This window comes from Desulfobacter hydrogenophilus, from assembly GCF_004319545.1.
Taxonomy (GTDB): domain Bacteria; phylum Desulfobacterota; class Desulfobacteria; order Desulfobacterales; family Desulfobacteraceae; genus Desulfobacter; species Desulfobacter hydrogenophilus.
In genome coordinates, this window is sequence record NZ_CP036313.1 from 3,340,317 (window position 1) to 3,571,002 (window position 230,686).

The 230,686-nt window shown below is 46.5% G+C and carries 198 protein-coding genes, 2 tRNA genes, 1 other RNA gene and 4 pseudogenes (2 of these 205 only partly in view); 87 read left to right on the forward strand and 118 right to left on the reverse strand.

What is annotated here, in order from left to right; genetic code table 11:
• The 24 genes and pseudogenes from wecB to EYB58_RS14985 all read right to left on the reverse strand — a co-directional run.
• Positions 1–215, reverse strand: partial view of a non-hydrolyzing UDP-N-acetylglucosamine 2-epimerase gene (gene wecB / locus EYB58_RS14860; protein ID WP_111957270.1) — the 5' portion only. Its footprint begins 931 nt before the window's first position; the window shows 215 of its 1,146 coding nt (coding positions 1–215); its start codon is at positions 213–215; its stop codon lies beyond the left edge, outside the window.
• A complete protein-coding gene (locus EYB58_RS14865) occupies positions 208–1,413 on the reverse strand; it encodes a hypothetical protein (protein ID WP_111957272.1) in 1,206 nt (401 codons plus the stop codon). Before EYB58_RS14865 ends, wecB begins: the two co-directional genes overlap by 8 nt.
• Positions 1,406–2,368: a sulfotransferase family protein gene (locus EYB58_RS14870; RefSeq protein ID WP_111957274.1), complete on the reverse strand. Its 963-nt coding sequence runs from the start codon at positions 2,366–2,368 to the stop codon at positions 1,406–1,408. Before EYB58_RS14870 ends, EYB58_RS14865 begins: the two co-directional genes overlap by 8 nt.
• Positions 2,369–2,379: 11 nt before the next feature.
• A complete protein-coding gene (locus tag EYB58_RS14875) occupies positions 2,380–3,402 on the reverse strand; it encodes a GNAT family N-acetyltransferase (protein WP_163354596.1) in 1,023 nt (340 codons plus the stop codon).
• Entirely contained in the window at positions 3,389–4,252 is an 864-nt protein-coding gene (locus EYB58_RS14880; RefSeq protein ID WP_111957278.1) for a polysaccharide deacetylase family protein, read from the reverse strand. Before EYB58_RS14880 ends, EYB58_RS14875 begins: the two co-directional genes overlap by 14 nt.
• Positions 4,245–5,345: a glycosyltransferase family 4 protein gene (locus EYB58_RS14885; RefSeq protein ID WP_111957280.1), complete on the reverse strand. Its 1,101-nt coding sequence runs from the start codon at positions 5,343–5,345 to the stop codon at positions 4,245–4,247. Before EYB58_RS14885 ends, EYB58_RS14880 begins: the two co-directional genes overlap by 8 nt.
• Before the next feature lie 2 nt (positions 5,346–5,347).
• Complete coding sequence (locus EYB58_RS14890) at positions 5,348–6,217, reverse strand: sulfotransferase family protein (RefSeq protein ID WP_111957282.1); 870 nt, start codon at positions 6,215–6,217, stop codon at positions 5,348–5,350.
• Positions 6,204–7,265 (reverse strand): polysaccharide deacetylase family protein, encoded by a 1,062-nt coding sequence (locus EYB58_RS14895; RefSeq protein WP_131072078.1) that lies wholly within the window; start codon positions 7,263–7,265, stop codon positions 6,204–6,206. Before EYB58_RS14895 ends, EYB58_RS14890 begins: the two co-directional genes overlap by 14 nt.
• A 13-nt stretch (positions 7,266–7,278) precedes the next feature.
• Positions 7,279–8,031: a hypothetical protein gene (locus tag EYB58_RS14900; protein WP_131072079.1), complete on the reverse strand. Its 753-nt coding sequence runs from the start codon at positions 8,029–8,031 to the stop codon at positions 7,279–7,281.
• A gap of 631 nt (positions 8,032–8,662) precedes the next feature.
• On the reverse strand, positions 8,663–9,727 hold the full coding sequence (locus tag EYB58_RS14905) for a glycosyltransferase (RefSeq protein WP_111957288.1): 1,065 nt from the start codon (positions 9,725–9,727) through the stop codon (positions 8,663–8,665).
• 252 nt (positions 9,728–9,979) lie between these two features.
• Positions 9,980–10,921: a glycosyltransferase family 2 protein gene (locus EYB58_RS14910; protein WP_111957290.1), complete on the reverse strand. Its 942-nt coding sequence runs from the start codon at positions 10,919–10,921 to the stop codon at positions 9,980–9,982.
• Positions 10,911–12,443: an O-antigen translocase gene (locus tag EYB58_RS14915; RefSeq protein ID WP_111957292.1), complete on the reverse strand. Its 1,533-nt coding sequence runs from the start codon at positions 12,441–12,443 to the stop codon at positions 10,911–10,913. Before EYB58_RS14915 ends, EYB58_RS14910 begins: the two co-directional genes overlap by 11 nt.
• 39 nt (positions 12,444–12,482) lie before the next feature.
• Positions 12,483–13,397, reverse strand: a complete 915-nt coding sequence (locus EYB58_RS14920) for a hypothetical protein (protein ID WP_111957294.1) — start codon at positions 13,395–13,397, stop codon at positions 12,483–12,485.
• The gene (locus tag EYB58_RS14925) at positions 13,384–14,916 is read right to left on the reverse strand and encodes a DegT/DnrJ/EryC1/StrS family aminotransferase (RefSeq protein ID WP_207309056.1); all 1,533 of its coding nucleotides are present in this window, start codon (positions 14,914–14,916) and stop codon (positions 13,384–13,386) included. Before EYB58_RS14925 ends, EYB58_RS14920 begins: the two co-directional genes overlap by 14 nt.
• 80 nt (positions 14,917–14,996) lie before the next feature.
• Positions 14,997–15,299 carry a hypothetical protein gene (locus EYB58_RS14930; RefSeq protein ID WP_131072080.1) on the reverse strand — a complete coding sequence of 101 codons (303 nt, stop codon included), beginning with the start codon at positions 15,297–15,299 and terminating at the stop codon, positions 14,997–14,999.
• Positions 15,296–15,712, reverse strand: coding sequence for a sugar 3,4-ketoisomerase (locus EYB58_RS14935; RefSeq protein WP_111957300.1), 417 nt, complete (start codon positions 15,710–15,712; stop codon positions 15,296–15,298). Before EYB58_RS14935 ends, EYB58_RS14930 begins: the two co-directional genes overlap by 4 nt.
• A complete protein-coding gene (locus EYB58_RS14940; RefSeq protein WP_111957302.1) occupies positions 15,709–16,152 on the reverse strand; it encodes a sugar 3,4-ketoisomerase in 444 nt (147 codons plus the stop codon). The genes EYB58_RS14935 and EYB58_RS14940 overlap by 4 nt, the downstream gene beginning before the upstream one ends.
• Entirely contained in the window at positions 16,136–17,521 is a 1,386-nt protein-coding gene (locus tag EYB58_RS23525) for an N-acetyltransferase (protein WP_207309057.1), read from the reverse strand. Before EYB58_RS23525 ends, EYB58_RS14940 begins: the two co-directional genes overlap by 17 nt.
• Positions 17,518–18,423, reverse strand: a complete 906-nt coding sequence (gene rfbA, locus EYB58_RS14960) for a glucose-1-phosphate thymidylyltransferase RfbA (protein ID WP_111957304.1) — start codon at positions 18,421–18,423, stop codon at positions 17,518–17,520. Before rfbA ends, EYB58_RS23525 begins: the two co-directional genes overlap by 4 nt.
• Positions 18,420–19,508: a dTDP-glucose 4,6-dehydratase gene (gene rfbB / locus EYB58_RS14965; RefSeq protein ID WP_242637377.1), complete on the reverse strand. Its 1,089-nt coding sequence runs from the start codon at positions 19,506–19,508 to the stop codon at positions 18,420–18,422. The genes rfbA and rfbB overlap by 4 nt, the downstream gene beginning before the upstream one ends.
• A gap of 181 nt (positions 19,509–19,689) precedes the next feature.
• Positions 19,690–19,791 (reverse strand): annotated as a pseudogene (locus EYB58_RS24790) (GDP-mannose 4,6-dehydratase); the annotation flags it as partial.
• An 85-nt stretch (positions 19,792–19,876) separates the two neighbouring features.
• Positions 19,877–20,551 (reverse strand): annotated as a pseudogene (locus EYB58_RS14975) (RNA-guided endonuclease InsQ/TnpB family protein); the annotation flags it as partial.
• Positions 20,552–20,787: 236 nt separating this feature from the next.
• Positions 20,788–21,120, reverse strand: coding sequence for an MBL fold metallo-hydrolase RNA specificity domain-containing protein (locus tag EYB58_RS14980; protein WP_242637379.1), 333 nt, complete (start codon positions 21,118–21,120; stop codon positions 20,788–20,790).
• Between the two features lie 423 nt (positions 21,121–21,543).
• Entirely contained in the window at positions 21,544–23,313 is a 1,770-nt protein-coding gene (locus tag EYB58_RS14985) for an IS1634 family transposase (RefSeq protein WP_131072081.1), read from the reverse strand.
• A gap of 186 nt (positions 23,314–23,499) precedes the next feature.
• Between EYB58_RS14985 and EYB58_RS24050 the strand changes: the two genes are divergently transcribed.
• Entirely contained in the window at positions 23,500–24,582 is a 1,083-nt protein-coding gene (locus EYB58_RS24050) for a hypothetical protein (RefSeq protein WP_242637380.1), read from the forward strand.
• Positions 24,583–24,605: 23 nt separating this feature from the next.
• On the opposite strand, the gene EYB58_RS24795 is transcribed toward EYB58_RS24050, so the two are convergent.
• The 7 genes and pseudogenes from EYB58_RS24795 to EYB58_RS15025 all read right to left on the reverse strand — a co-directional run bounded on the left by EYB58_RS24795 (position 24,606) and on the right by EYB58_RS15025 (position 29,475).
• Positions 24,606–24,824 (reverse strand): type II toxin-antitoxin system HicA family toxin, encoded by a 219-nt coding sequence (locus EYB58_RS24795; RefSeq protein ID WP_111960338.1) that lies wholly within the window; start codon positions 24,822–24,824, stop codon positions 24,606–24,608.
• Positions 24,817–25,044, reverse strand: a complete 228-nt coding sequence (locus EYB58_RS15000) for a type II toxin-antitoxin system HicB family antitoxin (protein ID WP_111960336.1) — start codon at positions 25,042–25,044, stop codon at positions 24,817–24,819. Before EYB58_RS15000 ends, EYB58_RS24795 begins: the two co-directional genes overlap by 8 nt.
• A 45-nt stretch (positions 25,045–25,089) precedes the next feature.
• Complete coding sequence (locus tag EYB58_RS15005) at positions 25,090–25,362, reverse strand: hypothetical protein (protein WP_207309059.1); 273 nt, start codon at positions 25,360–25,362, stop codon at positions 25,090–25,092.
• Between the two features lie 47 nt (positions 25,363–25,409).
• On the reverse strand, positions 25,410–26,540 hold the full coding sequence (locus EYB58_RS15010) for an MBL fold metallo-hydrolase RNA specificity domain-containing protein (protein WP_242637381.1): 1,131 nt from the start codon (positions 26,538–26,540) through the stop codon (positions 25,410–25,412).
• A 159-nt stretch (positions 26,541–26,699) separates the two neighbouring features.
• Positions 26,700–27,334 (reverse strand): annotated as a pseudogene (locus EYB58_RS24585) (RRXRR domain-containing protein).
• A 339-nt stretch (positions 27,335–27,673) separates the two neighbouring features.
• Complete coding sequence (locus tag EYB58_RS15020) at positions 27,674–28,579, reverse strand: tetratricopeptide repeat protein (RefSeq protein ID WP_111960334.1); 906 nt, start codon at positions 28,577–28,579, stop codon at positions 27,674–27,676.
• Positions 28,580–29,043: 464 nt separating this feature from the next.
• Positions 29,044–29,475 carry a glycoside hydrolase family protein gene (locus EYB58_RS15025; protein ID WP_111960332.1) on the reverse strand — a complete coding sequence of 144 codons (432 nt, stop codon included), beginning with the start codon at positions 29,473–29,475 and terminating at the stop codon, positions 29,044–29,046.
• Between the two features lie 30 nt (positions 29,476–29,505).
• Between EYB58_RS15025 and EYB58_RS23250 the strand changes: the two genes are divergently transcribed.
• A complete protein-coding gene (locus EYB58_RS23250) occupies positions 29,506–29,679 on the forward strand; it encodes a hypothetical protein (RefSeq protein ID WP_165477774.1) in 174 nt (57 codons plus the stop codon).
• Positions 29,680–29,700: 21 nt separating this feature from the next.
• Here the strand turns inward: EYB58_RS23250 and EYB58_RS15030 are convergent, their stop codons facing one another.
• The 16 genes from EYB58_RS15030 to EYB58_RS15100 all read right to left on the reverse strand — a co-directional run bounded on the left by EYB58_RS15030 (position 29,701) and on the right by EYB58_RS15100 (position 46,364).
• Positions 29,701–30,018, reverse strand: coding sequence for a nucleotidyltransferase domain-containing protein (locus tag EYB58_RS15030; protein ID WP_111960340.1), 318 nt, complete (start codon positions 30,016–30,018; stop codon positions 29,701–29,703).
• Entirely contained in the window at positions 29,985–30,383 is a 399-nt protein-coding gene (locus EYB58_RS15035; protein WP_111960330.1) for a HEPN domain-containing protein, read from the reverse strand. The genes EYB58_RS15030 and EYB58_RS15035 overlap by 34 nt, the downstream gene beginning before the upstream one ends.
• 281 nt (positions 30,384–30,664) lie before the next feature.
• Positions 30,665–30,898, reverse strand: coding sequence for a hypothetical protein (locus EYB58_RS15040; RefSeq protein ID WP_111960328.1), 234 nt, complete (start codon positions 30,896–30,898; stop codon positions 30,665–30,667).
• 456 nt (positions 30,899–31,354) lie between these two features.
• Complete coding sequence (locus EYB58_RS15045) at positions 31,355–31,567, reverse strand: hypothetical protein (protein WP_111960326.1); 213 nt, start codon at positions 31,565–31,567, stop codon at positions 31,355–31,357.
• 27 nt (positions 31,568–31,594) lie between these two features.
• Complete coding sequence (locus EYB58_RS24065; protein ID WP_242637384.1) at positions 31,595–31,900, reverse strand: RpnC/YadD family protein; 306 nt, start codon at positions 31,898–31,900, stop codon at positions 31,595–31,597.
• 25 nt (positions 31,901–31,925) lie between these two features.
• On the reverse strand, positions 31,926–32,411 hold the full coding sequence (locus EYB58_RS24070; protein ID WP_242637385.1) for an Rpn family recombination-promoting nuclease/putative transposase: 486 nt from the start codon (positions 32,409–32,411) through the stop codon (positions 31,926–31,928).
• Positions 32,412–32,454: 43 nt separating this feature from the next.
• Positions 32,455–33,720: an MBL fold metallo-hydrolase gene (locus EYB58_RS15055; protein ID WP_111960324.1), complete on the reverse strand. Its 1,266-nt coding sequence runs from the start codon at positions 33,718–33,720 to the stop codon at positions 32,455–32,457.
• Between the two features lie 858 nt (positions 33,721–34,578).
• Positions 34,579–36,141 (reverse strand): tetratricopeptide repeat protein, encoded by a 1,563-nt coding sequence (locus EYB58_RS15060; protein WP_111960322.1) that lies wholly within the window; start codon positions 36,139–36,141, stop codon positions 34,579–34,581.
• Entirely contained in the window at positions 36,128–37,360 is a 1,233-nt protein-coding gene (locus EYB58_RS15065) for a DUF4388 domain-containing protein (RefSeq protein WP_207309060.1), read from the reverse strand. Before EYB58_RS15065 ends, EYB58_RS15060 begins: the two co-directional genes overlap by 14 nt.
• Complete coding sequence (locus EYB58_RS15070; protein WP_111960318.1) at positions 37,344–38,873, reverse strand: GumC family protein; 1,530 nt, start codon at positions 38,871–38,873, stop codon at positions 37,344–37,346. Before EYB58_RS15070 ends, EYB58_RS15065 begins: the two co-directional genes overlap by 17 nt.
• A gap of 14 nt (positions 38,874–38,887) precedes the next feature.
• A complete protein-coding gene (locus tag EYB58_RS15075; RefSeq protein ID WP_111960316.1) occupies positions 38,888–39,823 on the reverse strand; it encodes an SLBB domain-containing protein in 936 nt (311 codons plus the stop codon).
• Between the two features lie 151 nt (positions 39,824–39,974).
• Positions 39,975–41,744, reverse strand: a complete 1,770-nt coding sequence (locus EYB58_RS15080; RefSeq protein WP_111960847.1) for an IS1634 family transposase — start codon at positions 41,742–41,744, stop codon at positions 39,975–39,977.
• A 131-nt stretch (positions 41,745–41,875) separates the two neighbouring features.
• Positions 41,876–43,087: an outer membrane beta-barrel protein gene (locus EYB58_RS15085; RefSeq protein WP_111957448.1), complete on the reverse strand. Its 1,212-nt coding sequence runs from the start codon at positions 43,085–43,087 to the stop codon at positions 41,876–41,878.
• Between the two features lie 41 nt (positions 43,088–43,128).
• Positions 43,129–44,022, reverse strand: a complete 894-nt coding sequence (locus EYB58_RS15090) for a hypothetical protein (RefSeq protein ID WP_131072082.1) — start codon at positions 44,020–44,022, stop codon at positions 43,129–43,131.
• A gap of 118 nt (positions 44,023–44,140) precedes the next feature.
• Complete coding sequence (locus tag EYB58_RS15095) at positions 44,141–45,541, reverse strand: transposase (protein WP_111957458.1); 1,401 nt, start codon at positions 45,539–45,541, stop codon at positions 44,141–44,143.
• Between the two features lie 70 nt (positions 45,542–45,611).
• Positions 45,612–46,364 carry a tyrosine-protein phosphatase gene (locus EYB58_RS15100; RefSeq protein WP_242637386.1) on the reverse strand — a complete coding sequence of 251 codons (753 nt, stop codon included), beginning with the start codon at positions 46,362–46,364 and terminating at the stop codon, positions 45,612–45,614.
• 1,254 nt (positions 46,365–47,618) lie between these two features.
• On the opposite strand from EYB58_RS15100, the gene lysS reads away from it, so the two are divergent.
• From lysS to EYB58_RS15180, 16 genes are all read left to right on the forward strand, one after another.
• Positions 47,619–49,097 (forward strand): lysine--tRNA ligase, encoded by a 1,479-nt coding sequence (lysS, locus tag EYB58_RS15105; RefSeq protein ID WP_111957443.1) that lies wholly within the window; start codon positions 47,619–47,621, stop codon positions 49,095–49,097.
• 9 nt (positions 49,098–49,106) lie between these two features.
• The gene (locus EYB58_RS15110; protein ID WP_111957441.1) at positions 49,107–50,330 is read left to right on the forward strand and encodes a lipoprotein-releasing ABC transporter permease subunit; all 1,224 of its coding nucleotides are present in this window, start codon (positions 49,107–49,109) and stop codon (positions 50,328–50,330) included.
• A complete protein-coding gene (locus EYB58_RS15115; RefSeq protein ID WP_111957440.1) occupies positions 50,323–51,006 on the forward strand; it encodes an ABC transporter ATP-binding protein in 684 nt (227 codons plus the stop codon). The genes EYB58_RS15110 and EYB58_RS15115 overlap by 8 nt, the downstream gene beginning before the upstream one ends.
• 40 nt (positions 51,007–51,046) lie before the next feature.
• Positions 51,047–53,683, forward strand: a complete 2,637-nt coding sequence (bamA, locus tag EYB58_RS15120) for an outer membrane protein assembly factor BamA (protein WP_111957438.1) — start codon at positions 51,047–51,049, stop codon at positions 53,681–53,683.
• Positions 53,684–53,712: 29 nt separating this feature from the next.
• Positions 53,713–54,246 (forward strand): OmpH/Skp family outer membrane protein, encoded by a 534-nt coding sequence (locus tag EYB58_RS15125; RefSeq protein ID WP_111957436.1) that lies wholly within the window; start codon positions 53,713–53,715, stop codon positions 54,244–54,246.
• Between the two features lie 3 nt (positions 54,247–54,249).
• Positions 54,250–55,287, forward strand: coding sequence for a UDP-3-O-(3-hydroxymyristoyl)glucosamine N-acyltransferase (gene lpxD / locus EYB58_RS15130; protein ID WP_111957434.1), 1,038 nt, complete (start codon positions 54,250–54,252; stop codon positions 55,285–55,287).
• Entirely contained in the window at positions 55,284–56,063 is a 780-nt protein-coding gene (gene lpxA, locus EYB58_RS15135) for an acyl-ACP--UDP-N-acetylglucosamine O-acyltransferase (protein ID WP_111957432.1), read from the forward strand. Before lpxD ends, lpxA begins: the two co-directional genes overlap by 4 nt.
• Before the next feature lie 5 nt (positions 56,064–56,068).
• Positions 56,069–56,920 carry an LpxI family protein gene (locus EYB58_RS15140; protein WP_111957430.1) on the forward strand — a complete coding sequence of 284 codons (852 nt, stop codon included), beginning with the start codon at positions 56,069–56,071 and terminating at the stop codon, positions 56,918–56,920.
• Positions 56,913–58,193, forward strand: coding sequence for a lipid-A-disaccharide synthase (gene lpxB, locus EYB58_RS15145; protein WP_242637387.1), 1,281 nt, complete (start codon positions 56,913–56,915; stop codon positions 58,191–58,193). Before EYB58_RS15140 ends, lpxB begins: the two co-directional genes overlap by 8 nt.
• A gap of 47 nt (positions 58,194–58,240) precedes the next feature.
• A complete protein-coding gene (locus EYB58_RS15150; RefSeq protein WP_111957428.1) occupies positions 58,241–59,488 on the forward strand; it encodes a hemolysin family protein in 1,248 nt (415 codons plus the stop codon).
• A gap of 337 nt (positions 59,489–59,825) precedes the next feature.
• Positions 59,826–60,965, forward strand: a complete 1,140-nt coding sequence (gene pheA, locus EYB58_RS15155) for a prephenate dehydratase (protein ID WP_111957454.1) — start codon at positions 59,826–59,828, stop codon at positions 60,963–60,965.
• Positions 60,962–61,765 carry a shikimate dehydrogenase gene (locus EYB58_RS15160; RefSeq protein ID WP_111957426.1) on the forward strand — a complete coding sequence of 268 codons (804 nt, stop codon included), beginning with the start codon at positions 60,962–60,964 and terminating at the stop codon, positions 61,763–61,765. The genes pheA and EYB58_RS15160 overlap by 4 nt, the downstream gene beginning before the upstream one ends.
• An 18-nt stretch (positions 61,766–61,783) precedes the next feature.
• Entirely contained in the window at positions 61,784–63,040 is a 1,257-nt protein-coding gene (aroA, locus tag EYB58_RS15165) for a 3-phosphoshikimate 1-carboxyvinyltransferase (protein ID WP_111957424.1), read from the forward strand.
• 13 nt (positions 63,041–63,053) lie between these two features.
• On the forward strand, positions 63,054–63,587 hold the full coding sequence (aroL, locus tag EYB58_RS15170; protein WP_111957422.1) for a shikimate kinase AroL: 534 nt from the start codon (positions 63,054–63,056) through the stop codon (positions 63,585–63,587).
• Positions 63,584–64,564, forward strand: coding sequence for a lipoate--protein ligase (lplA, locus tag EYB58_RS15175; RefSeq protein WP_207309061.1), 981 nt, complete (start codon positions 63,584–63,586; stop codon positions 64,562–64,564). Before aroL ends, lplA begins: the two co-directional genes overlap by 4 nt.
• Before the next feature lie 22 nt (positions 64,565–64,586).
• Positions 64,587–64,970: a PaaI family thioesterase gene (locus EYB58_RS15180; RefSeq protein WP_111957418.1), complete on the forward strand. Its 384-nt coding sequence runs from the start codon at positions 64,587–64,589 to the stop codon at positions 64,968–64,970.
• A 58-nt stretch (positions 64,971–65,028) separates the two neighbouring features.
• On the opposite strand, the gene EYB58_RS15185 is transcribed toward EYB58_RS15180, so the two are convergent.
• From EYB58_RS15185 to EYB58_RS15200, 4 genes are all read right to left on the reverse strand, one after another.
• Positions 65,029–65,355 carry a hypothetical protein gene (locus EYB58_RS15185; protein WP_111957416.1) on the reverse strand — a complete coding sequence of 109 codons (327 nt, stop codon included), beginning with the start codon at positions 65,353–65,355 and terminating at the stop codon, positions 65,029–65,031.
• Positions 65,356–65,681: 326 nt separating this feature from the next.
• The gene (locus EYB58_RS15190; protein ID WP_242637388.1) at positions 65,682–66,986 is read right to left on the reverse strand and encodes a TolC family protein; all 1,305 of its coding nucleotides are present in this window, start codon (positions 66,984–66,986) and stop codon (positions 65,682–65,684) included.
• Positions 66,987–67,016: 30 nt separating this feature from the next.
• Entirely contained in the window at positions 67,017–68,729 is a 1,713-nt protein-coding gene (locus EYB58_RS15195) for a long-chain-fatty-acid--CoA ligase (protein WP_111957412.1), read from the reverse strand.
• Between the two features lie 580 nt (positions 68,730–69,309).
• On the reverse strand, positions 69,310–69,972 hold the full coding sequence (locus tag EYB58_RS15200) for a TIGR04211 family SH3 domain-containing protein (RefSeq protein ID WP_111957410.1): 663 nt from the start codon (positions 69,970–69,972) through the stop codon (positions 69,310–69,312).
• 163 nt (positions 69,973–70,135) lie between these two features.
• Between EYB58_RS15200 and EYB58_RS15205 the strand changes: the two genes are divergently transcribed.
• Both EYB58_RS15205 and nagZ read left to right on the forward strand, forming a co-directional pair.
• Positions 70,136–71,578 (forward strand): diadenylate cyclase, encoded by a 1,443-nt coding sequence (locus EYB58_RS15205; RefSeq protein WP_111957408.1) that lies wholly within the window; start codon positions 70,136–70,138, stop codon positions 71,576–71,578.
• Between the two features lie 18 nt (positions 71,579–71,596).
• Positions 71,597–72,595, forward strand: coding sequence for a beta-N-acetylhexosaminidase (gene nagZ, locus EYB58_RS15210; protein WP_111957406.1), 999 nt, complete (start codon positions 71,597–71,599; stop codon positions 72,593–72,595).
• Between the two features lie 118 nt (positions 72,596–72,713).
• Here the strand turns inward: nagZ and tsaD are convergent, their stop codons facing one another.
• The gene (gene tsaD, locus EYB58_RS15215) at positions 72,714–73,739 is read right to left on the reverse strand and encodes a tRNA (adenosine(37)-N6)-threonylcarbamoyltransferase complex transferase subunit TsaD (RefSeq protein WP_111957404.1); all 1,026 of its coding nucleotides are present in this window, start codon (positions 73,737–73,739) and stop codon (positions 72,714–72,716) included.
• A 23-nt stretch (positions 73,740–73,762) separates the two neighbouring features.
• Entirely contained in the window at positions 73,763–74,806 is a 1,044-nt protein-coding gene (purM, locus tag EYB58_RS15220) for a phosphoribosylformylglycinamidine cyclo-ligase (RefSeq protein ID WP_111957402.1), read from the reverse strand.
• Positions 74,807–74,972: 166 nt separating this feature from the next.
• Here purM and EYB58_RS15225 point away from each other — a divergent pair, with 166 nt between their 5' ends.
• From EYB58_RS15225 to EYB58_RS15250, 6 genes are all read left to right on the forward strand, one after another.
• Positions 74,973–76,286: a homoserine dehydrogenase gene (locus EYB58_RS15225; protein WP_111957400.1), complete on the forward strand. Its 1,314-nt coding sequence runs from the start codon at positions 74,973–74,975 to the stop codon at positions 76,284–76,286.
• Between the two features lie 91 nt (positions 76,287–76,377).
• Positions 76,378–76,983 carry a bifunctional phosphoserine phosphatase/homoserine phosphotransferase ThrH gene (gene thrH / locus EYB58_RS15230; RefSeq protein WP_111957398.1) on the forward strand — a complete coding sequence of 202 codons (606 nt, stop codon included), beginning with the start codon at positions 76,378–76,380 and terminating at the stop codon, positions 76,981–76,983.
• On the forward strand, positions 76,984–77,949 hold the full coding sequence (rfaE1, locus tag EYB58_RS15235; protein ID WP_111957396.1) for a D-glycero-beta-D-manno-heptose-7-phosphate kinase: 966 nt from the start codon (positions 76,984–76,986) through the stop codon (positions 77,947–77,949). It abuts the gene before it with no gap.
• Positions 77,950–78,008: 59 nt separating this feature from the next.
• A tRNA-Met gene (locus EYB58_RS15240) sits at positions 78,009–78,085 on the forward strand.
• A gap of 357 nt (positions 78,086–78,442) precedes the next feature.
• On the forward strand, positions 78,443–79,111 hold the full coding sequence (locus EYB58_RS15245; protein WP_111957394.1) for a uracil-DNA glycosylase: 669 nt from the start codon (positions 78,443–78,445) through the stop codon (positions 79,109–79,111).
• Positions 79,112–79,174: 63 nt separating this feature from the next.
• Positions 79,175–79,366 carry an FmdB family zinc ribbon protein gene (locus EYB58_RS15250; protein WP_111957392.1) on the forward strand — a complete coding sequence of 64 codons (192 nt, stop codon included), beginning with the start codon at positions 79,175–79,177 and terminating at the stop codon, positions 79,364–79,366.
• Between the two features lie 136 nt (positions 79,367–79,502).
• Here EYB58_RS15250 and EYB58_RS15255 read toward each other — a convergent pair whose 3' ends face one another.
• Together EYB58_RS15255 and EYB58_RS15260 are read right to left on the reverse strand one after the other, a co-directional pair.
• Positions 79,503–79,811, reverse strand: a complete 309-nt coding sequence (locus EYB58_RS15255; RefSeq protein WP_111957390.1) for an AF1514 family protein — start codon at positions 79,809–79,811, stop codon at positions 79,503–79,505.
• A gap of 57 nt (positions 79,812–79,868) precedes the next feature.
• On the reverse strand, positions 79,869–80,720 hold the full coding sequence (locus tag EYB58_RS15260; protein WP_111957452.1) for an aminotransferase class IV: 852 nt from the start codon (positions 80,718–80,720) through the stop codon (positions 79,869–79,871).
• A 154-nt stretch (positions 80,721–80,874) separates the two neighbouring features.
• Between EYB58_RS15260 and EYB58_RS15265 the strand changes: the two genes are divergently transcribed.
• The 16 genes from EYB58_RS15265 to EYB58_RS15340 all read left to right on the forward strand — a co-directional run bounded on the left by EYB58_RS15265 (position 80,875) and on the right by EYB58_RS15340 (position 96,055).
• Entirely contained in the window at positions 80,875–81,591 is a 717-nt protein-coding gene (locus EYB58_RS15265) for an EI24 domain-containing protein (protein ID WP_111957388.1), read from the forward strand.
• Between the two features lie 975 nt (positions 81,592–82,566).
• Positions 82,567–85,593 (forward strand): FAD-dependent oxidoreductase, encoded by a 3,027-nt coding sequence (locus EYB58_RS15275; RefSeq protein WP_111957384.1) that lies wholly within the window; start codon positions 82,567–82,569, stop codon positions 85,591–85,593.
• A gap of 3 nt (positions 85,594–85,596) precedes the next feature.
• Positions 85,597–86,025, forward strand: a complete 429-nt coding sequence (locus EYB58_RS15280) for a hydrogenase iron-sulfur subunit (RefSeq protein WP_111957382.1) — start codon at positions 85,597–85,599, stop codon at positions 86,023–86,025.
• A gap of 112 nt (positions 86,026–86,137) precedes the next feature.
• On the forward strand, positions 86,138–86,827 hold the full coding sequence (locus EYB58_RS15285; RefSeq protein WP_111957380.1) for a methylenetetrahydrofolate reductase C-terminal domain-containing protein: 690 nt from the start codon (positions 86,138–86,140) through the stop codon (positions 86,825–86,827).
• The gene (locus EYB58_RS15290; protein ID WP_111957378.1) at positions 86,827–87,750 is read left to right on the forward strand and encodes a methylenetetrahydrofolate reductase; all 924 of its coding nucleotides are present in this window, start codon (positions 86,827–86,829) and stop codon (positions 87,748–87,750) included. Before EYB58_RS15285 ends, EYB58_RS15290 begins: the two co-directional genes overlap by 1 nt.
• Positions 87,751–87,940: 190 nt before the next feature.
• Entirely contained in the window at positions 87,941–88,351 is a 411-nt protein-coding gene (locus tag EYB58_RS15295; protein WP_111957376.1) for an iron-sulfur cluster assembly scaffold protein, read from the forward strand.
• Positions 88,352–89,046: 695 nt separating this feature from the next.
• Complete coding sequence (locus EYB58_RS23255) at positions 89,047–89,469, forward strand: hypothetical protein (protein WP_163354437.1); 423 nt, start codon at positions 89,047–89,049, stop codon at positions 89,467–89,469.
• Positions 89,470–89,880: 411 nt separating this feature from the next.
• Positions 89,881–90,330, forward strand: coding sequence for a 4Fe-4S dicluster domain-containing protein (locus EYB58_RS24075; protein WP_242637389.1), 450 nt, complete (start codon positions 89,881–89,883; stop codon positions 90,328–90,330).
• A 136-nt stretch (positions 90,331–90,466) separates the two neighbouring features.
• The gene (locus EYB58_RS24080; RefSeq protein WP_242637390.1) at positions 90,467–90,901 is read left to right on the forward strand and encodes a hypothetical protein; all 435 of its coding nucleotides are present in this window, start codon (positions 90,467–90,469) and stop codon (positions 90,899–90,901) included.
• Between the two features lie 63 nt (positions 90,902–90,964).
• Positions 90,965–91,300 (forward strand): cytochrome c3 family protein, encoded by a 336-nt coding sequence (locus EYB58_RS15310; protein WP_163354435.1) that lies wholly within the window; start codon positions 90,965–90,967, stop codon positions 91,298–91,300.
• A gap of 374 nt (positions 91,301–91,674) precedes the next feature.
• Positions 91,675–92,061: a hypothetical protein gene (locus tag EYB58_RS15315; protein ID WP_111957372.1), complete on the forward strand. Its 387-nt coding sequence runs from the start codon at positions 91,675–91,677 to the stop codon at positions 92,059–92,061.
• A gap of 17 nt (positions 92,062–92,078) precedes the next feature.
• On the forward strand, positions 92,079–92,780 hold the full coding sequence (locus EYB58_RS15320) for a hydroxyacylglutathione hydrolase family protein (protein WP_111957370.1): 702 nt from the start codon (positions 92,079–92,081) through the stop codon (positions 92,778–92,780).
• Between the two features lie 39 nt (positions 92,781–92,819).
• Positions 92,820–93,659 carry an adenosylmethionine decarboxylase gene (gene speD, locus EYB58_RS15325; RefSeq protein WP_111957368.1) on the forward strand — a complete coding sequence of 280 codons (840 nt, stop codon included), beginning with the start codon at positions 92,820–92,822 and terminating at the stop codon, positions 93,657–93,659.
• A 20-nt stretch (positions 93,660–93,679) separates the two neighbouring features.
• Complete coding sequence (speE, locus tag EYB58_RS15330; protein WP_111957366.1) at positions 93,680–94,552, forward strand: polyamine aminopropyltransferase; 873 nt, start codon at positions 93,680–93,682, stop codon at positions 94,550–94,552.
• On the forward strand, positions 94,549–94,974 hold the full coding sequence (locus tag EYB58_RS15335) for a GNAT family N-acetyltransferase (protein WP_111957364.1): 426 nt from the start codon (positions 94,549–94,551) through the stop codon (positions 94,972–94,974). Before speE ends, EYB58_RS15335 begins: the two co-directional genes overlap by 4 nt.
• Before the next feature lie 97 nt (positions 94,975–95,071).
• Positions 95,072–96,055 (forward strand): DUF2156 domain-containing protein, encoded by a 984-nt coding sequence (locus EYB58_RS15340; RefSeq protein WP_111957362.1) that lies wholly within the window; start codon positions 95,072–95,074, stop codon positions 96,053–96,055.
• Positions 96,056–96,127: 72 nt separating this feature from the next.
• Here EYB58_RS15340 and EYB58_RS15345 read toward each other — a convergent pair whose 3' ends face one another.
• The 3 genes from EYB58_RS15345 to EYB58_RS15355 all read right to left on the reverse strand — a co-directional run bounded on the left by EYB58_RS15345 (position 96,128) and on the right by EYB58_RS15355 (position 97,958).
• On the reverse strand, positions 96,128–96,661 hold the full coding sequence (locus tag EYB58_RS15345; RefSeq protein WP_111957360.1) for a C40 family peptidase: 534 nt from the start codon (positions 96,659–96,661) through the stop codon (positions 96,128–96,130).
• Between the two features lie 156 nt (positions 96,662–96,817).
• Positions 96,818–97,171 carry a flagellar basal body rod C-terminal domain-containing protein gene (locus tag EYB58_RS15350; RefSeq protein WP_111957358.1) on the reverse strand — a complete coding sequence of 118 codons (354 nt, stop codon included), beginning with the start codon at positions 97,169–97,171 and terminating at the stop codon, positions 96,818–96,820.
• A gap of 76 nt (positions 97,172–97,247) precedes the next feature.
• Positions 97,248–97,958 (reverse strand): putative metalloprotease CJM1_0395 family protein, encoded by a 711-nt coding sequence (locus tag EYB58_RS15355; protein WP_111957356.1) that lies wholly within the window; start codon positions 97,956–97,958, stop codon positions 97,248–97,250.
• 242 nt (positions 97,959–98,200) lie between these two features.
• On the opposite strand from EYB58_RS15355, the gene hisB reads away from it, so the two are divergent.
• The 10 genes from hisB to EYB58_RS15405 all read left to right on the forward strand — a co-directional run bounded on the left by hisB (position 98,201) and on the right by EYB58_RS15405 (position 108,272).
• A complete protein-coding gene (gene hisB / locus EYB58_RS15360; RefSeq protein WP_111957354.1) occupies positions 98,201–98,788 on the forward strand; it encodes an imidazoleglycerol-phosphate dehydratase HisB in 588 nt (195 codons plus the stop codon).
• Positions 98,789–98,887: 99 nt separating this feature from the next.
• Positions 98,888–100,669, forward strand: a complete 1,782-nt coding sequence (gene dnaG / locus EYB58_RS15365) for a DNA primase (RefSeq protein WP_111957352.1) — start codon at positions 98,888–98,890, stop codon at positions 100,667–100,669.
• Between the two features lie 23 nt (positions 100,670–100,692).
• Positions 100,693–102,567, forward strand: coding sequence for an RNA polymerase sigma factor RpoD (gene rpoD, locus EYB58_RS15370; RefSeq protein ID WP_111957350.1), 1,875 nt, complete (start codon positions 100,693–100,695; stop codon positions 102,565–102,567).
• Between the two features lie 180 nt (positions 102,568–102,747).
• A tRNA-Ile gene (locus tag EYB58_RS15375) sits at positions 102,748–102,824 on the forward strand.
• Between the two features lie 175 nt (positions 102,825–102,999).
• Positions 103,000–103,815 carry a Nif3-like dinuclear metal center hexameric protein gene (locus EYB58_RS15380; RefSeq protein WP_111957450.1) on the forward strand — a complete coding sequence of 272 codons (816 nt, stop codon included), beginning with the start codon at positions 103,000–103,002 and terminating at the stop codon, positions 103,813–103,815.
• Positions 103,816–103,829: 14 nt separating this feature from the next.
• Entirely contained in the window at positions 103,830–104,540 is a 711-nt protein-coding gene (locus tag EYB58_RS15385) for a zinc ribbon domain-containing protein (protein ID WP_111957348.1), read from the forward strand.
• A gap of 34 nt (positions 104,541–104,574) precedes the next feature.
• An RNA gene (rnpB, locus tag EYB58_RS15390) (RNase P RNA component class A) lies at positions 104,575–105,002 on the forward strand.
• Positions 105,003–105,028: 26 nt separating this feature from the next.
• Positions 105,029–106,339, forward strand: a complete 1,311-nt coding sequence (locus EYB58_RS15395) for an HPr family phosphocarrier protein (protein ID WP_111957346.1) — start codon at positions 105,029–105,031, stop codon at positions 106,337–106,339.
• A 5-nt stretch (positions 106,340–106,344) separates the two neighbouring features.
• Entirely contained in the window at positions 106,345–107,115 is a 771-nt protein-coding gene (gene ispD, locus EYB58_RS15400) for a 2-C-methyl-D-erythritol 4-phosphate cytidylyltransferase (RefSeq protein WP_111957344.1), read from the forward strand.
• Between the two features lie 218 nt (positions 107,116–107,333).
• Positions 107,334–108,272 carry an ABC transporter substrate-binding protein gene (locus EYB58_RS15405; protein WP_111957342.1) on the forward strand — a complete coding sequence of 313 codons (939 nt, stop codon included), beginning with the start codon at positions 107,334–107,336 and terminating at the stop codon, positions 108,270–108,272.
• Positions 108,273–108,358: 86 nt separating this feature from the next.
• Here EYB58_RS15405 and EYB58_RS15410 read toward each other — a convergent pair whose 3' ends face one another.
• Complete coding sequence (locus EYB58_RS15410; protein ID WP_111957340.1) at positions 108,359–109,999, reverse strand: hypothetical protein; 1,641 nt, start codon at positions 109,997–109,999, stop codon at positions 108,359–108,361.
• Positions 110,000–110,330: 331 nt separating this feature from the next.
• On the opposite strand from EYB58_RS15410, the gene EYB58_RS15415 reads away from it, so the two are divergent.
• From EYB58_RS15415 to EYB58_RS15430, 4 genes and pseudogenes are all read left to right on the forward strand, one after another.
• Positions 110,331–112,394 carry a serine protein kinase PrkA gene (locus tag EYB58_RS15415; RefSeq protein WP_111957338.1) on the forward strand — a complete coding sequence of 688 codons (2,064 nt, stop codon included), beginning with the start codon at positions 110,331–110,333 and terminating at the stop codon, positions 112,392–112,394.
• 120 nt (positions 112,395–112,514) lie between these two features.
• Positions 112,515–113,699: pseudogene (locus EYB58_RS15420) on the forward strand (DUF444 family protein); the annotation flags it as partial.
• Between the two features lie 133 nt (positions 113,700–113,832).
• Positions 113,833–115,497, forward strand: a complete 1,665-nt coding sequence (locus EYB58_RS15425; RefSeq protein WP_111957334.1) for a SpoVR family protein — start codon at positions 113,833–113,835, stop codon at positions 115,495–115,497.
• The gene (locus tag EYB58_RS15430) at positions 115,494–117,824 is read left to right on the forward strand and encodes a serine protein kinase PrkA (protein WP_111957332.1); all 2,331 of its coding nucleotides are present in this window, start codon (positions 115,494–115,496) and stop codon (positions 117,822–117,824) included. The genes EYB58_RS15425 and EYB58_RS15430 overlap by 4 nt, the downstream gene beginning before the upstream one ends.
• 192 nt (positions 117,825–118,016) lie before the next feature.
• On the opposite strand, the gene EYB58_RS15435 is transcribed toward EYB58_RS15430, so the two are convergent.
• Together EYB58_RS15435 and recJ are read right to left on the reverse strand one after the other, a co-directional pair.
• Positions 118,017–119,201, reverse strand: a complete 1,185-nt coding sequence (locus EYB58_RS15435) for a sodium:calcium antiporter (protein ID WP_111957330.1) — start codon at positions 119,199–119,201, stop codon at positions 118,017–118,019.
• A gap of 117 nt (positions 119,202–119,318) precedes the next feature.
• Positions 119,319–121,022 (reverse strand): single-stranded-DNA-specific exonuclease RecJ, encoded by a 1,704-nt coding sequence (gene recJ / locus EYB58_RS15440; protein WP_111957328.1) that lies wholly within the window; start codon positions 121,020–121,022, stop codon positions 119,319–119,321.
• A gap of 155 nt (positions 121,023–121,177) precedes the next feature.
• Between recJ and EYB58_RS15445 the strand changes: the two genes are divergently transcribed.
• From EYB58_RS15445 to EYB58_RS15510, 14 genes are all read left to right on the forward strand, one after another.
• The gene (locus EYB58_RS15445; protein ID WP_111957326.1) at positions 121,178–121,387 is read left to right on the forward strand and encodes a DUF4911 domain-containing protein; all 210 of its coding nucleotides are present in this window, start codon (positions 121,178–121,180) and stop codon (positions 121,385–121,387) included.
• A complete protein-coding gene (gene miaB / locus EYB58_RS15450) occupies positions 121,374–122,738 on the forward strand; it encodes a tRNA (N6-isopentenyl adenosine(37)-C2)-methylthiotransferase MiaB (RefSeq protein WP_111957324.1) in 1,365 nt (454 codons plus the stop codon). Before EYB58_RS15445 ends, miaB begins: the two co-directional genes overlap by 14 nt.
• 6 nt (positions 122,739–122,744) lie before the next feature.
• Positions 122,745–123,626 carry a type I methionyl aminopeptidase gene (gene map / locus EYB58_RS15455; RefSeq protein ID WP_111957322.1) on the forward strand — a complete coding sequence of 294 codons (882 nt, stop codon included), beginning with the start codon at positions 122,745–122,747 and terminating at the stop codon, positions 123,624–123,626.
• Positions 123,616–124,380, forward strand: coding sequence for a lysophospholipid acyltransferase family protein (locus tag EYB58_RS15460; RefSeq protein ID WP_111957320.1), 765 nt, complete (start codon positions 123,616–123,618; stop codon positions 124,378–124,380). The genes map and EYB58_RS15460 overlap by 11 nt, the downstream gene beginning before the upstream one ends.
• Positions 124,381–124,914: 534 nt before the next feature.
• A complete protein-coding gene (gene nifH, locus EYB58_RS15465; RefSeq protein WP_111960560.1) occupies positions 124,915–125,739 on the forward strand; it encodes a nitrogenase iron protein in 825 nt (274 codons plus the stop codon).
• Positions 125,740–125,771: 32 nt separating this feature from the next.
• On the forward strand, positions 125,772–126,131 hold the full coding sequence (locus tag EYB58_RS15470; RefSeq protein ID WP_111960562.1) for a P-II family nitrogen regulator: 360 nt from the start codon (positions 125,772–125,774) through the stop codon (positions 126,129–126,131).
• Positions 126,128–126,508, forward strand: coding sequence for a P-II family nitrogen regulator (locus EYB58_RS15475; RefSeq protein ID WP_111960564.1), 381 nt, complete (start codon positions 126,128–126,130; stop codon positions 126,506–126,508). The genes EYB58_RS15470 and EYB58_RS15475 overlap by 4 nt, the downstream gene beginning before the upstream one ends.
• A 38-nt stretch (positions 126,509–126,546) precedes the next feature.
• On the forward strand, positions 126,547–128,178 hold the full coding sequence (gene nifD / locus EYB58_RS15480; RefSeq protein WP_111960566.1) for a nitrogenase molybdenum-iron protein alpha chain: 1,632 nt from the start codon (positions 126,547–126,549) through the stop codon (positions 128,176–128,178).
• 254 nt (positions 128,179–128,432) lie between these two features.
• Positions 128,433–129,809 carry a nitrogenase molybdenum-iron protein subunit beta gene (gene nifK, locus EYB58_RS15485; RefSeq protein ID WP_111960568.1) on the forward strand — a complete coding sequence of 459 codons (1,377 nt, stop codon included), beginning with the start codon at positions 128,433–128,435 and terminating at the stop codon, positions 129,807–129,809.
• Between the two features lie 29 nt (positions 129,810–129,838).
• Positions 129,839–131,215, forward strand: coding sequence for a nitrogenase iron-molybdenum cofactor biosynthesis protein NifE (nifE, locus tag EYB58_RS15490; RefSeq protein WP_111960570.1), 1,377 nt, complete (start codon positions 129,839–129,841; stop codon positions 131,213–131,215).
• Entirely contained in the window at positions 131,212–132,621 is a 1,410-nt protein-coding gene (locus EYB58_RS15495) for a nitrogenase component 1 (RefSeq protein ID WP_111960572.1), read from the forward strand. The genes nifE and EYB58_RS15495 overlap by 4 nt, the downstream gene beginning before the upstream one ends.
• 29 nt (positions 132,622–132,650) lie before the next feature.
• Complete coding sequence (gene nifB, locus EYB58_RS15500) at positions 132,651–133,970, forward strand: nitrogenase cofactor biosynthesis protein NifB (RefSeq protein WP_111960574.1); 1,320 nt, start codon at positions 132,651–132,653, stop codon at positions 133,968–133,970.
• A 68-nt stretch (positions 133,971–134,038) separates the two neighbouring features.
• Complete coding sequence (locus EYB58_RS15505; protein WP_111960576.1) at positions 134,039–134,344, forward strand: (2Fe-2S) ferredoxin domain-containing protein; 306 nt, start codon at positions 134,039–134,041, stop codon at positions 134,342–134,344.
• Positions 134,344–135,489 carry a LeuA family protein gene (locus tag EYB58_RS15510; protein ID WP_131072083.1) on the forward strand — a complete coding sequence of 382 codons (1,146 nt, stop codon included), beginning with the start codon at positions 134,344–134,346 and terminating at the stop codon, positions 135,487–135,489. The genes EYB58_RS15505 and EYB58_RS15510 overlap by 1 nt, the downstream gene beginning before the upstream one ends.
• 96 nt (positions 135,490–135,585) lie before the next feature.
• On the opposite strand, the gene EYB58_RS15515 is transcribed toward EYB58_RS15510, so the two are convergent.
• Entirely contained in the window at positions 135,586–136,320 is a 735-nt protein-coding gene (locus EYB58_RS15515) for a PEP-CTERM sorting domain-containing protein (protein ID WP_111954918.1), read from the reverse strand.
• A 579-nt stretch (positions 136,321–136,899) separates the two neighbouring features.
• Here EYB58_RS15515 and htpX point away from each other — a divergent pair.
• From htpX to EYB58_RS24100, 5 genes are all read left to right on the forward strand, one after another.
• Positions 136,900–137,850, forward strand: coding sequence for a zinc metalloprotease HtpX (htpX, locus tag EYB58_RS15520; RefSeq protein WP_111954914.1), 951 nt, complete (start codon positions 136,900–136,902; stop codon positions 137,848–137,850).
• Between the two features lie 128 nt (positions 137,851–137,978).
• A complete protein-coding gene (locus EYB58_RS24085) occupies positions 137,979–138,155 on the forward strand; it encodes a hypothetical protein (protein WP_242637391.1) in 177 nt (58 codons plus the stop codon).
• 187 nt (positions 138,156–138,342) lie between these two features.
• Complete coding sequence (locus EYB58_RS24090) at positions 138,343–138,621, forward strand: hypothetical protein (protein WP_242637392.1); 279 nt, start codon at positions 138,343–138,345, stop codon at positions 138,619–138,621.
• Positions 138,608–138,886 carry a hypothetical protein gene (locus EYB58_RS24095; protein WP_242637393.1) on the forward strand — a complete coding sequence of 93 codons (279 nt, stop codon included), beginning with the start codon at positions 138,608–138,610 and terminating at the stop codon, positions 138,884–138,886. The genes EYB58_RS24090 and EYB58_RS24095 overlap by 14 nt, the downstream gene beginning before the upstream one ends.
• The gene (locus EYB58_RS24100) at positions 138,867–139,001 is read left to right on the forward strand and encodes an L-serine ammonia-lyase, iron-sulfur-dependent, subunit alpha (RefSeq protein ID WP_242637394.1); all 135 of its coding nucleotides are present in this window, start codon (positions 138,867–138,869) and stop codon (positions 138,999–139,001) included. The genes EYB58_RS24095 and EYB58_RS24100 overlap by 20 nt, the downstream gene beginning before the upstream one ends.
• 269 nt (positions 139,002–139,270) lie before the next feature.
• On the opposite strand, the gene EYB58_RS15530 is transcribed toward EYB58_RS24100, so the two are convergent.
• Positions 139,271–139,750 carry an Lrp/AsnC family transcriptional regulator gene (locus tag EYB58_RS15530; RefSeq protein ID WP_111954912.1) on the reverse strand — a complete coding sequence of 160 codons (480 nt, stop codon included), beginning with the start codon at positions 139,748–139,750 and terminating at the stop codon, positions 139,271–139,273.
• A gap of 431 nt (positions 139,751–140,181) precedes the next feature.
• Between EYB58_RS15530 and EYB58_RS15535 the strand changes: the two genes are divergently transcribed.
• The 3 genes from EYB58_RS15535 to EYB58_RS15545 all read left to right on the forward strand — a co-directional run bounded on the left by EYB58_RS15535 (position 140,182) and on the right by EYB58_RS15545 (position 144,756).
• The gene (locus EYB58_RS15535) at positions 140,182–141,687 is read left to right on the forward strand and encodes a glycogen synthase (RefSeq protein WP_111954910.1); all 1,506 of its coding nucleotides are present in this window, start codon (positions 140,182–140,184) and stop codon (positions 141,685–141,687) included.
• A 278-nt stretch (positions 141,688–141,965) separates the two neighbouring features.
• Complete coding sequence (locus tag EYB58_RS15540; RefSeq protein ID WP_111954908.1) at positions 141,966–142,271, forward strand: isoamylase early set domain-containing protein; 306 nt, start codon at positions 141,966–141,968, stop codon at positions 142,269–142,271.
• Positions 142,272–142,317: 46 nt separating this feature from the next.
• Positions 142,318–144,756, forward strand: a complete 2,439-nt coding sequence (locus tag EYB58_RS15545) for a glycogen/starch/alpha-glucan phosphorylase (protein WP_111954906.1) — start codon at positions 142,318–142,320, stop codon at positions 144,754–144,756.
• On the opposite strand, the gene EYB58_RS15550 is transcribed toward EYB58_RS15545, so the two are convergent.
• The 9 genes from EYB58_RS15550 to EYB58_RS15590 form a co-directional block, all read right to left on the reverse strand.
• Entirely contained in the window at positions 144,746–146,782 is a 2,037-nt protein-coding gene (locus tag EYB58_RS15550; RefSeq protein ID WP_111954904.1) for an alpha amylase C-terminal domain-containing protein, read from the reverse strand. The genes EYB58_RS15545 and EYB58_RS15550 overlap by 11 nt on opposite strands.
• Entirely contained in the window at positions 146,748–148,250 is a 1,503-nt protein-coding gene (locus tag EYB58_RS15555) for a glycogen synthase (RefSeq protein WP_111954930.1), read from the reverse strand. Before EYB58_RS15555 ends, EYB58_RS15550 begins: the two co-directional genes overlap by 35 nt.
• Positions 148,251–148,361: 111 nt before the next feature.
• Positions 148,362–152,693: an amylo-alpha-1,6-glucosidase gene (locus EYB58_RS15560; RefSeq protein ID WP_111954902.1), complete on the reverse strand. Its 4,332-nt coding sequence runs from the start codon at positions 152,691–152,693 to the stop codon at positions 148,362–148,364.
• Between the two features lie 477 nt (positions 152,694–153,170).
• Positions 153,171–153,488, reverse strand: a complete 318-nt coding sequence (locus EYB58_RS24800) for an ISAzo13-like element transposase-related protein (protein WP_111954900.1) — start codon at positions 153,486–153,488, stop codon at positions 153,171–153,173.
• Positions 153,446–153,634: a transposase gene (locus EYB58_RS24105; RefSeq protein WP_242637395.1), complete on the reverse strand. Its 189-nt coding sequence runs from the start codon at positions 153,632–153,634 to the stop codon at positions 153,446–153,448. Before EYB58_RS24105 ends, EYB58_RS24800 begins: the two co-directional genes overlap by 43 nt.
• 664 nt (positions 153,635–154,298) lie before the next feature.
• Entirely contained in the window at positions 154,299–155,615 is a 1,317-nt protein-coding gene (locus EYB58_RS15575; protein ID WP_111954896.1) for an ammonium transporter, read from the reverse strand.
• Positions 155,616–156,204: 589 nt separating this feature from the next.
• Complete coding sequence (locus EYB58_RS15580) at positions 156,205–156,996, reverse strand: hypothetical protein (protein WP_111954894.1); 792 nt, start codon at positions 156,994–156,996, stop codon at positions 156,205–156,207.
• A gap of 344 nt (positions 156,997–157,340) precedes the next feature.
• Positions 157,341–158,366 (reverse strand): type I glyceraldehyde-3-phosphate dehydrogenase, encoded by a 1,026-nt coding sequence (gene gap, locus EYB58_RS15585; protein ID WP_111954892.1) that lies wholly within the window; start codon positions 158,364–158,366, stop codon positions 157,341–157,343.
• 284 nt (positions 158,367–158,650) lie between these two features.
• Positions 158,651–159,910: an OmpP1/FadL family transporter gene (locus EYB58_RS15590; protein WP_111954890.1), complete on the reverse strand. Its 1,260-nt coding sequence runs from the start codon at positions 159,908–159,910 to the stop codon at positions 158,651–158,653.
• A 418-nt stretch (positions 159,911–160,328) separates the two neighbouring features.
• Between EYB58_RS15590 and EYB58_RS15595 the strand changes: the two genes are divergently transcribed.
• Positions 160,329–161,300, forward strand: coding sequence for an alpha/beta hydrolase (locus EYB58_RS15595; RefSeq protein ID WP_111954888.1), 972 nt, complete (start codon positions 160,329–160,331; stop codon positions 161,298–161,300).
• Here EYB58_RS15595 and EYB58_RS15600 read toward each other — a convergent pair.
• The 7 genes from EYB58_RS15600 to EYB58_RS15630 form a co-directional block, all read right to left on the reverse strand.
• Positions 161,286–162,566 (reverse strand): radical SAM protein, encoded by a 1,281-nt coding sequence (locus EYB58_RS15600; protein ID WP_242637396.1) that lies wholly within the window; start codon positions 162,564–162,566, stop codon positions 161,286–161,288. The genes EYB58_RS15595 and EYB58_RS15600 overlap by 15 nt on opposite strands.
• Positions 162,567–162,568: 2 nt before the next feature.
• The gene (locus EYB58_RS15605; RefSeq protein WP_111954884.1) at positions 162,569–165,058 is read right to left on the reverse strand and encodes a glycosyltransferase; all 2,490 of its coding nucleotides are present in this window, start codon (positions 165,056–165,058) and stop codon (positions 162,569–162,571) included.
• A gap of 537 nt (positions 165,059–165,595) precedes the next feature.
• A complete protein-coding gene (locus tag EYB58_RS15610) occupies positions 165,596–169,282 on the reverse strand; it encodes a pyruvate carboxylase (protein WP_111954882.1) in 3,687 nt (1,228 codons plus the stop codon).
• 198 nt (positions 169,283–169,480) lie between these two features.
• A complete protein-coding gene (locus EYB58_RS15615) occupies positions 169,481–170,389 on the reverse strand; it encodes a biotin--[acetyl-CoA-carboxylase] ligase (protein WP_242637397.1) in 909 nt (302 codons plus the stop codon).
• Between the two features lie 96 nt (positions 170,390–170,485).
• Positions 170,486–170,749: a hypothetical protein gene (locus EYB58_RS15620; RefSeq protein ID WP_131072085.1), complete on the reverse strand. Its 264-nt coding sequence runs from the start codon at positions 170,747–170,749 to the stop codon at positions 170,486–170,488.
• 117 nt (positions 170,750–170,866) lie between these two features.
• The gene (locus EYB58_RS15625; protein ID WP_111954878.1) at positions 170,867–171,079 is read right to left on the reverse strand and encodes a hypothetical protein; all 213 of its coding nucleotides are present in this window, start codon (positions 171,077–171,079) and stop codon (positions 170,867–170,869) included.
• Between the two features lie 259 nt (positions 171,080–171,338).
• Positions 171,339–171,704 carry a ParA family protein gene (locus EYB58_RS15630; RefSeq protein ID WP_111954876.1) on the reverse strand — a complete coding sequence of 122 codons (366 nt, stop codon included), beginning with the start codon at positions 171,702–171,704 and terminating at the stop codon, positions 171,339–171,341.
• Between the two features lie 286 nt (positions 171,705–171,990).
• On the opposite strand from EYB58_RS15630, the gene EYB58_RS15635 reads away from it, so the two are divergent.
• The 3 genes from EYB58_RS15635 (at position 171,991) to EYB58_RS15645 (ending at position 174,143) form a co-directional block, all read left to right on the forward strand.
• On the forward strand, positions 171,991–172,686 hold the full coding sequence (locus EYB58_RS15635; protein ID WP_111954874.1) for a lysophospholipid acyltransferase family protein: 696 nt from the start codon (positions 171,991–171,993) through the stop codon (positions 172,684–172,686).
• Positions 172,687–172,918: 232 nt separating this feature from the next.
• Positions 172,919–173,575, forward strand: coding sequence for a LexA family transcriptional regulator (locus EYB58_RS15640; protein ID WP_111954872.1), 657 nt, complete (start codon positions 172,919–172,921; stop codon positions 173,573–173,575).
• Positions 173,576–173,654: 79 nt separating this feature from the next.
• Positions 173,655–174,143 (forward strand): hypothetical protein, encoded by a 489-nt coding sequence (locus tag EYB58_RS15645; RefSeq protein ID WP_131072086.1) that lies wholly within the window; start codon positions 173,655–173,657, stop codon positions 174,141–174,143.
• Here the strand turns inward: EYB58_RS15645 and EYB58_RS15650 are convergent.
• The 5 genes from EYB58_RS15650 to EYB58_RS15670 all read right to left on the reverse strand — a co-directional run bounded on the left by EYB58_RS15650 (position 174,051) and on the right by EYB58_RS15670 (position 178,546).
• On the reverse strand, positions 174,051–174,803 hold the full coding sequence (locus EYB58_RS15650) for an acyl-CoA dehydratase activase (RefSeq protein ID WP_111954870.1): 753 nt from the start codon (positions 174,801–174,803) through the stop codon (positions 174,051–174,053). The two genes, EYB58_RS15645 and EYB58_RS15650, sit on opposite strands and share 93 nt — an antisense overlap.
• Before the next feature lie 8 nt (positions 174,804–174,811).
• Entirely contained in the window at positions 174,812–176,092 is a 1,281-nt protein-coding gene (locus EYB58_RS15655; protein WP_111954868.1) for a double-cubane-cluster-containing anaerobic reductase, read from the reverse strand.
• A 224-nt stretch (positions 176,093–176,316) separates the two neighbouring features.
• On the reverse strand, positions 176,317–177,645 hold the full coding sequence (locus tag EYB58_RS15660; protein WP_111954866.1) for a (Fe-S)-binding protein: 1,329 nt from the start codon (positions 177,643–177,645) through the stop codon (positions 176,317–176,319).
• Positions 177,646–177,738: 93 nt separating this feature from the next.
• Positions 177,739–178,221 carry a hypothetical protein gene (locus tag EYB58_RS15665; protein WP_111954864.1) on the reverse strand — a complete coding sequence of 161 codons (483 nt, stop codon included), beginning with the start codon at positions 178,219–178,221 and terminating at the stop codon, positions 177,739–177,741.
• Between the two features lie 13 nt (positions 178,222–178,234).
• Complete coding sequence (locus tag EYB58_RS15670) at positions 178,235–178,546, reverse strand: IscA/HesB family protein (RefSeq protein ID WP_111954862.1); 312 nt, start codon at positions 178,544–178,546, stop codon at positions 178,235–178,237.
• Between the two features lie 755 nt (positions 178,547–179,301).
• Here EYB58_RS15670 and EYB58_RS15680 point away from each other — a divergent pair.
• Positions 179,302–179,490, forward strand: a complete 189-nt coding sequence (locus EYB58_RS15680; protein ID WP_111954860.1) for a hypothetical protein — start codon at positions 179,302–179,304, stop codon at positions 179,488–179,490.
• Between the two features lie 123 nt (positions 179,491–179,613).
• On the opposite strand, the gene EYB58_RS15685 is transcribed toward EYB58_RS15680, so the two are convergent.
• From EYB58_RS15685 to potA, 11 genes are all read right to left on the reverse strand, one after another.
• Positions 179,614–181,116: a glycogen synthase gene (locus EYB58_RS15685; protein ID WP_111954858.1), complete on the reverse strand. Its 1,503-nt coding sequence runs from the start codon at positions 181,114–181,116 to the stop codon at positions 179,614–179,616.
• A gap of 139 nt (positions 181,117–181,255) precedes the next feature.
• Complete coding sequence (locus tag EYB58_RS15690; protein WP_111954856.1) at positions 181,256–183,184, reverse strand: bifunctional acetyl-CoA hydrolase/transferase family protein/GNAT family N-acetyltransferase; 1,929 nt, start codon at positions 183,182–183,184, stop codon at positions 181,256–181,258.
• Between the two features lie 162 nt (positions 183,185–183,346).
• On the reverse strand, positions 183,347–183,760 hold the full coding sequence (rnk, locus tag EYB58_RS15695) for a nucleoside diphosphate kinase regulator (protein ID WP_111954854.1): 414 nt from the start codon (positions 183,758–183,760) through the stop codon (positions 183,347–183,349).
• A 30-nt stretch (positions 183,761–183,790) separates the two neighbouring features.
• Positions 183,791–183,925 (reverse strand): hypothetical protein, encoded by a 135-nt coding sequence (locus EYB58_RS24490; protein WP_278186246.1) that lies wholly within the window; start codon positions 183,923–183,925, stop codon positions 183,791–183,793.
• Between the two features lie 343 nt (positions 183,926–184,268).
• Positions 184,269–184,718, reverse strand: coding sequence for a HEAT repeat domain-containing protein (locus tag EYB58_RS15700; protein ID WP_111954852.1), 450 nt, complete (start codon positions 184,716–184,718; stop codon positions 184,269–184,271).
• A gap of 558 nt (positions 184,719–185,276) precedes the next feature.
• Positions 185,277–186,626 carry a sigma-54-dependent transcriptional regulator gene (locus EYB58_RS15705; protein ID WP_111954850.1) on the reverse strand — a complete coding sequence of 450 codons (1,350 nt, stop codon included), beginning with the start codon at positions 186,624–186,626 and terminating at the stop codon, positions 185,277–185,279.
• A gap of 6 nt (positions 186,627–186,632) precedes the next feature.
• Positions 186,633–188,186 carry a sensor histidine kinase gene (locus tag EYB58_RS15710; protein ID WP_242637398.1) on the reverse strand — a complete coding sequence of 518 codons (1,554 nt, stop codon included), beginning with the start codon at positions 188,184–188,186 and terminating at the stop codon, positions 186,633–186,635.
• A gap of 536 nt (positions 188,187–188,722) precedes the next feature.
• A complete protein-coding gene (locus EYB58_RS15715; protein ID WP_111954848.1) occupies positions 188,723–189,763 on the reverse strand; it encodes an extracellular solute-binding protein in 1,041 nt (346 codons plus the stop codon).
• The gene (potC, locus tag EYB58_RS15720; RefSeq protein WP_207309062.1) at positions 189,747–190,529 is read right to left on the reverse strand and encodes a spermidine/putrescine ABC transporter permease PotC; all 783 of its coding nucleotides are present in this window, start codon (positions 190,527–190,529) and stop codon (positions 189,747–189,749) included. Before potC ends, EYB58_RS15715 begins: the two co-directional genes overlap by 17 nt.
• A 4-nt stretch (positions 190,530–190,533) precedes the next feature.
• Positions 190,534–191,388: a spermidine/putrescine ABC transporter permease PotB gene (gene potB / locus EYB58_RS15725; protein ID WP_111954846.1), complete on the reverse strand. Its 855-nt coding sequence runs from the start codon at positions 191,386–191,388 to the stop codon at positions 190,534–190,536.
• A complete protein-coding gene (potA, locus tag EYB58_RS15730; protein ID WP_242637399.1) occupies positions 191,375–192,466 on the reverse strand; it encodes a spermidine/putrescine ABC transporter ATP-binding protein PotA in 1,092 nt (363 codons plus the stop codon). Before potA ends, potB begins: the two co-directional genes overlap by 14 nt.
• Positions 192,467–193,016: 550 nt before the next feature.
• Between potA and EYB58_RS15735 the strand changes: the two genes are divergently transcribed.
• Positions 193,017–194,450 carry a hypothetical protein gene (locus EYB58_RS15735; RefSeq protein ID WP_111954842.1) on the forward strand — a complete coding sequence of 478 codons (1,434 nt, stop codon included), beginning with the start codon at positions 193,017–193,019 and terminating at the stop codon, positions 194,448–194,450.
• A gap of 418 nt (positions 194,451–194,868) precedes the next feature.
• Here the strand turns inward: EYB58_RS15735 and EYB58_RS15740 are convergent, their stop codons facing one another.
• The 21 genes from EYB58_RS15740 to EYB58_RS15835 are packed head-to-tail and all read right to left on the reverse strand — an operon-like array spanning position 194,869 to position 226,448.
• Positions 194,869–195,633: a pentapeptide repeat-containing protein gene (locus tag EYB58_RS15740; protein ID WP_163354327.1), complete on the reverse strand. Its 765-nt coding sequence runs from the start codon at positions 195,631–195,633 to the stop codon at positions 194,869–194,871.
• Positions 195,634–195,692: 59 nt separating this feature from the next.
• Positions 195,693–198,212 carry an eCIS core domain-containing protein gene (locus EYB58_RS15745; RefSeq protein ID WP_111954839.1) on the reverse strand — a complete coding sequence of 840 codons (2,520 nt, stop codon included), beginning with the start codon at positions 198,210–198,212 and terminating at the stop codon, positions 195,693–195,695.
• A 20-nt stretch (positions 198,213–198,232) separates the two neighbouring features.
• Positions 198,233–200,242, reverse strand: coding sequence for an ATP-binding protein (locus EYB58_RS15750; RefSeq protein WP_111954838.1), 2,010 nt, complete (start codon positions 200,240–200,242; stop codon positions 198,233–198,235).
• 2 nt (positions 200,243–200,244) lie between these two features.
• The gene (locus EYB58_RS15755) at positions 200,245–202,200 is read right to left on the reverse strand and encodes a hypothetical protein (RefSeq protein ID WP_131072087.1); all 1,956 of its coding nucleotides are present in this window, start codon (positions 202,198–202,200) and stop codon (positions 200,245–200,247) included.
• A gap of 17 nt (positions 202,201–202,217) precedes the next feature.
• Complete coding sequence (locus tag EYB58_RS15760) at positions 202,218–206,141, reverse strand: hypothetical protein (RefSeq protein WP_111954836.1); 3,924 nt, start codon at positions 206,139–206,141, stop codon at positions 202,218–202,220.
• Positions 206,141–208,033: a hypothetical protein gene (locus EYB58_RS15765; RefSeq protein WP_111954834.1), complete on the reverse strand. Its 1,893-nt coding sequence runs from the start codon at positions 208,031–208,033 to the stop codon at positions 206,141–206,143. Before EYB58_RS15765 ends, EYB58_RS15760 begins: the two co-directional genes overlap by 1 nt.
• Positions 208,034–208,035: 2 nt before the next feature.
• Positions 208,036–208,893, reverse strand: coding sequence for a hypothetical protein (locus EYB58_RS15770; protein ID WP_111954832.1), 858 nt, complete (start codon positions 208,891–208,893; stop codon positions 208,036–208,038).
• Positions 208,894–208,916: 23 nt separating this feature from the next.
• Entirely contained in the window at positions 208,917–211,361 is a 2,445-nt protein-coding gene (locus EYB58_RS15775) for a phage tail protein (RefSeq protein WP_111954830.1), read from the reverse strand.
• Positions 211,358–213,598, reverse strand: a complete 2,241-nt coding sequence (locus EYB58_RS15780) for a putative baseplate assembly protein (RefSeq protein WP_111954828.1) — start codon at positions 213,596–213,598, stop codon at positions 211,358–211,360. Before EYB58_RS15780 ends, EYB58_RS15775 begins: the two co-directional genes overlap by 4 nt.
• Before the next feature lie 2 nt (positions 213,599–213,600).
• Positions 213,601–214,017 carry a GPW/gp25 family protein gene (locus EYB58_RS15785; protein WP_111954826.1) on the reverse strand — a complete coding sequence of 139 codons (417 nt, stop codon included), beginning with the start codon at positions 214,015–214,017 and terminating at the stop codon, positions 213,601–213,603.
• A 3-nt stretch (positions 214,018–214,020) separates the two neighbouring features.
• Entirely contained in the window at positions 214,021–216,948 is a 2,928-nt protein-coding gene (locus tag EYB58_RS15790) for a hypothetical protein (protein ID WP_111954824.1), read from the reverse strand.
• On the reverse strand, positions 216,942–217,628 hold the full coding sequence (locus tag EYB58_RS15795; protein ID WP_111954822.1) for a phage baseplate assembly protein V: 687 nt from the start codon (positions 217,626–217,628) through the stop codon (positions 216,942–216,944). The genes EYB58_RS15790 and EYB58_RS15795 overlap by 7 nt, the downstream gene beginning before the upstream one ends.
• Before the next feature lie 11 nt (positions 217,629–217,639).
• Positions 217,640–218,734 (reverse strand): phage late control D family protein, encoded by a 1,095-nt coding sequence (locus EYB58_RS15800; RefSeq protein ID WP_111954820.1) that lies wholly within the window; start codon positions 218,732–218,734, stop codon positions 217,640–217,642.
• A 2-nt stretch (positions 218,735–218,736) separates the two neighbouring features.
• Entirely contained in the window at positions 218,737–218,913 is a 177-nt protein-coding gene (locus EYB58_RS23260) for a hypothetical protein (RefSeq protein ID WP_163354325.1), read from the reverse strand.
• 2 nt (positions 218,914–218,915) lie between these two features.
• Positions 218,916–219,968 (reverse strand): CIS tube protein, encoded by a 1,053-nt coding sequence (locus tag EYB58_RS15805; protein WP_111954818.1) that lies wholly within the window; start codon positions 219,966–219,968, stop codon positions 218,916–218,918.
• A 3-nt stretch (positions 219,969–219,971) separates the two neighbouring features.
• The gene (locus EYB58_RS15810) at positions 219,972–220,502 is read right to left on the reverse strand and encodes a phage tail protein (protein ID WP_111954816.1); all 531 of its coding nucleotides are present in this window, start codon (positions 220,500–220,502) and stop codon (positions 219,972–219,974) included.
• Positions 220,499–222,088, reverse strand: a complete 1,590-nt coding sequence (locus EYB58_RS15815; protein ID WP_111954814.1) for a hypothetical protein — start codon at positions 222,086–222,088, stop codon at positions 220,499–220,501. Before EYB58_RS15815 ends, EYB58_RS15810 begins: the two co-directional genes overlap by 4 nt.
• A 5-nt stretch (positions 222,089–222,093) precedes the next feature.
• Positions 222,094–222,546: a phage tail protein gene (locus tag EYB58_RS15820; RefSeq protein WP_111954812.1), complete on the reverse strand. Its 453-nt coding sequence runs from the start codon at positions 222,544–222,546 to the stop codon at positions 222,094–222,096.
• A gap of 24 nt (positions 222,547–222,570) precedes the next feature.
• Positions 222,571–224,964 (reverse strand): phage tail sheath family protein, encoded by a 2,394-nt coding sequence (locus tag EYB58_RS23530; RefSeq protein ID WP_111954810.1) that lies wholly within the window; start codon positions 224,962–224,964, stop codon positions 222,571–222,573.
• A 37-nt stretch (positions 224,965–225,001) separates the two neighbouring features.
• Positions 225,002–225,877 (reverse strand): hypothetical protein, encoded by an 876-nt coding sequence (locus EYB58_RS15830; RefSeq protein WP_131072088.1) that lies wholly within the window; start codon positions 225,875–225,877, stop codon positions 225,002–225,004.
• On the reverse strand, positions 225,864–226,448 hold the full coding sequence (locus tag EYB58_RS15835; RefSeq protein ID WP_111954806.1) for a Pvc16 family protein: 585 nt from the start codon (positions 226,446–226,448) through the stop codon (positions 225,864–225,866). The genes EYB58_RS15830 and EYB58_RS15835 overlap by 14 nt, the downstream gene beginning before the upstream one ends.
• Positions 226,449–226,707: 259 nt before the next feature.
• Between EYB58_RS15835 and EYB58_RS15840 the strand changes: the two genes are divergently transcribed.
• Positions 226,708–226,965: a hypothetical protein gene (locus EYB58_RS15840; RefSeq protein WP_207309063.1), complete on the forward strand. Its 258-nt coding sequence runs from the start codon at positions 226,708–226,710 to the stop codon at positions 226,963–226,965.
• Positions 226,966–227,959: 994 nt separating this feature from the next.
• Here the strand turns inward: EYB58_RS15840 and EYB58_RS23535 are convergent.
• Both EYB58_RS23535 and EYB58_RS23540 read right to left on the reverse strand, forming a co-directional pair.
• Positions 227,960–228,184 carry a hypothetical protein gene (locus tag EYB58_RS23535; protein WP_207309064.1) on the reverse strand — a complete coding sequence of 75 codons (225 nt, stop codon included), beginning with the start codon at positions 228,182–228,184 and terminating at the stop codon, positions 227,960–227,962.
• A complete protein-coding gene (locus EYB58_RS23540; protein WP_207309065.1) occupies positions 228,185–228,352 on the reverse strand; it encodes a hypothetical protein in 168 nt (55 codons plus the stop codon). It abuts the gene before it with no gap.
• A 204-nt stretch (positions 228,353–228,556) separates the two neighbouring features.
• Here EYB58_RS23540 and EYB58_RS15855 point away from each other — a divergent pair, with 204 nt between their 5' ends.
• Both EYB58_RS15855 and EYB58_RS15860 read left to right on the forward strand, forming a co-directional pair.
• A complete protein-coding gene (locus tag EYB58_RS15855; RefSeq protein WP_111954922.1) occupies positions 228,557–229,693 on the forward strand; it encodes an ABC transporter substrate-binding protein in 1,137 nt (378 codons plus the stop codon).
• A 116-nt stretch (positions 229,694–229,809) separates the two neighbouring features.
• Positions 229,810–230,686, forward strand: the 5' portion of a protein-coding gene (locus EYB58_RS15860; RefSeq protein WP_111954802.1) for a branched-chain amino acid ABC transporter permease. The gene runs 59 nt beyond the window's last position; the window shows 877 of its 936 coding nt (coding positions 1–877); its start codon is at positions 229,810–229,812; its stop codon lies off the right edge, out of view.

The window sequence follows — 230,686 nt, forward strand, 5'->3', positions numbered from 1 at the left end:
TCCGGCGCAGGAATTTCCAGCTCCCGGAAAAAAACCTCGGACATGTTGGCATCAAAGTGCTGGCCTGTGTGGATGATGGTTTCGTGGAGCAAGGGGCCGGAAACACTGCGAGGGATGGCGGCATTGTGAACGCTGATGGCCCGGGACACTGTGGCCGCCTTGATGAATTGGGGGCGAGCCCCAATAATGGTGGATATTTTGATTGTATCAGGCATATTGGGTATCTTTCTGAATTGAGGCAACTCTTTTCCGCTCCAGTTTGTCATTTATCAGAAGGCTGAACAGATACAGCGCATGGGCATTGCCCCACCTGGAGTAGGGTATCCTGATCTTAACACCGGGATAAGATCCATAAATAAACCCCAACCCGGGGTCATAGAGGTGTTCCAATGTCCAGTCAAAAATAAGGGCCGCCTTTTTTTCATATGCCGCATCAAGAAAAGCCCCGGCCATGTTTATATAAAAGGCATACAACTGGTTGTGAATATTGCAGGGATATTTTCCTGGATACCGATAATACAATGCTCCTGTGGGCAACAGCTGGATCTCATTCTGAAATGTAATCCCACGCATGATCGCCTTTTCCAATGGGATTTCCAGCAGACCGGTGCTGTGAATGTCCAGCAGGGCTTTAATGATATAGGCTTGATGGAAATCAATTTGTTCCTTGTGTCTGCCGTGTTTCAAATCAAGGGTGTATTTCCACTTCCCATCTTTTTCCTGGGTTTCTAAAATGGAAGACACCGCTGCCTGCACCTGATCAAGTCCTTGATCTTCGCCCAGGACAAGATTGATATGACATATCAGTGCGGCACCCTTGGCAGAGGCATTAATTGTAAACATCCACGGCAAGGTGACCGGTTTGTAGCGAAAAAAACTGACCCCGGAATATGTCTGAAAATAATTGCTTGTCAAATCCTCTCTGACAGACCGAAGTATTTTGGGGATGCGTGGATCAGTAGTTTGCTGATAACAGGCGCACAAAGCTCTGACAACCGCCGAGGTTCCGATGAGCCCGGGTACTTCCGGGTTGACCCCTCCGCCTTTCATATCAATAGAGATGCCCAGCCCGTTCCAGCAATGATGGCCGTAGGTTTTGAAAAGACTTCTGGAAATAAGCCACTCCACCTGCTCTCTGATAAATTTTTCAGGAACAACTGAGGCGGATTCGTGATAGAATGCGTCAACCATACAGGCCACCGCGTGGGGATATTTTCGTTTCGAAATTCCAAGGACTGTTCTGAGATTGATGGGACTGAATTTATTCAAATAGGTCGAAGCCATTCTGACTGGCTTCATCCGCCTGAAACCTGGAATTGTCAGACATGACCCATCATAGATATCATAGCTGTTAAACCCCTGCGCATACTCCAGAGCAAAGAGATGGTCATAAATTTCTTTCAGGTCAACCATATATCTGCCTTATTTTTTTTTCTATCATTATATCCACGTCATCTTTTTCAACCGGCGCGCCTTCAAATCTGATTTCAGGTGAAAGCGCGCCTCGTCGCTCCTGAACCGGGCCAAAGAGTTCCAGTCTCTTTTTCACCTCAGACACTACATCCGGCCAGGATCTGCAGATATCTTCATAATCCACCTTCAGAGATCGTTTCGGATCCAGTCCTTGTAAGGCGTGTTCAATCATGCGGTCCACACCATGAAGCTGGTGGACTACCTGGTCCACATAACCCAGGTCTTTTATTTGTTCATAGTTATCCGGTTTGATCGAATACCATTTGTCTACCGATCCCAGAAACCGTTTTCTGTGCCGGATAATGGAACCGGCTACAGGCAAAGGATCACGGACCACATGGACAAAAACACTGTCCGGGAAGAGTTTGGCCAGAGATGCCACCCGCTGACTGTTTGTCTGGTTCTTGAAAACAAGCGGTTTTTTCAACCGGTGCTGAATGTTTCTGATGGTATTTACCATGGAAGAAAAATCGATCCCGGACAGCATGTCATTCGTCAAAGAACACACATTTTTGGGATACCACTGATACCAAAATTTGCCGGATTCGTTTACACTAATCAATCCCCTGGTGCGGCCGCTGTCGCTGGTAAAATTATTGTGCGGCCTATTCCCATATACGCGGTCATGCAGCACCATTCCACTGAAAAGGGAATGATAAAACAGGTTGGAAAGATTGGAAAGATACCCGACATCAAGCAGATTGGTCAAAATTTGGTAAAATAACGTCGTGCCGGTCCTGGGTGCACCCACAATGAAAACGATGCCGGTGCGGGCGGTATCTAAACACAACAGGTCCTTGACGCTTACCCCCTGAAACAGGCGACCTGCGGGCATCAACGAATGGCTAAGCACCTTGAGAACAAGCCGTCTGGTTTTGGTATCGATTTTATTCATTTTCTTACAATTCAACCTCTTTTTCTTTTCCTCATCAAAATCTGCGCCCAGTCGATCAGCGTTCCTTTATTGTTTTTCCACTCACATGAGTAGAAAACCCGCAATTTGGGATTGTATTTTGACTTATGGTCACACAGATGTTTGGTATTGGCACCCATGAATTCATAATAACCTATACCCTGGTCAGAATATTTTTCAATTGCTGACCAGTGAAGCAGTTCATTGGCACCCTGGTGGTTACGATAGGGGTGGACACCCCCGATCCAGTGGTGGACCTGTTTTTTATATTTGATCAGGATATTTCCGGTTACAAACCCCTCTTCATCCAATACACTGGTTGTTTCAATAAAAGTTCCGGCGTTTGATTTCAAAAGGCGATGCAGCAATTCCCGATCCAAGGCAAATGACAGGCCCTGCCGTTCGTATCTCTCGGTTACGGCATCTATTACTGTCGGGGCCATTGTATTATCGGCATGTTTATAGATCAAATTGTTTTTCCGGGCCTTACGAATTCCTGTTCTGATTCTACCGTCAAATTTTTCAAAGGCCTTTGCATTGTCAGTTATATCCAAAAAATACGTATATGCGGGGCTGCACTGATACCCCAGCCACTTGAACGGACGGATATCGTCAAACCCAGAAACGCAAATCAGTCGGATAAAATCCGCATGCAGTTGATCCCTCAGAAAAACATGAACAGCCTCAATGATCTTCTGACTCTGTTTTTCAATATTGTATTGTTTGTCAGATGAAAAGACCGGCAAAAGGCCCATCCAGGGCGTTGAAACCTTTGGGGGCGGGGACATGCAAAGCGTGATGCCGGCATATTTTTTAATAAATACCGGCATAATGCCGCAGACATCTCCACCGTCTGTTCTTATGATCAGTGGTTTAAACGCAAAACCTGTTTTCCACTGGACAATTTCCAACCAGTTGTAGAGATGAAAAAAGCTGCCAAGCGGGTGATTCAGAACAAATTGATCCCACTGTTCCCTGAATTCTCTGTTTTCACATGTGATTTCAAGCTTTGCCATTCTTTGACCTGATTCCTTCCGATCGAACGTTAACATCCCTGCACAGACGGAAGAGGGCCTTTCTTCGGCCACACTCCTTTAAGATCTCTTCATACACCCACCGGTAGCCGGGAAATTCCTTTTCATTGAGCATGTGCTGGTGCCAGAGAATGGTGTAATACAGGCCGTTTTCCTGGGAATGATCCATCCATTCCACAGCCCGTTTCAGGGCTTTCTGCTTATCATGTCCGACTTCGTTGAAAAGGCAGCACTCCATTATGGTCAACGGAATAACCGCCATGCGGGAAGTTTCATCAATAAAGGGAGCCATGCGCCCATCCTTGTAACCGCTGATGTCTGTGCGACCAAGACTTGCGTCATAACTGAATCCGGCTTTTTTCTGACATATCCAGGTATCCGGTTCATCCAGGTTCAGGTAATGCTGTCGGATGCCAGAAACTTTGTTATCCAGCACGTCCTCCAACATCTTTTTCTCCATTTCAAGGAGCGTCTCATCCCGGTATGACCGATAGCTGCCGTGCAAGCCGATTTCCCATCCGCCGGCATCCAACCGGCGGACCAGCCGACCGATCTCCGGTTCCCTTAGCGAATACCGGCCCAGGGACAGTTTCCAGGTGCCGGGACTTAGTAATTTGAAAGGGATGGTTTCATGCAGGAAAAAAATAGTGGACTTGGCTCCATACCGGGATTCCAGTTCAGCCATATCGTCAAATGTCCAGTACGGCCTTTCTCCTGACAACAGCGGTACCAAGTTGTGCCACCGGCCCATTTTCAAATCTTTGGTGATATACTGATGGGTCTTACGAACCCGGTCGATGTCATGGGTCAGGCAGACGTTAAGATCACTCATTTTGCTCCTGAATCACGGATTCAACGACCCCCTTGAACCACCCGGCCACTTTACCCGCGTAAAAATGTTCTTTGGCATAATTATAGTTGTATTCAGACATCTGGTGCATCAGTTCCGGACGGTCCAGCAGAAATTGGATCTTTTCGGCAATGTGCTCCGGTTTCTGGTTGTCCAGGAACAATCCCATGCGGCCGTCTTCGAAAAAATCAGGTACCCCGCCTACACGCGTGGTTATCACCGGCAAACCAAAGGCCATGGCTTCCAGGACAGAGGTGGGCATTCCTTCATGCGCAGACGGGAACACATAGATGTGGGCATTTTTAAACGCCGCCGTCTTTTGCTCCTCCCTGACATACCCGGGAAACTGGATGTTCAGGTTCCGGGCGGTGGCCTGGTCTTTCAATTCATCAAGCATGGGGCCTTCCCCAGCTATGACGCATTCCAGATGTTCCTGATCGTCCTGCCCGTGCAAGAACTCATACGCCTGAAGTACTTCCTTAACTCCTTTGGCCCTGGAGATGTTGCCAAGATACAGAATAGTCGGATTTTCGTTTTCAGACCGACTCAGGGACAGGCTCTGGAAATCCTCTCCTGTCAGCAACTGCTCATTAACAATTGTAGTTCCAAGGCTTACCGGACCGGTATAGCCCCACTGCCGCAATTTTTTCTTGAATTCGGAAGACAGGACAATAATGTGATCGGCTGTAAGAAAGGTCCGGGTCAACCACGCCTTCAACCAAGCTGATTTTTCGATTTTTTGTTCAAAGACTGGGTTCCAGCCACGAAAAAACACCACCCTGCGCACCTGATTCGGTGTGAGCAGAAAATATAGCCCGTCCCGGAAAAATCCACCTGGGCCCAGAGAAGAGTTGATCACTATCGACCGGGTGTCACGACTCACTTCTCTGCGGAACATAGCATAACCTTTGCACATGCGCCATGGGATCGACAGGCGGGATTCATCTTTGCGCGCATTGCCGCGGTAGACATATTCGTATTCCGGGCTTAAATAATTTTGCAATGTTTTGTAAAAGTTTGCGACCCCGCCGATCCGGTGTTTATTGGGTATGAGAATATATATTTTATTATTCATAATTATTCATAATCCATCGTATTTCGATAATTTTTTGTAAAGTACTCGATCAAAATCTTTTCATATCTTCTGAGGACAGTAACCCACCTGTTCAATCGGCTCATCGGATCCGAAGTGATCCCATAACCTGAATCTTTTCCTGTAGCAGAGCACATGTCTATTCTCAAATTGATTTCCGCAAAATCGCATAATTTTTTGAGCGTACGATTTCGGCTGATAACCAGATTTTCATATCTAATAACACATATATCTTTTTTATGGACTGTAACTGCTTTTGCAAAAGATCTGAATTCAATTATGAAATAAAGAACAGTTACAAGCCGCATCACTTCATATTTAAATTTGCCCTTATTTTTTAGTCTATTGTTGCTAGGACTGATGAGCTTTGAAGCGATGATGGCCCTTGGGTCCCTGACAAGAAATATATTTTTAGCATCAGGATATACCTTTTTTAAATTATGAAAAAATGTATGGTGTGCAGGGTATTTTATCCCGACTCTTTTCTTACCCGAATCCTCAATTACCTGGATCAATATGGAATTAAAAGCATCCCAGACAGTTATTTTATTTTGATTGGGCAAATGCTTTTTACAGGAATGAAAACTGCCATATTTTTTTTTATAATAATCCCAGAATGCCCCTCGGATTTTGTTTTCTGATATGATGGTTAAAAATCTATCAACATTTGCCGGTTTATTATTGCAATATTTTTGATAATATTTTTTGAAGGTGTTGAAAAAATGAGGATGTTCAAAGTGAACCTCATCTTCCAGCATTTTTAATTCATCACTGGCGTCAAGTATATTTTTCAGGTACGTTGACCCGCTTCTATGCAGGCAAAACACAAAGACCGGTCTATCAATTTTTGACATAATACTTCCTGATATAATCTCTTGTTCTACTAAAATTAATTTCTTTATCTTGTGATAAACAGCACAGAAGCTGGTCGAAATTATCAAAATCCAGAAAACTTTTGGAATGGGTTAAAAATATCAAGTGTCGGTTTTTTTCACCCGGTTGATTCTGTCTCTGCACCACCCTTACAAAATTGACCAGATGCCGGTAATGCATATACCCGAAACTGCCATAGTAATCCTTGTACTTCTCCGATACCACAACTTTGGGTGAATATTGACCGCCGCCTCTTTGAATCTTTCTTTTTTTGAAAATTCGGTAATAATGCAAAGGAGAAAAGCTTTTGGAAAGTAGGTACACCGGATGGGGCAGCCTGGACGTTTCCGTGTAAACCGGCAATTCCCAAATGCCAGATCCCCGTTTTTCCAGCGCAAAATTGTCAGGATTAACCTCCCAAGGGTCAAACCGACTGAACGCGTCGCGAAAATCTATGGAACCACCATCGGCAAACCGTTTATACCGGCCTTTCATGACGGAAACATCGCAAACAATGCCGTGCTTTTTCAAAATATTGTACAAACCAGTGGATGGCTGGCACATCCACCCTCCGGCCCTGAAGGAGAGCAGTTCATATTCCGAATCAACCTTTTGTAAAAGATCCCGCAGGTAGGCAGCCCCCCTGCCGATCCATTCATCAAGCAAGGCTTCGTCCACCTTGGCCGTATTCCATTTTGAAACATCCAGTTTCCACCGGCCGTTTTTTAATTTTGCACCGATCCACTGAGGATGAAAATGAAGCTGGACGTCATGACCTCTGGCAACCGCATTTTGCAACACCTTTTCCCATGTATCAGCATACTTTGTCCATTTCCGGCCAGGCGCATTGAGCATGTTCAATTGCTGTCCGATTTCCGCAAAAAACGTGTATTTTGCCTGGTATTTATCACAGATATCCAGGATTCGTCTGGCAGGGTCAAACATAAGAGAAACTGGGTCACCTGTCCCGTCGCCGTAAATTTCCCAGTCGTCATGGAGCATTAGATGGAGCATTATATTACCAGGCATTAAAAATTTATCTTTAAATCGGAACCCTGACTCGCCAGTTCCATGCGATTACTATAAAAAACGCAACAACTGCGTAGATATTAAACAGCCACCGAATGCGATACTTTTGTCTTACCAGGCTTTTTAAATCATATTTATCCAGAAACCAGAATGCAACAATATAAAAAACAAAAAAATGGCTTAGCGATTTTCTTAATTCCAGTCCTTCAATAATCGATACAAGAGCCGACATTTCAATCAAAGCGTAAAAAATCAATGAATAAAGGATGTTCACTCTGTTTTTGAAACAATAAAACACCCCCATCCAGAAAAAAAACCCCAGCAGTACCCTGAACAGCAGTCCTGCTGAAAAAAACGATATTGTAGCACTGATATCCGGTGACAAGGTCGGCAGCGGGCCGATCAATTGAGCAAGTATGTTCACCATATAGGTAAAGACAACACCCCCTTTGACCATTGATTCTTTGGTTTCCAGAACATATGCTATATCCCCGCCTTTTAGTATTTTATTATAATAAAAATTAAATTCAGAATAAAGGGCCACAAAAATGGAAAAGAATATTATGACTGAGAGGGCACCAGCTAATCCTTTTTTCCGTTCAAGCAATAAACCGGTAAAGACGCCGGCAAGACACAGGAAAATCAGAAAAGGACGGAACAGCAGCAGTCCCATCAAAAATAGCACGGCATAAATCGCGTGCTGTATCATCCGGTTCTTCCGGTAAAGTACATACTGATCAAAGAACAGGACGATCAGCATGCACATGAAACTTTCCTTCAGAGAAGACGAATGGAAAAAAAGCATAAATGAAGACAGGGAATAAGCCAATGTGCATGTAAACGCATACCGTTTTGACATCACATTCAAACTGATGCGATAGATCGCTTTGGCCATGATCAAGCCACAGCCGATATAAAAAATATTTAGTAAAAGCTTTGATTCCATTATTCGGTAAATCGTACTCTGCACCAAAACCGCACCCAAATCAGACAAATCATAAAATCCAAGAAAATAATAAATCCCGTTTTCAAAAGACTTTGAAGCCATGCTCAGTGACATGTGATAATAGAAAACTGCATCTTTCGTAAAGAACATAAACAGATTATTGTTATACAGATACGAAATGTAATTATTTACTCCAACAATAATGAAAGAAACTGAAAATATAACCAGGTACAGGTTTATTTCTGTGTAGAATCTCTCTTTTTGGGAGTAGAAAAAAAGCAACACCAATGCATACAAGACAAAAGATGCGGCATGATAGATGTACAAAGGCAGATAGGTTTCCGATACGGTAACCGTTAGGATCAGAAACAAAAGACCCGCAAAAAGGAAATATGTTTTATTGAGTTTTAAAAACATTGGTAGGAGACCATAGTTAAAGCTTTTCACGAAGCTATATAATTTTTTTTATAACCCTGAGCAGTATATTATTTACGATTTTATCCCATTGGGCGTTTATCACGGTTGAACGTATCATATCAGAATGGTAACGATTTCGATTTTTGTATAGTTTTTCCAAGGAACGTGCAAAATTTTCAGCAGAATCAGCGCACAATATGCCGTTTTCAGGGACGATAATTTTTTTATTTTCCGAAGTACCTGTAGCGATGCATGCCATACCTGATAATAAATATTCAAAGGTCTTAGTTGGCGGCTGGTTGTCATAAAAAAAAGTAATTGGAACATAGGATACGCCAACATTGCATTTATCAAAATACTCAACAATTTCCTCGTGTCTTTTGTAGCCATGGAAAAATACTTTTTTTCTTAAATTACATTCTTCAATAGTATTTTTTAAACGACATTCTTCAAATTCTTTACCCTTTCCAAAAATATGATATTCAAAGGTCTCCACATTGTGTTCTTTAGAAAGAAAGAGTTTGACCCCCTTTACTGTTTTATCAACATCTCTATTATCCAACGTGCCAATATACATAAGTTTTAATTCGTCAAATTGTTTGTTTTTTTTTGAAATGATTTCAGCACCTAACGGCACTACACAATAATTTTTCAAATGGAGTTTTTGAGCAAGTCCTTCTGAAATAATGGTGATATTGCTAAAGAATTTAGTATTTAGCCTGATTAACAGGTTATGATATAGCCTTTTAATTTGATTCAAAGATATGGCACTGGATCTTAAATCAAGTATAAATTTTTTTTTTGGAAAGAGTAGTTTAAGAAAAAAACAATAGTCAAAACTTTTTATAATTATCAAGTCAACTTTGTTTGTTTGTAGAAATCGAATCAACTTATAATAAAACAATAGCGCCCGTCCCAAATAGGAAGTGTTAGCGCATATATACACTGATTTAATTTTCTCCTCATGTATTTTTTTTTTGCTGTTATCAAATGAAAAATAAGTAATGTCATAAAGATTTTTTAAATAACAAGCATATTTATAATAATCGGTTTGATAACCGAATTGATTTTTTGTGACAAGCAAAATTTTTTGTGACATTTATTTAAATCCGAGATTCAACAAATTATTACTGACTCCTGACATGTTTTTCAAAAACGACCATAAGTATTTAATTTTATTGATATAAAAAATGGACATTCAGATTCATCCAAAACCCTTGATAATCAAGGAAGTGTCATTTTAAACTGAATGTAGTACCTCGCGTAACCATCTGTTTATAAATACAATATTTGAATTTCCATCATGTCCATTTTATCAAAGTGTGTCAGTCGTCAGTATTATGAATTATTGTTAGAGTTTTAAAGATCTAATCTTTTTTGCAACCCTAAACATCAAGTCAAACAAGTTACCGTTTCTATTAAATCCGATTACGTTTAAACAAATAATAATTATTAACCCTGCATTGTTGAAAAACAACTTATGGGACTTAATTTTGCCTTTTTTGTACAGTGAATTGAACAACAACAGTTCTTTGGCAAAATCAATATTCATATGCGGCTTATTCCGTTTTTGTATAGAACTTGCTGAAACTCTGTATTTAATAGTTGTTTCATTTAAAAAATGAATTTTATTTCCTTCTTTTGTCAGTCTCAAAAATAAAGGTACATCTTCCAACAAACGTAATCTTTCATCAAAACACTTTACGAAATACAGGGTCTTTCTATTTAAGAACAAAGTCGGGGCTAAAAGCCCCCCAGTTCTGTTCAAAAGAAAATGATATTGTTCTTGAGAAGAGCATTTTTTACTGAAAACAAACGCATCACCACAATCAGATACTCCTGTTCTTGAATTATTTTTAAAATTGTCTTTATAGTATTCTACATTTGAGTGTATTACGTTCACCGATTTATTGCTATTTGCAAATTGCATATTAGTCAATATACAATTTTTTTTCAACGCATCATCCCCTGCGATCAACTTGACCCATTCCCCTTGGGAAGCTTTTACACCTCGGTTGCAATTCGCGGGAATCCCAGTATTCTCTTCAACAGTGATCAATCGAGTTTTCACAAATCTTTCCTGGTTTTTCTTCAACCATTTTCGGCAGATAGGTACTGTATCATCTTTGGAGCCATCATCACTGATGATTAGTTCAATATTCTTGTAAGGTTGAATTTTTGCGCTTTCAAGTGTTTCAAGAACATATTTTGCTGAATTGTATGTAATGACAATGATTGAAACGAGCGGATTATAATTCAATTCTTTTCTCACAAAATCTTTTTTAGCTATCATTATCTTTGGACCTAATTGTGATAATTTTTTTCAATATTGGAATTTTTGCAAACTTCCGACAGATCCGATGCTCTTCACCAAGCCGTACGAGCAACTGCCGCAGACAATAAATTCCAACGATAACCGACAATAGACTCCCTGTCACCATGCTCCACAAGTCAGGAAGTATCAAAGCCGAAACAAAAGCAACGAATATTATAAAAAGCTGCGTCAAAATCAAACGTTTAGCCGCCGCACTCCAGGTAAAGTTGATCAAATAACCGGCAATAAGCCGGATACCCAAAACATGAAATACATACATTGAAAAAAAAGCAACAGCTGCGCCCAACAGTCCCCAATAATACAAGCCGGTAATAACTAAAATAATATGAAGGAAATTAAAAAAAACTTGAGAAAGGATAAACCAGTATTTTTTCCCCATAGCCATCTGTACAAACCCCATGGGCCAACTGATCACTCTCAAAAAACATCCCATTACAAACCACCTTAACAACCCTACAGCCGGATAAAATTCTGCTGAATAAAGAAGATAAATGCCAAGAGGGGCAAGTGCGAGTGTTGCGACCAGGGCTGGGGTGGCAAGCAAAAGACCAACCTCGGTTTGTTCATTGACCAGACGGGTCATTTCCCTGGGATCATGAGATAGTTCCGCCAGACGCGGGAAAAAGTCCGCTCCCATGGCAGCTAAAACGAAATTGAGGACATATCCTGATATGGCAAAAGCTGCCTGGTATATCCCCAGGTTGTCTATCCCAAAATCGCGGGTAATTAAAACGCGTATTGCATATGTGGTAGCGGTTGTAGCCACCCCTGAGATCATGAACGCAAAACCTAATCCGACCAAACTTTTGGCCCCGGAAAAGGTCTCCAACCAAGAGATGGGAAGTGACTGCAGAAACACTTTTCTCGAATACCACCAGGCAACGCCAAGTTGAAAAATGGCAATGGCCAGTAAAGCAGGGACTATACCTGAAATCCCTAAGGTTGCATATAAACCGATACTTATCAAAGTTCCGGCCATGGAACTGAAAATCTGGACCCGAACCAGATCTGAGATACGTCGCAATCCTTGGATCACCGCCATCCGACCCTGGGCAACAATAGTTATAAGGATCATCAGGGATAGGCATGCGATGCTCAACGCATAATCGGTGTGACCGAATGTCAGCCTGCTGACAGGAAAGGCCAGCGCTGCCAGACCAACCGCCCCCACCAAACCGGTCATCCAACACATCCGGCGCAAAATGGTTACCGTCCGTGTAATCTCATTTTGGTCTCCTGATCCTGCAGCAACAGCCACATTCCTAACGCCGCTCTGGTTGATACCCAGTCCTGAAAGCTGGATGCCCAACTGGGTTATTGATCGATAGGCTCCGATAAGTCCAACGCCAGTCGGTCCAATAAAGACAGCTGCGAACTTGGTTGATAAAATCCCGAAAATCAACCGGATGAGTTGAGATCCACCGACCAATGAGGATGATTTTAATATTTGGGAATAGGATTTTGAATTATGTGAACTCATAAACTCATATCGTCTTGGGTACAACTTGTTAATACTCGACTATATATTTGTAATATGTGGTGCGTTATTTTTGTTGTGTTGAGATTTAATTTTTTCGTATTCCTGATTAAACTCAGAATAATCAAAAGCATCAAAATTAACTGTTAGAGGCTTTGGTTTTAACTTTAAGTTGGGAATAATATATAGAGCTCTTTGTTTATAGCCTTTTCCAGTTATTTTTTTTGCTATTTTAATTCTATTTATGAAATTTAAATGTTGAGAAATTTTATTTTTTATTGAAGTTGGCTTTGCATAATGGATGCTATTGTTTCGAATTGAAGTGTTCTGCTTCGTTAATTGAATTTTGGTCTTGACGCTAATTAGTTCTTCTTGATCAATAAACTCATTTAAATCATATTTACCATCAGTTAAATCAGTAAAATGTAAAATTTTAACATGGCGGAATTTTGTAATTAAAAAATTGTATAGATATTTATAACGATATATATCGCAATAATTGCTATTTAAAAAACAATTATAATTCTTTTTATATATATAATCTAAATTTTCATATAATTCACAATAATATGAAATTATTGCTTTCTGGGGTTCTCTTAAGGTGAGTACAATATAAGGATTAAAATCAGAAAAATATTCAGCCAATCGGTTAATTCGTTCTTCCCAAGAGAGCTTAGGCGATTCCACAAGAAAGCTCTCTTCGGATAGAAACACTACATTATTATTTTCAAAGTATGAGATTAATTTTTCATGAATATATTTTTTATTGTTATTTCTGCCACTTAGAATATCTTTGTATATTAAAGAACAGATAGACCCATTTTGTTTTGCTCTAGGCTGTTGGATACCACCATATACAAAATTAGGTATATTAAGGTTTTGCAAATAACATTGAAGAGATGTCGTTGCCGTTTTGGGTGGGCCAATATGAATGAATAGTTTTTTATGAGGATTCATAATTATTTAAAGTATCTATTATTTTTTTTCTTTCATTGTTTGAAATAAGTGCGCCGATTGGGAGACTCAACAAATTATGACACAGCCTGTTAGTTGAACAAAAACTTTTTAAAATACTATTGGTATAGGCTTTTTGTTTGTGGGGTGGTATGGGATAATGAATAAACGTTTGAATTCCCTTTTCTTTCAAAAACCTTTGCAGTACATCCCTGTTCTCACATTGCACCACAAACAGATGAAAAACATGTTGATTCTCGCTTTCCCATTCCGGCAACACAATTTTTTCATTGCAAATTCCATTAAGATAGGCTTTGGCAATTTTGCGCCGTCCTTCTATCTCACGACCCAAATTTTTTAGCTTTACTTTTAAAAAAGCCGCCTGAATTTCATCCAATCGGCTGTTGACGCCTTGATAAAGGTTTTCATATTTTTTATGACTACCATAGTTTGCCAATGTTCGAATGGTCTGTGCCAGTTCTTCATCATTGGTGGTGACCGCCCCGGCATCTCCCAATGCCCCAAGGTTTTTTCCCGGATAGAAACTGAATCCGGCCGCATCTCCCCAGTTCCCTGCTTTTCGTCCATTTATTGACGCACCATGGGCCTGGGCCGCATCTTCCAGCACCAGTAGATCATGCCGGTCAGCAATGTCTATAATCTGCGGCATCTCAGCCAAGCGTCCGTAAAGATGTACAGGTAAAATTGCCTTTGTGCGGGGAGTAATGGCTTTTTCCGTCAGTTCAGGTGACAGATTGTAAGTACTGAGATCCGGTTCCACCAGCACCGGCGTCAGTCGGTTTTCCGTAATGGCTAATATCGTTGCAATATAGGTGTTCGATGGAACGATGACTTCATCTCCATCTTTTAATTTGCCCATCTCTTTCCAGGCACGCAGGGTGAGGGTGAGGGCATCCAAGCCATTTCCTACCCCAATACAGTGTTGAGTACCGCAATATTCGGAAAATTCTTCTTCAAATGCACGGACTTCGTTGCCCTGGATATACCACCCACTGTTGACGACGCGATCAAATGCCTGCTCAAAGCCATTGAAATATTGCTTATTGATGGCTTTGAGATCCAAAAATGGAATGACCTGTGGAGAAATTTCGTTTGACCCTGCTCTTTTGTCCGTCTGTTCATCATTATTTGAAGGCTGATCAGTAGTAGATGAAATGACCTCATTATAAAAGAGATCCGGATGAAAGGTCATATCCGGATAGGTTTCAATCATGTCTTGATCCCGCGTCAAAACTTGCCCATCAATGGCCTTTGCGGATGCTATTACTTGAGAATCTTCGATATCTCGATAATCGATTTCAATATATGAGGGAGTTTTGGCAATTTTGACGGTGGAGAGAAGATCTTTAATCGCCAATTCAATAAGCACTTTGATCTGTTTTGAGGTCATCTTATGAGAAAGGGTCGATTTGAACTCATAACGGAGAATAAAGGCAATATTGTCCAGTGAAGAAGAACTGATGTAAATATCTGACTGTTGTTTTTTCAGATAATCAACCACGCATTTTGAATTAGGGTATCGCTTGCACCGCTCATCTGAAAGCAAATCAATAACAATATTATTGTCTAATAAAACAGGCTTCATCTATATTTCTCCGCCAGATATTGGCCCCGGTCATCGGCATATTGATCACTCTGATAATAAGCCTCATCATATTTGGACAACCCCTCGGCAACCAAGTCGCGCCAGTTTTTCATTAGATAGTCGTCGGAAATAAGTTCACGGTTATCAGGTTCAGAGATTGATGAATGCGCATCTTTCTTGTTCTCATCCAACACTTTTGCTACAACCTCAATCTGCATGGACTCAAGATTCTCATATTCCTTTGGAATTTTGATCATACCGTTTTGCACTTCGGCTTCAAATTTTACGGCAATCATCATGCACCTCTTTTTAATCCTAAAAATTGATCATAATCTCGAATGTATTCATATTCATCGTAAAGCAGTGATGCCAAAACAAGGCAGTTGGCTCCAGAAGAAAAGTTGTGCAAATCTCGCCAGATCAATTTGGGTATATAAAGTCCTTTGTAGGCACGATCCAACCGAACGGTTTTCTTTTCTTTGCCATCATCAAGGGTAACATCAAAAGCACCCATGACTGAAACATACAGTTGCTGAAGATTTTTATGTGCATGCCCCCCTCGCTTCTTACCTCCAGGGATATCATACAAATAATATGTGCGAACAATGTCAAACGGAATATGATCTTGATTATATATGGGAGTCAAGGAACCCCGTCGATCATAAAAGCGAGGTAGTTCTATCAACTTGCAATCATAAATGGTTGTACTCATTTCCCCTCCCGCATCAACATCTTGTATGTATCGTAATCTCGAAGATAATCTTCCTTTTCATATGGGCAGGACGCCAGCACATAGGCCACGGCATTGGTGGAAAAATTCTGCATCCGCCGCCAGATCATGTTGGGAACGTATAGCCCGTGATAAGGTCGGTTTAGATGAACAATCTTCTGGGCACTGCCGTCATCCAGCATCACGTCAAAGCTACCGGACAAGGCAATGATCACTTCGCACTGTTCCCGGAAGGCATGGGCGCCGCGTTGCTCTCCCCCCGGTACATCATAGATCCAGTAAACCCGGGCTATTTTGAAAGGAATGTGCCGCTCCTGCTCGATGAATGTCAGGTTACCCCGGGGATCCAGGATTTTTGGGAACCTGATCAGGGAGGTGTCATAAACACTGGTGACATACTGCTGCTTATTTGTCTTGTTCATTATCAGTTACTCCGACATATCGGTGAATACTGGCCGGGTTGCCATAAATCACGGCATTGGGCGGCACGTCCTTTGTAACTACGGCCCCGGCCCCGACCATGGCATTCTCACCGATTGTGATCCCGGGAAGCAGGGTAGCGTTGGCACCGATACTGGCTTTCCGGCAAATATGAATTGTCATGAATTTTTCCGGAAACTGCCTGCTGCGGGGAAAATGATCATTGGTAAACGTAACTCCCGGGCCGATAAACACATCATCCTCGATCCTAACCCCATCCCATATGTGGACACCAGATTTGATGGTGACCCGATCGCCGATAACTACATCATTTTCAACAAAGGTCTGGTCACAAATGTTGCAGTCTTTTCCGATTCTGGCACCCGGCAAAATATGGGAATAAGCCCAGATACGCGTACCGGAGCCAATGTCCTGAGATTCCAGAAGGGCAAAATCATGAAGCATTACCCCCCCCCCCCCCGAATTATCAATACTGTTCTGCTGATCATTTTGAACCCACTGATTGGTAATTTCATCCGGATAACCCCGATGGAAATGGCCGGTCCAAGGATACGCCGGTTTGCCGGAGCCGTCCCGGAGTTTCATGTCTGACGCCGGACCAAAAATTCTTGCTGGTACGCCACCTACAATCATGCCTTCGGGTACATTCCTGGTTACCAGTGAATGGGCGCCCACAAGTGAATGGGGTCCAACGATAACGCCGGGAAGGATAACAGACATGGTTGCAACAATGGCATAATCTTCAATAACCGATCCTATTAATGTTTCGCTGGGCGGAGTGGGATCATTGGTGAGCACCACATAGGGAAACAGCCACACAAAGCTGCCGATCCGAGATTTTTTCCCGATATGCACATTGGAATGGCAGCGCACATAATCACCTATGGTACAGTCCCCTTGGATGTCGCATAATGTACCGATCTGAAAATTTTCTCCGGCACAGGTATTTTCTCTTACCGTTACCCGGTGCCCAGTCACCAACCGGGCTCCGAATTTTGAACCAGTATAGAAAATTGAATGGGATCGGATCAAAGATTCGGCTCCGATCGTAAGCGAAGGGTTTTCCACAAGTTTAGTTGGATAGCCGATTTCACAATATGCGTCAATGTTTGTGTTGGGCCCGATTTTAACTCCATAATAAATGGTAGTATGTGAGCCTATTTTGGAATCGCTACCGATCACCACTTTTTCCCCCGCAGACCCGTCGGTTTCTTTCCCAATGACTGCGCCGGGAAAAACTTCAACCCCGTCCTGAATACACACTCCGTCATTGATTATCACATAAGGGTGAATAGTGACATTTTTTCCAATAGTGGCACGATCGCTGATAACGGATAATTTGCTAATCATAATGGATTAAACCTTTTTAAAATTGTATCCACGGATGAACTTTTCCCCAATTGCATCAGATATTTCCCATATCCGTTTTTCAAAAGCGGGGCTGCAAGTTCTTCTAAGTCAGACATGGTGATATATCCCTTGCGCAGTGCCACTTCCTCCACACACCCCACTTTGAGTCCTTGGCGTTTTTCGATAGTTTCGATAAAAGCTCCGGCTTCCAGGAGGGATTCATGAGTGCCGGTATCCAACCAGGCAAATCCGCGGCCCAATAGCTGAACTTTGAGCGTGCCCCTGGCCAGATACACATTGTTAATGTCCGTGATTTCAAGCTCGCCTCTGGGAGATGGTTTCACGGAATGGGCAATCTCTACCACATCATTGTCATAAAAATAAAGCCCTGGCACGGCAAAATTAGATTTGGGATGAGCAGGCTTTTCCTCGATGCTCAGCACCCGGCCGGTTTCATCAAAATCCACCACCCCATACTGCGATGGATCATTGACCCAATAGCCGAACACAATACCGCCCTCGGTGAGTTGTGTACATTTTTGAAGCATGGGCTGAAATCCCTGTCCGTAGAACAGGTTGTCCCCGAGGATGAGGCACACGGAATCAGACCCGATAAAAGATTCCCCCAGAATGAATGCCTGGGCAAGCCCTTCGGGTTTAGGCTGTTCAACATAAGAGATGGAAATGCCCCATTGGGACCCATCCTTGAGCAGTTTTTGAAAGCGTGGCAGGTCCTCAGGATCAGAGATCAGCAGAATATCCCTGATACCTGCCAGCATCAGGACCGACAGGGGATAGTAGATCATTGGTTTGTCATACACCGGCAGGAGCTGTTTGGAGCCTGCTATGGTGAGGGGGTATAGGCGCGTGCCGGAACCGCCTGCGAGGATGATGGCTTTCATATTCGGGGTCCGGGGTCTTTTGTTAGGTACCAGTTGAGGGTTTTTTGGAGGCCCTGGTTAAATGTGTGTTCGGGGGTAAAGGCCAGTTGGGTTTGGATTTTGGTGGCATTAATGGCGTAGCGGCGGTCGTGGCCTTTGCGGTCCGTGACATGGGTGATCAGGGTGCTGGGGTGGATGCTGCGGGTGCAGGGGCAGTCCGGGTATTGGGCGGCCAGGCCGGGGTCGGCTGTGAAAGCGTTGTTCATCAGGTCACAGACCATGTGGATAATGTCCAGGTTGGTTTGTTCGTTGTTGCCGCCGATGTTGTATACTTGACCGGACCTGCCTTTTTTCAGGATCAGGTCCACGCCCTGGTTGTGATCGTCCACGTATAGCCAGTCCCGGATCTGCTGTCCGTCTCCGTAAACCGGGATGGGTTTGCCGGCAAGGATGTTTGTGATCATAAGCGGGATCAGTTTTTCCGGGAACTGAAACGGGCCAAAGTTGTTGGAGCAGTTGCTGATGGTGGTTTCCAGGCCGAAAGTTTTGTGGTACGCCCGGACCAGGTGGTCGGAGGCGGCTTTGCTGGCGGCATAGGGGGAGTTGGGCGCATAGGGCGTATTTTCCGAAAACGGCGGGTCGTCGGGTTTCAGGCTGCCATACACTTCGTCTGTGGAAATGTGGTGGAACCGGTGCCGAGGCTGGGGATATTTGTTCAGCCAGATATTTTTGACCGCCTTGAGCAGGGTGTGGGTGCCCACGATATTGGTTTCAATGAAGGCATCCGGGCCCTGGATGGAGCGGTCCACGTGGGATTCAGCGGCAAAATGGACAATGGTGTCGATGTTGCGGGTGGAAAGCAGGGTTTCCACCAGGGACTGGTCCAGGATGTTGCCGTGGACAAATTCAAAGTTGGGGCTGGCTTCGGCCTGCCGCAAATTGTCTCGGTTGCCGGCATAAGTGAGCGCATCCAGGGCAATGATGGGGTCGGCTGGATGGTTTTTGAGCCAGTAGTAGACGAAGTTGGTGCCGATGAAGCCGGCGGCGCCGGTAATGAGTAGGTTCATGGGTGTTGGGTGTTGGGTATTTGGTTTTGGGTTATGCATGCTGGGTTGTCTGCTTTTTGGACTGGGGTCTGGCTGGCAGCGTTAACCAATAACACAAGTCTGACCTTTTGGACTTTGATGCCGGTGTGGGGGATTATGTGATCTATCAGCCGAACTGTCTGGAGACTACTGTTTGAATATCACTGATCAAAGAACGGTAGAACGTTTAGTTTTTTGTGAATTCAAAGGACACCGCCACATGGCTCTGGGCCGCCAGATTGTACACCTCATCGGGCTGCACCTGCTGCAAAATGCGAATGAGGTTGGTGGAATCGCTGATATCCTCCCAAGGCTAAAGCTCTTGGGGTTCCAACATGGAACTAAAAAGGTTGTGGTTTAATTATGCCGAAGCAAAATCATTTACCACATCAGGCCGGGCTTTCTAACCCAGTCCGGTTTAACCGGGGCATGTCAGGTGCCCCTTGCCGAGAGGCATTTAGCCCAACGGCAGCGATGTTGGCGGCAGCATTTACGTCAGCATTGACTTGAAAATTGCATGCTACACATCGGAAATTAGCTTGATTAGGACGATTGGAACGAGAAATATGACCGCATTTACTGCACATACGGCTGGTATTCCGAGGATCGACAAAAATGACCTCAACGCCAATGCGTTCAGCTTTATATTTTACAAAATCAACAAGTTGCCTGAAAGCCCAGGACGCCATCATCCGATTGAATCGTTTGGAGCCTCTGGCACGTTCACGGATGCCTTCGAGTTCTTCAAAACAAATAACCGGATTGGTATATTGAGATGCAATATCAACAATCTCTTTGCTTATTTTATGGTTCTGACCGGTCATCCACCGTCTTTCACGGCCTCTCGATTTTTTGACCTTATCAAGCCTGTTGTGTCTCTGGTAGCGTTTACGAATATCGGCAAAGTGTTCCCGCTTATGTCGATTCCCCTTACCATTGAAGATACGAACGGTGCCGAGAGCGAAAACCGTGGCAATACGGACAATTCCAAGATCAACACCAATAAAAGTTTTATCATCGGAACGTCCGGCAGGTGTCGTTTTGATTGGAAGCATTGCATACCATTTGCTCTTCTTTTAAAACAATTTTGCGTCACCCTTGATCGCCTTCATTCTATCCCGGAGTTTTTCAGGAACAGAAAGAGGCAACCAAGTATAATTGCCGCGCTTACCGGTAGAACAACGCAAAATCACTTCATGGGGGTCTGACCCAGACAAGCCTTTGTTATTAGAGATAAAATGCTTTAAAAAACCTCGATTTTATCTCTTAAAACCCACTTTTGGGGGTCAAAAACAGCATTTTAAGGATCACTTGGGCAGAGAACATGATCCAGAGCTTTGGCCAGGGCTTTGCGGGCACGGGGTTCACCGTGGACCAGGGTAATTTTTCTGGGTGGTTCGGGCATGGAGTTCACCCAGTTGACCAGCATATTTTGATCGGCATGGGCAGAGTACCCGGATAGTGTATGGATGGCTGCCTTCACCGGCACCTTTTTTTCCATCATGGCACGGCCCGGGGTGCCCTTGGCCTGGTATCCCACAAAAAAGAGGTCATTTTTCGGGTCCTGCAGCCCCTGCTCCAGGTGATCGACGATGCGGCCGCCGGTGCACATGCCGGACATTGGGAAAGCCATCTTTTCTGATTATAACGGATTTGGGGGACTGAGTCGGGGAGCGATGAAATAGGCTGAAAAAATTCATTTCCTGAGTTATGGTTGAAGTGCGAACAGCAACTATAACTCGATGATCAAGTTTTTGCTAATTTGCCCAACTTCAGCGTTGGAAAAAGTTTTTAATCCTCAAAATATGTTGTATATTCATTCGGTTAAAAATTGTTTCAGTCTTGAATTTGAACAAATCCCCTAAAAACTTGATGATCGAGTATAACAACTAAGGAAAATTATGAGTCCTGCCTCTAACATCGCTCCCCGACTGAATCGAACTATTTGTATGCACGTTTGTCAAGCACAATATTACAGCATCATTCAACATGCCATCCAATTTCGGATAATATTAGACATGGTACTCCCCATTCGCTCATTTGATATAAAGTATTTCTAAATTTCAAGTTGCGTATAAATAGAAGAGTCTAATCCCAATTTTTGGATAATTTGTTTTTGCAGATTTGATAATGGTTTCAATGAACGCATAATAACATTCCCTGCCATGTCGCATATAATAGTAAGGTTAACTTTCGAGAAAGCCTTTAAAATTTTTTCCGCAGAAGGTTTGGCTGTAGTCTTTTTATGGTTTTCAGGATGCATATCAGGTAATTCAGTCTTTTCTTCTTTCAATGAGCGTCGAACAACAAATTCTATAAGAGTCAATACCCTTACACACAGGGTGAGTAGATATGTCATACCTTCAATCTGATCATCTTTTTTAACAAACAACGGCGCTATGTTAAGACGACTTTTTAGCCTGCCGAAAATACGTTCAACTCGATATTCATTTCTATATGACAAAATAGCATCATGCAGGGAAAGCTTATCAAAATCCACCTCTGTGACGAATGCTTTCCAGCCAAACCGGGTTTTTTCATCGGCGATTTTTTTCTGATTTCTTTCAACAGAAGTAATCTGATAACGAACTTTCTCTACAACGATGGTTTCCCGGTTAACGCCACCCCTGCCTTTACCGACGTACTTCATTTTTTGTTCTACCTGTTTTTCAAACTGGGCTTCCAGCAGATCCTCAACGTTATGGGCTTTGATTATTTTGGCAATCGCCGCCACAAGTTCAGCCTCATCGCTTATTTGACGTCTGCCTCGCCCTGGTAAAGGAGTTAATTTTTCAAGTTTTTCTTTAGCTTTTGTCAACCGAATATTGAGACCGGCTGACTGTTGCCTGGCATGAGCAGGGGAATGAACGACGAACACACGCTCCGGCCAGGTTATTTCTTCAGCCTTTTTTTGAAAAGTCTGAATGCGGCTGAACTCATATCCTTTGGCTGCCAGAACTACTATTCCTTTATAGTTCTCTCTGAACACAGGAATCAAGATTTTTTCCTGATCTTTGGAAATACCTTCATTGATCCATGTTTTCATTTCATCAGCAGTTTTACCGGTCAAGGGCAGCGGGCATAAATAATGATGCCCTGACGATAGCAAATGAGCCCGGGTCTCCAGTGCACTCATTTTACAATCACCTGAGAATAATAATCCATTTTTTTTAAGACTGTCACTGACGCGGCTTATCAGCGGAATATATAATCCATCGTCTGCCTTTTCACCAGAAACGACGTCAGAAGCCAACGGCATTCCCAAAGGGTCCAAGGCAGCACTCATCAATTTTATCTGAGGTAACTTCGTATTGTCTTTGCTATGACCAAACTGAACCAATCCATCTTCTGTGATTGCCTGGTCCGCACTCACAGTCGTTGCATCACATCTGATTGTTTCAGGCTTCAGATCATACACCTCTATTGACTGTTTGTTGAGATCATCTTCTATCTTTGACCAGTATTCACGATTGCTTAAATGTTTCAAAAGATGGGCTAAACGATCATCACTGAAATCCAGCGCCACTATTGGCCGGCCTGCTATGCACAGCAAGGTATTTTGCATTTCTTCCACATATTCACTCATTGATACTTTACGGTGGTCGCCTTCAGTCAGAATATAGGCCATCCATATGACTGTGGTCCATCCCCAGCTAAGGTCTCTTTGATTTCCATGTCTTGGAATATGTCTGTCTATGATTTCCGGAATACCCATTCTGAGCATTTGTGCTATGAGCAAAGGCACATCATCCACTCGTTCCGTAATAATCTGAAGTTTGTCTTTGTTGAAAATCTCTTCATCTTTTGATGTCGAATCCGTTGTCATTTTAGCACCTTTAAGTTAAAAGAAAGGAAACTACAGTCGAATTTTTTACAAAAGTATGATGAGTTTTAACTATTGCAAGCCCTCCATGCAAAATTAACTTTTTCAGATTTAAAATGAGCGAATGGGGAGATGGTAATCAAGGAGCATCCTAATATTTTTCCGCCTGAAATCGCCTGCGGATACACAATGAAGGAGATCAGAGTCTCAAAAAAACTGAAATTAAAAATCAGAAGAATAGTCATAGCTGGTGTCAGTTACACAATAAGGCCGTCTTTTGCCATGCCCTATATGACTGGTTTTGTGAAAGATGTTGAAAAACCGTTATTTTTGCGTAAGTTTGCTGTTCCATTTTGGGCTCTGAGCCACTGTTTCGGGAAAAATCCCATGTATTGGTATCGTCTTGAAGCAACTATTGGCCGGCACAGCCTCGTAGGAACCACTATCAAGTCCCCAGAGAAATTACCCCAGCACCTTTCTGCTGATGAAAAACATACCCGCCTTTTGGGAGAAAAGACCTATATTGCCACGACGGTCGGAAATAACTGTATTTTAGGAGCCAGTGTTTCGGAAACAGCATCCGGTAAAGATCTTCAAAAAGCATACGGTGTTTTTAAAGAGGAGGCTGAATGCATTAATCCGGAATATCAGCCGGATACTGTCAATACCGACGGATGGCGGTCAACGCAGAAGGCCTGGAAAAAGCTGTTTCCCAAGATAGCCGTGCTATCCTGCTTTTTGCACATTTTTATTGGCATACGTGATCGCTCACGCAAAAAATACAAGGAGCATTTTCTGGATGCGGCTACCAGATTATGGGATTGCTTCAGGGCAGAGTCCAAAAGATCATTCTCACAAAGAGTTCGGAGGCTTTCCGAATGGTGTCGAAATACGGAGAATGAAGTTCCAGACGTCATTTCAGTTAAAATCAAGAAGCTTAGGGATAATCTTCCACAGTTTTCCCAAGCCTATGATTTTCCTGGCGCACATAGAACGAGCAACATGGTTGACCGGCTGATGCAACGGATGGATCGTCATTTATTCAGTACCAAATATTTTCACGACACTATGAAATCTGCCAATCTCAGCATACGTGCCTGGGCGCTTATCCAAAATTTTGCCCCGCTCAATCCATGGACGGTAAAGCACAAAGGCCATGTGAGTTCTTTTGAAAGAATTAACGGATTTCAGTACCACGAAAACTGGCTTCAGAACCTTTTGATTTCGGGTTCATTGGGAGGCTTACGGACGGGTCCCCCAAATCCGTTATAATCAGCATCTTTTTTATAACGTTTCTACAGATTCTTTATGAAGTCAGTCACATTTAAGCCCGCCTGTGATATGATCGCTCTTAAAAGCCCTGGTGCTAATTCCTTATGATTCGGGATTGTTAGAGTCGGCCGATTCTGATGCCTGAGAATGATATGACTTCCTGTTTGACGAGCAATCTGATATCCTAATTTCTTAAACGCATTTACTGCTCTCTTCCCGGAGACATTCCCAAGCCTACCCAACGGCTATCTCTCCTATGAAGCTTTCTTCCGGCAAGTGATATGACCTGTCTTCTGCGGACTTTTCGCATTCAACCTCTATATAGGCATTGATGGCATCTTTTATGTTCTGTTTGGCGTCCTCCATGGTTCTACCCTGGCTGACACATCCCGGTAAATCCAGTGCATCCGCAACATATCCTCGATAATCCGAATCATAATAAAAATAAACTCGATATTTCATATTTTACCTCCTTGGGTGCCTATCGGGGTCATGAGTTTTTTGCTCTTATAGTCTTTTGATCGGGGTCGGGCCACACCAATAAACTCCGAACTGTCTGATTTTTTTTGCTGTTGTCATGGCGATCTCCCCACCTTTTTCTGAAATACGGGCAACAGAATCGACAAGTTTGTCCGTTTCTATTTCTGTTGCCTGTAAAATATAGTTTATCACAGCTTCAAGAAATTTCAATCCCTGCTCTTCCTGGAAATACGCACGCCCGATTTCAAGAAACTGCACCAAATGATGCTCCAGCTTTTGCTGATCAAATATATTTTTCATGATCAGTAATGCAGTCCGTAGCGATGTCAGTTCAAATACGCTCTTTTTTATGGTTTCATCTCCTGCCCCAGGCGGTGGGCCAGGACTTTTTGGGCATGGGGTTCTCCGTGGACCAGGGTTATTTTCCCCGGGGGCTTGGGCATGGATTTCACCCAGTTGACAAGGGTATTTTGATCGGCATGGGCAGAGTAACCGGACAGGGTATGGATGGCGGCCCTGACCGGTATCTTTTTTTTCAACATGCGGCGGCCAGGGGTGCCTTTTGCCTGGTATCTCACAAAAAAAAGATCATTTCTGGGATCTTCCAGCCCCTGTTCCAGGTGATCCACAATGCGGCCGCCAGTGCACATGCCCGATCCTGCAATGATGATGGCCGGTCCCTTTATCTCCATGAGCTGTTTATGGTCCCGGTATTTTTCCACGCTGTAAAGGTTTTTAAAATCCAGGGGATGGTCGCCTAATGCCTTAAGTTTCTTTGCCTCATCATCCCAGAAGTTCTCAAGATCGGCATAAATTCTGGTGATCTTAAGGCCCAGGGGAGAGTCAATGAACACCGGTACTTTGGTTTTGATGCGGTCCAGTTCATAAATCAGCTCCTGGGTGCGGCCTAACGAAAAGGCAGGGATGTAGACAATGCCCTTGTCTGCCAGGGCTTTTTCCAGAAGACGCTCCAGGGTGGCAATGCGCTCTTTTCGGCTGGTGTGATTTCTGTCTCCATAGGTGGATTCCAGTATCAGGTGATCACAGGATGGCGGAGGGTCCGGGTCCGGCAGGATGGGGGTGTCTGTGCAGCCCAAATCTCCGGAAAAGATGATGGTGTATGGATTTTGGGTACTGGGTGCCGGTTTCTGGGGAAAGCAGAGGCGGATAAAGCAGGAGCCCAGGATATGCCCGGCATTGTACAATTGGAAACTGATTTTCTTTTTCAGGGTGAATTCCTGGTTCAGCTCAAAGCCCCAGGCAAGGTCGTCGATGGTCTGTTCCAGCTTTTTTATCTGCCAATGTGTTCTGCCGGTGAAGGAAAGCGCATCGTGAAGCATGGGCAGCAGCAGTGCTTTTGTCGCATGGGTACAGAGGATCTCCCCTTTAAACCCGGCATCAATGAGATCCGGTACCCGGCCCATGTGATCAATGTGGGCGTGGGTCAGAAACAGATAGTCGATCTCTCTGGGCTGCACCGGGAACCGGTCAAAGGGCAGTTCCGGGTCATGGCCCTAGGCCATGCCGCAGTCCACCATTATATTAATCCCCGGAACCTGCACCAGATGGCAGGACCCAGTGACACAGTTTTTGGCTCCTATATGCGTTATTTTGATGGGGTCAGACATGTTGATAGCTCATAGCTGATAGAAAATGGAAATTCCTATATGTTGATATCGTTCACCTGAAATATCGGGGTTCTCTATTGCCTGAAAATCAAAATAAACGTCTTCCAGAATAATTGGGGAAATCGGCAATGGAATTTGTTTTACTACCCGGACAATTATGTCTTTCTTTGCCTTGATTGATGGCGGGATCCGGAAAACATTTTTTTTGATCTTCGCATATCTTTGATGAACATCGTTGGCTTTTTTCAGACAAGCCCGACAGATCACTTTAGATGCAGGAGCATTTTTACCACATACCTTGCATGTCGGTATGGACTGTTTTCTATTCAGAAACCTTGGTTTCCGATACCTTGTCTTTCGATGTCTTTTCGATCTTCGATATTGCCTTCGCGTATCCAGTTTTGATTTAATATCCGAACGTAAAGCCACCTCTTGTTGTTGTTGAAACAATGATTGACCATGTGGGATACCGCGGCAATACCGACATGGATTCCTCCGTCATCAATGCCGACCGTCACAGGCTGTATGTGTGCCGTGGTCTCATAAAGCAGTTGAACGGCAAACGGAGTTCTTTGGATTACTTTTGCCTTTCCTTGTTTGAGCAAAATTCTGGCATTTGCCGGATTTGTCGGCATCACAGCCATTTGCCTGATTGTGATTTGACATACACTTTGGAGTTAAAAGCGGTTAAGGATATCACTCTTTCAGTACTCTCCGTGTCTTCCGTGGTCATAGCTTCGCCCTGTCGGTTACATGCAGGTGGGCATGTGACCGATTGGGGACAAAAAAAGACATTACATCAATTTTTCAGAACCTAATTAATTTTACGGAGAAAATTATTTCTAAATATTTAATAATATTAGATATTTAGAAAAATTAAGTACAATAAGTACAATATTCTTGGGGGAATTTAAAACATATCATGGTTAATGTAAAGGGATTTTTTGATTTTAGCAGTCCATGTGGGGGGCAGGCTTTCCTTATTATATGCGAAGTCGAAAGTGAAGATCCTGGTAAGCTTTTTTATCCGGGGCAAGCTCCAGGGCCTTGGTGGCCAGAGACAAGGCGATGGCGCGCTCGGCGATTTGTTCATAAGCCAGAGCTGCCTGGTAGGCGAAGTCGGCCCGGTTGGGTTTTAAGGCAAAGGCGGCTTCCCAGTCTTTGGCGGCGGGTTGGAATTGCTTCCGGCGCCACCTTGTCCAGGCACGAAAATTGTAATATCCGTAGCTTTCATCGGCATAGGTTTCCATGGCCCGGGAGACGGCAAGTTCGGCGGCAGCGTATTTTTTCCGAGTGTTCAGGGCCCGGGCAAAGAGATAATGGGTTTTGTGGTTGTATGGGTCGAGGCGGGTGGCCTGTTGAGCCATCACCTCCATGGTGTCCCAGTCTCTTTCTTTTTGGGCGATTTTTGCCCTTAACATGCAGGCTGGGGCCGTGGGCGAGGCGTCAATGATCTGTCTGAGTTTTGCTTTGGCCGAAAAGACCTGGTCCATGTCCAGGCAGCATTGGGCCGTCACAAGATTCAGGGCAGGGATGGAGAGGTGGGACTGGGCCAGGTACTCGGAAAAGGACAAAAAGGGGATCGGTGCCCCCTGGGACTTGAACACCCTGTAAATCCGCCAGAGGCTCTTTTCCTTGGATTTTGATGTTTCCAGGATTTTGACAAATACGGGAAAACTTTCCTCATACCGGCTGTCCTGGACCAGCATGGATCCCAGGTGGAGAAAATCGTTTGCTCTGTTGGCGCCGGGATCATGGGCAAGGCAGGTTTTAAACCAGGAAATGGCTGCTGTGAGGTTCCCTTCGTCCCTGTAAATCCGGGAGAGTGCGGCCAAGGCCTCTCTGGGCCGGATATTTTCCTCAACTGCCTGCTCCAGGCCCTGGATCATGGAGGAAACCAGCGCCGGGGTATAAAAGGATTCTTTTTTTAAACTTCGGTAAACAGGGGGGTAAAATCGGGAATTCGGGGTCTGACCCAGTTAAGCATTTATTATTTAAGCTTAATTGCTTTAAAAAAGGTCGATTTAAGCTCTTAAAGCCCACTTTTGGGGGTCAAAAACAGCAGTTTAAGGTTCACCTAACAGAAAGCTGGGGTCAGGCTTGGCTTATTGGTGTTTTTGGGTGGTAACGTATAGGGGGGCGTTGACCCAAAGGGGTGTCAAGCTTGAGTTATTGACATTATCGTTGGGGTTTAAGGGTTTGCGTTGGCTGGTGGCGTTAACGCCAATAACATAACCTTAATACGGGGTCTGACCCCGCTAAATTACTGTTATTAAAAACGAATTGCTTTAAAACAACTCAATTTCATTATTTCATTTCTTAAAACCCACTTTTAGGGGTCGAAAACAACATTTTAAGCATCTGATTCGGTCATCATCTTCACAAGGGTTCTGGCTCTTTGGCCTACTTGGGTGTACCAACGGGAGTCTTTCATCTCTGCAGCGGCTTGAATAAAGTTCTGCTCATTCACGGCTTGGATCATTTTCTTGAAGTTTCGGAATCGGTTGGGACCAAGGTTGAAGCGCATGTCCACCAGGACCCGGCGGGCGGGTTCCGGCAGCAGATCAAAGGTCTGGAAGATGGTTTTCAGATCTTCAATACACTCCTGGATATCATTTTCTAACAACATCACCGCTTCTTTTTCCGTAATTCCTTTGTCCTCAAGATTCCTGCCGATGCCGATGGTCAGCTTACCAGCTGTGCAATGGTAGGGTTTAAATCTCAAACCTTCGTGCTTTGTCAACTGATCAGTGAGCTTCTCATAAAATTGTTTTTCGGTGTTCATGGCTTCCCTCCTGTGAGACACGCTTGGCTTATGGGCTTTATTGATGAATGTCAGGACAAAATCTCCGGGGTGTTTTCTTTGCGGTTGCTGCGCCAGGCCCACCATCCAACCACGGGAAGGGTGGCTCAGCCCAAGGTATCAATAACGGCCATGCCGTTCACCGCTTTGCCCACATCCTTAAAAATGGTGTCCCTGAAGAGCTAGCCCCGGCCTTTGCCGTATTTGTTAAAAGACTTCCTGGCCAGTTCGTTTGATTTCATCAATCAACATCCCACCGTCTGCATAATCCCCTGGAGTAAACGGTATGGGTTCAATCCGACTGTCTATTCCACGTCTCAACGGGACAATGCGCCTTCTATCAAGGTATCTGTCCCCTTTAAATACCGATGAAATAACGGCAATATCAATATCGCTGTCTTCCCTTGGTGTTCCTTTTATATAGGAGCCGAATAGCAGCACCTTTTCAACCGGAATATTATTTGCTTTTAATCGACCAACATATTGTTTGATCAAATTGACGACGGAAGCCTTTGAATCAACCATTTTTTAACCCTCTCAATTTCATAGAGTTTCTTTTTTGTAAAAGACATGGTGCATTTTTTATGAAACAAAAATTTTTGATCTGGATATCTTGCTTCAAGATTGAAATCAGATACTTCCTCAAGCAGTTCCAGCATTTCTTCATTGAGTTCCAGTCTTGCTTTTTCCGAAAGATACACAAGGTTGTGGGAGAATGGCGGAGTCTTATCATGCTTATTTGTAAAAATGGCCTTTAATATTTTTTCAACGGTTAAATGACCAAAGAACAAGGCATATGCGTAATCTTTTTTCTCAAACAAATGCCTGGCTACTCCCCAATCCTGGTCAGCGCTTGTGAGCCAATATTTTATTTTGTCTTCTTTTGCCATTAAAGGTCATTTTCACATTTTAGGATCATACATTTTGGGGTCAAAAACAGCCGTTTAAGGTCAGTAGAGCTGGGGTCAGGCTTGGCTTATTGGTGTTATTAGGGGGTAAAGTATGGATATTTTGTATTGTCTGAGCTGGAGCTTCCTGCTTTGTCGAAAAATTTACTCTTTACCATTGGAGTCAAGAAGGTGCAGGGGAATATCAATATCTTCATCAGCTTTTGGGTAAGGATACCTCCTGCTTTAGCGGGAGGAGGAATTGCTTGCTCTTCCTCTTTTAGTTAGTTGTAATTATATCCATCACGACCATGTATGATCTGACAGTGTTTATGACTAATGCCTTGTGTCGTTATCTTGTTGTTTGTTATATTAAAAAAGCCTGTCGCTCGAACAGCAACACGTCCTTTATAGTAACCTATTTTCTTACCTTTCGGTACAATTGCGGTAACAATATCACCTGTTCTAAATCCCTGCACACGACTCGCTTTTTTTTGCGCCAGTACGTTGGAATCCATACTTGTTCACTCGGCACATTTGACGACTGCCATGCCCTGTTGCGCTTATTGTTAAGAAATGAGTCTTAAATAACTTGCCCATTTTAAAACAGGTGACCATTGTAGGCTGTACGTTTGAGAATTCTAATTGGGCATCTTATTTCGTGCTCATTCCTAAGGGGGTTAATTTACGAGGGATAAATACTTTTTCACCCGATTCACCGACACAAGCTGCATCGGCACTGGTTCAGTTGAATAGGTAATCAGCTAAATCTGGACAGTCTTTAAAATCAAGGCTTTCAGAACAGCTTGAATCATCTTGATAAATCACATGCGTAGGAAATAGGCTTGTTTTTGCCCATTTTTACACACTAAATAAGAATATTTATCAATATTTTCAGAAGTATACATTACCTATTCAACTGAACCAGTGCCCAAATGTTTGTATCGATAAAATATGTCGCTTCCGGGTCTATTTTAAAAGCGCTCATAAATTTCTTTTCTCAACAGAGGCGAAAACTGTTTTGATTTAATAGGATTTAACAACAACTTATCAATAATATCCGTTTGCCTGGCTTTTTGCTCACTTAAAATAATAACCTTTACAGTCTCCCCGGTTCTTTGTCTGAATTTGTCAGGAATACGAATAAGCCCGTTTCTAATTTTAGCTTTAAACTCTATGGCTTCCATGGCACGCCTCCTCAAAGTAATATCGGGCTAATATCGGGGTCGGGCCACACCAACAAACTGATCTATCAATTCTTCGGACAATCCCTTTTTTCGGGCATTTCGTACCAGGGAAACCATCGTTTGTTGGCTGCCTTTCTGAAGCCCTTTCTGCCTGATTTTTTCTGCTGTTGTCATGGCGATCTCCCCACCTTTTTCTGAAATACGGGCAACAGAATCGACAAGTTTGTCCGTTTTTATTTCTGTTGCCTGTAAAATATAGTTTATCACAGCTTCAAGAAATTTCAATCCCTGCTCTTCCTGGAAATACGCACGCCCGATTTCAAGAAACTGCACCAAATGATGCTCCAGCTTTTGCTGATCAAATATATTTTTTATTGGAATACGCAGAAAGGTCAACAAAAACAAATTCAAAATCCGGAATATATGGTTTTACAGCCACAGGAAAATTTTCAAACCGGGATGACAAGGTACTCGGATTCCAGGATTTCCGGCCATGATAAAGCACAATGGGAACCACCGGTATTCGAGGTTGTTTCTGCTTGATGCTGTTTTCCCAGAGGTTTCCCATGTAGCGGAGAAGCTGGAACTGCAAATTGTTGTCAGGACTGCTTTTATGTTCAAAAAGCAGGGCTATCTTAATTTGAATGCCGGATATCCGACAGGTATAGACGGTGTCGGTAAAGTTTTCCGCCAGTTCGGTATCAACATGAGATCCCTTTTCAATGGTGAGCGTACTGAAATCCATCTCCACTGCCAATTCAGGGGGGAGTGTGTGCTTGACAAAGTCGGCAGCATGCTCACGGATTGAAAAAGTCTGTTTAAAAAACAAGTCGTGGTGGCCCATGTTTATCCTTTAAACTATTCTGATTATAACGGATTTCTAGTGGTCATTTTATCTCCTGCCCCAGGCGGTGGGCCAGGACTTTTTGGGCATGAGGTTCTCCGTGGACCAGGGTTATTTTCCCCGGGGACTTGGGCATGGATTTCACCCAGTTGACAAGGGTATTTTGATCGGCATGGGCAGAGTAACCGGACAGGGTATGGATGGCGGCCTTGACCGGTATCTTTTTTTCCAACATGCGGCGGCCAGGGGTGCCTTTTGCCTGGTATCCCACAAAAAAGAGGTCATTTCTGGGATCTTCCAGCCCCTGTTCCAGGTGATCCACAATGCGACCGCCAGTGCACATGCCCGATCCTGCAATGATAATGGCCGGTCCCTTTATCTCCATGAGCTGTTTATGCTCTCGGTATTTTTCCACGCTGTAAAGGTTTTTAAAATTCAGGGGATGGTCGCCTGATGCCTTAAGTTTCTTTGCTTCATCATCCCAGAAGTTTTCAAGCTCGGCATAAATTTTGGTGATTTTAAGGCCCAGGGGAGAATCTATGAACACGGGTACTTTGATTTTAATGCGGTCCAGTTCATAAATCAGCTCCTGGGTGCGGCCCAGGGAAAAGGCAGGGATGTAGACAATGCCCTTGTCTGCCAGGGCTTTTTTCAGAAGGTGCTCCAGGCTGGAGATGCGCTCTTTTCGGCTCGTGTGATTTCTGTCTCCATAGGTGGATTCCAGTATCAGGTGATCACACGATGGCGGAGGGTCCGGGTCCGGCAGGATGGGGGTGTCTGTGCAGCCCAGGTCGCCGGAAAAAATGATGGTGTATGGGTTTTGGGTACTGGGTGTCGGCTTCTGGGGAAAGCAGAGGCGGATAAAGCAGGAGCCCAGGACATGCCCGGCATTGTACAATTGGAAACTGATTTTCTTTTTCAGGGTGAATTCCTGGTTCAGCTCAAAGCCCCAGGCAAGGTCGTCGATGGTCTGTTCCAGCTTTTTTATCTGCCAATGCGTCCTGCCGGTGAAGGAAAGCGCATCGTGAAGCATGGGCAACAGCAGTGCTTTTGTGGCATGGGTACAGAGGATCTCCCCTTTAAACCCGGCATCAATGAGATCCGGTACCCGGCCCATGTGATCAATGTGGGCGTGGGTCAAAAACAGATAGTCGATCTCTTTGGGCTGCACCGGGAACCGGTCAAGGGGCAGTTCCGGGTCATGGCCCTGGGCCATGCCGCAGTCCACCATTATATTAAGCCCCGGAACCTGCACCAGATGGCAGGACCCGGTGACACAGTTTTTGGCTCCAAGATGCGTTATTTTCATGGGGTCTGACCTCGATAACACAAAGTAAACCACATTGCTTACACTCCCAAATGTTTCTTGATATGATTGACCAAAGCGTTATCTATCTCTCATACACTTTCATAAAAAAACCTTTCGGTTATACACACCCTCCGAAGAGGGGTAAGGTTCGCCTCGCCAATGTTCAGCAGGCTTCACAATGTGGTTGACCGCTTCTTCCTCACAGAGCTTTGGACTGGTGAATACATCCAAAGGTGTTCACATCCTGCCGAACGTAGTCTCAACAAATTGGACTCAGGATAGTCAACGTGGGTTTTTGCAAGGCCCTTCTGAATCTGTGATTCAGGAGGGGTGGTTGACTTATTTCAGAAAACGTCAAGATTCCAATGGGTAGTTTTTTCATATTGGAGTTAAAAGCGGTTAAGGATATCACTCTTTCAGTGCTCTCCGTGTCTTCCGTGGTCATAGCTTCGCCCTGTCGGTCACATGCAGGTGGCATGTGACCGACAGGGGACAAAAAAAGACATTACATCAATTTTTCAGAACCTAATTAATTTTACGGAGAAAATTAATTCTAAATATTTAATAATATTAACTATTTAGAAAAATTAAGTACAATAAGTACAATAAGTACAATAAGTACAATAAGTACAATATCTTAGGGGGGAATTTAAAACATATCATGGTTAATGTAAAGGGATTTTTTGATTTTAGCAGTCCATGTGGGGGGCAGGCTTTCCTTATTGTCGTTATTTAGGAATGAGTCCGAAATAACTTAACCTGGGAGCGCGGGCATCTCGCCCGCATTTTTACTGCGGGCGGGACGCCCGCGCTCCCGGATATAGCAAAATGGGCAAGTTATTTAAGACCCGTTCATTATTATATGCGAAGTCGAAAGTGAAGATCCTGGTAAGCTTTTTTATCCGGGACAAGTGCCAGGGCCTTGGTGGCCAGGGACAGGGCGATGGCGCGCTCGGCGATTTGTTCATAAGCTAAGGCTGCCCGGTAGGCCAAGTCGGCCCGTTTGGGTTTTAAGGCAAAGGCAGCTTCCCAGTCTTTGGCAGCGGGTTGGAATTGTTTTTGGCGCCACCTTATCCAGGCACGAAAATTGTAATATCCGTAGCTTTTACCGGCATAGGTTTTCATGGCCTGGGTGACGGCAAGTTCGGCGGCAGCGTATTTTTTCCGAGTATTCAGGGCCTGGGCAAAGAGATAATGGGTTTTGTGGTTGTATGGGTCGAGGCGGGTGGCCTGTTGAGCCATTACCTCCATGGTGTCCCAGTCTCTTTCATTTTGGGCTATTTTTGCCCTTAACATGCAAGCCGGAGCCGTGGGCGAGGTTTCAATGATCTGCCTGAGTTTTTCTTTGGCCGGAAAAACCTGGTCCATATCCAGGAAGCATTGGGACGTCACAAGGTCCAGGGCAGGGATGGAGAGGTGGGAGTGGGCCAGGTACTTGGAAAAGGACAAAAAGGGGATCTGTACCCCCTGGGACTTGAACACTCCGTAGATCCGCCAGAGGCTCTTTCCCTTGGATTTTGATGCTTCCAGAGTTTTGATAAATACGGGAAAACTCTCCTCATACCGGCTGTCCTGGACCAGCATGGATCCCAGGTAAAGAAAATCGTTTGCTCTGTTGGCGCCGGGATCATGGGCAAGGCAGGTTTTAAACCAGGAAATGGCTGCTGTGAGGTTTCCTTCGTCCCTGTAAAGTCGGGAGAGGGCTGCCAAGGCCATTCTGGGCCGAATATTTTCCTCAACTGCCTGCTCCAGGCCCTGGATCATGTAGGAAACCAGCACCGGGGTATAAAAGGATTCTTTTTTTAAACTTCGGTAAACAGGGGGGTAAATCCGGGTCATTTCAGCGATCAGTTCGGGGATCTGATTCAGCCTGCCTGTGTCATGGAGGTGTCTGGCCTGGGCCTGGCGCACGGCAATGCCGGCCGGCCTGAGGACCGCGGCAATCCGGTACAGGGGACAGGCGTTATATGGGTTGGCGGTTCCGGGAAATCGCCAGGGATGGAGGCGTTCCAGGGAATGTTCGGTGCGGGCAAGCCAGAACGCGGTGAGGTAATCCCCGGGTTCAATGGCTTTGGCCGCCTGAAACCTGGTGCGGGCCTCAATCATCCGGTCAAAGACCCCATGGGTCAGGCCGGTGGTTCGCCAGGTTTCCGTGGCCCAGTGGAACAGGGCCTGGCCGTGGGAGGTGTTTTGATGAAAACGGTCGGCTGCGGTAAATATGGTGTTGTTAAGGATGGCGGGCAGAGCCGTCTCCGCCTTTTCAAACCGTGATACGGCCAGGGCATAATCCCCGGTTCTCATTGCCTTGATTCCTTTTTGGGATAGGAATCTGGGATGGATTACAAGGAGACAGGAAACAAGAAGCAGCCCAAGAACAGCTAAGATCAGGCTTGACGGAATTCGGCGGTTATTTGTTTCCATAGTAGGATGAATAGTATCTTTCGTAATACTTGTAATATCCCTCTTTTTTCATGTCCACCTGGTTGAGTACAAAGCCGATGATGGGGTGGTTCACCGCCTTGAACAGGTCCACGGCATTCTGGATGATTTTGCGGTCCGTGTTTCCGGATTTTATAACCAGCAAGGTACCGTCCACCATGGGGCTAAACAACAGGGCATCGGTGGCCGCGGTCACAGGCGACGTATCAATAAGAATGAAGTCAAACCGGGACTTCAGTAACTCAATGAGAAATGCCATGTGCCTGGATCCCGCCACTTCGGCGGGATTCGTCGGTATTTTACCTGCAGCTATAAGAAAGAGGTTGTCCTCTTCCGTGGACAAAATGGCTTTATCGATGGCTGCGTTGCAGTATTTCAAGGAATTCTCACTGTCGTTGAAATTTTCAAACAGCTTTTCAATATCAATGGTCTGATTTTTGGCGGTCTTTCCTTTGTCCCGGGGGAGTGTTGAAAATTCAAAAGAACCGGTTTCCATGGCCGATACTACCTGGATGGCCTCAACAGTATGGATGGACAAGGCCCGGGTCAAATCTTTTTTGGAAACAAAATTCATGGTGGTTAAAACAGAACCCAGGTAGTGGCCTGATTCTTTCTGTTTGTTCAGGGCCAGGCGGGCCTGTTCTTCGGAAATCAGGTTTTCCCGGATCAGGGTGTTGATCAAGTGTTTGGATTTCGGCCGGTTTATCCAGGAAATATTGGTGATTTTTCCCTTTTCAAACATAATGGCGGCCTGGGTCTCATTGTTTGTCAGGTACAGGCGGGTCGATCGATTTTGAAGCCGGGTCAGTTGGATCAGATCATCAACGCCAAACTCGTCCAGACTGCCCTTGGTGAGATGGGCGCCAAATATTTCGGTGACAAGTTCGGTTACGCCGACTCCTGGATTTTTTGTCATAAGGGAGCTCAAATGCGGGCGCCGCAGGTCACAGTCTATGGCCAGTACCTTACGGTCGGTCTGGGCAATGCTATGGGCCAGGTTAAGGGTCGTGGTGGTTTTGCCTTCTTTTTCAACGGAACTGGTCACCACAATCGATTTGATCTCATTGTCCATGTCTGAAAAAAACAGGTTGGTGCGAAGCGTCCGGTAAGATTCGGCGAATCGGGAGTTTGGGGGTAAGTTGGCCAGCAGCTTTTCTTGGTTGGTTTGCCTGGTCCTCTTTTCTTTATTCCTGAAAATCAATTTGTCCTCCATATGCGACGGATTTATCTGCTTTCGGGATTACGGATAGTACGGGCTGGTCAAAATATTGATGAATATCTTCTTCCGTGCGCACGGTCTGATCCATGTACTCAAAGAAAAACGCAAGACCGCATCCAAAAAAGATCCCGAGTACCATGGCCAGGAGTATATTGCGCTTCTTGTTGGGAGATACGGGGCCGATGGGTATCTGGGCCGTTTCCACCAGCCGGATATTGGAGGTGTTGGCGGTTTGGAGAATATTGGATTCCTTGATTCGGGAGAGCATCAGATCATAAAGATTTTTTGAGGTATCTACATTGCGCTGGAGAATGGTGTATTTTAATTCTTTTGAAGAGGTATCCAGGGCCTCTTTCTCAAACTCAGTCAATGTTTTTTCCAGGGTTTTTTCCCTGGCATACAGCACCTTGCGTTCGGATTTGAGGTTTTCCTTTTCCTTGGCGATTTCCTGGGCCAGACTGTTCCTGGTTTTTATAAGTTCCGTCTGGGTCTGGACAATATTGGGATGCCTGCCCTTGTATATTTTGGACAGCCGGGACAGTTCGATCTCAAGATCCACGACCTTAGCATAGATGCTCTCTATGATGGGATTATTGATCAACGAGCGCACATTGGCCACACCTTTGAGAGAGCCCAGATTTTTATTCAGCTCATTGATCTTGGCATCAAGCCCCAGACGCTTGTTGCGTGTTTCCAGGTAGCGGTTGTTAAACTCCTGGATTTTCTGTTCCGTAAGCTTCTGTTTTCCCTCGATGGAGAAGAGCCGGCTTTCCTGCTTGTACTCAAAAAATTTCTGCTCGTCGTCCTCCAATTTTTTACGAATATCATAAAGTTCCTGGTTCAACCAGGCCAGGGTCTGCTTGGAAGCGTCCATTTTGTTGGTTAAATTGAACTCCATGAATTTGGTCGTCAGCGTGTTGGCAATTGCAGCGGCAAGTTTCGGATCCTTATCTTTGGCCGATATGGTGAGCAGCCGCGTGTCCCTTATCTGCTCCACCGTGATCTTATTTTGAACCTGTGCGATCAATGCCTGTATTTTCCGGTTCCGGATCTCTTCCAAAGAGAGCCGGCTATCATCTTTTTTGACAAGGAGCTGCTTTATGTTGCTCTTGAGATTGGACAGCCACTGGCGGAAAAAATTGACCTCCAGATCTTTGTTCTCAGCATCCAGGTTCAATGCTTCGATCACTTCCTTGATCACGGGGCTGGATTTGATGGTCTTGATGGAGGTGTTAAAGCTCATGGTCTGGGAATGATAGGATTCGTAGTCGGTGCGTTCTCCGGTAATGGGCGAACTGGACCCTTTATTGTCAAGGATCAGTCTTGCGGAAGATTCATATACCGGGTCCACGAAAAAGCTGTAAAATACAGCAGCCAGAACCGTGAGAATAAACACCAAGATAATCAAAGCTTTGCGCTTCATGAACACCATCAGGTACTCGGAAAGGTGAATTTCCTTTTCCTCAAAAAAAGATTCCGAAGGGGTGTCTTGCATGGGGGCTCCTTGTGTTATAACCATGATTCAGGGATATGGATTCGGTCGCCGGGCTGGAGGGGCAGGTCCGGCTCATCACCGGTCTGGACCTTTTTTAAATTAATGGTGATGATCGTTCTTTCCGTACTGGTCCGGCGGATGACCCGGGCCCGGTTAGGGGCTGAGAACTTGTCAAATCCGCCGGCCATGATGCAGGCGGCCAAGGCGGTCATCCCGGGCTGATATTCAAATACTCCGGGGGTTTTAACTTTGCCCTGAACATAAATTTTGGTGGCGGCCTGATCGAGTTTGGTACCGGGGGGGATGTAGATCGTGTCTCCGGTGGCAAGGCGGATGTTTTCCGTCATGTCGCCTTCATCCAGGAGTCGCTTCAGGTCCACTATAATGGGTTTGGTGCCGGCAATGGATTGAGTGGGCACTTCCGCATCCAGATTTTCTAGCGTCTTGTCCTGGGCCATGATTATGGGGGCTTTCATGCCCCGGAGTACATAGGCCAGGTTGCCCCGTTCCTGGGTCACACCGCCCGCCTTGGCGATCAGGTCCATGATGGTGGGAATGAAATCCAGGGAAAAGACACCGGGTTCTTTTACTGCGCCTGAAATGAAAAATTGGAGGCTGTGGTATTCTATGATCTGCAGGTGCACCTGGGGTTCCACAAAAAAATCCCGGGCCAAAGGAGGAACGATCTGTTTTTCCAGTTCGTTGATGGTAAGGCCCGCCGCTGTGAGCTTTCCGATAAACGGAACCGTGACATCCCCGGTATCCCCCACCACCATCTCTTTGGCCACCTGTTCTTCACCGCCGGCCAGAATGGAGATTTTCACCATGTCACCGACACCCAGACGGTAAGCGGCATCATCAGATGCTGCCGATTCCGGACAGGGTATCCATGCCGGCCACACCAGGAGTACTAAAAAGGCTGCCCATCTTAATTTTGAAAATTTCTGCATAATTTTTCCGTTCACGAGCTAACAAAAAAATAATGGTATAAAAATTTCTATACTATTGTTTTTTTTGTTTAGATAATTAAATTGATTGATAAGATAATGACAATGTTTTTTATGTCTATCTCCCCATTCGCTCATTTGATATAAAGTATTTCTAAATTTCAAGTTGCGTATAAATAGAAGAGTCTAATCCCAATTTTTGGATAATTTGTTTTTGCAGATTTGATAATGGTTTCAATGAACGCATAATAACATTCCCTGCCATGTCGCATATAATAGTAAGGTTAACTTTCGAGAAAGCCTTTAAAATTTTTTCCGCAGAAGGTTTGGCTGTAGTCTTTTTATGGTTTTCAGGATGCATATCAGGTAATTCAGTCTTTTCTTCTTTCAATGAGCGTCGAACAACAAATTCTATAAGAGTCAATACCCTTACACACAGGGTGAGTAGATATGTCATACCTTCAATCTGATCATCTTTTTTAACAAACAACGGCGCTATGTTAAGACGACTTTTTAGCCTGCCGAAAATACGTTCAACTCGATATTCATTTCTATATGACAAAATAGCATCATGCAGGGAAAGCTTATCAAAATCCACCTCTGTGACGAATGCTTTCCAGCCAAACCGGGTTTTTTCATCGGCGATTTTTTTCTGATTTCTTTCAACAGAAGTAATCTGATAACGAACTTTCTCTACAACGATGGTTTCCCGGTTAACGCCACCCCTGCCTTTACCGACGTACTTCATTTTTTGTTCTACCTGTTTTTCAAACTGGGCTTCCAGCAGATCCTCAACGTTATGGGCTTTGATTATTTTGGCAATCGCCGCCACAAGTTCAGCCTCATCGCTTATTTGACGTCTGCCTCGCCCTGGTAAAGGAGTTAATTTTTCAAGTTTTTCTTTAGCTTTTGTCAACCGAATATTGAGACCGGCTGACTGTTGCCTGGCATGAGCAGGGGAATGAACGACGAACACACGCTCCGGCCAGGTTATTTCTTCAGCCTTTTTTTGAAAAGTCTGAATGCGGCTGAACTCATATCCTTTGGCTGCCAGAACTACTATTCCTTTATAGTTCTCTCTGAACACAGGAATCAAGATTTTTTCCTGATCTTTGGAAATACCTTCATTGATCCATGTTTTCATTTCATCAGCAGTTTTACCGGTCAAGGGCAGCGGGCATAAATAATGATGCCCTGACGATAGCAAATGAGCCCGGGTCTCCAGTGCACTCATTTTACAATCACCTGAGAATAATAATCCATTTTTTTTAAGACTGTCACTGACGCGGCTTATCAGCGGAATATATAATCCATCGTCTGCCTTTTCACCAGAAACGACGTCAGAAGCCAACGGCATTCCCAAAGGGTCCAAGGCAGCACTCATCAATTTTATCTGAGGTAACTTCGTATTGTCTTTGCTATGACCAAACTGAACCAATCCATCTTCTGTGATTGCCTGGTCCGCACTCACAGTCGTTGCATCACATCTGATTGTTTCAGGCTTCAGATCATACACCTCTATTGACTGTTTGTTGAGATCATCTTCTATCTTTGACCAGTATTCACGATTGCTTAAATGTTTCAAAAGATGGGCTAAACGATCATCACTGAAATCCAGCGCCACTATTGGCCGGCCTGCTATGCACAGCAAGGTATTTTGCATTTCTTCCACATATTCACTCATTGATACTTTACGGTGGTCGCCTTCAGTCAGAATATAGGCCATCCATATGACTGTGGTCCATCCCCAGCTAAGGTCTCTTTGATTTCCATGTCTTGGAATATGTCTGTCTATGATTTCCGGAATACCCATTCTGAGCATTTGTGCTATGAGCAAAGGCACATCATCCACTCGTTCCGTAATAATCTGAAGTTTGTCTTTGTTGAAAATCTCTTGATCTTTTGATGTCGAATCCGTTGTCATTTTAGCACCTTTAAGTTAAAAGAAAGGAAACTACAGTCGAATTTTTTACAAAAGTATGATGAGTTTTAACTATTGCAAGCCCTCCATGCAAAATTAACTTTTTCAGATTTAAAATGAGCGAATGGGGAGGTCTATTTCATGGCAAAGTCATAATTGAACTTAGCCTTGAGCATTAGGTATTGGTTGTCAAAATCTTTCCCGGGAAAGTTAGAGTCCCTCTCCTCATGTCCACCGGAAAGTCCAACAGTAAAGAACGGATTGATCAGATAGTCCGCCCCCAGAGAAATCAGCCATCGATCATCATCACGGGAAGAGGTTTCATAGTCGGAATTCTGAAAATATCCGGAGAGGGTACAGTTGAGTCTTTCCATGAGCAGATAGGTGAAGCGGGCATCCAGACGGATGGACTCATAGTAGGTATCCCCAGTACCTGAATCGTTCAGGTTGGAGCTCAGGGAAAAATAAATCGAGTGTTTGGGAATGGATTTGGCATCTGGGGTATTTTGACCCAGTACAGACAGTTTCCATACAAATGCATCAATGTCTCCAGAGGCAACGGTTTTATCAAAATTTCTGTTATGGTAACCAATCCCGGCGCCGAAGGTCAGGTAATTGACCTGACGCTCGACGTTGAACATAACCTGGTTTGAGGTATAGTCTGATGTATCTTTGTCATAATCCCTTTCCCAGATTTGATAATCCAGGTTAAAGGAAGTTTTGGGGGTAAGATTGTAGGACCAGGTGAGTCCACCTCGGTTTTCCACGGAATCCTCTCCCTCTCCTGGGGCGTCATCTGAATAATCGGTTAACAGATTGGTGTATTTAAGGGCAACGTTAAATTTTTCGCCGAAATTATAAACTACCCGGGGAGCAAACCGGTTCAGGATGTACTTATACTTGTCTATACTGTTGTCGTTGGCATCGGCAGAGGCTGGATCACGGGTCTTCATAAAGGTATTGTCCAGTCCCAGTTCCAACCTCTGGGTGGGCATGGTTTTGAAGCGAAACATGGCATTGTGACCGGTGTAGTCAAACTCATCCGCATCAATCTGACCGAGTATGTTTTCATCCTTGTCGTCGTACATGAACCGCTTAAGGGTGTAATCCAGGGTCATTAGGGTTTTGTCCGTGGTGTACCCAAAATCCAGGCCCGGTTGTACTGTGTAGGTGTGAACGATTTTTTCTTTGTTTTCCGTCTTATTAAAGTTGTTATCAATCTGCCAGTCCGCTTGGATATGTGGTTTTATCACCAGGCGCTGGGCAAAGGCCTGGCTGCCTGTTAGCATTAGACATAGGGCTGCCAGGAAGCTGACTAAGATATAGTGGGGTAGTTTGAATTTCATAAAAATCTCCAGTAGTACTATGTGGTTGTGTAAAGATTCAGTTACGCCGATGGGCTTGCCTCAGACTCATCCTGGGTTATAGGCGGTTCTATCTCGGGCACGGGCTCAGCGGGCTCAATTTTAGTTGGCGTTTCAGTTGCCTCTACAGCGCCTGATGTGGCACCGGAGCTTGCGGCTTCGGTTATCGCCGCAACATCCTGACCCGTTGTTTCTGCCGCCTCTACAGCGCCTGATGTGGCACCGGAGCTTGCGGCTTCGGTTATCGCCGCAACATCCTGACTCGTTGTTTCTGCCGCCTCCACAGCGCCTGATGTGGCACCGAAGCTTGCGGCTTTGGTTATCGCCGCAACATCCTGACCCGTTGTTACTGCCGCCTCCACAGCGCCTGATGTGGCACCGAAGCTTGCGGCTTTGGTTATCGCCGCAACATCCTGACCCGTTGTTACTGCCGCCTCCACAGCGCCTGATGTGGCACCGAAGCTTGCGGCTTTGGTTATCGCCGCAACATCCTGACCCGTTGTTACTGCCGCCTCCACAGCGCCTGATGTGGCACCGAAGCTTGCGGCTTTGGTTATCGCCGCAACATCCTGACCCGTTGTTACTGCCGCCTCCACAGCGCCTAATATGGCACCGGAGCTTGCGGCTTTGGTTATCGCCGCAACATCCTGACCCGCTTCCACAGCCGCATGCACAACTGTAGATATAGCTTCGCTGGCTATGGTTTCAGGATTTTCTCCGGCAGCCACTGCCCGCTTTATCGCTGTTTGAACGGCTGCCTCTACTGCCTCTGTATTTCCAGTAGCTGCGGCATTCTCAATTTCAGTCTTTTCATCGGGGGTCAGCTGGGCAAAGGCTTCTCCTGCACCCATGCAGACCAAAGCCAAAGTTGCCAAAGCCAAAACTATCAGATGAATCTGTCTGGTCAATTTTTTCATGTTTTTCCTCCTTAATTTTAGTTTCAACATATTTGTTATAGTACCAGCGCTATAATCATTGTATAACTCGATGTTCAAGTTTTTTGGAGAGGAACTGCTAAAAAACTCAACAAAACCTTCATTTAAGCGCCAGAGATGGTGTCGGTTCTAATCTTCCCATGGGTCTTCCACTCATATGTTTTTTAGATGGCATAAGGCAAAAAAAATCTTTAATGACTTGCCCCATTTCCTTAAGCTTCGAACCAGGATCTTGCTCTTTCAGCAACGATTTGACAGATTCCAACAAAACATCCATTTGAGCTCTTCGTTGTAGGCTACCCACGGTAAACACAGGTAGTTTGTTCTCTACGCAGGCCTTTTGCTTAGGGTGAAGGAGGAGGCAATGGTCTAGCAACAGACTCAGGATCAGGCCTCGGCTTGATCCTTCTTCGTCATATTGTTTGGCCTCTTGCCCCCAGCCTTCATAAAGCTTCCAGTCTTCAAAGAAAACCTCCACAAGCCATCTTAAAGAATATGCTTGGATAATGTCAATAGTACGCCAACTCACATCAGTAGCAACTATGTAACGATAGTCTTTTTCTCCGTCATATTTAAGGGCGATTACAAAACGTTTTTTGCCGCCGTGAGCATCAACCTTCAGGCGAGCGCTGCTGATTGTTACATTTTGTTCCTCACCGCCTCGTACACGAATAGTCGCTTTTACACCTTTATTCGTGACATCGAAATAATCTTTAACTGTCTTCTTTTTACCTCTGAACTGTATGTTTTGGGTAGATTTTAACTGACTGATAACCTGTATGCCGCCAAAAAGATCAGAAGCTCCACTCATAAATTCATCTGGACCGTATAGAGCATCACCCAATATGCATTTAACTGTAATTTCAGGGTGATCTTTTTTAAAATTCTCAAGCAAGAGCAGCGCTAATTGAATCTTTTTGGGATACTCAGGGTTCAATGCCGGCTTGACTGGCCGCTTACTCTTGGGAATCCCCTTTTTTTTCAACCTCTCTTCCTCTTTGTTCCAGGCACTAACCACTGGATCCGGCATATAAAACTTAAAACCAACTGGTATTGTTATAGAATCAGTCACCAAGAGCAATAAGACAACGGTCTGACCATTAACATAACCCCCGCTTGCTTTGTGTTTTTGTTTGTGTGTCTTATATATTCGTTTTGTAGTCTTAGAGCGGGCACGGTCGGACTCATCAAAAACAAGAACCCCGCCTGTAATACCAAATTTTTTAAAGATAAGCTTAACGCTTGCAAAGAGTATAAAGTCCCATGAAATTTTGCTTTTACGAAACATCCAAGATAATGCCGCTAATTTATAACTGCCTATACTTGCCCGCTCAAACTTTGCCCAACATACAGCGTTTACCATTAATATGCCGGTAAGACAAAAGCTTAACCATGACTTCTGAATCGCTGTCAGCTCAGCACCAGGTTGATATTGCTTCAACCTATCATTGAGGTCGTCGATGTAGTTTTTGATAAATGATGCTGAGTCAGTTATTATCACGATCAATAAATTCCTATCGGTTTGTTCAATGTTTCTTCAGTTATCGTGATCATATTATCAAAATAAAAATTTAGCCAATCATAAAAACTTGATCATCGAGTATAAATTGATCAACACATTCCTTAAGGATCTTTTCTGGATTTTCCCGAACAATTTTTTCAGTCTGCACCCTGCTGCCGGCTTTATTCAAAAATTTTCTGGCCGCCTTCATCCGGTATTTTCGACCCGGGTGAATGTCGGATCCCAGGCAGAAAACCTGATTGTTTTGGACTAGTGTTTTTGCAGTCTTACGGGGAGCCCGGCCAAAGTCACCCTTCAGGCTGCCCGCTGTAATCTGGAGCTCGGCACCTGTGGAAATCAGATCTGCTGCCAGTTCCGGCCGGGCTATGATCATGGGATTGCGTTCGGCATGGGCAATGATGGGGGTGATGCCCCGTTCCGTGAGCTGTCGGACCATTCTGAGAAACGCATTCATAATAAACATGGGCGGTAGCTCCAGCAGGAGAAATCGACTGGTCTCTCCCAATGTCAAAAGATCGCCAGCATCGTACCGGGTCACCAGATCATGATTGACCCGAATTTCCGCACCCGGCAGAATTTGGATATCCAGACCCTCCCGGTCCACTGCTTCGCATAAAAATTGCCAGGCAGTCAGAATCTCTTTTTTTGTACAATCATACACCCCGTCGCAACAATGGGGTGTCGCAAACATCACTTTAACACCCTGCTTCATTGCCTGAACAATAAAATCCATGGACTGCTCAATGTTTTCAGATCCATCGTCCAGTTCAGGCAGAATATGTGAATGGGTATCAATCATCATGCATCATGGTTTTTTAGCTAATTTCAGTAAATAAATACGATTCTGTTTTTTTATAGGAATGAATACAAAAGTTAAGATGCTTATTTACACTTCAAACGTGCGATCTACAATGGACGCCTATTTTGAAATGGACAAGCTTATTTAAAATTCATTCTATGAGCCGTCTTTAATTTAATTCATAAATTTTAACCACACATGGAAGGTATTGTCAATGATATAGTTTTTTTTTTGTGATATTTTTTAGATAAATTTTTCGCTTTCTATGTAAATTTTTTGCTGCTCACCCGCAACAATGCCTCCCGGTCCCGGGCGTGAAGCCTTTGTTATAGTTACTGTTGGCGCTTCAACGTTTTATTTAATTCGTCGGGCTTGGTTCTAATTTCGCCCACAATTAATCATTTCATAAATTGAGAGACAAAACTTGATAGAATATCAATATGTTGAAATCAATCCTTCAAAATTTGTAGGCCTTCTGGGCGAAGTTAGAACCAAGCCCCCTTTTCTTCTTTATGTTTTCAAATTAAAGAATACTGTATCACGTGTTTCGGAAAAGGATGCATTGCATGTTTTACATTGAAAAACATGCCTTTTCCCACTTTGGGTCATATAAGTGCCTATCGATATTATATTTTTTTGATTTACTTGTCCGTAGTGCACGCACTTTTTATTCGGACAAGGCTGATTCCAGTCTGATGCTTGTTTCATAAAGTTCCTTCCTCTTAATCTTTTATAAACAATATAACTGAAGTTTCCTGATTTTTATTTTACTGTTATTTTGAACTAAATTGTATATAGTATTGAAATTATATGATATTTTTCTATCAGCGGGATTTGTATGAACAGGGAGAATAAAATGGGGTTTTGCTATTTACATGGCAAAACCTATCAAAATTAAACTCGACCCTGCTACAATCCCACATCATAGACAATCAATAGGCTGATAAAAATCAGGAAACTTCAGCAATATAAAACACGCCTCAAAATGGTCAATTTATAATCAAAGTAACAGCGGGAGAGCACCATATATTATGCCTGCCGTGAAAAGCTAAAAATCAGTTTAATTGAAGATTAACCGTGTTTTTTTATGAGATTTTTTTTCCCTTCCGTACCGTCATTGACAAGGCTATACAAACACGCTATTTTACCATGTTTTATTCATGGGGTTTACCGTGCCTAAAAGTTTTAGATTAAACGGAAGCACCCTTTTTATGTATAAATTCGGAGCCTAAATATAAACGAAAGCAGCTATTTTTTATGGATAACAAAACAAGTAAATTTCTTGATCTTCGCAAAGAAAAGATAAACGAGTTAAAAACAGAAGGCATCAGCCTGTATCCCAATGATTTTAAACCGGATCACAGAGTGCATGAAGTAAGAGACGTTATAGAAAAAAATGCGGATACTTTAGGCGAAAACGGACGCAAATTTTGCCTGGCGGGCCGCATGATGGCCATTAATAAAATGGGTAAATCCTCATTTGTCAGATTCCAGGATGACGGTGAGCAGATGCAGTTATATATCCAGAAAAATAAGGTTGGAGATGATGTATATGCCCTGTTTAAAAAACTGGATATTGGTGATTTCATCGGTGTTGAGGGGCCTTTATTCCAGACAAGAACCGGTGAATGGACCTTGCTTGCCGAAAGTTTTAAGCTTTTATCAAAATCTGTAAGGCCGCTGCCTGAAAAATTTCATGGCATCAAGGACCCTGAAAAAAGATACCGCCAGAGGTACCTTGATTTGATCATGAATGAAAACACCCGGCAGACGTTTAAAAAACGAAGTGCCATTGTGGCTGCCATGAGACGTTTTTTTGATGAGAACGGATTTATGGAGGTGGAAACGCCTATGATGCAGACATTGCCCGGCGGTGCTGAAGCCACACCGTTTAAAACCTGGCACAATGCCCTGGGTATGGAATTGTACCTGCGTATCGCACCTGAACTGTATCTGAAACGACTGGTGGTTGGCGGATTTGAAAAGGTGTTTGAAATCAATCGGAATTTCAGGAACGAAGGAGTCTCCACCCGGCATAATCCGGAATTCACCATGGTTGAGTTCTACCAGGCCTATGCCACCTATGAAGATCTGATGAACCTGACCGAAGAGATGTTTTCCACCATTGTCACCCAGATTACCGGTGATAGCAGCGTTGAATACCAGGGCCTGACCATTGATTTTTCAAAGGGATGGAAACGTATTTCCATGATAGATTCACTGTCAGAGATCGGAGGCGTTGATCCGGCCATTGTCAATGACACTCAGGCGTTGCTTGCGCATGCTGAAAAGGAAAATATTCAAATCGCTAAAAAAGACCGGCACGGCAAAGTGCTGACCAAGCTTTTTGATGCCCTTGTGGAGCCCAAGCTCATCCAGCCCACCTTTATTACCGGATATCCGGTGGAAGTGTCCCCCCTGTCTAGGAAGAGCGATTCCGATTCTGAACTTACGGACCGGTTTGAATTATTCATTGCCGGAAGGGAGATCGCCAACGGATTTTCCGAAATCAATGACCCTGAAGACCAGTATAACCGTTTTGCCATGCAGGTGCGTCAGCGTGACGAAGGAAATGATGAAGCCCATATCATGGATGCGGAGTATGTCGAGGCCCTGGAATACGGCATGCCGCCCACAGCCGGGCAGGGGATCGGCATTGACCGCTTTGTCATGCTGCTGACGGATGCTGCCTCCATACGAGAGGTGATTCTGTTTCCACACATGAAAAATGTATAAAAGGTGTTTGTGGGGGCTGAACTTTTCATAGCCGGAAAATATCTGCGGGCCAAACGCAAGGAGGGATTTATCTCTTTGATCACCTTATTGTCCGTGGCGGGTATTCTTCTCGGCGTCATGGCGCTGGTGGTGGTTATTGCCGTCATGAGCGGGTCGGAAAAAGAATTTAGAAATAGAATCCTTGGACTGGAACCCCATGTTCTGGCCATGAATTATTCCGGCCATTTTATTCCTGATCCGGACATGGAAGATAAGATCAGGCAAACCCCAGGAGTCACGGCCGTATCTCCCATTTTATTCGGCCAGGCCATGATACGCAGTAGCAACTCTTTTTCCGGCATTATTCTCAGGGGAATTGAGCCGGAAAAAGGGACCGCACTGATCAAAGGATACACCTCCGAAGAACTTGGCACCGCATTAAACAAAACAAAGCTCACAAAAGGCTTGCCCGGTATTATTCTTGGTCAGGCTCTGGCCCAGACCGTGGGGGTGATGGAAGGCGACCGCGTGATCCTTATGTCAGCATCGGGCATTATCTCCCCTATGGGGCAAATTCCATCCATGAAGCAGTTTGTGGTTACGGGCACCTTTAAATCCGGTATGTCGGAATATGATTCCAGCTTGGCCTACGCCCGGTTGGATCAGGTTCAGGCCCTTGTGTCGGCCAAAGGTAAAATCTCGGCTTACGGTATCTGGACGGATCAGATATTTAAGGTAAAAGACTTAAGCCAAAACGGGCTTGAATTCATAAAATATCCGTATTACCTGCGCAACTGGATGGATATCAACCACAGCCTTTTTTCTGCCCTTAAACTTGAAAAAACCGCCATGTTTGTTATCTTAACGCTGATTATCCTTGTGGCGGCATTTAATATTGCATCGGCACTTATCATGATGGTTATGGAAAAAACCCGTGATATTGCAGTATTAAAAGCAATGGGCGCCACAAATTCCATGATCCGCCGTATCTTTATAATCAAGGGGATGATTATCGGCATAATCGGCACGGGCCTCGGGACAACGTTGGGGGTGGTGATCTGTTACATTCTTAAACGATACAAATTTATCAAGCTGCCCGAGGCATATCCTTTCTCCACCCTTCCGATTCAGCTTGAATATTCGGATGTTATTTTGATTGCTGTGTCGGCACTGGTGATTTGTTTTCTGTCCACCCTGTATCCGTCGTATAAGGCGTCACGTATGAATCCGGTGGAGGCCATAAGATATGGGTGACACGCCGCTGATTGAACTGAAAGGGGTTTCAAAGTCTTTTGTCTTCAAAACAGCTGCGCTGGACATTCTGCACAAGGCAGATATGTCCATACAACAGGGCGAGACCATTGCCATCGTGGGGGCTTCAGGTATTGGGAAATCCACCCTGCTTAACATCATCGGCACGCTTGACAGGCCGGATGAGGGGACCCAGCACTTCAGTGGTGAAGATATCTTGGGGTATAATGATGAAAAACTTGCCGTTTTTAGGAATAAAAATATTGGTTTTGTTTTTCAATTTCACTATTTGCTCCAGGGATTTACAGCCGTTGAAAATGTAATGCTGCCTGGGCTGATCAGTGGTAAATCTAAAAAAAATATTGAAAAACATGCAGTAAATATGCTTGAAAGAGTAGAACTTGGTGCCCGAATCGAATACAGGGTGGAAGACCTGTCCGGTGGCGAGCAGCAGCGGGTTGCCATTGCACGGGCGCTTGTTATGACACCTGCCCTGTTATTGGCTGATGAGCCCACCGGCAATCTGGATCAAAAGAACAGTCACGCGGTTCACCGACTTTTAAAAGAACTTAACAAGGAAATGGGGATGACGATTATCGTGGTCACCCACAATTCAGAATTATCCGGTTTAATGGACAGAAAACTGACGTTGAGAGACGGGAAAATCGTACCGGTATAAAAAGTAATAATTAGGTAAAATCATTTAGTTAGGACTAATTATGAGAAATTTTAAGTTCAGTGTATTGCTTGCAGCTTATTTCTACCTTTTAGGGACAGGCCTTGTATCTGCCGAGGAACGGGCCGCAGTGGCATTATTCCCTTTTCATGTCCAGGCGGAGCAGCCCGATGAAAAAATTGCGCCGGCCGTGTCAAAAATGTTGAAGGAAAAACTTGAAAAAGACGGCGCTACAGTAGTGATTACCGACACCTTTGTTGACACAACTGACTGGGAACATGACCAATTCCGCAAGGAAGGTATCCGTTTAGGTGTTGACTGGATCATTACCGGCGACATCTTTATAGCCGGGCAGGCTTTGAGCATTGATTCACAGATGCACAATGTATATGAAAAACAATCACCTTTGACCTTCTTTTCACAATCCCCAAGTCCATCCGAATTGTATGCAGGCATAACCTCCCTGGAAAAAGATATTATCGGCGAACTGTTTCAGCAGAAAATCATTTCATCCATTCTCGTCAAAGGTAATGTGCGTGTGGATGCAGATGCCATTCAAAGGGTGATTTCCTCCCAGAAAGGTGATATTCTAAATCGCACCGCTTTAAACAATGATCTGAACAGCGTGTATAAAATGGGGTATTTTGATGATGTGGTCATCAAAAAACAGAACATGGATAAAGGGGTTGAGGTTATTTTTGAAGTCCAGGAAAAACCCAGTGTTCGTAATATCCGTTTTGAAAATAATCATATTTATGAGGACAAAGAATTATTTGAGGTTGTGGGAACATCAACCGGGGCCATTCTCAACGCATATAAGTTAAACAATGATGTGGATAAACTCAAACGTCTGTATTATGAAAAAAATTATCATAACTGCCGGATATCCTATGAAGTTAAACCATTGAAAAATCATCAGGCAGATATTATTTTTAATATTGAAGAGGGTGCAAAAGTAAGAATCACAGCCGTTGAATTTGAGGGTAATAGATATTTTGATGATGATGATATTAAAGACGAGATGCAGACCCAGGAAAAGGGATTCTGGTCATTTATAACATCCTCGGGAGAACTTGACGAAACTGAACTTGACAATGATGTGCTTCGCATAGAATCCTTTTATAAGAACAATGGGTTTATAAATGTCAAAGTGTCTGATCCTGTGGTGAACATGGGCACAGAAGAAATTACCATCCAGTTTAAAATTGACGAGGGAGATCAATATAAAAACGGTGTGGTCAGCATCAAAGGTGACATCCTTACCACCGAAGAAGAACTTTTAGCGCTTCTGGTTTCCCATAAATCTGAATTGTATAACCGGGAACTTGTCCGCAAGGATATGATCACCCTGAACGATTTTTATGCCAACCAGGGATATGCCAATGTCAAGGTCGTTCCAAAGGCGGATAAGAATGATACTGATGCAATTGTAAATATAAGCTTTAACATTGACAAAGGGGCGCTTGTCTACTTTAACCGGATTATTATTACCGGCAATAATAAAACCAGGGACAAGGTGATCCGAAGAGAACTTGCCATTGAGGAGCAGGGTCTTTACAGCATGGGAAAAATCCAGCGCTCCAATAGAAATCTGGCGTTCAAAGATTATTTTCAGAATATCGACATCAAACCGGTTAAAACCGAAGAAGAAAACAAACGGGACGTTCATATCACCGTTGAAGAAAAGCCAACAGGGAATTTTTCTTTTGGCGGCGGGTTTTCCAGTGATGACGGTGCCTTTGGCCAGTTTTCCGTTGAAGAACGGAACCTGTTCGGCAAAGGGCAGACAGGTAAATTCACCTTTCGGATGTCCGGAGAAACTGTGTTGTATAATATCGGATTCACCGACCCCTGGCTGTTTGACAGGCCAATTTCAGCCGGGTTTGATATCTATAAATTTGAACATGAATACGATTATTATGATAAAAACGCCTACGGGCTTACCCTGCGGGCTGCCTCCCGCCGGTTCTGGGATTATACAAGCATTGGTCTGGTTTACAATATTGAGAAGTTTGATATAGATGATGTGGAAGAAGATTATACGTCGGTCACCGAAGGCTCTTATCTGACGTCAAGCATTATGCCCTATATCAGTTATGATTCAAGAAACCATAATTTTTTACCCACAAAAGGTATGTACCACAAACTGTCCATGGAATATGCGGGTGAATTTTTGGGCGGTGAGATTGATTTTACCAAATATCTTGCGGAATCAGCAGTATTTTTTCCTTTGTTCTGGAAATTTTCAGCCGGTATCTACGCCAAGGGGGGATACCTTGATGACAGAACCGGTGGAGATCCGGATATAGACTGGGAGCGCTTTTATCTTGGCGGTATCAATTCAATCAGAGGCTTTGACGATACAGACATCAACGGAACCAGAGATGGGTCCGACATTGAGGTCGGTGGTGAGACATATTGCCAGTTTAATATTGAAATGATGTTTCCCATTGCCGAGGAGCAGGCGGTTTATGGTGTCTTTTTCTACGACAGAGGCGATGTATATAACGATGGTGAAAATATTGACTTTGGCGATCAGTTTTCCAGCTCAGGCTTTGAACTTAGATGGAATTCCCCCATGGGTCCCATCCGACTGGCCTATGGTATTGTTATAGACGGTAAAGATGTTAAGAGTACCGGTGATGGTCAGTTTGACTTTTCAATTGGTGCATTTTTTTAAAAAATAAAATTTTATCTTCGGAGGCATAAATGAAAAAAAAAATTATAGTTCCGGCAGTCTTAATTATTGCCGCAATGTTCACTTGCAGCGCTTTTGCAGCAGATGCAGCTAAAATCGGTGTGGTCAGTTTTGAAAAAATATTGAAAGAGTCCAGTGCCGGCAAAGTGATGCAAAAAGACCTCAAGGCTAAACTTAATGAACTTCAGGCAAAACTTCAGGCCGAGGAACAAAAAGTTAAAGACATGTCAACGGCATTAGAACGTGAAGCCCTTGTGCTAAGTGCTGAAAAAAAACTTGAACGACAAAGAGAACTGCGGGACAAAGCGGATGACTTAAAAAAAATGAACGCTGACTATACCCAGGAAATGAAGATTCTACAAAACAAGCGGATGAATCAAATACAAAAAGATATTTTTGACATCACCAACAAGTTAGGAAAGGCACAAGGGTATACTTTAATCATTGAAAAGAAAATCGCTGGTGTTATCTATGCTGCTGATAAGGTAGATTTCACTGATGAGATAATCAAAGAGTACAATTCAATATACGCTAAGAAAAAATAATACATGCTTACTGCAGACCAAATAGCTGCGATGGTCAATGCCCGGATACATGGGGATCCGGGCAAAGCCATTTCCGGAGTGTCTTCTTTTGACGATGCCGGGTCCACTGATCTGACTTTTGCGGTGGATCACTCTTTTTTTTCCCGGTTGGATGAAACAAAAGCCGGAATCATCCTTGTTCCCAATGATGCGCCTGCGGTTTCCGGTATAACGCTTCTTTACAGTGATAATCCAAAACTTGCGTTCTTTCAGGTCGTGGCGCATCTGATGCCTGCAGAGCCGTTGAAAGAATTTATTCATCCTTCGGCAGTTATTGCAGATGACTGCGTTATTGGTGACGGCACACGCATTGAGGCCCATGTCAGCATAGGGCAGGGTTGCACCATCGGCAGTCATGTTCACATCATGGCCAATACGGTGATCGGAAAACAATGCCGCATTGATGATTCCTGCCGGATCAGCCCCAACGTCACCCTGGTAGATAAAACACGGATCGGCAGGCAGTCCATTATTCATCCCAATTGCGTCATCGGGTCTGACGGATTCGGATTCGTCCAGGACGGTTACGCCCATGCCAAGTTGATACATACAGGGTACGTTCATATCGGCGCTTGCTGTGAAATCGGTGCCGGCAATACCATTGACAGAGGCACTTTAGGTATAACCCATATTGGAAACGGCGTTAAAACGGATAATCAGGTCCATATCGCCCACAATGTTAAAATCGGAGATAATACACTGGTGGTGGCCCAGGTAGGGATTGCCGGGAGCACCACCATTGGCAAAAACGTCATTATAGCAGGCAAAGCCGGTATTTCCGGCCATCTCGATATCGGAGACGGGGCCATTGTCGGCCCTTATGCCGGCGTCGTCGGAAATGTTTCCCCGGGCGATATTGTTTCAGGTATTCCCCATATGCCCCATAAAATCTGGCTGAAAGTATCTCGTATTATACCCCGGCTACCCAGTTTAAGAACACGGCTGCTTTCCCTTGAAAAACGAATAAAAAAGCTGGAAAGCAACCGGACGGAGCAACCATGATTCAACCCATTCATCCAACGGCAATTATTGATTCATCTGCGAGGATAGATGAGAATGTCACCATAGGCCCTTATACCATTGTCAAAGGCGATGTGGCCATCGGATCCGGCACAACCATAGGCCCTTACTGTACCATTGATGACCATGTCACCATCGGTCCGGACTGTAATATTTTTCAGTACGCTTCCATTGGCGGTGCCCCCCAGGATCTTAAATTCCATGGCGAGACCACCTATCTTACCATTGGCAGGGGGTCCATTATCCGTGAATTTGTTACCATTAACAGGGGCACGGGTTTTGGCGGAGGTCTCACCGCGGTGGGCGAAGAAAATTATTTGATGGCCTATACCCACATTGCCCATGACTGCAAAACCGGAAAAGGTGTCATTCTTGCGAACAACTCAACCCTTGGAGGTCATGTTGAAATTGGAAGCTATGCTACGGTAGGCGGTCTTGTGGCTATTCATCAGTTTGTCAAAATCGGAGATTATGCCTACATCGGCGGTAAATCAGGTGTGGTAAAAGATATTCCGCCCTTTGTCATTGCCGCAGGTGACAGGGCTGTCCTGCACGGCCTTAATAATGTTGGGCTCAAACGCCGTAATTTTGAACCTTCTGTCATCCGTCAGTTGAAAAAGGCGTACCGGATATTTTTCCGGATTGGACTGACAGTGACCCAGGCCGTGGAAAGGACCAAAGCAGAAATTGAACAAGTGCCTGAAGTTGTAACCTTCACTGAATTTATACAAAATTCCAATCGCGGGGTGACCCGTTAATTTCCATGAACGATCCCGAAGGCAATAGTTGTTTTTCCCCCATCGGCCTGATTGCTGGCGGTGGCCAGTTTCCGCTGCTCTTTACCCAAAAGGCATGTGCAAACGGTTATAAAATTATTGGGGTAGGATTCCACAGTGAAACCGACCCCCAACTTGCCCAACTGACTCACCGGTTTGAATGGCTTTATCTGGGTCAGCTCAGTAAGCTGATCCGCTATTTTAAATCCCATGGCGTCACCCGGGCATTGCTTATGGGTTCCATCAGCAAAACCAATATTTTCAAAGATATAAGACCGGATCTCAAAGCCCTTGCCTTTATTGCGAAAACTGCGGGCACCCACGATGACAATATCCTTTCATCCTTTGCGGATTTTTTGGAAAAGCAGGGCATTACCCTGGTACCGTCCACCTTTCTTTTGCCGGAGCTTATCAGCCCCAAAGGGTGCTGGACAAAGCGAAAACCCGACAGAGCTGAAAAAAAAGATATCCAGCAGGGGTGCAAACTTACCAAAGCTGTTGGCCGTCTTGATATCGGCCAGTGCCTTGTTATTTCCAATGGGACGGTCCTTGCCGTAGAAGCCATTGACGGCACGGACGCCACCATAGAACGGGGAGGGAGGCTGAGCCGGGGAAATGGCGCCACAGTTGTAAAATTATCCAAACCCAACCAGGATTTACGTTTTGATTTACCCTCATCCGGGTGCACCACCATTGAAACCATGCACAGGTCAGGCGTTAACGTGCTTGTGCTTGAAGCTGGAAAGTCAATTTCATTTGACCGTGAAAAAATGATTGTCCTTGCAGATAAATACAATATCTGTATAATCGCTGTGACCGAGGATGAGATCCATGAATAAAAGGCATGGGCTGATCGGGTCCATCGGTACCCAGCCGCAACCCGCAGCAGAGCATGAAAGTGGATTAACACCTAATCGGAACGTTAATATTGAAAATACCCGGCACATCATGATCCTTGCCGGTGAACCTTCAGGTGATTTCCACGGAGCAGCCCTGGTGCGGTCATTAAAACAACTTTGCCCTGGTATTCGGATCACGGGTCTCGGGGGTAAAGACATGGCAGGGCAGGGGGCCGACATTTTTTTTCCCATCGACAAATTGTCTGCCATGGGGCTTGTTCAAGTGATCAGGCAGTTAGGCGCCATTAAACAGGCTTTTTCCCTTGTTAAGCGACGATTAAAAACAGATCCCCCGGATGCTGTTGTGCTCATTGATTATCCTGGCTTTAATCTGAAAACCGCTAAATTTATCAAACAGCATTATGATATACCTGTCTGTTATTATATTGCGCCAAAGGTCTGGGCCTGGAATGCCAAACGTCTGGATACCATTGCAAAAGTCATTGATCATGTGGCGCTGATTTTTCCCTTTGAAATTCCTATTTATAAAGCCAAAAAAATTTTAGCCACCTATGTGGGAAATCCCTTGGTCGATGAATACCCCCAAAGCCTGCCGGTTTTAAGCAAGAAGAATAAAAAATGCCTGTCGGATGATCTGGTTATCGGCCTGCTTCCAGGGTCACGATCTGCTGAAATTGACAAACTGCTTCCTGTCATGCTGGATTCCGCCAGCATTATTGCAAAAAGATATCCCCATTTAAGGTTTCTTATTTCATCCGGCATTAAACAGCATGAAGAACGTATTAAACATATTGTTTCTCTCCACCCAAACTGCGATTTATGCCGGATTGTAACAGGACGACCAAAACCGATTTTTGACCGGGCCAACCTTTTGATTGCCGCATCCGGTACCGTCACGCTGGAAGCTGCTTTAACTCTTGTGCCCACGGTAATTATTTATAAAATGTCCGATGTGGCTTACCGGCTTGCCCAATTGCTTGTGAAAACCAAATATATCGGTCTAGCCAATCTGATTGTCGGCCGTCAGGTGATGCCGGAGCTGATCCAGGACAACGCCAATGCCGGAGCCATCAGTAAAACTGTATTCTCAATGTTACCTGAACTTGAAAACCATAAACAGCAACTTTATCAAGTCCGCAGGCGATTAGGCCTGCCGGGTGCCCCAAAACGTACGGCGGCCATAATACTTAACCTGATTCATAAAAATGAGGCCTTAAAGACTTGTTTGACAAATTCAGGCAAAAGCGATTAGATTATCTATCTTATAAGATCTTAAATTATTAGGAAATATTGCGGGTTATGAGTATTGAAGTGGCCTTCTTATGCATTTGCCTTTTTTTATCCGGTTTTTTTTCCATGTCTGAAACAGCGCTTTTTTCAATTTCCAGGATTAAAGCCTTTCATATTTCTAAAGATGGTTCAAATTCCGGTCGGCTTATCCTGGAGATGAAGGAAGACTCCCATACCCTTTTGACCACTATTCTCATAGGCAACAACCTGGTAAATATTGGTGCGTCTGCCCTTGCCACCTCCCTTGCCATTGCTCATTTTGAGTCCAATGCCGTGGGGATTACCACCGGTGGTATGACTCTTTTGATTCTTGTGTTTGGGGAAATTTTTCCAAAATCCTTTGCCAACCACAACAATGTCGTGGTTTCAAGGGCGGTTATATATCCCATATATTGGTTGTCAAAAATTTTATGGCCTTTGATCTTTGTTCTTAATTTTATACCTAAATTACACGGTATCATAGACAATTCCCAGGAAACCGTCACCGAAGATGAGCTGATGACCATGGTGGAAGTGGTGGAAGGGGAAGGTGAAATCAAGGAGGAAGAAATGGAATACATTACCAATATCTTTGAATTTGATGACACCTATTGTTCTGAAATTATGACACCTCGGGCAGACATGTTTGTGGTGGATGTGGGCGAAGGTCTGGATATTCCAAAGGTCCTAAGCACAGGCTTTTCACGAATTCCGGTTATTGAAGATACCATAGATAATATTGTAGGGATTCTGCATATTAAGGATCTGTTTTCCAGATATCTGGAAAATAACGGTTCCGAGATCACCCCGGACAGCCTCGACATCAAGGCGATTATGAAAAAGCCGTATTTTATTCCGGAATCAAAGAAATTGGATTCATTGCTTAAAGCTTTTAAAGCAAAAAAGAGCCATATGGCTGTTGTGGTTGATGAGTATGGTGGCGTGTCCGGTATTGTGACCCTTGAGGATGTGGTTGAAGAAATTTTTGGAGAAATTGCCGACGAGTCCGATCAAAATACACCAGACATTGTCCAGATTAAAGGGAACAAATGGCTGGTGTTAGGCAAAGCAGATATATATCATCTCAATAAAGAGCTGAATTTAGGCATTCCCGAATCTGTAAACTACGATACGGTCTCGGGGTTTTTCCTGGAACTTGTGGAGCGCATTCCCAAGCCCGGGGAGTCCGTTCGCATGAATAACTGGGTCTTTTCGGTAAAAGACATGGATGGTAACCGGATTCAGTCGTTTATTATTAAACCGGTTGAAGATGCCTGATTTGTGCCGTACCAGACATTTTAAATTTTGGCATTTAAATTATTTTATTCGGGCGGACTGTTAGCCGTTAAAAATATTATTGACAGCCTGAATTGAATCTATTGACAGAAACAGGTCGGCCGTATAAAATTTTTAAAAAACATATAAGGGAAAAGATAGTTCAATGATTTTTAGCTTCAACAAAAATTTTTATTTTAGCACTCGATTTTATAGAAAGGGCAGCCTGCCTGTGGACTACTGATTTTCCCATAAATTTAACTAAGATCAATAGAACCGCAGCAGGCAGGGCCTGATGCGGTTCTTTTTATTTAAAGCCGATTATAAAAAGGAAATTAACATGACAGACCGTGAAATCAAAGATGAAGACAATCAAAAACAAACGGGTGATGATTCTTCGCCCCTGTCTCCGCTTCGTGGGGAGATTGATCGCATTGATGAACGCATTCTTGAACTGATCAACCAACGCCTTGAAATCGGTAAAAAAGTAGGGGAGATTAAAAAAAAAAAAGGCAGTCAGATTCTGGACCGAACCCGGGAACGCATGGTGATTGAGCGGCTTTCCCAGCTGAACCCCGGCCCGGCGGATGAAAGCCTGATCCAGTATATTTTTAATGTGATCATCACTGCCACACGGGAAATCCAAAAGCCTAAGACCATTGGTTATCTAGGACCTCTTGCCAGCCACTCCCATATTGCAGCCCTTCATTATTTCAACCACTGCGGGGAATTTGTAGAACAGCCCGGTTTTTTTGATATTTTCAACAATATAAAACGAAAGGAACTTCATTTCGGCATTGTCCCCGTTGAAAATTCCATTGAAGGGGCTGTCAACTATACCCTTGATCTGTTTGCCGAGTTTGAGATCCATATTACGGCAGAGCATTATGAGCCTATTTCCCATGATTTATTATCCATCACAGGGGAGCTCAAAGACGTTAAAACCGTTTACTCCCATCCCCAGGCCATTGCCCAGTGTAAAAACTGGTTGAAGAAACATCTGCCCCATGCCATAGTCATGGAGACCAGTTCTACATCAAATGCGGCGTTGATGGCCTCAAAAGATGAGCAGATTGCCGCCATTGCATCCGGCAAAGCAGCTCATTTTTACAACCTGCTGCCGGTGGCATCAAAAATACAGGACCGTGGCGGCAACATTACGCGCTTCCTTGTGATCGGGGGAGATCGTCCGGAAAGAACTGGAGATGATAAAACATCTATTATGTTTGCCACGAATCACACCCCGGGCGCCCTTTTCAGAGCGCTTTCGCCTGTGAACCGAGCCGGCCTGAACATGGTTAAACTTGAATCGAGGCCCACGCGCCACTATAACTGGAGCTATCATTTCTTCATGGATATTGAAGGGCACATCGAAGATGAAATTGTATTTCAAACCATTGAACAGATTCGAAGCCAGGCCTTGTATTTAAAGGTGTTGGGATCGTACCCGATTATGGCAAAACCGGAGATATTACAATGATTGACGCTGCCACCCGCTTATATTGTGTCTTTGGAAACCCTGCCAGGCACTCTAAAGGCCCTGTAATTCATAATACAGCGTTTAAAAATAAGGGTATCAATGCCGTTTACCTTGCCTTTGAGGTGCAGGATGCAGCCAAAGCAGTACAGGCTGTGCGCACGCTGGATATCCAGGGTGCTTCCGTGACCATTCCTTTCAAGGAATCCATCATGGAACATATTGATTGGATCGACCCCACAGCGCGGGCCATTGGTGCCGTAAACACCATCGTCAATGAAGACGGTGTGTTAAAAGGCTATAATACGGATTGTAAGGCCGCAGTTGCCCCTCTTGTCCCCTTTGGTATTTCAGGAAAAATTGTTTGCATTGTGGGTGCAGGCGGCGCAGCCCGAGCCGTGGCCCACGGTATTGCAGCCCAAAATGGGGAGATCATCATCACCAATCGAACGGAACAAAAAGGTCGGATCCTTGCTGAAACGGTTAACGCACGGTTTGTCCCTGCCAACGAGATGGCAAACATCCAGGCGGATGTGGTGATAAATACCACAAGCATAGGCATGACACCTAAGGCGGATAAAATAAGCTTTCCGCCAGAAGCATTAACATCTGAAATGGTGGTGATGGATGTGGTATATACCCCGTTAAGGACCCGGTTGCTTGAAACGGCGGAAAAAAAGGGATGCATCACCATTGACGGTTTGTCCATGTTCATTGCCCAGGCAGCAGCCCAGTTTGAATTATGGACAGGCACAACCCCTGATACGGATCTAATGCGTAACACTATTTCAGGTACTATTTAATGATAAAAGGAGAGCGTCATGAAGCAGGTAATTTCCAGAAAGATCCAGGACCAGGTGGTCAAAATTCCGGGTTCCAAGAGCATTTCACACAGGATGCTGATCTGTGCCGCCCTGGCTGACGGCATATCTGAAATTTATAATGTACTCGACAGCCAGGATATTTCATTTACCCGCAAAACCCTGGTGTGCATGGGAGCTCAAATTAAAAGCAGACAAGACGGGGTTTTGTCGGTCACAGGTTTTGGTGGCCGGCCAAAGCCCTGGCCGGATCCCATCCACCTTGGGAATTCAGGCACGTCTATGCGCCTTTTGGCAGGGATCGCCGCCCTTGGCAGTACCCCATATACCCTAACCGGGGATGAACGCATGCGTCAACGCCCCATGGGAGAGCTTTTAGATGCCCTTGGCCGTATTCGGATCAGTGCCGATTCCCAAAACAATGAAGGTACACCGCCGGTCGTGATCCAGGGTGGTGACCGGGCCGGGGGGCGTACCCTTCTTGACTGTTCCCGGTCAAGCCAGTACCTGTCTGCCCTGCTCATGGCCGGGGCTTTTTTTGACCAGGGCCTTGTGATTGATCTGACAGGGCCTGCCGTGTCCCAGCCTTATATTGATTTAACCTTGGATGTAATGAATCAGTTTGGGGTCAATGCCTTTCAGATATCTGACACCTGTTATGAGGTCCCGGGAAGCCAGACCTACTCATCCGGTACCAGATCCGTGGAGCCCGATCTGTCCAATGCCGGTTATTTCTGGGCAGCAGGTGCGGTAACAGGTGCGGATATCGGCGTGGATAATATCGGCACAACCTCGTTGCAGGGCGATTTGAAACAAGCAGATATATTTGAAAAAATGGGCTGTACGCTAAATCATGACGGCCGGGTTCTGCGAGTGAAAGGCCATCCCTTGCACGGCGTGGATGTGGATATGTCCGATACCCCGGATGCCGTGCCTGCTGTGGCTGTGACAGCCGCATTTGCAGAAGGCACCACCCGGATTACCAATATCGCCCATCTTCGGGTTAAGGAGTGCGACCGCATTGATGTCGTGTGTTCCCAGCTCACCAAGATGGGAATTAAAGCGGTGCAGGGGCCCGATTTTATGGAAATTACCGGCGGCACACCCCATGGCGCAGTCATTGAGACCTTTAACGACCATCGCATTGCCATGGCCTTTGCGGTTGCAGGCCTTAGGGTGGACGGCATGGAAATTGAAAACCCCGTGTGCGTGGAAAAATCATTCCCCACATTCTGGCAACTTTTTGACGCCCTGTAAAAAAGGAGAAACCATGGATCCCATTTTTCTTATCGGATACCGATGTACAGGTAAAACCAGTACAGGAAAGTATCTTGCCGATTTTTTGAACAAAACATTTTTGGATACGGATCTGGTTTTGGAGTCAACTTACGACACCACCATTGCACAGATGGTGGCCCGGTACGGCTGGCCTTATTTCAGGGCAAAAGAAACTGAAACGCTGATGAACCTGGATTTGGAAAACGCGCCTGTTATAGCCACGGGCGGTGGGATCATCCTTGCAGAAGAAAACAGACAGTTTTTAAAAGAGAACGGGGTGGTTGTATATCTTTATGCCACGGCATCTGTTTTGACAGCCAGAATCCGCAAAGATGAAAATAACACCGAGCGACGACCGGACCTTACCCGTGACAGCCTATCCCTTGAAACCCAGAAAATGCTTGAAATCAGAACTCCATTGTACCAGGCCCTTGCCGCTATATCCATTAACACAGAAGAATACGCTCCCAAAGCTGCGGCGTTTCAAATCATGGCCGAACTTGACCCGCAGTCCGGGAATCCATGATGCGTTGTTATTTAAATACCGGGATTGATCCGGCTTTTAACCTTGCTGCCGAACAATACTTACTGGAAAATGCAAGTGAAGACTGTTTCATGCTCTGGCGCAATCATAATACAATTGTTGTCGGCAGAAACCAGAACACCTTATCTGAAATTAATTCTGAATTTGTCAGAAAACACGACATCAACGTGGTTCGACGCATAACCGGCGGCGGGGCGGTTTACCATGATCTGGGCAATGTCAATTTTACGTTCATCAAGGTGGGTGTGCAGGCAAAAAAAATTGATTTTTCCTCCTATACCCGTCCGATTCTTGAGTATCTCAATCAACTGTCTGTGCCGGCCAGGCTTGACGGTCGCAATGACCTGATCGTGGACGGGCTTAAAATTTCCGGAAATGCCCAGCATATCCACAAAAACCGGGTACTACACCACGGCACCCTGCTTTTTGATGTGGACCTGGAAATGTTGGCCACCGTACTTTTGGTGGACCCTGAAAAATACAGGGACAAGGCCGTGCAATCCATTCGAAGCCGGGTAACTAATATCAGAAAATATCTTTTGGGTCATCCAACGGTTGAGCAATTTATGGAAAATCTTGGCCGGTATATGCAAGAAGCCCATCATGCTGTAATGACAACGCTCAGTGATGATGATTTGAAACGGATTAATGACCTTGCCGAAAAAAGATACCGGCAGTGGAACTGGAATTTTGGTGACTCCCCGGCTTATGATTTTTCCAGACCTACCCGCACCCCCGGCGGCACCATTGATATCCGGATGAAAGTAAAAGACGGAACAATTCAAGGCATTCGCATTTTCGGCGATTTTTTTGGAATTGATCCTGTCAGTGATATGGAAAAGCGGCTTACGGGATGCCGCCATGACCCCCAATCCATCAAAAAGATATTGAATGCCGTTGACATAGAGCGCTATATTAAAGATGTGACCATTGATCATCTGGTCCATTCCATGTTTTGAATATTTAAAAGGAGGATTTTTCATGGATATAATAACCCATCAATTAATAGACAATGAGCTGTGCGGAAAGCCGGTTATGGTGGAAAACGGTAAAAGCCGAGTGGAATGTACCACCACACCCCGAATGGCGGCAGATGACTCAGGTCTGGTGCATGGTGGATTCATTTTCGGACTTGCCGACTATGCTGCCATGCTTGCAGTCAATCATCCCAATGTTGTGCTTGGCGGGGCAGATGTTAAATTTCTGAAACCCGTCAAAGCAGGAGAATCTGTCTATGCCCAAGCCAGTGTCACATCAGTATCTGGTAAAATGCAGATCGTCAGCGTTGCGGTTAAACGTGAAGATGAGGTGGTTTTCAAAGGAGATTTTTCATGCTTTATCCTGGAAAAACATGTCCTTGGATAAAAAAAACCAAGCGCCATATTTTGATAAAACATGTCGCTTGGGATTTTGTGAATTATTTTTAAGCATCTTGGGGTGTTTTGATCATATCGTTTTCCATCATGTCAGCAATACCTAAAGCCGAATTGAGGGCATCGTTAATCAGGAAAAGCTGATTTTTTAATGTTTTTAACGAGGCCGGGTTGGCCGCGATTTTTTCTTCTGACGCAAGAAGTGACGAAAACAAGTTTGCTTTTTGGGCAAACCCGGATAAACGGTCACTGAATTGAACGATCTGTTTTGCCCACTTGTCCCTTTCTTCCCTTGTAAGTTCGATATTTGCGTTGTCAGTGCCGTTAATCAGGTGGTCAATCTGGTACTCCTGGGGGGTGGCAATAATTTCGTACATAGTTTGTGCTCCTTTTTCATTTAAAAAGTCCAACCGAAGGCTAAGTAAAAATTTTCGCCTACAAGGCATGGTGCCCGGCCAGGGGCAGGGCATACACATGCTATCTCGAGCGTCTGGTCAAGGGTCATAACGCAGTAAGCCAAAGATTTTTTACAACATCATTAAATTTTGTGAAGGATAAGCGGGCGCAGGACGTTCGTCAAGCTTAGATATTGAGAACATTGAGTATTCAGAGTTATTTCATCAGGGGATAACCCTAATACGCCTCTAACATTAATGCTGGATGGCATTTATTTCATTTTATATGCTTGAATGGTAATTCATTCTCATTCTTCTTTTAAAAGATAATCCAAAAGATCCCCCTGGGTATAAATAATTTTCAATATGGACAGATAAAAGGAGGAGCGGGCATTGGATATGCGTCGCTGGGCATCCACAAGCAACGTATTGGCATCCATGATATCAATACTGTCAGCCATGCCGTATTGTAACTGCATCTGAACGGCATAGAAATTTTCCTCGGCGGATTTTACTTCATCAGCAAGGTTGATCAGAGTTGATTTCGCGGTGTTAAATTCCCAAAAAGACTGCTTTGATTCAAGGATTATCTTCTTCTTTTCATTGGCCAGTGACTGCTCTGCCTGGCGCTGCCTTGCCACGGCCTGGCGTACCTGAGCTCTTCGCAGTCCGCCGTCATATAAGGTAAATACAAGCTGGGCCTGGATATATGCCTCTTCGGTATCATATCCGATTTGGGTTCCGGTTCCTGTCTCATAGGAGATATCTTTTTCCTGGTAACCGCCCTCAAGCTCAATGCGGGGCCAGTATTCACCCTTTTCATAGGCTATGGTTCGTCGGGCAATCTCAATATCCTTTCTCGCTTCCTTGATTTCATAACGGTTTTCAAGGGCATGGGATTTTATCTCTTCAAGGGTGACTGAAAAATTTTCAACATCTTTGATATCTCCCGGTGCAATGGAGAACTTATCTTCGATGCCGGTAAGTCTGACGATACCGGCCTTGGCTGTCTGAACATTATTGATCGCCACAATCTGGTTGGTTTTCGCCTTTGATAATTCCGCCTGGGCACGGTACAGGGCCGTCTTTGTCACACTGCCCACAGTGAGTTTTTCATTCACCGAATTTTTGTATGTGTTCAAGCGTTCCACTTCGGCATCCGCTACCTCCACCAGACGTTTTAAATTCAACGCCTGGATATAGGACTGGGCTATCTGGAAGATATAATCGCTTCTAATGGTCTGTTCTGAAAATTTTGTTTTTTCAATGCTTTTTTTACTGACATCATAGGCGATCAGTTCCCTGCCGCTCAGTGTAAATGACTGGGTGAGTTTGCCGCCTAACGTATTTACATCAGGTGTGTTATAATCGTCGTTCTTATAATTCAGGTAATTGCCGTATAGCCGAACTGCAGGAATGAGAACGGACTGGGCCCGCTTTTTATCCTGTTCTGCAATATAGGTCTGATCCCTGGCTATCTGGATGGTTTCTGCCTTTTCATTGGCCATTCGGCACAATTGTTTCAGGGTGTATGACGGTTTACAGATACCTTGCGCGGCAAATCCGAAAAACATTAACAATAACGCCTGAACGCAGATATGAATCTTGTTCATTTTTAACATCCTTTGTGTTGAAAACAGTTGTTAAAAATTTACCGAAAATGGTGATTCTTTATTTTGCTCTTCCGCCCTTAACTCTTTTCTCAAAATTTTTCCTACATTTGATTTCGGCAACTCATTTCGGAACTCCACGGCCACAGGCAGTTTGTATTTGGCAAGCTTGGTGCCGCAATAGTCAATGACATCCTTCTCAGTCATTGTCTCTCCTTCCTTAAGGATGACAAACGCTTTGACTGCTTCGCCACGTTTGGGATGGGGAATACCAATGGCACAGGCTTCAAGAATGTTGGGATGCTCAAACAGCACTTCGTCAATATCCCTGGGGTAGACATTGTAACCGCCGGAGATAATTATATCCTTTATGCGGTCAACAATATAGAAATAACCATTTTCGTCCATTTGGGCAATGTCCCCTGAACACAGAAAACCGTCTTCGGTGATGGTCTTGGCGGTGGCATTGGGCTGGTTTAAATAGCCTTTCATAACCTGGGGACCTTTAATAAGAAGCTCACCGGACTCTCCTATGGGCATCTGCCTGGTATGGTCTTCAAGGTCTACAATCTTGCAGACCGTGTCAGAGATGGGAAGTCCGATACTGCCCACAACCCGCTTGCCCTGGAAGGGATTGATATGGGTGACCGGTGTGCATTCGGTCAAGCCAAAGCCTTCCACGATAATGGAGCTGGTTTTTTTTTGAAAAGTGTTGATGACATCCAGCGGAAGAGGGGCGGACCCGGAAAAACAGGCCCTTATTGAACTTAGATCGATCTTTCCCATATTCGGGTGGTCTAACATGCCGATATACATGGTGGGCACCATGGGGGCAAAGGATACTTTGAATTTGGAGATGGCTTCTAACAGAGGATCAGACTGGGGTTTGGGCACTAGTACATTGCGCCAACCCATTTTGATGGCATAATTCATGGATGTGGACATGCCAAATACATGGAAAAAGGGAAGGGCGCCCAGCATGGTTTCTTGGCCTTTCACAAACTCGGGGAACCAGGCTTCAAGCTGCTGGACCTGGTAAGAGATGTTTCTGTGGCTGAGCATGACACCTTTGGAAGCCCCTGTGGTGCCGCCGGTATACTGGTACATGGCCACATCGTCCATTGTGACATCCGCCTGACTTGTGTCCGGAGCGTATTTGGCAATTACATCCTGGAATTTATACAGGTTGGGTGCAGGGCCAACATCTTTGGTCAGCCCGTTTTTTTTGGCTAATAGAGGAAAAAACAGGCGTTTGCCAAAGGAAAGGTAATCGCAGATGGAAGTATAAACAATGGTCGAAATATCCGTTTTTTTCCGAAGTTTTACCATGCGGTCTGCTAGGAGATCCAGGGTGATCAAACATTTGACGCCTGAATCCGTGAACTGGGGCTCAAGTTCCCTGTCTGCGTATAGCGGATTATTAAATACAACAATACCGCCAATTTTTAATGTCGCATAATAAGCGACCACGCAGGGGATGACATTGGGCAGCAGAATGGCTACACGGTCCCCTTTTTTTATGCCGAATTTTTTCAGAGCTGTGGCAAATCTGCAGACGGTGTCATTGAGTTGCGTGAAGGTCATGGCATATCCCTGGAAGATCAACGCCGAGTTATGGGGAAAGGCTTTTGCTGATTGCTCAAGATACTGAGAAATCAGAATGTCCTGATAGTCAACGTGCCGGGGAACTCCTCGGGCATAAGATTCAGTCCAGATTTTTTTTCCATAAGCGCTTGAGTCAGACAAGGCTTTCTCCTCTGAATAAGAAAAATTGAAAATTTAAAGGAAAATAAAAAGTATGAATGGTATCGTAATTGATAGAAAGAAATGAATCGCCCTGTCAAGAAAAAAGTAAGGAAACATTAAAATATGTTAAATTTTGTAAAGGAACGGGCTCCAGCGTTACATCGCAGTTCATTCCGTGCAGCTTAGGACCTCAGATTAAATAAGTTGGGCAGAAATAACGCTGAATTTTGATTCATTTACAAGGCGCATTAAAGGTTGAATAGCAGGAGGCCTATTGGGCCTTGGATCCAACGAAGTAGATGGGCCAAAAGGCAAGCTATTTCGTTCAAGTTATTTAATCTGCGGTCCTTAATGTCATTTTGCTATAACAGCCATGGGCTGTCCTAATCTATCAAAATTCAGGCTCAATTCACAATAAATATTCAAAGATATATGGAGGTTACACATATTTTTTATAAAATATAAGTTGTGACATGGGTATTATGTCCGATGTTACATTCGTAAGCGCATCGATATTGATGGCGCAAACTAATGTATACATCCTTCATACATCATCGTTCTTTTAGACGAAGGTGTAAGATCAGTCCAGCAATGAGCCTGAACTACTCTGTCTGGAAGATATACTCAGGCCAATAACCCAGCCAAGAAGAAGCACGCCTACACCGGCCAAAAACCATTTAATCATGCCGGTTTTAAATAAAAATTTGTTCTTTCCCTGTTCTTGGGAAAGTGTGGCGGACAATGATGCGTTCTTGGTTTTAAGGCGTTTGTTTTCTTCTAACGTACCGGTTATATTGGCAGAGGCAGCCTTAAGCGCAGTGTGTTTTAATTTTAAGGTTTCAAGGTTTTGGGTCAGGGACTGGTTCTCTTTTTTAAGTTGTTCCATGACAACCTGGTCTGCCTGTTCCGACAATGCCTTTATTTTTTCTTCAAGGGCGGCATTTTCTTTTTTTAACTGGGCTATTATTATTGATTTGGGTGGATCTGTTACAACATAGCTTTTGTCCACCCATCCCTGCTCTCCGGATGAAAGTGCCACCTTAAGGTAGCCGTTGCTTTCTTTAATTATGGTTAACGGGGTGTCGCTTTTTAAAGCAGAGATCACAGGATAGCCGGGGCCAGGTCCCTTTCTGAATGTAAGAATGAGCATATCAGAGACATAAGCGGTCTGGGCATGGCATAACGCTGTAGTTCCGACAATAATTAGAACAACCGCACAAATTCGTGAAAATAGTTTCATCATTATTCATTGCCTCCTTAACAGTTTTTAGTTAATTATCAGTCCTTCCTTGTTTTTACAACACCTGGCATGTAAAAAAAACTTGCCAAACCGCGTGGAACATGGGATCAATCATTACTCCCTGTCATTAATTACAGTCTGTTAAATTAAAATAAACGGTTGGCGTATGAATCAGGACTCTTTCAAGAAATTGTGTATTGCCAATATCCTTAACGGGGTGTCTGACGGGTTGCGCAGGTATTCCAATCCCAGCCGCGTTGCTCTGCTGTTTGCACAGGGCCCTGATGACCCTATTCAGGTCTTTGATCCCCAGGATCTTTTATTCGGGCATGAAACCGTGCTTGAAGAGGTGTTCATTGTTCACCAGGAATCCTGGCGGCAGCAGATTGTGGAGCAAATTGAAGGTCAGCCCAAAGGCCATCTGATCCCCCAGGAAAATCTGGGTTTGTCAGGACTTATTGCGTTTGCAGGTGCAAGCAGTGAATTTTTTTATCAGGTCTGGTTTACTGAGCATCATCCTGATATGTGTTCCACCAAACCGACGAAAACATGGCTTGAACAGGCTGCTTCCCTGCTTGTCCATGACTATACATCGGGCAATCCACCCATCAACTGTTCGGATTATGTGCTTAAAAATTATGCACTTCAGGCCATAGCCGATTACATGGTGGATGAGCGCAACAGCCATCTGGGGTATGATACCAAAATTCAGATCCCAACGATTCTAAACTATATTCTTTCCATTTCAAAAACCAGAGAAGAGGGGTCCTGGGCAAGGGGAGAGCTTTTTTTTACGGACCCGGTCAATATAGAGACCATTGATTTTTTGACCATGTTTCGGCGTAATGAAAGGCCGGTAATTTCCAATATCAAACACATCAGAAAACTTCTTGTCAGTGTGGAGCGGTCAAATCGTAAACTGGTTTCCGACGGCAATTATGTTGTGGGGATCACATTGGCCCGTGTGCCCGAGTATGCCATTCTCGCTGATTTCAGGGGCGATCACGGCTTCTTGAGTCTGGGCACCCAGAAACTCGCCTCATTTTGTGACGGCAATTTTTATTCCACCACCAGGGAGAATAAGCTGGTGGAGTTGGAAGAACTGCTTTTGGATTCACAGCTTGATATCGAGACTGCCGGTACCCTGTTCAGTGTGGTGTCCGGGTTGATACACAAGGCAGGGCATTCACATTACGGCAGTACCGTGGTGATTGATATGAACGATGAACCCCTGGTGTTGTCTGGCCATGTGCTGGATCCCTCGTTATGCCTTTTGAATTCAGATAATTATGACCTAGCCTCGGCATTCATGCGCATTGACGGTGCAGTGCATATAACACCAGATGCCAAAATTCGCGGATTCGGTTGTCTTCTGGACGGGCAGTCCGTTACCTGGGAAAACATGGCACGGGGTGCAAGATACAACTCTGCATTGAGATTTTCCGCCACAACATCAAAAGTGATTGTGGTTGTAGTTTCTTCTGACAGACCTATTTCAATCATATATAATGGCATTGAATTGAACGGCACATCAAGGTGGAAACCCATTTACCAGTACATGCCGAAAATATTAACCCTTGAACAGCATTTGCATGGTGTGCAGATATAATGATTTTTATGATTTGTTATGACTCAATTTAATTTTCAATCATTACCGGATTTAGCCGGCCAGCGTCTGATGCTCGGGTTTGACGGTCAGACCCTTAATGCTGAATTAAAACATCTGATAAAAAATTACAGGACCGGGGGGATTATCCTGTTCCGGCCTAATATTGAATCGGCGGACCAGTTGCGCCGTCTGTGCATGGATGCCCGAAAATATGCACTGGACCAAGGTTTGCCGGATTTGTTTGTTGCCGTGGACCAGGAAGGCGGGCCGGTGGCAAGACTGCGTAAACCCTTTACTGAGTTCCCCGGCAACCCCCATATGAAAACCCTTGAAGACGCCCGGGAATTTGCCCGGATTACCGCATCAGAGTTGTCTGATATGGGTATTAACATGAATATGGCCCCGGTTATGGATGTGGCCCCCCCGGATGTGGATTCCATCATGAAAGACCGGGCGTTTACAGGGAATGCAAACCGTGTATCCCAACTGGGCACTGCTGTGATCCATGGGCTTCAAAGGGGTGGGATCATGGCCGTGGCCAAACATTTTCCCGGTATCGGCAGAACAGTAAAGGATTCTCATTTTTTCCTGCCTGAACTGGATGCGGAACTGTCCGATTTAAAACAGATCGATCTGGTTCCTTTTGAAGCTGCAAAAAAAGCAGGCGTTTCAGGGATTATGATGTCCCATATCTTGTACCCCAAGATAGATCCAGACTGGCAGGCCAGTCTGTCAAAGACCTTTGCATACGATCTATTAAGAACGGATATGGGATATCAGGGCCTTGTCATGACCGACGATCTTGACATGAAGGCCATCAACCATGATATGGATACCTGTATTCAAAGGATCATGGCTGCACAAATAGACATGGCGCTTGTCTGCCATGCCGGACCCAATATTGCCGAAGCCAGGGACGCCGTGATGCGATATCTTGAAAATGACAGGGAAATGTTTGAATCAGGTCGGACCTGTGTGAAACGGATTATAGCGGCCAAGGAAAGTTTTTTTGGTTGATGCTATTTTTTAAATTTTGCTTCTGCTCGAATTTATGATCTGGAACAAAAAAAACATGTAGTGTCTGAAGGAAAACTATTTTGGGACGCAGAGTAGTTGCCCATCTGCGGCGTTGGGGTCAAACAATAGGAACCACAGATTTTATCCGGGAATACACATCATCTCCCAAGCCGCATACCTGGTTGTCCCGGATCATTTCCCAACCTCTGGCTGCAATCATGGCCGCATTATCTCCGCACAAGGACAAGGGGGGTGAAAATACTTTCATTTTATACCGTTCAGCCCTTTTAGAAAGGATGTCAACAAAGGTTCGGTTGGCAGAAACTCCGCCTGCAATGCCGATGTCGAAGCAGTTTTTATTCTTGGCTGCGGCAATAAGTTTTGTGGACAGCACATCAATGACAGCCATTTGGAATCCGGCTGCCACATGGGCGGGCCGGCCTTGGCTCATATCCGGACCCATATCAGGGTGTTCATGCAGGTGCCGGGCCACCGCAGATTTAAGTCCGCTAAAACTAAAGTCAAAGTTGTCTTTTTTAAGCATGCTTCTGGGAAATTTGATTTTTTCAGGGTCCCCGTTTTTTGCCAGGGCTTCAATGGCAGGTCCGCCCGGATAGCTTAATCCCATCATTTTGGCCACCTTGTCAAAGGCCTCTCCTGCCGCATCATCCCGGGTCTGGCCCATGAGGGTGAATGCGCCGGGCCCTTTTACAAGATAAATATTGGTGTGTCCGCCTGATACCACAAGGGCGATGAATGGGAAGCTGGGGCGGTGATCCAAAAGCTGTAAAGAGCAGATATGGGCTTCAAGATGATTAACACCGGCCAGGGGCAGATTTCGTGCCCAAGCCAGGGCTCTGGCATAGGAAAATCCCACCAGAAGTGCGCCTATCAGTCCGGGACCTTGGGTGGCGGCAATGCCGTCAATGTCATCCAAGCTGACACCAGCCTGCGCCAGAGCCTGGTCCACCACCGGATCTATGGCCTCAATGTGCATACGCGATGCAAGTTCCGGCACCACACCGCCGTATATGGCATGGGTGGACACCTGGGAGGAGACAACAGACGAGCGCGTGCGTACACCGTCTTCCACGACTGCTGCTGCAGTTTCGTCGCAGGATGATTCAATCCCGAGAATGAGCATGGGTTTAATTTCCGACAGGATAATCAGACGTACTGGGTCTGGTTCTCGTTGTTTTCCCTTTCCAGGATTTCACCTATCAGATAAGCTTTTTCTTCCATGGCGCTTAGTCTGTCCATGACTTCCTGGGCGGATTTTTCAGGGACCACCACCACCATGCCGATGCCGTTGTTAAAGGTTCTGTGCATGTCATGTTCCGGCACATTGCCTTCCTGTTGGATGATGTTGAATATGGGGGGAATCTGCCATGATCCGTTATGAATGATGGCCTTGCATGCCTGGGGAATAACCCGGATAATGTTTTCATCTATACCGCCGCCTGTGATGTGAACCAGCCCGTGAACAGGCAGGTCGCGCATTAAGCTCAAAATGGTATATACATATATGATGGTGGGTTTGAGCAGTTCTTCTCCAAGCGTGCCATCAAGATCTTGTAGACGGGTATTGACGTCATACCCGCATTTGTCAAAGAAAACTTTGCGCACTAAAGAAAATCCATTGGAATGAACCCCTGAAGAGGCAATGCCGATGAGTTTGTGCCCTGGCCGAATGTAGGAGCCGTCAATGATTTTGTCATTGTCAACAATGCCAACGGAAAAACCTGACAAATCATATTCGCCCCCTTGGTACATGCCGGGCATTTCAGCCGTTTCACCGCCGATCAGTGCACAGCCGGCCTGGGTGCAGCCTTGGGCAATACCTGAAATTATTTTTTCAGCTACGGAGTTATCCAGTGTGCCCATGGCAAGATAATCCAGAAAAAATAAGGGCTTAGCCCCCTGGACAATGATGTCGTTGACGCACATGGCCACCAGGTCTATACCGATGGTGTCGTGCTTGTTCATCTGGAATGCGATTTTCAGCTTGGTACCTACACCGTCTGTGGAACTAACCAGTACCGGGTTAGAAATATTGGTCAGGTTCAAGGAAAAAAGTCCGCCGAAACCACCAATGTCTCCCATGACACCGGCTCGTGGGGTAGATTGGGCAATACTTTTTATCCGGTCTACCAGCTGAGTGGCTTTATCAATATCAACGCCGGAATCCGCATATGTCAAAGAGTCGTTCATCTTATATTTCACCTATGGCATTTAAAAGATCTGTTAATCCCTTTAAAGTCGTCAATCATACGCCCAAAGCCCGTAAAAAGTCAAAAGCTTTTTGACAAGGGATACCTGGATGAAGTATTAAATGGATAATTTTTAAACACGGGACTATTTTGGAGAAAATATCTTCATGAAAACAATTCATATCGGCATACTTGGATTTGGTGTAGTAGGGGCAGGTGTGGCAAAATTGCTCAAGGAAAAAAAAGAACTGCTTGAATCTCGAATCGGCGCCTGTCTGAACCTTAAAGCCATTGCTGACCTTGACATTATAACGGATCGGGGTGTCGATCTGACCGGTACCCAATTAACAACCGATGCCACATCAGTTATTGATGACCCTGACATTGACATTATTGTGGAGCTTATCGGCGGGCAAACCGTAGCCAGGGATTTTATTCTTAAGATTCTTGAAAACAAAAAGCATGTGGTGACCGCAAATAAGGCACTTTTGGCTGGTTTTGGTAATGAACTGGTTCGCATTGCCGGAAAAAATCAGGTTGATTTGGCATTTGAAGCCTCCTGTGGGGGATGCATGCCTGTTATAAAAAGCCTGAGGGAATCTTTGGTTGCCAACGACATTCATGCCATGTGTGGAATCCTCAACGGTACCTGCAATTATATTTTAAGCAAGATGACCCGGGATGGCTCTCTGTTTGAGGATGCTTTAAAAAAGGCTCAGGAGTTGGGGTTTGCAGAGGCTGAACCGTCCCTGGATGTGGATGGATATGATACGGCTCATAAACTTGCCATTTTGAGTGCCCTGGCCCATGGTATGGAAATCAACCTTGATGATATTCATGTGGAGGGTATCCGGAACATCGGTCCGACTGATATTGGGTTTGCAAGAGATTTCGGCTATACTATTAAACTGCTTGCCATAGGAAAAAAACATGCGAATCATGTTGAAGCCCGGGTACATCCGACCATGATTCCCTGTTCCAATCCTTTATCCCATGTGGATCATTCCATGAATGCAATTGCCATTGATGCAGACGCCACAGGCAGAACCATGCTTTATGGTCACGGGGCAGGCATGATGCCCACAGCCTCGGCTGTCCTTTCGGATATAGCCGATATTGCCAGAAACATTATTACCGATACCCGGCGCAGGGTTCCCACTTTGGGGTGTCCCGAAGAAAATATTCGAAAAACACCTATTCTGCCCATGGCCCAGTTGTCCACCCGGTATTATCTGCGTTTTGAGGCCCAGGACCATCCGGGTGTCTTGTCTACAATTTCAGGTGTTTTAGGTGAAAATGATATCAGCATAAAATCTGTCCATCAAAAAGGGCGTAATGCCAATGGTCAGGTGCCCATTGTCATGCTGACTCATTTGGCCAAGGAAAGTAGGGTTCAAACGGCCCTTGCCCAAATTGTTCAAACAGACTGCGTGTTGGGACAACCTGTTGTTATCCGCATTGAAGATGACGACACTGAGTAGTGCATAGCTATTTGCGTTGTAATTATGCCCCGGTATCCGGGATAAAAGTAGAAGCATCGATAGATTAAACAAGACAAGAAGGGTTAAAGGAATGAAAATACTTGTTGCAGATCTGGAAGGGGTCTTTTTGCCTGAAATCTGGATCAATGTGGCCAAAAAAACCGGGATTGAGGAACTTAAACTGACCACCCGGGATATCAGCGATTATGATGTGCTCATGACTAAGCGTCTGTCCATACTTGATGAGCATAATCTGACACTTAAGGATATCCAGGCCGTCATTGCAGGTCTTGATCCCCTTGACGGCGCAAAGCAGATGCTGGACTGGATACGGAAACAAACCCAGATCATTATTCTGTCCGATACCTTTGAAGAGTTTGCCGGGCCGCTGATGGCAAAACTGGGCTTTCCTGCACTACTTTGCCATAACCTGACTGTGGACGCAACAAACCGTATTACCGGATACAATCTGAGAATAGATAATCAGAAAGCCCGGGCCGTTAAAGCCCTCCAAGGCCTGAACTATCATGTCATTGCATTTGGCGATTCCTACAATGATACCGGTATGATCCAGGCGGCAGACCAGGGTTTTTTCTTTAGGCCCCCTGAATCCATTACCGAGGATTTTCCTGATATTCCCATTACCCGCTCCTATGATGAGCTTAAGGTCATGCTTACCAATCTTTTGGCAAACTGAATGATAGACGTTGATAAATTTAAAGAGCTGCGGGTGCTTGTTATCGGGGACTTAATGCTCGATGAGTATCTGTGGGGAAGGGTTGAGAGGATTTCACCGGAAGCGCCTGTTCCTGTGGTGGCCGTGGAAAAAAAGAGCCATACACTGGGCGGAGCTGGCAATGTGATAAATAATCTTTCTGCCATGGGAGCAAAGGTTTTTGCCATGGGTGCCGTGGGTGCGGGGCCAGCCGGCCGTGACGTTTTAAAAAAGCTTGAAGCGTTGAGCGTTGATGTCACAGGAGTAATCAGTGAGCCGGATCGTCCCACAACACGGAAAACTCGAATCATTGCAGCTAGTCAACAAATGCTTCGCATCGACAGGGAGGTCAGCCACCGGATTAGTTCCCATACGCTTGATATATTAACCCGGATCATTGCCGGCTACATAGACAAAATGGATCTTGTTATTATTTCAGATTATGATAAGGGCCTTGTAACTCGTGAGCTTGTAGCCTTTATTGTTGATATATCAAAGAAATCAGGTGTTATGACCCTGGCAGATCCCAAGTCCATGGATTTTTCCAAATACATGGGGGTAACTGTTTTGACCCCAAATAAAAAAGAAGCTGCAATTGCCGCCGGTATACAAATTCAAACTCCTGAAGAGATGGCAGAGGCCGCAGCAAAGATAATTGCCCTGGCCGGGCTTGATAAACTTCTTATCACCTGCGGAAAGGCCGGCATGGTTCTATATGAAGCCGGAAAGCCTGCTGTTACTATTGCATCTAAAGCAAGGCAGGTCTTTGACGTGTCAGGGGCCGGGGATACGGTTATCTCTCTTTTGGGGCTGGGGCTGGCATCGGGCGCCACGTTTGAAGCGGCTGCCGGGTTGGCCAATCTTGCGGCAGGCATCGTGGTGGCCAAGGTAGGCACCGCAACCGCCTCTATTGATGAGTTAAAACAATGTCTTATGATAAATATTTGAATTCGATAAAAATTGTGCTTGACTCAAACGATCCTTTGATCTATATTCTCTCTCGTTGTTGCGGGGTGGAGCAGTCTGGTAGCTCGTCGGGCTCATAACCCGAAGGTCGTTGGTTCAAATCCTTCCCCCGCTACCAAAAAAAATAGAGGCTCCCAGTGTTTTCGCTGGGAGCCTTTGTAGTTTATTGAAGAGGAAGAGGGCGTTTTTGTGACACTTTTTTTAATCCTCTTGTTTTTTTTCAACCGAAGCTAAAAATTGACTGCTATCGTTTCGTCCTTTTTGAGGAGCCCGGGCAGAATGATATCGAAAAATTATTTGCAAAGCAGAGTGCCCGAGCACGTTCTTTACCCAGCCAATATCGTCACCTGCTGAAATCATCATCGTGGCAAAGGGGTGACGGGTTTGAACTGGTGATCCGTAACTCAAAACAGCGTTTTCTATGGCTGGTTTCCATTTTTAGTATGGTGAAGATTTTGAATTGAGACAATTGAGAATGATTAACCATTTTTTTAAGCTGTTGCATAAACCTGCAGCTAAACAGGTTTTCAATCCTTGGGTTGAGGTGGATAAAGAAAATGACATTGATAAAACCGCTCCCGGGAAAAGAGTGTTGAACCTGAAATGTTACCTGGAAGAACGTATAAATGCGGAATACCTACTTCTGGCAGAGGCGTTGGGGTATCAAGGCGGTCATTTTACAGGTATTCCCATGACCTCAGAACGGATTATTCTTGGGCATAAGACGGATCAAGGGATCGAACCTTATCATGTATGCAGATCACCGCTTTACAGGACAAGCAACACGAAGAAGCAGAAGGATGGTTTCAACGAACCTACTGCAACAATTGTCTGGGGAAAGTTGATCAGCGAGGGATTGGACACAAGGAATTTTGTTCTCTGGAATGCCTTTCCCTGGCATCCATATAAAAAATCAAAAGGCTTATTGTCCAACAGGACGCCGACCAATACTGAGATGATGGGCGGGGCACAGGTGCTTGAGGCACTTTTACAGGCATTTGATTTTAAGAGAATCATAGCGCTTGGCAATAAAGCTGATGGGTCCCTTAGAACCATGGGCATAAAAACAGAAAAAGTCAGGCATCCTGCCATGGGTGGGGCAGAACGTTTTAGGGAACAGTTCTTAAAAATTGTAAAAAGATAGTGGGGGATACCGAATTCAAGGGAATAACTTGAATGAAAATTTCATCTATAAGGAGGTTTATTCATGCCTATTTTTGAATACACGTGTAAAAAATGTGGGAAAGAGTTTGAGAGGGTTGTTTTTTCAAGTGAAGAAAAGGGAATCACTTGTCCTGAATGCAAAAGCAAGGATGTTAAAAAAAATATGAGCGCATCTACTTTTATGGGTGCAAGTATTGGTACCTGTGCAACGTCTTTCCCCAATGGCCCGTCATGAGCGCAATGAATGAATCTTCAGGTTGAAGATTAAAAAGAGCGATCCAAATGGGGGGAGGGCATAGCCGTTCCCTTGGGATGTCTCAGCAACCCATAAGCATTTTCCGGTATTTACAATGCCCCCCAGGAAGTAATAATCAGAAATCCTCAATTGTCAGGATCATGAAAATATATTCACCATTATTAATATTAATGGTCAGATTAGCGCCCCTTACCTGGGCATAATAAATCCAAGCAGGCTTTTTTTGTGTACCGCATTCACGGGTGGGGTAAAATTCGCCTGTTTTTCCATTTTTCCAGGACAGAATCATGCAACTTTTGCTTTTTTTTTGTGCAATTTTTTTTGCTAAGGCTTCCGCCTGCTGAAAATTGAGGTTGGGATCATCTACGGTTTCTTCTATCACTTCATGGAATGTGTTGCCCGGATCTGAAAAAAATTGTGTCATTTTATTATCCATTCAGGAACGGGCCCTAAATAACTTGCCCATTTCTTAATATTACCGTCAAACAACAGACGATGAATTAGATGTGCCACCCTGCTGATTTTTCATTGCCTCAATTAAAGCCCTGGTGCCGGGACCGGGTAGGCCGGTGCCGATAACATGGTCATTTACCTGGATCACAGGCACGATGCCTTTGTTGGTTCCGGTGATGAACAGTTCAGAGGCAGACAGCAGGGTATCCAGGGAAAGATCCTGTTCAGAGACAGGAAATAGCTTTTCCCCAAGGGCCAGAACGGTTTTTCGGGTTATACCCTTGAGCACCCCATTTTCAGGTGTGACCAAGGTACCGTCAACCAGGGCAAATAGATTACTGGTGGTGCCTTCAAGAACCATGTTGTCCCGAGTCATATACAACGCCTCCACAGCACCTTGGGCCTTTGCCTTTTTTAAGGCCAGAACGGCTGGGATGTAATTGGTGGCCTTGGCATCGGGGAGCACACGCTGCTGGAAGAAGGTGATCACCTTGACGCCTTTTGTATACCACTGGGCAGGCAGGGCAGGAATATCAGTTGCCAGAATAATCAGTCTGGGATTATCCGCCGGGCTGAAAAAATCCGGGCTGGATCCCCCGGTCACAAGGATGCGGATATTAGCCTCATCCATATGTGTATTTTTTTCAATTACTTTCAGAACAAGTTCCTTGATCTCTTGTTTAGTCCATGCCGGTGTCAGACCGATTTTTGTGGCCGATGACAAAAGCCGGTCAATGTGCGCATCAAGGCAGTAGGGTTTACCCCCGATTGTTCTGATAATATCGCAAACTGCATACCCCCTGAGCACAGCCAGATCATCCACAGGAATCATCGCCTTGTCCCAGGGTAGAAATTTTCCATCCACATAAACTGTTTTCAATGCAAATGCCTTTTGTAAAATTGAAAAATAAAGCCAGATATAGTAAAAACTCATAGTTAATATACGCATGCTTCGGCATGTTTCAATCGGAAAACAAAAATAGATCAGGAAAGCAAATTATTGCTTGACCAGCTCGACAAAGGAGAAAAACAACATGGGATTGATCGCAGGCATTCAATATAATATCAAGGGCGTTGCTCTGGCGTTTAGAACACCATCTCTTTTAATGCTCGGACTGATAAGATTTGTGGTGGTTGTTCTGTTGAGCCTTGTTTTGTCTGGCATGGTGCTTTACTGGCACAATGATATCTTTTCCATGATATGGCAAATGCCCGAGTCCCGGTGGTTGATCTGGCTGTGGCAAAGTGTTTCCTGGATTCTGACATTTTTATTGATGGCGTTTTCCATGCTGGCCGCCTATCTGATTTCCCAGGTTCTTTTCTGTGTTTTCATCATGGATTATATGTCCCGGATCACAGAGAGCATGGTGCTTGGACACGAACTCCCGGGTGCCCATACATCGATATTCGGGTTGTTTTGGTATCTGATTCGTCAGGAAATCCCCAGAGCCGTGGTGCCTATACTGATATCGGTGGTCCTGATGATTATCGGGTTGTTTACACCTGTCAGCCTTATCATCATCGCCATGTCATCTGTGGTGGCAGGTATCTTTTTGGCCTGGGACAATACCGATCTTGTTCCTGCCAGACGCATGGTGCCGTTTAAAGAGCGGTTTAAATTTCTAAAGAAAAATTTATTTTTTCATATTGGATTCGGGTTGTTGTTTCTTGTGCCTTGGGTTAATATCATTTTCCTTTCATTTGCCCCGGTGGGTGCTACCTTATATTATATAGACAAAGAAAAAAACTGACATGGTCCTGGATGTAATCTGTAAAAAGACAGACCGACAAACACAGAAAAAAAGTGCCCCTGGGGTTCAACCGACGATAGAACCGGTTATTTTGTGTAAAAACTGCAATGCAGTTGTGACAAAACCTGAATTTGCCGTTCATACAAGGCAGGGATTTTCTCAAACCTTTGCTAATCCGGCTGGACATGTATTTGAGATCGGATGTTTTACCAAAGCGTCCGGTTGTTTTCAAGAATCACCTCCATCCAGCGAATTTACATGGTATCCGGGATTTGACTGGTGCATTGGCATATGCCGTAATTGTACTTTTCACCTTGGATGGATTTTTTTGCCTGCTGGACAAGGCTCGGGTTCAAAATTTTATGGGCTGATTTTAGAGCATCTTATTTTTCCATAATGCGCATATCGCGATTTTTGTCTTTTCAACATGGATGAAATTGACAAGCAACTATCTAAAATACAAAAGAGTTGTTGTTTTTTTCAACGGTGTAGTACTTCAAACAACGATCTGCAAAGCGGCTACAGCATTAATAAGTAATCATTTTACATGTGATTTATTATCTGCTATAGAATCTTTGGTTAAATAAAATATAGGTAGATAGCAGTTCCACCGTGCCTTGAGGGTACCTAATTTTGACTGCTCAATGCCAGATCGAGCAGCATTAAATAAGATAGGGATATTGGCTATGAGTTTTCGAAAAAAACTTGATCTCAAGAATTTCGCTGTTCCGATAATTTCTTTGGAAAATATCAATAGTCCCTTTTGTGATACCCGCAGCCGACAATTTTATGACCATTTCGCTGTTACATCGTTGTCATACAGATATAAAGTTGTCTGCAGCGCTGTACAGCAGGGTATTGGCACAATCCGTTGATGATCTAGGCAAGAAAGCATCCATTGCCTGTTTTGTATTTGATACACGTTTACAGGAGATGGATACACATGGATATTAACTGATAACGTTAAGGTTACACATGCAAAAAATTAAACAAGATGAAAAACGCGTGCTCGTCATTGGCGGTGGCGTTGGCGGCATCAAGGCGGCCCTTGATCTTTCCGAGTCCCGGAAAAAGGTCCTGCTCATTGATTCCGACTATGCCATTGGTGGATTAATGACCCAGCTGGACCGCACTTTTCCAACCAACAATTGCGATTTGTGTACAGTTTCTCCTCATCTGTCCGCAACAACCAGGGAAAAGTTTCTTGAGGTCAGCACCATGACAGAGCTAACCAGCCTGTCCGGAGAGGCCGGTAATTTTACGGCCACATTAAAAACCGCTCCCCGATTCATTGACATTGATAAATGTACAGCCTGTGGTGAGTGTTTGAAAAAATTTCCAGAAGCCGTTCGGTTTAACCCGGGGCTTGACCCGAGGGCACCGACCTGTATGCGGTATCCCCAGGCTACACCCTATGCTTATTCCATTGATATGGAAAAGATAGATGATGTTGAGGCGCTTAAAGCTGTCTGTAAAGCCGGGGCCATTGTGCCCGATGACAGTGACCAGGAAATCCAGATCAATGTCGCATCCGTTGTCCTGAGTGTGGGCGCAGATATGTTTGATTCAAGTGTTCTGGATAATTACGGCGGCGGAACATTTGACAATGTGGTTCCCGGTCTTGAATATGAACGGATTATGTCCGCATCAGGACCTTTTCAAGGCAATCTGGTTAGAAAATCAGACCAGAAGCGGCCGAAGAAAGTGGCCTGGATCCAGTGTGTGGGCTCCAGAGGCATTAACCGAAACGACGTTTCCTATTGCTCAAGTGTATGCTGCATGTATGCCCTAAAAGAGGCTATGGTGACCAAGGAGCGTTTTGGTGATGATATTGAAACCACCATTTTCTTTATGGATATGCGGACTTTTGGTAAGGATTACGAGCAGTACTACAACCGCGCCAAAGAAGATTTCGGTATCCGTTTAATCCGCTGCAAGCCCCATACCGTCATTGAACTGCCTGATAAATCGCTTGAGATCACCTATGCCAGAGAAGAACTGTCAGCCATGGAAAAAGAGGAATTTGACATGGTTGTGCTCTCCACCGGTTTCAGACCCAGCCAGAAAACAATTGATCTGGCCGGAACACTCGGTATTGATTTAAACGAACACAATTTTGCCAAATCCGGTACCATCGATCCTGTGACAACCTCCAAAGACGGTGTGTATGTCTGCGGTGTTTTTGAAAGCCCCAAGGATATTCCCGAAACCATGGTCCAGGCGTCAGGTGCAGCCTCCATGGCTGGTATGGCCTTAGATAGTGAGGAGTGGGTTGATGAATCCGGCAGCCTTTATCCGCCACAAAGAGATGTTGACGGAGAAGATCCCAAAATCGGTTTCTTTGTTGTTGACTCTGACGGTGAAATCGGTCAGGCCCTGGATATTGATAAAATTTTGGAAAAGGCCAAAAATAATCCTGACGTGGCAGTGGCAGAAGCGTTTAAACTGAGCTGTTCCTTTGAGACCATGGAAAAGATTGAAAGCCTGATTAGAGAACAAGGCTTGAACCGTGTGGTTATTGGTTCCGGTTCTCCAAGGATTCAGGAAATCATGTTCCAGGATATGCTCAGACGCGCAGGGCTCAACCCCTACCTGCTTGAGATGGTTAACTTAAGAGACCAGAATGCTTGGGCACATAGTGACGCCCCGGCCAAATCCCTTGAAAAAGCCTTTAAGCTGGTTCAGATGGGTATCTCCGGTGTCAGAAAAGCAAAACCCCTGGCTGAAAATACATTTCCAACAAGTCAGAATGCACTTGTTGTGGGCGGCGGTGTAACCGGTATGACTTCTGCTCTTGAGTTGGCTGACCAGGGTACATTCACCTATCTTGTGGAAAAAGCCCAGGTACTTGGTGGCCAGGCTCTTAACCTGTCCCAAACCATCGAAGGTGATGATGTGGCAGCCTTTGTCAACGATCTTGTGGCCAAGGTCTCCGCTCATGATAACATCAAAATTTATACTGACGCTGTTATTGCAGATCACAACGGCGTGCCTGGCAATTTTTCCACCGGCATTAAACAAGTGGCCGCTGACGCCCATGTACTGGTTGATCATGGCATCACCATTCTTGCTACAGGCGCAAAACCCAACCGTCCGGCCGTGTATGGCTTAGGCGACCTTGACACGGTTATGACCCAGCTTGATCTTGACGCCATCCTTGAAAACGATGAAAGTAAAATCAAGGCCATGGAACAGGTGGTCATGATTCAGTGTGCCGGTTCCAGGGAGGCGGACAATCCCAATTGCTCACGGATTTGCTGTCAGGCAGCCGTTAAAAATGCCCTGCGCCTTCTGAAAGTCAATCCTGATATTGAAATTTTTGTCCTTTACAGGGATATCCGGACTTACGGGTTCCATGAAGATTATTACAAAATGGCCCGGGATAAAGGTGTGAAGTTCATTCGTTTTGACCTTGAGCACCGTCCGGTTGTCCGGGAAGAAGCGGGCAAGACTATTGTTCGTACCCATGATTTCATACTGGGACAGGACATTGAGATTGAAGCCGACTGCGTGGTTTTAAGCACCGGCATTGTTGCTAACGAGGAGACCAACAAAGAACTATGCAGTCTGTTCGATCTGCCCAAAACCGAAGACGGTTTTTTTCTGGAAGACCATGTGAAGCTCAAACCCGTTGACATGGCGCTTCATGGGTTCTTTTTGGCCGGTACGGCCCACTCTCCTAAGTTGATCCGTGAAAGCATCACCCAGGCCCATGCCGTTGCAGGCAGAGCCAGAACTATGTTGGCCAATAAAGAGATTACCCTGGGGGCTGCTTATGCCACGGTTGATCCGGTCAAGTGTGCGGTCTGCCTGATTTGTGTCAGAGCCTGTCCTTATGATGTTCCTTTTATAAATACTGAACGGCACTCAGAGATTGATCCGGCCAAGTGTCGCGGCTGCGGTATCTGTGTTGCCGAGTGTCCGGCTAAGGCCATTCAGTTAAGGACTTGGGAAGACGACCAGATACTGGCTAAACTTGATGGTTTATTTGAGAGGTTATAACTAATGAGTAATTTCGAGCCTGAAATCGTGGCCTTTTGCTGTCATTATTGTTCATATACCGCAGCAGATATGGCTGGCACCAGACGGATTTCTTATCCGTCCAATGTAAAAATTATACGTGTGCCCTGCACCGGCAAAGTGGACGCCATCCACCTGATGAAAGCCCTTGAAAAAGGGGCTGATGGCGTATATGTGGCGGGCTGCCTGGAAGGGGACTGCCATTTTAAAGACGGTAATCTGCATGCCGCAGCTCATGTGGAAAGCATCAAAAAAACCCTGGAAGATCTGGGTTGGGAGCCGGAGCGTGTGGCCATGATGAATTTTTCCGCAGGTATGGGTGAAGGTTTTGCCAAAGCTGCCGAAGAATTTACAGAAAAGATTAAAGCCCTAGGGCCAAGCCCGGCCAGTCAGGCAACAAGCAAAGCCGTTTAAAAAAGTGGTCAATGCAATTTTAATGATATGTTGCATATGCTTGTCTTGTCTACCATATGAAAGAGATTTAACGGGTTATTTTTTTTTATATAAAACTTTTGGAGATTAAAACATGATAACAGCAGAACAAAAACCCCTGCAGGAAATTCTCGGGTATATTGCGCCCTATGAAAAAATACTTGTGGTCGGCTGTAACGAATGTGTTACCGTTTGTGCAGCAGGCGGCAGAAAAGAGGTCGGTCTTCTGTCTTCTGCAATTCGGCTGAACAGCGCCAAAGAGGGAAAAAAAATAGAGGTTTTGGAACATACTCTGGAACGTCAGTGCGATCCGGAATATGTTGCACAGCTCGAAGAGCTGGCTGGCCAAGTGGACGCCATTGTTTCCATGGCCTGTGGCTGCGGCGTTCAAACCGTTGCTGCCAAGTATGCTATTCCGGTTTTTCCGGCAGTAAATACCACATTCATGGGCGCGTCCGAAAGCCAGGGCATCTGGGTCGAGCGCTGTATGGGTTGTGGTGACTGCATGCTGGGGATCACCGGCGGCATCTGTCCCGTTGTTCGTTGTGCAAAGAGCATAATGAACGGCCCCTGCGGCGGCTCGTCCAACGGAAAATGTGAAATTAGCCCGGATGTGGATTGTGCATGGCAATTGATCTGGAACCGTCTGGTTGAACTGGGCCTTCAGGATCGCTATGAAGACCTGGTTGCGGCAAAGGACTGGCGGCCTGCAGGAGGCGGCGGACCCAGAAAAATTATCCGGGAGGACTTGGCATCATCCAAAATTACGGAGGACAATGAATAATGAAAACTGAAAGCAGACTGGAAAAAGTACTGGCCTCAGGCCAGTTGGCGGTAACCTCTGAAGTGGGTCCTCCCAGAGGTTGCAATATTGACATTGTCAAAGAAAAAGCCAACATGATCAAGGATTATGTGGACGGCATCAATATCACTGACAATCAGACCGCCATGGTCAGAATGTCTTCCATTGCCGGCGGCGTCGTTATTAAACAGATGGGACTCGACCCCATTATTCAGATGGTCTCCCGAGACAGAAACCGGCTGGCCATGCAGGCTGATATTCTTGGTGCTTATGCACTTGGTTGCAACACTATGCTTTGCCTGTCCGGGGATCATCCCAAATTTGGCGACCATCCCATGGCAAAGCCCGTATATGACATTGACTCCATAAACATGATTAAAATGGTCAAAGATATGCGGGATGAAGGCAAGTTCCAGGGGGGAGCAGATATCACGGAACCGCCCAAAATGTTCATTGGTGCGGCTGCCAACCCCTTTGCCGATCCCTTTGAACTGCGTGTTATGCGGCTGGCCAAGAAAGTGGCTGCTGGCGTGGATTTCATCCAGACCCAGTGTATCTTTAACACAGCTAAGTTTGAAGAGTGGATGAAACAGGTGGTTGACCGTGGCCTGGATGAGAAAGTGGCGATCCTTGCCGGTATTACGCCCATGAAATCTCTTGGTATGGCCAAATACATGAAGAGCAAGGTACCCGGTATGGATATACCCGATGAGGTTATCGACCGTCTTGCCGGTGTGGATAAAGAAAAACAAGCCGAAGAAGGCATCAAGATGGCTATTGAGCAGATGCAACGCCTCAAGGAATGCAAAGGCGTAAAAGGTTTCCATATTATGGCCATTGAATGGGAACAAAAGGTCCCTGAGCTGGTCAAAGCTGCGGGGCTTTACCCCAGACCTGAGGTTTAAGCACAACCTACTGGTGTAGCTGTTTTTGCCGATACAAGGCAGACCGCTATATAGAATTATAAAATAAAAACAGACCGGGCAGAATTTATTGTCCGGTCTGTTTTTTATTTTATAGAAATATGGTATTTATATAGCATATGAAAACAAGGTTTATATAAAACAATAGATATAGTTCAAGGAGTTTTTTTTAATGGAAAGCCAGGATTTTTGGAACGTTCACTCTCTTACATTAATTGAAATGGCCTATGAAGCAGGTTCCAGAGAGCGGCTTGACAATCCCGATGGATACGGGGCCCGGACCGGGGTGTGTGGAGACAGTGTAGAGTTCTTTATCATGGTGGACGAAAATAATTGTTTAAGTTCCATTTCCTTTGACTTTGACGGTTGCGTATATACGGCAGCATGCTGCAATACCGTGGTCCGTTTGGCCCAGGGGCATGCCGTTGATAAAGCTTGGAATATTAGTGATGATATGGTCAAGGAGTATCTTCAGACCTTGCCCGAAGACCATTATCATTGCGCCGAGCTTTGTGTCGGTGCTTTTTATTTGGCATTGACAGATTACCAAAATAAAAGATCCATAAAAAAAGGTTGTAAATAGTTTTTTCGTAAATATAGCCTAAACAATATCTCATGTTTAGGCGCAAAGAAATAGTTTTAAAAAAAATTTCTATCAAATTGATTTTCACCTGGGCGCATGAAGATAGCCGCATAGGATCGAAGTTGTCGGATGCAAGGCGCATAAAAAATTAAAACTGGAGGCGGAGCCAATTCGCGATTGTGAGGCTGGATCGTATAATTGGTTAAATTCTTGTGAGACGCCGCAGATTGGTTACAATTCATCTAAAAATTCAATGTGTTCTATATTTTGAGTTCGGCCATGGCCGTTGTTCTAATCAAAGTGGGAGATCAAAATGAAAGACAAACAATCATGGGATTGGAGTACCTCGCTCAAAGAGATTGTATTTAAATAATTAGAATTGGAATACAAATAGGTGGAGGATTCTTGTATTTCAGCTGATGGACAGAGTCCCTGGCAAGTATTGTTAACATTGATAAGGCTGTCTTTGGTCTCTGTGTCAACGGGAACTTGTGGGAAGATGAATATGAAAAGGCATGGAGCCTGAAAGCATTACCTGATAAACGCTTGGCCGCCTGTGTATGCCAAAATGAGCAGTGGGTCTGGTCATAGACGGTGCGCTTTAGTCTAACCAGTTCGATTTTATCTGGGGTTTACGGTGGAATTCTGATGGGTCAAAGGTCAGTATTGCTTTTCAGCAGGACACGGAATATGGCATGGCTGTAAATGATGAACCCTGTGAAACGACTTTTGAAAGTATAACGGGGATGGCTTTAAGTGAAACGGGTGACGCTGCTGCCGTGGTTCTGGTGACATCCACGGCTGCAGCAGATGTGAACGCTTTTTCCCAGGGACTTTTTTCTGTGGCCAAAAGTGGTGTGCCGGGGAATGAACATTTTTTTAATATTTGGGATATTAATTATGATAGCAGTGGTAAAAACCTTACTTGGGCTATTAGACTTGATCGTCAGACCTATGGGGTGGCGGTGATCCATTGGTGCCTGGCTGATTCCTTTTTTTTCGGGATCTACCCGACAGCAACCTTTTTTTTACGGCATGTCCTATCTGCTTCATCTGCTTTTGTTTGCAGAACACATCTTCCTATCCGCCTACCTGGTGCTGGTGCAGGAAGCCTTTAATATCTCCTGGCTGTATTCGACGACCATATTGCAGATGCTTTGACCGCTATTGTTATTGCCGCTCTGGTATTTTTTTGCGGCCGCCGAATTATGGTACCTGACGTAAAATTTTTAACATCGCCACCAGATTTTTTGCTGATCGCCGTGGTGCTGTTGCCCTTTTTCACCGGATTTCTTGTTTATCATCAGTTCTTTGCATACAGATGGGTAACGATGGCTCATATTCTCTGTGCGGGGAGCTTCTGTTGATCATGATTCCGTTTTCACGGTTTTCCCATATGATGTTTGCCCCCTTCACCCGGGCCTATACCGGATCTGAGTTTGGTAATGTTCGGCACCCAAAGGATTGGTAATTATGCAACAATGGCGAAATACCTTTAGAGGAGATAATAATGCAGGATACCATTCCTAATGGAGACTAAAGATCAGAAAAAAAATATGGACCCAGCCGTAGAAGGTGGGCTCGAACGGCTTACTCAGGAGAAAATAGCCAAAGTGATCAACCCGGTGCTTCATGAAGAGACTGGAGCCCGGTTCAAGGCGTATGTTCAGACCTGCATGCGCTGCGGGCTTTGTTTCGATGCCTGCGCTTATTTCTTGTCCAATGACAGGGACCCAAGGTTTTCTCCTGCAGCCAAGGTTAAGCAGACCATCTGGGAAATGCTTGAGAAAAAAGGGCATGTGTCAAAGGATTTTTTGCGCAGAGCCTTACGCATTGCCCATCTGGAATACAATGTCTGCCGCAGATGTTCCATGTACTGTCCCTTTGGAATTGATATCGCATATCTTATGCTGCTGGTCCGGCGCATTTGTCACAAGCTTGAAATTACACCCCCCCCAGTATATACAGGATACGGTTAATTTCCATTCAGCCACCTCGAATCAAATGTGGGTCAAGGAGGGATGAATGGATTGACACGTTGCAGTGGCAGGAGGAAGATGCCAGGGATGAATTTAAAAATTTTCGCATCCCCCTGGATAAAAAGGCGCGGATATCATGTATTCTGTCATTGCGCCCGAACCAAAATTTCAGGCCGGTCTGATTTATCAGGCTGCGGTCATCATGCATGCCGCAGGAATAAACTGGACAATGCCCTCACGCCCGGGCTGGGGTAACTCCAATAGGGCCATGTACACAGGAAATAATGAAATTTCAGGCAGAATCACCAAAATCTTTTACGAGGCTACCGCAGATTTAAATGTCAAACGTATCGTCATGGGCGAGTGGGGTCATGCATTTCGTTCAATCTATGACGTGGGCAACAGATGGGTCTCATGGTCCATGCCGCCATTGGAGGTGGTCCATGCCATTGAATTTTACCATGAACTGTTCACCTCCGGCCGGATTAAAATAAAAGAAAAATTTAAGGTCATAATTGTCATTTCTGCTTTGAAGATTTCGTTCACTACTATGAGCTGGGCATGGACGTAAAATTTTTAAGCGACATTATTTTTGAAACCATGGATAAAAAGGCTTATGTGCCGGGAAAATAAAATGAAGATAAAGATTTTGATGATTACATGGCTACTTTTTATTTGTGGCGGGATCTCAATGGTATTTAGTTATCCGGCAGATGCCGGGGAGGATATTGTCCGCATGGACACTTCAGCATTTGACCGGCTGAGACGTCCTGCAGCGGTGTTTGATCACGATTCACATAATGAAGCTGCACAAATAGATGATTGTGCTGTTTGCCATCATGCATGGGAAAACGGGAAACTTGTGCCCGATGAATCCAGAGAGGATACGCCCTGTTCGGAAAGCCACGGTCTTATTGTCGGAGTGCAAAACCCAATGCCCTTAGCCAATGCTTTTCATGCCCAGTGCTGAAGCTGTCATGTGAAAAAAGGAAAGGGGCCCTTGCTTTGTGCAGAATGCCATAAGAAACAATGATTTGCTGCATTGGTTGGTATCGAACCAGCCATGTGAAATAAACGCTTAACTGTTGTATCGCCTCACCGTCAGGTTCTTTCAGACCTATTTTTCAGATCCGGGAAAACCTGTTTTTTTATGCCTGATTTAATTTTATGATTGAAAAAAAATAAAACCTTCTTTATCAAGCAATAGTAAAGTAGGACCGTATAGGCGCAATCATGTTGGACATTCTGTAATAGCCTGTCGAGATCAACATTATGGCGTTTGGGAATTTGACAATCATAAAACTATTATTAACATAGAAACTAATAAAATCCGGGGGATTGAATATGGCAAAAAAAATGACTATTTTTGATGCCGTTGAGGCGCTTGAGTTATATGACCTGTATGAAGATATTATTGACGCTTATGAAGCCGATTTTTATGCCCGGTCTGAAATGGAAGCTGATCTTAGGGATCTGATCGAAGAGCACGATGAAATCTATGAGTTTTCTGCAGATGAGGATGATGGTTATAATGAAAGCTTTGAACGTAATCTCAAAGAGGCCATCAGTATGATTTTTGATGATCACGGGCTTGATGTTCAGCTTGATGATCAATTCATGGATGAAGATGATATTGACGTGTATGATGATGAACCCATGGACAAAAGTCCGGGCCGAAATGAGGATGAAGGTACCTTTGAAGAAGATGTCGATGAAGATGAAATATTTTAAGATAAAGGACTGGGTGTTTGGATATTCAACAGTTTAAATACGGTGCGGACAATCTGGGTTATCTGGTTTACAGTGAAAATTCCTCTATTGCCATTGATCCCGGGGCCCCAGATGAGATGGTAAAATTTGCCTCAGAGAAAAAGATTCCCATTGATATTGTCACCAACACCCACACCCATGCCGACCACACCCAGGGAAACAATGCTCTTATTAAAATGACGAAAGCGCGTTTTATTGACTGTACAACGCTTTCACATGGTCAGGTTCTTGACCTGAAAAACGCAACCGGACTTGAGGTGATGCTGACACCCGGACATACAATGGAATCGCTTTGTTTCAAAGGGGGTGGCTTTATTGTAACCGGTGACACGTTGTTTAATGCCACGGTTGGTAATTGTTTTTCAGGCGACCTTGAAGCCTTTTTTAACTCTTTAAAGCAGTTGATGGCACTGCCGGGGGATACCCTGGTGTATGCCGGACACGATTATGTTCTTGACTCTTTGAAATATGCCAAAATTATTGAACCGGATAACCCGAATTTAAACGAGTACACGGCTGCATACAATCCGGACCATGTTGTTTCCCGTCTGTCTGATGAATTTAAGGTAAACCCCTATCTGCGTTTTAATACGTCATCCATAATTGAACGGCTTAAAGAAAAAAATCTGCCGAGAGAAACCCAATTTCAAAGGTTTTCCTCTGTTATGGAAGTGTTCTAACCGCGCTGTTAATTCTTATTCGGAGTACTTTTTAAAAAATTGCTTGATAAAAATAAAAAGCGGGCAGTCTATTGTCCTGATCCAAGTTTTGCCTTGGGTCGACATATTACCATCGAATACTACGATTGCGCATCCAATGTTCTGCTTGATAAGGACGGGGTTGAATCAATTCTGCTTAAAGCGGCCAGAGAAAGTGGGGCCACAATAATCAGCAGTTCCTTTCATCAGTTTGAACCCCAGGGCGTGTCCGGCGTGGTGATTATCGCAGAATCCCATTTTACGGTTCACGCCTGGCCCGAGCATAATTATGCGGCAGTAGATATTTTTACATGTGCGGACAATATTGATCTGGACACAGCTATTCATTCCATAGAAGCACAGCTTTCATCCCAGCGGGTCTTTATTTCCTCGGATCAAAATAGGGGGATACTGCAGCCTGGGTTTGGAGGTTGTACGCCAAACAGCGATGAAAAGGTGATGGATAGACGAACACTTCCCATAGCCTGGAAAAAAGTTTGCGAAAATGCACACCCCTGGGGAATGTCCACATCTGTTGACTTATATGACTGCAGTCCTGATAAGATAAAAGATCCGGACGCGATAAAAAATTTTGTGGGCCGGGTGTGTGGACAGCTTGGTATCGTCGATATAGAAAATGCACCTTTGGTTTATTATGATGAAACCGAAACCGCAGCTGGTTTTTCAATGAAACAATCCATTGAAACATCCGGGATATCCGGACATTTTGCCCATGCAACGAATGCGGCATACCTGGATATTTTTTCCTGCAATACATATGAGCCCCGTGAGTTGGCAGAATTTTCCCTGTCATATTTTCGGGGCAGCCACTACAAGATGCAGGTGGCTTTAAGACAATAGGTTGGGATAAAAATATATAAATGACAAATTCAGGTATTATACATAAAGGATGGTTTTCAGAAGTTTGCCCCATGTGGGAAGGCATTGCCGTTTCCCTGAAAGTAGATGAACTTCTTTACAGTAAAAAAAGCCGGTTCCAGCAGATTGATCTGTACCAGACCCTTTCCCACGGACGGATGCTGGTGCTTGACGGTATCATTCAGTTAACCGAGCGAGATGAGTTTAGTTATCAGGAAATGATGGCGCATCTGCCCCTGTTTTCACACCCTCACCCTGAAAATATACTTGTCATTGGTGGGGGGGATGGCGGCGTTTTGCGTGAGATTAATCGTCACAAGGATGTCCGCTTTATAGATTTTTGTGAAATTGATGAAGAGGTCATTAACGTTTCAAAACGGTTTTTGCCCTCCATTGCCTGTGGATTCGATGATCCCAGGGTTACTGTTCATATCAACGACGGGGCTGCTTTTGTCCGGGAACACCCTGGTTGTTATGATGTAATTATTGTTGACTCCTCGGACCCGGTTGGCCCTGGAGAAGTTTTGTTTGAAAATCAGTTCTACCAGGATTTAAAATATGCGCTTAAGCCCGGCGGCCTGATTGCCACCCAAGGTGAATCCTTTTTCCTACACCCTGACTGGGTTGAAAAATTGATGGGCATTACACGGTCTTTGTTCCCCATATATGCCTATGCAAACATTATTGTCCCCACATATACCGGTGGTCACATCTGTGTGTGCATGGGGTCTTTGGGGCCCAAACTCAGGGCGCCAGCGCGTTCAGTGCCCGAAGTACTTCAGTCTCAACTTAAATACTATAGTTCAGAAGTGCACCGTGCGGCCTTTGTGCTTCCCTATTTTGCAGAAAAAATGCTGAAAGGCAAAGGTATATGAGGACAGAAAAGCTTAAGGGGCTTGAGATAAAACTTGTGCACACAGTGCCTGTGGAGGAGTTTCAGGCCTTATACCAGGACGCCGGATGGTGGCAGGACGAGTATAAAATATCAGATGCCTTTTTGCGCCGGATTCCTGAAAAATCAGCATTGTTTGCGGGTGCTTTTTTGAAAAAAAAATTAATTGGAATGGGGCGGGCCCTTTCCGATCTGTGTAGTGATGCTTATATTCAAGATGTGGTCGTGCTGTCTGACTATCAAAAACTTGGTATCGGCAGCATGATTGTGACTTTTTTGATCCAGGAACTTAAAAAAAGGGAAGTGGACTGGATTGGATTAATCGGTGAGCCGGGAACACGTGCATTTTATGAAAATTTGGGATTCCGGCAGATGAGGGATTACATCCCCTTTAAACTTGAATAACTGACATGGGTTGACCTGAATGAATAGGCATTTAACCCAACAAGACGTGAAAGTCGCTTAGCAACTGAACTAACACTTTTATGGAAAAGGAAAAACAATGATATGTCATAGCCAACAACCAGCCGCCTACGATACGCCGCCAATAATCGGTAACAGTGCGGATGATCTGCAGACCGAACCAAGTATACTAAAGCCCGGGGAATTTGATCTGGGAACCCGTTCCCTGATACTTGATTTCCTGGGCCATTACCCACCCTGTTCATGTGAGTACAGCTTTGTCAATCTTTTTTGCTGGCAGAACCTGTATCGCTATTCATGGTTTTTTTATGAGAACAGCCTGGTTATTCATGACGATCGAAGCCAGACCCTGTTCATGCCCATAGGAGAGGACCTGGAGCCTGACGAATTGTTTGCGCTGTCCAAAAAGGCTGTTGCAGCAGGACTGTCTGGAAATATTGGACTGGTGCCGGAATCTTACGTGGCGATCTGGCCGGATATAGATCGTTATTTCAGTATTACATCTGACCGGGATGCGGCAGATTATGTTTATCTGACAGAGGACCTGGCAGAGTTAAAAGGTAATAAATTGCATAAGAAAAAAAATCTTATTTCCCAGTTTAAGCGGGCGTATCCGGCGCATTCTATAGTTCCCATAAATGAAGAGAATTGTAAGGATCTCATGCAGTTTGAACGTCGCCTGCTTGCCGGCATGCCTTCTATTTCCAGTTCTCTGGTTGAAGAATCCGATGCCATGACCATGGCCTTTTCCCACTGGAACGATCTGGGCTTAAGCGGACTGATACTGCTGGTTGAAGATGAAATAGCGGCTTTTGCTGTTTTCAGCCCCCTGTCCTCTGATACCTGGGATGTTCATTTTGAAAAAGCCGATGTTTCTTTCAAGGGTGCTGCCCAGATGATTAACTATGAGACTGCTAATTTTTTGGAAGGAACCGCACGATATATCAACCGGGAACAGGATCTTGGAATACCGGGATTACGCCAAGCCAAACTGTCATATGCCCCCCATGCGTTGATTGAACCATATTTTTTGGTGCCTAAGCTGGACTTAAGATCCCATTAGGGGTGTGTCATTTTGAAACGTATGTTTTTAATCTGCGGTCCTAAGGCAGAACGTGTTTGATTGATTCCAGGGTTATCCAGCGTCTTTTTTTAAAAAATTTCCGGCTTTAATGAAATGCTGTTTGAAGTAAATATTGTTCAATGAGGCGTGTTTCACCTTGCGCCCCCTGCCCGGTGCATGGACAAATAGCCCTTTGCCGATGTAAATCCCTACATGAACGCCCCCTCTTCTTCTGGGTACGGAAAAAAAAACCAGGTCTGCGGGTTTGATGTTTCGACGGGTAATTGATGTGCTCTTTTTGAACTGAGCTTTGGCTGTTCTTGGCACATGAATCCCGATTTTTTTGTAGGCATATACCACTAGCCCTGAGCAGTCAAACCCTTTGGGAGAAAGACCGCCCCAGCGATAGGGTTTACCCACGGCAGTCATGGCCGTCTGGATAATTGTCTGACGCGTTTTGCCGACAGGGGCTGTCCTGGCGATTTTAACTTTTGGTTCTGGTTGTGAGTCCGGCCGGGGGCTGTTTTTTTTATAAACAGGCTTATTAGATTGCCCGGGAAGTTCAGACTGATTCCTCGGGCTGTCCGGGGTCTTTACTTCAGGCATTCCGCAGCCAAAGCATATCAACACAACCAAAAAAAAGGTCCCAAGGGTTCGGTTTATGGACGTAAGCTTTAGCACAATGGAAAATGATCAATAAGTAGTAGTGGGATCATCCGCGTTTATCCGTGACGTGGGATGTTTTATTCCAAACCTGCCAGCTTATCCAATGGTGTCCAATAGGGTTCCGGTGATCTCATCATAGGCTTGAATCATTTTTGCGTTGGCATCGAAACCGTTCTGGACTTGAATTTGTACAATCATTTCCTCTGCAATGTCTGTATTGGATAATTCCTTTAAGGATCCGTCAGTTTTGAGGGGATCTTCAACCATAGGCGCGCTTGCTTGGGTTTCGGAAACGGAAGTTTGTACCTGTCCATTTTCAGCTTCGACATTATACGCTCTGTCCGCCTTAAACTCGTCTGACTGGGAGTTGGCAACATTATTTGAAGAGACCAACATCTGGTTTGAAAATGCCTGTAAAGCTGAAGCATTGCTTTGGACGGTCATATTCATGATTCTTACCCCTGGTTTGTAACAATATTATATCTAATAATATCAAAAATTTATCTTCATAACAATAGGCTTTTTTTCAGACAGCAATGTGGAATGAATTTTGGATATCCTGGTTGGGCATGCTGCCTGTTTTGGCATATGCATCGGAAACCTGTTGCCGGGTATAGTCGGATACTGCAGGCTCCATTTGGTTGGCCTGCTCATCTGCCACAAGCTGTGTGATTTCAGCCATGGCTTTTGCCGCCTGGGATGCAGCGTTGGATGCTACTTTTAAATCCTGGGAGGATGGGTCAGCAGGAGCCAGTGCTGCGGCACGCACCCGCCGCATTTTCTGTAATGTTGCCTCTGGATCTCCAGGCTCGGGAGATGTGTCAATACTAACCTCTCCGCCCACTGCATATTTTTCCCCGTCAGGGCCCTGCTGGTAAGAAAAGGTGGCACCAGAGGTAATGTATTCGCTGCCTGCGGCAATATGGGCCATTTCATGGGCCCGAACTTCAGAATCAACTTTTTTAAGTTTTTCAACGAGTAACTTCTCGTCCGGGGTAAGCACGGACTCTGTATCGGATTTTGATGGCTGGCCTTCTTTCTGCGCCGCCTCGTCTTCCTGGGTCAGGGAAACCGAATCGCCTTGTTCTTCACCGTCAGGTAGGGGAAGGGCTTGGCTGACCTGTGACTCCTGTGTCCAGGACCCGGAATCGGGGGACGCAGATATCAGATCAGAGCCCTGTTCAAGGGCGGACTGATATGTATAATAGCTGTTTATTTTTGCAGCCTGAATATCCATATTACTTCCCTTAAATGATATATTCTTTTAATATACCAATTATTTCTGAAATTTCAATTAAGTTGTTTAAATGTATACAGGTGATGGATTCGGCCTTGACAAATACTGGAAATGCGCGTATTTTAAAAGGATTCGTTATGACTTATTGCGTTACGCTGTGATAGGCTAAAAAAGAAAACAGAGAACCAGTTAACATACGGTTTTATAAAACAGATTTCTGCCGGTTTCAAGGAACTTTTTTTATGAGTCGACAAGCTGAGGTGTCAAGGCAGACCAAGGAAACCCGGATAAATATCCGGCTGAATCTGGACGGACAGGGAACTGCTGAGATCAGCACAGGCATTCCTTTTTTTGATCACATGCTTACCGCGTTTACAGTCCATGGTTTTTTTGATCTTCGAATTTCAGCCACAGGCGATCTTGACGTGGATTACCATCATACTGTAGAGGATACGGGGCTTGTCCTAGGGCAGGCGATCCAGCAGGCATTGTCTGAAAAAGGGGGTATCCATCGGTTTGGTGACGCAAGCGTTCCCATGGATGAATCCCTGTCCCGGGTCACCATTGATTTGTCCAACCGCCCTTATCTTGTTTACAATATTCCCGACCATTTAAAATCCCGTGGGGCTTTCGATGCGTATCTTGCCCGGGAATTCTTCCAGGCAGTTTGTGTCAAAGGCGGATTTAATCTGCATATTAATACTTTGTACGGTGAGAATGAGCATCACGTCCTTGAATCCATATTCAAGGCGTTTGGCCGGTCTTTGCATACTGCAACCCGTCCGATTTCTCAGGTATCAGGCGCATTGTCCACTAAGGGATGTTTATAGTCAATTGCACGCTTAGTTGTTGACAGGTTGTATTCACTGTTTATTCTAATTTTTTAAATTACTTAAAGATTTGAGATTTTGGAGCCTGTACCACCCCAAATGATGATCCCTGAAGAAAAAATTGCAGAAATTATAGCTGCCTCGGATATATTTGATATTGTCTCCGAGGCAGTTATTTTAAAAAAGTCAGGCAGAAATTTTTTTGGTCTGTGTCCCTTTCATTCCGAAAAGTCACCTTCTTTTTCCGTTAATCCTGATAAGCAGATTTTTCATTGTTTTGGGTGCGGTGTCGGTGGCAATGTCTTGTCATTTGTTATGAAATATCATGGGATCTCCTTTCCAGAAGCTGCAAGGATGCTGGCCAGAAAATACAACATTGTCATTGAGACCCAAAAAATGAGTCCGGAACAGCGCAAAGCCGTTCATACCCGGGAATCTCTTTTTCGTCTGAATAAGAGGGTGATGCAGGTATATGCAGGTTTTTTAAAGGATACTTTAAAGGGTGATTGTGCTAGGCAGTATCTTGAACGGCGGGGAACCAGTAAACAGATTATTGAGCAGTTTCAGCTTGGATACTCCCCTGATGCCTGGGATGCTATTGTTAATATTTTAAAAAAAGAGAAGGTTGCCAGAGGGGTTGCGGTCAGTTCCGGGTTGGTGCTGGAAAAAAAACAGAAAAATGGGTTTTACGACAGATTTCGAAACCGGCTGATGTTTCCTATTTTTGATATCAACATGCAAGTGGCCGGATTCGGCGGCCGGGTCATGGATGATAGCATGCCCAAATACATGAACTCTCCGGAAAGCCCGGTATACAGTAAAAGCCGTATCCTTTACGGATTGCATGCGGCAAAACAGGCGTGCCGCAGGCAGGGTCAGGTATTTATTGTGGAAGGTTATTTTGATTTTCTTTCCCTTTATCAGCATGGGATTAAAAATAGTGTGGCAAGCCTTGGTACAGCCTTAACCCGGGAACATGTCAGGATTCTTAAAGGCTATGCAACGACCATGACCTTGGTTTTTGATTCTGATGAAGCAGGCATAAAGGCGGCCAAAAGAAGCATTGATATTTTTGTTCAGGAGGGGATTGATACACGGATTCTGGTTCTTCCGGAAAACAATGATCCCGACTCCTATGTCATGGCCCATGGCGGGGATGCTTTTCTTAAGCTTGCAGATACTGCCAAGACAGTTATGCAGTTTCTGCTCCAGTTGGCCCTGGATACCTACGGTACTTCTGTTGAGGGGCGTATAAAAGTTTTGGATGAGATGAAGCGACACCTGGCGATGATTCAGGATTATGCCGTTCGTTCAATCTATGTTCGTGAACTTGCTGAGACACTGAACATTGATGAAAAGGCTGTTCTTGCAAAAGTAAAGAATGCTTATGAAAAGCAGGTAAACAGACAGGCCCGGGGCCCTTTGATTCCTGACGTTGATGACACTTCTAAAAGCGTTTTGGAATCAGATCCAAGGGAAAAACAGATCCTTTCCATGATGCTTCACTGGCCTGAACTGATTTCTGTGGCTGTGGAAAAAAAGGTGCTTCCTTCCTTTTATTCAAAGCAGCTTGAGCGGCTTGGCCGTTTAATCATTGACAACGGAACGAACACACAAAATATTGTGAGTGCGGTTATGGCCCGGGTTGAAACCGATGAAGATCGGCAGTTGATAGCATCCATGGCTATGGAAGATTATACCGGGGTTCAGGATTCGGCGCAAACGTTTGCTGTCTTGGTCAACCGGGTCATAAAAATAAAAAATAAAACAGACAGAGTGATTGTCAGTGAATTAACAAAAGCAAAAGAGGGCTGTGATGTTGATGTGATCGCGTTGCTCAAACTTAAACAGCAGCAGATTAGGCAGTTACATAACAGTTAACTTTAAGCCTTTGGGAGGCGTATATGGCAGAAAAGACCAGCAAATGTGAGCAAGGCGTGATGATGATCGGCAAAGACGAAATGCGCAGGCTCATCAAAAAGGGAGAGGAGACAGGCGTCCTGTCCTTTGCCGAAATAAATGACGCCATTTCAGAGGATTTGCAATCCTTTGAACAGATAGATGATATTATTATTCAGTTTCAGAAACTGGGTATTGAATTGGTTGGTGACAGAGGCGAGGAAGGGGCTGCCATGAAACCGGGTAAGGCCAAAAATCCCAAAAAAACGGCCCGGTTATCAAAGAGCAAAAAAGTCAAAAGCTCCGGGTCCCGTAAGGGTAATGATGATGAAGATGATACGAAGAAGAAAGGTAAAAAGGGAACTCTTTCTTCCGGGCGTGAACGTTCCGACATGGAATTTGGTGCCGTCACTGATCCGGTGAAGATGTATCTTAAAGAGATGGGTATGGTAACCCTGCTCAGTCGTGAAGGTGAGATTGAGATTGCCAAAAAAATAGAGGTCGGGGAACGGGATGTACTGCGGGCTATGCTGGATTGTCCTTTGGCGTTGAACACCATTTTTATGTACGGTAAAAAAATGGAAGAAAAGGCCATGCGTCCCAAGCATGTGCTCCGAGACGTGGACGAGGGAGACGGGGTGGTTGATGAAGTCACCAAACAGGAAAAATTTCTTGAATCCTTAGCCCGGATAAGAAATTTGCATGACCAGAATCAGTCCTGTCGTGACGAGCTTGAAAACATTAGGAAAGGTACAAAAAAACACAGCAGTCTTGGAGAACAGATTGACAGCAACACCGAAGAAATTTTTGAGCTGCTTAAAAGCTGGCGATTTGAATCCAATGTCATTGATAATATTGAAAAGAGTATCAGAAACACAATCACTTGGTTTAAAACCGTGGACAATCTGCTTGCCAGGTGTGCAAAAACGTTTAATGTCCAGCCCAGTACCATGATGAAACAGACAAAAGACCCGGCTGTTTTTGTTGAATGGGCCATGTCCAGACGCGAAATTACCCCGGATCGTGCTACTATTCTTTTTAATGATATTAAAGCGTTGTGCGATCAGATTACCGAAAAAAATGATCTGGTCAAAGGCAGCGTGGATGACCTTAATGCAATTGTTCAAGGGATTGAAATAGGTCGTAGAAAAGCGGATGCCGCCAAACGTGAACTGGTCCGCGCCAACCTACGGCTTGTGGTAAGTATTGCCAAAAAATATACCAATAGGGGACTGCAGTTCCTTGATTTGATCCAGGAAGGCAATATCGGTTTGATGAAGGCCGTGGATAAATTTGAGTATCGCCGGGGATATAAGTTTTCTACATATGCCACCTGGTGGATCCGCCAGGCCATTACCCGTGCCATTGCAGACCAGGCCAGAACCATCAGGATTCCGGTTCATATGATTGAAACCATTAACAAGCTGATTCGTACCTCCCGGTATTTGGTTCAGGAGATGGGTAAGGAACCTTCCCCTGAAGAAATTGCCGAAAAAATGGAAATTCCCATTGATAAGGTTCGGCGGGTGCTTAAGATAGCCAAGGAGCCTATTTCCCTTGAAACACCCATTGGTGAGGAAGAAGACAGCCATCTTGGAGATTTCATTGAGGATAAGAAATTTTCTATTCCTTCCGAGGCCGCCATTGATTTAAGCCTTGCCGAACAGACGCGTAAAATACTGGCAACGCTGACGCCTAGGGAGGAAAAAGTCTTAAGGATGCGTTTTGGTATCGGAGAAAAGTCTGATCATACCTTAGAAGAAGTTGGAAAGGATTTTACCGTTACAAGGGAGCGTATTCGTCAGATTGAGGCCAAGGCGTTGCGTAAGCTGCGTCACCCGACCAGGAGTAAAAAGTTAAAAACATTTATAGAAAATTAGTGTCTGAACAAAATCCATGTTTGGACACTTTGATAGAGTGGTGTATGCCCTCAAAATGACCAGGTGCAAGGCGAAGATGTATAACTTTATTGCTCAAGTGCTAATTAACGCTTGACAGTAAACAGGTGTTACTATATATATTGCAAATTTGCTTGTAACGCAGTACCAAAGCGGCTTTTCGGGCCTATAGCTCAGTTTGGCAGAGCCACCGGCTCATAACCGGTCGGTCCCTGGTTCGAATCCAGGTGGGCCCACCAAAGAACTTGTTCATTTATGAGGTCTTAAACAGGAGAGAAGCCGATTGATATGTTAAGAAGAGAGGAAGGATGACCAGGTCATACATGGATATGCCTGTAAAGCAATACGAAAATAGACTAAATCTTAAGCGTGGAGTGTACTCCACGCTTTTTTATTTTGAGACTTATTGAACGCATGCTCACGGTAAGACAGATTATTGATATTGTAGATCAAATTGCACCTTTTTCCCTGGCGGAATCCTGGGATAATTCAGGACTTCAGGTCGGTGATCCAAGGTGGCAGGTGTCCAAAATCCTAATTGCCCTGGATGTCACAGACAAGGCACTGTCCGAAGCGGAAAAGTTGGGGTGTGACATGCTGATTACCCATCATCCTCTTATCATGTCACATGAAAAACAGATTGATTTCAGCAGGATGCCTGGAATTGCCATCCTGACCAGTGCCAGATCCCGAATTGCCGTAGTTAGTGCCCATACAAACCTGGATAAAGCCCAGGACGGTTTGAACGACTATTTGGCCCAAAAATTGGGCATTCGGTGCACAGATGTTTTTCTTGCCGATGCAATGAATAATGAATCTGCGGGCCGGATTCAGGGGCTTGGACGCATTGGGCATCTTGGTGGAGCCATGACACTTGAACAACTGGCGTGCCGGATTAAAGGAAATTTGGGAATTCCCCAGGTCAGGATTATTGGCAATCCCGGAAGCATGGTATCAACAGCAGCACTGTGTTCGGGTTCAGGCGGCTCTTTGACAACTCAATTTTTAGGCTCAGGAATGGATGTATATATCACAGGCGATTTGAAATATCATGAGGCGCGGGATATAGAGTCCTATGGTAAATGCGCTGTTGATGTCGGCCATTTTTCTTCCGAATCCATTGTCGTTGAGCTTTTGAAAAACCGTCTTGGGCAGATGTTTGATGCCGGAAAATATGAAATTAGCATTAATACATATGATCAGGAACAAGATCCATTTTTAACCATATGAGGATGTAACACCTTATGTCAAAACCAGATATTGCCACCCTAGTAAAACTTCAGGAGGCTGAAACTCAAATAGTCCGTCTTAATGACGTACTGTACGAGGTTGAAAAAAAGAAAACCAAACTGGCATCCAGGCTTAAACAGTTTGCAGCCGCGCTTAAGGAAAATGTCGAAGAGCTTGAAATACTTAAAAAAAATTGTCTTGACAGTGAAAATGAAATCAAGATTGTTGATGCGCGTATTATTAAAAGCAACGAAACTCTTCGCAATGTAAGCACAAATAAAGAGTATCAGGTTTTGCTCAGGGAGGTGGATGATAACAAAAAAAGAAAAGATGCAATAGAAACAGAGCTCTTACAGATCATGGAAGAGCGGGAAAAGTCCCAGGCTATTGTGGATGAAAGTACAAAAGAATATCAGCAGCTTGAAGAACAGGTTAAAGCCGAACAGAATCAGATTGAAGAACAAACCATTAAAGACCGTAAGCTTCTTGAGGAATATCTTGAAAGCCAGAAAGAAATAGGTACAAGCCTGGATCCTAAACTTTTAGATCGATTTAAACGCATTTCCAAAATGAATCAGGGATCTGCCGTTGCCCAGGCGCAGGATCAGGTATGTTTAGGGTGTTTTATGAATATTCCACCTCAGCTTTATATTGAAGTTCAGCGTGGAAATCAGTTAATATTTTGTCCCCAATGCAGCCGAATTCTTTATTATGAGAAAAGCTGATACTTTAAATTGAAGAAAAATTTTTAATTTCGGTCTGACTGGAACAAACGGTCGCCGGGCGAATTATTGCCGGGAGGAAAGTCCGAACACCGCAGGGCAGGACGCTCCATAACGTGGAGTCACGGTGACGTGAAGGAAAGTGCAACAGAGAGTAGACCGCCCAGTTACTCATTGAGTCGAACAGTTGTTTTTAATGGTGATGTCTGTTCGATTGAATGAGTAGCTGGGTAAGGGTGAAACGGTGCGGTAAGAGCGCACCAGTTTTCCGGGTGACCGGGAAAGCTTGGTAAACCCCGTCCGGTGCAAGACCAAATAGAGAGACGCTTGAGGGCTGCCCGCCCAAGTCTCCGGGTAGGTTGCTTGAGATGTATGGCAACATGCATACTAGATGAATGACCGTTGATTTTTTTGTGGGTAACCGCAAAAAGGTAACAGAATTCGGCTTACGGGCCGGTCAGACCGAAATTTTAAATACTGAGTAAATAGCTATGAATGACACTTGTGACATATCTTTTAAAGAAAAAGCAAATATTTTTTCATATGAGTATCTTCAGTGCATTTTGTTCATTGTTGAATTGAATGACGACAGTTATCTTTTTACCAAGAAACTGTGTTCAAAACTAATCATTACCTCCCACATCATGGAGGATTTTCTTGATTTTCACGGTGCAAAAAAAAATAAGGATTGGGTGTTTTACCGTGCAATATCGGCAGCAATTCGACACCTCTCCCTTGCATGTTATTCCCAGCGCCACACCCTGGACCGGTTCGACTTTTACGATTTCGGGGATCAGAACCACAGTGCCTTTAAACAGGAAGCACTAGATATGCTTCGATTTCTTCAGGATGCCATTCACCAGGCAGCACCCGTTGCCCTTAGGGAGGCAACACGTTTGGGTATCACCATCCCGGAATCCGGTTATGACCTGGATTATTTTCCCGGCATTGCCACTGCGAGCCAACTAGAACATAATATTGACGACGCCATACCCAAAAGCAATCAGAAAAAAAATCTGACACGAATCTCCAGTCAGTTTCTTGAACTGATCCGGGATTTTGAACAATTTACCTTTTACGAACGTTATGACCTTGAAACCATTTATAAGCTTGTTCCTGATATTATCAACGAGGTGACAATCAGAGGCTATGAGATGCGGGTTCATAATATTCAGTCTTCCTTTGATTCCTATGTAGTCACGACATTGCAGTCCCCCGATGCCAAACTTTTAGGCCAGTTGCGAAGTCATTTTTCCATCGTATTTCATATTCTGCAGGTTTTGGGGCGTTTGCTTCATTTTTATGAGCGTCACCTGTATGCTACCGGATTTAAACATGTTTATAAAAATATTAGTCTGTCTCTTTCCGATCTTATTGATCCGGATGCTGTTTTGGACCGGGCCACGAATTACTGTTTATATTATGCAGGCCGTTTTTTATCCTCCGGCAAGGCTGTGGCCACAAGGGTTTTAAACAAGAATATGGAATCAGGCACAATTGAAGTGGGTATCCCCAAAGACAGGGGCTTTCACAGCCGACCAAGTCTTTTGGTTGCAAAAATCGTTCAGCATTACGGCGGAGAAGTCAAACTTCATGTGGGAAAAGACCAGTTTGATGCCTCTTCGGTCCTTGATATTCAATGGGCCGGGGGGAAAATTAAAAAAGAGGAGATTGAGACGGTCGTCTTTACCGGAGATTCCAGGGCGTTGAGTGATTTGAAAATTCTTTCCAGTGTCAATTACGGTGAAGACCATATGGGTAAGGGCATTCCCTTGCCCAGAGAATTGAGCTATTTGATTTAAAATTTATGTCTACCGCAAAAAGTAAAGAGACATTTAAACATATTGCCGTTGTTGTGGCGGGGGGGAAAGGACTGCGCATGCAGTCCACTGTTAAAAAACAGTTCATTGATCTGGAAGGTGTCCCGGTAATCGTCCATACACTTGCGTCCTTTGACGCGCACTGCCGGGTAGATGAGATTATTCTTGTGGTTCCAGAACAGGATCTGGATTTTACCTGCAACGACCTTTTGCACAGATTTTCATTTTCCACACCGTTGCATATTATTAAAGGAGGCGTTACTCGTCAGGATTCTGTGGGCAACGGACTTAATAAAGCGTTGAAACTTTGTGCGCAACCTGAAACAACATTGGTTCTGATTCATGACGGGGTGCGGCCTTTTGTAGGTGGAAATCTGATTGATCGGTGCATTGACGGTGCGTTGGAAAACGGTGCCTGCATTCCGGCCCTTGGTATCTTTGATACGGTAAAAAAGGCTGATGAAAATGGCAATATACTCTGCACCCTTGACCGGGATGGGCTGTTTCGAGCCCAGACGCCCCAGGTTTTTCGCCTGGACCTGATTGTCAAGGCTGCTTCTCATGCCCGGAATACCGGCTTTTGGGGTACGGACGAAGCGTCGGTCTGCGAACATGCGAAAATACCGGTGGCGATGGTGGACGGTGGATCGTTTAATATTAAACTCACATCTCCCCAGGATTTGATTTTCGCAAGCATAATTATTCAAGCAAAAAAAGAGGCTGAATTAACCGGGCACTCGGATTTTTTTTTTAGTTAAAATTTATATACCGCGTCATTATCAGGACTTCATATTCTGCAACGTTGGGGGTTTACTTTGTCGCGAAATTATGTCAAATTCGAATTTAAATGCTGCGCAAAATCCGGTAATCAAACAGTTCAAAGCCTTTTTAAGATTGACTTTGAATTAAAGTTATCATAATCGTAAATGATATTCAGCATTATTTATTATATTTAATCATCCCGGAGGTGCCTGAAATGGCGGAAAAACCCGCGATAAAGATCGGATATCTTAAAATCACTGATCATTTCATTCTCGGTGTAACAGCTCGAAAATTACAACAAGGTATGGAAACCTTTCAACACTGCACACTGGAACCTGTGGTCAAAAACGGGTGGAATGAAGTTGCTGATGCCCTTTCCGTAAAATCCTTGGACGGGGCACTGATTTTGGCACCGACAGCCATGGATCTTTTCAAATCCGGTGTTGATCTCAAATTATTGTTGTTAGCCCATAAATCCGGCAGTGTTCTGGTTAAAAATAAAAGAGCCAACATCAATTCTGTTGAAGATTTCGCGGGTAAGACCGTGTTGATTCCATATCAGCTCTCCATCCACAATATGCTGTTTCACAAGCTGTTATCGGAGAAAGGCTTAAAACCCGGGCGTGCCACGGAAAAGGGAATTGATGTCACCCTTGAGGTTGTTGCACCTTTCCAGATGCCCGAAGCTCTTGAGTATGACGAAGACGGCGAAATCGGCGGGTTTATCGTAGCTGAACCATTTGGTTCCCAGGTTATAGCCGCCGGGCATGGTGAAGAATTTGAGCTGTCAAAAAATCTGTGGGCCAAGCATCCCTGTTGTGTTTTTGTCATGCGTACCGAGATTATTGAAAAGCATCCCGAAGCCATTCAGGAAATTTGCACAAGCTTTGTCCGGTCCGGGCTTGCCATTGATGCCCAGCCTGAGCCGGCTTCAATTATTGGTGCTGATTTTTTTTCCCAGGATAAGGATATTATCCGACGGGTGCTTACAGATCCGCCTGACCGGATTCTAACAGGAGAACTTTATCCCCAAAAAGAAGATCTTGATGTGATCCAGAAATATATGATGGATAAAATGAATATTATGACCTCTCTTATTGATTTGGATAAATTTGTGGACACCCGTTTCGCCGACGTTGCAGGCGCAAAATAAAGGTCCCAATCAGTTGTTAAATTGCTTTTATGTATTGTGGTGGGTTGGGGCCCATGTTGTTGATAGACCGAGCCAGTTCATGGCTGTTATTTTGCAGAATCAATAAAACCGTATATTTTTTCTATGGCCTTTAATCCCCAGGCCGGTTTCCCGGACAGGGTCGCGACACCTTCGCGGTTGAGGCGATCCGTTGTTTGCTGAACGGTAAGGTCTTGTTCCTTTAATTCAATAATGATTTTCATGACGGCAGCCTTGTATTTTTTTATATCCTGATCCGGCGAAATATCCGGTTTTATTAAGGGCGTTTCCGTAAGACGATCCGTGGGATCTCCAAAATTGTCTTTTTTGCCAGAGGTTGTGGCGGCTGATGTTTGGCTGTTGTCTGCTTTATTTATCAGCGCAGACAGGTTATCCATTCCAGGAGGGGCATCAACTGACTGCTCAGCCGGGTCTTGTCTTTCCTGGTTTGAACTATCTGCATCCGATACCAGGGACCAAAGATCATCAGCCTGGATGTCAACTTCAGGCGTAACCTGCCCTGATTTTTCCCCTGATTTTTCCCCTGATTTTTCCCCTGAGTCATCCACAAGACTGAACAGATCATCCATCGTCTCCTTGGACTGTGCAGGTTTTTCAATCAGAGTGGATAGATCGTCTAAATCCGCAACGGCCTTTTCACCGGCAGATTCAATACGCTTGGATAGATCATCTATATTTTCATCAAAGTCCTGGGGGACATCGAGATCCATATCCACAAGGCTGAACAGATCATCTACATCGTCATCTTTATTATCCGCTTTATTCTCAAGGAAATTAGACGAAGACAAATCAGAATCAACCAACTTTGACAAATCATCCATATCATTTGATAGATTTTTTATATCCGGTGTTGACGGCGCTTCTTCCAGCAAGCTTTCAAGGTCGCCAAGGTCGCTGTATGGATCTGATACAGAGTTTATCAATGAGGATAGATCATCAATATCTTCAGATGTCAGTGCTGTTTCATTGATTAGCAAGGATAAGTCATCCATGTTGGAAGAACCGATGTCACCAAGATCCTTGTGGTCCTGATACTCGAATGGATCTTCCATGGGGACTGGATTCTCAAGCAGATCTTCTTTTTCATCAAAATTGGTATCTAAAAGGCTTTCGTCAAGCCCGGATGATTCTTCCAGGGCCAGGGTTTCCACAGCACGGCCGGCAATTTTCATGGCCTCTGGAGTCTTGCCGTGTCGCTGATTCATCTCCTGCAATGCCTGGGCAATATTTATCATTGCATCGGCTTTTTTCTCTTCAGCGGCAGCACGTTTTTCCATTGCATCGGCTTTTCTTTCTTCTACCCGGACAAGTGATTCCTGGGCTAAAGCAATACGGTTCTGTTTTTCGATATATGCCTGGAACATATCCTTGAACATAGATACAGACTCTATACCTACTGGGATTTCCCCTTGGTTCCCGGCAGGATGTTGTACGCTTGTTGTGGCTTTAAGCATTTTTGCTTCCTGTGCAAAGGACGTTTCAATCTGCTCGGGCAGCATACCTGTATCCAGAAACTTTTTGATTTTTAAAAGGGTGGCAACCGACTGTTTTGTGTAATATGTTTCATTGTTGACAAGTTGTGTGGTAAGCCAAGGGCGGAATCGATGTAAAATAAACTTTAAAGTGGCTTTACCCATATTCAGTTTATCTATTAGATCTTCAATGGTCAACAGCGTTGAATGGGTCATTATTTCCCTCATTTGCGACAGTTGATTAAGTTTATCTTTATATTGTTATCATAAAATCGATGAGACCAAAAGCGTTTATAGCAAAGGCGAATTAAGGGAACGATAGTATTTGACACCTTTTTTTTCGCTTGATATATTTTTTCTAAGTAAATTCTGTTTTAAAATATTAAAAAGCGCAAATTTTCAAACTTGACTAAAACGTTTGCACTATATTTTTATTTTCCGGAACGCTAATGTTCATTTAACCTATTCGCCCGGAAAAGAAGAATTCAACTAATTCCAACCAAAGATTTGGCAGCACTTGCCGCCTTTGCTGCCCATGGAGGGTAAAATGGCCACTACAACAGATCCTAAGAGCTTTAACCATCACGTCGAAGCCGTTAAAAAGGGAACCCGGATGTTTGAGGATGCATTCCAGGGGGTCTCCCGTATGATTTTGGACGCCGGTATCCGCAAGGTCACGGTCAAGGGCAAGACCACCTACCAGTTTGACCTGTTCAACGGAGGCAAAAGGCATCTGGTGGGCATGTATGACGAAATCAATTCCTTTGTCTCTTTTGTCAAGGATGCCTCCGAGGGTGGGTCTTCCAGGGAAATGGCTTTTGTCCTGGTGGGCGAGCCGGGGAATGGAAAAACTTTTTTCGTTGACTACCTGTGTGCCCGGTACCGGGAGTTTTTATCTATCCCAAAGAACATGAAATATACGTTTCGCTTCAAGAATCTTGACCGGTTGGGTGGATATGGGAAAATTAGTGTCATTGAGTCCCAGACCTATGAGGATCCCATGATTCTTGCGATGAGCTTTAAGGGAAGCAAAGATGCCTCCATGAGTTATCTTTCCAAAACATTCAAATTCAAGGGTAAGGAGATAGAAAGCCTTTATGAAAAGTATCGTCCTTTAGGTGCTTGTTCAGCCTACATTTGGAATCAGATTCGGGAATATTGTGATAATAACTCTGATCAAATGATGGAATTCATCGAAATTGTCCCGGTACCGTTGATAGAAAGTCTTGGCACGATTACCGGTAAATATCCGGCCAAAGATAAGATCACCTCTTCGGCCGTGGATCTTATGGGGGAAGAGTCCATCCAGCGTCTGCTGCATATTCCGGATTCCAACAACCCCTACCGGTTTGATCTGCGCCGGGGTGCTTTGGCCCGGGTAGCCGGTGGCGGCATCCATTTTGCCGACGAAATTTACAAAAACAAAAAGGATCTGGTGCAGGTGTATCTTGGTGTGATCCAGAACCGTACGATTGAACTGGATGGTTTTAAATGGCCCATTGACACCCTGATTATCGCCACCTCAAATAATTCCGAGTTTAACACCTTTTTGATGGAACGTGAGGAAGCACCCATTGTTGACCGGTGCCGGATTTGCTATGTGGCCCATAATACGGATTATAAACTTCAGAAAACGTTGACCGAATATGCCATCGGTACAGATGTCAAGCGTTCCCTTGACCAGGAAGTGCTTCACCAGGATCCAAATTTGAACTATGCCGCATCCGTTGCTGTGGTGCTGACCCGTCTACCCCGGTCCGACAAACTCACCCCGGTTGAAATTATGAAGCTTGCCGCAGGGGAAGTGGCTGGTGAAAAAAGCCTTAAAACCCTGGCCGAGCTCATTGATCAGCTCAACCAGGATACGGATATAACCAAACGCTTCGGCCAGAAAGGCTTGGGTCAGAGAAATCTTGGCCGGGCCGTACAGCTTCTTCTGGAATCATCTGAAACCAATGAAGGAAAGTGCATGTTTGCCCTAGATATTTTTAACGCACTGGAACGGGTGGTACTTGATTATGTTCATGAACCTGCTGACCGGGCCAAGTTCATGGAGGATTTAAAAATCGCAAAGGGCCTTTATCGGGAACGCATTATGACAGAAATGTTTAATGCATATATGGACGAACCGTTGGCCATCAAAAAGGATGTACTCAACTATGTAAATATGATCATTGGTGTGGATGCCGAGCACCTTGGACCTGATATGATGTGGAAGTACAAGGACCCCCAGACAGGCGAGCTTCGGGCCCTTAAAATTGATGAGCGATATATTAAAAACGTTGAGGAACGCCTGGGTCTTAAAACCGAAGAACAGCGGGCCTCCTTTAGAAATTCCATTAGAAAAATATATGGTCAGAAGCTGTCTGTGGATGCCAACTATGACTTCATGGACAACCTGGAATTGGTTAAAGCCATCACCGATGTCCGGCTTAAATCCGATATTGCCGGTGCTGGCTCTTTAATTGGAGCGCTGGCCAACCGGACCAACGAAGAAAATCAGAAACTGTATGACAGAATGATTTATACCATGGATCAGAAGCTTGGATATTGCCCTACTTGTGCCCAGAAAACCATAGAGTATTTCTGCAGCCAGGAAGATGACAATTAGTGTAGATCCAGAAATAGTCTTTTTGCCCAATTGTGAGCGAAGTTTTTTTCTAACCTGCGTTGGATGAAAATTTTTATTTCTGGATAGGCACTATGTAACGGCTCACAAGATACACCACACACAGCAAAGGGGAAGCGTATGATAACCCTTGATGAATTATTGGAACGCGATCGCCAGCGGGAAGAAGACGGATTCAAGCGTAAGATTCGTATAGGCCGCATTGTTAAACCAGGTACCGGGAGCAAGGAAAAAATTATTGTCGTTCCCACCACCGTGGAAGAAAAGTTTATCCACGAGGAACCTTCCTTTGACCCGCAGACCGGAGAGGGAGAACCTTCCAGCGGTACCGGAGAAGGAGAAGAAGGCGATATCATCGGCGAACAACCGGTGCGCCCGGATGAAGGAGAAGGCGAGGGTGCCGGAGAAGGAGAAGGAGAAGGTCAGGGGGGCGAACATGAGTTCGAGTCCAGTGCCTACGAATTAGGCAAGGTATTGTCCCAGGACTTCCAGCTCCCCAACCTCCAGGATAAAGGCAAAAGGCGGGCACTATCCCGCTATACCTATGACCTGACAGATAAACATCGGGGTATGGGCCAGATCCTGGATAAAAAAGCAACTTTAAAAGAGATTGTCCAGACCAATATTGCCCTCGGCACAATTCCGGATGTCAGCGACATAGATCCGAGCCGGTTTATTATTTCCCCCCGGGATCTTGTTTACAGGATTTTGTCCAGGGAGAAAGAATATGAATCCCAGGCCATGATCTTTTTCCTAAGAGATTATTCCGGTTCCATGGGCGGCAAGGTGACCGAGGCGGTAGTTTCCCAGCATGTGATGCTTTATTCGTGGCTGCTGTATCAATATGACAGACAGGTGGAAACCCGTTTTATTCTCCATGACACCCAGGCAAAGGAAGTTGAGGATTTTTATAAATACCACTCTTATAAGGTAGCCGGGGGAACCAAGGTATATACCGCTTTTGAGATGGTGAATCAAATCGTTGAGCAGGAGAGCCTGGATAGAGACTACAATATCTATGTTTTTCATGGGACCGATGGCGATGACTGGGATAAAGATGGCGTCAACACCCTAGAACAAATGGAAAAAATGATGCGCTATGCTGCCCGGATAGGCATCTCCATTGTAGAGCATTCCTATGTAGGAACAGGACAGACCGAAGTTGAAAAATACCTAAGAAAATCCGGAATACTTGAAAAACATAAGGAGCACATCAAGCTGGATGTTATGAATGAAAATGTGGATGATACCAGAATTATTCAGGGAATTAAAAATCTGATTTCCTGATAACAGCCATGGGCTTACTTGGTTTTTCCCCGTGGTGCAGCCCACAACGAAAGTGGAAAGATCTATGTAGGTTACACAGACTTTCTTATAAAAAAAATTAAAGTGCCGGATAAAACAAGAAAGGCAGGGCCCAATGGAACTTGTCAGTCAGCATGTTAAAAAAATTATGGAAGAATGCAAGGTCAGAGCCAGGAATGAAGGCCTGAAATTTGATGATGAAACCCTTGAATATATCGTTACCAACCGGGACATGATTGAACTGTCACCCAAGATCATGATTCCCACCCTGTATGATTACTGGGTTCATGATGTAAGGGTTTTGTCAGGCAAAGGCATGTATGAAGCCTATCCTTCCAATCCTTATGAAACGGTTATCAATACCCGGCCGGCCATTTCCTACTATAACGATAATAACCCGGACTGGCTCAATGTTATGATTTTTTATCATGTGCTGGCCCATATTGATTTTTTTCAGAACAATTTGTTTTATGTAAATACCTGGGACGTTGATCTTACCGGTCAGGCTCTGGCTGATAAGCGTTTGATCTCTCAACTCAGAAGTGAAAAGGGCAGACGGTGGGTGGACTATATAATTGAGTTTTCCAGGGGTATGGACAATCTGGTGGGTTATCACAAGGCCCTGGACAGTATGTTGAGAACCCGGAATCAGCCTGCTGTCAGATTATCCAGACAGGATTATTATTTTGATGTTTTTTTGCAGAAAATAAAGCAGGTGTCCCACAATACTTACTTAAAAGAAATAGAAAGGTTCAATGCATGTAAAAAGAACATTGCCAAATTTTTTGAACCGGTTCATTCCCAGTACCCGGAGTTCGAGCAGATGTATAAAAAAGTGAAAAAGAACAAGGAAAAGCCGGCTCTGGACATCATGGAGTATATTATCAAGCATTCGCCGTTTTTACGGGCCGAGGAAAATCAGTGGATGAAATCCGTGATCCAGATCGTGCGCGATACGTCATTGTACTTCCAGCCCCAGATTCGCACAAAGATTATGAATGAAGGCTGGGCCAGTTACTGGCACGAATATCTGTTCATGAAGGATGAACGTATCCGTGGGCATGAAACGGATTTTGCAAAGGTGAATGCCACGGTAACCGCCCTGCCCAAGATCGGACTCAACCCTTACGCCTTAGGTCTGCGCCTGTTTGAACATATCGAAGATATGCAGAACAGGGGATGCTATTCCCTTGAGTATTTCCGCCTGAAAGATGAGAGGAACAGGCAACATTTTGATAAAGGAAACAAAAACGGCCATGATTTTATTTTTAAAGTCAGGGAGAATATGAATGATTTTACCTTTATCAACAAATTTGTGGACCAGGAATTTATAGACCATTACAAGCTATTTGTTACCGGCAAGCGATTTAATAGCGAACGCATGACCTGGCAATACTATATTAAATCCAAGAAAGCCGACGATTATAAAAATATGGTTATCGACACCCTGTATCATCCACCGATGATATATGTTGATGAGGAAAAGACCCAAAGCGGTGCGCTTTACCTAATCCATGAATTTGAAAATAAGCCCCTTAAAGCAGATTTTATTGAAAATACAATGATCGGTATTGAATTTATATGGGGGGGCCCTGTGTACCTTGAAACCAGCATACCCGTTGGAAAAGAACAGGAAACGGTCTCTCCGACTCATTTCTTGGATCCGTCTGCAGGTGGTTCCGGAACACTGGCGGCCCCAGTTATACGTGAAAAAATTAAGTGGCAGCGGGTATGTTACATAATGGATAAACGGAAATTAAACAGACGGGAGGTGGCATGACCATGGATACCAATACCAGTTCTGTGGATTCCGATGCAATTGGATCCGTAACCCAGGCTATGGATTTTTTAAACCGGAACATCCAGGATTACCAACAGCATAAGCCCGTCTCTTTCCAGGAATTCTTGCAGCTTCTCAATGCCAATCCTTCCCGGATTTTAAGAAATATTTTTCAGTCATTTCATGACATGATTAAAAGTCATGTGACTGAAATTGAAAATGATATAGATCATTCTGCCGTTACCAAATATGATACCGGTACGCTTTTTATGGAAGGTTCCGATACCCCGTATTTTCCGGATATGCTGTTTGCCAACCGGTTTATGAAACAGATGGATTATTTGCGTCACGGTAACCAGCAGAACAGGATTTATGTGTTTTACGGTCCCCACGGATGCGGGAAATCCACTTTTTTAAATAATCTTCTGGAAAAATTTGAGCAGTATGCCAATACCGAAGAGGGGTTGCGCTACGAAGTGGTATGGCGCCTGGATGTCAAAAAACTCAAAGGGCCTGAACCGTCTTTGATGCGCCTGTCTTCTTTTGAAAAATTGATTCAGTATATTGATAGTGATTCAATAGAAAGAAAGCCGGGGTCAGATCAAAAACAGGTCGATTTCGAAGGCCCGGAGCCTGAATTTATTGAGATCCCCTGCCTGTGCCATGACAACCCCTTTCTGGTGATACCCAAAGAACAAAGACGCGCTGTTCTGGACGAATTGATCAAAAACGATGAATTTAAATGGAAGCTATTCACGGAAAAACAGTATGAATGGGTATTTAAAGATGAGGTCTGCACTGTGTGCGCCTCCATTTACCAGAGCCTTTTGGAACGCCTAGACAAGCCGGCCAAGGTGTTTGATATGTTATATGCCAGACCCTATTATTTTAACCGACGCCTTGGCAACGGAATATCCGTGTTTAACCCCGGGGACAGGCCGTTGCGTCGAAACGTTATTCTCAACCAGATGCTCCAGAGTCGAATTAATGCGCTTTTTCAGGATTCCAACGTTATTAATTATATTTATTCCTCCTATGCAAAAATTCATAACGGTATCTATGCCCTTATGGATATTAAGTCGCACAATGTCGAGCGCATGGTTGAGCTCCACAATATTATTTCAGAGGCCATTCACAAGGTAGAGAATGTAGAGGAACACGTGGAGGCGTTGTTTTTTGCCCTCATGAATCCCGAAGATAAGCAAAATCTTAAAGATTTCCCCTCTTTTGAAGACCGTATTCAGTATATAAATATCCCATACGTTCTTGATGTGACCACAGAAGTTAAAATTTATGTGAATATCTTTGGACGCCATATTGAAAGCAGTTTTCTGCCTATGGTGCTTGAAAATTTTGCAAGAATTATTATTTGCACCAGAATCGGAAAAAAATCTCTTGCCTTAGATCAATGGATAAAAGATCCGAAAAAGTACCTGAATTTTTGTGATGAGAGCCTGATCTTGTTGCTTATGGAAATTTTTAGAGGAAGTATTCCTAACTGGCTGGATGACGAGGACAAAAAGGCGCTTGACAAAAAGACGATGAAAAAAATTATTGTCGAGTCTGAAGAATATGGGAAACAGGGATTGTCCGGTCGGGATTCCATTAAAATATTTGACCGGTTTTATTCGAAATTTGTTAAGGAAGACGGGCTCATCAACATGCTCGATTTATGTTCGTTTTTCAATAAACTCGAAGAACCCATACGCCAGATGATTCCGCAGGGGTTTTTGTCTTCACTTTTAAGGATGTATGACTATTCCATTCTCCAGCAGGTCAAAGAGTGCCTTTATTATTACAATGAGGAGCAAATCGCAAAGGATATAAAAAATTATATTTCCGCTGTGACCAATGAAATCGGCTCTGTTGTGGACTGTATTTTTACCAAAGAAGAGATTCATGTTACCGAGGCATTTCTTGAAAGCCTTGAAATAAGACTTCTGTCTGAAAATGCCGATGCAGAACGGCGCCAGGGGATGCGTCTGGATGTATTAAAGGAATATACAGGGCTTACGCTTTCCCACGAGATTATGATCGAAGGAAAGAGCATTGAACAGACCCGGCTGTTTAAAACCCTTCATGAACGATATGTGCATAACTTAAAAAAACGGGTGTTGGAGCCTTTTATTGACAATGCAAATTTCAGACGGGCTATAAAGGATTTTGATACCGAAGATTTTAAAGCCCATGATAAACGCATTAAACGCGATGTGAAATTTCTTATTTACAATTTAGTTAGTAAATTTGAGTATTCACAGCAGGGTGCCAATGAGATCTGTATTTATGTGATTGATAATAATTTAGCCAATAAATTTAAAGATACCTGATTGTCAGGCGGCGCGCGAACAATTAAATAAGTTGGGCAGAAATAACGCCGAATTTTGGTTCATCTACAAGGCGCATTAAAGGTTGAATAGCAGTCCTATTGGACCTTTGATGCAACGAAGTAGATGGGCCAAAAGGCAAGCTATTTGGTTCAAGTTGTTTAATCTGCGGTCCTTAGTGTAATTTAGTGGTTATCACCAACTGCCTGTCAAACCATTTGAAGCATTTTGTAAAAATTCGCTAATGCCTCCGGGTTGGCGCAAAAATTCGATAAATGCACCAGATGATTTTGTCAAAAATGAATTCCCGCCATTCAAATACTCTGCGGCACCAATCGCATAAAGAATAAAAACAACATAAATAACACCTAATACAAAAACATGCGGTATGCGCATTTCTTCACTGAAGTAATAGATACCTATTGTTACAATGGTAACAAGCAGAAGCATAACTTGGACATCTATAAACGTAGGGCCGGCTTCAATGAAGTCAATTTTTTGGCCCGTAAACAAAAGAAAAAGCGCAAGGGGAAGCCCCATACTGATGGTGATATCAAATATATTTGATCCCAATACATTGGATAACGCATCATCATAATTGCCTTTTTTAGCATCTTTAATGGAAATAATTGTATCCGGAACGCTGCTCACCGCCGCAACAAGGATCAATGCAACGAACAATGGATGTATTTTCAGTGCGTCTGCAATACCTTTACATCCTTCGACTATCCCTGCGCAAGCGACTGCCATAACCAGTGTAGAACCGAGTAATAATATCCAGCTTCTTCCCTTTATCCCTTCTTTAGATCTGAATTGATATTTTTCGAACCAGGCGTCAGACTCACCATTATTATAATCCTCCTGCTTTTCATTACTACCGTTTTTCATAGATAAGAGCGTATAAGCTAAATAAATGACATAGAAACCGGTAAAAACCCACCCATGCCAATGGGTGATGTAATTACTTGATAACAAGAGCAACATCATAATCTCGGCCCCTATGAGGAAAAGCCCATCTCTTAATATGACTTTTTTTGATACTTTAACTCCGGTAATGCCCATACCTAAAACAACCCAAATCACGAGCATTGGAATAATTATACTATTGAAAATCGCAGAACCGGCGTTTCCGCCTATACTCGCCGCAAAATCTCGACCCAAGTTTTCTTGTTCCGCTAAAATAAGAAAAAATACGGTGGTCAGCAATTCCGGCATGGAAGAGCCTATTGCATTTAAAGTCGCCCCCTTTACGCCGTCGTTCAAATTGCTTCCAAGACAGTCCGTTGCAGACTCAAAAACATCACAGGATTTTGCTATGATATACGAACAGGCCATCATCAGGATTAAGCCACCGTACCAGGTATGCAAAATAACATCCATAATTCCTATTCAACTCCCATTTTTTTCAGTATACGGTACTTATAAGTTAATTTTGGGTTAAAAATTGTAAGTTGTGGGATAATGTCAATAACGATTTTTCAGCTCCGATGAATTTAATTACATATCCTGAATAATAACCTGAACACAATTTTGCTTAAATCTGTCCACCTTAAGCTTTACCATCAGTTTTGGAAAAAATTCGGGCAGGCAGGTCGTGTCAGACAGGTTAAAGTGCAATGCCTCCACCTGGTATTTCCTGCTTTGATCCGTCAGGGTCATCTTTCGATGGCAACCGCCAATAATTATCGAAGACGCCACCCAGATGTTTTTCATAAGGAAGACCGGTTCCGGATTGCCGGTGCCAAAGGGTCGAAGCATATCGATCTGGCTGACAAGTTCCGGGGTGATATCTGTAATTTCAATAACGGCATCAATTTTCTGGACGGGTTTAAAATCTTTTTCTGTGCAGACCAAAGCCAGGATCTCTGTCAGCGCCGGTTTCAGACGTGCCAGGTTTTCTTTTTTGACTGATAGTCCTGCTGCCATGGCATGCCCACCAAAGGTTTCCAGCAAATTTCGGGTTTCAGACAATACCTTGTGTATATTTATCTGATTAATACTCCGACATGACCCTTTTGCAATGTCGTCTTTTGAGTTCAACAGCACCACCGGACAGGTATGCTTGCGGGCAAGCCTTGATGCGGCAATGCCAAGCACGGATGCCTCCCATTTGCTGTCCCACAATACAATAAGTCGGTTTTCAAGAATGGATGGATCGCTTGCAATACGCCGTTCAATATCTTCGACAATCTCTTTTTCAATGAGTTGGCGTTTTCTGTTCAGTTCATCAAGAAGGGCTGCGGTTGTCTCGGCCTGGGCCGGGGCAGGGCAGGTCAGGTGGGAAACACATATTCTTGCATGTGATATGCGACCCGCAGCATTCAGCCTTGGCACGATTTTAAATGAAATGTCGTCGGAATTAAGCTTATCCATGTCAACCCTTGATGTACGGGCCATGGAGACAAGCGCCGGACGAAGGCCCATGCGAATGCGTTTTATTCCTGCCACGCAAAGAACCCGGTTGTCCGCCACCAGGGGGACCATATCACCTATGGTGCCGATGGTGAACAGGTCCAGGTATTCGGATAATTTGGGTTCGGGAAATTGTTCCCATACCCCATTATCCCTGAATACTTTGCGTAAGCCCATAATCAGGTAAAATGCCACGCCAACACCGGCAAGATATTCAAGACAGGCGTTGCAATCGGCCTGTTTGGGATTGATCACGGCAAAGGCTTTGGGGATAGTCGTGTCCGGTTCATGATGGTCGGTGATGATAATGTCAATGTCTTCTTTGCCTGCCGCCTCAACCGCTTCATGGGAACTGATACCGCAGTCCACAGTGATGATCAGATCCACATCCATGGATACGGCCATCTCAATATGTGGCAATTGAAGGCTGTAGCCTTCCTTTGTCCTGTGGGGCACATACCAGGACAGATCTGCCTCCACTATGGAGAGAAACTGGTAAAGCATGGCTGTAGCCGTGACCCCGTCCGCATCAAAATCACCAAAAACAAGAATTTTTTCTTTGTTGCTTACCGCTGTATAAATCCGTTTTACAGCCTTGTCCATGTCCTTTAATTCAAAGGGGCTGCTCAGTCTGGAATAATCCGGATTTAGAAAAAATTTGGCGTCATCAGCTGTTGTGATCCCTTTGTCTGCCAGCAGTCCGGCAATAACAGGATGGCAGTCAAGGGCCTTTTGAAGTCTTTGAACAACTTGGCTGTCAGGTGTTGTATATGTAAGTTTGATCTCCATAAAATGCCGGGGTTATACCTTCTTGGGTGACGACGTGTCAATCGTGTGGCAATAAAGACATCAAGGCTGACAATTTTGTTCAGACAAAACTCTTGAACAACCAGCTTTATTGGTGGTATTATTTCCGGTTTATAAAGGATTAGGGTTAAAGTATTATGCAATCTGTTGTAAAAGAATATATGGTGGATAAAACAAAAATCGGATTTATCCGTTTTATTTTTGAAGCCTATGAAGGTATAGCCGTTGTCACAACATTGGAGCCTGGAACCGGCCATATCCAGCTTGCCATGCCCCCTGACCGGCAGGCCGAGGTAAATATGGTCACGCAAGCGTTAAAAAAGGACTTTTATTTTGAGCCAAGATAAGCCAAAAGCCTATGTAAAAACCATCGGGTGCCAGATGAATGTGTATGATTCCCAGATTCTGGCAGGCCTTTTGCGAAATGCAGGGTATGAACAAACCCGTGATCCGGACCTGGCAGATCTGGTTTTGTGTAATACCTGCGCCATCCGCCATAAGGCCCAGGAAAAGGCCTATAGCTTTTTGGGTCGTTTCGCAGGCACACGGATTAAGGGAAAACGCCCGCTGACCATCATGGCCGGCTGTGTGGCCCAAAAAGAAAAGGAAAAAGCATTTGTACGTCTGCCACATCTTGACCTGGTTTTAGGTACCCAGGCCTTTGGGCGTTTTGAGACGCATCTGAACACCCTGGTTTCCGGTAAAACCCGTATTGTGGACACCGAACCCAGCGAAAATATTTTCGAAGGCTTTTCCAAGGATGCCTTGCCCGGAAAGAATCAGGTGTCACGCTTTGTAACCATCATGCAGGGGTGTGAAAATTTTTGCACCTATTGTGTGGTGCCCTATGTCCGGGGAAAGGAAAGAAGCCGGGATCCATTCGCCATTGTAGAAGAGATTGAGGGGCTGGCCGCTTCCGGGGTGCGTGAGATTACCCTGCTGGGCCAGAATGTTAATTCCTATGCCGGTAATAATGGACAGGTTAGCTTTGCTGATCTGCTTCTTCTTGTCAGCAGAGTGGACGGAATTGAACGGATTCGGTTTGCCACGTCCCATCCCAAGGATTTATCCAATGATTTGATCCAGGCCATAAAAAACATTGACAAGGTGTGCAACCATCTTCATCTGCCGGTTCAGTCCGGTTCCAACGACATCTTAAAACGGATGAACCGAAAATATGACCGTGACACCTATTTTACAAGAATTTCAGCCCTAAGACAGGCCTGCCCGGATATTGCTCTGTCCACGGATCTTATTGTGGGGTTTCCTGGCGAAACCGTATCTGATTTTCAGCAAACCATGGATTTGCTTGAGAGCGTAGAATTTGATGCGGTCTTTGCCTTTTCCTATTCAGCAAGATCGTTTACGCCGGCTGCCAAATTTTCAAACCAACTGGATGAGCAGACCAAGAAGGACCGGCTCAACGCGCTGCTTGATTTCCAGGAAAAGATAACAGAAAAGAAAAACAATGCCTTTGTTGGTAAAAAAGTGACGGTGTTGGTGGAAGGTGACAGCCCTAAACCCAGGGACGGATTTGTAAAGAAAAATAAAAATACCAGACAGATGTTCGGCCGAAGCGATGCAAACAAAATTGTTCATTTTGCATCGGATCAGGCTGCCGTCGGGGATCTGGTGACACTTGAAATTATAAACGCATACCCCCATTCCCTTTGGGGAGAGGTCTGCGAAAGCGATTAAGATGTTATGAAAATTAAATCAACGACCATTCGACCCAATGAACTGTGCCCGTGCGGCAGCGGAAAAAAATTTAAAAATTGCTGCAGAAATAAAAAAACTGAACTTTCTTTGAAAGATAAATATAAAAATAAGTATGATATCATTCTGAAAACACCTGAACAGGTCGAGGGTATTAGAAAATGCGGAAAACTGCTTTTATCCATTATGGAAGGAGTTGAAAAGATGATCCGACCCGGCCTGAAAACCGATGATATTAACACCTATGTTCATGAACAGACCATTAAAGCCGGGGCCGTACCTGCACCGCTCAACTACCGGGGATTTCCCAAAAGTGTCTGCGTTTCCGTTAACGATGTTATCTGCCACGGAATACCCGGTGAGCGGGTGCTTGAAGATGGGGATATTGTCAATGTTGATATTACTCCGATTCTGAATGGTTACTATGCCGACGCTAATAGAACCTTTTTTGTGGGGACGCCCGGACGCGATGCCCAGAAAATTGTTGCCGTGGCTGCTGAAAGCCTTCGTTTGGCCATAGAGCAAGTCAAGCCTGGGGCCACCCTGGGAGATATTGGGCATGCCATTCAAAAATATGCCGAAGGTCAGGGATGTTCGGTTGTCAGGGAATTTGTCGGTCATGGTGTGGGACTTGATTTCCATGAACAGCCCCAGGTTCTTCATTTTGGACGGCCCGGTACCGGCATTACCCTTGTTCCCGGCATGGTGTTTACCATTGAACCCATGGTTAATTTAGGCAAAAAAGGACTGCATGTGCTTGAGGATCGGTGGACAGCGGTAACCAATGACGGATCCCTGTCCGCCCAGTTCGAACAGACTCTTCTTGTGACAGAAGACGGGTATGAAAGTTTAACCCCATATGCGTTATAGTAAGACGACGGTATTAAATAAGGTTTTTTCAGCCGTATTTATTGCCTTTATCTGTGTCACATCCGCCTTTTTTTTCTGTGTGGCCTGTGTGTTGCGGATTTGCACCGCGCCCTTTGATCCGCGAAGAATTGTGTCAAACGTTTTCAGTGCGTTCTGGGCCTCGATTTATATCTGGGTTATGCCGCCCTGGTCCGTAAACATTGTGGGCCGGGAAAAACTTGATATCCGCAAAAACTATGTGTTTGTATCCAATCATCAAAGTCAGCTGGACATCCTTGTGCTTTACCGACTGCTGTTTCCCTACCGGTGGGTGTCCAAGGCTTCCGTTTTCGAACTGCCGTTCATTGGGTGGAATATGGCGCTTAACAATGGGGACATTAAGCTTAAACGTGGCGATAGGGACAGTATCAAGGCCATGATGGCCGCATGTGAAGTGCTTTTACGGCAAAACGTCTCCATTTTTTTCTTCCCCGAAGGCACACGGTCCAAAGATGGCCGTATCGGCAGGTTCAAACCTGGAGCTTTTATCCTGGCTAAAAACACAGGGGTTGACATTCAGCCCATTGCCATCAGTCATACCAATAAGGCTTTGCCTAAATATTCGTTGACCTTTCAGGGGCACACCGAGATGACAGTAAAGGTTCTGGATACCATTCCCTTTTCCCGGTTCAGGGATCTGACTCCTGAAAAGATTGCCGATATGGTAAGGACGTTGATTGCCCGCCATGTCGCCGGTTGCCGGAAATCGGTATGATTGTATCAACAATATAGTTTCTGTGTTTTTTTCTATAATTAGCCGATATTCTTTAACAGCGTGCACATCCTTTCAAAAATATGTCTTCGAGATATCGTGTCGGAATATCTCATAAAATATTAGTAATTACGATTTTGTAATATTATTATAGCGGTTAGTGACCCATTGGGATGACATTCATACCACAGGGTTTTGGATCATAATCCGATTCATTGAGCTTAAATTCTGTTTAAATTTTCATTTAGCCCTCATTGAAATAAATTAAAGAGTAATAATTTATTTATTAAACATATATATTACATATTTGTGTCGTAATATATTTCATTTTTGTATTATATATCCCCTGTCTAATTTCTTTGCAAATAAATAAAAATTTTTTTTTATTTAAATCAATTTGTAATTCAAACAAGTTATATTTTTTGTCGTTTATTCGAGATCACGATGGAACACCCGTTGCAGTTACAGGCATTACGACGGCGGACAGGTTATTTGCCTGTTAAAAACAACTAAAGCTTAATTTAAGGAGTTATAAAAATGAGAAAGGTAGCAATCTACGGAAAAGGCGGCATCGGCAAATCCACTACAACTCAGAATACGGTAGCAGGACTGGTGGAGGCCGGCAAAAAAATCATGATCGTGGGCTGTGACCCCAAGTCTGACTCCACACGGCTTATGCTCAATGGCCTGGCCCAGAAAACCGTTCTGGATACCCTGAGAGAAGAGGGTGAAGATGTTGAACTTGAAGATGTCAGAAAAGCGGGATACGGCGGGGTTATGTGCACGGAATCAGGCGGACCGGAACCCGGTGTTGGCTGCGCCGGCCGAGGGATCATCACCTCCATCAACCTGCTGGAACAGCTGGGCGCTTATGACGAAGAGCAGAATTTGGATTATGTATTTTATGATGTTCTGGGTGACGTTGTCTGTGGCGGATTTGCCATGCCCATCCGTGAAGGCAAGGCCCAGGAAATTTATATTGTCGTCTCCGGCGAGATGATGGCTATGTACGCGGCCAACAACATCTGCAAGGGTATCGTAAAATTTGCCCAGTCCGGCGGAGTTCGTCTCGGCGGCTTGATCTGTAACTCCCGTCAGGTCGACAACGAAGAGGAAATGATTTTACAGCTGGCCAAGAAACTGGGCACCCAGATGATCCACTTTGTTCCCAGGCACAACATGGTTCAGCAGGCTGAGATCAACAGAAAAACGGTTATTGATTTTGCGCCGGACCACCCCCAGGCAGATGAATACCGGGCCCTGGCCAGAAAAATGGATGAAAATAAAACGTTTGTCATCCCCACGCCCCTTGAGATTGAAGAACTGGAGTCCCTGCTCATTGAATACGGGATCGCGGCGTAACCAAAAACCTAAGAACCATAAGGAATATTTAAATGAAAGTAATGATTAAAGCCATCGTTCGCCCTGAAAAAGTTAACGCAGTCATGGCCGCCCTCATGGAATCAGGATATCCGGCGGTCACCCGGATGAGTGTGGCCGGACGTGGAAAACAGCGGGGAATCAAAATCGGTGAAATCACCTATGACGAAATTCCCAAGGAGATGCTTTTATCGGTTATCGATGAAAAAGATCGTGATTTTGTCCTTAAAACCATTTTACAAACCGCAAAGACCGGTGAGAAAGGCGCCTTTGGCGACGGCAAGATTTTTATCTCTCCGATCATTGAGTCTTATACCATCAGCTCAGGCAAAAAAGACATAGACCTTGATGAAGACCTGGCGGTGGCATCATGAAAGAGATCATGGCTATTGTTCGCATGAACAAGATCAATGCGACCAAAAAGGCCTTGATTGGCGCGGGTGTTTCTTCCATGACCGCCCAGGAGTGTCTGGGACGCGGCAAAGCCCTGGTGAGCATGGAGCTGCTTAAGGGTGCGCAAGAGGGGCATGAAGAGGCCATTGCCCAGCTGGGCCAGAGCGACGGCCTCCAGCCCAAGCGGGCCATCTTTGTGGTTGTGCCGGACAAACTGGTTCAAAAAACCGTAGACACCATTATAGACGCCAACCAAACCGGAAAAACAGGAGACGGGGTCATATGGGTCATGCCCACCGACGACTCCATCTCCGTGAGGACATCTGAAAGCGGAGATGCCGTTCTTGACGAATTTTAAGTAAAATAACATGAGAGAAAAGATAGGGGTATAAACATATGACAGGCGAACGAACCCATACCGTTAACCCGGAAGATATAAAAAAAGAAATACTGTCCAAGTATCCGCCCAAAGTGGCCCGGAAACGCGGCAAACAGATCACCCCGGTTTCAAGCGATGATAAAGAGGGCCTCCAGGTAGGCGCCAATGTCAGGACCGTTCCGGGCATCATCACCCAGCGCGGATGCTGCTATGCCGGCTGCAAAGGCGTTATTATGGGTCCGACCCGGGATATCATCAATTTAACCCATGGCCCCATCGGCTGCGGATTTTATTCCTGGCTGACCCGGCGCAACCAGACCCGTCCCCCATCAGACGATGCCGACAATTATATGACCTACTGCTTTTCCACGGACATGAAGGACGAAGACATTGTTTTCGGCGGGGAAAAGAAACTTAAAGCGGCCATTCAGGAGGCCTATGACATTTTTAAACCCAAGGCCATCTCCATCTTTTCCACCTGTCCGGTGGGTCTGATCGGCGATGATGTCCATGCCGTGGCAAGGGAGATGAAGGAAAAGCTTGGCATCAATATTTTTGGATTTTCCTGTGAAGGCTACAAGGGCGTGAGCCAGTCCGCTGGCCATCATATTGCCAACAACGCCATTTTTAAACATGTTGTGGGCTTGAATGACACGGTCATGGACGCGAAATTTAAAATTAATTTGCTGGGTGAATACAACATCGGCGGCGACGGGTTCATCATTGACGAATTGTTGCATAAGTGTGGCATTGACCTTGTTTCCACATTTTCAGGCAATTCCACCGTTGACCAGTTTGCCAACTGTCACACCGCAGATCTCAATGCGGTCATGTGCCACAGATCCATTAACTACGTCGCAGACATGCTGGAGACAAAGTACGGCATTCCCTGGATAAAAATCAGCTTTACGGGACCAACGTCAACCGCCAGCAGCCTGCGTAAAATAGCCGCTTATTTTGAAGACCAGGAACTCATTGACCGGGTGGAAGAGGTGATTGCCGAGGAGATGATTCCCGTTGAGGCCAAAATCAAAGATGTCAAAAAACGGTGTGAGGGCAAAACCGCCATGATGTTTGTGGGTGGTTCCCGGGCCCACCACTACCAGGAACTGTTCAAAGAGATCGGCATGAAGGTGCTGTCCGCCGGATACGAATTTGCCCACAGGGATGATTATGAAGGACGCCATGTCATTCCGGATATCAAGGTTGATGCCGATTCCAGAAATATTGAAGAATTGACCATAGAAAAAGATGAAAACCTGTACAGCCCCAGAAAGACCCCGGAACAGATGCAGGCGCTGGAAGAAAAGGGGTATCCGTTTAAAGAGTATGAGGGTCTGCTCCCTGAAATGACCAAAGGCTCCCTGATCGTTGATGACATCAGCCATCACGAAACAGAAACCCTGATCGCCATGTACAAGCCGGACATCTTCTGTGCCGGTATCAAGGAAAAATATGCAGTTCAGAAGCACGGTATTCCCATGAAACAGCTCCACTCCTATGATACGGGTGGGCCATACGCGGTATTTAAAGGCGCGATAAACTTTTTTGAAGAAATTGACCGCATGCTCAATGCCAATATCTGGCAATACCTGGAAGCCCCCTGGCAGAAGGACCCCGAATTGTCCGCCACGTTCGTTGGGGAATAACGGCCATGGGCCAAGGATTTCATATAACAGCCATGGGCCGACCTGGTTTATCAATACCCAGGCACAGCCCACAACAAAGGTTGAAAGATCTGAGTAACTTATCCAGACTTTCATATAAAACAGCCATGGGCTGACCTGGTCTATCAACACCCAGACTCAGCCCACAACGAGAGTTGAAAGATCTGGGTAGGTTACACAGACTTTCGTATAAAAAATACCTGAAAACATAGATAAAAAGCAACAGGAGTAAACTTATGCTGCTTCGACATACACCCAAAGAGATTAAAGAAAGAAAAGTCCTGTCTGTTAACCCGGCGAAGACCTGCCAGCCCATCGGGGCCATGTACGCAGGCTTAGGGATCCATGGCTGCCTGCCTCACAGTCATGGTTCCCAGGGCTGCTGCGCCTATCACAGGTCCGCGCTGACCCGTCATTACCGTGAACCCATTATGGCGGCCACCTCCTCCTTTACTGAAGGGGCATCGGTATTCGGTGGCCAGGCCAACCTGCTTCAGGCCCTTCTAACCATCTTCACCACGTATAAGCCGGACGTGGTTGCGGTGCACACCACCTGTCTGTCGGAAACCATTGGCGACGACGTGAACCAGATTGTCAAGAAGGCCTATAAAGACGGCACAATCCCCGAAGGCAAGTATGTTGTCCATACATCCACCCCATCCTATGTGGGATCCCATGTCACAGGTTTTTCCAACATGGTTAAGTCTATGGCCCTCCAGCTTGCTGAAAAGACCGGCAAATCCAACGGGAAAGTCAACATTGTGCCCGGATTTGTGGAGCCTTCGGATATGGCTGAAATGAAGCGGATCGCTGCGATGTTGGGCATTGAATCCATCCTCTTCCCGGACACCTCGGGTATTTTGAACGGCCCTATGACCGGCAAATTCAATATGTACCCCAAGGGCGGCGTTTCCATCGAAGAATTGAAGAGTATCGGCGACAGTATCGGCTCCATCGGGCTGGGCGCCTGGGCCTCGGCAGATCCGGTCAGAGCGATTGACTCTCAGTTCAAGGTCCCCTGCCAGGTGCAGGATCTGCCCATCGGCCTTTTGGCCACAGACCGGTTTGTTGATGCCCTGCGCACCGCAGCCGGCGTCTCGGTACCCGATACCATTAACCAGGAACGCGGCCAGCTTTTAGATGTGATCTCAGACATGCAGCCCCACCTGTACGGCAAAAAGGTGGCCATTGCCGGAGACCCGGATCAGGTCATCGCCCTGACCGAATTTCTGGTGACCATCGGCATGAAACCGGTTCACATCGTTACCGGCACCCCGGGCAAGGCCTTTACCAAGCGGATCAAGGAAGTTACGGCCCGGTTCGGAGACGAGATCAACGTCAAGAGTCCAAGCGACCTGTTCCACCTGCATCAGTTGATCAAAAACGAACCTGTGGACCTGCTCATCTGCAATACCTACGGCAAGTACATTGCCCGGGACGAGGACATTCCGTTTGTACGCCACGGATTCCCCATTCTGGACCGGGTCGGTCACTCCTACTTTCCCACCGTGGGATACAAAGGCGGGTTGCATTTCCTGGAAAAGATTTTGGGTGCCCTGATGGACCGCACGGACCGGGATGCACCGGAAGAACGTTTTGAACTGGTAGAGTAAATGACAGCAGTAAGTAAAGGATAAATAAAATGACCTCCATATCGGTACTCAAACAGCGGGAAAACCAGATCTACCAGAAGGGTAACCAGCCCTTTAAGATGGAATGTGAAACCAAGAGTCTGGCCGGCGCAGTCAGTCAGCGGGCCTGTGTATTCTGCGGCTCAAGGGTGGTGCTTTATCCCATCGCCGATGCCTTGCATCTGATTCACGGCCCCATCGGGTGTGCCTCCTATACCTGGGATATCAGAGGGGCCCAGTCTTCGGGCCCGGAGCTTCACCGGATGAGTTTTTCAACGGACCTGTCAGAGACCGATATTATCTATGGCGGAGAAAAAAAGCTGAAAAAGGCATTGCTGGAGCTGATTGAAAAATATTCGCCCAAAGCCGCCTTTATCTATTGTACGTGCATTGTGGGCATTATTGGTGATGACGTGGACGCGATCTGCCGCCAGGTGGAAGATCAGACCGGTATCCCTGTCATCGCTGTCCACTCCGAAGGATTTAAAGGCACCAAAAAAGACGGGTACAAGGCCGCCTGCGACGCCTTGTTCAGTCTGATCGAAAGAAATAAGGCCCCCCGGGTTACCCTTCCGGATTCCATCAATATTCTGGGTGAATTTAATATTGGCGGAGAGACATGGATCATAAAAAAATATTATGAATCCATGGGGGTCAAGGTGGTCTCTGTCATTACAGGTGACGGCCGGGTGGAAGAGGTCCAGCAGGCACGCAATGCCGCCCTGAACGTGGTCCAGTGTTCAGGGTCGGTTATCCACCTGGCAAAGCAGATGGAGAAAGACTACGGCATCCCTTATATACGGGTTTCCTATTTCGGCATTGAAGATACCTCGGATGCCCTGTACCAGGTGGCCGTGTTTTTTGACAAAAACCCCGAAATTCTTAAAAAAACCCAGGACATGATCAGAAAGGAAGTCCAGGCCATTGTCCCCCGCCTGGAAACCATGAAAAAAGACCTTGAAGGTAAAAAAGCCGCCATCTACGTAGGCGGCGCGTTCAAGGCATTTTCCATGATCAAGGCATTAAAAACCCTTGGCATGGAAGTGGTCCTGGCCGGATCCCAGACCGGTACCCAGGAAGATTATGAAGTGCTCAGGCAGATGTGTAACGAAGGCACCGTGATTTTAGACGACTCAAACCCGCTGGAGCTGGCCAAGTATTCCGTTGAAAAGGACGCAGACCTGTTCATCGGCGGGGTTAAGGAACGCCCCATTGCCTATAAGATGGGCATCGGGTTCTGCGACCATAACCATGAACGCAAAATTCCGTTGGTGGGATTTGAAGGCATGGTCAATTTTGCAAAAGAAGTACATGGAACCGTTACAAGCCCGGTATGGGATCTTGTACCCAGGCGGCAGAAACCGGCCGGAAAGGAAGGTGCGATATGACCCTGAAAAAACATAAAGATACACCATCATACACCGCGACCCAGAATGCATGCAAAATGTGCACACCCCTGGGGGCCACCCTGGTGTTCCAGGGAATTGAGGGCTGTGTGCCCCTGCTTCACGGCTCCCAGGGGTGCTCCACCTATATGCGGCGCTACCTGATCTCCCATTTCAAGGAGCCGGTGGATATTGCCTCATCCAACTTCACCGAGGAAACCGCCGTATTCGGCGGCGGGGCCAACCTGAAACTGGCCATTGAAAACGTGGCACGCCAGTATGCTCCGTCCATGATCGGGATCGCCACCACCTGCCTGTCCGAAACCATTGGTGATGATGTCCAGTTAATTTTAAACAGCATGGACAATCATATAAACGGTACGGCCCTGGTCCATGTTTCCACACCGGCTTACAGCGGCACCCATGTGGACGGATTTCACGGTGCCGTGGCCGCTGTTGTGGACCGCTTCAACCCGGTGGGCAAGAGAATCGTTTACCGGCCCAAGAAAAAGAAAAAAATCAATCTGTTTCCCGGCATGCTTTCCAACGAAGATCTGCGGCATTTAAAAGATATTTTTGAGGATTTTCATACCCCTGTCACCATTCTGCCCGATTATTCCGAACGGCTGGAAGGACCGTCATGGGAGGAATATCAGGCCATCCAGAAAGGTGGCACGTCCATTTCGGCCATTGAAAAGATGAATGTGGCCGTCCACACCCTGGAGTTTGGTGCCGTGCTGGCGCTGACTGCAGAAATGGGCCAGAAAACCGCGGGAGACATTTTAAGCAAACGCTTTGGTGTTCCCTGCACACGCCTTCCCATCCCTATCGGGGTAAAAGCCACGGATCGTTTTCTGGATACCCTGTCCCAGATTTCGGGCAGGCCCGTGCCTGAAAAGTATAGAAAAGAGAAATGGCGGCTGGTGGATGCCTATGTGGACGGCAATAAATATGTAGCGAAAAAACGGGCCCTGATTTACGGCGAAGAGGATTTTGTCGTGTCCATGGCCGGCTTTCTTGCCGAAGTGGGTATTATACCCGTGCTCTGCGCATCCGGCGGCAAAAGCAAAACATTTAAAAAAGCCCTTGAAGATACCCTGCCCGAAACCCTCATTGACCAGGTTGTCATCCAGAATGACATGGATTTTACCTGCATGGAAGAAACTGCCGCAGCCATGCCCGAAGACCTGCGGCCTGAAATTATCATCGGCAACTCCAAGGGATATGCCATGGCAAGACGGCTGAAAATTCCATTGGTAAGGGTGGGGTTTCCCATCCACGACCGGGTGGGCGGCCCGCGCATCCTGCACGTTGGCTACAAAGGGGCCCAGCAATTGTTTGACAATATCGTCAATACAATTCTTACGGCAAAACAGACCGAATCCAGAATCGGATACTCATATATGTAACTCGATCATTGAGTGTAAGGAAAATTAAAATGAACATAGATAACCACCCCTGTTTTAATAAAAAATCCTGCAAGGATTTCGGTCGTGTCCACCTCCCGGTTGCACCGGCCTGTAATATCCAGTGCAATTTCTGCAACAGAAAGTTTGACTGTGTCAATGAAAGCCGCCCCGGGGTGACCTCCTCCATTTTGAGCCCGGACCAGGCCATGGCCTACCTGGCAGATGTGGTTGAGGCCAAACCCAACACCTCTGTGGTGGGCATTGCAGGCCCGGGTGATCCCTTTGCCAACGGCGACAAAACCATGGAAACCTTGACCCGGGTGCGTGCCACTTATCCGGAAATGCTCTTGTGCGTGGCCACCAACGGCATGAACATCCATCCTTATCTGGATGAACTCAAAGCCATCAATACCACCCATGTAAGCATCACCATTAATGCGGTGGACCCAGACATCGGCGCCAAGATTTATTCATGGGTCAGGGACGGCAAACGGTCCGTGGGCCCGGCCCAGGGCGCAGAACTGCTTTTAGAACGCCAGCTTGCCGCCGTCAAAGGCCTTAAAGAACGCAATATTATGGTTAAGGTCAACTCCATTCTTTTGCCCGGCATCAATGAAGACCATATGGTAGACGTGGCAGAAAAAATGGGTGAAATGGGTGTGGATATCTTCAACTGCATGCCTTATTTTCCCACCAAGGGCGCAAATTTTGAGGACATGGAAGAACCGGGTAAAGATCTGGTCAATACAATTAGAAAAGCAGCCAAGGTCTTTGTCCCCCAGATGACCCATTGCAAACGCTGCCGGGCCGATGCCGTGGGCCTGCTGGACGATCCCCTGAATCAGAAACTCATGGATCGACTGACCTACCACGCCACGGCACCCATCCCTTTATCCAGTGCACCCAAGTATTGCCACGAAGCGCCCGTTGAGGAAGATGTCTATGCGTTCAACTCTTTCGTCCCACGGCCCTATGTGGCCCTGGCCACCCGGGAAGGTGCGTTGATTAATCAGCACCTGGGTGAGGCCACACAGTTACACGTCTATGACTTAAATCAGGAAACCCCGACACTTGTGGAAACAAGGAACTTGCCTAAAACCGGCGGCGGGGATCTCAGATGGCAGAATCTGGCCCGGACCATTAAAGATTGCCACACCATTCTTGTGTCCGGCGTCGGGGAAACCCCTAAAAAAATTCTGGGCACCATGGGATTTACCATCCATGAGGTCAACGGCATGATTGATCTTGTCCTCATGGCTTTGAAAAAAGGGGAGTCGTTAAAGCATTTGGTTGTCCGGGCACAGACTTCCTGCGGGGAGTGCCGGGGAACCGGCACCGGTTGTATGTAGCTTATGTTTGATCCAAACCCCATTTAAGCGACACTAATTAACAGAATAAAATTTTGAAGGATAAAAAAATGAATAAACCTGCAAAACACATCCTCGTATGCTCAAGTTTTCGTCCCAGTGGAGAACCCAAAGGCAAATGCCACAGAAAAGGGTCCGGGGATTTCATGGCCTATATTGAAAATGAAGTGATTGACAGGGGCCTTGAAGAGGTACTGATCTCTTCCACCTGCTGTCTGAAACAGTGTGATGACGGCCCTGTCATGGTAATTTATCCGGATAATATCTGGTATGGGCACGTGGAGAACGAAGAGGCCATTGACGCTATTTTAGATGCCATGGAAGACGGCGAGATTGCAGAGGACTACGTACTGTAATGAAAACCCATGATGTGCGGGTCTGGATGGTAGACACCACCCTTCGGGACGGGGAACAGGCCCCGGGTGTCTTTTTCAGGCCCCTGGAAAAACTGACCATTGCACGTCAGCTTGCCGAATGCGGGGTTGACGAGATTGAAGTGGGCATCCCTGCCATGGGCGAGTTTGCATGCCGGGAAATTAAAGCCATTGCCCAGCTGAACCTGTCCAGCATGCTCACCTGCTGGTGCAGGGCGGTCAAAAAAGATATTGAACTGGCCGTGGGCTGCAACACCCCCGGGGTGCATATCAGTTTTCCCACGTCATCCATTCTGCTCAAGACCTTTGAAAAAAATGAGAATTGGGTGCTTGAGACCCTGGATGACACCGTTCGGTTCGCAAGACACTATTTTGACCAGGTATCCGTGGGCGCCCAGGATGCCACCCGCACAGACATGGATTTTCTTTTACGGTTCTGCCAGGCAGCCATCGGATTAGGTGTTCACCGGGTGCGGCTTGCCGATACCGTGGGCATGATCACCCCGTCCGCACTCATGGATATGGTGGAAACCCTTTTAATCCGGCTGCCCGGGCTGGCCCTTGAATTTCACGGACACAACGATCTTGGCATGGCCACGGCCAATGCCGTGTCTGCCGTGGATGCCGGCGCCAAGGCCATCAGTGTCACGGTGAACGGACTTGGGGAGCGGGCAGGCAATGCCCGCCTTGAAGAAGCGGCCATGGCCCTGTTCGGTATTGGTGCCAAAAAAAGTAATATGCGCCTGTCAGGGCTTACCCGGCTATGCAATACAGTGGCAAGATTTTCAGGACAGCAGATCCATGCGGCCAAACCCATTGTGGGGTCCAGGATTTTTTCCCATGAGTCCGGCATCCACTGTGCCGGCCTGTTGAAAGATACACGATCCTATGAATTATATGATCCCAAACAGGTGGGCAGGAGTAACCCAAGACAGATGGTTTTAGGGGTGCACTCCGGCTCGGCCGCCATAAAATATGCCCTGGCCCACCGCAATATCAACATTGATGCAGATGCCGCCCAACGGTTGCTGCCCCAGGTCCGGGCTGCGGCTGCCGCAGGAAACAAGCCCGTAACCCCGGAGCTGCTGGAGTCCATCTATCGCAGGACTTTGTGCATCGGGCATTAGAAATTATTAAGATGATGTCCTCGCTGGTATCCTAAAAAAAACAGCAGGGCTTTTTTCAAAGATCCCTGCTGCTTATAAATTAAAATCTAAGTTCGTTTAAATCATTCTTCTGGTAATACCTGCAATTCCGATAAGGCCAAATCCAAAGAGAAGCATTGTTGCAGGTTCCGGGTTCTGGATAGTTGAAAAATCATCTAAGCCAAAGCCGTCACTTTGTGATGTTGTTGCCCAGGAAAGCGTGGAAAGGACTTCATCGTCGGCCCATGAAATACCAACAAAAAAACTTGTCTTATTCGCTTGATGAGAAAACTTGTAATTATTATTGGCATCATTGTTTACAAACATAGTGGTCGTATTATAATCAGCTGGGTCCTGGATATAAAAAAATAAGTTTGTCAATGACGTATCTGTAAGCGTCAATGTGAGCAGCGTAATATCTCCGGAGTCTAACCATTGACTTGCGCCTTCACTTGTTGTCATATTGTTGCGGTACCAGTCAGAGTCTCTGTCCTGAATAGAAAAATAAGCTTCATCAGACTTATGAGACCCCTTGAGGTTATTCTGAATATTATATGAAGAGGCCCCTTTGCCGATTTCGCCTCCAGCAGTGAATGTCCCCACGCCTGTATCTCTTTTTTCGGTATACCACCCCGCATCAATGTCTTCAAAATCCTCTAAAACATGAACAGAACCGTGTTGATCCCCAATCCAACCATTGATCATCGAGATGTTTTCATTCTTAACTTCCCAAACATCAATGGTCATGGCAAATGCAGGCGTTCCACCCACAACAAAAAAACAAATACATAAAAATAACATCAACTTCTTCATTTAAAATTCCTCTTATAATTAGCCGTGGTAATCTAACGATCTCCTATGGTGCATGTTGCTTTTTCGAGCCAGGCAAAGTTTTTTTGTCGACTGAATTTATTATCAGCAATATCTATACCCACAGATAAAAACTATATTATAGTTTTCTAACTATTTGATTTTAATTATGATGTTTATGGTATAAGCCCGTATAAAAAATAATAAATTTTATTTAATTTAATTTTATGTATTTTATGTAATAAGGAGTGTGAACTTAATATGATAATTTTTATGGTATTTTTTACATATAAAATTTTCATGTCACCCAGCCCTGGCAATTTTGATTTAAGTCTTGCCCTGCCGAGTTTCCGCGAATACCTCGGCCCTGGATATTGATGATATCCGGGCATCGGGGATGGTCAGGTTTCCATCCCATGTCGAAGATCATCACGGGAAAAATTAGCGTAATTTTTTGTTTCCTTTTTATGCCGGAATCTATTGGAAATGAGTGGGAAATTCTTCTATACGTGGTTGATTTTTTTATTGTGGGCTTTATATTCTTTTTGCGAGAATCTATAAATTTTCAGTGAGGGAGAAAATATGGCAAATCAATTTAAGACCGGTATGCTGCTGATTATGATGACCAGTTTGTTTCTGGTGCTTGGATATCTTCTAGGCGGACAGACTGGCATGTTCATTGCCTTGATTTTTGCCGGTGTCATGAATATCTCAAGTTATTGGTATTCGGATAAGATTGTTTTAAAAATGTACCGGGCCCAGCCTCTGGAGCGGTCCCAGGCCCCGGGGCTGTTTGATACCGTGGACCGTCTTGCCCGCCAGGCCGGTTTGCCCATGCCCAAGGTTTATCTTATTCCCGAATCAGCGCCCAATGCATTTGCCACGGGCCGGAACCCGGAGCATGCTGTGGTCGCCGTGACCCAGGGATTGATGAACATGATGAATCAGGAGGAGCTTGAAGGGGTGCTGGCCCATGAATTGGGCCATGTAAAAAATCGGGATATTCTTATTTCTACCATTGTGGCCACCCTGGCCGGAGCCATCATGTGGATTGCCTCCATTGCCAGGTTTTCAGCCTTTTTCGGCGGTTCGGATGATGACGACGGCGGCCTTGGAATCATTGGCGTGCTTGTGGTCTCTATGGTAGCGCCCATTGCCGCGATGATCGTTCAGATGGCCGTGTCCAGATCCAGGGAATACCTGGCAGATGCCACCGCTGCAAGCATTACCGGAAATCCTAACGGCCTGGCATCAGCGTTGTCAAAGCTGGGGGGCTTCAGCCGCAGCCGGGACCATATTGATGCCAGCCCTGCAACCGCACATATGTTTATCGTTAATCCTTTGACCGGAAAGCAGATGATGAATCTGTTCTCCACCCATCCGCCCATTGAAGAGCGTGTGGCACGGCTTGTGGGATCGCGGCCGCCTAGTGGACATTTTTCCGGCAATTCCCGCCAGGAAAACGAAAACGCCCATTCCGCCGGAACAACCATGGAAGATCAGAGTCGGTCATTCTGGGACAACTTGTCCTGATAAAAAGGCTTTTCGGTTGTAGTTTGTGCCCAGGACAGGGGTGTCCAGGAACAGATTGATACTGGTCAAGAAAAAGGCTGGATCGCATTTCGGGAGCTGGCGCCGTCTACCTGTAAGAAGGAGATGTAATGGTATTTGCACTGAAAGATATTTTAAGGCTCCAGGTTGCGCCGGCTCTTGAGTGTACCGAACCTGTGGCCGTTGATCCGGCCTCTGCTGCGGTCGCTTCCCTCATTGACGAGAGGCCTTTTAAATCCATTGAAGCCTGGGTAGACCCTAATATTTATAAAATGGGATGGCGGTGACCATCCCCGGCTTCAACAACCTTTGCGGTTTGGATAAGGCTGCCGCTTTAGGCGCGTTCGGAGGTTATCCCAAACTGACTCTGGAAGTGTTGGAATCAGTTTCTGAACAAGCCCTGGATCAGGTTGTTGCCTTTTGTTTGAATCCCTCGGTGCCGGTTCACCTGCTTGAAAATGTCCAGGCATCTGTGTGCGGGTGCGCATTACAGCCGGCGACCGGCAGGCAGAAGCGGAAATCAGGGATTTCCACGACCAGATTATCCGGCTGACCTTGGATGGAAAAGACCTTGAAGCCCATCCTTTGCTGTTTAATGTTCTTCAAGACAAAGAACCTGACCGGGCCAATGTGGAAGAATGGATCAAGGGCCTGATCTTAAATGAACTTGTGTGGCCCTTGTGGATCAGCTGGATGATGAGGATCGAAAATTTTTCAAAGAGGGGGGGGGGATGTCAATATGCAGCTGGCTGATCACGGACTGAAATACGGATCTGGACTCGGTATTGGCAAGGCCTTTGAACGGTTGCTTCGGCAGAATCTTATCCGTCAGGACGTGGTGCTTGCGGCCCGCATGCTGGCATCCGCAGCAGCTGATGCCAGAATGGCCGGGGTAAACCTGCCGGCAATGGGGTCAGCCGGCAGCAGAAACTATGGATTGACAGCTGGGCGGAACCACCCATCACATTGCCGGGGCCATCACCAACCTCATTGGAGATTTGACCGGGGTCATTTGTGATGGTGCCAAACCCGGATGTGCCTTGAAATTGGCCACGGCCGCCGGAATAGCCTTTCAATCAGCCCTTTTCGCCCTCCAGGGGGTCCGGGTCCAAGCCACCGATGGTATCCCCTGAGTATCCCCGGAAAAAACAATGCAAAACATCGGCACTCTGTCCCGGGAAGGCATGATCGAAACAGACCGTACCATCCTGAAAATCATGATTGAAAAAAAATTTACTGCAAAAGAGTGATCACGGATAGAGCCGGAATCACTCGGATCAGTTATGTTTATTTTGTCCTTTAGATAATTTTGAATCAAATTGTTCTTTGTAAATGCTTCTGCCTTGGCCACGGAGCTGAACAGTGTAGCAGGAAAAAAACATAGGAACGAACAGGCTGATGTTCAGACTGATCCTGCGGGTGGGGAAATTTTAAAATATTTGGAATCCGAGTGAAGCATGATATGGGTTTCAATGGCCTCTATGCCTTCAATGTTTCTCAATTCCTCTTCAAATATAAAAACATTGAGGTCCTTGATTGAATCGACCAGTACCTCAACAAAAATATCATATTTCCCCGAGGTGACCCATACGGCGTTGACATTGGGCAAGGCCATGATTTTCTTGGCGGCCCCGGCATGTCGGCTGCGCTTTAAGTTTATGCCGAGAATTGCCGCGACCTTATTGGACATGGCAAATGGGTTGACCCGGGCTTCAAGCTTGAGAACGCCTTGCTGGGTAAGCCGGTTGACCCGGTTGCTCACCGTGCCTTCGGCCACGCCCAGCTTTTTTGCAATACTTTTATACGATTTACGGGCATCTTTTTGAAGTGCCAGTATAATCTGAATTTCAAGTTCATCCAGGCTCCCGCCTACCAATGTCATGATATTGTCGCTCCTTAGCAGCATGTTGAGAATCCTTAATTTAGTGTCTGAACGAAAATTTTCGGTTTTCGGTCGAGAACTATCTATATAATAAAAACACTGGTCATGATCAAGACGCGTGTTTTTCAACTGCTTCAGGGTTTATGTCTGATTTTTTTACATTCTGGAAAGATAATTGGCAAAGCGTTAAGAATTTTCAAACCAATTTGACGGGGCAATCACTCCCGATGCCCTGCGTGCCAAGGGGATAGGGTTGCAGGTATGATGAGGGCATAAAAGATGCATTTTATAGAAATAGAAGATATGAAACCCCGGTTAAAGCCGGGCTTAAAGTTTTAATATTTGTTGTGGACAATGGCTTTACCGATCCAGGCCGGTCCGTGACAGTTCTTATGGCTGAACTATTAAAAAGAGTGAAGGAGAAGATGTCCATGCCTGATAGACCAAGAATTCTTATTGTTACCCCGGAAGTGACTTATCTGCCGGAAGAAATGGGGTCATGCGCAGGCTATTCTGCTAAGGCCGGTGGTTTGGCCGATGTCTCAGCAGCCTTGATCAGTGCTTTGTTTGATTTGAACTGCGATGTTCATGTCGCTATTCCTGATTATCGTTCCATCTATCATGATTATTCCACCGAAAAGCATGACCGGGAGGTGGAAAAGATTCGGCAATGCCTGAACGAGGAACGGATTCATTTTGCAGTGGATCGGGCCTTTCTTTATAAAGAAAAAGTATATTCCAGTAGCTCAAATAAAAATTTGAAGGTCTCTTTGGCCTTTCAGCGGGAGGTGATCAACAATATTATCCCCAGGGTAAAGCCGGACATTATCCACTGCAATGATTGGATGACAGGCCTGATTCCGGCCATGGCACGGCAGTATGAAATCCCCTGCCTGTTTTCTATCCACAATATTCATACTATGACCTCCACCCTGGCTGAGATAGAGGACCGGGGAATTGATGCGGCTTCCTTCTGGCAAAGGCTTTATTTTGAACGGCCGCCTGAAAGTTATGCCGAAAGCCGGGGATTTAACCGGGTGGATTTTCTTTGCTCGGGTGTGTTTTCAGCCCATTATGTTAATACGGTCAGTCCGGCATTTTTGCAGGAGATCGTTGAAAATCGACATCCTTTTGTGGAACCCGGGCTTCGGACCGAACTTACCCACAAATGGGAGGCTGGCTGTGCTACCGGTATTTTGAATGCACCGGAACCGGAATTGAACCCGGCAGTGGATGAAATGATCCGGTTCAATTACGGGCCGAAAAATCATCGGGGGATGAAACAGAAAAACAAGGCAGTTATCCAGAAAATGGTTGGCCTTGAACAAAATCCCGATGCCCCTTTGTTTTTCTGGCCTTCTCGCCTGGACCCGGTCCAAAAAGGTTGCCAGCTGTTGGCCCAGATTATGTACGAGACCATATCACGCTACTGGGAGTCCGGGATTCAGATTGTCTCCGTGGCAGACGGAGAATATTATAAGCACTTTAAAGATATTGCCATGTTCCACGATTTAAGGCATCGAATAGGCATTGTGAGGTTTGACGAGCAAATTTCCCACCAGGCCTTTGCCGGAAGTGATTTTGTTTTCATGCCCTCTTCCTTTGAGCCCTGTGGCCTTCCACAGATCATCGGGGCCATTTACGGTACCCTGCCCATTGTATTTGACACCGGCGGTCTGCATGACACGGTAAGGCCGCTTGACCTGGAAAACTCGAGCGGTAACGGTTTTGTTTTTACCGTATATGACACCCATGGACTGAGATGGGCGGTGGAACGGGCCATGGACTTTTTTGCCCTTGATCCGGATGAAAGAGAAGTTCAGATTCGGCGGATCATGATTGAATCCGTCACGAAATTCAACCACAGCCGTTGTGCTGAAAGCTATATTGAACTATATGAAAAAATGATTAAAAGGCCTTTCATTGTAGGGCCTTGAATGGATACTGGCCGTCAACCTGGCGATTGTGGGGAATTGACAGGGCCTTTTAAATTGAATTTTTAACGTTCCTTGTCAAACTCCCTTACACCAGGCGTTAAGATCGTCTACGTTTAGAAATTTCTTCGCAATTGACACAAATCTGCAGGCAAATGACATGTGATGCCCTGGGGATTTGAACAAGATATTGACACCTCGAGCTTAAAAAATTAAAATAAATACGTTGGCTTAGCTTCCTTGTTTTCTATATCATATTAAAAACATTTTCGGAGGGCGTCATGTTCACAAAACAATACCTTAAAACCAAAGATGTGTGCCGGGTTAGATTTAAAATGCGGAAAAAAGTGATCGGCACGGCAGAAAAAGTTAATCTGGTTGGTGATTTTAACAATTGGGATGAAAATGCCGGCGCCATGAAGAAACTCAAAAACGGGGATTTTTCTGCGGTCCTTGATCTTGAGTTGGAACAGTCTTATCAGTTTCGTTACCTGGTGGATGATACCCGCTGGATCAATGATGAAAGCGCAGATATTTACCTGCCGTCTCCCTTTCACGGGGAAGAGAATTCGGTTATTACGATATAGTGTTTCCAGCAATTAAAGGCCTCTTGGGCCGGTATGGAGTCAACGCATGTCCTATTTTGATTTTTCGAATTTTGAAATCTCCTTTAATAATTATATTAAATATATTCTGGGCAAGCAACTTGAGTACGCCTCGAGAAATGATCAGTTAAACGCCGTTTCCTATGCCGTTGGCAAGTACCTTATCGATATTGGTTATGATACCCAGAAGCGCTACCAGGCAAATGATGCCAAACGCCTGCATTACTTGTCTCTTGAATTCCTCATTGGACGGCTTTTAAGCAATAATTTATTAAACTTAGGTATTTATAACAGCTGTAAAAAGTTTCTTGAAAAAAAGGGTATTGATCTTGAATTTCTGGTGGAGAAAGAACGTGATCCGGCTTTGGGTAACGGCGGTCTTGGGCGTTTGGCTGCATGTTATCTTGATTCTTTGGCCTGCCTGAATATGCCGGGGTTCGGATACGGGATTAACTATGATTACGGTCTGTTCAAACAGTTGATCGTTAACGGATACCAGAAAGAAAAACCCGATTACTGGCCCAACCGCAGGTCACCTTGGCTGATCCGCAGAACAGAAGAGCGGTATATGGTTCCCATTTACGGTCAGGTAGAGGGGAGCGTGGACAGGGCCGGGGAGTATAACCCGGTATGGACAAACTGGGCACTGCTCATTGGCCGACCTCATGATATCCTGGTTGCTGGTTTCGAAGGCCGCACCGTAAATTATCTGCGACTGTTTACGGCTGAAGCATCCGAGGATTTTGATATCGATATTTTTAATGAGGGTGACTATTTTAAAGCTGTGGGGCGAAAAATTAAATCCGAGACCATTTCCAAAATTCTCTATCCGTCGGATTCCAAAGAGTCGGGAAAAGAACTTCGGCTGGTCCAGGAGTATTTCCTTGTGGCCTGTTCCTTAAAGGACATTATCCGCAAGTATGAAATGGACCATAACTCCTTTGATGATTTTTACAATAAAGTGGCCATTCAACTCAACGATACCCATCCGGCTCTGGCGGTGGTGGAGCTGATGCGTATCCTGGTGGATGAAAAAGGCATACAATGGGAAACAGCCTGGGAGATCACTAAAAAAACTCTTGGGTATACCAACCATACCCTGCTGCCCGAAGCCCTGGAAACCTGGCCGGTGAGTATCCTGGAACGAGTGGTGCCCCGCCATATGCAGCTGATTTATGAAATCAACCAGCGGTTCTTGGAATCTTTGACAGTGGGTGATCATGAGGAGATAACAGAAAGCATTGCAAAGATGTCCATCATCCAGGAAGGGCCTGTTAAACAGGTGCGCATGGCCAATCTTGCCATCATCGGCAGTCATTCGATAAACGGGGTGGCAAAGGTACACTCCAATCTGGTCAAAACGCAACTTGTTCCTGAATTTTATAAGCTGTGGCCGGAAAGGTTTAACAATAAGACTAACGGAGTATCCCCCAGGCGCTGGATTGCTGCCTGCAATCCCGACCTTGCGGCGTTTATCACCGAATCCATTGGCCGCCGATGGGTGGGGGACTTATCGCGAATTTGGGAACTGGAAACTTTTGAAAACGATCCGGGATTCCTGGACCGGCTGGATGAGATCAAGCTGGCCAACAAAGAGGCTTTGGCTGCGTTAATACGTAAGAAATTGTTCCTGACCGTGGATCCCCACTCCATTTTCGACATTCAGGCCAAACGGATCCATGAATATAAGCGCCAGTTACTCAATGTGCTTCATATAATCCACCTGTATCTTTCCATCAAGGAGGACGGTAAGGATATCGGGCATCCACGGACCTTTATTTTTGCCGGTAAGGCCGCTCCGGGTTACCATTTTGCTAAATTGATCATCAAACTGATTCACTCGGTTGCCAACGTGGTCAATAAGGACCCGGATATCCATGACATGATCAAGGTGGTCTTCCTGCCGGACTACCGAGTAACCCTGGCGGAAAAGATTATTCCGGCTGCGGACGTCAGTGAGCAGATTTCCACCGCCGGCATGGAAGCCTCGGGGACAGGAAACATGAAATTTGCCATGAACGGCGCGTTGACTATCGGTACTTTGGACGGGGCCAATATAGAGATTGCAGAACAGGTGGAAGATGAAAATATTTATATTTTCGGCCTCACGGTGGACGAAGTAGAGGCATTTCGCCCACGTTATGAGCCCAAAACATTTTACGATGAGGATCCGGATTTGAAACGGGTACTCAAGGCCATTTATTCCAGTCGGTTTTGTCCCGACGAATCCGGTATTTTCAAACCTGTTTTCAGCCAACTCATGGGCAATCGGGAGCATTATCTTCACCTGGCCGATTTCAGGGCTTATGTTACAACCCAGTTAAAGGTAGAAAACGATTATAAAGACCGTAGAAAATGGCTCTCCATGTCGCTAAAAAATATTGCCCGCACCGGTTTTTTTTCCAGTGACCGGGCTATTCAGGAATATGCGGACGATATATGGGGGATTCATTCCTTTAGGGGGTAGTCGCTTCAGCGCCCAGGACCAGTGCGCAGCGACTGGGCAGGTAAAGGCTCAGGGCATGGCGGTTTTCAGACACATCACCCAGGGGCCTGGTGAAATGTTTCTGGTCCGGGTTCAGGCGTCCCAATCCGCCGAACCGGGGTTCATCCGTGTCCAGGCGCATGCCATATTGGCCTGCCGGCGCATGAATCAGGTAGTCGGAAAAAGAGTGTTCCGGGTGGAAGTTGAACACAAAAATAAGGCCGGACCGCTCAAATGCCAGAATCTTATCGTCTTCGTGGAGATGCAAAAGTCTTGGCCTGTCCCATGTAAACAATTGCGTTTGTTTTGCCAGGGCAATCATCTGTTTATCAAAGGCGAACAAGTCCGGAAAATACAGATTTTTGTCATACTTCAGGGACCATAAGCGTCTGGCATGGTGGTAGGAAAATCCATTGGCAGGGGATGGAAAATCAACCCATTCAGGATGGCCGAACTCATTGCCCATGAAATTAAGATACCCTTTGTGGGCACAGGATAGGGTTATAAGACGGATCATCTTGTGAAGGGCCACGGCTCGTTGCGTGGTGATGTCCGTGTTGGATTTTTCCATGGAATTATAGATTTTTCCGCCCATCAGGCGCATCATCACAGTTTGATCCCCCACCAGGGCCTGGTCATGGCACTCCACGTAACTGATTGTGCGTTCCTCGTCCCTGTGTTGGGTCAGTTCATGCCATAGCGCTTCCATGTGCCATGCTTCGTCCCTGACCTCCTTGAGCAGTTTGATCCAGTAATCGGGCACCCCCATGGCAAATCTGAAATCAAAGCCTGTGCCGCATATTTCCGCTGGTGCCGCAAGCCCAGGGTATCCGCTCACATCTTCTGCAATGGTGACCGCACCGGGGTGGATTTCATGAACCAGGTCATTGGCAGCATAAAGATAATTTAAGGCATCTTCATCCCCATCATCACCAAAATAATCCTGGTATCTTGTAAAGGCACGTCCCAATCCGTGATCGGCAAACAGCATGGAGGTTACACCGTCAAATCGGAATCCATCCACCCGGAATTGTTCAAGAAAATATCTCAGGTTGGACAGCAGAAAATGCAGTACCTGTTGTTTGCCATAGTCAAAACACCGGGAGTCCCAAAGCGTGTGATCCCCTCTGCCTTTATCGTGGAAGAATTGGTACATGGAACCGTCAAATCGAGACAGACCCTCTACTTCATTTTTTACGCTGTGGGAGTGTACAATATCCATGAGTACACGGATGTCGGCCTGGTGTGCCTTGTCCACAAGATACTTGAAATCATCCGGGGTACCGAATCGGGAAGAGGGGGCAAAAAATGAAGAGACATGGTACCCAAAAGAGCCATAATAGGGGTGCTCCTGAACCGCCATCATCTGCAGGGTATTGTACCCTGCGTCAATGACCTTGGGCAGGATGTGATCGGCAAATTTTCGCCAGGTCCCCACCCTGCCTTCCTCTAAAGCCATGCCCGCATGGGCCTCATAGATCAAAAGAGGATCTGTAGACAACTTGGGGTTTTCTGCCTGCCACTGGTATGGCTGCTCCGGTGCCCATACCTGGGCATTAAAAATATAGGTGGCGCTGTCCTGGATGACCCGGGTGGCCGCCGTAGGGATACGGTCGCCCTCGCCGCCGTCCCACACCACCTTGAGTCGGTAAAGCTGTTCATGGCAAAAAAAGTGATCAGGGAACCGGGCTTTAAATATGCCGTTGGGATCAGGCCCTTTCACTTCCCAGTCCGAAGATTTTTCCCAGTTATTGGCTGGTGTGAGGATAAATATGGTCGTTGCATTGGGTGCCCATTCCCTGAATACCCAGCCTTTTTTATCCCTGTGCAAACCAAAAATTTCATGGTAGTCGGCAATTTTAGCCCAGGACTTCTTGTTTTTCAGCTGTTCTGTCTTTGCCAAAGCCTGTTCAAACCGTGCCCGGATAATGGGCTTAAAAGGTAACAGGTACGGATCATTTGTCCATGAAGGATTAGACCAAAAAAGGTCTTTGGAGCATTTTTTCATATAGTTTAATATAGCTTTCAGCGCATCGGGTGTGGTTAAATTCAAGTACGGATTCAGTCATGATTCTTCGGAGCTGGTGTTCTTTTTCATCCGGATCCAGGAGGAAAAAATCCATGGCACGGTCCACGGCCCAGTTCAGTCCCTGGGCATCGTGGACATAGAAAAGAAATCCATTGCCCGTTGAATGATCTACATCCAGTTGTTTGACTGTGTCATGCAGGCCGCCTGTGTCAAATACAATGGGCAGACTGCCGTAAATTCCTCCGATCATCTGGGGCAGGCCGCACGGTTCAAAGGAGGAGGGCATGAAGATAAAATCACTGGATGCAAATGCCTGGTGGGACAAATGTTCGTTGAACCCCCAGATACTGACCCGCCGGTGCAGGTCATGGAAATCGACAATATCGTGGAAGTGTCTCTGGTATGGACCGTCTGCCACGGATACAATCTGAATACCTGTGTCCCAGTAACGGGAAATAATATCATACATGGTTTCTGCCAGAAGCGTGCAACCCTTCTGCACAGGATCCAGGCGGGAGGGCCAGAAAAACATAGGCGCATCGGGATTTATTTCAAGGCCCACGGATTTTTGCAGAAAGTTTTTATTCTTCTTTTTTTGGGCACGGTGGTTTTTGGGCCCGTAATTGAACTGGACCATGTCATCCACGGCTGGATTGAATTCGGGCTCAGGTGCATTTAAAATGCCTGTGGCGCATTCGGCATCCCATTTGTGGGCCAGCTCATCCCTGAGTTCCGGTGCGACAAAGGGGTGGCGGTTTTCAACAATCTCACGCAGGAAGGTGGGACTTACCGTGTTTACATAATGGGCGGAAAACACCCCTGACGCCAGAAAATCCACCCGGTTGGTATTCCAGCTCTCTTCGTAGTTAAAGGGCGGACGTTTGAAGTAGAGGTGCTGCCAGAAGGCTGCCGCATCAATCCCCCTGTCCTCAATTTCGGCCAGGGTGGAGGTCATGGTATGGATGTTGTGAATGGTGAACAGGCACGGGATTTCGTATCGCCTGGCCATGGCCGGAATCAGTCCGGTCATCCAGTCGTTGCAATGTATGATATCCGGTTTCACCCTGGGGATGATGTTGTTGATCACCTCCCGCTGAAACGCCAGGGACACCTTGAGATCTTTATCCGAATAGCCGGAATAGACACCATCTTTGTAAAGGAACACCCGGTCCACGGCAAAATGAATCCGTTCCTCATGCAGACGCCGGCGAATTTTTTCCATCTCCAGGTGATTCCTTGGTTCGTTATCACCATGATAGATAGACCTGTAGTCGGGTATGGCCACATGAACATCGCAGCTTAAATCATACAACGCGGAGATCAGTGCTGCCGACACATCTGCCAGGCCTCCGGCCTTGGCTGAGTAATCATCGTCACCAGGACATATACCCTCCGGCAGATAGGTGACCTCCGGGGTTACAATAAGAATTCTTGGTTTATCAGAGATAAGCACCTCCTATTTTCTGGCTTTCGGAGTGCTGCCAGTATTGTTCATAATGGGCTGACGGCTCGCAAATAATTAATTTTGATTAATATAGCATCTTTGATGCCTATAATATTAAGTTTTATTTTGAATCCGGGTCAGTTTGTGGGCAACCCTGGCAATTTCGCTGCAACCCCAGGCCTGGGCATCACATCCCCTGGGCGTGTGCGGAAAATTACCGTCAAGGATTTCAGGTACAAAACCTGCCGCGCCCGTGCGCATCAATGGTAGTGAACTGCCTAACCAGGACAAGGCCGCCGGAATACCCGGGGGGCCAAAGGCTGTGGCCCAGGCCTCACAGAATATCGGAAACTGCCAAGTCCAGGCTGTGCCGTTGTGGTAGGCCGGTTTCCTTTGGGTATCCTCATCTCCCTGGTAACATCCGGCATAGGGAGCATGGGGATTTACCAGGGGCTGCCCTTCCCGTTCAATGAACAACGGTATGGTAAGGGGACGGTCCGCAAGGCTTCGGATGCCTCCGGGTACCAGAAGCTCCCGGCAGGTTTCGACCACCCGGGCCATGATCTTTGGGTCGTCAATGACCCCTAAAGTGATGAGCAGCAGCTGATTGGGCCGCAGGGCATCATCCGGGATTGCATGTCCGGCGTCAACCGGTTCGCTGCAGTGCAGGCAGTCGCTGAAAAAACCATCGTCTTCGCGCCAGAACAGATTCACGATGTTACGTTTGACCGTGTCTGCATGTTTTTGCCATGGCGTGTGTGTGTTCAAAGCATCAACCTGGGATAAGAATTCAAGGGCATGATACCACAACGCCTGGATCTCAATGGGATATCCCTGGCGGGGGGTAGCTGCCGGGAAATTGGTATCCATCCAGGTAAAATGGGCCGGGCTGTAGAGCAGCATGGATTCAGGATCTGCCTTGACACCGGTGGGCGTGCCGTTGATCATGGATGATGCCATGTCTTTGAGCACCTGGATCAAGGTGCGCTGTCCGATGTTTTTGGTGAGCAGTGTCTCTTTGCTTACGGTTTGGGATAGTTGCCGGTAGCAGGCAAAGAACCACAGCGGCGCATCCGAGGTCTCAATGTTCCTTGCATCTTCACCGCATATCATATTGGGCAGGGTGCCGTTCTTTTCAAATTTTCCAAAAAGGGAGAGTATGGCAAAGGCATCCCGGATTCGGCCAAGCTCAATCAGGGAGCGGCAGAAGATAAGGCTGTCCCTTCCCCAGTCCAGGAACCAGGGATATCCTGCCACCACGCTTTTTTCCTCTCCCCGGTCCACGATGAATGCGTCAAGGCTTGCCTGTATTGCCTGGGAAAACGGTACGGTTGAATGGAAAAGACCGGGCAAGGAGATTTTTTTGCTGTCTACGGGTTCAGGCATTATCTTTTCATTAATGACACGGGCCTCCAGGCTAACCGTGTCTCCGCCCTTGACATTGATGCTGAAATAGCCCGGGCTGAACAGATCGGAGTCGGCATCCAGTCCCCGGGTGGCTTCAATACTTCTGTGGACCATGTAGTTCCATTCCGGTTTCAAGAAAAATGCATCCCGGCTGCTTGACAGCCGAAGTACCTGCCTTGTTTGGGAATGAAAGAAAAATCCGTTTTCAAATGCTGAAACCCGGGATGGCCATTGCTGTTCAGGCCCGCTAAAAGCCTTAACTGTGTCATGAAAACTTCTGTCTTCAATGTCGGGACGGATGATCAGCGTAACGTCGCGTTGGGGTTGAAGGCGCCGGGGATTATCTGCCGGTGCGGGTTCCCGGTGCAGGGTCAGGGTCACGGCGTTGGCTTTTCGGTCCATCTCCAGGAACAGATCAATGACATAATATCTGCCTTCGGATGAGGGAATTCTGAACCGCCATTTTCCGCCCCGGTCATGGGAGGCCCAGAAGGCATCTATGCAATCGAGCCCAAGTTCCCTGGAATAGCCCTGGAATACGCCCCAGATTCTGAACCGGGACAGGAGCATCCATCGGTTTTCGGGCAAGACAGGGTTCAGGTTGGCACCCAATAGGGCATCATAACGGCTCTCCAGATGGCCGAAACAGGCCCCTGCCCGCATCATTGCACCCAGGCCGGTGGTGGATAGCTGCTTGATGGACGGATCAGCGGCAATTTCCCTGCGGGTAAAAGAGAGCCGCAGGTTAAGAGCATCAAAGGGCGGGAGATATCGGATGTTGCCGGTGATTTTTTTGGTGCCTTCGGGGCCGGATATGCGTAGTTTGAGCAGGCAGTCCCTGTGATTGTCTTTTATTTCCATGGGCATGAAAATGGCCAGGTACGCGGCATCCCCTTCTGCAGGAAGGCTTTCACAAAATCCCAGACACTTTTTGTCAGGCCCAGCTTCCCCAAGTTGAACCCTGAAATGCTTGTTGCACCGGACTATCAGGAAAAAGCCAGGGGGAACCATTACCCTGCGATTGATATCCTTGTGACCATCAAACAGGATGGTACGGCAGGGTTGTCTGTCCGGATAGAGCTTGCGTATAAAGGTTTCGGGATTTCGTGCCAGATCCATGGCGGCCTGGTCCACATCCAGGTCGGCCAGATCCATGTAGCCGTTTACCGCAGTAATCACCTCAAGGGCCAGTGCCCTTCGTTTTTGCATCAGAACCCTGCCCGGCATGGACAGATTGCCCGTCGGTTGGGCCCAAATTAAGCCCAGGTCACCCTTTTCAGGACTTAAGGCCATTACTTCACCCGGTTTCAGGAGAATCCGGTATTTTCCTTTTCTGTTTTCTGCCTGAACGGTGTTGCCTGAAATCAGGTCTATCCATGGAAAGGCCGCACCACCTTCCGTGCCGACTGGCCATACCGCCGAGACCCGCCTGTCACAGTTCGGATTGATCAGCACCAGCATCCGGGCATTATAATGGGGGTTGAGCCTTAGCAGTGCCAGTGCCTGGCTCTCTTTTTCATGGATGAGTGTTAATTGTGTCCCACTGAAAAAGGCCGGGTGTTCCCGTAAAAGAAGATGAAGCCGGGTGATATAATCCACCTGGTTGTCGGGATTTCCCCAGTTCAGGCCCGGGGAGTTGTGGACATTTATTTTCTCCTTGGCAAACCATTCCACGCCGTTGGCAAATCCAAAGCCCCCGCAGATACTGAAAAGCGCGCAAAGGCCGGTCCTCATTTTCGCGTAGGTATGGGAGACCTTGGCCAGGCGGTCATTGTCATGGGTTTCGGCAAAATGGATTAAGTGGCCGCAGGTATTCGAAAGGTCCACGGCATGGGGTAGGTACCGGGATATCTGCTCAAGGGTGTATTCCTGGAACAGTTCTGAATAGGCCCAGTTAAAATTTGCGCGCTGGAGCAAGTGGCGGGTTGCATCTGGTGGCCCTCCCAGTCCTTCAAGGAAAAAAATCGTGTTGGGGTACTGGCTTCTGACCTTGTATATAATATATTCCCAGGCCCGTTCCGGGATCATGTACCCGGCATCGCACCGGAATCCGTCCACACCCCGGTGGCACCATTGCAGAAAAATATTCGCCATGTACTGCCACAGATCCGTGTGCCGGTAATCCAGTTTGGTCAGATCCGCCCAGACAACACCCCAGGCCCCAGGCATGCGGATTTTACCGTCATCTCCCCGGTCCAGCCACTCGGGATGGGATTCATGAAGACTTGCTGCCCATCCGGTATGGTTGATGGCAATGTCAAGGATCAGATAACCGTCGTGATCATGTACGGCATCCACTAGTTCCATGAATTGTTCAAGGGGGGTGGCTGCCGGGTCAAATTGGGCCAGTGCCGGGTCCACATCTGAAAAGTCAAGGGCTGCATAGGGACTTCCAAATCGGCCCATCCGGGCATAGGTGGTGGGCGTGGGATGAATGGGCAAAAGGTGAAGCGCCCGGCAACCCATTTTGGAAAAGATAAAGTCCAACTGTTCCTTTAGATCCCTGAATTTTCCAGATTTGGGAATCACGGTGAATCCCTGGTCATCCAGTTTGTTGAGCACGGAATCCAGATTCGGGGGCTGGAACTTTGCGTCCTTGGTGGGCCCAAACTGCCGCACAAACGCATTATAAATGATATTGGCACAGCAGGTACCGGCCGGTTCAACGCAGAGTTTGGTGTTTCCCCCTTCGGGCCATACCGGAACATCACTGTCCCGGGGAAGAAAAAAACATTTGGCCTGGAACGGCCCGGGTTGGGTCAGGGGAAACCGGATGGAAAAATTTCCATCACCATCTTCTTTCATGGGCAAATCACACCAGGCCTCACCCAGTTTGATTTCGTTTTTCTCAACCCGGCGGATGATTTCTCTGCGGATCGCGTCTGCATTACCCAGGTCGGTTCTGACAAAGGCACGGCCTGGTCTGTCAGGGGATACTGAAAGTGTGAAAATGATAACATCTCCGCAGAATAAGACCTGGGCCGTTTCTGGAGACGGGCTCTGGGTCAGTATGAGTATTTCCTGATTTTTTGAGACCATGATTTTGCCTTAAGGAGTTGAATTAACAAAATACATATAATTTGAGTATATCATATAATTTCAAAGAGTAAATAAAAATGGAATAATGAAAGATACGTTTATACGGTCTACAGCCCGATCCTGAGAGCCTGTTTGGAAATTGAGGAACCTACTGAAATTTAATGAGATTTCGATTTTATCCCCTAATTTTTAAACAGGCTTTAAATCAACAGCGCTGGAGATAGGCCCGCTATCCTCTAACTTTCATAATTTTACAACCGGATTTCTTTACAATCGTCTCTCCGATAAAGCTTGAAACCCTGGTGCCGTCGGATTATTCTAACTTTTCAATACCCAAGGGAACAGGGCCTTCTTTTTTAATCCAAAGAAACGATCCAATGTTCTGGAAAATTCTCTGGAACCAAAGGTGCTGCCAAAATTTTAGGCGCAATATTAGAATAAAACCTCCCAATTTCTCAATCAACATAGAAAGGTATGTCAACAGCCCATTTTTGAATCCCCTCGATTCGGAAAATTTGATTTTCTATATCCTGCCCAACCTGTTTTGTCAGACCTATGCCTTTTTTTCACAAAGGTTACAACTGGACTCCAGCCCTTCCTGGTCATTGTTTTCGTTAAACCTATAATTTTTTCAACCTTATCCAGAAGTCCTTCATTCCAATGCTGTTCCAATCTACCCCAAACTCTTTCTACGGGATTGTATTTACTGTGATATGGTGGATAATAAGTACATAGACAAAAATAAATTGCTATTAAGAAAATGAAATTATAAATTTCTTGCTGACATTTGCCAATACATTGATTCTTGAGGTTTTGCCACTCGGAATTAAAAGTTGCTCTTCTTCATCCAACCAAGCAGATGGAATTTCAGGTACGCCGGTAAAACCGGATTCATCAAAGTAATACAGATCAATGCTGTCTGCATCATCTTCATATTTCAATATTACGATCTCTTTTTGTGCTTCCCTGACTCATTCTAATCACGTTTGCTTTTAAGAGATTTTTGTCCATTACACCAACGTAGATTTTTTATAATCCGTTTCAGGGTTTTTACGCTAATTTTTCTACCTTTACGTTTCATTTGATATCCTTGCTATGCAAAGTGAAAGTGATTTATTACTATCTGGTAGAGGAGTCGGTCACCCGATTCCTCTACCAGATAGTATAAGGTTAGACGATACCAGGCTTGAAAGCGTTGACGGCTGATAGGTCTCATAAACTCTTAAATGAAGCTGACAGGGAAGCGTAGTGCGGGAAATCCGCATGCTGCGTTTGACGTGGAGGGGATTGGAAACGGGCTTAATTTGAACCGCTCCAGTCTTCGACCCTACCTGAGAGGGCCTGAAGGGGAAGTACTCACCTGCGAGGGGTGCCGGGTAATTGGCATTCCTACCGTGGCACGGTTTTCTCATTGTTTAAAAATATGGTTTATCCCCTATTTTCGCCTCTGACTCAAGTGGGCGTTTCTATCATTTATGGAAAAAAGAAGATCAGTTTGAATATACTTGCTTTGTACAAGGATGGATTGAGGCGGCGGGCGATAGCCCGGTGCCTGGAAAAGGCACCGGACATTTTTGCGTTCTAAAAAAAGGAATTTTTCACAGATCAGGAGGAAAAATCATATCCCCTTTCGCCGTGGAGTGACTGGTCAAGTCCCCTGTACTCACTTTCTTCATCCAGTCTGAAGCCTACAGTTTTTTCCACAATAATACACAGGATAATGGTTGCGACGCCGGCAAGCAGGATAGTTGCTCCTAATCCTTTGAGCTGTATTAACAGCTGATCGAAAACTGTCCAGGTCCGCCCGGCTGCTTCACTGGCTGATGCCATCCAGGAATCGCGGATAAAAAAACTGAGTAGAATGACCCCCAGCGCGCTACCGACACCGTGAATTCCAAAGCAGTCCAGTGTATCATCATACCCCAGCTTTATTTTGAGCTGAAGCGCATAAAAACACACCACGGTTGATGCCGCTCCCAGGAACAGCGCGCCCAGGGGCTGAACCACTGCGGCTGCCGGGGTGATCACCACCAGGCCGGCCAGGGTGCCGGATGCAAAACCAAGTGCAGATGCCTTCCGGTACATAATCCCTTCCATACACAGCCAGACCAGTGCGCCGCTGGCCGCGGAAATCTGGGTCATGGTCAGGGCTCTGCACGAATCCAGACCGCTCTGAAGGGTGGAGCCGGCATTAAAACCAAACCAGCCGACCCATAGCAGTCCGGCTCCGATAAGGGTCATGGTCAGATTGTTGGGTGGTGCGGTAATTTTTGGATGTCCCAGTCGGGGCCCAAGATAGATGGCTGCCACCAGGGCACTGGTACCGGCCGACACATGAATGACCAGTCCTCCGGCCAGGTCAATTACCCCGGCGGCACCGGCATTGAACAGCCAGCCGTCCGATGCCCACACCCAGTGGCACAGTGGCGTGTAAACCACCAGGAACCATAGGGAAATAAACAGGATATATCCCCTTAAATAAATTCGCTCTGCTATGGCACCGCTGATCAGAGCCGGCGTGATGATGGCAAATTTACCTTGGAACATGGCAATGATATATTCCGGGATCCCGTCGGTCACGGCTTCATCAATCCCCTTGAGAAAAAAGAAATCACTGTTCCACCCGACAAGTCCGCCCATAATGCTCTTTCCAAAAGTCAATGAATATCCGCAGACCACCCAGAGCACACCGATAACTGCCATGGCCACAAATGTATGCATCATGGTTCCCAGAACATTTTTAGCCCGCACCAGGCCGCCGTAAAACATGGCCAGACCCGGCATCATGAGTAGAACCAGGGCCGTTGAAATCAGCATCCAGCTCGTATTACCGCTGTCAATTACTGTGCCGTCTCCAGCCAATGCAGCCAGCGGAGTGCCAAGAATTACAAAACCGAAAGAAATATGCTGCTTGTTTACCATAATCATGCTCCATTGTTGTTTATTCAAAAAATTTTAATTTAAAAAGCAATAGGCATGCCGTTTTCTTATTATAATCTATTATTTATATGTATCATGCTGTAATTAATAAGATTTATTTTAATGGTTAGCTTTGATTGATCAGTGAATATCATTCGAACAATCAGTTTATTTCAAATTTGTATACAAAAAATTAAAAAAATATTTCATAATTGAAATAAATGAAGCAAATATATTTATCTGTATTAGGTATTTAAGCTATTCAGGAGGCTTCGGCACAAATAGTATTTGATTTTATTCGGGAATCTGCATTGCTTTCTGCTGAAAGTATCACACAGTGCATATGACAATTTGCAAGATGGGCGATTGAATTTAAAATTTCAATAATGTTAAGAAAAGAATGTTGAGAAAAGAATGTTGAGAAAAGAATGTTGAGAAAAGAATGTTGAGAAAAGAACTAACCGTGAAAAGTGTTTACTATTCACGGAATGGGTCTTTTAAAAGATTGGAAAAGGACCGCAAATATATTTTTCAACTTTTGTTGTGGGCTGAACCACGAAGAAAAATCAGGTCAGCCCATGGCTGTCATTTCTTAATCTTCTGACGCGGGAACTTCAAGTATATCAGGATCAGATTTATTTTCGATTTTAAGCATGGACGGGTCAGGCCCGGGCAGTCTGCTTAAGCTTAACTGATACTCACGGATATGGGTTTCTGCTTCCAACGTTTTTTTGGCCAGAAGATATCGTAAATAAAGAAACCAGGCAAAAATTAAAAGAACTGCCATGACGGCAAAAGCAATAAACCATCCATACCGATCAATGATTTCAAGACCGGTTTGACCGATGAAGGAAACCATATTTGGCAGCACCCAGAAGGCAAGCACAACCAGAAAAATGCCGGCACCAATTATAAAAATATTCATGCGATTGATCTGGGCTAAAAATTGATTCACTTTTCCCTTGGGCTCAACATTCGCATTTTCGGTGGGTGCCTGGGGTTGGGGTTCCTCTTGCTTTTTGCCGAGAAGCGTTGAGACGGCTGATATAATAAAGGCAAATAAAAGCGTAAACCCTAAAGGAAGACCAATGGCCGTGGCAAACCAAGCCCTGAACGGAAAAGGCACTGTCCGGGTGACCAGCTTTTTTTCATAATTTTCAAAGGGGCCGAAGGTTGCTTCAAAATAATATTTTTTAAACTGGGTTAAATGCTCTCCATCCGCTTCGTAAATGACTGTTCCTGAATCATTCATAACTTGCAGGGTATTTTTTTTCCCGGATTTTGCAGAAAAAACGAAAAAAATTTGAAGTTCCACTAAAACCAGCAGCACAGCAATGATAATCAGCAGAGGTTTGTTTTGGAAAAATGAATTTTTGATGTTCATAACCCGCCTTATTTTGATTGCAATTCTTACTTTTTTACAAAAAAGCTCCCTTTAATTGATCGGAAGCCTTCATTCAACCGTTAAAATTGTATAGAAATTAACCCGTCTCTGCGACCCTGTCAATTTATTAATCCCGGTATGAATTTAGAACATCTTGTTATTCACTATCATTTTGTTTTTTTGTTGGTTCTATGGATTATAGCCAGTGTTTGAACGAAAATTTATCCATCTGCGCCTTGCATCTGGGCAACTTCTCGTCCAAACACGGGTTCCCGTTCAGGCACTATCTATAGGGCATTTCCTTGTTATCTTTGCGGTCGCTTCTTTTTTTGGGGGGGAAGCCCTTATAAAGAAGACATTAAGTTGCCCATATGGGCCAGTGTTCTGATAAGCTGGTTGACATAGCTCATCTCATTGTCATACCAGGATACCACCCTGACTTCATAAATTTTGGTTCCGCACTGCTGGGCAAGTGTTTGCGTGGAATCAAAAAGGGAACCATAGCTCATGCCGATTGTATCACTTGACACCAGTTCTTCATCGGAATATCCAAAGGACTCATCTGACGCTTTTTGCATCGCTTCATTAATGCCTTGAACTGACACGGTTTCGGTGTCATCTTTTAAAGTTGCGTCAAGAATGGTGATGGACCCCGAAGGAACCGGCACACGTTGTGCCGAGCCGATCAGTTTGCCGTCAAGTTCGGGGATGACGAGGCCAATGGCCTTTGCAGCACCGGTTGAATTGGGTACGATGTTGATTGCACCAGCTCTGGCACGGCGAAAATCACCTTTGCGGTGGGGTCCGTCAAGAATCATCTGGTCGCCTGTATATGCATGGATGGTTGTCATGAAACCGGTTCTTAATTCACGATACTCATTCAATGTTTTTGCCATGGGTGCAAGACAGTTGGTTGTGCATGAGGCACCGGAAACCACAAGTTCATCACCCTGTAGTGTCTGATGATTTACACCATAAACAATGGTTGGCAGGTCAGTGCCTGCCGGGGCAGAAATTAACACCCTTTTGGCGCCGGCATCGATATGTGCCTGGCTTTTGGTCTTTGAGCAGAAAAATCCGGTGCATTCAAGAACAATATCCACCCCAAGGCTGCCCCAAGGAAGATTTTTGGGATCGGCATCTTTGTAAACCGGAATTTTTTTGCCGTCAATAATGAGGGCTTCTCCATCGCACTCAACTGTATGGTCTGAATAACGCCCCTGGACACTGTCATACTTGAGAAGATGCGCCAGCATTTTAGGTTCTGTCAAATCGTTAATGGCTACAATGTCAAACCGGTCATCTCCAAAGAGTTTTCGGAAAGAAAGCCTTCCTATTCTTCCAAAACCATTAATAGCAACTTTAAGCATAATACTTCCTCCTGTTGGATTGGATATTGGGTGTAAGGGACTCTAATTTAGGAAAATCTTTATGCAACGTAGGGGTAAACGTAAAGAAAATTTGTTTTGCTCCGCTGGAAACGTTGATTTTGAGTCTGAAATGATATTAGGCCAACAGCTTGCTTATTGTCAACCAAGCCATGAAAAAATAACAGAAATATAAATTTCGTCGTGTTTAAATTGCGTCTATATATTACAGGGCGGCTGTTATTCCTTGCTTGAGGGACAACAGCCTCCTATGGATTTTAGACCGGTTAGAAGCGATACTGGATACCGAACCCTCCCTGATACAGGGCTTTGTCGTAGGTGACTTCAGGGCGTCCTGTGACAGGGTCGGCAGACGCCGTGGCATCCTCATAAAAATATCCGGAAAATCCCAGGATCAGGGTGACCTTTTCCGTCACTCTATACTTTGCACCCACGGCAAAAGCATGGCAGTCAAGGGGCGGATTCATCTGCTCAATGATACCAAAGTTTTCAGGCTTCATGTCCACGTTAATATAAAGATAACCCGCTGTCAGGGACCAGTCATCATTGACATCGTATTGAATGGCCAGGGCCAGTTCATAGGAGTTGCCGTCCACGGCGTAATTCTGGGTATCCCAGTCCGCATCCTCTTCAAAGTAATAAGAAAATGAGGGCTTGAGTGTGAGCTTCGGAAGAATTTTCCACTCAACGCCCAGCGCCAGTAAGGCGGGAAGGTCCCTGGCGTAGCTTTGGCCGTCCACTCGGCCATATCGCTCGAGAAGGGCTATGCCGAGAGCGTTTGATCCGCTCGTCTCGGTGTCCCAGTCCAGCTTGACCTTTGATTCATACCTTATACCAATGTTGAGGGCGTCCGAAGGGTGGATGTCAATACCGATAACCCCGCCGTAACCGTCGGCCTCCTGATCGTATTTGGCCATGATATCGGCGCCGCTGTAGGTGCCGTGGAGATCCACTTCCTTATCGGTGATTACGTACCTGAGCCCGGCGGCAACGGAGACCATGGGATGAAGATCGTACGAGACACCTGCGGTGAAGGTATAATCGTAGCTTTCAGCGCAGGCATAGGTCTGGGAAAGAGTTCTCCCCGCTGGGAGAACAGGTGAGAAGGCACCTCCAGCCAACTGGTTTTCAACGGTTTGGGTAATAATATTACCGTTTTCATATTCGGTCTCCCCACCTCCGCCGTTAATGGTAAAAGAGCCCCAGACAGCCCATTTGTCCTGTTTGTGGACCCCGAAAGCCATGGGGGCGATCAGGTTCGGACTGGAGGTCTGGGTTTCCCCGTTGAATTCATGATCATAGTCAAAGGTAAAGGGCAATAGATCAAGTTCCAGGTAGGTCCCGTTTTTGAGCAAGATCAGGCCGGCAGGGTTGTACGCGGCAGCATCCGCACCATCCGTTGCGGCATTGCGGCTGAGAGAGCCGGCATATGCCGATGAAAAATTTTGTTTGTTGTCAATGCCGCCGCCAAACGCAGGCACGGCCATTCCCAGAATAAATACGATTAAAAAATATCTCCCCATCATTTCGTTGTCCCCCCCCCCTTTTCTACAGTCAATTGATTTGATTTCAACAAATATAAACCAGGCGTTAGCCCAGTATTATCCACCTGTCTCCGGAAACTTATTTCCAAATTTTTAAACATGCATACGTTTTGTTTAAACGGTTGTCAACTGGAAAAGCCCGGAATTGGCAGGGAGCTTGTCACAATACATTTCTACCTAGTCAGCCTATTTTCCGTCTTAGTGAAATAAAGTTCCAGCGCCTTTTTCTTTACATACATCAGCCATACTGATATGCAATTCAACGAGAGATTAAGATGATATCCGCTCCGGTTATCAATCACTTGTTAGACTTGTGCACTGGACATCGGCATAGTGAATGTGACGCAATTGAATATGAAATATCCATCCTGTATGAACCCTTCAAAGGAACATAGGGCAAATGATTCTGTTAGTCAGTCTTGCGGTCGTTGCTGCAATCGTTTTTTTATCCGGCCCCCGGGTTCGTATTGACCAGACCATATTTCCCAAAAAACTTCCTTTGGATATAGATGATTATCTAATCCTTCAGGAGCAGCAGTTTTCCGACATGATACCCGGTATTCAAAAAACCGTGGTATGGGCAGGCACACCCAATGAACAGACTGAATTCAGTGTGGTCTATATCCATGGGTTTTCGGCCACACGCAAAGAAACAGCCCCTTTAAGCGATTTTGTGGCACAGGCTTTGGGTGCCAATCTGTTTTATACACGCCTTACCGGACATGGCCGGACCGGCGGGGCGCTGGCCGATGCCAGTGTCAATGACTGGCTCAATGATGTGGTTGAAGCCTATGAGATCGGTCAGCGTCTGGGCTCAAAGGTGATCATGGTCGGTTGTTCCACCGGCGGCACCAGCCTTGCCTGGCTGGCCCACCGGGCCGCAACCATGGGCGGTATGGACGCCCTGTATGCCTGCATTTTTTTATCTCCAAATTTCCGGCCGAAAAATAGTTTTTCAACCATGCTCACTTGGCCTTGGGGGCGCCAAATTGCCGGAATTATTATTGGAAAAGAACGGGGTGTGGTACCGGAAAATCAAGGCCATGGACAGTATTGGATTACCCGGTATCCTGTGGCGGCTCTTTTGTCCATGATGGGGATGGTCAGACTTGTAAGGGGACTGGATTTGTCAAAGATTCGTGTGCCTTGCCTTGTGATTTATTCCCCCCAGGACCAGATTGTTCATATCCCATCCCTGGAACTTGCCTTTAAGCGGATGGGCTGCCTCAAAAAACAGCTTGTCCCCTTTACCGGTTCCGCAGACCCGGGGCAGCATATCCTGGCTGGCGATATTTTTTCCCCTGGAACAAGTGAAGAACTGGCAGATATGATCGTTTCTTTCGTGCTGGAAAGTGATTTAGAATCTGTTTAAGGCTGTTTGGCGGGGTGGCCGTCTGCCGTCAAAAAAGTCGCAGGCTTTATAATATTGAAGATCCTTGAGCCAGTGGCCACCGTACTTCGGATCTTTGGCCATTCTGGCCGCCAGGTGCCATGGTGCGGAAAGGGCTTCCATGAATGGGCCGCCAAGTTCGGTGGGGTCTCTGAAACATTCCCAATCGCAGGCCAGGCAGTACCCTTTAGGATTAATGGCTTTGACGTTTAAGTTCGGAAACGGGCCTAAATTGTCAGCTCCCCTGTACCCGCATGGGTAGGTGTTGCCGTCGGTGCAGTTCAGGTAAAAGAAATCAATGCCGCCCCGGCAGCCGTAGGGCGTGTCTGCATTTTTTCCTGAATAGACATTGTAAAGGGTGTGCAGGCCCGCAAGAGGGGAAAAAATTCTAATCTGAGATCTAAATTTGGGGATGGTGTCTGAAAGTGCCTTGAATAAAAGCGCCTTTTCCGTGTCCGTGAAACAAACCACCCGGTCTGCGGACGCCGCGGCATAGACAGCATCCAAGTCTGCTTTATCTGCGCTGTCCTCCATGCTCATGGGGTAGCAGGCATTGGCAATGGTGAATCCCATGTTGATCACCTTGCGGTAGAAGTCGGCAAACCCCTGGGCAAAGGCCTGGTAAAAGGGTGAGGCTTCCGGGGCTGTAATGTCTTTTAGGGTTGGTGATGCAAGGGCCCGGGTGATCTGGGTAACATTGCGGTTCAGCCCAAGATTCACGGAAGGGAAAATCCCTGCATCATGGAAAATGGGTAATGCCTTTTCCATGCCCCGGGCAACGCCGTTAAATCCGCGCATTTGCTCATGGATTTGTGGGACGGAGGAATCCAGGCTGATCCAGAAGTTGCGCAATGGGGTATTTGCAAGTTCATCAGCAATGGCCTTTACCTTGTCTTTGAAGCCGGGTTTGTCATGATCGGCAAAAAAAAATCCGTTGGAGCCGGTGCGAATATAGGGAATCCCTGCTTTTCCGGCGTGCCGGATGAGTTCGGGCAGATCCTTGCGCAACAGCATGGGTTCGCCACCGGTGAAGGAGATGGCCTGGAATCCCTTTTTGCCTGCCGCATCAATGATCTCTTTGAGCTGGTCATTGGAGAGCCGGGTTCTGTTAAATATATTGGTTTTGCGCATGCCGCACTGGGGACAGGTGGCGTTGCAGCGGTCCGTGATCTGGATAACAAGCTGTCCGGGCATACGGCCTTTAAGCATCCGTGCGGCGGTTTTCAATCCTGATTGTATAGGAGGCATGATCATACGGCCTTTGAAAATTTTTCCACAGACGCCGGGGTATCCATCTTTTTGTAGAATTTCCAGGATTGTATAAATGCGTTTTCAAAGGATCTGTCTTCCATGTATTCCCGGGCCCGCTGGGACATTTGACTGCGCAACCCGGGCTTGATTATAAGTTCCTGCATGGCCGATAAAAGGGCTGTACCATCGTCACTTTTAACGATAATTCCGGTCTCACGATCCAGCATGTTTTCGCAGGGACCGCCCAGGTCCGACACGATGACGGGAAGGCCCGAAGCCTGGGCTTCCAACACCACATTGCCAAAGGTGTCCGTGGTGGAGGGGAATACAAAAAGATCTGCTGACGCATATACCCGGCACAAGGGCTCACCGGAAAGATAACCGGTAAAGGTCACGGGATAATCTTTGAGCATGCTTTTCATTTCATCGGCATAGGGACCGTCTCCCACGACAGTGAGGTGCACCTTGTTACTGGTCGTACAAAGCGTTTTGAATGCATCCACCAGAAGCGGCAGGTTTTTTTCCTTGGAGACCCGGCCCACATAAAGAAATTTCAACGCATCTTCATTAACCCCGAAATTGGAAGTCAGGATGTCGCAGTGTTTTGAGGGATGAAAGATTTCCGTGTTGATGCCCCGGGGCATGATGCGAATTTTTTCGGCCTTAATGCCCCGCTCCGTGAGCTCGTCAAAGGAATTCTGACTGGAAACATAAATCTGATCCATCTGGTCGTAATACCAAATCATGAATTTCCAGGTGAGCCCTTCGATAAAATCATCCCCGGTCAGATACTGGGCATATTGGGGAAACTGGGTATGGTAGGTGGCGGTCAAAGGCCGCTTCAGGAGCTTTGCAATGGCCAGGGCTGCCAGGCCAATGGGGCCGGGTGTGGCGGAGTGGATATGGGTGAACCCCTGGTGGTAGCAATAATTCAGCATCTCCAGAAACGGTGGGTAATACATTTTTTGTTCCGTATATTCCGGGATTTCATAAACGCCCATGGGTGTGAAGTTTTTCACCCCGTCCCCTGTTTGTTCAGCCTGGGCATCACAGGTAATGATGGTCAGATGTTTGTCGTTTTTTAATGCGGCCTGTACCTGTTGTTGAAGGGTCTGGGCCACACCGTTGACATCGTAAAAAGTGTCTGTGAAATGCCCGAGCTTGACCTTGGATTTGGGTGTCTTCATCCCGTTTCTGTATCCGGCAAACCGGTTAAGGACTGCTGTATTAATTTCATTGTCCTTGGCAAAATGGACAAAGGCCACAAAGTAAGGGGCTAAAAGAGAGTAAAGTCCGCCCACGGAACCAATGGTCTGGAATATGTTGAACAGGTTGGCCCCGGAGGCCTGGCCAAGCAAAAGGTCGCCTGTGTGGGACAACACTTTGTTTGAAAGTTGGTTGACAAAATCAAACCATAATTTTTCCCTGTGCTGTTCCTGCTTTTCCAGGGACGCGCCAAGGCGTATTTTTTTTGACTGGGCCCTGGCAATATTCATCAGGTCCGGATTTTCCGCAAATAGGCGTTCGGTCTCCTTTCTGATCAGATTTTTCATGGAAGCGGATTTGGTATTATCCCGGCAGTTTTTACGTTTGCTTAGAAAGGAGTAAAATCGCGACATAATCCCGTTATCCACTCTGGACACCGGCATCAGGGACTGGTCAAGAAATTTGAGCAGCTGGTCTTTGCCTGTGTGGCGCCCAAGGTTGAACCGGTTGGCGTAAAACTGATAGGCAATACCGTAGAGGTTATGGGCCATGGTCTGGGGCGTGGACGGATCAGACACGGCCCGGGATTTGCCGTTGAGGATGCCGGCCATAAAAGCGTCAAGATTTGTTGCATTATCTACAGCCGTGAAGGTTCTGGCGATATTTAAGCCGGAGTGGTCATCAGAGCCGCCGGTGAGGTTTTTTTTCCATGGTGTATCGAACAGGGGCTGGTAATCATAAAGGTTGGACAGTCGTTCAATGTCCATGGGAGTGAGTTTTCTGAGCACCTGGGTAAGAATCTGATTTTGTCTTTCGTTTCTGGCACCGTTGAGTTCAAAGTTTTTAAACAGCAAAAGCATCTGTTCAAAATGGTTGATGGTCAGTCGGTCATTCACGCTGTAGAGGGGATGAGCAATGATATTGATGATGTTTTCATCATTCAGATAAGCCACCAGATCAAAGATGTTTGTTCGAATTTTTTGGACTTCATCATGCTGGGCTTCGGTGATGTTCTGGGCCAGCACATGCATCTTGCACCCGTCTTCGGGAAAATAGGAGGTGATCTCCTCGGAGATATAGGTGTCCGGCAGATGGGCAATTTCAAGGGCACCTTCAATGGTGTTATGGTCGGATATGGTCACAAGGGACATACCCTTTGCCTTGGCAGTATTATATACCAGCATGGGGTCCGTGAAACTTTCAGGACAGCTGATTTTCTGCAGGACCCACTGGGACGGTCGCTTGGAAAACTTGGAGTGCACATGAAGATCTATTTTCATCATTTTCTATCCTTATTAAATAGATGAACATCTTGTTAATCACGCAATTTACGCAAATTGTGTTACATGCCTGTGAAGACTGGACTAGAAAAATGTGAAAAAATGACGAGGATATTTTAATTTAGGGATCAAGACCCGCAGATGAGATATGGTAAAGGAACTTGCATCGAACTTTGATGGCGTCTGACCAGGGAGAAGGCATACCTTTAGGAATGGGACCGAAATAATTTCACTTGGGAGCGCGGGCGTCCCGCCTGCTTTCCTGCGGGCGGGACGCCCGCACTCCCGGATAGAGCAAAATGGGCAAGTTATTTAGGACATATTCCTGAGTATGTCGAGCATCTGGCCAGGCGCATAACTCAGTTGAAATGAACTTTGGGCCCAAGTTCAAAATAAAACTTTCCATATGGTTTGCCTTTTCATCCGTCTTCTTCGTTGTGTCAATGGGTACATATGTTTAATATGCTCCCATTGACACGCCTTAAATACGAACGAAAATTCTAAACTATATTTTGGACTATTTTATTTCGATCATGGGCCTTAACAGAGTTTTTGTCCACAGATCGAACAGAATTTCTGGTGATCGATATCAATGGGACATTTACAGTTCACACAGGTATCCGATATGGGTGAAAGCTCCACGAGAAGTTCACCGTTGACAACCGGGACCATCTTTTTGGTTTCCAGGTAATTGGCTGTTTTCAGAACTCGTTTGACAATGCCGTCAACCGGTGAAAGAACGGCTTTTTCCTGCTTCATGATAGAGATATTGAAAAGCTCTTGGCCTTTCTGGATGACGTCCCCTTCATTGGCATACATGACCCACAGATCCCCGTTGCTCGGCGCCGCAATATGACAAATATTGCAGACATCACACATTTCGATGGATTCGAATCCTTTGCCGGTGGGCTCACTGACCTTAACTTTGTAAATAAAAACTTCCGAATCGAAAAGGTAACGGACCACGCAGTGTCCGGTTGCTTTGGGAGGGGAAATATCCAGAATGATCATCTCATGGGGTTTGCCGGTGCTGTCCGTAAATTCTTTTTCAACACCGACTTCCAGACCTTCAAACCAGACATCCACCGGAATGTTGTTCGGATTGCTGAATTTTGCCGTGAACTCGAAGGTTTTCAGTGCATCTCCGGGATGATTCAGGTATAGAACAAATTCTTCCTCGGTGGGTTCCCGGTGAATCAGATCTTTGAGTTTGATACGTTCTGCCTTAAGATCAATATCTTCCAGCGTATTCAACGGTGATTCCGTTGTCCGACCGGCAATGGCCTCCTGATAATTTTCGCCGAATGCGCTTTCATAAACCCAGTCCGGCGGGAAACCCAGCGGCAGTTTACCGAAATGGCCCTGCAGCAGATTCTGGAAGGCGTCATTGCTGTCGCGGTACAGTTCTAGTCGTGCCGCCTTGATTTCACTGGGCAGATCTCTTTCAGGGATGGTATTGACGGCTTTGAGGGTATCCAGCAGACGCTGAACCGCTTTTTCACCGCCGCGCTGATAAGCTCCGGTGACAGCCAGGAATGCGGTATTCCAGGTGATTTGAGAGCCCGGTGTCACATCATGATAACGCGTGATTTTGCGTGTTCCTTTCAAAAATTCCAGCATATGCGGCAGAAGATGGATATACCCCTGTTTCATGGCACCTTCCTGGGAAGAAGAGGTCGCGCCGCCCGGCATGCCGTGTTCGACGACATCATAATCAATGCCTTTGAAATAGGGCGAACAGTAGCGGTCATAGTACGGCATGATTTGTTTGAGCATGAAGTTGCAGGAACGGATCATGTCTTTATTCAGGTTGGTTTTAAGGCCGAGTTCCTCTTCGATGTAGGCTGCTGTCGAAAGAACATCTCCCTGGCCATACCAGCGGACGGATGAGCCGATTCCGGTGTCCACGATGTTGGCGCCGGCTTGGGCCGCCGCACCCACGGCCGGAACAAACAATCCGTCGGTATAATGACGATGGTAATGCATGATAAGTTCAGGATATTTTTTGCGAATTGCGCCCACAAGTTCCCGGATAAATCTGGGCGGGCATACACCGGCCATGTCCTTGAGACCCAATATCATCGTGCGAAGCGCTTTATTCTTTGTCAGGCCGGAAACTGCGGCGACCATCGACAAAATTTCATCAGTCACCGACAGATAATGATTTACGTCGAAACCCTCTGCAAAAGAAAGGGAAATGGCAGGCTCGAAAATATTGGTTTTGGAATCCATGGCCACTTCGGCAAAGGGGCGCATATTTTCAATGTGATTTAAAAAATCAAAGCAGCGAATCACATCATAATGCGCGCAGATCATTTCACCGGTCTTACGCATTAGATTGCGCGGCTGGGGTTTGTATCCCAGTATATTGGTGGAGCGGACCAGAATCTGCTTGAGCGTTTGGGGTGCAAATTCATTCCACTCTGCGGCTTCGGTAAACGGGTAGGTCATGTTGGCCAGCATCGCCACATGGAAATGGGCACCCCCGCCGTTTTCCATGGAGAAGAAACCGCATTTATCCAGATAGGGTCCGACCAGCCTGTCCTCGGCCAGGCGGAAGCGGTTTCCACTGTTGGACTGGGTCATGTCACGGGTCGTTGTATCCGTAAAATGAATATAACCGCTGTCCCGAACGAAATCCAGAATATCCTGGCAGTCTCCACTAGGATACGGATGGACAAAGTTGTTGTGCCCTTTAGGGGGAAAAACCGGATTGAAAGGCCCGACCCGTTTGTCATCCCGCCCGCGGTATTCGCTTAACTGGACAAACTCGTTATATCCCTTGGCCGAAATTTCAGCCACCAGACGGGACAGCCTGACGGTTTCCGGTGCCTGATCAACATATTTCATCAGTTCCGGTGTTTTTTCAATGAAGTTGGTATCATACATACCTGAATTGAAAAGCGGATGCTCGAGAATCTGACGATGAAATGGGATGGTCGTCTTCACTCCGCCGATATGATACTCACGCAGGGCGCGCCGCATAACCTTGACGCATTTGTTCCAGCTGCGGCCAAAAGCCATCAGCAGGGTCGCGGCCGAGTCATACTGGGATGGAAATTGGTATCCTGTACTGATACAGGTATTGAGCCGGACACCGGTACCGCCCGGCGGTGCATGCCGCGTTATGAGACCGGCATTGGGTGAAAAATTGTTCTGGGGATCTTCACAGTTGATTCTGACCTGCATAGCATGCTGGTAGGGTTTAGTCTCTTCTTGGTTGAAACTGAGCGTCGCACCAAAGGCAATTGCGATCTGTTCAGCCACAAGGTCCACACCGTAGCGGCATTCCGTAATTCCGTGTTCGACCTGAAGCCGTGTGTTGACCTCAATGAGGTAGGGCGTTCCATCCATATCCACGAGAAATTCAACCGTTGCCAGAGAATAGTAATTTACATGCTTGATCAGTTTGATCGAATACTCTTTGAGTTTGCAGCGAAGTTCTTCGGTCATGCCCGGCCAGGGGGAAGGGGTCATTTCGACCAGTTTCTGATGGTTTCTTTGAACCGTGCAGTCCCTTTCATCAAAAGCAAAAACATTGCCGTGCTGATCGGCGGCAATCTGAATTTCAATATGACGCACGTTGGTCAGCAGTCTTTCCATGAACAGCTTGGGATTGCCGAAAGACGCCTGGGCAAATGTCGATGCTTTGACAAAAGCGGATTCGAATTCTTCTTCGGAATACACTTCGTAGATTCCCCGGCCACCACCGCCGCCTTCAGCTTTGAGCATGATCGGATAACCGATTTTTGGAGCAAAGGCACGGGCCTCTTCCAGTGTGACGGCATCTTCCGTCCCGGGGATGACCGGAACACCCAGTTCCGTGGCCAGTTTACGCACGGCAACTTTGTTGCCCAGACGTCGCATGGCATCATGCGCCGGACCGATAAAAGGAATACCGGCTTCTTCACATTTCAGCGGAAAGTCGGCATCCTCCGCTGCAAATCCCCAACCGGGGTGAATGGCAATAACACCTCGTCTTTTAGCTTTTTCAATAATCCGGTCAATATCCAGATAAGACGTAGGATCTTCCCCTAACAGCATCAGTTCTTGAGCACTGCCGGTAGACGGGGACGTTTTATCGACATCAGTTGCAGTCATGATTGAGATGGCTTCCATCTCCGAGATTGAACGGCAGAGTCGACGGGCAGGAATACCCCGGTTTGCAACGAGAATGGGTTTCCCCTTATTTTCAGCCAGAACTTGTTCAAGGGTTTTTGGTTTCATGACTTTTTTGAGTTCTCCCTAATATTTAATACATTTTGGTTAAGTCTTGAAAATTCCAAATATTATACTTCATTTAACTTCGAGGTGAAAGATTAATTCTGCATGAGGTTTATGTGAAAGTGCCAATAAGCTGTCAAGCTATCTTTATGTTGTACTGTGGGTATAGTCTGGGCGATAGATCAGGTAAGCCTATGGCTGTTATTCAACCGTTAAAATTCTTCCGGAATGGAGGACCTCTGTTTTGGCATTTTTTTTTATCAGTAGCCCGCCATTTTCAGCAATGCCGATAATGATTGCCGAACAAACCCCCTCTCCATTTTTCAGAATATGGACGTGCTTGCCGCGCCATGCCAGACGGTCGGTAAGGAGGTGTATAAATTCGGATGGTTGGATCTGCTTGATCAACATCTCGAAACAATGGATGCCTGATTCCACCAGGTGAAACCAGACCTTCAGCGGTGAGATATCAAATCCTTCTTTAGATAGACAGGTCGCCGCCATGAATGTTTCGGGGCCGGTTGTTCGCAAAGACGGTGCCGAAGCCATATTGATCCCGATTCCGACAATGATTTTTTTATTGCGCTGCTCAATTAAAATACCGCCGATTTTTCGGTTTTTATATAAAAGATCGTTCGGCCATTTTATCTGGACATCGATACCCAGCAATTCAAGACCTCGGGCGACAATATACGCGGCGACAAGGGGTAATAAATTTTCCTGATACGCATTGGCACTGTTACTGCCGGAAAATTCGGGCCACACCCAGGATGCATAAAGATTTCCGACGGGTGACACCCAGTTGCGCCGGAACTGTCCTCTGCCGGCTGTCTGCTCGGTGACGATGACCGAGTCCCAGGTCTGGATTGCCTGGCGGCTCAGAAGATCCCAGGCCGGATCCATGCTGGAACCGTACTGATCACAGATTAGAATCGTCGGTGTACTCTTCGTTGCGTCAGCGGATGGATACCAGACAGAACCTTGGACTGCCGGGGAAAAGTCCTGCCGGTGTATATGTTCCCATGGACCGAACGTTTCGATATCTTTCATCCACAGTGGATGCCGCTTTGCAATCTGGTCAGGATGCATCGTCAGTGCAGGGCGCGTCATTTAAACACAAATCCCGCAGAATAAACATAACTTGCTTAAAATATTAAGTTTAAACCTATTTTTGTTAGAAATAAAATTCACTGTTTTTGATAAAATCTAATAAATTGTACTTTTGGCTTCGGCATACAGCCGTTCAACGGCTTTTTCATTCCATGCATTATGGGCCGCAGGGATTTGGAAGCCATCCGCCTGGAACAGCCGTATAACGTCATTGGTGGTAAATTCTTTTTCTTCTTTCAGCCAGATGCTATTTCTGAGCACCAGTCGATAATAATTATCATCTTTGACGGAATTGTCCAGGCCGCCGTTCTGCTGAATTTCCATGAGCTGTGAGATTTTTTTTTGTTGGCTGTTCATCATGGTCCTGAAAATTCGAACCTGTTCTTTGACCTTGAATAGGTCATTTTTGAAGGTGAGAATTTCATTTCTATAGGTTGTGACAAAGTCAACGAATTCGTCTATAAATGCATCCGGAACCTATTCTTTGTGCTGGCCAGATTCTTGGGGTTCAGATGTGGGGTCGTTCTTTTCGTCAATAATTTCAAACGTCTCTTCAGGCGCTTCGAAGGTTTCTGCTTCAATCTTTTTTAATTTATCCAGCCTGCTGTCTGCTCTTTTTTTGGCAAACACTTCAACATTAAGTAATGAAGCTCTCTTTTTTTCATAGCACTGGTTCCTTTTGCATATCAACCAATCCCCGGACAGAAAAGATGATATTTGTTGATTTTATAAAATGGGTTTCACCTGTGGGTAAAAAGCGTGCGCCCAAATATTATTTGCCGCTATCGGTCAAGAGTAGACAGAATCTATTCGGCAAGGGAGGCAATCGTTGCTGCGGCAATATCCTTGTTTGAATATTCCGACACGTTCTGGCCGTAAATCAGGAAATATTTATATGCCATCCGGTTTGCGATTTGGGGTTCTAATATATCAAATTTGTAAGTAGATTTTAATACTTGCGCAAGCTCACGCGCCATGACCGAATTTGCTGAATACGGCTGAGCAGGAAATAGGGCGCAATGTGCGGATTAAGTTTTTTGGCTTCGTTGATCAGGTCTACCGTTGTTTTTGTACTGCCGATATCAAGCGGAGAATCCTGTACGGGAATGATGATAAGATCGGAACATACCGTTACAACTTCATTATCATGGGGTGGCGTATCAATAATGGTAAAATCGTAATTCTTATCATACTTATCAATGACCTGATACAGATTTTCGTAAATGGGTGAAACGCTGATATGCGCCATTGCCTCCTGATCGTTGCGAATTAATAAATATAGGGAAAAAGAATATACGTTACCGTTGTAACGCATCTGGTTGCGCTGTAACAACACACGGTGTTAACGCATCTGTGAAAGATTTGGAACATGCCCTTTTTTCCGGGGCGGATATTAAAATGGCACGTTGCAAAACACTTGGCAGGGCCGCTGTTTTCGTGTTAACAACAGCCTTGGGTTGATCTGGTCTATCGTTTTCCAGACTCACCTGTAAAAAAAAATGATAGTAATTGAACAATATATTGGGACGTTTCTAAGGACCGCAGATTAAATAACTTTGGGTTCTATTTTTTATTTCGGGTTTGCTAATCGGAGTAATTGAATGATGAAAAAGAAATTCAGACGTTTTCTATATTACTATCTGTTTCCCTATGCGGGCTTGTTTCTTGTCAGGCTTTTATCAGCCACCTACCGGATCAGGATTGTAGATCCCGGCAATGAACAGGACATTTTAAAGGCCAGGGGCAGGGTGGTTTATGCCTCATGGCATCAGCGATTTTTTCCGGGGATCACCTTTTTTTCAACCCGGAAGCCCATTGCCATTATGATTTCCCAGAGTCGTGACGGTGAGATGGCGGCCCGGGCTGTGACTATTATGGGTTGGCGGGCTGTGAGGGGCTCTTCATCCCGTGGGGGCGGGCAGGCCCTTGAATCCATTAAACGCCTGATCGTGCAGGGCTACAAGGTCGGGCATATCGTGGATGGCCCCCAGGGACCGTTCGGCATGGTGAAACCAGGTTTGATTCGCATAGCCCAGTATGCGGATTTACCCATTGTGCCCACCATTACCTCCGGGCAGAATCGGTGGGTTTTCAATTCCTGGGACCGTTTCATGGTGCCCAAGCCCTTTTCCCGGGTGATGATCCGATTTGGTTCTCCTATCCATGTGCCCCGGGACATGGGGCCGGGCGGATTTGCGCAGATGCAGACGCATGTGGCTAAAATCCTTAAGCAACTCTATGAGGATACGGATGCTGTCTGGCAGGATGACGCACGTGTAAAAGAAATCTTTGGGTAATTTTCTGTTTTGTTTCGCAAATGGATTGGCTAACGTGATTTCAAACAGCAGAAAAATTGATTAAAAAATATGTTGCATTTTATAAACACAAATGGCATGTAAAATATAACGTTTAGAAAATACAAACAGCCATGGGCTGAGTTGCTCTATCAATACCGAGGTTCAACCCACAACAAAGCATGAAAGCTGCTTAACAATTCATTGCGAATTTCATACAAAAAGGACAGCAGGCGTGACGGAAAATAAAGTGGATGTATTGATCAGGCGAATCATGAACGCCACCGGGATTTCGTCCCAGGCGGAACTTGCCAAGGAGCTTGGTATCAACAGATCGGGGATTACCCATGCCAGAAACAAAAATCATATTCCTGATAACTGGATTATCAAGCTGTTCAGGCGGTTCAGGGTAAATCCAGATTGGGTGGAGACAGGTAAAGGCCCTGTTTTTTTTGATCAGAAACATACGAATAACGGGAGTGATTTTCGCCGGATTCCAAAGGTTGTCGCCCGTCTGTCTGCAGGCACAGGTTCCTTTGAATGTGATCCGGATATCTCACAGTTTCTCTCATTTCCCGCTTCCTGGCTTGCCCGTAAAGGGTCTGCAGCTGCCATGGTGGCCATGGAAGTGTTTGGCCAGAGCATGGAACCTTTGATCCGAGAGGGCGATACCGTTTTAATTGATCAGTCCCAGACCCGTATCATGGCCGGTGCCATTTATGCCGTGGGTGTGGATGATACCATTCTTGTTAAACGGCTGGAAAAACATCCGGATGCTTTGGTCCTGTGCAGTGATAACAAGGATTTTTCACCCATCCATTTAGATATTCATGCCCTTGAAAAGGTCCGGGTGCTTGGGCGGGTGATCTGGAGTTGCCGGGAATACAGGTAGATATTTTTTTGTGCATTTGGTTTACTTTTTTCAACATAATTTGTTTTTATACAACAATAAAAAAAGAAAGGGGCAGAGTATGCAACAATCAATGTTTTTAGACCGAAAGTATTTACCGAATAACAGCCACGGGCTGCTCCGGTCTACTAACACCCGGGTTCAACCCACAACAAAAGATGAAAGTAATTTAAAAACCGATTGGGATATTCAGATAAAAAAAATAAAGCGTCCCGTGAAAAAGAAAATTAATGTGATTTTACCTTTACCCGTGATGATCTGGATAACCGGGCTTGTTCTTGCCGGCAGCGAAGGGGTGCTGATGCCCTATCTCGATATTGCGGGTGCCGTTGTATTCTTTGGGGCCAGTGTCTGGCTTGGTAGAATTCTGCCCTGCCTGGAACCGGATGCCGAAGCTTGCACCGTTCGTGAAACTTTAAAGAAAAAAGTTCTGCATTCGGTTCCATCACAGGTGGGATTATCCCCTTGCGTCCATGATCATGGCTGCGCCCAAGGCGCCCATCATCTGGGGGGATTCGGGGACAAGGATCTCTTTTGCAAGGGCATCTGACACCATTTTTACCATGCATGGGTTTTGTGCCACCCCGCCGGAAAATACAATTGGTCCCTGGGCCCCCACGCGGTTCAGCATGCCCACAGCACGCTTGACCACACTTAAGTGAAGGCCCCGGGCAATTTCCTGTCGGTCCTGGCCCTTGGCAATGAGCGATGTCACTTCAGACTCTGCAAAGACGGTGCACATGCTGTTGATTTGAAGATCTTTTTGGGCCGCAAGAGCGGCCGGACCAAATTCATCCAGGGCAAATCCCAGATTTTGTGCCATGATTTCAAGAAATTTACCTGTACCTGCCGCACATCGGTCATTCATTTCAAATTTCATCACCCGGCCCTGTTCGTTGAGCCGGATGGATTTACTGTCCTGGCCGCCAATGTCTAGAATGGCAAGGGCCTCAGGGAATTCAAGCCGGACACCTGCGGCATGGGCTTTGATTTCCGTGACCGTTAATGCATCATCATACGCCAGTTCAAAAAGATTGCGTCCGTAACCTGTGGCCATTATTTTGTCAAATTTTATCCCTTCCATCACTTTTTTAGCCTGGGAAATGGGGTCAAATCCGGTATCGGTCTGGCGGGTTTCAATAACCTTTTGGTTTTCAACCAGTACCAGCTCAATGCTTCTGGATCCAATATCAATGCCTGCGCAAATCATTATTTTCCTTAGTCTGAGATTTGTTCGATAAAAGCTTCCACCCGGGTCTTAAGCTGCCCCATGTCCTCCATGCCGTAATCGGTTTCAATCCTCATACATGGAATGCCCAAATTCTCAAGTGTATTTTCCACAGGGATGGATTCCATAATATAGGGCTGACAGAACTGCAGACCATAATGGATCACACCGTTTGCGCCATAGGCTTTGGCCATTTCAACAATATGGTCGCTTCTTTTCTGGTTGGGGGTAAAAATAGCGCAGTCCACTTTGAAATACCGGTCTGTGACGGCTTCCATCAATTCATCCAGGCTTTGTCCTGAATCATCGGTCAAATTCCGGGTGCCCCGTTCGCCCACGCAGGATTCCTCGCCCACGATGACAGCACCGCTGGTTTCAATGATCCATGGCAGTTTCCAGTTGGGTACGGCCATGGGACAGCCGGATATAAGAATTCTAGGGGTTTTGGCAGGAAATACGCCCTGGTTTTCCTTGATGCGTACCTCAAGTTCGTCACATATTTTGTTCACGGATTCGGTAAATCGGGCTGGATTGTCATAAAAGAAAACCTGATTGGCCAAAAGTGCGTCAAGGCCTGAAATGGGTACGGGATCTGCCTTTCTCAAAGTTGCCAGCCGGTGCAGTGCCGCGCGTTTAGCATTGACCACCTTAATTCCCTCTTTAAGGGTATCCACGGTGATTTTGTTGCCGGTCAATTCCTCCACGGCTGTTTTGAACCGTTCAAATTCTTTTTTGAGCAACGAACGTCCCTGGCTGGATTTAACCTGGGGCAGGTCCATAACATAGAGATTGTCTACCATACCGGCAAAGGTTTCGTATGCTTTTTTTTTGCCGTCACAGGTGTTTTCTCCAACAATCATGTCCGCACTTTCAAGGTAGGGACAGACCCGGCCAAGTTTGAAGCCAAAGGAAGACTTAATCAATGAGCAGGTGTTTCTGGGCAGATGTTTTTCCACATCTTCAATGGCAAAGTCCGCACCGGAACATAACCCGACCAGGGTGGCACCGCCGGCAAGAACGATCTCTTCGGGGACAAACACACAATAGCTGCCGATGATTTTGCGATTTTGTTTTTTTTCGTCCAGAAGTTCTTTGATTCGCAACCCATGAACCTCGCTCATGACAAAATCAAAGTAGCTCATACCTTCGGGACGATTTTTTTGGGCCAGGTAAATGTCCTGGTATCCTTGCCCCAGAACGTCGAGCAATGCGTCATGGGCTTTTAAATCCATGCCAAGGCTTTCCCACATGGGGGCATAATCGTTACTCATTGATATCTCCTTTTTATGATCTCAGTTTTCGCTTTATTGAGAACAAACACTAATTTACTTATAAACTTTATAGGCTAACGGGAATAGAAGTTCAAATCAAAATAAAAATAGAAAGAAGAAGATTGTAGTTGCCTATTTGTACAAAAAAATATGAGGGCAGGATATGGATCATATCCTGCCCTCTAAAGATTTTTTATCAAAAATCTAAAATGTCACATAATGCTTTAATATTCGTCTTCTAGTTCTTGGCCTTCCGGCATGTTAAGTGGTTTCAAGTCCGGCCCCAGATATAGCCGTTCCGTCGCACCAAGCACGCCTAATGCAAACGCAAGCAATGTCCATAAATGAATGGTATGATATTTACATTCATAGTGATCCGCAAGTTTATGAATTTGATCGTGGCAGTTGTGACAGGGTGTAACGCAGTAGTCGGCACCGGTGGCCAGGATCTGATCTTTTTTGATTTCACCGTATTTTAAACGTTCTTCGTTATAGCCGGATTGAAGGTATCCACCACCGCCGCCGCAACAGAAATTGTTGGAATGGTTCGGCACCATATCAATGAAATTTTCTTCACCAACACAGGCTTTAATAACAAAGCGTAAATCATCTGCCAAGGGGTCACCAAAGCTTTTTCGAACCTGTTGACAGGGGTCCTGGCACGTAAATGTGACTTTTAAGTCTTTGTTCCAGTCAGAATTGGGTTTCAATTTGCCTTCCCGTATCCATTTGGCATAATATGGAACAATGGGTGCAATTTCAAGACCGGTCTTATCTATATTGTATTTTTGCTGGCCCTTCCATATGGCATAGGTGGCGTGGCCGCATTCGGTGTTTAAATACACCTTACAACCCAGCTCCTTGGCAGATTCAATGGAGTTTCTTGCGGTTTTTTCCCAGCTTTCATCATCTGCAAGGAACATACAGTAATTTTCTCCACCCCAGCCCCGTGTGGCGTAAGTCCAGTCTGCGCCGGCAATATTTAGAATCTTCCACAGGGGAACCATTTCCTCGGGTTCTGTGCCGGGTTCACGGGAATTCTGGCTTAGAAAAAAATGAGCGCCTTTTTTATTCACCGGTGCTTCAAGCTCTTCCCAGCCAGGTTGGTCTTCACGGACTTCATCAAGAATGTCCCCAACCACCCACTCAAAATCCTCTTCAGAGATACCCATGGCGCTGCCAGAGCTATTTCTCATGGCCATGTCACAGGAGCCTATAATACCTTTGGGTCTTTCTTCCCGGGGCCATAAATTCCGGGCCTCAAATATTATTGCCGCGATGTCGATTTCCATCGGGCAGACATAGACACACCGCTGGCACTGTGAACACAGCCATACCCATGGGTGCATGGTCAGTTCCTCGTCCATGCCCAAAGACACCATCCTGACAAACTTACGCGGATCCATATCTCTAAGACCGGTTGCCGGACAACCGGAAGCGCATGCGCCGCATGTCAGGCACATATTGAGGTTGACACCATTCGGCAGTTTGTTCATCAATTTTCCTTTAAACGCTGCCTTTCTTCCTTTATCAAGTTTTACTGCCTCGGTCATAATATTCTCCTTTGAAAAGGGTTGCTTTTAGGTCTAAATTTGTTACATCAGTATCGCTTTTAAATTCGAGATGTTCCGCTATTATTCAGCGGATCAACCAGCAAGCCCGCAGAATACTTTTCTTAGGTATTCCTGGGGAATGGGTGGCAGGTCCTGAACGTCAAAATCCGGCTCCCTATCCGGCGACCGAACTATTTGAAAATCAAAGGGTTTCGAGGTGTCTCGAATGGTAAAGGCGGTCATCTTAAGTTCAGTATTTTGGGGCTTTTTTTTTGAATTATTATTCAGCCAGGCATCACAGCTTTCGTGATCCCCTACATGCATGATGTAAATGATCTGTTTGGTGCGGATGCAGATCAGGCGGTATCCTGCGCCCAGATCATATTTCCAGGAATTTTTTACCCGAGCATCTGAGCGCGCTCTGAACAGTCCGGATGCCTGGGATGTCTGCCCTTCAATCATCGCCCCAATGATTTTTCTAGCACGGCCTGCAGCAATGGATGGGGCATTAACCCGGCTTTCCATTGCTGTAATCTGTCTTTCTATTTTGGGATGAAGGTGGACTTCGTCAGCCATACGTACCCTCCGATTAACTGCCGCATGTCCCGCCGCTGCACCCCGTACATCCGCCTGTCGGTTTCAGACCGGATTCAAGGCGAAAGCCGGTGCCTTCAAAATCAATATCCACCGGGCCTGCTTTTTCCAAAAGATCCTTGTCTATTACGTATTCAATATCATCAAAGGTAAATACGTCATCTGTGTCTTTTTTTTCATCTAAAGCCATGGCAAGGCTTGGCCCGCCGCATCCGCCGCTGTTGAGAAATATTCTTATGGGCGCAATTTCTTTGCCTTCAAAGTACATCCTGACCTGTTCCTGGGCAGGTTTACTGACGTTGATCATCTAACTGACTCCTTTAAATACTAAAGTTGGCAGGGTGTTTTTTAAAAAAAAATTTCAGTGTACCAACACATATCTAACCGTTAAATCCTGCACCAGCCGACCACGGGTGCCTTCAAAATACCTCAGTGTTATCTGTGAAAATTGATTATCATACCCCTTCCTTTTCCGGCCAGTAACAATTATCCAGCCTAGACCAGAAACGATTCAAGACCTATATAAAATAAGGATTTTTGGCAAATTGAAAATCCTTATGTGCTTGCATTCTCGTTATCGAGATATTCAATTTTGCGCATCAGGAGAGGCGTCAGGTGTATGTGATAATTCTCGTCAGAGTAAACGGATATCAGATGTCAATTGTTTTGTCCCTCTAATCCGTTCATAGCTTGATAAAAAATGGACTCAGGCCATAGACTTCAAAGGCAATTACGGCACTCACACTTTAAGAAAGACCTGGAGATATCAACAACGGGCCAAATATGGTGTTGGCTCCCAAATCCACCATCTAATTTAACCCATGGATAAAATGGCGTAGCCCAAGGCTTTGCCGCCACCGTTATCTTCTTTAGGTCCATTGAACACAAAGGTTAAATAAGCACGTCTTCATTGCTTTCAGTTGTGACTTTATATGGCTGTTGCCCATACCTGGGCATTAAAAATATAGATGGCGTTGTCCTGGACGACCCCCGGGTGGCCGCCGTGGGGATACGGTCGCCCTTGCCGCCATCCCAGACCAGCTTGAGCCGGTAAAACTGTTCATGGCAAAAAAAACAATCAGGGAACCGGGCGTCAAATATGCCTTTGGGTTAAGTCCTTTCACTTCCCAGTCCGAATATTTTTTCCAGTTATTGGCCGGTATGAGGATAAACATGGCCGTTGCATTGGGTGTTCATTTCCTGAACACCCAGCCATTTTTATCCCTGTGCAGGACAAAAATTTCATGGTAGTTGGCCATGTCAGCCCAGGACCTTTTGTTTTTCAGCTTTTCTACCGTTGCCAGGGCCTTTTCAAACCGTGACCGGATAATGGGCTTAAAAGGTGATAGATACGGATTATTTGTCCAAGAGGGATTAAACTAAGAATGGTCTTTTGAGCATTTTTTCATATAGTTTAATATAGCTTTCAGCGCATCGGGTATGGTTGAATTCAAGTACGGATTCAGTCATGATTCTGCGGATCTGGCGTTCTTTTTCATCCAGGTCCAGACGGAAAAAATCCATGGCACGGTCCACGGCCCAGTTCAGTCCCTGGGCATCGTGCACATCAAAAACAAATCCATTGCCCGTTGAATGATTTACATCCAGTTTTTTGACCGTGTCATGCAGGCCGCCTGTGTCAAATACAATGGGCAGGCTTCCGTATATTCCTCCAATCATCTGGGGCAGGCCGCACGGCTCAAAGGAGGAGGGCATGAAGATAAAATCACTGGATGCAAATGCCTGGTGGGACAAATGTTCGTTGAATCCCCAGATACTGATCCGCCGGTGCAGGTTATGGAAATCGACAATATCGTGGAAGTGTCTCTGGTATGGACCGTCTGCCACGGATACAATCTGGATACCTGTATCCCAGTAACGGGAAATAATATCATACATGGTTTCTGCCAGAAGCGTGCACCCCTTCTGCACAGGATCCAGGCGGGAGGGCCAGAAAAACATAGGCGCATCGGGATTTATTTCAAGGCCCACGGATTTTTGGAGAAAAATTTTATTCTGTTTTTTGTGGGCACGATGGTTTTTGGGCCCGTAATTGAACTGGACCATGTCATCCACGGCTGGATTGAATTCGGGTTCAGGCGCATTTAAGATGCCTGTGGCGCATTCGGCATCCCATTTGTGGGCCAGCTCATCCCTGAGTTCCGGTGCCACAAATGGGTGGCGATTTTCAACAACCTCACGCAGGAAGGCGGGACTTACCGTGTTCACATAATGGGCGGAAAATACCCCTGACATCAAAAAATCCACCCGGTTGGTATTCCAGCTCTCTTCGTAGTTAAAGGGCGGACGTTTGAAGTAAAGTTGCTGCCAGAAGGCGGCCGCATCAATCCCCCTGTCCTCAATTTCGGCCAGGGTGGAGGTCATGGTATGGATGTTGTGAATGGTGAACAGGCACGGGATTTCGTATCTCCTGGCCATGGCCGGAATCAGTCCGGTCATCCAGTCGTTGCAATGGATGATGTCCGGTTTCACCCTTGGGATGATGTTATTGATCACCTCCCGCTGAAACGCCAGGGACACTTTGAGATCCTTATCCGAATGGCCGGAATAGACACCTTCTTTGTAAAGGAACACCCGGTCCACGGCAAAATGAATCCGTTTTTCATGCAGGCGCCAGTGGATTTTTTCCATCTCCTGGAGACGCCTTGGTTCATTATCGCCATGATCAATAGACCTGTAGTCGGGTATGGCTACATGAACATCGCAGCTTAAATCATACAACGCGGAGATAAGTGCTGCCGACACATCTGCCAGGCCTCCGGCTTTAGCTGAGTAATCATCGTCACCAGGGCAGATACCCTCGGGCAGATAAGTGACTTCAGGGGTTACAATAAGAACTCTTGGTCTATTAGGCATTACCACCTCTTATTTCCTGGTTTCCGGGATGCTGCCAGTACTGCCCATAATGAGCTTGACGGGTCGCAAACAATTAATTTTGAATGATATAGCATTTTTTATACCGAAAATGTTAACGTTTAGATATCTTGGGTAAAGTTTAACCCATAGATAGAATGGCGTCGCCCAAGGCTTTGCCGCCGTCGTCGTCATCTGCTTTAGGTTCACTGAACAGGCAGCTTAAAATAAGCACGTCTTCATTTTTTTCAGTTTTGACTTTATATGGCTGTTTATGAAAAAGGCTGATCATGCTTTTGTTATGTGGAAAAATATAGGCAATCAGCCCTTTAATACCGTTGTCAATGGCCGCTTGATTGATTTTTTTCTGTAAAATAGTGGCAATTCCCATACCCTGGTATTCTTTTGATACGGAATAGGCAACTTCAGCCATGTTAATGGTGATGTTTCTGAAATATTCGCCCACGGCAATAACTTTTTCAAATCCCAGTTCGCCTATCGTAGCCACGATCGTCTGGTCATTGATATAATCAATGTCATAGGTGGTTTCAATTTGATCATAGGCAAAACTTTTTTTCTCATGAAAAAACCTGGAAACGATATCTCCACGATTCATGGTGTAATAATGTTCTTGGATAAAGCGCTCATCCACCGGCTTTGCCGGCCTGAAGGTAATGGGAATATTTTTTATAATAATGGTTTCCTCATATTTAAACGGATAGATTCCTTTATTGGCCTGATTAAATTTGCGTTTACTGTCAACCAGACCCATTTCTTTGGCTGCGGCAAACAATTCATCCCTGAAATCCGGATGGGCAATGGATACCAGGGCCATGACCCGTTCCTGAAGTGTTTTGCCAAAAAGATTCACCAGTCCGTATTCTGTAGCCACAAACTGGACATCTCCCCTTGGCACCACCACAGCGTGTTCTGTTAAAAGGGGCACTATCCGGCTTTTTTGTCCGTGATCCATGGTAGATGTCATCACGAGGATGGATTTTCCTCCTTCGGACATGGCTGCCCCCCGGGTGAAATCAAGCAGACCATTAATTCCTGTGTAATTGTTCAACGGCAAGGCATCGGCAGCCACCTGGCCGGTAAGATCAATGGCCATAGCTGTGTTTAGGGTTACCATTTTATTGTGGCGACCGATGATTCCCGGATTGTTGATATAATCCGAGGGGTAAAATTCAATGGAGGGATTATCATCAAGAAATTCATAAAGCTGAGGGGAGCCTACAGCTGCGCCGGCCACAAGCTTTCCGTTATTAAATCCTTTCTTTTTATTCGTAATCACCCCCATGGAGAAAAGGTGCATGATTGCATCTGACAGGTATTGTGAATGAATCCCAATATCATTTTTATTTGACAAAGCCGTCTTAATTACTTCAGTGGTTAAGCCAAGACTTGTCTGGATGGTTGAACCGTCTTCGATGAGACGTGAAATAAGTTTGGCAATAGCAATGCCTGACTCATTTTCAGGGAGCGGTTGGATGCTTAAAAGAGGGTCCTCATGTTCCACAATAAAATCAACATCATTAACATGGATAAAACTTCTGCCCAGGACCCGGGGCATTTTGGAGTTAATCTGGCATATGACAATATCAGCGGTTTCGCAGGCCGAAAGATTAATGTCCACGGAAATCCCAAGACTCATCCACCCAAAGTCATCGGGCGGCGTGGCCTGGATCAGGGCTGCATTCAACGGCATGAGTCCGGATTTGAACAGGTGCGGGATCTGGGATAGGTTTATAGGCGTAATAAATCGTTGATTTTTTTTTATAATGTTGCAACCGCAGGAACCTAAATAAAAGGACCTGATTTTGAACTGATGGGATGGGGACTCATTAGCGATAAGCGTTAACGGTCCATTTTCAATGCTGAGCAGACGCACGATTTCAAGATCAATGAATCTTGTGGAGATTTCGGATAGCTCTTGGACAAGATGCTGGGGTTCAGCACAGGAAGAGCCTATAAATATGCGTTGACCAGGCCGGATATGTTTCAGGGCTTCCTGGGCAGTGCAACGTTTATCTATGTAGGAATCTGCCCAGTAAGTGGATTTTGTCATTATCAACCTCCTCCGTGTTTATTGTCTGCTTGAAAACAGTTTTCATATTCCTTAAACATTATACCGATTTTCCATAACAAATTGATTTTAATAGGAAGATGATTTTCAATAATCTTATAGAATAAAAGACTCAGCCTAAATCGGTATAATGTTTCCTCTTGATCACAACTTGAACTGTCCGCAGGTTTCAGGTTGATAATGAATCTCTATGAATTCTATTCTTTTCAACCCGGAGGGGGCAATCCATTCTATGGATTCCCCCACTTTATGCCCAAGGATTGCAATACCTATGGGAGCCAGGATCGAAATTTTGTTACCTCTGATATCTGCATCCTCCGGAAAAACCAGAGTATAGGTCTTTCTCTCTTTGGTGATCTCATTTTCAACAGTGAAGGTCGAATTCATTGTAATAATATTATTCGGAATGAATTCCGGTGGCACAACAATACAATTGAATATCTTTTTTTGCAGGGACTCTAAATTTTTTTCATCAAAACTGCTACAGCCCCAGCACATATCCAAAAGGCTTTCCAAACGCTCTAAATCAAACTCCGTTACCAGTATTTCCTTTTCCATTTCACTTTCCTTGCATTTCCCGCTATTTTTTTATCCAAATGCTTCAGTGACTTCAAATTTTTTAGTTTTACTTGCTGCTTTTCCGGGGCGGAATTTTCGAACCACAAAAATTGCATTTAACGTATAATTGATGCAAAGATCCATTTGCTCATTTTTTAAAATCATATTGCCTCCTTAATGATGTTTTTTTATTCCTTGGAATTTTATATGGTTCAAACAGTCATTAGATTAGGTGTTTTCCAGGGATTGATTTCGATCCTCTTCTTTTTAAACTCAGAGAGGATTTCCCGTCCGACTCAATGAGCCGGTTGCAATTGGGACAGGTCATTCTCAGTGTTTCAACGTTCCCCTTGAACAGCCGTTTTTGACAATACGGACAAAAATACCAGGTTGATAGATTCTCGGCTGATTCCATATTCTTTAAAGGCATCTTGTTCATAGTCTCCATATTAACGATCATTATTCGTTTGGCGCGCCCCTTTACCCTAAAACGCTCAGTGCGTGCCGATCAAACGGTTGCAGCAATCTTTTGGATCTGTTCATATGTAACGTCCAGCGCATCATGGAAAATCGGTGGTACCGGCGAAGACAATAATGCCGATACTTCGTGGTTCGCCTCATTGATAAACACGCGGACAAGGTTCTTGTTTAGATCTTTGTTCTCCATAATCACCGGAACCAGCGTTGATAAAGCCTCGGTCGCCATAATGCGGATGTTATAGTAAAGATCATCCCGTTTAATCATCTGGACAATCTGTTTTACCGTCTCAATGGAAGGCTTTCTTAATGTCATGGCAGCCTCAACAGCAGCTTCACGCAGCCGCCAGTTGTTGTCATAGCGAAGCAGTTGGATCAACGCCTCCTGATGATCGTCCAGGGTTGCCGAATCTCTCAGAAAGTGCAGCGTGTCCAGTGCATTAGCCCAGTCCATTAAATTTCCAAAAATGTGATCTTTCATCCTCCCTCCAGTTAAAAAACAGACTGACTATCATTCTCCCGGATTTTTTGTATTAATGGCCATGGGCCGACCGGTCTATCAGCACCAAGACTCAACCCAAAATGAAACATGAAAGTAATTCAATGAGTTATTTCGACTTTCATATAAAACGATGTCTATTGTTTTGGTTATGGTAAGAGCAAAGAGTGTACCAAGATCTGGATTTTATTTAACACATTGAAAATATTATGTTTTATGATTTATTCGAATATTAAAACTGTTGCATCGGTGTCGCAGAATGAAACACCGATGCAAATTGCACCCAAAAAGTGTGTAATTGACTTTAGATGAATGGGCTTTCCTTCATTACCGGGGGATTGACCTGATACTCGATGATCAAGTTTTTGTTAATTTGCCCAACTTCAGCGTTGGAAAAAATTTTAATCCTCAAAATATGTTGTATATTCATCCGGTTAAAAATTGTTTCCGCCTTGAATTTGAACAAATTCCCTAAAAACTTGATGATCGAGTGATAATTTTATTAACCCCCAACGTTGGTCCGAACCAACGTTGGCGTAATCATTGAATTTTGAATCGTTTCATAATCCGATAAAGCGTAGAGCGATTGATACCCAGAATTTTGGAGGCCTCGGTTTTATTACCTCCAGTGGATTCCAGCACTTCCTCAATGTGCGTTCTGTTCATCTGATCCAATGAATTGATATTCCTGCGAGGGGATCTTGAGACAGAGTGTCTGAAAATGCTGGGAAGGCTTTCTACTGTTAACGCGGGGCTTTCTTCGAATAAAGTAGCTCTTTCGATAATGTTTTCTAACTCTCTCACATTTCCGGGCCAATTGTATTTTTCCATCAATTTTAACGCATCGTAGGATATTTGATCAATCTGCTTGTTGTTCTGGGCAGCATAACGTCTCAAGAAATAAAAGGCCAACAGCGCAACATCATCAATGCGTTCACGCAATGGCGGTAAACTGATGGTGACGACATTAAGTCTATAGTACAAATCTTCTCTGAAGCGACCTTTTTTAACCATATCCTCAAGATTTCTATTAGTGGCAGCGATAATTCGAACCTGAACGATCTTCCGTTTAAATGATCCTACCGGTCGGATTTCTCCACTCTCAATGGCTCTTAGAAGGGCTTGTTGAAGCCCTTTGCCAATATCCCCGATTTCATCAAGGAACAAGGTGCCTCCGTCGGCAGCCTCAAAAAAACCCTGCTTATCCGATATCGCTCCGGTATATGCGCCTTTAACATGTCCGAATAATTCACTGTTCATCAAATTTTCATTGATTGCGGCACAATTCACCGGAATGTAGGGTTTTGCTGCCCTGTCTCCATTATAATGTATGGCCTTTGCCACCAGTTCTTTTCCGGTACCGGTTTCGCCACGAATCAGTACTGTGCTTTTGGAATCTTTTACATGGTGGATAGTTTTAAAAACCTCCATCATTGAGGGGCTGTTCCCTATGATATTATCAAAAGAATATTCCTGTTTTAACTGACGTTTTAGATGGATATTATCGATGAGCAGAGATTTCTTCTCCAACGTCTTTTTGACTACAACTTTAAGTTCTTCCATATCAAAGGGTTTCAGAATATAATCTTCAGCCCCCTCTTTCATGGCAGACACTGCCGTATCTACTGTGCCATATGCCGTGATCATGATAAACATGATATCGGCATCGTATTTTTTTGCTGCTTTTAAAACCTGCTTACCGTCAATGCCAGGCAGTTTGAAATCTGAAATCACCAGATCAAATGAATGCTGCTTGATTTGTTTCAGGGCTTGTTCTCCGGACTTTGTGGAATATACATCGTACCCCATTTTTTTAATGACATGTACCAAGCCTCTGTTTAAAGTCACATCATCTTCCACGATTAATATTGTAAACGGAACCACACTCATATCTTTCTAATCCCCAGTTGGAAGTTCAAGGGTGAAATTTGTCCCAGGTTTGCTCGCATCGTCCTGGGTTGAACTGACCACCTTTAAATCACCGCCCAGTTTCCTTGCCATTTCATAACTGATAAAAAGTCCCAAGCCCGTTCCCTCCCCGGGCTTTTTGGTTGAATAAAACGGATTAAATATATTTGACATATCCTCCTGGCAGATACCGATACCGGAATCGGCCACCTCAATTTTTACCAGTTTCAAGACTGGAATATAGCGGGTGCTCAATGTAAGAACACCGCCATCAGGCATGGCCTCGATGGCGTTTGCCACAAGATTCGTAATAATGGATTGCAGGGTGCTGGGATCTGCCAGAACATCCGGTATATCAGGCATTAAAGTCATTTCAACATGAATATTTTTTGCGTCACAGTGAGGAATAGTGATTTCCATCAATTTGGTCAGAAGATCATTGCAATTGACTGTTTGCAGGTCACTTTGTGTGTGTCTTGAGAAATACAAAAGATTTTTTATGACACTGCTGCCATGCTTAATTTCATCAATTACAGTTAATAAATGCTGAGATATGCTCTCCTTGTCAAAAGGTTGCTCTTCCATCTCTTCAAGGGCAATTTGCGTATAAAGCAACGCATTTGCCAAAGGCGTGTTCAATTCATGGGCAAGGCCGGAGGTTAGAAGGCCCATAGATGCCAATTTTTCTTTCTGAATCGCCTGAAATTCCATTTGCTTTTCCCGTTGATATTTTTCCTTGACCATATTTGCAATGGACGTTGATATAAAAAAAGCCAAAACTAAAACAAGCCCACCGGTTATGAGGGCATAAGAAAATGCTTTTTTCTCCAGCGTCTTGATACGATTCAGTATCTCTACCATGTCCTGATCTGCCATTACGATCCAGCCAAACGGATCGACATTCTGTCTGGCCTGCAGAACAGATTTACCCCGATAGTCAATGGCCTGATATGCAGGCAAATTACCTTCGGGCAATTGTTTTTTCATTGAAATCTTGGTTTCAAGGATTTTGGCGCCAAATCGGGATGTGGATAAAAACAATCCTTCTTGGTTAACCAAATAGACTTCGCCGGTATCCTCCATATTATTTTCTTTGAGCAACTTACTTATTGCGCTGAAATCGACCAGGCAATGTAAAAAATACCCACCTTGTGTGACTGTCCCCGATGATAGGGGTTTTGACAGCATCAATACAGGGATATCATCATTGTCTTTAGTCACGCTGAATATCTTGGACATTTTGATTCCCTGCCAGGATCGTGTGTCGCATGCGCCCATCTCCAAAATTTTGGAATCAATCCTTTCTTTTCCCGTACTGAATAAGAGGTGCCCAGCTTGAGTCATAATAAAAAAATCAATATAGGGTCTATGCTGATCCTTGGCTATTTGATCAATATGGTTGCTGAAATTTGTTTGTGAAATTTTCCAGATACTGCTGATCAAATGAATATCATTCACCCGCTCCATCATGAACAGTTTAATGGCTTCAACGTTTCTTTTGGCCTGATTGGTTAAATAGGACGCCGCCTTCTCTTCAATCATCTGCTTACCTTTGGAAAACCCATTAAACCCAAAAGACAGCAGCGGTACCAATGCAATTAACATAAATACAGAAATCAAAAGCAAACGAAATTTCTGAAAATACGACGCTGTAAATTTTGTATCGATCGTTTTACCACCATTGATTTGTAATATTAAATTTTTAATCAACCATGTTTTCATTTTTTGCAAATTTTGAGTAAATGATGAAAAATTTCTGGATCTCATGTTGTTCTTTACCATCGTTATCTTTTGCAAATATTTCATGTTTCGTTGTGTTCGATAGGACATGGGTCTTATTTAGAATAATTATCACAAACAATATGGCATTGCCATGTATCACATAATCTTTGTACCGAATTATAGATTTAAGATATTAGGACCGCAGATGAAATAACGTAGACGAAATTTTGTCGGGCTTTGGCTCATATACAAAGCGCGGCAGAGGTGCAGAAAAATTTGTAACCGAAATTACAATTGACAATCAGGATTTTAAATTCTTCTGCAACGTTGCAGATGGGTGGCTTTGGGTTCAAACACTAGTCGCTGGTACGAAGTTTTTCCCAGTACTTCTGATAAATTTCAATGGCCTGTCCCACGTCATTCTGGAATTCTCCTTGTTGGATGACCTTAGAGTCAGGAAAGATGGTCCGGCTGCTGCCGATGTCTGGAGCCAGCAGAGCAATGGCCGGTTCCACCGGGGTGGGGTACCCGTATTCTTCAACACAGGCCTTGGCCACTTCGGGGTTCATCATGAAGTTGATAAATGCATGGGCGCCTTTGGGGTTTCTTGCCCCTTTGGGAATAACAAAGCTGTCCACCCAGAAGCTTGCGCCTTCCTTGGGATACACATACTGGATTGCCGGATTTTCTTCCCGGGCCATCCAGGCTTCACCATTCCAGATCATGCCGATGCTGACCTCGCCTGCCAGAAAGGGCAATCTAGGAGAGTCGGAGTTGAAGAGCAGCACATTGGGCATCAACTCCTTAAGCAGCAGGTAGGCTTGTTCAATTTCCTTGGGATCCGTGGTGTTGCCGGAAAATCCCTTAATTCGCAGCGCCATGTGAAACACTTCCCTCAAATCGTCCTGGAGCAGCAGTTTACCTTTAAATTCGGGTTTCCACAGATCCTTCCATGATGTGATCTGTTCTTTGGGAATTTCGTCGGTGTTTACGGCAATGCCGGTGGACCCCCACATGTAGGGAATGGAGTAGTTGTTATCCGGGTCATAATCCTTGTTTAAAAGTTCGGGATCAAGGTTCTTCATATTGGGTAAAAGGGTATGGTCCAGTTTCATGAGCATGCCTTCCCTGCCCATCTTTGAAACAAAATAGGTTGAGGGAACAGTCACGTCATACCCGTCTTTTTTGATCAGCTTGAGTTTGGCATACATGGTCTCATTGCTGTCATAGGTGGCGTAAACCACTTCAATGCCGGTTTTTTTGGTGAATTGCGCAATTACTGATTCAGGCAGATATTCTGTCCAGTTGTAAACATAAATTTTTTCTGCGGCCTGGGTCTGGATTGCGGCAAGCAGCACGACAGTAAGAATAATAAGAGGTTTAAATAAGAGTTTCATGCGATTTTTTCTCCTTCAACATTAATTGACTGACAATAACCAATGCAAGGGAGAGCAGGACCAGAAGGGCGGCAAGCGCATTTACTTCGGGTTTGACTCCCACTTTAACCATTGAAAATATTTTCAACGGCAATACATCGTAACTTGGGCCTGTAACAAATGAACTGATGATGACATCATCAAGGGACAGGGTAAAGGCCAAAAGCCAGCTTGAGATAAGTGCCGGCCGCATCATGGGCAGAATCACCCGGGCGAGAATGTTTTTTTCCGATGCCCCAAGATCCCTGGCGGCATCAAGAAGATTGGGGTCAAAATCCTGCAGTCTTCCCGTGATGGTCATGATGGTAAAGGGCAGGCAGAAGGTGATGTGGGAAAACAGCAGGGACCAGAAACCCAACCCGATACCCAGGGCGATGAAAAGGACAAGAAAAGCAATGGCCAGGATAATGTCCGGTGCCATCATCAGGGTCATGCTTGTGCCCTGGATGATTTTTCGTCCGAAAAACCGGTAACGGTTCAGTCCGATGGCGGCCAAGGCGCCGATCATTGTGGCCAGAGTGGCCGCGCATACGGCAATGACCACGGAATGACGGGCCGCTTCCATCAGGGAATGGTTTTCCAGCATGGCCGTGAACCATTTAAAGGTAAATCCGTCCCATTTCATGCCGTATTTATTCAGATTGAACGCATTGACGATCAGTACGCTGATGGGCAGATAGAGATAGAAAAATATGCCTGCAAAGTAAAACAGCCTTAACATGTTCATCCGTTTATTCCCTTCCCCGGTTGAAACGGCGTAACAGCAGTCCGTATCCGATCAGCATCACCGCCATAAAAAGAATCAGTACAATGCTGGTTGCCGAGCCCAGGGGCCAGTTCCTCGCGTTGAGAAATTGCTGCTGGATAAGGTTTCCCACAAGTAGTTGGCGTGCACCGCCTAAAAGGGAGGCCACATAGAAAAGCCCCATGGTGGGGACAAATACCATGATACAGCCTGCCATAATACCGGGCAGGGTAAGGGGAAAAATAATTTTTGTAAATGTACTGAACGCACCTGCACCCAGATCCCGTGCGGCTTCGATCAGCTGGAAGTTCAGTTTTTCAACGGTCGCATACAACGGCAGTACCATAAAGGGCAGCATCAGATAAAAAAGCCCTGCCAACACCGCATAATCCGTGTACATGATTTTCAAAGGGGTGTGGATGAATCCTATGCTTAAAAGGGCTTTATTTAGTACGCCATGGGTGCCCAGCACCATGCGCATGGCATAGGTCCTGACAAGGGAATTGGTCCAGAAGGGAATCATCAGAAGTATAAGGGCAGACGTGCGCCATTTCGGCGGCATCCTGGCCGTGTACCAGGCAAAGGGATATCCTAAGCCCAGGCACAACAGCGTCGTTGTCAAGGCTAATTTTACAGAACGGGTGAATATAATGATATAGCCCGGTTCAATAAACAGCTGTGAATATGCTTTCAAAGTGAAAGAAAATTTGACCAGGTCTGCCGGATCCATGGTCAGGAAACTTGTAATGACAAGCAGCAGCAGCGGAATGACACCAAACAGGATAAACCATCCTGAGATCAGCAGGATGATGCAGAGCCGGGTGTTGTCAGGAATCTTCATCTGGCAGAACAACCTCCCAACCCTTAACCCAGGTAATATATACCCGCTGGCCCACACTGTAGTCAAAGTCCGGGTCATCCTCATCAAAAAATTCGCAGGTTGTCAACAATAGACCGTCATCAAGACGGACCAGAGTATCAAGGGTGGATCCCCGGTAACTGCGCTCAACAATGCTGCCGGTAAAGGTTTTTATATCCTTTGGGGGTTGCTCATAAAGCCTTAGATCTTCTGGCCGAAGCAGCAGCACCACCTTGTCGCCTGGCTGGAATGACCGCTGGGTATGGGCCGTAATCTGTCGGCCAAAGATGGTGACGTCCACTTGATCGGCATCAAGCGTTTTACTGATTATCCCCGGAAAAAAATTGATATCGCCGATGAATCGGGCAACATAAAGATTCTCCGGTTCCTCGTAAACCTGGCGGGGGGTGCCAAGCTGGGCAATTCTGCCCTCCTGCATCACCAGGATTCTGTCCGACATGGACAAGGCCTCTTCCTGGTCATGGGTGACAAAGATAAAGGAGATGCCGATTTCCCGCTGCAGTTTTTTCAGTTCCATCTGCATTTCCCGGCGCAGCCGTGCATCCAGAGCAGAAAGCGGTTCGTCCAGCAGAAGAATTCTGGGGCGGTTGACAATGGCACGGGCCATGGCCACTCGCTGCTGCTGGCCGCCGGAGAGTTGATGGGGATACCGTTCCGCAAATGCTTTCATCTTTACCTGCTCAAGGGCTTGCATCACCCGTGTCTGAAGTTCCCGGCCTTTGATTTTTTTAATTTTTAAGCCAAAGGCAACATTATTGAACACAGTGAGATGGGGAAACAGAGCATAGCTTTGGAATACGGTGTTAACCTTGCGTTTTTCAGCCGGCAGGGAAAGCAAATTTTTTCCGTCAAGACGGATGGTGCCGGTGTCAGGCTTCTCAAAACCGGCAATGATACGTAAAAGCGTTGTTTTACCGCATCCGGACGGCCCAAGAAGCGTAATAAACTCGCTTGTTTTTACGTCGAGGTCAAAATCCTGAAGAATAGGCTGACCGGAAAAAGACTTTCCTAATCCGCCAATGGAAAGAACCGATCCCACCAGCATCTCCTTTGCCTGTGTTGGTGTAAAATGTGTATAAGTTACAGCGGCATAGCTGGCTTCTACCTTAAAAAACAGATTTCAGAATATATTATTTTTCATCCTTTTGTCAATTTCAAAGACGTAAGGAGCTATGGTCAATTGCATCTAAAGATATCAACATTTTATTTATTTAAAATTTTTACCCGACGTGGAATTCTCAGGACTTCTGCAAAGATGGGGTTCCGTCATATAACCGCCTGAAACTTAAACGTTGAAGTTCAGAAAATCATGAGATACTATGATAGATATTAAAAGAAATTAAGGGTGAGGGCAAAATCGTCGATTCTGTTTATTTTGTTTATTAATTATAAAATCAATAATGAATTCAAGATTGATATGTTTTGGTTAGCGCTGGGATTGACGCCTGTCGTCATATGGCGTCTAAGTACCCCGCAATTATCTGAATTCAGCGGCTTGGGTCTGGCGTTTAAGGTGTGGTTGGACGAAACAAAATCAACCAGTAGTATTGTTGTTCAACTTGTTTCATCAAACAAGGAGGCTAATTCATATGAATCGCTTAAAATCCAAATTGGAAAATGCGTTAGGCAAATCAATCGACAAAATATGTCCCAATAAATTCCATACCGTTTCGGCAAATCACTGTGCCCATTTTGTCAGCCATATGACAGGTCTTACGTTTTCATTTAATTGCAAGGAATTTAAAGGGGGAAACAGTGAACCCGGCAATATCAGGGTGCATGAGATTTTTGCCCAATGCCCAAAGGTTGGAAAATTTGAAGACAGGCCGTCCGACCGGCCGATCCTGGTTTTCGTTACCCGAAAAGATGTTGTTGATCTTGGGCGTAAACGTATGGCAAACATCCCCCAAAAACACATCGGTGTATTGTTTGACGGTTCTGTCTATCATTATTCAAATACCAATAATCAGGTCGTCAAATGGCTTCCTGATGAATTTTTTGATACTTTTCAGCGTATATACGAAGGCGATCAGGGACTTTTTTACGGCACAATCCCCAATTCCGATCTACAGCTACGCATTGATTCCAATGCAGAGACGGTGAGAACCGGGCTTGCCTTTTCCCTTGACAGGCGGGAAGGGAACAAATGGTATGCCCGGGCTGTTAACGCAGAAAATGACCAGGAATTTTATGTCGGCCGTGAAGTGAAAAATCAGGCCAGTCAATATTATGGCATTTTCCGGCGGGCAAGCGAGTATGACGGGCCACAATTTGATCCGGATCATTATGTGGCGCAAATTGATCATTGGGCCTATTTACTTGAACTAACGGGATATTGTGAAAGTAAAAATTATTTCAACGTGTTCAACACCTATGACCGGGCCAAATTTACCTACGGATTTTATCAGTTTGCAGCCCACACGCCTGAAGATAATTTGATTCTGTTATTCCGCCGTTTGGTTAACCTTCCCAAAGCACAAGACTATTTTCCCGAAATAAAAATGCTGGACGGACGGTTGACCCGTGTCAATGAAAACGGCGGCACAACCGATCTTGAAACAGTTATGGAAACAGGGCCGAGGGGACAAAAGCAGCTGCAGCTGTTCATGAATTATTTGAATCCCTTCCGAAAAACAATTAACGAGCAGGAAGTCCTTCAGGTTGCACGACTGATTCACTGGACCGCAAATGACCTGGACATCGGCAGACTTCAGGTGGAAACTGCCGCTGAGATTCTTCAGAAGAAAATGAGCCGAAGATACGATCGCTGGTATGACCTGGACGGCCGGTCCGATTTGGTCTGCGCGGTAATCGCCGATATTCACCATCAGGGTAGAGCCGCCAAAAAACGGGTAAAAGCGGCCTTGGCGTCTGCCGATCCTGTGGATGCGTTAGTTCATATCAGTCCTAAATATGCCGGACGAATTGCAGATTTGAAAAAGATCAGCCAACGCCTGATTGATGAAAGAAAGCTGGGACAAAAAGTATATGACAGCGCCGGAAATGAGTTTGTAGATAGTTAAAAGAGAGCCCCCATAGTTATTGAAATTTACACAGGAATACCTGAATTTATTAATTAAAGGATTTCGCTCTACAGCGACAACTTGTCTTTGTTCACACAAAAAGGGATGAAAAATCAACATATTATAGCTGATTTAGAGCTATAAAATGCTCCAATGATAGAGGTGATTTCAGACGTGTCGCTGTAGAGTTAGAAAACATCTAAATTTTATGAAGAAGGTCCTCACCAGCCAGACCGTAAGTCATTCAGCTTTATCAAAGAGCTGATCATACCCTAATCCGAATATCTCGCAAAATGGCGGTATAGTCTCGAATCTGTCTGATTCCCATAAAATAAGGCCTCGTATAGAATGCCGTGGATCGGTGAGATCATTTGAGCAGTACTGCACTTATTCCATCCGGAACCTGGGATTACCACCTTTAACTCTCATCCTGAACAGCCGCAATAACCGCAGGAGTCCAACCTTCCCGTAGAGCACGTTCCAAACCGGAATAGGGATATCCTTTAAAAATTTTCATTGCCAAATCTCTATACTCAGTCTGGGAAGCCAGCAGCGTTTTCCATTTTCCAAAACAGACTTGCCGGGCAGTGAGAATCGCACCTACCAGTTTCGCCCTCTCCATATCATCCTCGACGTAGGGTTGCAGGATTTCTGCGATCATTTCACGTGATCTAAAAAAATTCATAGCTGACTCAAGTTGGGCGTTAGGAAATGAAGAGGCAAATGTAGTTGCACCAAGCAATTGAGTATTTGAAAAAATCGCGTTACCAAAAAAACTGTTCAGTAATTTTGCTCTTGAAAAATTCGTATTAGAAAAATCTGCTCTTTCACAGTCACATACTCGAAACATAGCCCATCCGAAAACGGCATTAAGGAATCGGCTCCCCGAAAACCGGCACTGAGTGAATATTGAACGATCAGCTTTGACATTATCCAAAACAGCACCCTCTAAATTTGTCAGCTCAAAATTTGTACCTCTGAGATCAGCACCATTTAAATTCGCACCACTCAAATCGACTTGGATTAAGTGACTCCTGGACAAGTCTGCACCGTCAAGTTTAGCGTTGCGAAGCGATACATTTTCAATGAGAATGCCTGATATGTCTGTACCGGTCAAATCCTCACCGTATGATCTGTTTTTTTTGAGCCTTTGAAGCCGACTTATCATATCCGAATTTTTCACAATCATCTCCTTGAATATTAGAGCACCGCAGGATCGTGTTTTATGAGGCCCTGTGAGCATCAGTCCCAGGTTATGATGCCGGGACCAGATTCCTGTTCACTTAATTGATCATGCAACTGCCCACCAAACAAGACAATCCAATCGTCCAAGTTTTCATTGTGTCTTTGGGCGACAGCCTCCAGGTCCTCCCTGAATTTTCCTCCCACATTCGAGACGACATAGGTTCCACCGATATCGGTCCTCAATGTGTATGCATATTGCGATAACCAAGCAGCCCAAAAAGCTTTTTCATACTGACTTGCGCTAGGCGGTTCGCCAAGTTCATTTAAAGGCTTTCCGTCAATCGTACATCGGTCTTCCACAACGACTTCTGGATCCCAATCAAACTCGACATTCTCACCTCGATCAAGTGCCAGATCAGCAACTCTTTGGGCTTGAAGGACTAAATTTGATGCCTCTGTTTTTTCAGACATCAACACGCGTTCAACACCAAGGTACCAACCAAAAGGATCGACCGCAGCAGGACCTGTCTCTCCTCTTCCCGTCACACCAGCTGGAGTCGTACCGCCACCGGAACCCGGTTGTGCAGCCCCCGTACCGGAAGAGGTGCCCCCGACTTCCCTGAGCAGTCTACCCGGTAATCTGGCAACATATTTGGTTAAATCTTTGGCTGCATCTGTAATTGCACCCGTTCCGGCGGCGCCGAGTGTCTCGGCCATTAGTTTGCCGCTTGATTTGAACCATGCGCCAAGAGCACTGCCCACGGCTCCTCCCGCAACACCACCGAGGGCTCCGAAAAGAACACCTAATATGATTTCTCTTGCGAGTTTTGCACGAGCGGTCCGGTCATCAAGGATGGATTTATGGGCTTCATATCCGTTTTTGTAATTCTGAGAAGCCTGAAGGAAGTAATCTCTGCCTGCAGAGTAGCGTGCAAGAATCAATGAATTGGCTGTGGAGCATTTGTCTTTGAACCCCCTTGGATCATTAACGATGTTGAGTTCAATATCATGACTAAACGCATTGTCTCTACCGGGAATGTATGCGTCTATGCTTGCAAATGAATTTCCGGCAGTCAACGCAGTAATAGTCACTTCCACTCTATTGGGTTCAACCCAAGTAGGTTCTCCAATATCGATACGGGCAGCACCCGATCCACCGGCAATATCAACAGCAAATGACATGCGTGAAAATTCGATACCCGCTGTTTGCGCATTATCAATATCTCCAAAAACTCCTGTCATCGTAATGGTATCCCCAACAAAAAGATTTGCATAACTTTGAGATCCAAAAGACGTACCTAACCCCACACCTTGCCCCCCACGGTCACCGCGAGACATTGATTCGATCCCCCAATCTACTAACGGGATCATTGTTGCAACACCGACCGGATCGGTATGGGTCGTTGTACTACTATCCTGATTCCCAACCTCTAACTCGGGAGTCATGTTTAAACTTGAAAATAACTTTTTAGCTTTCATTTTGAGGCTGGCGCGGGGTAACCCTTGAGGTGTGGCCCCCATATCTTCCACTTTCTCAGGATCAATAGATTGCCATCGCCAATTGAAGCGTGTATTGCTCGGGGCTTCTCGATGATTGGTTACGTTAACCTGAATATTGGAATCAGGATCATTGAGCAATACCAGTAAAATATCCGGATGTCTCGTAACTGTCGGGTCAAAAACCCTTTGAATCAAGCTGCGTGAAATGAAGCGTGTCGCGTGCGGTGTTATGGCTGAAGCGTCTCCCTTAAGGATTAAATCATCAGCTTTTATATGGGCGTTTGTCTTTCTATCAAGCTTATCGGTAATTCTTCCACGACCAGTTTGTTGAATGACATGTGTTAGTTCATGAGCAATCAAACGCCTCCCTGCATCGGTCCCCGGCAAATAGCCTCCATCCCGGAAAGCGATATGTTTACCGACAGTAAAAGCCCGGGCATTCAGATCCCGACTCGTTATATCGGCCACGTTATCTGTATGCACACGAACGCCTCCGAAATCTGCATGCATTCTCTGTTCAAAAAAGGTCCTGTCGGCTGTCGACATGGGCTGGCCGCCCCTTTTCATATTTGAAACGGTTTCCCCAATATCCGTAGAGGTATGGGATCTTATAGACGAGGACTCTTTTGCCTGAAGGGCCACCGTATGCTCTTCTTCCTCAGACATTATTAAGCGTTGGAGTAAGGGCGGAATACGCTTCGAGACTGGATTTCTGCGAATGGCCGAATCGTCCATTTGTAACACTTTTTCCGCCATTTGATCAGCCTCTAACTCGTATTTATCATCAGGAGCTCCCATCTCAAGGTCGGCCTGAATAAGTTTCTCCTCTTCCTTGAGAGGTTGTCTTTGGACAGTAGAAAGTTTTCGTTGTGGTGGTAAGGGATTCTCTTCTTCATCAATAGGAAGCCGGTGCTCAGGTGGACGGTGCGAAGACATTGCTACCCGTTTTAGAAAAAATGGAAGGGCTGTTTCCTGAACCTGACCTTCTAATGATTCTCTGGGTTTTATTTTCTCATGTGAAACAGAAACGCCGGGTTTTTTCTGATTTTTTTTTTGCGTATCGATTGTGATTTTCATCGTTGGTCTCTTTTATTAAATTAAGACGGTTCTTTCCTCTTGAATTGTCTCAACTCAGGAGCTAATTGTTTGCCAATTTTCCGGTATTCATCTGAAAGGGCGTAAATTACAGTTTCAAAAGAAATCCTTTCCTTCCGGCTTTTGGCCATCACCGCAGCCGTCAACACCACATTCCGGATATGGCCGCCGGAAAGCTCGCACTGCATAGCCAGTTGATTGATGTTGCCTTTGGAAAGGGTGTGAAATGATCCCAGATGATTAAGCCAGATGGCCCGGCGCTCTTTGGGCGTGGGCAGGGGGAAGTCAATGATCATGTCCAGCCTGCGGGTGAAGGCCGCGTCGAACCGGGCCTTGCTGTTGCTGGTGAGCAGCACTACTCCGGTGTAGGTTTCGATTCTCTGGAGCAGGTAGTTGGTTTGGGAGTTGGCGAACCGGTCATTGGCATCTTTGACATCGGTGCGTTTGCCGAACAGGGAGTCTGCTTCGTCAAACAAAAGGACCACGTCTTCCTGTTCCGACTGCCCCAGGAGTCGGGCCAGGTTTTTTTCGGTTTCCCCGATGTATTTACTGGTGATGGATGCCAGGTCCACCCGGTACAGGGGGGTGCTCAGTCGGTTGGCCAGCCAGCTTGCGGCCAACGTCTTGCCTGTACCTGACGGACCGGTAAACAGGGCTTTGACGCCCATTTCGTACCGGGCCTTGAGGGTGATGCCCAGATCGTTCACCAGCTGTTCGCGCAGGCGACACCGCTGCTCCAGCAAATCCAGCTGTCTTTGGGTCCGGGGCCGGACCACCAGGGTTTTGTCGGTGACTTGGGCTTTCACGGGTTGGGCCATAGCACTCAAGCCCCTGTTCTCCCGGAGCCAGGCTGCTTCCCGAATGTCCTCCATGCCAACAGCGTCTTTTTGGTGAATGATGCTTTGACGTTTGGCCAGACCCGCCAACTCAATGATCCGGTCCATACCGTGGATATGGTCGGATGCCAGTTGTTCGGATAATTCGGACCGGTTCAGATGTTTGTCCCAGAGGCTTTTGCGTTCCTCATGGGTCGGCAAAGGGATGGTCCAGCCGATGACCTGTCCGACATTGGATTCAAAGGCGCCTTCATGGCCGGCAAGCACCAGTACAGGGCCTTGATACCCCGTGATCTCCGGAAGGTTGATCTGATCCCCCGGCCCGCACTCATAACTCAAAATCGGTAAAAGGCTTTTTTGAATGCAGATGGTTCCCAACCCGGTAAAGGCCTTTTCCTGATTCTCAATCATTAAGGCCTTTTTCCCAAGAGTAACGGCAATATGACGGGCAGCCCTTGTTTTTTCCCGGATAGACGAAGACCGGATCACCAGGGCGTCTCTGGAGCCCTGGGCCAGGGACCGGGCCTGGAGGTCTGCCTGCCGGGCCAGGGAGTGCGGCAGTTCAAATCCGTCATCGTCACCTATGATTCGGGTACCGGGCCATGAAAAGCGGCCCCCTGCTACGTTCAATGCCACAGGTGTATGCAGGCGCACCGACTGCTCTGGCAGGGGAGCCGCTTCATTCAGCATCTGAAGAAGACCCAGCGCAACGGCTTTCCCATGGACGATGTTTGCCATGATATTTCCCATATTATTACCAGGGTATATTCCCGAATCCCGGATCAAAGCGGCCAGCAGGCTCAGCGTGGGCCGGGATCCGCCCATGGGTTGTTGAAGGTAAGCCATGCAACGGCCTGCCATGGGATCGGTTTCCACAAGATAACACAGGGTCAGGGCGATGATATCGGAACAAGCCGGTTGCGTCGTTCCCAGAAGCCCGATCAGGTTTTTTTCCCCGGCGTGGGAGTTTTGGATCATATCGTTTAAGTTCAACGGTCCATGGGGCCTGGGTGGAACGGCGTGCATCAGATAGGCGGCTTCGGGCTGACTGGGTTCCTTTTGCTGGTCCGGGGGCAGCATGCCTGCCAGCAACCCCATGACCCAGTTCCTGATATCCAGGGCAGGTAAATTGTCCCTTGGCGGGATGACATGTTGAATGTGAATGGTATTAGGCATGGTTAACTGTCTCCCCCAACATAATGAAATTGAAACACCCGTCCCAGCCACGGCACCCAGCCAGGGTTGATATCGAGTCCTGCCATACGCACACGGATATCCAGTTGGCTAAAAGGGAACGTCAGGTCCAGGTGGGTTTTTGTGGTTGCGATATACGCCGGGCGGCGAATTAAGTCCCTAAGTTCCATGGCGGCAGCATCACGGCAATACCGTTCCATGGCGGTCACCATGGTATCCACCAGTCGATCCAGGGACCAGTCTTGGGACACAACCGGACCCGGATTTATGTGATATCGGTCGAGCCAGGGCGCTACCCGGTATCGGTTTTTTCGACGCCAGACGCCAATCATCAGCGGGTTTTCGGAATCAAGGAGCAGGCCGTATCCATTAAAACCGTTGATTGTTGCCACACGGAAATTATCCTCTTCCGATGACGGCTTCGGCAGAATGCGCCGCCATTGCGGTGGTGCTGCAAATTCAGGAATTACGGTAGCAGGTTCCGGTTTTTCCCCGAGAAATGCAAGGGCCGGATCATCCGGTGGAATGGAAAAAAGCGTTGCGCATCGGAAAAGAATGTGCCGGGGAAGATCGAGATCGTTATACTCCGGAAATTTTTCCATTAACGTGTCCACCCCAATGCGCTTCATCAGGGGGATTATGAAAATTAATCCCGCATACTCGCTGGTCTCACCGGCAAATCCGCCCAGAAACGGCAAAATATCCCTTAAGACATGTTTTCTAAACGGTGTGGATTGACTATGTTCCGATTCCGGGGAAGGGGAACCCGAAGAATCGGAGGCCACTGTGTGACCGGGAGGACCGGGGGCCTGGGGATAGCCGTCAACCAAAATATGTTCAGGTGGCTGACGCGACTTTTCGTAAATGCTGTCGGTGTGTTGGGATATAGCCTTTCCGGCCCCATCCTGTTCCGATTTCGGCTCTGCCGTGGGTTTGTTCTTGTAGACAAACTCCGACTCAGCATAGTCGGTTGCGATTTGACCATGGGCATTTGTCTCTTGCATTGTCGCTTCTGATGGAATCCCACCGGATTGATTCAGCTTCCCTCGGATTTGTCTATGAACTTCAGGGCCTGCATCCTGGTGCGGATCACCCACGTTTCCCCGGTCCTTTTTAGTACCTTGGGTATCACGGGGATTGGCAGGGAGGTTGGAAACCGTCCCAAGCAAGCGGTTCAAGTGAACCGGATCTGCAGCTTGATTCATCCGGGCCAAAACCAGATAGGACGCAAGCGCAAACCTTGGATCAAAAATCGGCCAGAGACCGGCCGCCCCTGTGATTATCCCGCCTTCAAGAGAGGTCACTATCATCGGTTTTTTCGGGGGGATCATTGCCCTTTTTTCCGTTTCTTTCATGGGGTCAATGAGAACCGGTGAAAGGCCCAGATTGAAAAGGTAACGGGTAACATCCCGGGGATTGAATTTATCAAGGACGTCAAGAATCCGGCCGCTTTCCACCAGCGGTTCCAGCACAAAGCAGAGCCCCCGGATACCGGTTTCGTATTCGGAAACCCGGGAGACAATCACTTGATAGCTCTGTGGAACCGAAAAAGAAGGGTGCCATCCCTTTACGGCGGCTTTCCAATACCATGCCCGGGGCCGCTGGTTTTTTGCAAGAAGACGGATCAGGAACCGATAGGGGGACAGGTCGTCGGGAAACCAGACTGCGGGCGCGCCAATCAATTCTGGCGTGTCCTGGCTGAGCACCACGGGACTGATGTGACGGAACTGCTCGTCAATTCGATTGGCCAAAAAGCGGCTTGATACAGAGGATGAAAAATTACCCAGATCAAGTCGTTTGACAAACACCCGGCCATTGGGGGGAACTCCGGGAAACGACGCTGTCCGGAGGGCATCTTCAATAGCACATGTCATCCGGGACAGTATGGCGTTATCCCGGGTTCGGATTCGTAATTTTCGAACATGACAATCTGTCGACATGGCCGGTTCCCCTATTATTACTTCATGGATTTCAACATCCAATTCATCTGTGTCGCACTGGTTTCCGGAATAAATTTTATTTGGGCCCCTTGGTCAATGCTGAAATCAGGTTTGCCGTCCTTGGTTTGGGTGACCTTGATGCGGGCCGCACCGGCTCCGACATCTGCCACAATGCCTTGAACCACAACGGATTGTTGGGTCATGACCGTGGCGGTCATTCCAATTTTCACGATCCCCTGGTTCACGGCGACATCAATGACATCCCCCACCTTTCCGGCGGACGGCTCGTTCACATATCCCTTTATGATCGTGCTGACCGGTGCATGGCCGGCCAGGAGAATACAGACCCGGACCAGATCGTTCATGGTCTGGCGGGCCTGGGCAATGTCGGTGTCGACCTGGGAAAAAAGCCAGTCCACCATATTCTGCAGATCCTTGCGCAGGAAGATATCAATCTTGTCAAAAGAGGGCAGGGTCTCCAGTTTTTGCAAATCCACCGGTTTGTCGTAAATGCTGATCAGATTGGCCCACTGGAGCTTAATGACGGGTTCCATTCCGTCCACCAGATGGTACAGACAGACCGCCACATCCTCCAGGTTTTCCATGACGGTCGCCGCCCGGCGGGCCAGTTTGGAAAATCCTCTGCCTTTTTCGATCAAATCGGCCAGCGACACCTTGTTTTCGGCCTGATAAACTAAATCAAGCCAGGTCATGGTATTCAGTTTAACCGTATCCGGAACGACTTTTTCTTTGGCTACCACTTGTTTGACCTGCTGGTTGGCCGCTATAATTTTCCAGGCTGCCTGGCCAAACGCATGGGTGTTATACACCTTGTGGGAAACGGTTTGGGCCGGTGCCTGGGCCACAATCCGTGCGGTGCGTGCGGCTGCTTGTGTCATCAGTTCGGCCACGCCGGGAACCGTGTTGACCTGGCGGACCAGTCCTTTGGCCTCCGTGAGCCAGGTGATGGGAATTTCACGGAACACATCCAGCATGTCGTCCAGTTCGCCCACGGCCTCGTAATCCCTGGCCAGACAGGCTGGTACCGGATTAACGTATTCGGCAGCCAGGGGAATTGACGGCACATCCAGCCGGGTCTCCACCAGCCGGGGCCGGACAAAAATCAGGCTGGTCACATAGGTGGCCAGAATGGCCTGACGCTGTTCATTGACAGCCGTCAGGCGGGCCTGTTCTTCTTCATACAGGGATCTGGTTACGAGGGCATCATGGCGCAGCACCACCAGCTTGTCATCAATTTCTCCCAGTTTGTCTTTCCAGAGACGGGCATTGGTTTGTAAATTCAAAAGCACTGTACCGCATTGGTTTACCGCTTTTTTGTAATCCTTGAGTCTTTTTTCAATCAGGCGCATGGCATTGAGCCCGTGTTCCAGGGCCGTTACCCCGGTTGAAAAATAATTGGCCTCATCCCCGTCAGCAGGATCCGGATCGAACATGCCTTCCCGGATGTTTTTAGAAAGCAGCGGGTCCTTGACGGACCGCATGTTTTTTTTATTGTTTGCTGCAAGATTTGAAAAATAAGTTTGAAGTTTTTCCGAAGAAATAGCCGGTTTCTGGTCCGCCAGGTATTTTTTTTCGTCATCGGTCAAGGGAACCACATGAATGGATGCAAAATCTTCGGATAAGCGTGACCGGTTGTCCAGGATGACTTGTTCCGACTCGGTCAAACCTTTGATATATGCGTCATATTGACTGCGGGCAATGATAGCGGTCTTGCTGTCCGTTACACTGACCTCTTCATCAATTTCCAGGGGCACCTGGGCAAGCAGGTCAAAAATGGCTGACTTGGTGTTGACCGCGTTACTTTTAACCTCCATTGCCGGAGACTCGTATACCCTTTCAATCACAGGTTTGTCACGAACTGCCATTTTCTGGGGGATGATCACCGGTTGCTTATATTTAAACACCACCTCCGGCGTTGCGGCCGCGGCATAGTACAGATCTTTTTTGACCGAATAGATGGAGCCCGTTGTCTTTTGTGTTTCAGCCAGCATGGCAATGGTTTTGTTGGCATCCCCGTAACGGCTTGCCGTCACACTGGCCAGTGTTCGTGTGGCCGTCATCAACTCATCGGTGGAAATATCCTGGCCGCTTTCCCGTTTCTTGATGATCGACAGAGCATTATCGATTTTTTCATTTTCAGTGGTGCCGGACAACGCTTCAGGTGCCAGTTCTTCAGGGGTGATATCAAGCGTTTTTTCAGTGGTGATGGCCGAATTGAAATACTGTTCCACATCATCTAAGGTGGGGATGCTTTGCTGGTCTCCGACAATGCTTGCCATGGCCGGGGAGGTGGCCATTCTGGAGGCCTTGATGTTTCCTTTTAAAAGCCTTCGCAGGCGGTACATCTCGGTTTCAGACTTGACATAGCCGGAATTCAACAGGTCTTCGGTTTTGGTGATCTTCTCTTTTAAATCGGCAATGAAGTTTTCAAGCCCTTGAAATTCTTCCCGGAACCCCGGGGGATCGTCATTCGTTGGAACCAGGGGATTAAGCACCGACCCGGGAACGCCCGGTGCATTTTTTCGGATCCATGTACGCAGATTTGAAACCGCATTGACAGCCGCGCTCCCAAATTCCGTAAGTGTATCATCATGGTCCGGGAATACGGGAAATACAGTCTCATCCGGGATCGCGTCCGTATCCGCTCCGAATTCTGGAACCTGTGCCTGATCAATGCCTCCAATGACCCGGTTGGCCATGCCTCTGAGCCAGGTCCGGTTTGCGATCCACAGCCGGATTTCACCAATCAGCTTGCGCAGGGTTTCCAGAAAAACAGGATCCGGGGTTTCCGTTTTCAGCAGGTCCGGCTGGTACACGGACTGGGGAACGGGCACCAGCAGTTTGATTTTTTCGGGCATGTTTAAATCAAAAGGCACCAAGCCGGCTGAGGCGTTCATGGCAACTTCCAATTGTTCTTCGGGAATGGGTGAGGCTTCGATAATAAACTGGCTGGGGAAAAAATCCGACCGCATGTTATCAAAATTTAAGGCCTGTTTCGGCAACACACCCACCGGCGGCAGGGTCTCAAAAAGGGTATGAGCTGGGGGCAGTTCATCCGTGGTTTGCCTGATATCAGCTAAATGCCCCACGAATTGTTGGATGCGTGACTCCCACAGAAACGGCGTACCGTTCAGAGACAACAGGGGCCGGGTGGAAAGGGGCGCCCCGCCCTGGCGCACCACGGCCTGCTGATCAATGAACATGATTTGGCCGGTGTCTTCGGTAATGTAAGCCAGCCCCAGGGGGACGCCCACCTGTTCCCATGGAAACAGGGTGTCCGGATGGGCATATTCAAAGTCGAAAATTTGGTATACCAGCCGGTTCCGGAGCTGCGGGTCCTCAACTGGTGGAATGGATCCCAAAAGACCGGTAGGCCAGGGCATGAACACCATCCGGCATCCATCCACGATCTGCTCATCGTCAAAGGGATCCTGATTTTCATCCCACTGGCATTGATTCTCCGTGTCGCTGACGATTTCATCTAGGATTTCAATTGGTTGGAGCAGGAATATTCCGGCACCCCGGGGAGCATTTTCACTTTCCCACACAGCCACATTGTTCATAAAAATATCCGAGGTCTCCGGCAGGGTCACATCTTCGCCCCATGGGGTGATTCCCTGGCCGGCGGAAAGCCTCAACCATTGCTCGGTGTGATGGGTGCCCTCCTGATCGGCAAACTGCCGTTGGTAATGGGACAGGGTCAGCCCCTGGATCACCCCCCGGGACACGTGGCGGCCGGCCAGTTGAAGATGACGCAGATGGTGCTTGGTGTTGGAAATCAGGGTATCCGCGGTCAGCGCCCGTCCCGTATACAAATGGGGTCGGCTGTACCATTCCGAAGATACCCGGTTACTCAATACCGGTGACGTCCGGATGACCCGCTCGCCTTCAAAATGGTGTTCTGCGAAGGCTATTTTCATTATTCCGGCTCCTCTATTTTGCCTGATTCCAGTTCCTTTTTTTTGCTTAGAATGAACGCGGCAATCTCTTCCGGCGTATCCGTACCCGTCAGGCGGGTATGCAGGTCGTCGGCAAGTATCGCTGCCTCATTTGTTTCCAGTTTTTGGGCCAGGTCATCCAGTTCGGGTGCGCGCAGGGTTTTAGCCAGTTTTTTTCGCTGCTCGGTTTTCTCTTCATCGGTCCCCACAAAAAGCCGTTCATCCATCCTGTCCAGGCCTTTTCCCATCTCTTTGCCTGCAAACCGCGTACTCACCGAGGCGGCATGGCCTTCATCCAGTTTGTCCGTGTCGTTGAATTCGTTGAGGGCCGAGCGCATCAGCACTTCGGATTTAGTGAATTTGGGAATGGTCAAAAGTCTTACCATTTCCAGGTCCGCAGCCGCGCTTCCCCTGATTTTCAGGTTGGTGAATTTATTGTACAATCCAAGGTCTTTCTGGTACCGCCTCATGTCGGTTTCATCCTTGTGCTCGTTGGTCATTACATGCACGGCCGTACCGGTGATTTCATCCTTGTAGCTGACATGCCGCCTGCGTACGTACCAGACAAAGGGTTCTGAGGTCAGCAGGCGCTGCCATGCGCCCTGGCGTAACGTCTCTTCATCTTTCACAGTTGGTGTCTCAAAATCCGGGAGCTTGGTTTGGAAAAGATTCAGATACTCCCTGGGGGTGAACTTGGACCGCGCAGTTTTAACGGGGAAACGGATCGTGGCGGGAAGTTTTTTAATGGCCTTGGTTTCACTGTGGAAAACATGCCTGGGCACCGGCAGAAAAACCATAACAGACGTATTTTCCATAACAGTATCATCATCCAGGAGAATAGGCGGCAGCAGCAGGCTTTCTTCGATCAACAGACCCATTTCATCCTCCGGGATGATGGACATCTCCACATCCATGACATCGGGAAAATAGTATTGGGTCAATGTGGAAAGATCCACACAAGCCGCGGGCAGGCGTCCGGTCGACGGCAGGGACTGAAAATATTCCGTGGCGGAAAACCGCAGGTCGGCATTGGTTCCTTTGCGCTGGTCCACGATGTCCTGGATCATGGCGTCGTATTGCTTGAAATGGGAACTGCGGATCGATCTGGGGGTAAATCCGAATCCCAGAACGTCGCTGTGCACCGCCCCCATGTCCCGACGGACCATGTGGTTGTCCAGCCAGAGAAGCTTTCCCCGTCTCATTTCGATCATGGCCAGGGGAAGGGTGGTGCTGGGAATGCGATATTCGGTGGTCTGGGTGAATATCTGATGGGCCACTTCGGCCCGCCGGGCTTCGCTGGACCGGGCGGCCCCGGCAGGGTATGAAAAGGGAACCAGGGTTATGGCCGTGGCTTCAATAATGCTGCCGTCCCGCATCTGCCGCTGACCGTCCACATCCACCGGATAGGAGGCAGTGGGGTTGGCCGTAAACTCAAGGGGCCGCAGGGCGATGATGTAAATTCCGCTGCGGGAGCGGTCAGGCGGGGCCGGTTTCCGGCTCAGTCCCATTTTTACGTTCAACTCTTCTGCCAGGGCAATGTTGTGAAGGCTGATATCAACATCATTGGGCAGGAATACCCGTTCCCCGTCAAAGGTCATGCCGTGCCCCTGGGCGATGGTGATCCGGGTGGAATCGTTTTGTTTGACCATCAGCCCTTCGACCACCCCGGTTCCTGTGGCCACGGCCAGGTCGGCCTGCCGGGTCAGAAAATAACCGGATTCACGGTTCAGGTCTGCAGCCTTGAGAAATCGTCCGTCAAACCATCGGGGCCGGCTTCGCCTGCGGTCCACGAAGACAGACCCGCCATATTCGTATTTATCCAGGATGCTGATATGCTGTTTCATCCGGTCGATATTGTAATCTTTTAAGGCCATGGCTAAACTCCCCCTGTCGCTTTGATTAACCAGAACAATTCATCCGCACTGAGGCTCAGGACACGGATATCGTTTTGAATTCCTATGGATCCGGTTGTATTGTATGCCATGGGGCTGTCCGTGGCAGGCAGCCGGATCCGGGCCAGCATCACTTCTGTGCCGTTCTGCTCGGGGCTGTATTCATCGCCTACATTGATATTCCCGGCTGCCGAATTCCAGAATTCCGATTCCCGCCAACCTGCTTCCAGTTTGACCGTGCGTAATTCTTCCATGGCCGCCTCAAAATCCATGGGCCCCTCGCTCATCATTTCATAGGGCGCATATTGGCGGGGCTTTTCCGCTTCGGGCTGGGTGCGGATGACCAGGTCGAACCCCACCCCGTCCCTCAACCGTTCCGCAGTAAAGGCATCGGTGGCATCCACATTTCCCACGCCGAAACAGGGGGTTTTGCCCCGTTGGCAGGTGTCGAACTTGATAAACAGATCCGCCACCACGGCCTGGGAGACGCCGTCCGCCACACTACCGGCGTAGCTTTCCTCTAAAGCATCCTCGTTTTGGGACACAAACCAGTTTTGAACCCGGATGCAGTAAGGCACATGAAGTTCGATCAGCCGTCCCAGACGGTCCACGGCCAGGCCGGGCATAACACGTAGAACATGCGGTTCCGATTCGAGGGTGACTACATCCAGGCCGGCCACCGTGCCGAAGCCGTGGAGATAGGAAAGGGCCCGGCCCAGACGGCCCCTGAAATAGGTCTGTTCCGCTTTAAAATCGTTTTCGTCCAACAGCACGCCGTTGGTATAGTTCACCCGGTCGGGATAAAGCAGGTATTCCAAAGGATCTTCATATTTAGAAGCCATGTTGTTTCTCCTGTTAACTGTTTTTACGGTTCCAACCGCTCATCCAAAACCGGCAATTTTTGTATAAAATCATAGCGACCCAGGTAACTGTGGCCCACACGGGCGGTGCGGCGTTGGGGCGCCTCACTGGTGTAAGTATCCACACCCAATAAGGAATACATACCGATGATCAGGGGTTTGGTGGCCGGTATCACACGGAATTCAATGTGGGCCGGAATTTCTGCGGCCACGATACGGCGGATCAAACCCAAGGTTTCTTTGGCGGCCTGTTTGTGCACCAGTACCGTTAACCGGTTGCCCAGGCGGGCGTAAAAGTTGTCCACCACGTCCTGATCCCCATTGTTCCAGGGAATATCCACGCCGTACAAGGCCAGAAATTCCTTTTTTTCTTCTTGCCCCAGGATCAGGGTATCCCCCAAATAAGAGTTGGCATTGGGAATGTCCGCCATGAGCAGCGGGTCATTTTCAATGGAAAAATCCCGGCCCAGAATGGTGGCAAAGGTCCGCCTGAGTCGGAAATCCTCCAGCAGCACAAATTCTTCTTCAAGGCCTGTAACCAGTTCCAGGGTCCGGGCCAGGCCCTTGATGGTGCCGCGTTTGCGGTAAAGGGCCGTGGCCTCACGGATAAGCAAGCGTTTTCTTTCTTCGGGCAGATCATGCTTGTCGGACAAGGCGACCCACTGTCCCAGCCAGTCCAGGGCCTGGGCAGGGGCACAAACAGGATTCGTCAGCATATGGGATGCAGCCACCCGGTTTTCAATGTCGGTGAGCTCCCCTTCAAACAGGCAGAGAAACCGTTGTAAAAAATCAGACCCACTTGCCGCCCCTGTTTCTTGGGCCCTTTGCCGGACATCGGTTTCCCTGTACAATTCAGGCAGATATCGGTCCAGGTAGGAAAACCGGGGATAATAGATGCGAAGGGCCGCAATTTCCGGTGTGGCCTGGCCCCCGCCGGTCAGGGTCATGTCGACTTTAAGATACCGCCCTTTTAAAGACCGGATCTCATACCCGTACCGCTGGATGAGCACGCCAAATACACCGGCCGTACCGTTTTTTGGGGTATCGGTTAGAAGCCCTGGGAAAAAAGGGACTTCGGACGTATCGCTGATCCATGTCCCCCGGGGGCCGTCCCGTGGGCCGGGGGCGGCGCCGAAATAGTGATCAAACCCTTTAGGATCGTTTTCTAAATCCCCACGGTCTTCACTGGCAGAAACATGGACAATTACGCCCGTGCCTTTGGGAAGGTGTGCTTCCAGCAACAGCCGGTGCCACACCGTATGGGGTTCACCGCTGTCGATGATATGGGCTGCCGACACCGTTACTTGTGCCGGATAGGATGGAAAAGATAAAGGATAAAGGGGACGGATCAGAAAATGCCCCTGTTTGTCCGTGGACGGATAGTACACCGGCCGGGACAGCCCATTGCAGAGCCGGGCATTTTTTCGGCTGTTGTTTTTTCCCCAGTTCAGGGGATACCGATTCCCACTGACCCGGACCGGTTCATCGGGCGTTTGGGTCAAAAAAGGCACGGTAAACCCAAAGGCTTCTTTTTGGTCTTCGCACAAAACCGTCCATTCATTTTCCCGGATACTGCCGATGCTGAACGGCGCCGAAATCCCGTATAGATAAACGGGCGCACTGATCATTTCCCCGGCAATCAGGACTACTGCCGCAGGGGTATTCACTTCGGCTTCGGTTGGAAAAAGCAGTACCGCAGTTTGGCCTTCAGGGCTGGAGGCCATATCCACGGCCTCAAATCCCCCGGGTAGAACCAAGTCGGGTCGGTCAATCAGTTCCTGGGGCATGGGACCGTCGGCACAGGGCCGGGGCGTTTCAGGCGGATACATGGCCAAGGGCTGCTCCCGCATGGGTTTACCCACGATCTGCCAGAATGTATTGTGTTCACGATCCAACAAAAGGGCGCCGCCGGACGCCAGGGCCACAATCCGATCCGGCCGGCCGTCAGCCTGGGGAAACCGGGCCCGGGCCACATTGGTATCTTCAGCCGCTTCTTCATCTCCAAGAAATGCATTTTTTCCATCGTCCTTGGCCCCCTTAAGATTGATCATATAAACCGTGGCCACATTCGTTTCATCCCGGCTGATCACATAAAGCACCCCTTCGGGATTCATGGACATATCCACGACGCGTTCGGTTTCGGCAAAGTCAATTATCTCTATTGGATCAGGAAACACACCACCGCCCAGGATCACGTTGGGCATTTCATCCACATACGCCCAGGTGCCGTATGCATCCACCGTGGACGGGGGCTGATCGGAAAGCAATTTAGCCCGAATCCGGGCCTGAATTGGATTTTGGGGCATGAGTTCAAGCAGCCGGGTGCGTTTCATACGAAGCACCGGGTGGGCCTTTTTCCGGCACCACTCCACGGACCCTGTCGGATCTTTAAGAGCAAACTGCCCGGGTTCGGACAGCATCCAGAATTTTTGCCTATTTACATCAATCATTTACAAATCTCCGGCACCACCGGGATGGCGATTCTTTTTCCCGTGTCTGTTTGGTCCCATTCTCCAGGGCTGAAACCTTGCCTTCCTAATGCCTCATCCAGGTCGGTGACGGGGTCTTCGTCTTCAATGACCACCACGTCCAAAAGTTCGGGCAGCTGCCACGTCAAAAGGGACATCCGCTGTTCTGCACCGCCTTCCATCAACTCCCATTGTTTTCCACTGTTTTGCTTGAACAGGTTCACCCCCTCCACAGTGAGCACCCCGGATACCCGGGCCACCATCACGGCCAGTTCCTGGTTGTCAACCATGCGCCCCAGGGGCCAGCCGGTTTTAAGATGGCCGCCGGGAGACAAAGGCCAGAGAAATTCATACAAGGCGGTTTTTACGTTCTGAAATGTCTGCTGTCGGGGCACGCCCTCCCCAAGGGTCACGGATACGCCTAAACCCAAGGGGACATACTCGGCCCCAATCACGTACAGTTCCACCCCGATGGGCCGCCGCTCATCCACATGGTGGTGGACCCGGGCCAGGATATTTCGGTCCGGCCTGGGGTTGGGAGGACGGTGGTTCTCCCCTTTGGGAAGGACCATGACGCTCATTACCCCGACGATATCAAATAATTTTTGCTGGGGTTTAAATTGGGCAAGCACCTCCACCCGGCCCAGCTCGATACCGGGAGTCTGCGATGCGATAAGTTTGTAATCCTCCTGGGTCACGGCCCGGTCACAATGTTTCAACACGGACGGAATTCGTTTTTCCGCCTCATCCAGTGTTTCGGCATCCAGCCCCCCCTGGGTGGGAACCGCCTGGACCACGGACAGGTCAGGGTGGCTGACAGCCGTCAGATTGCCAGCGTCCATATTTCCTTTTATTCCCCCGCCGTACCGCATAAGTTCCAGTCTGATCCGGGAACCGGCCTCGGGAACAGCCCCCCGAAGGCCGTCTCCAAAGGTTATCGTCCCGGCTTCGCTGTCCAGTTCAAACACGTTGTCGGTCCGGCTGGCCATGTGAAGGGGCAGGGCGTGCCAATTTTTGTATCCCACCCCTTTTTCCTCAACCTGGAGCTTGAAACTCGATGCCTGCACCGATGTACCGGGCAAGGGCAGGGTCAAATCCGGTGTGCCGTCTGCCGTGGATAAAATTACGTTCCGGATGGTTTTGAACTGATCGATTTTCACGGCATTGATCCCCACCCAGTCCAGGGCCAGGCTTTCGCTTTTTTGGCGGGGGGTGAGCCGGATCCAGGTGACCAGCCGTTTGGCAATGGTCTCATCGTCGATCCGGGGGGGATGGTTGCCCGTACCGGCATAGATGTTTTCATCCACGTTATTTTCAGGCAGGCAAATCTGGGCGGAAGACGGCAGTTTTAACTGAACAATTCCCTGCTTAACAAACCCGTCGGTCGTATCATCGTATATTTCCAGGGGAAGATAGGGAATGGTGTAGGCCATATCATCGTCGTCATCCCGGCCGGCGGGCATGTCCCACTGCCAGAAATCGGCCATGGTCACGGCCTGTTGAACATATTGATCAAATTCGGGAATTTTCAGCCGGGGTTCAATGCCGATCTGGATCATCCTGAATCCCTGCTCATCCGGGTCCAGGGATTGCCTAACCCGGTCAACCCGGTTGGGATCTTCATCTGCAGCCAGCAGCGCAATCCACAAGGTTTGGTCGATGGTGTCCTTGACCACGTTGAGTCCTGAACCATTTTTATCCGGATCATGAAACATGGGCGTGGTAATGTATTGCTCACCATTGCCGGTCCCGATATCATAGACTTTTTCCAGTTCTTCTTTGATCGTTCCGATCACCTCTTCTTCCTGTTCCGATGGTCGCCGTTTGACAAACACCTTGCCGGAGAACGGCATGACCGAAATCTCTTGGGCGGTCTCAAAATCCACGCCGCCTTTGATCCGGGTGTATTGGGGAACCACCACAGGGGTGAACCGGTCTTTGTTGGTCACTTCAAGGGTCACCAGTCCTGTGGCGGCCAGTGCCGGCCGCATGGGAATGTTCAGCAGGCGCAAAAACTCAAGGCGCTGCCGTTCGGGCAGCAGGTTCACCCGATAAAGCAGGGTATCACCCAGCCATGCGAAAAGATCGATCAGGGTCATTCCCGGATCACCGACCTGGGGGTTGGTCCATTCAGGCGTGTGGGACGGTATCCGTGCCACCAGCTCTTTGACCAGGTCGTCGAAATTTCTGTCATCCAGTCGATATTTCGGAATAGGCATAATCAGCTTCCCAAATTCAATTTAACCGTTGTTGTTACCTGTTCTCGGGTCCGCCTGATTTTGTATGCAATCTCAATGCGAACCGCTTCCGGTGTTTCTTCGTCTTCCCATACCTCCACCCGGAGCACCACCATGCGATGCTCCCACCGGCCAAGGTCATTAAATACCGTTTCCTGGATCTGCCGCCGGGTTTCCAGGGTGTTGGGCAGATGTAAAAAATTTGATAATCCAGCACCGAACCGGGGACGCATCAACTGCTCGCCGGGCCGGGTCAGCAGGATGATGCGGATGGACTGCTTGATGCTGTCTTCCAGGGTGGGATAGGACAGCGTACCCTTGTCCGGAACTGGAAGCAGGGGCCACCCTAAGGGTGAGCCGGGAATGGTTTTGTTTTTTTTTATAGGTATTGTCTGTGTCATGATTTAATCCTTTGCCTTGAACCGGTCGATGTTTGGCAGGGGAAAACACATGAAAAACCAGGGCATCCATTTGAAAAATATATTGAGCAGCTTCACGATGATGGTTAAAAGAATCAGGGCGCACAAGGTCACAATGGGGATGGACAAAGAGCAGATCATCCCCAACGACGCCCCGCTTTTATCCCTGCAGGGTCCAGCCTTTCCCACATCGGGCAGATCCTTATGAAACGGCCAGGGCAGAACGGACAGGACCAGATCGGCCAGGGTTGTTTTTTGGGCTTTCTTAACTTTCCCGCACATCATGTCTGAAAACAGGACCATGGCGCTTTTTTTATATTTGCGCAAGCCGGCCGGAGAAATGTCAAAGGGCATCCGGATCCGGACCGGGCGGGCCGGGGCGTCAACATCGAAAAACGGTGCCATTTCAAGCTTGCACGTGGCAGGGCTGATCCGGGGTTGGAACAGATCCCCGCAATGGGGTCTTTCAAATACCAGCCGTACCACAAACCGGACGTCTTTGGTGTCCAGCAGGGGATCATGATTTAGAACATCGGAGTTGCTCCCACCGTTCAACGGCTTTTGGGCCCTGACCAGTTGATGGATATCCGTTGCCAGTGCATCCAGTTGAAGATGCAGATCCTCGGCATCTCCGGGTGGCTCCGGCAGTTCCGGGGAGAGGTTCGGAACCGGGTGGCTCTGGGAAAGGGTCAGTTCTGGATGGGGGTCGGCCAGGGGAAACAGAAAATCCGGCCATTCCTCATTCATTTTCGATTCGTCCCCCCCCACCTGAATACTTCGGTCATAGGGTGTGTCCACTGCCTCCAGATTTTCATTCCAGGCAAGAATTTCAACCAGGGCTTGGGATAATGCCGGAATAATTCGGATATTTCGGTGCCCCGTGTTGGGAAAAAACAAGACCTCCTGTTCTTCGCCACTGATCACCTTGGTTTTAAGGAATGTAACCCATTTCTGAATGGTTGCATCCGTGCCTGGGGGTTTTCCAAATACCTGCCTGACTGCCTCGGCATGGAGTTGCGGGCAATGGGTTTCCAGATCCGATGCAAATTGGATAAAGGGGTACCAATTTCCGGTTTTGGCCTGGCCAAAAACCGTTTGGAGCCAGGTATCGCTGAATGCTTCCACATCTATAAATTGTCCGGAATCCAGGTCGGCCGCCACATTTTCCGGATCAATGGTCGCGATTGTCTCTTCCACATGCGCTTCAAAAGTCCAATAAAAAACAAGCAGGGACCACAGAGATTTTTCCAGTCCGGCTGAATCCAGGCCGTCCATGTTGAGGGTTTGAACCACCTGGTGCTGGGTCGCCGGTAATTTTATTTTTTTCAGGCAATGGACCAGCTTGCCCAGATCCGTATGAAATCCAGGCACAATCCCTGACACTGCGGCCTCTTTGATCGCTGGAAAGCCACGTTCCAACGCGTTGGAAAAATCCGGAAAACTTTGTTTAGACCCGGATATCAATGACGAAAGAATCGACAGCAGGGCGGTACGGAACCCCGGCGTAAACCCCGGAACAGATATTACCCGGGTCTTGACTTTTTCGGCCTGGCTCTGGGCACCGTACAGCACCCAGGAAAGCTTGAGGTAAATTTCAAATTTCCAAAAATCCAGCAGTTTGTCCCACACCGTGAATAGGGAACCGTTTTGGGATTGGGTTTGGTAACCGCTGACCGCCAGGTTTTCAACGGCCAGGTCCAAGAACAGCCGGATATCCAGCCGGGTGTCGGTGAGGGTTTTTACCAGTTCTTCTTCACCGGCACTTAAAAGGGGCAGGGCAGTTAATAAATTGGTGTCCTTTTCTTTTTCGGCGATTTTTGCCCATACCCCGGGCAGATGATCAGAAAGAAACCGGGCAAAATCCAGAAGCACATACCAGGAACCGGTCTGGATTTCATCCCGGGCCTTTCGGATGTTCCGGATCAGATCCAGGTCAGGCTCGGGTATATTTAATCCAAAATTGGCGGATGGCAAACCCTGTTCGCTATTTACGCGTTTATCGGTTTCAGCCTGTTCGATCATGGCTTTCCAGGGTGCGATCACATCGGCGTACAAAATGTGTCTGTACAAGTCGGTACCGCCGTCGTCGGAGGGGACAGGACTTGCAATCAACGTATCCTGATCGCTGCCTGTGTAAGCTGGCGCATCCATCCATCCATCCCTTTGAGTGACGGGAATAAGACCGCCAAACACCTGCCTGAAACGGTCACACCGGTCCGGATAGGTGACCGGAAACAGGGGATGCTGTTCCTCGTTTGGCAGAATGCGCATCACAGCAATATTGTCGTCTCCATGGACGCCCAGTTTTTGCCAGGCCATGCCCGTGGACGTGGCCACAAAGCCGAATTCTTCGGTGACTTTTTTTTGATTTGTTTTCAGAGCCCGCACCACAAAGGTGGCCCGTTCCCGGGCGCTGGGGTCAACAGGGTAATCGGCAAGCCCCTTTTGCCCGGAAACAAGAGACCCGGTCACCACATAATATCGCTTGTGGGCCGGCTGAAATAGTTTGACTTCATCCGTGGAAGCCATATCAGGCAGGGCTGCGGGGGTTTTTATTCGCTGTTTTATCTGGTCGGTCCGCTTTTCCCGGGAATAATTTTGAACCAGCTGTTTGGTCGTATTGTAGCCTTTTGGCAGGAAAACCCCGGGCCGGGTGATTTCCACAGGTTTGGGGGTGGGCATGGGATTGCGCCAGGTTTCGGGCCGGGCCACCCACTCGGCCAAACGCCAGGGGGCGTGGGTCAGCATGGCGATCATTTCATCCATGAACAGGTCATTGGCAAACCGCAGAATTACCGGCCGGACCATCCCGTTCTGCCCGGATCCGGGCACGCGCATCCATGCGCTTTGTTCTCCCCAGATCGCAGAAGGGGCCATCCACAGGATGTTGTGTTGTTTCATCTGGGTTACCATATGTTTCCTGCTCCCGGTGTATAGGATGCACTGACCACGCTGTTGGTGATCACGGTCTGGGCCTGGACCACCCCACTAAATATGGACATGGGCGCGTCTACTTTGACCTGGGCCGCAGACACCGTCACCAGGGTGGCCTGTACTTTGACCTCCAGGGGGGTGTTTACCGTAACCCCCTGGGTGTTCACGGTTATCGTGGTGCCGGCCGTGCTGAATTCAATTTTTCCGCCCCCGGCGTCGGTAAGTTCCCCGCTGGTTCCGCCTGGCGTGGTGAATTTTATGGTGGCCTCGGCCGCTGTCTCTTCTTCAATTGCAATGCGGGTTCCGGCCTTGCCTACCAAGGTCCATCGGTCCACCGCGTTTCCACTGCCCCCCAGGGTTTCCGGCGCCTGATTATTGCCGTTCCATAAAGATCCCAGAATGACGGGATAGCGGCTGTCGCCGTTGATAAATGACACCACCACCTCGTCATCCACATCGGGAATGAAAAACGTACCCTTGTTACTGCCGGCGCAGGGCACAGCCACCCTGGCCCAAAGCGTTCCTTCCTGTTGTGTGGCGCTGGAATGAGACAGCAGACTGATCTGGACACGATTCAACTGTTCAGGATCGTTTACGGACGTGACTTTGGCCAGATGCAGATCCTGATTCAGGCCGGGCTTTTGTAGCGGTGCCAACATATTAATTATATTTATCCTCCCAGATAGGCACATTCGGCGTGGAATGTGGTTTTATATCCCGTTTCCAAATTAAAGTGATGCCGTACCCGGGTGACGAAATAGGTATTTTCGAACCGGGGTCCCACACCGGCAAGTGTCAGGTGGGTTCCCACCCGGATGGCCGGATTTCCTTGGGTTACGCCCTGGGCACAGACAAATTTTCGTGCCCGTTGTGAAAAACCGGCGTTAACCAGGGCCTGGGCCTCAATGTCGTCCGCAGCCCCGGTCCGGGACAAATGTTCACTGCGTTCTCCCAACGTCTGGGAAAGAAACTGCGCCCCGCTTCGTCCCTGTCCGGGACCGTAGTCCACGGACGTGTCGCTTTCCACGTTGATTTGTTCGCCGGCACCCACATCCCAGCCGGTAAAGGTGACCTTGTTGACCTGGTGGGCCAGATCCGCCATGATCCGGATACTCTCCAGCTGGCTGTTCATTTCCAGGCTCACTTCATTGCGTCGAACCTCGGATCGGGGGGCCACGGTCAGGACATCTTCGGCCATCCAAAGATCCCCGTCATGCCGGTCGATGAGCCGTCTTAGAAAAGCCAGGTCCGATTCGTTGAGTTGAAGTTGAGCATCCACCGGTTGGTCCATGCCCGTAATATCCGTTTGCACCCCCAGGTCCGATGCCGCAGACTCTATGATAGAACGTAAGGTGTCGGCTTCAAAGCGCCGGGTGCGCCGGGTCATCCTGGCCGTTTGAAGGAGATCTTCGGCCAAAACCATTAATCTGGGTTCACTGTCACCGCCCATCTGCATTTCCAGGGCTGTGATCGTTCCCCTGAACAATTCCACCGGATCATTGTTGTCTCCCCCCAGAACCCGTATGGATTTGCCCAGGGACAATAAATCATTGTCATCGTACTCAAAAGCCAGGTCATTGCCCCGTCCTTCCACGGTGGCGGAATTGAAAAAATTTAATTCCATGGCGGCCATGCCCTGATCCGTTTCAGACAGATCCATGCTTATCAAAAGGTTTTGGACCATATCATTAACCAAGCCTTCCACCTCGATAACCGGCCGGGCGATATAAATATCCATTTGGGATACCGGCGTTTCTTCGGTCATGATCAATCCGCCATTAGTCTTACCCGGCGATATTCAATCCGCCGGATCGTTTCTATTAACTTATGCTCTGACTCATTGCTTTCCTGTGACGGCTCGCCTTGGGGTGTCTCTTCCGGCGATCTATCATTATCGTCCGGCATGGCAATACTCGAGTCCACTTCATCAATGGTAATACCCATGATCAATCCTCAAAGGTTATGCCTGGTTCAATATCGGCTGACACACCCACATCCGCAGACATACTTGCCTCGGCCTTCGCACTGAACCCGCCGTCAAGTCCTGCGGACATGTTGGCGTCCAGCTGGAAATCTGTATCAAAATGGCTTTCAAGATCAAATGAGACCCCGGCCCCCATAGACGCGTTCACCGATTGCTTCAGGTTCCCAAACTGTGCCGCGGTTTCGCTGTTTGCCTTAAGACTGATGCCGGCTTGGGCGTTCAATGACACATTGGCCCGGGCAGACGCCTGCAGGTTGGGCAGCACCAGTTCATTGACTTCGGGTAGACGCATGTTCTCAATGCCGTTTGCCGCTGCCACGGCCCGGGCTGCCGTTGAATTGCCTGCGGCCATAGAATTTCCCGATGCCACCGTATCCGTAACACTGGTATTGGAACCGGTCCGGTTTACCGGTGAATTGCCGGAAGGGGTTCCCGACCGGGTTGCCGGATCATTGGTGCCCGGTGTGACGTCCCCGGCCGTATTATTGGCGGGATTTACACTGGTGTTGGGGTCAAAATTGCGCTGCTGCTGGGTCATGGACAAGGTAACAACGGCCCGCAGGGGCACGCCTTCCGAAGAAAAAAAGTCCAGCTTTTCCCGGTATGAGTCAATATATCCCTCAAACCAGATGGTGCCCCATTGAAAAATTACGATGGACGGAATCTTTCGGTTCCGGTTGTTCCGCCGGGGACGCTGTTGTGCCGGATCCATCATCCGGCCCAGCAGGTTGGTCCGGGTGCGGACATCCGCACCGTCCCGGGTGGTATCGAAAATCAGCGCCATGCTGAGCTTGGCCGTTGTTTCTGTGACGGAAACCTGGGCTGGCTGGTTTCTGCGCCCTTTTTGCACACTGTTGGTAAAGGTGATGTCCAGGGATTCAGGATTGAAATGCACCGTTACCTTATTGTCCCGTTGTTCATTATCGGAAAGGGTCTGACCGTTTTCATCGGTTTTGGGCATGAAAACAGCCGTGGTCTGTAATTCCTCTCGCGGTCTGGGATGTGTATCCGGCATATTTCACTCTCCGGTTTCTTGTTCTAAATTGTCTTTATGAATCAATCCCTCATGTACAAAATGCAACTCCTCAATAGCTGCCTGGGTAAAGGTGGAATTAAAATCGGCCGTTTTAAACTTGGTCGGCAATGCATTCAACATTTCCCAGGCCATGACCGGCTTTTTTTCTCCGTTGACATCAAAATCAAACAAGGTGACTTCAGCCTTCAGGCGATACGCATAGGCGCCCTTGGCCACCAGTTCGAACCATTTCCACAAATCCCGGTTCCGGGTGACGCCCCGCTTCAGGATGACGGTGGAAAAGCTGACCCGTCCGGCCCGCTGGATTTCACCATAATTACGTCCACCGGCCTTGATGGCCTTAGGCTCCATGGTGGCTTCCAGACCGCTGCATTCGGAAAATGCCCCGCCGCACAGCAGACGCTCTCCACTGGCGCCGGGATGATCAGCAGACACGGTAAACCGTACTTCAAACCGGAATACCGGCAGCGGATAATCCAGGATGGTTCCCCTGTTTTCCCCCTGGCCGCTCATCCGGATTCTCCCCCGAACAATACGGCCCGGTCCCGCTCCATCAGGATATCCACGGCAATGGCTTCAATGGGTACAGCCGGCTGTAAAGAGACGTTGGCAATAAGGCGGCCGTTGTCAATATCGTTTTGGGTCATGGTGGAACGGCCGCAGGCCACAGAATAGGCGTCATTGGCCGACTTTCCCCGAAGCCCGTTCTTCAGGTAGATTCGGTGAAGCAGGTCGGTCAGGCTGCTTTTAATGGATCGCCAGACCCGTTCGGAACCCGGTTCAAACACATAATCCAGCCCGATGCGGTGGGCGGCCCGCTGGATCAGAATCATGATCCGGCGCACGGCCCCGTACCGGTAGTTGCCGTGAAGCACAGCCGTGACATCGGACTGAAGACGAATCCCGTCCGGAACAAAATCAAACCAGGATACCTGATCGGCAAAGCTAAGCCCCGTTGTCAGGCGTGAGCCATAGGCATCAATATTCCGGGGTGAGAGATCATAGGCGGTTTCCACATAGGACCCGGCCACGCTTCGAAATGCGCCGATTCTCCCGGATTGGGCAGCCAGAATACCCAAAAGTATGCCTTCCGGGGGTTCCAGGGCATCGGGCAGATTTCCGGAGCGATCGGTTTTCAGCCAGGGGAAACACAGCTGAAGGTGTTTGTAGTCGGTTTCGTTATGTTCCGCTTCAGCCAACAGATTGTCCGCAACAAAATCTTCAAATTCCTTTAGAATATTATTGACCGGAATGGGCAGACCGGCAACCAGCTGAACCGTGGGGTTATGGGCTGATAAAAAGGTCAGGATATGTTTCACCACCCGTTTCCACACGGCAAAGGCCGTGGCCGTATACTCGGGCAGTTTCTCATATTCGGCATAAAACCAGTCCGGTTCGGCTTCGGATTCGCTGCAGGGCACAAACACTTCTGTCTTTTCCACGACTTGCTTTTCAGGGGTTTCACCGGCCGGATTTCCCAGGACATCCACAAGATCCGGAAAACAGACATAGGTCACATCGGAAAGGCCGGCCAGATGGGACACCCCATACCAGTCATCAACCGGTGACGCCCCGTGGGGGATGGCGGGAAACCAAATATGAAGCCACTCCTTTTGGGTGAATATTTCCATATCCCCTATAGCCGCGTCGGATTTTTCTTTTCCCCAAATCAGGGTATAGAGCTGCCTGGCTTTTTCTATGTCCGGGGCATGGTAGGGCAACGGTGACCCCATGCAGATGAAATAACACTTTCGGCCGCCCTGGCGGAAAAATGCCTTGATGGCTGCCCCGGCGTAATGGGGCAGATAATGGGCCTCAACCTGGACGGCTTCAAATCCCAGGCGATTTTCACCAAATATGGCCAAAAATGCATCCCAGGATTCCAGGGGCACCGGGGTATTTCGGATTACCCCGGGTTCCGTATCCAGCCGTTGGATCTTATCCCTGTCCCACCCATACCCGTTCAGCCATTGTTTCAAGGTGTTGGAGAACAACGGTGTCCGGGCAAGGGGGGCAAAGCCGATAAAGCAGGCCACGTCCATCCTGTCCTGGGCTGCCTGCCGGATCGGGGGCAGGTTATTGAAGGTGATACCGCGCATGCTGTTTATCCTTCAGCGTAGCGGATGCCTTCGGCGGAAAGCACCAGCTCCTCCATGGCCACATCCGATCCGCCTTTGGCATTCAGGCTGGGACCGGTGTATTTGATGGGCACGGAATTTTGGAGGGTCCAGCGCATGACTGTGTTCTGGTTGGTCTCGTCCATCATGGTGATGGTCACGTTCCGTTGGGCGGTCCAGCCTTCCCTGCGGGTCAGGTTTATCCAGTCCCACAGATCCTGGGATTTGATGATGCCCCGTTTCAAGGTCACGTCGCTGACCTTGCTGATATTGGGAATTTTACGGACCTGGTTTTCCGGATCATTTCCGTTTCTGTATTCCGCCATGGTGATTTCCGCGCCTAACCCGGTCACTTCGGAAAAGCCCGCTGAAATATCCTGCCCGTTGAATTCGACCAGAAAATTAAACGCGCTGTACGGTGATGTTCGTTGATTTGACATGATTGATTCTCCTTACGGTCTTTGTTACGCATCCGCGGTTTTCTGGCCAATTCTGAAAATAACAAATTCCGCCGGTTTCACAGCGGCGACACCGATTTCACAAATCAAACGTCCGTTGTCCAGATCCGCCTGGGTCATGGTGGAACGGTCGCACCGGACAAAATAAGCCTGCTCCGGGGTGCCCCCCAGCAGGGCGCCGCTGTGCCATTCGTTATACAAAAAGGCGGATACGGTGTCGGTGATGTTGGTCCAGAGGCGCGGGGCATTGGGCTCAAAAACAGCCCATTGGGTGGAGCGGTCAATGGAGTGTTCCAGATAGATGAAATACCGACGGATGTTCACGTATTTCCATTCCGGATCAGAGGTGGCGGTCCGTGCGCCCCAGACTCTGTTACCGCGCCCGAAAAAGAACCGCAGACAGTTGATGCCTTCGGGGTTGAGCATTTCCTGCTGGGCATGGTTGATCTCCCGCTCAAACCGGATGGCCCCCCGGACGATTTCATTGGCAGGGGCTTTCCATACGCCGCGGTTCACATCGGTCCGGGCGTAAATACCGGTAATAAATCCCGAGGGTGGTACGTTGATTTCCTTGTAGACCTGGTTGTTTCCCGGTTTCCACAGGGGGTTGGCCACCGTGACCCAGGGGTAGTACAAGGCAGCATAGGAACTGTCGATACGGCTCCTTGCTTCCCGGGCGTCCTGGGGCGTTTGATTTGACGGGGTGTCCAGAACCGCAATGCAGTACCTGTCCCGTTCCGCATGGGAAATCAGGGCCTGCTGAATGGATGTATAAAGGGTCATTTCCGAATGGCCGGGCGCTGCGATAATGGCGATGTCGTCCAGGGCCTCGAACACTTCCAGGGCTTCGGCATAGGCCACGGAATGATCGGTCCGGCTTTCGGTTGCCGTGTTCACCGTCGGTTCAAGCCCATCGTTTCCGTTTCCAATGGAAATGGTATTGGAATTTTGGGTTCCGAACAGGGCATTGAAAAGATCAAAGGCGGTTCTGCCGTTGGAAACCTTAAAATAATAAGGGTTTGCCAGGGCTTCGGATTTGGTGGCGGTATTTTCAGGCAGTACGTTGGAAACGAAATTGGGGTGATTTGAGTCAAATCCCAGGTCCTCATAAATTAAGCGGCTCCCGTCTTCATCCTCGATCTCAAGGGTCCATGTGATCAGTTCATAAAGTCTGTTTTCATCCGGTTCACCCAGGTCTGCATTTGTGCTGTCCTGCCAGACATTGCCGTTTTGTTTAAGAAAATAGGTATAGGTTACCCCGTCCCGGCCCTCTGCCGGTATTCCGGCAAGCCCCATGGCTGTCCTTGCCGGGGAATCGGTAATGCTCAGGGTATTGCCGGCGCCTACGGCCGTTGTGGAAAGACGCATGTTTCCCGTATCGGCCATGGTGGTTGCACGGACTAAGATTCCGGCCCGGGTCAAGGCGCTGTTGATTTCTTCCACGGTCACGGCATTGATATCATCCACATTCCCCGTGCCGTTGGCCGTGCCCGCTTCCAGATTGAGAAGAGGCAGTGCTTCAATGGTAATTTCAGCATTTTCTCCCCTTTCGTCGGTGCGGATGGACAGCCGGTTGCCATCAACGCCGATCTTGACATAATCAATTTCAAGATTCAGGAAAGCTGCCAGCTCAGCCGGTGTTTGATCATCTCCCTGGGGCAGGGTGATCACCTCATCGAAAAGGGTTCCGCCGGGTCCCACCTGGACTCTGAAACTTGTATCGGCCGGCACATTAATGGTTGCGGCCAGATCGGCTGTGGACGCGACTTGGGCCGGTTCTTTTTCATCGGTAAGCGTCACGTTTTGGGCAGCGCCTCCGTTAACGGTGATGCTCAACTGATTATCGTTGGTCAGTGCAAAGGGTGGGTTTACGGTCCCGTCTATCCGTCCGGGAAGGGCGGCCTGGGTCTCGGTGCTGTCGGCCACCCGGAGCAGGGTTCCCACATTGGCCTTGTCCAGGGGAACCGCACCGAATACACGCTTGGCATTGAGATAAACCTTGGCGGTCCCGTCATATCCGCTGCCGGCATTACGGGACTGGATGCGCGCCACATTTCCTCCAATATCGCGATGGGAGAATCCCGGCACCGGCACATTCGCCACTTCCATGGGAACATAGGTGCGGGAAATATAAAGCCGTCTCCCCCCATTGTCAAAAAACGCGCGCACCGCATGGGTCATGTGATTTGTAAATGAACTTGCATTAAAGTTCAGGTCGGTAAAACCGCCGTACACCCGCTGATATTCCCCGAAACTGGTGATCAGTTCCGGCGTGACATTATAGGGCCCTTTGCGTGTTGGCCCCACAAAGCCGCAGGTGCTCGTACCAACGCCTTCAATGGATTTGGATCTGAAACTGACCTCTTCAACATACACACCAGGTGCTAGGTATTCAGGCATGATGCATTCTCCCTCCTTAAATTTAAGGGCCTTGGCCCTAATCTTGTGTTAAGTCTATAAATAATCTTATGGATTGAGTCTTTCCGGTTTTAAGTTTCAAGTCCAATTCATTTATGAGCTCTGCATCCATTTCGCTTCTAAAGTGCTTCTGCAAATCCTCAATATTTTGTTTCAATTTTTCCGGATCAACCGGCCACGGTGCATTAGTGGCCACAACGACCGTCAGTTTGACCGGCGTTTCCATTTCAACCACCGAACCCGAAGCCAGGTCATCCTCATTATCAGACCCAAGGTCTTCATCATCAAGTTCCGGGTCCTCTTCACGGGCAAAATCACTGACAGGAATACCGGGAACAATGATAACGGCTTCTCCCCTTTTATCACTCATCCCGCCGGCAATGATTTCATCTGAGGCGTTTGAAATTCGTAACAATGCGCCCTGCACCGGGGTTGGGTTCTCGATATTGATATCCGCCAGATCAAACACCGAAGCGCGGATAATGCTCCAATTGGGGTTTAAATCGCAGGTTGGTGAAGAAAACAACGGGACCTGAATGGGTTTAAAAATATGATCATCTTCTTCCCGATCAGGGTTTAGGGGCAGGGACAACTGAAGCGAACGGGTCAGATATTTGCCCAGGGGGTCCCGGATCGTCACATTGAATTTTTGTGAACCGATATCCGGTTCGTTTGGATTTGATGCATCTGGAGGGCTTTCAAATGCCGTTAAATGGGACTCAAGACCCCGGGCATGGGAAATTACATAAAGGTGGGAACGGTTGGGAAAAAATTTTAAACCGTCCGCAAAAACAGTCATAGCTCTTCCCACCGGGGTTTTGGTGGCATTGTCCACTAGCCGCAAGGCTCCCAGAGCGCGGCGGTCAATTGTCTCTTTAACTTTAATCCGTCTCATCTTCATCCGTGACCTCTCCATGGGAAAAACGCCTGGCTATAACCGGCGGGCTATCTTCGATTACATCCGGATCAATGTGGATTACACGAACCATATAGGGCAGTGAAAGTCTGTAAGTGGGGGTTAATGCATCCCATAACCGCATCAAGTCTTCATTTTTCATTTCAACGGGAAGCACCGACACCTGATCCCCTGGGGCCCAGTTGCCTGAATCCGAGAGCATTGAATTGTCAAGAATCGGATGTTGATGGAGCTGTGACATGACCCAGGCCGTAATGGAGTGTTCCGCCAGGGCCGAATCCGCCCAGATAATCATCAGGTAATATAGGGAAAGCGACAAAGGATAAAGGGAATTGCCAGGTTGGGGCTGTTGACGCTGATGTTCATCAATTTCTACCCGGTAAAGGTAAAGGGTCACTGCCGTTCCCATATCCTGGTTTTCAGCCAGATCCGAACTTGAAATCAGCCTGAATTCGCAGGGATGATCGCTCCGCAAAGGATTCGGATACGTATTTCGCAGGAAATTGATCAACGAGTCGCCGACCGAATGAATTGCCCAAAAATTTGCCATGATTTCTATCTCAATAATTAATGAGTTACATTCACGGGTTACTTATTTGACCAGTAGATAAAAACCGGTCATTCGTATTATCCAATTTTTTAAGACGGGCAGATGGTTCACCAATTTGCTCGAGATTTAAAAAGCAACTTGAGATCAGATTTTTTTCTGTAGAGGCTCTTTTTCTTTAGTCTTCAGTGAACCTGCCCATATAATATAAATAATTGTTTTTTTGTCAACGTATTTCTTAAAATCATTTCAGAATCAACCGATGGGATTGCCCGGGGATGATGCCCTGGAACCGTTCATAAAAGAGGCCCTGGATAAAAATATTATTGAAAACGGCTATATTGACCTGGTTTCCGAGATGCAGCCTTATCTTCTGGGGTACTTTTCCGTGGATCAGATTGCCTTGACCAAAAAATACGGGTTTATCGGACTTGCAATCGATACCGGCGGCGCTCTGATTCACAAGGACAAATCAGTGCCGGACTTTCCGGATTCTGGATCAGAACGGTTTATGGGTTGATTGTCATTTTTGCCGTATCCACTTATGCGCTTATCCAGAAAAAGAAAAGCAGCTTCTTATATTAGGACCGCAGATTTTTTAAAGTGAACGATATTACTCGCTCTTTGACTTCAAATCCCCACTGAGGACTTCATCAATATAGAAATGGCCTAATGTGAAAATTGAATTTTGTTTCATTCTACTAGGGCATGACATATTCTGACTTGGCAAGATCAAGGAAGAGGTGATATTATTAGAGTAAGAAGTCTGAATTTCAGATCGTCAAATTGGCCGACAGTATTTTATAAAACTGAATTGAAGGGGGTTGGATTTGGACCAGAATAAAATAGAAGCGATACAGGGCAATTCAAAATTTAAATCATATCTTTGTCCTTATTGCCAAAAATTTTTGATGAAGGGGGACGTAAGACGGTTAAAAATGACATGTCCACACTGTCAGAGGTTGATTGATGCTGATGAAGATGAACTTTTAAGCATAAATAATTCTGACGAAAAACAGATAAGATGAGAAGGTAGGATATGATGCATCCCTGACAGCCTATGGATACTACAACGACTTGGTAATCGAAGCCCCCGGTCATTCCCTGGCGCGGAGTTATAAAGAATTTTAAAACTATGAAATAATCCAGGCTGTTGGTAGTTCTTTCATATGGCAGCCACGGGCTGACCTGGCCTATCAACACCCAGGCTCAGCCCACAACGAAACAAGATAGTAATTCAACAACTTAGGCCCAAGTTCAAAATACAACCTTCCATATGGTTTGCCTTTTCATCCGTCTTCTTCGTTGTGTCAATGGGTACATATGTTCAATATGCTCCCATTGCCACGCCTTGAATACGAACGAAAATTCTAAACCATATTTTGGAATGTTTTATTCCGATCATGGGCCTTATTGAGACTTTCATATAACAGCCATGGGCTGACTTGGTCTATCAATACTGAGGTTCAACCCACAACAAAGCATGAAAGTAATTCAGCAACTTATTGGAACTTTCATATAAAAAAGTTCATGCACAGGGCAATGTTAACAGGAATGATGCCGATGCGTTGACCAAGGGTGGGCGGATTTTTACAGCGGCTGACGTTCACCCACCCATGTTCCTCATGAAGTCTGAAAATTTTCGCTTCAAGATATTCACACACATATCCCATTTCAAGGTTTCTACCTGCGAGCAACTGTTTGGCAGAAAGGGCTTTGGCACCTGCATCAATGATCACCTATCCTTCAATGCTATCTGAGATAACAGTGGCCACAATCCGGGCCGCACATTCTAAAATTTCGCAGTGGTTAAATTTAAACTCAAAATAGTCGTTGATATACATGGTACCCACCCGGATTTCGTTGACATGATCGTGTGCCTGGCTGCCATATCTGCAACGCAACACATATTGTCTGTTGTTTCCATGATCAGCGCTTCTGTTTAATCTATTAGCTTACCGGAAAATTTGAACATTTGAATAAGTTTTTATACAATATTCTACTTTACTTCGCTTTTTTATTTTCTTATACCTTATTTTTATTGTTAAAAATTTAAAATATAGGAGGAAACATTGAAAAAAATTACGTGTTGCCTGGCGGCTGTCATTGCAATGACCATGGTTTTTTCTTCATCTGCGTTCTGTAAAAGAGAGACCGTCATTAAAATCGGCATCAATGCGCCTTTGACCGGTGATATCCCAAAGGTTGGAGAAGGAACAAAATATGCCGCGCAAATGTGGCTGTCAGACATTGAAAAGGCCGGTGGACTTGAAGTCGGCGGCCAGAAGTATAAGGTCGAACTGGTTATTGAAGACAATGAATCCAAAGCGGAATCTGCGGTAAAAGCCAACACCAAAATGATCAGCCAGGATGATGTTCTGGCCATTGTCGGCCCCCAGTCTTCCAAACAGGCTGTGCCGGCCGGTGAAGTGGCCAACAAATACAAAACCGTCATGATCAGCCCCTGGTCCACCAACCCGGACACCACCATGGATCGCCCCTTTGTATTCCGCGGCTGTTTCCTGGATCCTTTCCAGGGTCCCGTTGTGGCCAATTTTATTACCGATGAGTTCGGTTTCACCAAGGCTGCGGTGCTTTATGATGTGGCCTCTGACTATCCCAAAGGGCTTGCTGAAGTGTTCAAGGATGCGTGGGAAAATAAACACGGTGCAGGCTCCATTGTTGCCTTTGAAAGCTTTACCACTAAAGACACGGATTTTTCTTCCCAGCTGACCAAAATTATACAATCCGGTGCCCAGGTGCTTTTTACCCCGCAGTACTATAATGAAGTACCTCTGATTGTTAAACAGGCCCAAGAGCTTGGATGGAAAGGACCCGTCGTGGGTTCCGACTCCTGGGGGTCTGCCGAGACCGTTGAGCTGTGCGGCGAAGCCTGCTACGGCCAGTTTTTTTCTTCCCACTATGCAGCCGCCGGTGCCAAGGGCGCAACCAAGGACTTCATTGATCGTTACAATGAAAAATACGGTTATATTCCCGATGATGTGGCAGCCCTGACCTGGGATGCCCTTCGTCTGGCCCAGCAGGCCATTCAGGATGCCGGAAAATTGACCGGCAGAATTGATAAAGACCGCCAGGCTGTCCGGGATGCCCTTGCAAAAATTACAAATTTTGCAGGTATCACCGGGAACATGACCTTCACCGAAGAGGGCGACCCGGTCAAATGTGCGGTTATCGTAAAAATAAACGATAAGGGTGAATACGAGTTCTACAAGTCCGTATGTCCTTAATGGACGGACGGATCACTCGTTAATACGTTTTTAAGTTAGATAAAGTGACTGCCGCAACATGAAATGCGGCAGTTGTTTTTTGGATCTAATTCCATTGTTTTAACAGGAACTGCTGCATGGAATCGTTTACTGATTTGATACCGTTTTTTATTCAGAACTTTATCAATGCACTCCAGCGAGGAAGTTTTTACGCCGTTATCTCCATCGGGTACTCCATGGTCTACGGCGTTCTGATGCTTTTTAACTTTGCCCATGGTGATATCTTCATGGTGGGCACCTATATCGGTTTTGGTATTGCGACGCTTTTTCTATCGTTGTTTGCAGGCATTTTACCGGGGCCTGTCATCTTTGTGGGCACCGTTGTGGTGACCATGTTTTTAGCCTCTTGGATCGGGGTGTTTGTGGAAGTGGCGGGCTATCGTCCTTTGCGCCAGGCGCCCCGGGCCTCTGCCGCCATCACGGGCCTTATGATCGGCATTATTTTTGAAACCGGTATTTTGATTCTTTTAGGTGCCAAGCGCTTAAGCTTTCCGCCGCTCATCGAATCGGTCTCCTACAATGTGGGCGGGGTCTATTTTACAAATATCAAGGTGATGATCATCATCATCAGCTTGTTGCTCATGCTGGCGTTGCACACCTTTATCCAGAAAACCAAATGGGGAATGGCCATGCGGGCCATGTCCTATGATTTTCTTGCCGTACCCCTCATGGGGGTCTCCATCAACATCATGGCTCCTTTAACCTTTGCCATTGGTGCCGGATTGGCTGCGGTGGCCGGCATTCTTTACGGCCAGGCATATCCTATCCTGGACCCGTACATGGGGGTGCTGATTGGCTGGAAAGCCTTTGTTGCGGCAATTCTCGGCGGGCGCGGCTCCATTAAGGGCGCAGCATTGGCCGGTTATCTTCTAGGGTTTATTGAAATATTTGTTGCTACCATATTTCCGTCCACCCTGAGGGATCTGATTGCCTATTCCATTATCCTTTTGATAC

Bases quoted from the DNA above. Each gene is read 5' to 3' on its own strand.
- EYB58_RS15090 (WP_131072082.1), bottom strand. From the start codon at position 44,022: ATGAAAAAATTGACCAGACAGATTCATCTGATAGTTTTGGCTTTGGCA.
- EYB58_RS15605 (WP_111954884.1), bottom strand. From the start codon at position 165,058: ATGATGAAAATAGATCTTCATGTGCACTCCAAGTTTTCCAAGCGACCG.
- EYB58_RS15415 (WP_111957338.1), top strand. From the start codon at position 110,331: ATGGCCACTACAACAGATCCTAAGAGCTTTAACCATCACGTCGAAGCC.
- EYB58_RS15785 (WP_111954826.1), bottom strand. From the start codon at position 214,017: ATGACACAGACAATACCTATAAAAAAAAACAAAACCATTCCCGGCTCA.
- EYB58_RS15755 (WP_131072087.1), bottom strand. From the start codon at position 202,200: ATGTCGACAGATTGTCATGTTCGAAAATTACGAATCCGAACCCGGGAT.
- EYB58_RS23525 (WP_207309057.1), bottom strand. From the start codon at position 17,521: ATGATTAGCAAATTATCCGTTATCAGCGATCGTGCCACTATTGGAAAA.
- EYB58_RS15615 (WP_242637397.1), bottom strand. From the start codon at position 170,389: ATGACGCGCCCTGCACTGACGATGCATCCTGACCAGATTGCAAAGCGG.
- lpxD (WP_111957434.1), top strand. From the start codon at position 54,250: ATGCTTACTGCAGACCAAATAGCTGCGATGGTCAATGCCCGGATACAT.
- EYB58_RS15750 (WP_111954838.1), bottom strand. From the start codon at position 200,242: ATGCCTAATACCATTCACATTCAACATGTCATCCCGCCAAGGGACAAT.
- EYB58_RS15635 (WP_111954874.1), top strand. From the start codon at position 171,991: ATGATGAAAAAGAAATTCAGACGTTTTCTATATTACTATCTGTTTCCC.
- EYB58_RS15055 (WP_111960324.1), bottom strand. From the start codon at position 33,720: ATGAAAATAACGCATCTTGGAGCCAAAAACTGTGTCACCGGGTCCTGC.
- rpoD (WP_111957350.1), top strand. From the start codon at position 100,693: ATGGCAGAAAAGACCAGCAAATGTGAGCAAGGCGTGATGATGATCGGC.
- EYB58_RS23255 (WP_163354437.1), top strand. From the start codon at position 89,047: ATGGCTGTAAATGATGAACCCTGTGAAACGACTTTTGAAAGTATAACG.
- nifE (WP_111960570.1), top strand. From the start codon at position 129,839: ATGACCTCCATATCGGTACTCAAACAGCGGGAAAACCAGATCTACCAG.
- EYB58_RS15800 (WP_111954820.1), bottom strand. From the start codon at position 218,734: ATGACCGAAGAAACGCCGGTATCCCAAATGGATATTTATATCGCCCGG.
- EYB58_RS15540 (WP_111954908.1), top strand. From the start codon at position 141,966: ATGTTCACAAAACAATACCTTAAAACCAAAGATGTGTGCCGGGTTAGA.
- EYB58_RS15430 (WP_111957332.1), top strand. From the start codon at position 115,494: ATGACCATGGATACCAATACCAGTTCTGTGGATTCCGATGCAATTGGA.
- EYB58_RS15780 (WP_111954828.1), bottom strand. From the start codon at position 213,598: ATGCCTATTCCGAAATATCGACTGGATGACAGAAATTTCGACGACCTG.
- EYB58_RS15340 (WP_111957362.1), top strand. From the start codon at position 95,072: ATGATATGTCATAGCCAACAACCAGCCGCCTACGATACGCCGCCAATA.
- EYB58_RS14980 (WP_242637379.1), bottom strand. From the start codon at position 21,120: ATGGCTTTCCCAATGTCCGGCATGTGCACCGGCGGCCGCATCGTCGAT.
- pheA (WP_111957454.1), top strand. From the start codon at position 59,826: ATGACAGACCGTGAAATCAAAGATGAAGACAATCAAAAACAAACGGGT.
- EYB58_RS15335 (WP_111957364.1), top strand. From the start codon at position 94,549: ATGAGGACAGAAAAGCTTAAGGGGCTTGAGATAAAACTTGTGCACACA.
- EYB58_RS15815 (WP_111954814.1), bottom strand. From the start codon at position 222,088: ATGCGCGGTATCACCTTCAATAACCTGCCCCCGATCCGGCAGGCAGCC.
- EYB58_RS24490 (WP_278186246.1), bottom strand. From the start codon at position 183,925: ATGATTTTAAAAAATGAGCAAATGGATCTTTGCATCAATTATACGTTA.
- EYB58_RS15225 (WP_111957400.1), top strand. From the start codon at position 74,973: ATGAAAACAATTCATATCGGCATACTTGGATTTGGTGTAGTAGGGGCA.
- gap (WP_111954892.1), bottom strand. From the start codon at position 158,366: ATGCTTAAAGTTGCTATTAATGGTTTTGGAAGAATAGGAAGGCTTTCT.
- EYB58_RS14940 (WP_111957302.1), bottom strand. From the start codon at position 16,152: ATGAACAAGACAAATAAGCAGCAGTATGTCACCAGTGTTTATGACACC.
- EYB58_RS15830 (WP_131072088.1), bottom strand. From the start codon at position 225,877: ATGAGACGGATTAAAGTTAAAGAGACAATTGACCGCCGCGCTCTGGGA.
- EYB58_RS14910 (WP_111957290.1), bottom strand. From the start codon at position 10,921: ATGATAGCTAAAAAAGATTTTGTGAGAAAAGAATTGAATTATAATCCG.
- potC (WP_207309062.1), bottom strand. From the start codon at position 190,529: ATGAACATGTTAAGGCTGTTTTACTTTGCAGGCATATTTTTCTATCTC.
- EYB58_RS14875 (WP_163354596.1), bottom strand. From the start codon at position 3,402: ATGGCAAAGCTTGAAATCACATGTGAAAACAGAGAATTCAGGGAACAG.
- EYB58_RS15680 (WP_111954860.1), top strand. From the start codon at position 179,302: ATGGCAAAAAAAACAATCAGGGAACCGGGCGTCAAATATGCCTTTGGG.
- EYB58_RS15535 (WP_111954910.1), top strand. From the start codon at position 140,182: ATGCCTGATAGACCAAGAATTCTTATTGTTACCCCGGAAGTGACTTAT.
- EYB58_RS15620 (WP_131072085.1), bottom strand. From the start codon at position 170,749: ATGATGAACAGCCAACAAAAAAAAATCTCACAGCTCATGGAAATTCAG.
- EYB58_RS15590 (WP_111954890.1), bottom strand. From the start codon at position 159,910: ATGATGGGGAGATATTTTTTAATCGTATTTATTCTGGGAATGGCCGTG.
- EYB58_RS14865 (WP_111957272.1), bottom strand. From the start codon at position 1,413: ATGGTTGACCTGAAAGAAATTTATGACCATCTCTTTGCTCTGGAGTAT.
- EYB58_RS15595 (WP_111954888.1), top strand. From the start codon at position 160,329: ATGATTCTGTTAGTCAGTCTTGCGGTCGTTGCTGCAATCGTTTTTTTA.
- EYB58_RS15075 (WP_111960316.1), bottom strand. From the start codon at position 39,823: ATGCAGAAATTTTCAAAATTAAGATGGGCAGCCTTTTTAGTACTCCTG.
- EYB58_RS15600 (WP_242637396.1), bottom strand. From the start codon at position 162,566: ATGCCTCCTATACAATCAGGATTGAAAACCGCCGCACGGATGCTTAAA.
- EYB58_RS15045 (WP_111960326.1), bottom strand. From the start codon at position 31,567: ATGGAAGCCATAGAGTTTAAAGCTAAAATTAGAAACGGGCTTATTCGT.
- EYB58_RS15495 (WP_111960572.1), top strand. From the start codon at position 131,212: ATGACCCTGAAAAAACATAAAGATACACCATCATACACCGCGACCCAG.
- EYB58_RS15650 (WP_111954870.1), bottom strand. From the start codon at position 174,803: ATGATTTGCGCAGGCATTGATATTGGATCCAGAAGCATTGAGCTGGTA.
- EYB58_RS15470 (WP_111960562.1), top strand. From the start codon at position 125,772: ATGAAAGTAATGATTAAAGCCATCGTTCGCCCTGAAAAAGTTAACGCA.
- EYB58_RS15250 (WP_111957392.1), top strand. From the start codon at position 79,175: ATGCCTATTTTTGAATACACGTGTAAAAAATGTGGGAAAGAGTTTGAG.
- EYB58_RS15005 (WP_207309059.1), bottom strand. From the start codon at position 25,362: ATGAAAAATATATTTGATCAGCAAAAGCTGGAGCATCATTTGGTGCAG.
- EYB58_RS15665 (WP_111954864.1), bottom strand. From the start codon at position 178,221: ATGGCTGACGAAGTCCACCTTCATCCCAAAATAGAAAGACAGATTACA.
- thrH (WP_111957398.1), top strand. From the start codon at position 76,378: ATGAAAATACTTGTTGCAGATCTGGAAGGGGTCTTTTTGCCTGAAATC.
- EYB58_RS15670 (WP_111954862.1), bottom strand. From the start codon at position 178,546: ATGATCAACGTCAGTAAACCTGCCCAGGAACAGGTCAGGATGTACTTT.
- EYB58_RS15810 (WP_111954816.1), bottom strand. From the start codon at position 220,502: ATGAGCGGCCAGGGGGAAAACAGGGGAACCATCCTGGATTATCCGCTG.
- EYB58_RS14920 (WP_111957294.1), bottom strand. From the start codon at position 13,397: ATGAATCCTCATAAAAAACTATTCATTCATATTGGCCCACCCAAAACG.
- EYB58_RS15350 (WP_111957358.1), bottom strand. From the start codon at position 97,171: ATGAATATGACCGTCCAAAGCAATGCTTCAGCTTTACAGGCATTTTCA.
- EYB58_RS15405 (WP_111957342.1), top strand. From the start codon at position 107,334: ATGGCGGAAAAACCCGCGATAAAGATCGGATATCTTAAAATCACTGAT.
- EYB58_RS15020 (WP_111960334.1), bottom strand. From the start codon at position 28,579: ATGATCCAGGGCCTGGAGCAGGCAGTTGAGGAAAATATCCGGCCCAGA.
- EYB58_RS15395 (WP_111957346.1), top strand. From the start codon at position 105,029: ATGAATGACACTTGTGACATATCTTTTAAAGAAAAAGCAAATATTTTT.
- EYB58_RS15290 (WP_111957378.1), top strand. From the start codon at position 86,827: ATGAAAACTGAAAGCAGACTGGAAAAAGTACTGGCCTCAGGCCAGTTG.
- rfbB (WP_242637377.1), bottom strand. From the start codon at position 19,508: ATGCATAACCCAAAACCAAATACCCAACACCCAACACCCATGAACCTA.
- EYB58_RS15435 (WP_111957330.1), bottom strand. From the start codon at position 119,201: ATGGATGTTATTTTGCATACCTGGTACGGTGGCTTAATCCTGATGATG.
- nifB (WP_111960574.1), top strand. From the start codon at position 132,651: ATGAACATAGATAACCACCCCTGTTTTAATAAAAAATCCTGCAAGGAT.
- EYB58_RS15660 (WP_111954866.1), bottom strand. From the start codon at position 177,645: ATGACCGAGGCAGTAAAACTTGATAAAGGAAGAAAGGCAGCGTTTAAA.
- EYB58_RS15205 (WP_111957408.1), top strand. From the start codon at position 70,136: ATGAATCAGGACTCTTTCAAGAAATTGTGTATTGCCAATATCCTTAAC.
- EYB58_RS14895 (WP_131072078.1), bottom strand. From the start codon at position 7,265: ATGCCTGGTAATATAATGCTCCATCTAATGCTCCATGACGACTGGGAA.
- EYB58_RS15060 (WP_111960322.1), bottom strand. From the start codon at position 36,141: ATGGAAACAAATAACCGCCGAATTCCGTCAAGCCTGATCTTAGCTGTT.
- EYB58_RS15295 (WP_111957376.1), top strand. From the start codon at position 87,941: ATGGAAAGCCAGGATTTTTGGAACGTTCACTCTCTTACATTAATTGAA.
- EYB58_RS24050 (WP_242637380.1), top strand. From the start codon at position 23,500: ATGAAGGAGATCAGAGTCTCAAAAAAACTGAAATTAAAAATCAGAAGA.
- EYB58_RS15835 (WP_111954806.1), bottom strand. From the start codon at position 226,448: ATGGCAAATTTTTGGGCAATTCATTCGGTCGGCGACTCGTTGATCAAT.
- EYB58_RS14890 (WP_111957282.1), bottom strand. From the start codon at position 6,217: ATGTCAAAAATTGATAGACCGGTCTTTGTGTTTTGCCTGCATAGAAGC.
- EYB58_RS15385 (WP_111957348.1), top strand. From the start codon at position 103,830: ATGTCAAAACCAGATATTGCCACCCTAGTAAAACTTCAGGAGGCTGAA.
- bamA (WP_111957438.1), top strand. From the start codon at position 51,047: ATGAGAAATTTTAAGTTCAGTGTATTGCTTGCAGCTTATTTCTACCTT.
- hisB (WP_111957354.1), top strand. From the start codon at position 98,201: ATGAGTCGACAAGCTGAGGTGTCAAGGCAGACCAAGGAAACCCGGATA.
- EYB58_RS14935 (WP_111957300.1), bottom strand. From the start codon at position 15,712: ATGAGTACAACCATTTATGATTGCAAGTTGATAGAACTACCTCGCTTT.
- speE (WP_111957366.1), top strand. From the start codon at position 93,680: ATGACAAATTCAGGTATTATACATAAAGGATGGTTTTCAGAAGTTTGC.
- EYB58_RS15245 (WP_111957394.1), top strand. From the start codon at position 78,443: ATGATTAACCATTTTTTTAAGCTGTTGCATAAACCTGCAGCTAAACAG.
- EYB58_RS15460 (WP_111957320.1), top strand. From the start codon at position 123,616: ATGCGTTATAGTAAGACGACGGTATTAAATAAGGTTTTTTCAGCCGTA.
- EYB58_RS15190 (WP_242637388.1), bottom strand. From the start codon at position 66,986: ATGAACAAGATTCATATCTGCGTTCAGGCGTTATTGTTAATGTTTTTC.
- EYB58_RS15475 (WP_111960564.1), top strand. From the start codon at position 126,128: ATGAAAGAGATCATGGCTATTGTTCGCATGAACAAGATCAATGCGACC.
- EYB58_RS14870 (WP_111957274.1), bottom strand. From the start codon at position 2,368: ATGAATAAAATCGATACCAAAACCAGACGGCTTGTTCTCAAGGTGCTT.
- EYB58_RS15275 (WP_111957384.1), top strand. From the start codon at position 82,567: ATGCAAAAAATTAAACAAGATGAAAAACGCGTGCTCGTCATTGGCGGT.
- EYB58_RS15715 (WP_111954848.1), bottom strand. From the start codon at position 189,763: ATGAAACTCTTATTTAAACCTCTTATTATTCTTACTGTCGTGCTGCTT.
- EYB58_RS15760 (WP_111954836.1), bottom strand. From the start codon at position 206,141: ATGAAAATAGCCTTCGCAGAACACCATTTTGAAGGCGAGCGGGTCATC.
- EYB58_RS15100 (WP_242637386.1), bottom strand. From the start codon at position 46,364: ATGATGATTGATACCCATTCACATATTCTGCCTGAACTGGACGATGGA.
- EYB58_RS15765 (WP_111954834.1), bottom strand. From the start codon at position 208,033: ATGGCCTTAAAAGATTACAATATCGACCGGATGAAACAGCATATCAGC.
- EYB58_RS15000 (WP_111960336.1), bottom strand. From the start codon at position 25,044: ATGAAATATCGAGTTTATTTTTATTATGATTCGGATTATCGAGGATAT.
- tsaD (WP_111957404.1), bottom strand. From the start codon at position 73,739: ATGCTCATTCTCGGGATTGAATCATCCTGCGACGAAACTGCAGCAGCA.
- EYB58_RS14885 (WP_111957280.1), bottom strand. From the start codon at position 5,345: ATGAATAATAAAATATATATTCTCATACCCAATAAACACCGGATCGGC.
- EYB58_RS15040 (WP_111960328.1), bottom strand. From the start codon at position 30,898: ATGGATTCCAACGTACTGGCGCAAAAAAAAGCGAGTCGTGTGCAGGGA.
- rfaE1 (WP_111957396.1), top strand. From the start codon at position 76,984: ATGATAGACGTTGATAAATTTAAAGAGCTGCGGGTGCTTGTTATCGGG.
- nagZ (WP_111957406.1), top strand. From the start codon at position 71,597: ATGACTCAATTTAATTTTCAATCATTACCGGATTTAGCCGGCCAGCGT.
- EYB58_RS15080 (WP_111960847.1), bottom strand. From the start codon at position 41,744: ATGACAACGGATTCGACATCAAAAGATCAAGAGATTTTCAACAAAGAC.
- htpX (WP_111954914.1), top strand. From the start codon at position 136,900: ATGGCAAATCAATTTAAGACCGGTATGCTGCTGATTATGATGACCAGT.
- EYB58_RS15840 (WP_207309063.1), top strand. From the start codon at position 226,708: ATGGGATTGCCCGGGGATGATGCCCTGGAACCGTTCATAAAAGAGGCC.
- EYB58_RS24070 (WP_242637385.1), bottom strand. From the start codon at position 32,411: ATGGGCCACCACGACTTGTTTTTTAAACAGACTTTTTCAATCCGTGAG.
- purM (WP_111957402.1), bottom strand. From the start codon at position 74,806: ATGAACGACTCTTTGACATATGCGGATTCCGGCGTTGATATTGATAAA.
- EYB58_RS15685 (WP_111954858.1), bottom strand. From the start codon at position 181,116: ATGCCTAATAGACCAAGAGTTCTTATTGTAACCCCTGAAGTCACTTAT.
- EYB58_RS23250 (WP_165477774.1), top strand. From the start codon at position 29,506: ATGGGCTTTATTGATGAATGTCAGGACAAAATCTCCGGGGTGTTTTCT.
- EYB58_RS15795 (WP_111954822.1), bottom strand. From the start codon at position 217,628: ATGTTGGCACCGCTACAAAAGCCCGGCCTGAATCAGGATCTGCATCTG.
- EYB58_RS15345 (WP_111957360.1), bottom strand. From the start codon at position 96,661: ATGCCTGAAGTAAAGACCCCGGACAGCCCGAGGAATCAGTCTGAACTT.
- EYB58_RS14985 (WP_131072081.1), bottom strand. From the start codon at position 23,313: ATGACAACGGATTCGACATCAAAAGATGAAGAGATTTTCAACAAAGAC.
- EYB58_RS15150 (WP_111957428.1), top strand. From the start codon at position 58,241: ATGAGTATTGAAGTGGCCTTCTTATGCATTTGCCTTTTTTTATCCGGT.
- EYB58_RS15575 (WP_111954896.1), bottom strand. From the start codon at position 155,615: ATGGTAAACAAGCAGCATATTTCTTTCGGTTTTGTAATTCTTGGCACT.
- EYB58_RS15805 (WP_111954818.1), bottom strand. From the start codon at position 219,968: ATGCCGGATACACATCCCAGACCGCGAGAGGAATTACAGACCACGGCT.
- EYB58_RS14880 (WP_111957278.1), bottom strand. From the start codon at position 4,252: ATGAGTGATCTTAACGTCTGCCTGACCCATGACATCGACCGGGTTCGT.
- lysS (WP_111957443.1), top strand. From the start codon at position 47,619: ATGGATAACAAAACAAGTAAATTTCTTGATCTTCGCAAAGAAAAGATA.
- EYB58_RS15315 (WP_111957372.1), top strand. From the start codon at position 91,675: ATGGCAAAAAAAATGACTATTTTTGATGCCGTTGAGGCGCTTGAGTTA.
- EYB58_RS24075 (WP_242637389.1), top strand. From the start codon at position 89,881: ATGGAGACTAAAGATCAGAAAAAAAATATGGACCCAGCCGTAGAAGGT.
- EYB58_RS15085 (WP_111957448.1), bottom strand. From the start codon at position 43,087: ATGAAATTCAAACTACCCCACTATATCTTAGTCAGCTTCCTGGCAGCC.
- EYB58_RS24085 (WP_242637391.1), top strand. From the start codon at position 137,979: ATGGTATTTGCACTGAAAGATATTTTAAGGCTCCAGGTTGCGCCGGCT.
- ispD (WP_111957344.1), top strand. From the start codon at position 106,345: ATGTCTACCGCAAAAAGTAAAGAGACATTTAAACATATTGCCGTTGTT.
- EYB58_RS15705 (WP_111954850.1), bottom strand. From the start codon at position 186,626: ATGAGTGTGGTTCCGTTTACAATATTAATCGTGGAAGATGATGTGACT.
- lpxA (WP_111957432.1), top strand. From the start codon at position 55,284: ATGATTCAACCCATTCATCCAACGGCAATTATTGATTCATCTGCGAGG.
- EYB58_RS14905 (WP_111957288.1), bottom strand. From the start codon at position 9,727: ATGTCACAAAAAATTTTGCTTGTCACAAAAAATCAATTCGGTTATCAA.
- EYB58_RS15310 (WP_163354435.1), top strand. From the start codon at position 90,965: ATGAAGATAAAGATTTTGATGATTACATGGCTACTTTTTATTTGTGGC.
- nifH (WP_111960560.1), top strand. From the start codon at position 124,915: ATGAGAAAGGTAGCAATCTACGGAAAAGGCGGCATCGGCAAATCCACT.
- EYB58_RS15630 (WP_111954876.1), bottom strand. From the start codon at position 171,704: ATGCGTTACAACGGTAACGTATATTCTTTTTCCCTATATTTATTAATT.
- EYB58_RS15115 (WP_111957440.1), top strand. From the start codon at position 50,323: ATGGGTGACACGCCGCTGATTGAACTGAAAGGGGTTTCAAAGTCTTTT.
- EYB58_RS15035 (WP_111960330.1), bottom strand. From the start codon at position 30,383: ATGGCAAAAGAAGACAAAATAAAATATTGGCTCACAAGCGCTGACCAG.
- EYB58_RS15690 (WP_111954856.1), bottom strand. From the start codon at position 183,184: ATGACAAAATCCACTTACTGGGCAGATTCCTACATAGATAAACGTTGC.
- EYB58_RS15550 (WP_111954904.1), bottom strand. From the start codon at position 146,782: ATGAAAAAATGCTCCAAAGACCTTTTTTGGTCTAATCCTTCATGGACA.
- EYB58_RS15410 (WP_111957340.1), bottom strand. From the start codon at position 109,999: ATGACCCATTCAACGCTGTTGACCATTGAAGATCTAATAGATAAACTG.
- EYB58_RS15510 (WP_131072083.1), top strand. From the start codon at position 134,344: ATGAAAACCCATGATGTGCGGGTCTGGATGGTAGACACCACCCTTCGG.
- EYB58_RS15255 (WP_111957390.1), bottom strand. From the start codon at position 79,811: ATGACACAATTTTTTTCAGATCCGGGCAACACATTCCATGAAGTGATA.
- dnaG (WP_111957352.1), top strand. From the start codon at position 98,888: ATGATGATCCCTGAAGAAAAAATTGCAGAAATTATAGCTGCCTCGGAT.
- EYB58_RS15180 (WP_111957418.1), top strand. From the start codon at position 64,587: ATGGATATAATAACCCATCAATTAATAGACAATGAGCTGTGCGGAAAG.
- EYB58_RS15735 (WP_111954842.1), top strand. From the start codon at position 193,017: ATGAATCGCTTAAAATCCAAATTGGAAAATGCGTTAGGCAAATCAATC.
- EYB58_RS15530 (WP_111954912.1), bottom strand. From the start codon at position 139,750: ATGACATTGGTAGGCGGGAGCCTGGATGAACTTGAAATTCAGATTATA.
- EYB58_RS15355 (WP_111957356.1), bottom strand. From the start codon at position 97,958: ATGGATATTCAGGCTGCAAAAATAAACAGCTATTATACATATCAGTCC.
- EYB58_RS15505 (WP_111960576.1), top strand. From the start codon at position 134,039: ATGAATAAACCTGCAAAACACATCCTCGTATGCTCAAGTTTTCGTCCC.
- EYB58_RS15380 (WP_111957450.1), top strand. From the start codon at position 103,000: ATGCTCACGGTAAGACAGATTATTGATATTGTAGATCAAATTGCACCT.
- EYB58_RS15140 (WP_111957430.1), top strand. From the start codon at position 56,069: ATGAACGATCCCGAAGGCAATAGTTGTTTTTCCCCCATCGGCCTGATT.
- EYB58_RS15790 (WP_111954824.1), bottom strand. From the start codon at position 216,948: ATGGTAACCCAGATGAAACAACACAACATCCTGTGGATGGCCCCTTCT.
- EYB58_RS15070 (WP_111960318.1), bottom strand. From the start codon at position 38,873: ATGCAAGACACCCCTTCGGAATCTTTTTTTGAGGAAAAGGAAATTCAC.
- recJ (WP_111957328.1), bottom strand. From the start codon at position 121,022: ATGGAGATCAAACTTACATATACAACACCTGACAGCCAAGTTGTTCAA.
- lplA (WP_207309061.1), top strand. From the start codon at position 63,584: ATGATGCGTTGTTATTTAAATACCGGGATTGATCCGGCTTTTAACCTT.
- EYB58_RS15700 (WP_111954852.1), bottom strand. From the start codon at position 184,718: ATGAAAGATCACATTTTTGGAAATTTAATGGACTGGGCTAATGCACTG.
- EYB58_RS15125 (WP_111957436.1), top strand. From the start codon at position 53,713: ATGAAAAAAAAAATTATAGTTCCGGCAGTCTTAATTATTGCCGCAATG.
- EYB58_RS15745 (WP_111954839.1), bottom strand. From the start codon at position 198,212: ATGAAAATCACAATCGATACGCAAAAAAAAAATCAGAAAAAACCCGGC.
- EYB58_RS15265 (WP_111957388.1), top strand. From the start codon at position 80,875: ATGGGATTGATCGCAGGCATTCAATATAATATCAAGGGCGTTGCTCTG.
- potB (WP_111954846.1), bottom strand. From the start codon at position 191,388: ATGAAGATTCCTGACAACACCCGGCTCTGCATCATCCTGCTGATCTCA.
- EYB58_RS15285 (WP_111957380.1), top strand. From the start codon at position 86,138: ATGATAACAGCAGAACAAAAACCCCTGCAGGAAATTCTCGGGTATATT.
- EYB58_RS14930 (WP_131072080.1), bottom strand. From the start codon at position 15,299: ATGATGATTGCCGTAAAATTTGAAGCCGAAGTGCAAAACGGTATGATC.
- EYB58_RS14915 (WP_111957292.1), bottom strand. From the start codon at position 12,443: ATGAGTTCACATAATTCAAAATCCTATTCCCAAATATTAAAATCATCC.
- EYB58_RS15770 (WP_111954832.1), bottom strand. From the start codon at position 208,893: ATGGCTTCTAAATATGAAGATCCTTTGGAATACCTGCTTTATCCCGAC.
- rnk (WP_111954854.1), bottom strand. From the start codon at position 183,760: ATGGAAAAGGAAATACTGGTAACGGAGTTTGATTTAGAGCGTTTGGAA.
- EYB58_RS15655 (WP_111954868.1), bottom strand. From the start codon at position 176,092: ATGAGTAACGATTATGCCCCCATGTGGGAAAGCCTTGGCATGGATTTA.
- aroL (WP_111957422.1), top strand. From the start codon at position 63,054: ATGGATCCCATTTTTCTTATCGGATACCGATGTACAGGTAAAACCAGT.
- EYB58_RS15775 (WP_111954830.1), bottom strand. From the start codon at position 211,361: ATGATTGATGTAAATAGGCAAAAATTCTGGATGCTGTCCGAACCCGGG.
- EYB58_RS23530 (WP_111954810.1), bottom strand. From the start codon at position 224,964: ATGCCTGAATACCTAGCACCTGGTGTGTATGTTGAAGAGGTCAGTTTC.
- EYB58_RS15560 (WP_111954902.1), bottom strand. From the start codon at position 152,693: ATGGTCTCAAAAAATCAGGAAATACTCATACTGACCCAGAGCCCGTCT.
- EYB58_RS15445 (WP_111957326.1), top strand. From the start codon at position 121,178: ATGCAATCTGTTGTAAAAGAATATATGGTGGATAAAACAAAAATCGGA.
- EYB58_RS15855 (WP_111954922.1), top strand. From the start codon at position 228,557: ATGACCATGGTTTTTTCTTCATCTGCGTTCTGTAAAAGAGAGACCGTC.
- EYB58_RS15200 (WP_111957410.1), bottom strand. From the start codon at position 69,972: ATGATGAAACTATTTTCACGAATTTGTGCGGTTGTTCTAATTATTGTC.
- EYB58_RS24095 (WP_242637393.1), top strand. From the start codon at position 138,608: ATGCAGCTGGCTGATCACGGACTGAAATACGGATCTGGACTCGGTATT.
- nifD (WP_111960566.1), top strand. From the start codon at position 126,547: ATGACAGGCGAACGAACCCATACCGTTAACCCGGAAGATATAAAAAAA.
- EYB58_RS15030 (WP_111960340.1), bottom strand. From the start codon at position 30,018: ATGGTTGATTCAAAGGCTTCCGTCGTCAATTTGATCAAACAATATGTT.
- EYB58_RS15425 (WP_111957334.1), top strand. From the start codon at position 113,833: ATGGAACTTGTCAGTCAGCATGTTAAAAAAATTATGGAAGAATGCAAG.
- EYB58_RS15645 (WP_131072086.1), top strand. From the start codon at position 173,655: ATGCAACAATCAATGTTTTTAGACCGAAAGTATTTACCGAATAACAGC.
- EYB58_RS15280 (WP_111957382.1), top strand. From the start codon at position 85,597: ATGAGTAATTTCGAGCCTGAAATCGTGGCCTTTTGCTGTCATTATTGT.
- EYB58_RS15160 (WP_111957426.1), top strand. From the start codon at position 60,962: ATGATTGACGCTGCCACCCGCTTATATTGTGTCTTTGGAAACCCTGCC.
- aroA (WP_111957424.1), top strand. From the start codon at position 61,784: ATGAAGCAGGTAATTTCCAGAAAGATCCAGGACCAGGTGGTCAAAATT.
- EYB58_RS15820 (WP_111954812.1), bottom strand. From the start codon at position 222,546: ATGTCAAATCAACGAACATCACCGTACAGCGCGTTTAATTTTCTGGTC.
- rfbA (WP_111957304.1), bottom strand. From the start codon at position 18,423: ATGAAAGCCATCATCCTCGCAGGCGGTTCCGGCACGCGCCTATACCCC.
- lpxB (WP_242637387.1), top strand. From the start codon at position 56,913: ATGAATAAAAGGCATGGGCTGATCGGGTCCATCGGTACCCAGCCGCAA.
- EYB58_RS15610 (WP_111954882.1), bottom strand. From the start codon at position 169,282: ATGAAACCAAAAACCCTTGAACAAGTTCTGGCTGAAAATAAGGGGAAA.
- nifK (WP_111960568.1), top strand. From the start codon at position 128,433: ATGCTGCTTCGACATACACCCAAAGAGATTAAAGAAAGAAAAGTCCTG.
- EYB58_RS15580 (WP_111954894.1), bottom strand. From the start codon at position 156,996: ATGAACATCAAAAATTCATTTTTCCAAAACAAACCTCTGCTGATTATC.
- EYB58_RS15545 (WP_111954906.1), top strand. From the start codon at position 142,318: ATGTCCTATTTTGATTTTTCGAATTTTGAAATCTCCTTTAATAATTAT.
- EYB58_RS24080 (WP_242637390.1), top strand. From the start codon at position 90,467: ATGTATTCTGTCATTGCGCCCGAACCAAAATTTCAGGCCGGTCTGATT.
- EYB58_RS15710 (WP_242637398.1), bottom strand. From the start codon at position 188,186: ATGATTGAAGAGAAGGCGGCGTCCTATTTAACCAATCAGGCCAAAAGA.
- map (WP_111957322.1), top strand. From the start codon at position 122,745: ATGAAAATTAAATCAACGACCATTCGACCCAATGAACTGTGCCCGTGC.
- EYB58_RS15515 (WP_111954918.1), bottom strand. From the start codon at position 136,320: ATGAAGAAGTTGATGTTATTTTTATGTATTTGTTTTTTTGTTGTGGGT.
- EYB58_RS14900 (WP_131072079.1), bottom strand. From the start codon at position 8,031: ATGTGCATGCTGATCGTCCTGTTCTTTGATCAGTATGTACTTTACCGG.
- EYB58_RS15185 (WP_111957416.1), bottom strand. From the start codon at position 65,355: ATGTACGAAATTATTGCCACCCCCCAGGAGTACCAGATTGACCACCTG.
- EYB58_RS15025 (WP_111960332.1), bottom strand. From the start codon at position 29,475: ATGAACACCGAAAAACAATTTTATGAGAAGCTCACTGATCAGTTGACA.
- EYB58_RS23260 (WP_163354325.1), bottom strand. From the start codon at position 218,913: ATGGGTATTACCATTGATGAAGTGGACTCGAGTATTGCCATGCCGGAC.